197 protein-coding genes, 1 tRNA gene and 2 pseudogenes (2 of these 200 running past the window's edge) are annotated in these 230,686 nt (G+C 61.0%); 128 read left to right on the top strand and 72 right to left on the bottom strand.

Translation table 11 applies throughout. The features are described 5' to 3' along the window. The 4 genes from ACZ89E_RS06185 to ACZ89E_RS06170 form a co-directional block, all read left to right on the top strand. On the top strand, positions 1-809 hold the 3' portion of the coding sequence (locus ACZ89E_RS06185) for a heme utilization protein (protein ID WP_149661604.1). The gene continues 478 nt to the left of window position 1, outside the view; 809 of the gene's 1,287 nt are visible here — the last part of the coding sequence; its start codon lies beyond the left edge, outside the window; its stop codon occupies positions 807-809. A gap of 63 nt (positions 810-872) precedes the next feature. Then, a complete protein-coding gene (locus ACZ89E_RS06180) occupies positions 873-1,553 on the top strand; it encodes a C39 family peptidase (RefSeq protein WP_149661603.1) in 681 nt (226 codons plus the stop codon). A 33-nt stretch (positions 1,554-1,586) separates the two neighbouring features. Beyond that, the gene (locus ACZ89E_RS06175; protein WP_476255121.1) at positions 1,587-2,354 is read left to right on the top strand and encodes a hypothetical protein; all 768 of its coding nucleotides are present in this window, start codon (positions 1,587-1,589) and stop codon (positions 2,352-2,354) included. A 47-nt stretch (positions 2,355-2,401) separates the two neighbouring features. Next, the gene (locus tag ACZ89E_RS06170) at positions 2,402-3,682 is read left to right on the top strand and encodes a coiled-coil domain-containing protein (RefSeq protein WP_149661601.1); all 1,281 of its coding nucleotides are present in this window, start codon (positions 2,402-2,404) and stop codon (positions 3,680-3,682) included. 146 nt (positions 3,683-3,828) lie between these two features. On the opposite strand, the gene ACZ89E_RS06165 is transcribed toward ACZ89E_RS06170, so the two are convergent. Next, positions 3,829-5,154, bottom strand: a complete 1,326-nt coding sequence (locus ACZ89E_RS06165) for a sigma-54 dependent transcriptional regulator (RefSeq protein ID WP_149661600.1) — start codon at positions 5,152-5,154, stop codon at positions 3,829-3,831. 343 nt (positions 5,155-5,497) lie between these two features. Here ACZ89E_RS06165 and ACZ89E_RS06160 point away from each other — a divergent pair, with 343 nt between their 5' ends. From ACZ89E_RS06160 to nhaB, 3 genes are all read left to right on the top strand, one after another. Beyond that, positions 5,498-5,764, top strand: coding sequence for a hypothetical protein (locus tag ACZ89E_RS06160; RefSeq protein ID WP_476255120.1), 267 nt, complete (start codon positions 5,498-5,500; stop codon positions 5,762-5,764). 265 nt (positions 5,765-6,029) lie between these two features. Then, on the top strand, positions 6,030-7,319 hold the full coding sequence (locus ACZ89E_RS06155; protein WP_463257475.1) for an NHL repeat-containing protein: 1,290 nt from the start codon (positions 6,030-6,032) through the stop codon (positions 7,317-7,319). 70 nt (positions 7,320-7,389) lie between these two features. Beyond that, on the top strand, positions 7,390-8,892 hold the full coding sequence (gene nhaB, locus ACZ89E_RS06150) for a sodium/proton antiporter NhaB (RefSeq protein ID WP_476255119.1): 1,503 nt from the start codon (positions 7,390-7,392) through the stop codon (positions 8,890-8,892). Positions 8,893-9,007: 115 nt separating this feature from the next. On the opposite strand, the gene ACZ89E_RS06145 is transcribed toward nhaB, so the two are convergent. From ACZ89E_RS06145 to gnd, 3 genes are read right to left on the bottom strand one after another with little or no spacing between them, the layout of a single operon-like run. Beyond that, complete coding sequence (locus tag ACZ89E_RS06145) at positions 9,008-9,832, bottom strand: HAD family hydrolase (protein ID WP_463257477.1); 825 nt, start codon at positions 9,830-9,832, stop codon at positions 9,008-9,010. Then, positions 9,829-11,352 (bottom strand): glucose-6-phosphate dehydrogenase, encoded by a 1,524-nt coding sequence (gene zwf, locus ACZ89E_RS06140; RefSeq protein ID WP_463257478.1) that lies wholly within the window; start codon positions 11,350-11,352, stop codon positions 9,829-9,831. The genes ACZ89E_RS06145 and zwf overlap by 4 nt, the downstream gene beginning before the upstream one ends. Continuing rightward, the gene (gene gnd / locus ACZ89E_RS06135; RefSeq protein ID WP_149661594.1) at positions 11,349-12,329 is read right to left on the bottom strand and encodes a phosphogluconate dehydrogenase (NAD(+)-dependent, decarboxylating); all 981 of its coding nucleotides are present in this window, start codon (positions 12,327-12,329) and stop codon (positions 11,349-11,351) included. Before gnd ends, zwf begins: the two co-directional genes overlap by 4 nt. A 273-nt stretch (positions 12,330-12,602) precedes the next feature. Between gnd and ACZ89E_RS06130 the strand changes: the two genes are divergently transcribed. From ACZ89E_RS06130 to ACZ89E_RS06115, 4 genes are all read left to right on the top strand, one after another. Continuing rightward, on the top strand, positions 12,603-12,782 hold the full coding sequence (locus ACZ89E_RS06130; RefSeq protein WP_133839677.1) for a DUF6026 family protein: 180 nt from the start codon (positions 12,603-12,605) through the stop codon (positions 12,780-12,782). Between the two features lie 339 nt (positions 12,783-13,121). Continuing rightward, on the top strand, positions 13,122-14,870 hold the full coding sequence (locus tag ACZ89E_RS06125) for a phosphoethanolamine transferase CptA (protein ID WP_149661593.1): 1,749 nt from the start codon (positions 13,122-13,124) through the stop codon (positions 14,868-14,870). Between the two features lie 210 nt (positions 14,871-15,080). Then, positions 15,081-17,321, top strand: coding sequence for a TonB-dependent siderophore receptor (locus ACZ89E_RS06120; RefSeq protein WP_476255118.1), 2,241 nt, complete (start codon positions 15,081-15,083; stop codon positions 17,319-17,321). 145 nt (positions 17,322-17,466) lie between these two features. Next, positions 17,467-17,673 carry a hypothetical protein gene (locus tag ACZ89E_RS06115; RefSeq protein ID WP_463257483.1) on the top strand — a complete coding sequence of 69 codons (207 nt, stop codon included), beginning with the start codon at positions 17,467-17,469 and terminating at the stop codon, positions 17,671-17,673. 83 nt (positions 17,674-17,756) lie between these two features. On the opposite strand, the gene ACZ89E_RS06110 is transcribed toward ACZ89E_RS06115, so the two are convergent. The 5 genes from ACZ89E_RS06110 to ACZ89E_RS06090 form a co-directional block, all read right to left on the bottom strand. Further along, entirely contained in the window at positions 17,757-18,248 is a 492-nt protein-coding gene (locus ACZ89E_RS06110; protein WP_149661590.1) for a GNAT family N-acetyltransferase, read from the bottom strand. Between the two features lie 72 nt (positions 18,249-18,320). Next, positions 18,321-18,902: a DinB family protein gene (locus ACZ89E_RS06105; protein WP_149661589.1), complete on the bottom strand. Its 582-nt coding sequence runs from the start codon at positions 18,900-18,902 to the stop codon at positions 18,321-18,323. Positions 18,903-18,919: 17 nt separating this feature from the next. Then, entirely contained in the window at positions 18,920-20,038 is a 1,119-nt protein-coding gene (zapE, locus tag ACZ89E_RS06100) for a cell division protein ZapE (protein ID WP_476255117.1), read from the bottom strand. A gap of 90 nt (positions 20,039-20,128) precedes the next feature. Continuing rightward, positions 20,129-20,470 carry a nuclear transport factor 2 family protein gene (locus tag ACZ89E_RS06095; RefSeq protein ID WP_463257487.1) on the bottom strand — a complete coding sequence of 114 codons (342 nt, stop codon included), beginning with the start codon at positions 20,468-20,470 and terminating at the stop codon, positions 20,129-20,131. 52 nt (positions 20,471-20,522) lie between these two features. After that, on the bottom strand, positions 20,523-21,239 hold the full coding sequence (locus ACZ89E_RS06090; protein ID WP_149661586.1) for a helix-turn-helix transcriptional regulator: 717 nt from the start codon (positions 21,237-21,239) through the stop codon (positions 20,523-20,525). A gap of 191 nt (positions 21,240-21,430) precedes the next feature. On the opposite strand from ACZ89E_RS06090, the gene ACZ89E_RS06085 reads away from it, so the two are divergent. Continuing rightward, positions 21,431-22,483 (top strand): aldo/keto reductase, encoded by a 1,053-nt coding sequence (locus ACZ89E_RS06085; protein ID WP_149661585.1) that lies wholly within the window; start codon positions 21,431-21,433, stop codon positions 22,481-22,483. Between the two features lie 133 nt (positions 22,484-22,616). Here the strand turns inward: ACZ89E_RS06085 and speB are convergent, their stop codons facing one another. Together speB and ACZ89E_RS06075 are read right to left on the bottom strand one after the other, a co-directional pair. After that, on the bottom strand, positions 22,617-23,576 hold the full coding sequence (gene speB, locus ACZ89E_RS06080; RefSeq protein ID WP_149661584.1) for an agmatinase: 960 nt from the start codon (positions 23,574-23,576) through the stop codon (positions 22,617-22,619). Between the two features lie 13 nt (positions 23,577-23,589). After that, positions 23,590-24,681, bottom strand: coding sequence for a polyamine ABC transporter substrate-binding protein (locus ACZ89E_RS06075; RefSeq protein WP_476255116.1), 1,092 nt, complete (start codon positions 24,679-24,681; stop codon positions 23,590-23,592). 102 nt (positions 24,682-24,783) lie between these two features. Between ACZ89E_RS06075 and ACZ89E_RS06070 the strand changes: the two genes are divergently transcribed. The 3 genes from ACZ89E_RS06070 to ACZ89E_RS06060 all read left to right on the top strand — a co-directional run bounded on the left by ACZ89E_RS06070 (position 24,784) and on the right by ACZ89E_RS06060 (position 28,225). After that, positions 24,784-25,677 (top strand): LysR family transcriptional regulator, encoded by an 894-nt coding sequence (locus ACZ89E_RS06070; protein WP_463257491.1) that lies wholly within the window; start codon positions 24,784-24,786, stop codon positions 25,675-25,677. A gap of 389 nt (positions 25,678-26,066) precedes the next feature. Next, entirely contained in the window at positions 26,067-27,515 is a 1,449-nt protein-coding gene (locus ACZ89E_RS06065) for a nucleobase:cation symporter-2 family protein (RefSeq protein WP_476255115.1), read from the top strand. A 53-nt stretch (positions 27,516-27,568) separates the two neighbouring features. Continuing rightward, a complete protein-coding gene (locus ACZ89E_RS06060; RefSeq protein WP_149661580.1) occupies positions 27,569-28,225 on the top strand; it encodes a TetR/AcrR family transcriptional regulator in 657 nt (218 codons plus the stop codon). A gap of 48 nt (positions 28,226-28,273) precedes the next feature. On the opposite strand, the gene ACZ89E_RS06055 is transcribed toward ACZ89E_RS06060, so the two are convergent. The 4 genes from ACZ89E_RS06055 to ACZ89E_RS06040 all read right to left on the bottom strand — a co-directional run bounded on the left by ACZ89E_RS06055 (position 28,274) and on the right by ACZ89E_RS06040 (position 34,158). After that, positions 28,274-31,834 carry a molybdopterin cofactor-binding domain-containing protein gene (locus ACZ89E_RS06055; RefSeq protein ID WP_476255114.1) on the bottom strand — a complete coding sequence of 1,187 codons (3,561 nt, stop codon included), beginning with the start codon at positions 31,832-31,834 and terminating at the stop codon, positions 28,274-28,276. A 16-nt stretch (positions 31,835-31,850) separates the two neighbouring features. Continuing rightward, the gene (locus ACZ89E_RS06050; RefSeq protein ID WP_476255113.1) at positions 31,851-32,327 is read right to left on the bottom strand and encodes a (2Fe-2S)-binding protein; all 477 of its coding nucleotides are present in this window, start codon (positions 32,325-32,327) and stop codon (positions 31,851-31,853) included. 160 nt (positions 32,328-32,487) lie between these two features. After that, positions 32,488-32,973 carry a MarR family winged helix-turn-helix transcriptional regulator gene (locus ACZ89E_RS06045; protein WP_149661578.1) on the bottom strand — a complete coding sequence of 162 codons (486 nt, stop codon included), beginning with the start codon at positions 32,971-32,973 and terminating at the stop codon, positions 32,488-32,490. Between the two features lie 132 nt (positions 32,974-33,105). Continuing rightward, a complete protein-coding gene (locus tag ACZ89E_RS06040; protein WP_463257496.1) occupies positions 33,106-34,158 on the bottom strand; it encodes a 2,5-dihydroxypyridine 5,6-dioxygenase in 1,053 nt (350 codons plus the stop codon). Positions 34,159-34,468: 310 nt separating this feature from the next. Between ACZ89E_RS06040 and ACZ89E_RS06035 the strand changes: the two genes are divergently transcribed. From ACZ89E_RS06035 to ACZ89E_RS06005, 7 genes are all read left to right on the top strand, one after another. After that, a complete protein-coding gene (locus tag ACZ89E_RS06035) occupies positions 34,469-35,617 on the top strand; it encodes an FAD-dependent monooxygenase (protein WP_476255112.1) in 1,149 nt (382 codons plus the stop codon). Then, entirely contained in the window at positions 35,614-36,420 is an 807-nt protein-coding gene (locus ACZ89E_RS06030; protein WP_149661575.1) for an alpha/beta fold hydrolase, read from the top strand. Before ACZ89E_RS06035 ends, ACZ89E_RS06030 begins: the two co-directional genes overlap by 4 nt. A gap of 18 nt (positions 36,421-36,438) precedes the next feature. Then, positions 36,439-37,191, top strand: coding sequence for a maleate cis-trans isomerase family protein (locus ACZ89E_RS06025; protein WP_149661574.1), 753 nt, complete (start codon positions 36,439-36,441; stop codon positions 37,189-37,191). 240 nt (positions 37,192-37,431) lie between these two features. Beyond that, positions 37,432-38,064, top strand: coding sequence for an N-carbamoylsarcosine amidohydrolase (locus ACZ89E_RS06020; protein WP_149661573.1), 633 nt, complete (start codon positions 37,432-37,434; stop codon positions 38,062-38,064). Between the two features lie 404 nt (positions 38,065-38,468). Continuing rightward, complete coding sequence (locus ACZ89E_RS06015) at positions 38,469-39,779, top strand: MFS transporter (RefSeq protein WP_476255111.1); 1,311 nt, start codon at positions 38,469-38,471, stop codon at positions 39,777-39,779. A 113-nt stretch (positions 39,780-39,892) separates the two neighbouring features. Next, positions 39,893-40,975, top strand: coding sequence for a nucleoside hydrolase (locus ACZ89E_RS06010; protein ID WP_149662282.1), 1,083 nt, complete (start codon positions 39,893-39,895; stop codon positions 40,973-40,975). Positions 40,976-41,076: 101 nt separating this feature from the next. After that, the gene (locus ACZ89E_RS06005; RefSeq protein ID WP_149662281.1) at positions 41,077-41,544 is read left to right on the top strand and encodes an LEA/WHy family protein; all 468 of its coding nucleotides are present in this window, start codon (positions 41,077-41,079) and stop codon (positions 41,542-41,544) included. A 165-nt stretch (positions 41,545-41,709) separates the two neighbouring features. Here the strand turns inward: ACZ89E_RS06005 and ACZ89E_RS06000 are convergent, their stop codons facing one another. Beyond that, positions 41,710-42,633 (bottom strand): carbon-nitrogen hydrolase family protein, encoded by a 924-nt coding sequence (locus tag ACZ89E_RS06000; protein ID WP_476257021.1) that lies wholly within the window; start codon positions 42,631-42,633, stop codon positions 41,710-41,712. 85 nt (positions 42,634-42,718) lie between these two features. Between ACZ89E_RS06000 and ACZ89E_RS05995 the strand changes: the two genes are divergently transcribed. Continuing rightward, a complete protein-coding gene (locus ACZ89E_RS05995) occupies positions 42,719-43,627 on the top strand; it encodes a LysR family transcriptional regulator (protein WP_476255110.1) in 909 nt (302 codons plus the stop codon). A 126-nt stretch (positions 43,628-43,753) separates the two neighbouring features. Here the strand turns inward: ACZ89E_RS05995 and ACZ89E_RS05990 are convergent, their stop codons facing one another. Next, the gene (locus ACZ89E_RS05990) at positions 43,754-44,005 is read right to left on the bottom strand and encodes a hypothetical protein (protein WP_054046380.1); all 252 of its coding nucleotides are present in this window, start codon (positions 44,003-44,005) and stop codon (positions 43,754-43,756) included. A 164-nt stretch (positions 44,006-44,169) separates the two neighbouring features. Here ACZ89E_RS05990 and ACZ89E_RS05985 point away from each other — a divergent pair, with 164 nt between their 5' ends. Beyond that, a complete protein-coding gene (locus ACZ89E_RS05985; RefSeq protein ID WP_149661434.1) occupies positions 44,170-44,487 on the top strand; it encodes an ElaB/YgaM/YqjD family protein in 318 nt (105 codons plus the stop codon). A 55-nt stretch (positions 44,488-44,542) separates the two neighbouring features. Here the strand turns inward: ACZ89E_RS05985 and ACZ89E_RS05980 are convergent, their stop codons facing one another. Then, a complete protein-coding gene (locus ACZ89E_RS05980; RefSeq protein ID WP_476255109.1) occupies positions 44,543-45,574 on the bottom strand; it encodes an Ldh family oxidoreductase in 1,032 nt (343 codons plus the stop codon). 199 nt (positions 45,575-45,773) lie between these two features. Between ACZ89E_RS05980 and ACZ89E_RS05975 the strand changes: the two genes are divergently transcribed. Next, a complete protein-coding gene (locus ACZ89E_RS05975; protein ID WP_476255108.1) occupies positions 45,774-50,585 on the top strand; it encodes a dermonecrotic toxin domain-containing protein in 4,812 nt (1,603 codons plus the stop codon). Between the two features lie 41 nt (positions 50,586-50,626). Here the strand turns inward: ACZ89E_RS05975 and ACZ89E_RS05970 are convergent, their stop codons facing one another. Then, positions 50,627-50,896 carry a PepSY domain-containing protein gene (locus ACZ89E_RS05970; RefSeq protein ID WP_149661436.1) on the bottom strand — a complete coding sequence of 90 codons (270 nt, stop codon included), beginning with the start codon at positions 50,894-50,896 and terminating at the stop codon, positions 50,627-50,629. Between the two features lie 153 nt (positions 50,897-51,049). Between ACZ89E_RS05970 and ACZ89E_RS05965 the strand changes: the two genes are divergently transcribed. Further along, on the top strand, positions 51,050-52,051 hold the full coding sequence (locus ACZ89E_RS05965) for a FecR family protein (protein ID WP_476255107.1): 1,002 nt from the start codon (positions 51,050-51,052) through the stop codon (positions 52,049-52,051). Between the two features lie 58 nt (positions 52,052-52,109). On the opposite strand, the gene pvdQ is transcribed toward ACZ89E_RS05965, so the two are convergent. Further along, a complete protein-coding gene (pvdQ, locus tag ACZ89E_RS05960; protein ID WP_476255106.1) occupies positions 52,110-54,461 on the bottom strand; it encodes a bifunctional acylase PvdQ in 2,352 nt (783 codons plus the stop codon). A gap of 255 nt (positions 54,462-54,716) precedes the next feature. On the opposite strand from pvdQ, the gene ACZ89E_RS05955 reads away from it, so the two are divergent. Further along, the gene (locus tag ACZ89E_RS05955) at positions 54,717-55,118 is read left to right on the top strand and encodes a fe2+ zn2+ uptake regulation protein (RefSeq protein ID WP_149661439.1); all 402 of its coding nucleotides are present in this window, start codon (positions 54,717-54,719) and stop codon (positions 55,116-55,118) included. Here ACZ89E_RS05955 and ACZ89E_RS05950 read toward each other — a convergent pair. After that, a complete protein-coding gene (locus tag ACZ89E_RS05950) occupies positions 55,108-55,296 on the bottom strand; it encodes a hypothetical protein (RefSeq protein WP_149661440.1) in 189 nt (62 codons plus the stop codon). The two genes, ACZ89E_RS05955 and ACZ89E_RS05950, sit on opposite strands and share 11 nt — an antisense overlap. Positions 55,297-55,869: 573 nt before the next feature. On the opposite strand from ACZ89E_RS05950, the gene ACZ89E_RS05945 reads away from it, so the two are divergent. The 5 genes from ACZ89E_RS05945 to ACZ89E_RS05925 are packed head-to-tail and all read left to right on the top strand — an operon-like array spanning position 55,870 to position 62,927. Further along, on the top strand, positions 55,870-57,093 hold the full coding sequence (locus ACZ89E_RS05945; RefSeq protein ID WP_476255105.1) for an MFS transporter: 1,224 nt from the start codon (positions 55,870-55,872) through the stop codon (positions 57,091-57,093). A gap of 26 nt (positions 57,094-57,119) precedes the next feature. After that, entirely contained in the window at positions 57,120-58,250 is a 1,131-nt protein-coding gene (locus tag ACZ89E_RS05940; RefSeq protein ID WP_476255104.1) for a LuxE/PaaK family acyltransferase, read from the top strand. Between the two features lies 1 nt (position 58,251). Beyond that, the gene (locus tag ACZ89E_RS05935; protein WP_476255103.1) at positions 58,252-60,660 is read left to right on the top strand and encodes an acyl-CoA reductase; all 2,409 of its coding nucleotides are present in this window, start codon (positions 58,252-58,254) and stop codon (positions 60,658-60,660) included. 45 nt (positions 60,661-60,705) lie between these two features. Then, positions 60,706-61,995, top strand: coding sequence for a phenylacetate--CoA ligase family protein (locus tag ACZ89E_RS05930; RefSeq protein ID WP_476255102.1), 1,290 nt, complete (start codon positions 60,706-60,708; stop codon positions 61,993-61,995). Continuing rightward, entirely contained in the window at positions 61,992-62,927 is a 936-nt protein-coding gene (locus ACZ89E_RS05925) for a GNAT family N-acetyltransferase (RefSeq protein ID WP_476255101.1), read from the top strand. The genes ACZ89E_RS05930 and ACZ89E_RS05925 overlap by 4 nt, the downstream gene beginning before the upstream one ends. Here ACZ89E_RS05925 and ACZ89E_RS05920 read toward each other — a convergent pair. After that, positions 62,916-63,842 carry a LysR family transcriptional regulator gene (locus tag ACZ89E_RS05920; RefSeq protein WP_476255100.1) on the bottom strand — a complete coding sequence of 309 codons (927 nt, stop codon included), beginning with the start codon at positions 63,840-63,842 and terminating at the stop codon, positions 62,916-62,918. The genes ACZ89E_RS05925 and ACZ89E_RS05920 overlap by 12 nt on opposite strands. Positions 63,843-63,960: 118 nt before the next feature. Between ACZ89E_RS05920 and ACZ89E_RS05915 the strand changes: the two genes are divergently transcribed. Continuing rightward, a complete protein-coding gene (locus ACZ89E_RS05915) occupies positions 63,961-64,956 on the top strand; it encodes an aldo/keto reductase (protein ID WP_476255099.1) in 996 nt (331 codons plus the stop codon). Between the two features lie 46 nt (positions 64,957-65,002). On the opposite strand, the gene ACZ89E_RS05910 is transcribed toward ACZ89E_RS05915, so the two are convergent. Continuing rightward, positions 65,003-65,512 carry a hypothetical protein gene (locus ACZ89E_RS05910; protein WP_149661449.1) on the bottom strand — a complete coding sequence of 170 codons (510 nt, stop codon included), beginning with the start codon at positions 65,510-65,512 and terminating at the stop codon, positions 65,003-65,005. A gap of 419 nt (positions 65,513-65,931) precedes the next feature. On the opposite strand from ACZ89E_RS05910, the gene ACZ89E_RS05905 reads away from it, so the two are divergent. The 21 genes from ACZ89E_RS05905 to ACZ89E_RS05805 all read left to right on the top strand — a co-directional run bounded on the left by ACZ89E_RS05905 (position 65,932) and on the right by ACZ89E_RS05805 (position 92,949). Continuing rightward, a complete protein-coding gene (locus ACZ89E_RS05905) occupies positions 65,932-67,923 on the top strand; it encodes a methyl-accepting chemotaxis protein (RefSeq protein ID WP_476255098.1) in 1,992 nt (663 codons plus the stop codon). A 435-nt stretch (positions 67,924-68,358) separates the two neighbouring features. Then, positions 68,359-68,643 (top strand): DUF3077 domain-containing protein, encoded by a 285-nt coding sequence (locus ACZ89E_RS05900; protein ID WP_149658722.1) that lies wholly within the window; start codon positions 68,359-68,361, stop codon positions 68,641-68,643. Beyond that, positions 68,640-68,906, top strand: coding sequence for a short-chain dehydrogenase (locus ACZ89E_RS05895; protein ID WP_149661451.1), 267 nt, complete (start codon positions 68,640-68,642; stop codon positions 68,904-68,906). The genes ACZ89E_RS05900 and ACZ89E_RS05895 overlap by 4 nt, the downstream gene beginning before the upstream one ends. Positions 68,907-69,206: 300 nt before the next feature. After that, positions 69,207-69,653 carry a DUF411 domain-containing protein gene (locus tag ACZ89E_RS05890; protein WP_476255097.1) on the top strand — a complete coding sequence of 149 codons (447 nt, stop codon included), beginning with the start codon at positions 69,207-69,209 and terminating at the stop codon, positions 69,651-69,653. Further along, entirely contained in the window at positions 69,653-70,087 is a 435-nt protein-coding gene (locus tag ACZ89E_RS05885) for a YqaA family protein (RefSeq protein WP_149661453.1), read from the top strand. The genes ACZ89E_RS05890 and ACZ89E_RS05885 overlap by 1 nt, the downstream gene beginning before the upstream one ends. Before the next feature lie 85 nt (positions 70,088-70,172). Continuing rightward, positions 70,173-71,195: an alpha/beta fold hydrolase gene (locus tag ACZ89E_RS05880; protein WP_476255096.1), complete on the top strand. Its 1,023-nt coding sequence runs from the start codon at positions 70,173-70,175 to the stop codon at positions 71,193-71,195. 10 nt (positions 71,196-71,205) lie between these two features. Further along, complete coding sequence (locus ACZ89E_RS05875) at positions 71,206-72,159, top strand: D-2-hydroxyacid dehydrogenase family protein (RefSeq protein ID WP_476255095.1); 954 nt, start codon at positions 71,206-71,208, stop codon at positions 72,157-72,159. A 567-nt stretch (positions 72,160-72,726) separates the two neighbouring features. After that, positions 72,727-74,307, top strand: coding sequence for a glycogen synthase GlgA (gene glgA / locus ACZ89E_RS05870; protein WP_476255094.1), 1,581 nt, complete (start codon positions 72,727-72,729; stop codon positions 74,305-74,307). A gap of 16 nt (positions 74,308-74,323) precedes the next feature. After that, complete coding sequence (treZ, locus tag ACZ89E_RS05865; protein ID WP_476255093.1) at positions 74,324-76,117, top strand: malto-oligosyltrehalose trehalohydrolase; 1,794 nt, start codon at positions 74,324-74,326, stop codon at positions 76,115-76,117. Continuing rightward, positions 76,114-78,192, top strand: coding sequence for a 4-alpha-glucanotransferase (malQ, locus tag ACZ89E_RS05860; RefSeq protein WP_476255092.1), 2,079 nt, complete (start codon positions 76,114-76,116; stop codon positions 78,190-78,192). Before treZ ends, malQ begins: the two co-directional genes overlap by 4 nt. Beyond that, positions 78,189-80,984, top strand: a complete 2,796-nt coding sequence (locus ACZ89E_RS05855) for a malto-oligosyltrehalose synthase (protein WP_476255091.1) — start codon at positions 78,189-78,191, stop codon at positions 80,982-80,984. Before malQ ends, ACZ89E_RS05855 begins: the two co-directional genes overlap by 4 nt. A 21-nt stretch (positions 80,985-81,005) precedes the next feature. Further along, positions 81,006-81,311, top strand: coding sequence for a DUF2934 domain-containing protein (locus ACZ89E_RS05850; protein WP_476255090.1), 306 nt, complete (start codon positions 81,006-81,008; stop codon positions 81,309-81,311). 229 nt (positions 81,312-81,540) lie between these two features. Further along, entirely contained in the window at positions 81,541-83,700 is a 2,160-nt protein-coding gene (gene glgX / locus ACZ89E_RS05845) for a glycogen debranching protein GlgX (RefSeq protein WP_476255089.1), read from the top strand. Between the two features lies 1 nt (position 83,701). Beyond that, positions 83,702-84,691 (top strand): acyl-CoA dehydrogenase, encoded by a 990-nt coding sequence (locus tag ACZ89E_RS05840; protein ID WP_476255088.1) that lies wholly within the window; start codon positions 83,702-83,704, stop codon positions 84,689-84,691. Beyond that, a complete protein-coding gene (locus tag ACZ89E_RS05835) occupies positions 84,688-85,446 on the top strand; it encodes a PIG-L deacetylase family protein (protein WP_476255087.1) in 759 nt (252 codons plus the stop codon). Before ACZ89E_RS05840 ends, ACZ89E_RS05835 begins: the two co-directional genes overlap by 4 nt. Further along, positions 85,443-86,042, top strand: a complete 600-nt coding sequence (locus ACZ89E_RS05830; RefSeq protein WP_476255086.1) for an SAM-dependent methyltransferase — start codon at positions 85,443-85,445, stop codon at positions 86,040-86,042. Before ACZ89E_RS05835 ends, ACZ89E_RS05830 begins: the two co-directional genes overlap by 4 nt. After that, entirely contained in the window at positions 86,039-86,698 is a 660-nt protein-coding gene (locus tag ACZ89E_RS05825) for a glycosyltransferase family 2 protein (RefSeq protein WP_149661465.1), read from the top strand. The genes ACZ89E_RS05830 and ACZ89E_RS05825 overlap by 4 nt, the downstream gene beginning before the upstream one ends. Positions 86,699-86,877: 179 nt before the next feature. Beyond that, positions 86,878-87,636, top strand: a complete 759-nt coding sequence (locus tag ACZ89E_RS05820; RefSeq protein WP_149661466.1) for a PIG-L deacetylase family protein — start codon at positions 86,878-86,880, stop codon at positions 87,634-87,636. A gap of 147 nt (positions 87,637-87,783) precedes the next feature. Further along, entirely contained in the window at positions 87,784-88,584 is an 801-nt protein-coding gene (locus ACZ89E_RS05815; RefSeq protein ID WP_133840592.1) for an endonuclease/exonuclease/phosphatase family protein, read from the top strand. A 297-nt stretch (positions 88,585-88,881) separates the two neighbouring features. Further along, a complete protein-coding gene (locus tag ACZ89E_RS05810; protein WP_476257020.1) occupies positions 88,882-91,560 on the top strand; it encodes an autotransporter family protein in 2,679 nt (892 codons plus the stop codon). Between the two features lie 321 nt (positions 91,561-91,881). Then, complete coding sequence (locus ACZ89E_RS05805; protein ID WP_476255085.1) at positions 91,882-92,949, top strand: autotransporter domain-containing protein; 1,068 nt, start codon at positions 91,882-91,884, stop codon at positions 92,947-92,949. Between the two features lie 161 nt (positions 92,950-93,110). Here the strand turns inward: ACZ89E_RS05805 and glgB are convergent, their stop codons facing one another. From glgB to ACZ89E_RS05790, 3 genes are all read right to left on the bottom strand, one after another. Beyond that, the gene (gene glgB / locus ACZ89E_RS05800; protein ID WP_149661470.1) at positions 93,111-95,342 is read right to left on the bottom strand and encodes a 1,4-alpha-glucan branching protein GlgB; all 2,232 of its coding nucleotides are present in this window, start codon (positions 95,340-95,342) and stop codon (positions 93,111-93,113) included. 2 nt (positions 95,343-95,344) lie between these two features. Further along, a complete protein-coding gene (gene treS / locus ACZ89E_RS05795) occupies positions 95,345-98,686 on the bottom strand; it encodes a maltose alpha-D-glucosyltransferase (protein ID WP_476255084.1) in 3,342 nt (1,113 codons plus the stop codon). A gap of 178 nt (positions 98,687-98,864) precedes the next feature. Further along, positions 98,865-100,862, bottom strand: a complete 1,998-nt coding sequence (locus tag ACZ89E_RS05790) for an alpha-1,4-glucan--maltose-1-phosphate maltosyltransferase (protein WP_476255083.1) — start codon at positions 100,860-100,862, stop codon at positions 98,865-98,867. A 218-nt stretch (positions 100,863-101,080) separates the two neighbouring features. Between ACZ89E_RS05790 and ACZ89E_RS05785 the strand changes: the two genes are divergently transcribed. Next, positions 101,081-101,248: a hypothetical protein gene (locus ACZ89E_RS05785; protein WP_178129263.1), complete on the top strand. Its 168-nt coding sequence runs from the start codon at positions 101,081-101,083 to the stop codon at positions 101,246-101,248. A 141-nt stretch (positions 101,249-101,389) separates the two neighbouring features. Here ACZ89E_RS05785 and ACZ89E_RS05780 read toward each other — a convergent pair whose 3' ends face one another. Beyond that, positions 101,390-101,896, bottom strand: coding sequence for an MgtC/SapB family protein (locus ACZ89E_RS05780; RefSeq protein WP_149661473.1), 507 nt, complete (start codon positions 101,894-101,896; stop codon positions 101,390-101,392). A 121-nt stretch (positions 101,897-102,017) separates the two neighbouring features. Between ACZ89E_RS05780 and ACZ89E_RS05775 the strand changes: the two genes are divergently transcribed. From ACZ89E_RS05775 to mapR, 3 genes are all read left to right on the top strand, one after another. Continuing rightward, entirely contained in the window at positions 102,018-102,251 is a 234-nt protein-coding gene (locus ACZ89E_RS05775) for a DUF3203 family protein (protein WP_149661474.1), read from the top strand. Between the two features lie 195 nt (positions 102,252-102,446). Further along, positions 102,447-103,859 (top strand): cytochrome c oxidase accessory protein CcoG, encoded by a 1,413-nt coding sequence (gene ccoG / locus ACZ89E_RS05770; protein ID WP_476255082.1) that lies wholly within the window; start codon positions 102,447-102,449, stop codon positions 103,857-103,859. Between the two features lie 169 nt (positions 103,860-104,028). Further along, positions 104,029-105,438 (top strand): GntR family transcriptional regulator MpaR, encoded by a 1,410-nt coding sequence (mapR, locus tag ACZ89E_RS05765; protein WP_133839068.1) that lies wholly within the window; start codon positions 104,029-104,031, stop codon positions 105,436-105,438. Between the two features lie 158 nt (positions 105,439-105,596). Here mapR and ACZ89E_RS05760 read toward each other — a convergent pair whose 3' ends face one another. From ACZ89E_RS05760 to ACZ89E_RS05725, 8 genes and pseudogenes are all read right to left on the bottom strand, one after another. After that, complete coding sequence (locus ACZ89E_RS05760) at positions 105,597-106,343, bottom strand: SDR family oxidoreductase (RefSeq protein WP_149661476.1); 747 nt, start codon at positions 106,341-106,343, stop codon at positions 105,597-105,599. A gap of 242 nt (positions 106,344-106,585) precedes the next feature. Next, a complete protein-coding gene (locus ACZ89E_RS05755) occupies positions 106,586-108,667 on the bottom strand; it encodes a putative bifunctional diguanylate cyclase/phosphodiesterase (RefSeq protein ID WP_476255081.1) in 2,082 nt (693 codons plus the stop codon). A 317-nt stretch (positions 108,668-108,984) separates the two neighbouring features. Beyond that, a complete protein-coding gene (locus ACZ89E_RS05750) occupies positions 108,985-110,466 on the bottom strand; it encodes an efflux transporter outer membrane subunit (protein ID WP_476255080.1) in 1,482 nt (493 codons plus the stop codon). Next, on the bottom strand, positions 110,463-113,570 hold the full coding sequence (locus ACZ89E_RS05745) for an efflux RND transporter permease subunit (protein WP_149661480.1): 3,108 nt from the start codon (positions 113,568-113,570) through the stop codon (positions 110,463-110,465). The genes ACZ89E_RS05750 and ACZ89E_RS05745 overlap by 4 nt, the downstream gene beginning before the upstream one ends. A gap of 103 nt (positions 113,571-113,673) precedes the next feature. Beyond that, positions 113,674-116,769 carry an MdtB/MuxB family multidrug efflux RND transporter permease subunit gene (locus ACZ89E_RS05740; RefSeq protein WP_476255079.1) on the bottom strand — a complete coding sequence of 1,032 codons (3,096 nt, stop codon included), beginning with the start codon at positions 116,767-116,769 and terminating at the stop codon, positions 113,674-113,676. Next, complete coding sequence (locus tag ACZ89E_RS05735) at positions 116,766-118,076, bottom strand: MdtA/MuxA family multidrug efflux RND transporter periplasmic adaptor subunit (RefSeq protein WP_463257536.1); 1,311 nt, start codon at positions 118,074-118,076, stop codon at positions 116,766-116,768. Before ACZ89E_RS05735 ends, ACZ89E_RS05740 begins: the two co-directional genes overlap by 4 nt. Before the next feature lie 173 nt (positions 118,077-118,249). Beyond that, complete coding sequence (tpx, locus tag ACZ89E_RS05730) at positions 118,250-118,750, bottom strand: thiol peroxidase (RefSeq protein ID WP_476255078.1); 501 nt, start codon at positions 118,748-118,750, stop codon at positions 118,250-118,252. Between the two features lie 275 nt (positions 118,751-119,025). After that, a pseudogene (locus ACZ89E_RS05725) lies at positions 119,026-119,109 on the bottom strand (polyketide cyclase); the annotation flags it as partial. Between the two features lie 105 nt (positions 119,110-119,214). On the opposite strand from ACZ89E_RS05725, the gene ACZ89E_RS05720 reads away from it, so the two are divergent. The 16 genes from ACZ89E_RS05720 to ACZ89E_RS05645 all read left to right on the top strand — a co-directional run bounded on the left by ACZ89E_RS05720 (position 119,215) and on the right by ACZ89E_RS05645 (position 139,194). Further along, positions 119,215-119,640: a YciI family protein gene (locus ACZ89E_RS05720; RefSeq protein ID WP_476255077.1), complete on the top strand. Its 426-nt coding sequence runs from the start codon at positions 119,215-119,217 to the stop codon at positions 119,638-119,640. A gap of 291 nt (positions 119,641-119,931) precedes the next feature. Then, the gene (locus tag ACZ89E_RS05715) at positions 119,932-120,723 is read left to right on the top strand and encodes a hypothetical protein (protein ID WP_476255076.1); all 792 of its coding nucleotides are present in this window, start codon (positions 119,932-119,934) and stop codon (positions 120,721-120,723) included. Positions 120,724-120,733: 10 nt separating this feature from the next. After that, the gene (locus ACZ89E_RS05710) at positions 120,734-122,197 is read left to right on the top strand and encodes a DUF1254 domain-containing protein (RefSeq protein WP_476255075.1); all 1,464 of its coding nucleotides are present in this window, start codon (positions 120,734-120,736) and stop codon (positions 122,195-122,197) included. Between the two features lie 65 nt (positions 122,198-122,262). Then, positions 122,263-123,669: a DUF1254 domain-containing protein gene (locus tag ACZ89E_RS05705; RefSeq protein ID WP_476255074.1), complete on the top strand. Its 1,407-nt coding sequence runs from the start codon at positions 122,263-122,265 to the stop codon at positions 123,667-123,669. Positions 123,670-123,717: 48 nt separating this feature from the next. Next, positions 123,718-124,614 carry a transporter gene (locus ACZ89E_RS05700; RefSeq protein WP_476257019.1) on the top strand — a complete coding sequence of 299 codons (897 nt, stop codon included), beginning with the start codon at positions 123,718-123,720 and terminating at the stop codon, positions 124,612-124,614. 78 nt (positions 124,615-124,692) lie between these two features. Then, a complete protein-coding gene (locus ACZ89E_RS05695; protein WP_476255073.1) occupies positions 124,693-125,673 on the top strand; it encodes an AAA family ATPase in 981 nt (326 codons plus the stop codon). An 8-nt stretch (positions 125,674-125,681) separates the two neighbouring features. Then, on the top strand, positions 125,682-126,620 hold the full coding sequence (locus ACZ89E_RS05690; RefSeq protein ID WP_476255072.1) for a DUF58 domain-containing protein: 939 nt from the start codon (positions 125,682-125,684) through the stop codon (positions 126,618-126,620). Then, positions 126,617-127,192, top strand: a complete 576-nt coding sequence (locus tag ACZ89E_RS05685) for a DUF4381 domain-containing protein (protein WP_476255071.1) — start codon at positions 126,617-126,619, stop codon at positions 127,190-127,192. Before ACZ89E_RS05690 ends, ACZ89E_RS05685 begins: the two co-directional genes overlap by 4 nt. Further along, positions 127,179-128,171 carry a vWA domain-containing protein gene (locus ACZ89E_RS05680; RefSeq protein ID WP_476255070.1) on the top strand — a complete coding sequence of 331 codons (993 nt, stop codon included), beginning with the start codon at positions 127,179-127,181 and terminating at the stop codon, positions 128,169-128,171. The genes ACZ89E_RS05685 and ACZ89E_RS05680 overlap by 14 nt, the downstream gene beginning before the upstream one ends. A gap of 1 nt (position 128,172) precedes the next feature. Next, positions 128,173-129,756: a vWA domain-containing protein gene (locus ACZ89E_RS05675; protein WP_476255069.1), complete on the top strand. Its 1,584-nt coding sequence runs from the start codon at positions 128,173-128,175 to the stop codon at positions 129,754-129,756. Then, on the top strand, positions 129,753-131,060 hold the full coding sequence (locus ACZ89E_RS05670) for a BatD family protein (protein WP_476255068.1): 1,308 nt from the start codon (positions 129,753-129,755) through the stop codon (positions 131,058-131,060). Before ACZ89E_RS05675 ends, ACZ89E_RS05670 begins: the two co-directional genes overlap by 4 nt. Beyond that, positions 131,057-132,082 carry an HAD family hydrolase gene (locus ACZ89E_RS05665; protein ID WP_476255067.1) on the top strand — a complete coding sequence of 342 codons (1,026 nt, stop codon included), beginning with the start codon at positions 131,057-131,059 and terminating at the stop codon, positions 132,080-132,082. Before ACZ89E_RS05670 ends, ACZ89E_RS05665 begins: the two co-directional genes overlap by 4 nt. Positions 132,083-132,157: 75 nt before the next feature. After that, positions 132,158-133,747: an arylsulfatase gene (locus ACZ89E_RS05660; RefSeq protein ID WP_476255066.1), complete on the top strand. Its 1,590-nt coding sequence runs from the start codon at positions 132,158-132,160 to the stop codon at positions 133,745-133,747. 186 nt (positions 133,748-133,933) lie between these two features. Further along, a complete protein-coding gene (locus ACZ89E_RS05655) occupies positions 133,934-136,447 on the top strand; it encodes a fused MFS/spermidine synthase (protein WP_476255065.1) in 2,514 nt (837 codons plus the stop codon). A 132-nt stretch (positions 136,448-136,579) separates the two neighbouring features. Continuing rightward, complete coding sequence (locus ACZ89E_RS05650) at positions 136,580-138,202, top strand: J domain-containing protein (RefSeq protein WP_476255064.1); 1,623 nt, start codon at positions 136,580-136,582, stop codon at positions 138,200-138,202. Beyond that, positions 138,199-139,194 (top strand): DUF3829 domain-containing protein, encoded by a 996-nt coding sequence (locus tag ACZ89E_RS05645; protein ID WP_476255063.1) that lies wholly within the window; start codon positions 138,199-138,201, stop codon positions 139,192-139,194. The genes ACZ89E_RS05650 and ACZ89E_RS05645 overlap by 4 nt, the downstream gene beginning before the upstream one ends. Positions 139,195-139,300: 106 nt before the next feature. On the opposite strand, the gene ACZ89E_RS05640 is transcribed toward ACZ89E_RS05645, so the two are convergent. After that, positions 139,301-139,975 carry a DUF3313 domain-containing protein gene (locus ACZ89E_RS05640; RefSeq protein ID WP_476255062.1) on the bottom strand — a complete coding sequence of 225 codons (675 nt, stop codon included), beginning with the start codon at positions 139,973-139,975 and terminating at the stop codon, positions 139,301-139,303. A 207-nt stretch (positions 139,976-140,182) separates the two neighbouring features. Between ACZ89E_RS05640 and ACZ89E_RS05635 the strand changes: the two genes are divergently transcribed. Next, on the top strand, positions 140,183-142,543 hold the full coding sequence (locus ACZ89E_RS05635; protein ID WP_476255061.1) for a tetratricopeptide repeat protein: 2,361 nt from the start codon (positions 140,183-140,185) through the stop codon (positions 142,541-142,543). A gap of 128 nt (positions 142,544-142,671) precedes the next feature. Here the strand turns inward: ACZ89E_RS05635 and ACZ89E_RS05630 are convergent, their stop codons facing one another. The 3 genes from ACZ89E_RS05630 to ACZ89E_RS05620 all read right to left on the bottom strand — a co-directional run bounded on the left by ACZ89E_RS05630 (position 142,672) and on the right by ACZ89E_RS05620 (position 145,970). After that, entirely contained in the window at positions 142,672-143,640 is a 969-nt protein-coding gene (locus ACZ89E_RS05630; protein ID WP_149661488.1) for a hypothetical protein, read from the bottom strand. Between the two features lie 180 nt (positions 143,641-143,820). Continuing rightward, on the bottom strand, positions 143,821-144,300 hold the full coding sequence (locus ACZ89E_RS05625) for a DUF934 domain-containing protein (protein WP_149661489.1): 480 nt from the start codon (positions 144,298-144,300) through the stop codon (positions 143,821-143,823). Then, positions 144,297-145,970: a nitrite/sulfite reductase gene (locus ACZ89E_RS05620; RefSeq protein WP_476255060.1), complete on the bottom strand. Its 1,674-nt coding sequence runs from the start codon at positions 145,968-145,970 to the stop codon at positions 144,297-144,299. The genes ACZ89E_RS05625 and ACZ89E_RS05620 overlap by 4 nt, the downstream gene beginning before the upstream one ends. A 259-nt stretch (positions 145,971-146,229) precedes the next feature. On the opposite strand from ACZ89E_RS05620, the gene ccoN reads away from it, so the two are divergent. The 3 genes from ccoN (at position 146,230) to ACZ89E_RS05605 (ending at position 148,525) form a co-directional block, all read left to right on the top strand. Further along, positions 146,230-147,657: a cytochrome-c oxidase, cbb3-type subunit I gene (gene ccoN, locus ACZ89E_RS05615; RefSeq protein ID WP_149661491.1), complete on the top strand. Its 1,428-nt coding sequence runs from the start codon at positions 146,230-146,232 to the stop codon at positions 147,655-147,657. Positions 147,658-147,665: 8 nt separating this feature from the next. Beyond that, positions 147,666-147,887 (top strand): cbb3-type cytochrome c oxidase subunit 3, encoded by a 222-nt coding sequence (locus ACZ89E_RS05610; RefSeq protein ID WP_149661492.1) that lies wholly within the window; start codon positions 147,666-147,668, stop codon positions 147,885-147,887. Between the two features lie 251 nt (positions 147,888-148,138). Beyond that, on the top strand, positions 148,139-148,525 hold the full coding sequence (locus ACZ89E_RS05605) for a hypothetical protein (protein ID WP_476255059.1): 387 nt from the start codon (positions 148,139-148,141) through the stop codon (positions 148,523-148,525). Between the two features lie 24 nt (positions 148,526-148,549). On the opposite strand, the gene ACZ89E_RS05600 is transcribed toward ACZ89E_RS05605, so the two are convergent. Both ACZ89E_RS05600 and ACZ89E_RS05595 read right to left on the bottom strand, forming a co-directional pair. Further along, on the bottom strand, positions 148,550-149,044 hold the full coding sequence (locus tag ACZ89E_RS05600) for a hypothetical protein (protein WP_149661494.1): 495 nt from the start codon (positions 149,042-149,044) through the stop codon (positions 148,550-148,552). A 70-nt stretch (positions 149,045-149,114) separates the two neighbouring features. Beyond that, complete coding sequence (locus ACZ89E_RS05595) at positions 149,115-149,876, bottom strand: helix-turn-helix domain-containing protein (RefSeq protein ID WP_476255058.1); 762 nt, start codon at positions 149,874-149,876, stop codon at positions 149,115-149,117. 79 nt (positions 149,877-149,955) lie between these two features. Between ACZ89E_RS05595 and ACZ89E_RS05590 the strand changes: the two genes are divergently transcribed. Continuing rightward, entirely contained in the window at positions 149,956-150,648 is a 693-nt protein-coding gene (locus ACZ89E_RS05590; protein WP_476255057.1) for an aspartate/glutamate racemase family protein, read from the top strand. A 1-nt stretch (position 150,649) separates the two neighbouring features. Here ACZ89E_RS05590 and ACZ89E_RS05585 read toward each other — a convergent pair whose 3' ends face one another. From ACZ89E_RS05585 to ACZ89E_RS05570, 4 genes are all read right to left on the bottom strand, one after another. Then, positions 150,650-151,171 (bottom strand): GNAT family N-acetyltransferase, encoded by a 522-nt coding sequence (locus ACZ89E_RS05585; protein WP_476255056.1) that lies wholly within the window; start codon positions 151,169-151,171, stop codon positions 150,650-150,652. Between the two features lie 167 nt (positions 151,172-151,338). Further along, on the bottom strand, positions 151,339-152,622 hold the full coding sequence (locus ACZ89E_RS05580) for a DSD1 family PLP-dependent enzyme (protein WP_476255055.1): 1,284 nt from the start codon (positions 152,620-152,622) through the stop codon (positions 151,339-151,341). Next, entirely contained in the window at positions 152,622-154,016 is a 1,395-nt protein-coding gene (locus ACZ89E_RS05575) for a D-arabinono-1,4-lactone oxidase (RefSeq protein WP_476255054.1), read from the bottom strand. Before ACZ89E_RS05575 ends, ACZ89E_RS05580 begins: the two co-directional genes overlap by 1 nt. Positions 154,017-154,033: 17 nt before the next feature. Beyond that, the gene (locus ACZ89E_RS05570; protein WP_476255053.1) at positions 154,034-154,423 is read right to left on the bottom strand and encodes a c-type cytochrome; all 390 of its coding nucleotides are present in this window, start codon (positions 154,421-154,423) and stop codon (positions 154,034-154,036) included. Positions 154,424-154,676: 253 nt separating this feature from the next. Between ACZ89E_RS05570 and ACZ89E_RS05565 the strand changes: the two genes are divergently transcribed. Together ACZ89E_RS05565 and ACZ89E_RS05560 are read left to right on the top strand one after the other, a co-directional pair. Next, positions 154,677-156,302 carry an NADP-dependent glyceraldehyde-3-phosphate dehydrogenase gene (locus tag ACZ89E_RS05565; protein WP_149661501.1) on the top strand — a complete coding sequence of 542 codons (1,626 nt, stop codon included), beginning with the start codon at positions 154,677-154,679 and terminating at the stop codon, positions 156,300-156,302. A gap of 38 nt (positions 156,303-156,340) precedes the next feature. After that, positions 156,341-157,378, top strand: coding sequence for an FUSC family protein (locus ACZ89E_RS05560; protein WP_463257548.1), 1,038 nt, complete (start codon positions 156,341-156,343; stop codon positions 157,376-157,378). Positions 157,379-157,381: 3 nt separating this feature from the next. On the opposite strand, the gene ACZ89E_RS05555 is transcribed toward ACZ89E_RS05560, so the two are convergent. Continuing rightward, positions 157,382-158,275: a DMT family transporter gene (locus tag ACZ89E_RS05555; protein ID WP_149661503.1), complete on the bottom strand. Its 894-nt coding sequence runs from the start codon at positions 158,273-158,275 to the stop codon at positions 157,382-157,384. A 135-nt stretch (positions 158,276-158,410) separates the two neighbouring features. Between ACZ89E_RS05555 and ACZ89E_RS05550 the strand changes: the two genes are divergently transcribed. The 3 genes from ACZ89E_RS05550 (at position 158,411) to ACZ89E_RS05540 (ending at position 160,011) form a co-directional block, all read left to right on the top strand. Then, on the top strand, positions 158,411-158,848 hold the full coding sequence (locus tag ACZ89E_RS05550) for an Lrp/AsnC family transcriptional regulator (RefSeq protein ID WP_133839030.1): 438 nt from the start codon (positions 158,411-158,413) through the stop codon (positions 158,846-158,848). 57 nt (positions 158,849-158,905) lie between these two features. Continuing rightward, positions 158,906-159,235 carry a YceK/YidQ family lipoprotein gene (locus tag ACZ89E_RS05545; protein WP_476255052.1) on the top strand — a complete coding sequence of 110 codons (330 nt, stop codon included), beginning with the start codon at positions 158,906-158,908 and terminating at the stop codon, positions 159,233-159,235. A 107-nt stretch (positions 159,236-159,342) separates the two neighbouring features. Continuing rightward, a complete protein-coding gene (locus ACZ89E_RS05540; protein WP_476255051.1) occupies positions 159,343-160,011 on the top strand; it encodes a hypothetical protein in 669 nt (222 codons plus the stop codon). 78 nt (positions 160,012-160,089) lie between these two features. Here ACZ89E_RS05540 and ACZ89E_RS05535 read toward each other — a convergent pair whose 3' ends face one another. Next, complete coding sequence (locus ACZ89E_RS05535; protein WP_149661506.1) at positions 160,090-160,761, bottom strand: Bax inhibitor-1/YccA family protein; 672 nt, start codon at positions 160,759-160,761, stop codon at positions 160,090-160,092. 123 nt (positions 160,762-160,884) lie between these two features. Here ACZ89E_RS05535 and ACZ89E_RS05530 point away from each other — a divergent pair. The 5 genes from ACZ89E_RS05530 to ACZ89E_RS05510 all read left to right on the top strand — a co-directional run bounded on the left by ACZ89E_RS05530 (position 160,885) and on the right by ACZ89E_RS05510 (position 167,172). Continuing rightward, positions 160,885-160,972 (top strand) — tRNA-Ser (locus tag ACZ89E_RS05530). 462 nt (positions 160,973-161,434) lie between these two features. Then, entirely contained in the window at positions 161,435-161,653 is a 219-nt protein-coding gene (locus ACZ89E_RS05525) for a hypothetical protein (protein WP_149662272.1), read from the top strand. A gap of 1,040 nt (positions 161,654-162,693) precedes the next feature. Continuing rightward, positions 162,694-163,713, top strand: coding sequence for a substrate-binding domain-containing protein (locus ACZ89E_RS05520; protein WP_476257018.1), 1,020 nt, complete (start codon positions 162,694-162,696; stop codon positions 163,711-163,713). Continuing rightward, positions 163,701-166,721, top strand: a complete 3,021-nt coding sequence (locus ACZ89E_RS05515) for an EAL domain-containing protein (protein WP_476255050.1) — start codon at positions 163,701-163,703, stop codon at positions 166,719-166,721. Before ACZ89E_RS05520 ends, ACZ89E_RS05515 begins: the two co-directional genes overlap by 13 nt. Positions 166,722-166,962: 241 nt before the next feature. Next, on the top strand, positions 166,963-167,172 hold the full coding sequence (locus ACZ89E_RS05510; protein WP_463257569.1) for a hypothetical protein: 210 nt from the start codon (positions 166,963-166,965) through the stop codon (positions 167,170-167,172). 653 nt (positions 167,173-167,825) lie between these two features. Here the strand turns inward: ACZ89E_RS05510 and ACZ89E_RS05505 are convergent. Further along, the gene (locus ACZ89E_RS05505; RefSeq protein ID WP_149662269.1) at positions 167,826-168,314 is read right to left on the bottom strand and encodes a hypothetical protein; all 489 of its coding nucleotides are present in this window, start codon (positions 168,312-168,314) and stop codon (positions 167,826-167,828) included. 435 nt (positions 168,315-168,749) lie between these two features. Between ACZ89E_RS05505 and ACZ89E_RS05500 the strand changes: the two genes are divergently transcribed. From ACZ89E_RS05500 to ACZ89E_RS05490, 3 genes are all read left to right on the top strand, one after another. Then, entirely contained in the window at positions 168,750-169,325 is a 576-nt protein-coding gene (locus ACZ89E_RS05500) for a hypothetical protein (protein WP_476255049.1), read from the top strand. A gap of 676 nt (positions 169,326-170,001) precedes the next feature. Continuing rightward, entirely contained in the window at positions 170,002-170,538 is a 537-nt protein-coding gene (locus ACZ89E_RS05495) for a sterol desaturase family protein (RefSeq protein ID WP_149662152.1), read from the top strand. 121 nt (positions 170,539-170,659) lie between these two features. Then, positions 170,660-170,959, top strand: a complete 300-nt coding sequence (locus tag ACZ89E_RS05490) for a hypothetical protein (protein ID WP_149662151.1) — start codon at positions 170,660-170,662, stop codon at positions 170,957-170,959. Positions 170,960-171,068: 109 nt separating this feature from the next. Here ACZ89E_RS05490 and ACZ89E_RS05485 read toward each other — a convergent pair whose 3' ends face one another. Both ACZ89E_RS05485 and ACZ89E_RS05480 read right to left on the bottom strand, forming a co-directional pair. After that, a complete protein-coding gene (locus ACZ89E_RS05485) occupies positions 171,069-171,278 on the bottom strand; it encodes a hypothetical protein (RefSeq protein WP_149662150.1) in 210 nt (69 codons plus the stop codon). A gap of 142 nt (positions 171,279-171,420) precedes the next feature. Then, positions 171,421-171,612: a hypothetical protein gene (locus tag ACZ89E_RS05480; RefSeq protein WP_149662149.1), complete on the bottom strand. Its 192-nt coding sequence runs from the start codon at positions 171,610-171,612 to the stop codon at positions 171,421-171,423. A gap of 513 nt (positions 171,613-172,125) precedes the next feature. Here ACZ89E_RS05480 and ACZ89E_RS05475 point away from each other — a divergent pair. Next, entirely contained in the window at positions 172,126-172,323 is a 198-nt protein-coding gene (locus ACZ89E_RS05475; protein ID WP_476255048.1) for a hypothetical protein, read from the top strand. Positions 172,324-172,381: 58 nt separating this feature from the next. Here ACZ89E_RS05475 and ACZ89E_RS05470 read toward each other — a convergent pair whose 3' ends face one another. Beyond that, positions 172,382-173,359: an acyltransferase family protein gene (locus ACZ89E_RS05470; protein ID WP_476255047.1), complete on the bottom strand. Its 978-nt coding sequence runs from the start codon at positions 173,357-173,359 to the stop codon at positions 172,382-172,384. A gap of 192 nt (positions 173,360-173,551) precedes the next feature. Here ACZ89E_RS05470 and ACZ89E_RS05465 point away from each other — a divergent pair, with 192 nt between their 5' ends. Beyond that, complete coding sequence (locus tag ACZ89E_RS05465) at positions 173,552-173,761, top strand: hypothetical protein (protein ID WP_463257574.1); 210 nt, start codon at positions 173,552-173,554, stop codon at positions 173,759-173,761. Positions 173,762-173,884: 123 nt separating this feature from the next. Here ACZ89E_RS05465 and ACZ89E_RS05460 read toward each other — a convergent pair whose 3' ends face one another. Both ACZ89E_RS05460 and ACZ89E_RS05455 read right to left on the bottom strand, forming a co-directional pair. After that, entirely contained in the window at positions 173,885-174,082 is a 198-nt protein-coding gene (locus ACZ89E_RS05460; RefSeq protein WP_054050768.1) for a YbdD/YjiX family protein, read from the bottom strand. Continuing rightward, positions 174,072-176,132 carry a carbon starvation CstA family protein gene (locus tag ACZ89E_RS05455; RefSeq protein WP_149662144.1) on the bottom strand — a complete coding sequence of 687 codons (2,061 nt, stop codon included), beginning with the start codon at positions 176,130-176,132 and terminating at the stop codon, positions 174,072-174,074. The genes ACZ89E_RS05460 and ACZ89E_RS05455 overlap by 11 nt, the downstream gene beginning before the upstream one ends. Positions 176,133-176,410: 278 nt before the next feature. Here ACZ89E_RS05455 and ACZ89E_RS05450 point away from each other — a divergent pair, with 278 nt between their 5' ends. Both ACZ89E_RS05450 and ACZ89E_RS05445 read left to right on the top strand, forming a co-directional pair. Next, entirely contained in the window at positions 176,411-177,784 is a 1,374-nt protein-coding gene (locus ACZ89E_RS05450) for a cache domain-containing protein (protein ID WP_476255046.1), read from the top strand. After that, the gene (locus ACZ89E_RS05445; RefSeq protein WP_149662142.1) at positions 177,784-178,416 is read left to right on the top strand and encodes a response regulator; all 633 of its coding nucleotides are present in this window, start codon (positions 177,784-177,786) and stop codon (positions 178,414-178,416) included. Before ACZ89E_RS05450 ends, ACZ89E_RS05445 begins: the two co-directional genes overlap by 1 nt. A gap of 62 nt (positions 178,417-178,478) precedes the next feature. On the opposite strand, the gene ACZ89E_RS05440 is transcribed toward ACZ89E_RS05445, so the two are convergent. Continuing rightward, positions 178,479-178,694 (bottom strand): TOBE domain-containing protein, encoded by a 216-nt coding sequence (locus tag ACZ89E_RS05440; RefSeq protein ID WP_034150404.1) that lies wholly within the window; start codon positions 178,692-178,694, stop codon positions 178,479-178,481. A 226-nt stretch (positions 178,695-178,920) separates the two neighbouring features. Here ACZ89E_RS05440 and ACZ89E_RS05435 point away from each other — a divergent pair, with 226 nt between their 5' ends. From ACZ89E_RS05435 to ACZ89E_RS05425, 3 genes are all read left to right on the top strand, one after another. Further along, positions 178,921-179,874, top strand: coding sequence for an aliphatic sulfonate ABC transporter substrate-binding protein (locus ACZ89E_RS05435; protein WP_476255045.1), 954 nt, complete (start codon positions 178,921-178,923; stop codon positions 179,872-179,874). A gap of 135 nt (positions 179,875-180,009) precedes the next feature. Next, positions 180,010-180,171, top strand: coding sequence for a hypothetical protein (locus tag ACZ89E_RS05430; RefSeq protein ID WP_476255044.1), 162 nt, complete (start codon positions 180,010-180,012; stop codon positions 180,169-180,171). Further along, positions 180,168-180,815, top strand: a complete 648-nt coding sequence (locus tag ACZ89E_RS05425) for a helix-turn-helix domain-containing protein (protein ID WP_476255043.1) — start codon at positions 180,168-180,170, stop codon at positions 180,813-180,815. The genes ACZ89E_RS05430 and ACZ89E_RS05425 overlap by 4 nt, the downstream gene beginning before the upstream one ends. Positions 180,816-181,015: 200 nt before the next feature. Here the strand turns inward: ACZ89E_RS05425 and ACZ89E_RS05420 are convergent, their stop codons facing one another. The 4 genes from ACZ89E_RS05420 to ACZ89E_RS05405 all read right to left on the bottom strand — a co-directional run bounded on the left by ACZ89E_RS05420 (position 181,016) and on the right by ACZ89E_RS05405 (position 184,431). After that, positions 181,016-181,525 carry a hypothetical protein gene (locus ACZ89E_RS05420; RefSeq protein WP_476255042.1) on the bottom strand — a complete coding sequence of 170 codons (510 nt, stop codon included), beginning with the start codon at positions 181,523-181,525 and terminating at the stop codon, positions 181,016-181,018. A 276-nt stretch (positions 181,526-181,801) separates the two neighbouring features. Next, complete coding sequence (locus ACZ89E_RS05415) at positions 181,802-182,785, bottom strand: ABC transporter substrate-binding protein (protein WP_476255041.1); 984 nt, start codon at positions 182,783-182,785, stop codon at positions 181,802-181,804. Then, complete coding sequence (locus tag ACZ89E_RS05410; RefSeq protein ID WP_476255040.1) at positions 182,778-183,557, bottom strand: ABC transporter ATP-binding protein; 780 nt, start codon at positions 183,555-183,557, stop codon at positions 182,778-182,780. Before ACZ89E_RS05410 ends, ACZ89E_RS05415 begins: the two co-directional genes overlap by 8 nt. 1 nt (position 183,558) lies before the next feature. Next, positions 183,559-184,431: an ABC transporter permease gene (locus ACZ89E_RS05405; RefSeq protein WP_149662137.1), complete on the bottom strand. Its 873-nt coding sequence runs from the start codon at positions 184,429-184,431 to the stop codon at positions 183,559-183,561. Between the two features lie 363 nt (positions 184,432-184,794). Between ACZ89E_RS05405 and ACZ89E_RS05400 the strand changes: the two genes are divergently transcribed. From ACZ89E_RS05400 to ACZ89E_RS05390, 3 genes are all read left to right on the top strand, one after another. Next, positions 184,795-185,883 (top strand): LLM class flavin-dependent oxidoreductase, encoded by a 1,089-nt coding sequence (locus tag ACZ89E_RS05400; protein WP_476255039.1) that lies wholly within the window; start codon positions 184,795-184,797, stop codon positions 185,881-185,883. Between the two features lie 115 nt (positions 185,884-185,998). Further along, positions 185,999-186,325: a hypothetical protein gene (locus tag ACZ89E_RS05395; RefSeq protein WP_476255038.1), complete on the top strand. Its 327-nt coding sequence runs from the start codon at positions 185,999-186,001 to the stop codon at positions 186,323-186,325. A gap of 52 nt (positions 186,326-186,377) precedes the next feature. Beyond that, a complete protein-coding gene (locus ACZ89E_RS05390) occupies positions 186,378-187,325 on the top strand; it encodes a Dyp-type peroxidase (protein WP_463257584.1) in 948 nt (315 codons plus the stop codon). A gap of 67 nt (positions 187,326-187,392) precedes the next feature. On the opposite strand, the gene ACZ89E_RS05385 is transcribed toward ACZ89E_RS05390, so the two are convergent. Both ACZ89E_RS05385 and ACZ89E_RS05380 read right to left on the bottom strand, forming a co-directional pair. Continuing rightward, positions 187,393-188,187 (bottom strand): class II aldolase/adducin family protein, encoded by a 795-nt coding sequence (locus ACZ89E_RS05385; RefSeq protein WP_149662133.1) that lies wholly within the window; start codon positions 188,185-188,187, stop codon positions 187,393-187,395. A gap of 119 nt (positions 188,188-188,306) precedes the next feature. Next, complete coding sequence (locus ACZ89E_RS05380) at positions 188,307-189,212, bottom strand: LysR family transcriptional regulator (protein WP_149662132.1); 906 nt, start codon at positions 189,210-189,212, stop codon at positions 188,307-188,309. A 223-nt stretch (positions 189,213-189,435) separates the two neighbouring features. Here ACZ89E_RS05380 and ACZ89E_RS05375 point away from each other — a divergent pair, with 223 nt between their 5' ends. The 13 genes and pseudogenes from ACZ89E_RS05375 to ACZ89E_RS05315 form a co-directional block, all read left to right on the top strand. After that, the gene (locus ACZ89E_RS05375) at positions 189,436-190,044 is read left to right on the top strand and encodes a cysteine dioxygenase family protein (RefSeq protein ID WP_123508742.1); all 609 of its coding nucleotides are present in this window, start codon (positions 189,436-189,438) and stop codon (positions 190,042-190,044) included. Then, entirely contained in the window at positions 190,041-191,624 is a 1,584-nt protein-coding gene (locus ACZ89E_RS05370; RefSeq protein WP_476255037.1) for a rhodanese-related sulfurtransferase, read from the top strand. The genes ACZ89E_RS05375 and ACZ89E_RS05370 overlap by 4 nt, the downstream gene beginning before the upstream one ends. A 98-nt stretch (positions 191,625-191,722) precedes the next feature. Beyond that, positions 191,723-191,920, top strand: coding sequence for a hypothetical protein (locus ACZ89E_RS05365; RefSeq protein WP_476255036.1), 198 nt, complete (start codon positions 191,723-191,725; stop codon positions 191,918-191,920). Next, positions 191,921-192,217 (top strand): TonB-dependent receptor plug domain-containing protein, encoded by a 297-nt coding sequence (locus ACZ89E_RS05360; RefSeq protein WP_476255035.1) that lies wholly within the window; start codon positions 191,921-191,923, stop codon positions 192,215-192,217. Between the two features lie 21 nt (positions 192,218-192,238). After that, the gene (locus ACZ89E_RS05355) at positions 192,239-192,841 is read left to right on the top strand and encodes a hypothetical protein (RefSeq protein WP_256672432.1); all 603 of its coding nucleotides are present in this window, start codon (positions 192,239-192,241) and stop codon (positions 192,839-192,841) included. Positions 192,842-194,173: 1,332 nt separating this feature from the next. Continuing rightward, the gene (locus ACZ89E_RS05350) at positions 194,174-195,136 is read left to right on the top strand and encodes an ABC transporter substrate-binding protein (protein ID WP_476255034.1); all 963 of its coding nucleotides are present in this window, start codon (positions 194,174-194,176) and stop codon (positions 195,134-195,136) included. A gap of 16 nt (positions 195,137-195,152) precedes the next feature. Further along, the gene (locus tag ACZ89E_RS05345) at positions 195,153-196,499 is read left to right on the top strand and encodes an LLM class flavin-dependent oxidoreductase (protein ID WP_476255033.1); all 1,347 of its coding nucleotides are present in this window, start codon (positions 195,153-195,155) and stop codon (positions 196,497-196,499) included. Beyond that, on the top strand, positions 196,496-197,179 hold the full coding sequence (locus tag ACZ89E_RS05340) for a peroxiredoxin-like family protein (RefSeq protein WP_476255032.1): 684 nt from the start codon (positions 196,496-196,498) through the stop codon (positions 197,177-197,179). The genes ACZ89E_RS05345 and ACZ89E_RS05340 overlap by 4 nt, the downstream gene beginning before the upstream one ends. A gap of 13 nt (positions 197,180-197,192) precedes the next feature. Then, positions 197,193-198,203, top strand: a complete 1,011-nt coding sequence (locus ACZ89E_RS05335; RefSeq protein ID WP_476255031.1) for an ABC transporter substrate-binding protein — start codon at positions 197,193-197,195, stop codon at positions 198,201-198,203. Positions 198,204-198,446: 243 nt separating this feature from the next. Then, complete coding sequence (locus ACZ89E_RS05330) at positions 198,447-199,634, top strand: acyl-CoA dehydrogenase family protein (protein ID WP_476255030.1); 1,188 nt, start codon at positions 198,447-198,449, stop codon at positions 199,632-199,634. Further along, positions 199,631-200,590, top strand: coding sequence for a D-isomer specific 2-hydroxyacid dehydrogenase family protein (locus ACZ89E_RS05325; RefSeq protein ID WP_476255029.1), 960 nt, complete (start codon positions 199,631-199,633; stop codon positions 200,588-200,590). The genes ACZ89E_RS05330 and ACZ89E_RS05325 overlap by 4 nt, the downstream gene beginning before the upstream one ends. 43 nt (positions 200,591-200,633) lie before the next feature. Next, on the top strand, positions 200,634-201,122 hold the full coding sequence (locus tag ACZ89E_RS05320; RefSeq protein WP_463257595.1) for a GFA family protein: 489 nt from the start codon (positions 200,634-200,636) through the stop codon (positions 201,120-201,122). Positions 201,123-201,513: 391 nt separating this feature from the next. Next, a pseudogene (locus ACZ89E_RS05315) lies at positions 201,514-201,648 on the top strand (MipA/OmpV family protein); the annotation flags it as partial. A 153-nt stretch (positions 201,649-201,801) separates the two neighbouring features. Here ACZ89E_RS05315 and ACZ89E_RS05310 read toward each other — a convergent pair. From ACZ89E_RS05310 to ACZ89E_RS05300, 3 genes are all read right to left on the bottom strand, one after another. Then, entirely contained in the window at positions 201,802-203,088 is a 1,287-nt protein-coding gene (locus ACZ89E_RS05310) for an ATP-binding protein (RefSeq protein WP_476255028.1), read from the bottom strand. After that, a complete protein-coding gene (locus ACZ89E_RS05305; RefSeq protein ID WP_476255027.1) occupies positions 203,089-203,796 on the bottom strand; it encodes a winged helix-turn-helix domain-containing protein in 708 nt (235 codons plus the stop codon). 298 nt (positions 203,797-204,094) lie between these two features. Further along, the gene (locus ACZ89E_RS05300; protein WP_054047466.1) at positions 204,095-204,703 is read right to left on the bottom strand and encodes a MiaE family protein; all 609 of its coding nucleotides are present in this window, start codon (positions 204,701-204,703) and stop codon (positions 204,095-204,097) included. Between the two features lie 159 nt (positions 204,704-204,862). On the opposite strand from ACZ89E_RS05300, the gene ACZ89E_RS05295 reads away from it, so the two are divergent. Then, entirely contained in the window at positions 204,863-205,726 is an 864-nt protein-coding gene (locus ACZ89E_RS05295) for a universal stress protein (RefSeq protein WP_476255026.1), read from the top strand. Positions 205,727-205,853: 127 nt separating this feature from the next. Here ACZ89E_RS05295 and ACZ89E_RS05290 read toward each other — a convergent pair whose 3' ends face one another. After that, entirely contained in the window at positions 205,854-206,324 is a 471-nt protein-coding gene (locus tag ACZ89E_RS05290) for a DUF1289 domain-containing protein (RefSeq protein ID WP_149662119.1), read from the bottom strand. 566 nt (positions 206,325-206,890) lie between these two features. Between ACZ89E_RS05290 and acnB the strand changes: the two genes are divergently transcribed. Continuing rightward, entirely contained in the window at positions 206,891-209,500 is a 2,610-nt protein-coding gene (gene acnB, locus ACZ89E_RS05285; protein ID WP_149662153.1) for a bifunctional aconitate hydratase 2/2-methylisocitrate dehydratase, read from the top strand. Positions 209,501-209,694: 194 nt separating this feature from the next. Here the strand turns inward: acnB and ACZ89E_RS05280 are convergent, their stop codons facing one another. Together ACZ89E_RS05280 and ACZ89E_RS05275 are read right to left on the bottom strand one after the other, a co-directional pair. After that, positions 209,695-211,371, bottom strand: coding sequence for a SulP family inorganic anion transporter (locus ACZ89E_RS05280; RefSeq protein WP_476255025.1), 1,677 nt, complete (start codon positions 211,369-211,371; stop codon positions 209,695-209,697). 240 nt (positions 211,372-211,611) lie between these two features. Beyond that, positions 211,612-212,892, bottom strand: coding sequence for a serine/threonine transporter (locus ACZ89E_RS05275; RefSeq protein WP_476255024.1), 1,281 nt, complete (start codon positions 212,890-212,892; stop codon positions 211,612-211,614). 268 nt (positions 212,893-213,160) lie between these two features. On the opposite strand from ACZ89E_RS05275, the gene ACZ89E_RS05270 reads away from it, so the two are divergent. The 6 genes from ACZ89E_RS05270 (at position 213,161) to ACZ89E_RS05245 (ending at position 218,869) form a co-directional block, all read left to right on the top strand. After that, the gene (locus tag ACZ89E_RS05270; protein WP_149662116.1) at positions 213,161-213,544 is read left to right on the top strand and encodes a tautomerase family protein; all 384 of its coding nucleotides are present in this window, start codon (positions 213,161-213,163) and stop codon (positions 213,542-213,544) included. Positions 213,545-213,577: 33 nt separating this feature from the next. Further along, positions 213,578-214,195, top strand: a complete 618-nt coding sequence (locus ACZ89E_RS05265; RefSeq protein ID WP_476255023.1) for a TetR/AcrR family transcriptional regulator — start codon at positions 213,578-213,580, stop codon at positions 214,193-214,195. A gap of 214 nt (positions 214,196-214,409) precedes the next feature. Beyond that, positions 214,410-215,378 (top strand): 2-hydroxyacid dehydrogenase, encoded by a 969-nt coding sequence (locus ACZ89E_RS05260; protein ID WP_149661429.1) that lies wholly within the window; start codon positions 214,410-214,412, stop codon positions 215,376-215,378. Positions 215,379-215,611: 233 nt separating this feature from the next. Continuing rightward, positions 215,612-216,679, top strand: coding sequence for a phosphotransferase family protein (locus ACZ89E_RS05255; RefSeq protein ID WP_133838940.1), 1,068 nt, complete (start codon positions 215,612-215,614; stop codon positions 216,677-216,679). A gap of 25 nt (positions 216,680-216,704) precedes the next feature. Continuing rightward, positions 216,705-217,472, top strand: a complete 768-nt coding sequence (locus ACZ89E_RS05250) for an SDR family oxidoreductase (RefSeq protein WP_133838939.1) — start codon at positions 216,705-216,707, stop codon at positions 217,470-217,472. Positions 217,473-217,753: 281 nt separating this feature from the next. Beyond that, positions 217,754-218,869 (top strand): Gfo/Idh/MocA family protein, encoded by a 1,116-nt coding sequence (locus tag ACZ89E_RS05245; protein ID WP_476255022.1) that lies wholly within the window; start codon positions 217,754-217,756, stop codon positions 218,867-218,869. A gap of 175 nt (positions 218,870-219,044) precedes the next feature. Here ACZ89E_RS05245 and ACZ89E_RS05240 read toward each other — a convergent pair whose 3' ends face one another. The 6 genes from ACZ89E_RS05240 to ACZ89E_RS05215 all read right to left on the bottom strand — a co-directional run bounded on the left by ACZ89E_RS05240 (position 219,045) and on the right by ACZ89E_RS05215 (position 225,111). Next, positions 219,045-219,239 carry a hypothetical protein gene (locus ACZ89E_RS05240; protein WP_149661426.1) on the bottom strand — a complete coding sequence of 65 codons (195 nt, stop codon included), beginning with the start codon at positions 219,237-219,239 and terminating at the stop codon, positions 219,045-219,047. A 197-nt stretch (positions 219,240-219,436) separates the two neighbouring features. Then, positions 219,437-219,685, bottom strand: coding sequence for a DUF1652 domain-containing protein (locus ACZ89E_RS05235; protein ID WP_149661425.1), 249 nt, complete (start codon positions 219,683-219,685; stop codon positions 219,437-219,439). 193 nt (positions 219,686-219,878) lie between these two features. After that, complete coding sequence (locus ACZ89E_RS05230; RefSeq protein ID WP_463257602.1) at positions 219,879-221,375, bottom strand: helix-turn-helix transcriptional regulator; 1,497 nt, start codon at positions 221,373-221,375, stop codon at positions 219,879-219,881. A gap of 198 nt (positions 221,376-221,573) precedes the next feature. After that, positions 221,574-222,470, bottom strand: a complete 897-nt coding sequence (locus ACZ89E_RS05225; protein ID WP_149661423.1) for a LysR substrate-binding domain-containing protein — start codon at positions 222,468-222,470, stop codon at positions 221,574-221,576. Between the two features lie 5 nt (positions 222,471-222,475). Further along, positions 222,476-224,647, bottom strand: coding sequence for a xanthine dehydrogenase family protein molybdopterin-binding subunit (locus ACZ89E_RS05220; protein ID WP_476255021.1), 2,172 nt, complete (start codon positions 224,645-224,647; stop codon positions 222,476-222,478). Beyond that, a complete protein-coding gene (locus ACZ89E_RS05215) occupies positions 224,647-225,111 on the bottom strand; it encodes a (2Fe-2S)-binding protein (protein ID WP_463257605.1) in 465 nt (154 codons plus the stop codon). The genes ACZ89E_RS05220 and ACZ89E_RS05215 overlap by 1 nt, the downstream gene beginning before the upstream one ends. Before the next feature lie 118 nt (positions 225,112-225,229). Between ACZ89E_RS05215 and ACZ89E_RS05210 the strand changes: the two genes are divergently transcribed. From ACZ89E_RS05210 to ACZ89E_RS05190, 5 genes are all read left to right on the top strand, one after another. After that, complete coding sequence (locus tag ACZ89E_RS05210) at positions 225,230-226,123, top strand: LysR substrate-binding domain-containing protein (RefSeq protein ID WP_149661420.1); 894 nt, start codon at positions 225,230-225,232, stop codon at positions 226,121-226,123. Positions 226,124-226,328: 205 nt separating this feature from the next. After that, positions 226,329-227,498, top strand: a complete 1,170-nt coding sequence (locus ACZ89E_RS05205) for an IS4 family transposase (protein ID WP_476255020.1) — start codon at positions 226,329-226,331, stop codon at positions 227,496-227,498. 271 nt (positions 227,499-227,769) lie between these two features. Beyond that, positions 227,770-228,699, top strand: a complete 930-nt coding sequence (locus tag ACZ89E_RS05200; protein WP_149661419.1) for an amidohydrolase family protein — start codon at positions 227,770-227,772, stop codon at positions 228,697-228,699. Between the two features lie 4 nt (positions 228,700-228,703). After that, complete coding sequence (locus tag ACZ89E_RS05195) at positions 228,704-229,609, top strand: amidohydrolase family protein (RefSeq protein WP_134418495.1); 906 nt, start codon at positions 228,704-228,706, stop codon at positions 229,607-229,609. A 132-nt stretch (positions 229,610-229,741) separates the two neighbouring features. After that, on the top strand, positions 229,742-230,686 hold the 5' portion of the coding sequence (locus tag ACZ89E_RS05190) for a UbiD family decarboxylase (RefSeq protein ID WP_476255019.1). It continues 441 nt past the right edge of the window; only the first 945 of its 1,386 coding nucleotides appear in the window; the start codon lies at positions 229,742-229,744; the stop codon falls past the right edge of the window.

Genomic DNA, 230,686 nt, shown 5'->3' with positions numbered 1-230,686 from the left:
GCAGCGGCAACATGGGCGTCAACGTGGCGGCCGGCGACCTGAACCAACAGAAAAACACCATGGCCATTGCTAACACCAATGCTCCATTGGGTAACGCCACAGCCACCGCCTCTGCTACACAAACCGGCCCTGGCCTGACCGTTAATAACAATGCCGATCGGACCTACCGCGTCGATACGCTGACCTTTACCACCTCGGCCAGCGGCAGTAAAAACTATGCCAACGCAAGCGCAGCGTCCGGCAGTAAAAGCTCCTCATCGAGCTTTGACGTGAGCGGTTCGAAAAGCTTCGATGCCAGTGGTTCAAAAAGCTACGAGAAGAGCAGTTCTTCTAGCTCTAATTTGAATGCTTCGTTGAACGCTACGCTGGATGCTTCGGCTGCGGCTTCTCAAAATGCTGCCTGGGATAATGGCTATCACCATTCGGGTAGCAGCAGTTCGTCTTCCGACGCGTCTCTGAACGCATCGCTTGACGCCACGCTGGACGTATCGATCGATAAGTCGCACAACAAGTCGGGCAGTTCGTCGTTCGATAAGTCGTTCGATTCCTCGTTCGAAAAATCCGGCAGCAAATCCCACGAGTCTTCGTATGACAAGGCGAAAGCCTACGCTGAGAGCAGTTCATTTGATCTGAGCAACACCTACTCCTATCAAGTGCTGACTCCAACTGGCTGGGCCAACCCTGTAACCAACACTGCAACCCTGAGCGGTTCGGTGAATGGCGGCAGCGGCAACCTGGGTGTCAACGTGGCTGCTGGTGTGGGCAACCAACAAAGCAACTCGCTGGCCATTTCCAACAACTCGTTCTAATGGCTGTCTTTTGGGGCCCCCTCACGGGGGCCTTTTTCAACAACAACCAGAAGGCGTCCCACCATGCGCATCATCGCCTTGGCAATTTTGCTTTGCGTGGCCAGTGTGATCGAGGCTGCACAAATGCCGCTTTCCGTCCTTCCGGGCGGCGCGGTGGTGTACAAGCCGATCCAGAGCGTACGCGAGCGTAAATTTGCTGACCTGGTGCAACAGAAAACCGACTTCAGTTGCGGCGCCGCGGCGCTGGCAACCATCTTGCGCCAGGCCTATTGGCTGGACGTGAGTGAAAATCAAATCATTGAAGGCATGCTGGCCCACTCGGATCAAAATCTTGTCCGCGTCCAGGGCTTCTCCATGCTCGACATGAAGCACTACGTAGAAAGTATCGGCATGCGGGCCCGTGGCTACCGGGTGGCGACGGAAACGTTGAGCGAAATCAAAATCCCCGTAGTGGTCCTCATGGACATTCGTGGCTACAAGCATTTTGTGGTCTTGCAAAGAGTCCACCAAGGCTGGGTCTATATCGGCGATCCGGTACTCGGCCATAAACGTTACAGCGTCGACGACTTTGTCAAAGGCTGGAACGGCATCATCTTTGCCGTCATCGGCCAGGGCTACGACAAATCCAATGCGTTGCTCGAGCCCCCCCTGCCGCTGACTGCCAAAAACCGCCTCAACATGTTCAGCCCGGTGCAAGACGCGGAGTTGATGGATTTCGGATTCATCCAAAGCGACTTCTTCTAATAACAAGGGAGCATGAAGCTCCGGGAGCATCCAATGAAAACTTCAACCTGGCTGGCTGTGGTTTGCCTGGCCGCCAGCCTGCCAACCCAGGCAGAGACGTTCAAACCCATTGAACTGAAGGATCAGGAGTTGGCGACCCTGCGAGGCCGATTTGTCATGCCGGGACGTATCGTCAGTTTCGGCATTGTCATGACCAGCACTTGGCAGAATGCCGAAGGCCAGTTGATCGGGGCGACGTCCGCGATGCAAATTCAACAATCGACCATCAAACCCCAGTTCTATGTGTCGATGATTGACGAAAAACCTGCTGGCCAAACGAGTTCGCAAGGCTCCGGCTCCGGCGCAGGGACAGGCACCGTCACGGGCGGCGGCGGCCTCAACACGACAGAAGGCGTTACTCAAGTAGTACGCGCTGCCGGCGACAACAACACCGCCTACAACAACGTAGATATCAACGTCGCAAAAGCTAGCCAGGTCAACCCGTCATCCGCAACGCAACCGCAGGGTCAGGCATTGACCCCTGGAACGACGTTAACGGGCAACAATGGTGCGGGCTCGCTCAGCGTTTCCTCAACCGGTAGTGGAGTTCAACTCAACATCGTGGCTAACAACAACCAGGGCAGCACCATGCAGCGCCTGGCCCAGGGTGGACTGATGCAGAACACGACTTTGCTCGGCAGTAGCAACCAGGTCCGCAACTTGACATCCCTCAATGTTGTGCTGCGTGACAACGTGCCGACGGCCGGATCCGTGAGCGGCAATCTGGACCAGCTCAAAGGTCTTCGCACTATCGGATTCTGATCTACGCTCAGTCTCATTCAGATCTAATCAGAAGGGACGGCTAATCCATGCACCGATCGTTAACGTTCAGAGCTATCGTCTGTTTGAGTAGCCTGACCCCGGCGACACTGCTCTACGCAGCACCGGACCCTCAGGTCGAAGCATTAAAACAAGAACTCACGGAGTTGAAACAGCGTTATGAAGCACAACAGAACGCGCTGATGGTACTTGAGCAGCGCGTTCGCCAAGTCGAAGCAGCACCTGCGACACCGGCGCCCAAACGCCTGACCAAATCCCCGGCCGAGCCGGTCAAGAGTGGTCAGACGGTGGCCTCCGGTGCGCCAGGCACCACCGGCAGCTCATACGGCCAATCGCTCAAGGATGATTCTGAGCCTGCGCAAAGCGTCTCCAACCTGTATGACGAAGCCAGCGGCTTCTTCGGTGGCGGCAAGTTCAGCCTCGAAACCGGCGTGACCTACACGCACTACGACACGCGGGCATTAACGCTCAACGGCTTCCTGGCACTGGACTCGATTTTTCTCGGCAACATCAACCTCGACCGCATCAAGGCCGACAACTGGACCCTGGACCTGACGGGGCGCTACAACGTGGCACAACGTTGGCAGTTCGACATCAACGTCCCGATTGTTTATCGCGAATCGACGTATTCCTCCGGCGGCGCGGGTGGCGCAGGTCCGGTGACGTCGGACGCAACCGTGACCCGGGACCCGACCATCGGCGATATTAACGTCGGCGTTGCGTACAAGTTTCTGGATGAGTCGGCCAACTGGCCCGACGCGGTCGCGACACTGCGCGTCAAGGCGCCGACCGGCAAGGACCCTTACGGCATCAAGCTGGTCAGTGACCCGACCAACGATAACCTCTCGGTCCCCGAGGACTTGCCTACCGGCAACGGTGTCTGGGCGATCACGCCGGGGATCTCGCTGGTCAAGACCTTCGACCCTGCCGTGCTGTTCGGCACGTTGTCCTACACCTACAACATGCAAGACTCTTTCAGCGACATCAGCCCTCAGGTCGGCTCCAAGGTCAAGGGTGACGTGAAACTGGGTGATTCCTGGCAGGTTGGCGGCGGCATTGCGTTCGCGTTGAACGAGAAGATGAGTATGTCGTTCTCGGTCACCGATCAGTTCGCCCGCAAGAGCAAGATCAAGCCGGACGGTGGCGATTGGCAGTCGATTTCCAACAGCGATTACAACGCAGCCAACTTCAACATCGGCATGACCCTGGCCGCAACGGACAACCTGACGATCGTGCCCAACCTGGCTATAGGCCTGACCGAAGACTCGCCAGACTTTTCCTTCAGCCTGAAATTCCCGTACTACTTCTGATCCCCAACGGCAAAGCCCCGCTGCGACTTCAATCGCAGCGGGGCTTTTTATTGGTGGGCCTTCGAAAGATCGCTCCTACAGGTACGCGCGGATTCCTTGTAGGAGCTGTCGAGTGAAACGAGGCTGCGATCTTTTGATCTTTGCGTCTAACGAATCTGATGCTTGTGCAACAACCGGTAGAACGTAGGCCTGGATATCCCCAAGACCTTGGCGGCGATGCTCAAATTGTCGCTGTGGCGGTTAAGTACGTCGCACAAGGCCTGGCGTTCAGCCCGGGTCTTGTAGTCTTCCAGCGTCCCCATCGGCGCGGCTATGGTTAGCTGGCTGATCAGCCCCAAGTCTCGCGCTTCGATCTGCCGGCCTTCGGCCAATACCAACCCGCGACGCACCCGGTTGGCCAGCTCGCGAACATTGCCCGGCCAGTCATGCTTGCCCATGGCAATCAGCGCATCTTCGCTGAAGCTGCGGGGGCGACGACCGGTTTCATGGCTATAGAAATGCGAAAAGTGGTTAGCCAGCATCGAGAGGTCGCCGTGGCGTTCACGTAGCGGCGCGGTGACTACTTGCAGAACGTTGAGGCGGTAGTACAAATCTTCGCGAAAGCGTTTCTTCTCGATGGCGGCTTCAAGGTCGACGTGGGTCGCCGCCAATACCCGCACATCCACCGGAATCTGCTGGCTGCCGCCGACATGCTCGATGTGTTTTTCCTGGAGAAAGCGCAGCAGATTGGCTTGCAGCTCCAACGGCAGGTCGCCGATTTCATCGAGAAACAGCGTGCCGCCGTTTGCCGCCTCGATCCGCCCGATCTTGCGCTGATGCGCGCCGGTGAAGGCGCCTTTCTCATGACCAAACAGTTCGGACTGGATCAAGTGTTCGGGAATGGCACCGCAGTTGATCGCCACGAAAGGTTTGCTGTGGCGCTGGGATTGTCGGTGCAGGGTGCGGGCGACCAGCTCTTTGCCGGTGCCGCTTTCGCCACGGATCAGTACCGGCGACTCGGTAGGCGCCAGTTTGCTCAGCAGCTTGCGCAGTTCGCGGATCGGCTTACTGTCACCGAGCAGCTCGTGTTCCGGCTGATCGATGTGAATCGTGCCCTGCCCCCGCAGTCGCGCCATGCCGAACGCGCGCCCCAGTGTCACCTGGACCCGGGCCACATCGAACGGCAAGGTGTGGAAGTCGAAAAACCATTCGCACACGAAGTCCCCGACGTTCTGCAAGCGCAGAACTTCCTGATCGAGCACCGCGATCCATTCGGTGCCGCTGCGGCTGATCAGTTCCTTGACGGCTTCGGGACGTTCCAGATGGAACGGCTGCAATCGCAAGAGGCCGACATCGCATGTTCGGTCGGCGGCGTTTTCCAGCGTACAGCTGTCAACATCCCACCCAACAGAACGCAAACCCGGCAAAAGACGATGGCAATCGTCGCAAGGATCAACCACTAACAGACGTCGTAAGGCAGGCGCTTCGATCATGACTGTTCCTTGGCGCCAAATTTAAGGAAATATTATTAAAAACAGTCATTTGGCGGACCTGGCTGTAACATTAGCAAGAATTTGACAGGGCCTTGTATCAATTGCTTATAGGAGTGTTAACTGATTAGTTATAAGAACAGGCTTCGTTAGTTGCCTAACGACTTGAACCTTTCATTCAGCTTTCAATCACTGCCTGAACATTGAGTATATGAAAGAAAGTTGAATTTTCTTTGGATTGTGTGTGACCCGACCCCCTATTGAGGGCATCAGTACAAGTAACCAGCCGAACGGTAAGCCCAACCGACGGCATGTCACTTGATTGGGCATACAGAGAGAAAACCCCATGACCGCCCCGCTCCGTATCAACGAAGCTCTTTTGATTGCCGACCGCGCGTTCAAGCCATTTCAATGCGTGGCCTGGGCCCCACAAGACGGCAACGGCGAACTTAGCCTGAGTGTCATCGACCGTACTAACAATCGCATCGGCCGTGCGCAAATCCCGAGCAGCGCCTATTCCGATCCGGTACAACTTGAACACTTGCTGGAACAAGCGCGCAAAGCGTTGAGCGAAGATGGCTACACGCTGCTGTCGTGGTCCATGCCGCATTAATTATTCCGCCGGATATACATTCCCTGTAGGAGCAAAGCTTGCTCGCGATGGCGCCCTCGAAATAGCCATCGCGAGCAAGCTTGGCTCCTACTGTGCTGTTAGCTCAATATCAACTGGGTCCAAAAGACACTGTTCTGGCACACAGCGACCCTCCGCCTGTTAGTTATGACAGTTGTGCGCTCATGCATTCAGGGATTGAATGTTTCGCACGCGCCGTCACCCGCCCGGTTACCGGGATCGGGTCGATTGGCAAGGAGATGCGTGCATGCCAACCCAGACCGCTTTTGCCCGCCCTGCCACCCTGAATCAAGCCGGGCATCTCGACCCTGATTTTGCCGCGGCGGGCAAAACCCAAGTGTATTTCGCCGGCAGCTCCTCCAGCATGGCCAACGGTATCGCCATCGACGCGGATGGCCGTTTGTTGGTCGCGGCCAAGGTCGGCACCCACGGCGGCAGCCGCTTCGGTCTGGCCCGTCTGCTGGAAAATGGCTCGGCGGACCTGTCCTTCGGCAATCAGGGCAGCCTGATCGGGCAGTTCGCGCTGGGTTTCGAGGCCATGGCCAGCAAAGTCCATGTCCTGCCCTGCGGTTCGATCCTGCTGGCCGGCCTGCATTACGAAAACGCGCATCGCACCTTGCCCGCCCTGGCGCTGTTCAACCCCGATGGTCAACGGGTTCGAGACTTTGGCGACGACGGCCGCCTGGTGGTGCGGCTACCGGGCGACCTGTCCCGAGGCTTGCGTGACGACTGGTTGCCACCTGGTGTGCCGGGCGCCGAAGCCTGTGATATCTGCGTGCAGGAGGACGGGCGGATCCTGCTGCTGGCCAATCATCATTTCGAACTGGCCGATCACGCCGGCCTGCTGATCCGCCTCAACACCGATGGCACACTGGACAACGATTTCAATGGCCGTGGTTTCGTCGTGGTCAGGCATCTGCTGATGAATACCTGGCTCGGCAGCCTGATGGTGCAACGGGACGGACGAATCCTCGCTGGCGGTGCGATCAATTTCCCCGGGGAAGGCTTGCTGGCGCGCTACCACGTCGATGGCACGCTGGATAACAGCTTCGCCGTGGATGGCTTCATGACTTTCCAGGCCCAGGGACGCAGCGCGCTGATCAGCCAGATCGTCCAGCAGGCCAATGGCGACTTGCATTGTTTTGGCAGCAGCCGTGACCCGATGCACTGCCTGTCACTCAAACTGCACAGCAACGGGCGCCCGGATAATCATTGCAATGGCGGCCAGCCGCAGCACCTGGAAATCGGCCACACCGCCAGCCAATGGACCGCCGCCCAGGTTCAGCCCGATGGCAGCGTGCTGGCCGTGGGGGCCACCGTCGGCGGTATCGAAGCCGACTTCATCCTCGCCCGTTATTTGCCCCAAGGGCAGCTGGATCGCAGCTTCGCCAATGGCATCGGCTGGGTGCGCACTCGTCTGGGCCGCAGCCTCGACACCGCCACTTCCCTGGCCGTGCAGGCCAACGGCCGAATCGTCGTCGGCGGTTACTCACTGGACGGCAATTACCGCGCGGTGGTGGCGCGCTACCTCGCCTGACACGCGGCGGCGCTTGATCTTCCCTGCCCCTTGCGGCAAGTTGCGCGCTTCTTAATGCAAGGAGTAGCCGATGTCCGGTTCGATAACCCAGGCGTTCGCGCATAACTTTCTCGGGCACTCTCCCCGCTGGTACAAAGCAAGCATTGTCGGTTTTCTGATACTGAACGCCCTGGTGTTGTGGACGGTCGGGCCGATAGCGGCCGGATGGCTGCTGGTCCTGGAGTTCATCTTCACCCTGGCCATGGCACTCAAGTGTTATCCGCTGATGCCCGGCGGCTTGCTGTTGATCGAAGCGCTGCTGCTGAAGATGACCACGCCCCAGGCGCTGTATGACGAGCTGGTGCACAACTTCCCGGTGATCCTGCTGCTGATGTTCATGGTGGCCGGCATCTATTTCATGAAAGACCTGCTGCTGTTTCTGTTCTCGCGCCTGTTGCTCGGGGTTCGCTCCAAGGCGCTGCTGGCGTTGCTGTTTTGTTTTCTGTCGGCCTTCCTCTCGGCGTTTCTCGATGCCTTGACTGTCACGGCGGTGATCATCAGCGCGGCCGTGGGGTTTTACTCGGTGTATCACCGCGTCGCCTCGGGCAATGATCCGCGCCAGGACAGCGCCTTCAGCGACGATCAGCACCTGCCGACACTGCATCACCAAGACCTCGAGCAGTTCCGCGCGTTCCTGCGCAGCCTGTTGATGCATGGCGCCGTGGGTACCGCGCTGGGCGGCGTATGTACGCTGGTCGGTGAGCCGCAGAACCTGTTGATCGGGCACGAGATGGGTTGGCATTTCGCCGAGTTCTTCCTCAAGGTCGCCCCGGTTTCTCTGCCGGTGCTGGCCGCCGGCCTGGTGACCTGCGTGCTGCTGGAGAAGCTGCGCTGGTTCGGTTACGGCACCTTGCTGCCGGACAACGTGCGCGCGGTGCTGGCCAACTACGCCGCCGAAGACAACGCCGAACGCACCTCGCGCCAGCGCGCGGCGCTGCTGGTACAGGGCGCGGCGGCGTTGATCCTGATTGCCGGGCTGGCGTTTCATATCGCCGAAGTCGGGCTGATCGGTTTGATGGTGATCGTGTTGATCACCGCGTTCACCGGCATCACCGACGAACACCGCATCGGCAACGCCTTTAAAGACGCTATGCCGTTTACCGCGCTGCTGGTGGTGTTCTTCGCCGTGGTCGCGGTGATTCATGACCAGCAACTGTTCACGCCATTGATCCAGTGGGTGCTGGCCCTGCCGGCGGATCAACAGCCGGGCATGCTGTTTATCGCCAATGGCCTGTTGTCGGCGATCAGCGATAACGTGTTTGTCGCAACGATCTACATCACTGAAGTGAAACAGGCATTCATCTCCGGCCATATGAGCCGCGAGCATTTCGAGACGCTGGCGATTGCGATCAACACCGGGACCAATCTGCCCAGCGTCGCGACGCCCAATGGCCAGGCGGCGTTTCTGTTTCTGCTGACGTCGGCGATTGCACCGCTGATTCGGTTGTCTTACGGGCGGATGGTGTGGATGGCGTTGCCATATACGGTGGTGATGGGGGTTTTGGGGTGGTATGCGGTGAGTTTCTGGCTGTAACACCACGGTGATCGTTCCCACGCGCTGCGTGGGAATGCCTCAAGGGACGCTCCGCGTTCCAATGGGACGCGGAGCGTCCCGGGCTGCATTCCCACGCAGAGCGTGGGAACGATCATTACGCGGGACGGAGAATGTATTGCTCGATGGCTTGGGCCGCGCCATCTTCTGTGTTGGCGCCGGTCACCACATCGGCCTGGCGTTTCACCGCCTCTTCCGCCTGGCCCATGGCAATCGACAACCCGGCACGATGGAACATCGCCGGGTCATTGCCGCCGTCGCCCAGTGCCGCAGTCTGCTCCAGCGGCACGCCGAGGAACCCGGCCAGTGTCGCCAGCGCATCCCCTTTGTTGGCTTGCATCGCCGTCACGTCGAGGTAAATCGGCTGTGAGCGGGAGACTTGCGCCTGGCCTTCCACTTTCGGCAGCAGAAGCGCTTCCAGCTCGATCAACAAGTCCGTGTTGTTGCTGGTGGCGACGATCTTGTCGATCCGCTCCAGGTACGGCTCAAAACTCTCGACCACCACCGGCGGATAACCCAGACCGTGCTGTTCTCGAGGAACCATCGGACCGTGCGGGTCTTTCAACAGCCAATCACCACCGCTGAACACCCAGATTTCGATGTCCGGCCGGTCGGCAAACAGTGCCAGCGCGGTCAGTGCGGCCGTCGCCGGCAAGTAATGGGCAACCAGCAAACTGCCGTCCGGATTGACGATGGTGCCGCCATTGAACGCCGCGGTCGGCAGATCAACGCCCAGGGCTTCGATCTGCTGCAGCATGGCTTTCGGCGGACGGCCGGTGGCCAGGCTGAACAGCACGCCGGCCTCGCGCAGTGCGCGGACCGCGTCGATGGTGCGCTGGCTCAGGCTGTGATCGGGCAGCAGCAAGGTGCCGTCCATGTCGCTGAGCAGAAAACGGATGGGTTGTTGCGTAGCGTCACTCATCCGAGGCTGTGCCAGACGCGACCATCGCGGGCCAGCAGGTCCTCGGCGGCTTGTGGGCCGTCTTCACCGGCCGGGTAGCTCTGCACGCTCGCATCCTGCTGCCAGGCGTCGAGGAACGGCTGCACGGCGCGCCAGCCGTTCTCGATGTTGTCAGCGCGCTGGAACAGCGTCTGATCGCCTGTCAGGCAATCGTAGATCAGGGTTTCGTAGCCAGTGGACGGTTGCATCTCGAAGAAGTCCTTGTAGGCGAACCCCAACTCGATGTTGGCCATTTTCAACGCCGGCCCCGGCCGCTTGGCCAGCAGGTCGAACCACATGCCTTCGTTGGGCTGGATCTGGATCCGCAGGTAGGTCGGCTGCAACTCGTCGACCTCGGTATCGCGAAACTGCGCGTACGGCGCCGGCTTGAAGCAGATGACGATCTCGGTGTCGCGCACGCTCATGCGCTTGCCGGTGCGCAGGTAGAACGGCACGCCGACCCAGCGCCAGTTGTCGATCATCACTTTCAGCGCGACGTAGGTTTCGGTGTTGCTGTCAGGCGCGACGTTGCCTTCCTGGCGGTAACCGGCCAGTGGCTTGCCATCGACTTCGCCGGCAGCGTATTGCCCACGTACCGAGTTGGCCCGCGCATCTTCGACGGACCAGGGGCGGATCGCACCGACCACCTTGGCCTTCTCACCGCGCACCGCATCGGCGCCAAACGCGGCCGGCGGTTCCATGGCGACCATCGCCAGCAACTGGAACAGGTGATTGGGCACCATGTCCCGCAGGGCGCCGGTGTGTTCGTAAAAACTGCCACGGGTTTCCACGCCAACGGTTTCGGCGGCGGTGATTTGCACGTGGTCGATGTAATGGTTGTTCCAGAACGCTTCGAACAGGCTGTTGGAGAACCGGCTGACCAGAATGTTCTGCACGGTTTCCTTGCCCAGGTAGTGGTCGATCCGGTAGATCTGCTTTTCCGACATGACCTTGAGCAAGCACGCGTTCAAGGCTTCGGCGGTTTGCAGGTCGGAGCCGAACGGTTTTTCGATCACCACCCTTCTGAAGCCTTCGGGCGTCTCTTCCAGCAAACCGGCGCTGCCGAGGCGGCGCACCACTTCACTGAAGAAACGCGGCGCGGTGGCCAGGTAGAACACCGCATTGCCCGTGCCGCTGTCGGCGATTTTCGCCGCCAGCGCTTGATAAGTGCTGTCGTCCAGGAAGTCGCCCTGGACGTAGCTGATGCCTTTGGCGAGCTTGGCCCACAAGGTCGGGTCAAGGGCTTCATCGCCCTTGCCGACCTTGGCGGCCGCTTCGGTGCGAATGAAGTCTTCGAGCTTTTGCGCGAAGGCTTCATCGCTGATGGCGTTGTGGTCAACGCCGATGATCCGCAGTCCATCGCCCAGCAGGCCATCGCGACTGAGGTTGTACAGGGCCGGCATCAACAGACGCTTGACCAGGTCACCATGGGCACCGAACAGGAACAGCGTGGTCGGTGGTGCGGGTTCTGCCTTGGATTTCCTGCGGATCGTGTTGGTCATTTTTTCGGAGTCTCCACATGGCCGCCGAAGCCGAAACGCTGGGCCGAGAGGATTTTGTCGCCAAAGGTGCCCTGGCCGCGCGAGCGGTAGCGCGAGAACAGCGAGTTCGACAGCACCGGTACCGGCACCGCTTGTTCCATGGCAGCTTCGATGGTCCAGCGACCTTCACCGCTGTCGGCCACTTCGCCCGAATAGCCGTCAAGCTTCGGATCGCTGGCCAAGGCGTCGGCGGTCAGGTCGAGCAACCACGAGGACACCACGCTGCCACGACGCCAGACTTCGGCGATGTCGGCCACATTCAGGTCGAAACGCTGATCTTGCGGCAGGATCTCGCTGGATTTGGTCTTGAGAATGTCGAAGCCTTCGGCGAAGGCCTGCATCATTCCGTATTCGATGCCGTTGTGGATCATCTTCACGAAGTGACCCGAACCTGCAGGGCCGGCATGGATGTAGCCGCGTTCGGCACGATCGTCTTCGGACTTGCGGTCCTTGGTGCGCGGGATGTCACCCAGGCCCGGCGCCAGACTTTCGAACAGCGGATCGAGGCGCGTGACGGTCTCGGCGTCGCCGCCGATCATCATGCAGTAGCCGCGCTCCAGGCCCCAGACGCCGCCGGAGGTGCCGACGTCGATGTAGTGCAGGCCTTTCTCCGCCAGGGTTTTCGCCCGGCGAATGTCATCTTTATAGAACGTGTTGCCGCCGTCGATGATGGTGTCACCGGCTTCGAGCAGGTTGCTCAGGGTGTCGATGGTGTCTTCGGTCGGTGCGCCGGCCGGCAACATGACCCAGACCGCGCGCGGCTTGGCCAGGCCGGCGACCAGTGCAGGCAGGTCGGCAACGCCGGTGGAGCCTTCTTTTGCCAGGTTCTCGACGAAGGCGGTATTGCGGTCGTAAACAACGGTGGTATGCCCGTTGAGCATCAGGCGCCGCGCAATATTCCCGCCCATGCGGCCCAGTCCAATAATCCCGAGTTGCATGTGCTGATGCTCCTTACTACAAATAATGTGTGTCAAAGGTTATAGCCCAACGCGACTAATGTGGGTTAGTCCAGAGCGCCGGGATGAAGTTTCCGGGCATTGTGCCCGATCCTGATTGATAACGTCGGGAATCGTGCTGAAGACACACCGACCATTAAAAATAAAAAAGTTCCATTCACAGGCAAAAGAAATCAAAATCGGCGCCGATAGTGAGGGTGTCGCTCGCAAGAACGACACAACCACAGTTGAAGCAGGCCATTTGCGAGGTGAGCAATGGACACAATCGTTACCGCACGTCCCCCACAAACTCTCTACGTCACGATCCGTCGTGATGAATTGCGCCAATTGAAAGACGAGCGTGACACCTTGAAACACCAGGTGGCCCAGCTCCGGCAATTGTTGCAGCAACAGGCTCAGCTGTCCGGGCAAGCGATGCCCGCGTTGAACGCCTGATTTCCGGCAACACCTCTGCCTTGTGGCGAGGGGGCTTGCCCCCGTTGGGGCGCGAAGCGGCCCCCTCTTTCCCGGTATCGCCAATAAAGCTAAGGACTGCTGCGCAGTCCGACGGGGGCGAGCCCCCACGCCACAGCAAGCCCCCTCGCCACATAAATCTTCTCCTGATCAGTAAATAGCGACCTGTTACCTGTCGTGCACCTGAACAAAACTCACAAAGTTTTCACATCTGCCTAGCGATACTTCGCGTCCTTGTGGCTGTTCGGTTCTCGGACAGTGGTGTCTCGTGGGTTTCGTTTGATGACGCCGGTGGCTTGCTGATGCCGGTGGGAGTTCTGAATGGCAGTGTTCAAACGCAGCAAAACGTCTGCGACAGGTTTCGATTGGGCCGGGTTCCTCTGGCTATTTGTGTTCTTCTGGTATTTTTCCGGCATTACGCAGTTGCTGATCCAGTTGACGGGCACCTCCGGCTTCACCGGTTTTCGCCAGGCCTTCGTGATGAGCGCCGTGTGGCTCGCACCGATGCTGCTGTTCCCCAAACGTACCCGCCTGCTGGCCGCGCTGATCGGCGTCGTGCTGTGGGCCTGCTCGATGGCCAGCCTGGGCTACTTCTTCATCTATCAGCAGGAATTTTCCCAGAGCGTCATCTTCATCATGTTCGAGTCGAACATCTCTGAAGCCGGCGAGTACATGACCCAGTACTTTGCCTGGTGGATGGTGTTCGCGTTCCTCGCCCACACGGCGTTCGCCTACTTCCTCTGGACCCGCCTGCGCCCGGTGTACATGCCCCGTGGCCGCGCGCTGGTCGCCGCGACCGCGATTCTGGTGGCCGTGGTCGGTTATCCGCTGATCAAGCAAACCGCGCGTACCGGCAGTTTTGCCGGCGGTTTCGAGAAGTTCGAAACCCGCATCGAGCCGGCAGTGCCTTGGCAGATGGCCGTGGCGTATCACCGATACCTCGACACCCTGGCCGGCATGCAAGACATGCTCGACAGTGCAAGCAAGATCGCGCCGCTGAAAAACCTCAAGAACACCATGGCCGACCAGCCGTCGACCCTGGTGCTGGTGATCGGCGAGTCCACCAACCGTCAGCGCATGAGCCTGTACGGTTACAACCGGGACACTACCCCGGAGCTGGACAAGCTCAAGGATCAACTGGCGATCTTCAATAACGTCATCACCCCGCGCCCCTACACCATCGAGGCGTTGCAGCAGGTACTGACCTTCGCCGACGAAGAAAACCCGGACCTGTACCTCTCGACGCCGTCGCTGGTCAGCATGATGAAACAGGCGGGCTACAAGACCTTCTGGATCACCAACCAGCAGACCATGACCAAGCGCAACACCATGCTCACCACGTTCTCCGAACAGGCCGACGAGCAGGTGTACCTGAACAACAACCGCAACCAGAACGCCGCCCAGTACGATGGCGACGTGATCGAGCCGTTCAACAAGGCTCTGACGGATCCGGCGGCGCACAAGTTGATCGTTGTGCATTTGCTCGGCACGCACATGAGCTACCAGTACCGCTACCCGCCAACCTTCGACAAGTTCAAGGACCGCGCCGGGGTTCCGGCCGGTGTACACGATGCCGAAGTGCCGACCTACAACAGCTATGACAACGCGGTGCTGTACAACGACTTCGTGGTGTCGAGCCTGATCAAGGATTACGCCAAGGCAGACCCTAACGGCTTCCTGATGTACCTCTCCGACCACGGCGAAGACGTGTTCGACTCGCCGGGCCACAGCACCCTGGGTCGTAACGAGAACAAGCCGACGGCGCCGATGTACACCATTCCGTTCATGGCCTGGGCTTCGCCGAAATGGCGTGAAACCCACGACTGGAATTTTGCCGCCGACCTGAGCCGCCCTTACAGCAGCTCGCAGTTGATCCACACCTGGGCCGACCTGGCCGGGCTGAGCTTCGATGAACTGGACCGCAGCAAAAGCCTGGTCAGCGACAGCTTCAAGCCACGGCCGCTGTTGATCGGCAACCCGTATGAACGCCAGGAACGTCCGCTGATCGATTTCAGCTTGATGAAGCCAAAGGCTGCGGTTGTCGAAGAACCGGCCGTGGTCAAGCAATAACCCGCAACCTCCTGTAGGAGCGAAGCTTGCTCGCGAAGACGTCAGCACATTCACTACGGATGCTGCCTGGCACACCGCTTTCGCGAGCAAGCTTCGCTCCTACAGCCCTCCTTCCGATGATAATTATTCTCGTTTATCGCTAAATCTCCCCGCCCTCCTTCGTCTTTGAACAAACGGAATTTTTCCCTCGAAGACAAGGAGTCGGCTGCGATGTTCGCGCCTATTACCCGTTCCATGACCTTGACCCTCGGCCTGTGCAGCGCAGCCCTGAGCCCCGATCTGCTGGCCGAAACCGAGCCCGACAAGGACCCGGCCGCCAGCACCCTGGAGCTCACCGCCACCAACATCACCGCCGAAGGCCTGGGCACCACCACCGAACACACCGAGTCCTACACCACCGGCGCCATGAGCACCGCGACCCGCCTGAACCTGTCAATCAAGGACACCCCGCAATCGGTGTCCGTAGTCACTCGCCAGCAAATGGACGACTTCAAGCTCGGCACCCTTTCCGAAGCCATGAGCCAGACCACCGGCGTGGTGGTCCAGCACAATGACTCGGACCGGGTCAGCTATTCGTCCCGTGGCTATGAGATCAACAACTTCCAGATTGACGGGATGCTCAATACCTTCGGGCGGATGAAGTCCGACTCAGACACCATCATCTACGACCGCATCGAAGTGGTTCGCGGCGCCACCGGGTTGACCACCGGCGCCGGCGACCCGTCAGCCACCATCAACATGGTGCGCAAGCGCCCGACCGCGCAATGGCAAGCCCAGACCGGCGTCAGTGGCGGCAGCTACGACGATTACTACAGTTACGTGGACGTTGGCGGTCCGTTGGCGTTCGACGGACGTTTGCGCGGGCGCAGCGTGCTGGCCTACCGCGACAGCCAATCGTTGCGCGATCACTACCAGATGCAACGGGAAGTCGGCTACGGCGTGCTCGAAGCCGATCTCACCGACGACACTGTGCTGGCGGTGGGTTACGACTATCAGGACAAGCAGGTTCAGGGCACGTCATGGGGCACCGTGCCGTACTGGAATTCGTCGGGGGGCAAGGCCAACCTCGGGCGCTCGACCAACATGGCGACGTCGTGGAGTTCCTGGCCACTGAAAGACAAGACCGCTTTTGCCAACCTTGACCAGCAACTGGCCGGCGGCTGGCATCTCAAAGCGGCCTACACCCACCGTGAGAGCGATACCGACGGCAAGGTCTACTACGGCGGTGGCGGCTTCCCGAATGACGATCGAAGTGGCATGAGCGCCTACCGTGGCCACATGGTCGGCACGCAGAAAATGAAAACCTATGACTTTAACGTGGCGGGCCCCTACGCGCTGTTCGGGCGCGAGCATGAGCTGATGTTCGGCTACGGCGAAGCCGAGCGCAGTGCCGAGTCGCCGTACGCCGTGGCGGGCGCCGTACCCGCCGGCTACGACAACATTGCCGACTGGAAATACATGGGCGGTATCGCCAAGTTTCCCGACACCGTGACCAGCCTCAATGGCTCCTCGGACAACACCCGTCAGAAGGCCGGCTACCTGGCCACCCGCCTCAACCTGACCGACCGCTTTCACGCGGTGCTCGGCAGTCGTTACGGCAGCTGGAAAGCCTCGGAAAACAGCAAGACCTACGATGACAACCTGCAATTGACGGGCGTGGAGACCACTTCGCAGCAACACAGCGATATCTGGACGCCCTACGCCGGGTTGCTCTACGACCTGACGCCCGAGTACACCGTTTACGTCAGCTACACCGACATCTTCAAACCCCAGGACAATCGCGACGCCAATCGCAAATACCTGGAACCGGTGGTCGGCAGCAACTATGAACTGGGGCTCAAGGGCAGTCTGCTGGATGAACGCCTGAACGTCGCCACGGCGGTGTTCTGGAGCAAGCAGGACAACGTCGCCGAAGTGGACGATTCAGTGCCGCCGAACCCGGTGACGGGTGAAGAATTCTACAAATCCGGGGGCAAGGGGCAGAAGGTCCAGGGCTTCGAAGTCGAAGTGTCCGGCGAAGTCATGACCGACTGGAACATGACCGCCGGCTACACCTACACCCACGCGGCCAACGGTGAAAAGCAGCGGGCGAACACCAATGAACCGCTGAACATGTTGCGCCTGTCCACCGCGTACCGCTTGCCCGGCGACTGGCATGCGCTGACCGTCGGCGGCGCGCTGAATTGGCAGAGTGATATCTGGGGCAACTCCAATCGCCCGGTCGGGCGCAATGCCGAGGGTGGCCTGATCACTGAACGCACGAAGATCCGCCAGGAGGCCTACAGCGTGGTCAAGTTGATGTCGCGTTACGAGTTCGACAAGCACCTCTCAGCCTCGCTGAACGTCGATAATCTGTTCGACAAAAAGTATTACGACAACGTCGGTTTTTATAACGGTGTGTTCTGGGGCGACCCGCGCACCGTGACGCTCAGCCTGGACTGGAAACTCTGAGCCTGACTTGGCCTCTGCTGTGGGAGCGCCTTGGCTCCCACGTTTTGCTCGGTGTTAACCCCGATTTAATGAGCTCTGCCAATACTGCGCCCACGCCCTTGAATCACGGATGAAAGGCCCCGTCATTCTTAGTGGGAGATCCATCATGAAACGAGTCAGCCTGATCCTCGCCGGCCTACTCATCGTCGGCTCCAGCAGCGTGTTTGCCGAAGGCGGTGCGCAGCGGATGAAGCATCACTGGGACAACTTCCCGGTTCCCTCCGCGCAAACCCCGACCGATCATCGCCCAAACGGCGAGCTTCGGGTTCCGGATGATCAAACCGCACAAGTGACCGAATCCTACAGAACCTGAACCGATGGACCTCTGGCGACCTGCTCCGTCGCCAGAGCTGACACTTGGGCGTCCTGCTGGACGCCCTTTTTTATGCCCGGGATTTACAGCGACTTGATCCAGAACAGCATGCGGCCATGGGCCGGGTCGAACATGCCAGCGGCAAAGCCGAACTTGGCGTAGGACGCCTGAGCCACGGCGTTGCCTTCCAGGACTTCGAGGGTGATCTTGCAGCAACCGCGCTGGCGGGCGATTTCTTCGACCTTTTGCAACATCTTCTGGCTCAGGCCCAAACCACGAAACTTCGCCACCACCGCCACGTCGTGCACGTTGACCAGAGGTCGGCAGGCAAAGGTCGAAAACCCTTCAAAGCAATTGACCAGCCCCGCCGGTTCACCGCCGACGAAGGCAAGCACGCTGAATGCATAAGGACGCTTGGCCAGTTCCGCCGGCAGTTGCTGCAGGACATCGGCTGAAAGCGGCTTGCCGCCGCCCATCGGGTCTTCGGCGTAGTGGTTCAACACCAGGCAAATGGCCTCGGCGTGTACCGGGTTGGTGTAGCTGGCCTGGAGTACAAGTATTTCTGCGGATTCCATTTCCACCCTCGATCGCATACATCAAATTGGCCAAGGACATTAGCGTGACGGCGGCGTGGCGACAACCGGATCTTAGTGACCCCAAATCAATTCTTCGGTCCAACCCAGCTCGGCAAAATCCCCTGCCCGCAACCCCGCCTCCCCGGCACAGAAAAACTCATCCAGTTGCGGCGGTTCCACCGACGTGCCACTGAGCATCCCATGCACCTGCCCGCGATGATGAATCTGGTGTTCGAACACATGCGAGAGCATACGCAGGCGGCTGTCGTGTTGCGGCGTGTCCCGGGCGATGGTCACGAGTCGCCCGAGGTCGGCGTCGCGCAATTGCTCGCAATAGGCAATTAGCCGGCGGTCTACCTGGGCTTGCTCGCGCTGGAGATCGGCAGCGGCCGTGAAGGGTTGCTCGTCGTTGAAAAAAACGTAGCAATCGGGATGCGGCACATCACCGCGCAGTTCGCGCTCCAGGGCATCCACATAGAACCAGTCGCAGGTCAGGATATGGTTGAGGGTGGCGCAAATGCTGGGGAAGAAACTGACCCGCGTGGCCGTCAATTCCGCCGAGCTCAACTGACCCCAGGCCTTGGCCAGTCGGTGGTTGGCCCAGGCGTTCTGGTAGGCCATGGTCAGTAAATGGTGAGACAGGGGTTGAGTCATCGTCGCGCCTCCTGTGTTCAAGCTTCGGCAAACCGTTGCAACTGCATTTCCTGCAAGCGACTGAGGGTGCGGCGGAACGGGAATTCCAGATAGCCCTCGGTGTACAAGGCCTCCATTGGCACCTGGGCTTCGAGGTACAGCGGCACCTTGCGGTCGTAGCACTCGTCCACCAGGGCGATGAAACGCCGAACGCCGTCATCGTGCACCGACAACTGCGGCAACTCACGGTCACCGGCCACCACCCGCTCCACACCGTCTTCGGTGCCCCTGGCGATGCGCCCTTCGCGTTTCTGCGCGCTCAGGTTGGGCACTTCACTCATCAGAATAGCGCTGAAGGTGTCGCACAGGGCCATGAAGTCCATGGCGGCAAACGGTTGCTCGCACAGATCCGCGTAACGACACCACAGCACCGTGGCGCTGGCCTGCACCACATGAACGCTGCGATAGCCGACCTGGATCGGAGCACTGGAAACCGATTGCCCCACCGTCAGGGCCTTGAACGCTTCGGCCAACCCGCTGGGCTCATCGAGCGCCCCCACCCAATAGCGCTGCAACGCCGCGCCGGGGTGCAGGCGATGATCTTCGCCGCCATCCACCGCGATCACTTGCATGTGCTGCTTGATCGCTTCGATGGCCGGAGTAAAACGGTCGCGGTTGAAACCGTCGGCGTACAGTTGGTCCGGCGGCTGGTTGGAGGTGCTCACCACCACCACGCCTTCCTCGAACATGACCTGAAACAAGCGGCCGAGAATGATCGCATCGCCGATGTCGTTGACGAACAACTCGTCGAAACACAGCACGCGGACTTCCTGGGCCAATTCCCGGGCCAGGGCTTTGAGTGGGTCGGCGGTGCCGGTCAACTGGAACGAGCGCTGATGCACCCAGCCCATGAAATGGTGGAAATGCTGACGCCGGGCCGGTACCCGCAGGCTCTCGTAGAACTGATCCATCAGCCAGGTCTTGCCCCGACCTACCGGGCCCCAGAGGTACACGCCGGTGATCGACTTGCGCCCTTCATGCAAGGCTTCGTGACACTTTTGCAGGGCCCAGACGGCATGTTCCTGGGCTTCGTCCTGAACAAAGCCCTTCTGTTCAATGGCGTACTGCCAGGCGCTTAACGGGGAGTCGAATGTCATAGGGCCGCGCTTCAGATCAGAAGCTGCGCAGTATGCCAGTCACCCCACCATTTGAAACACCACAATTCCCCGTGTGGGAGCGCAGGGGTGTCAGAGGGAAATGTCCAACCGGGCGATCTTGCCCTGCTCGTTCAATCGAAACGTGTAGCGCAATTGCAGCGGGCTGCCGGGAAACGTCCCGGAAATCAGGTTGTGCACCAGCACCTTGCCGGTGCGCAACTGAACGTCGAGCACCTCGACCCGTGGCTGGTAGCGTTGCGCGGTGTCTTGCATCCATTGGGCGATGGCCTGGGGCCCGACCTGATGCTCGCCTTCGTCGAAGACATTGGCATCCTCGGCGAAAAAACTGGCGACCCGTGAGGTGTCACGGGCATTGGCGGCGGCGATGTAAGCGGCGATGGCCGGGGCCAGTGAAGCGGCTGGACTAGACATGTTGATAGCTCCTTGTTGTTTGATTCTGGAGCCATGCTAAATCAGCGCTGTGTCAGTTCTTGTCAGGAGTGAAGCGCCCGGCCTCATCCAGTTGCATCTGCTTGCGCCAGGTGCGCAACAGGTCGCTGCGCCGGCCGGGATAGCGCTCGCCCTGCTCGCTCGCGGCTGAAATCCGGTCGGTGCGAAAGGTCCGATAGGCACTGCGCAATTCGCACCAGGCGACGATGATCCGCACCTCGTTGAGAAAGCCCAGCGCCAAGGGCCAGATCAAGCGCTGGGTCGGCACCTGATGGGCGTCGGCGTAGTCGATGTGCAACTTGGCCTGATTGCGGATCGCCTGGCGGAACACATTCAGCGGCACAGCGTTTTGCGCAAAACCGTACCCCGACGGGCCGGGCAAAACCGTCGGGTTGTGCAACGCCTCCAACGCCTCGGGCGCCAACACCGCGGCAATCTTCGCCAACGCATCCGCCGCCGCCTTGCTCAACACCTCATCGCCACGCTGATCGACATAGCGCAAACCGAGCACGATGGCTTCGGTTTCGTCGGCGTTGAGCATCAAGGGCGGCAGAAACAGACCGCTGCGCAACACATAGCCGATTCCCGCCTCGCCATAAATCGGCGCGCCGAGGGCCGTGAGTTCGGCGATGTCGCGGTACAGCGTGCGTTCGGAGATCTCCAGTTCGCTGGCCAGGGTCGCGGCGGTCGCCGGGCGGCTTTTCCCGCGCAACACTTGGAGCAAGGTCAGTAAACGAGTGGTTCGCGACACGATCGGCACGCTCAGTCCGGGAAAGTGGCCGAAGCTTAGCAAAGGCTGCTGTCAGAAACTGGCAGGAGTGATCGGCCCTTTCATCGCCCCTGAAAAAAGCGTCTTGACGCTGGATATTACTCGCATCATATTAAATACATGTTGCTGAACATTTATATTCAACCCCGACGTTTTCCCTCAGGAGTCCTCCCATGCATTACAAAGTCTTTGGCCGTAAAACCGGCTTGCGGGTTTCGGAACTGGCGCTGGGCGCCGGCAATTTCGGCACCGGTTGGGGCCACGGCGCCGAACGCGACGAAGCCAAGCGGATTTTCGACGGCTACCTGGAGGCCGGCGGCAACTTCATCGACACCGCCAACGGTTATCAGGGAGGCGAGTCGGAAGGCATGCTCAGCGAGTTCATTGCTGCCGAGCGGGATCGGTTGGTGATCGCCACCAAATTCACCATGGGCACCGAGCGCACGGCCAATATTTCCTTCACCGGCAACAACCGCAAGAACATGGTCCGCGCCGCCGAAGAAAGCCTCAAACGCCTGAAAACCGATCACATCGACCTGTTCTGGGCGCACATCAGCGACGGCGTCACGCCGATGGAAGAAATCCTGCGGGGCTTCGATGACCTGGTGCGCGCCGGCAAGATTCACTACGCCGGTTTGTCGAACTTCCCGGCCTGGCGCATCGCTCGTGCTGATGTGCTGGCCGAAGTGCGCGGCTTTTCGCCGATCGCCGCGATCCAGACCGAATACAGCCTGGCCGAACGCACCGCTGAACGAGAATTGCTGCCGATGGCTGAAGCCCTGGGTCTGGCGGCAACCTTGTGGTCCCCGTTGGGTGGCGGCTTCCTCACCGGTAAATACCGCACCAACGACGAGAACAACCGCGCGGCCAAACTCGGCATGTTGATTCACAGCGAGAAAAGCGCCCGGGAAACCGCCCTGCTCGACACCTTATTGGCGGTTGCCGCCGAAATGGAATCCAGCCCGACCCACGTGGCCATTGCCTGGTTGCGCGAGAAAGCCAAGCGCTCGACCACGGCGCTGATTCCGATTCTGGGTTCGCGTACCCGTGAGCAGTTGGACGCCACGTTGGGCGCGTTGAATGTGCATCTGAATGACGAGCAGTTGGTGCGGCTGGATGGCAGCAGCAGTGTTGAGCCGGGTGTGCCGCACGCGATGATCGCCGGGTCGGTGGCGCGGTATACCGGGGTTGAGATTTTGGATTTGCCGAAGATTCCGGTGGCCTGAAAAAGCTTCGCGGGCAAGTCGAATCGTCGCACCGCTCGCTCCTACAGGTTATGCGCCAATTTCAACACTGCGCAAAACCTGTAGGAGCGAGGCTTGCCCGCGAAGGCGTCCTCCTGACCGCTACACATCCCTCTCAACGATCAACCTTATGTTTGGCCGCATACAAACACAGCATCTCCATGGCCAACGTCGCCGCCGCCAGTGAGGTAATGTCCGCGCTGTCATAAGCCGGCGCCACTTCCACCACATCCATCCCCACCAGATTGATCCCGCGCAAGCCGCCAAGAATCTCCAGCGCCTGCACCGTGCTCAGCCCGCCGCACACTGGCGTTCCGGTGCCAGGCGCGAACGCCGGGTCCAGGCAATCGATATCAAACGTCAGGTACACCGGGTTATCCCCGACACGTGCCCGAATCGCCTCGACAATCGCCTCACACCCCTGGCGATGCACCCGCCGGGCGTCCAGCACCTGAAACCCCATGTGATCGTCATTGGTCGTGCGCAAACCGATTTGCACCGAACGCGACGGATCCACCAGCCCTTCCTTGGCCGCATGCCAGAACATCGTGCCGTGATCGACGCGCTTGCCCTCCTCGTCCGGCCAAGTGTCGCTGTGGGCGTCGAAGTGGATCAGCGACAACGTGCCGTGCTTGCGGGCATGGGCCCTGAGCAGCGGATAAGTGACGAAGTGATCGCCACCGAAAGTGAGCATCGCGCTGCCGGCGCTGAGGATGTGCTCGGCGTGGGCTTCGATGCTTTCCGGGATCGAGTGCGGCGAGCCGTAATCGAAGTCACAATCGCCGAAATCAATCACCGCCAGGTGATCGAACGGGTCGAAGGTCCACGGCCAATGGCGTTCCCAGGCAATCCCGGTGGACGCGGCGCGAATGCCCCGTGGCCCGAAACGCGCGCCGGGGCGGTTGCTGGTGGCGGTGTCGAACGGCACACCGCTGACGGCCACATCCACACCGCGCAAATCGCGGCTGTAGCGTCGGCGCATGAAACTGGTGATACCGGCGTAGGTGCTTTCGGCGGCAGTCCCGTAGAGGCTGTCGCGGGTCATGGCCTGGTCGTTTTGCACAGGGACATCCATGGTGAGTTCCTTATTATTGGCGGCTACGGAAAGTGGTCCACAGGCGGGTGCGCTGGCGCATGTCTTTGAGGCTCATGCTGCGGTCGGCGTACAAACGGTCGCGAACGTCGGCCAGCGGGTAGATATCCGGGTCGGTGCGCACCGCTTCATCCACCAACGGCGTGGCGGCGGTATTGGCGGTGGCAAAGAACAGGGTGTTGGTCAGCGCGGCCACGGATTCGGGGCGCAGCATGAATTCGATGAACTGGCGCGCGGCTTCGGGGTGCGGCGCGTCCTTGGGGATCGCCAGGTTGTCCTGCCACACCAGCGTGCCTTCCTTGGGAATGCGGTACGCCACTTCGTACGGTTTGTTGGCCTTGCGCGCCTGATCGGCGGCCATGCTCGCGTCACCGTTGTACGTCAGGGCCAGGCACACGCTGCCGTTAGCCAGATCGCTGATCTGCCGGCCGGTGGCGACGTACAACACATTCGGCTGGAGCTGATGCAACAACGCCTCGGCAGCTGACAGATCTTTCTGATCAGTGCTGTAGGGATCTTTACCGAGGTAATGCAGCGCCAGGCCGATCACCTCTTGCGGCGAATCGAGAATGGCAATGCCGCAGTCTTTCAGCTTGCTGGCGTATTCGGGCTTGAACAGCAGATCAAGGCTATTGAGCGGCACGTCCGGCAAACGCTGTTTCACTGCTTCGACATTCATCCCCAGGCCCAACGTGCCCCAGGTGTAGGGCACGCCGTAGCGGTTGCCGGGGTCGACGGCGGCGAGTTTTTCCAGCAAGTCCGGGTCGAGGTTGGCGTAGCCCTTGAGGCCTTCGTGGGGAATCGCCTTCAACGCGCCGGCCGCCAGACCACGGGCCAATACGCTGGACGATGGCACCACCACGTCATAGCCGCTGCCACCGGTGAGCAACTTGGTTTCCAGCACTTCCGACGAGTCGAAGGTGTCGTAGCGCACGTGAATGCCGGTTTCCTGTTCGAAGCGCTGCAAGGTCTCGGGCGCCACGTAATCGGCCCAACTGTAGAGGTTGACCACCTTTTCCTCAGCCTGGGCCGACGCGGCGATTGCCAACAACAATGCGGGAAAACACAGTTTGAGAAGAGGAGGCATCACGAACACCTGACTTTATTGGAGTGGTTGCAGCGTGCGCCCTCGGATACATTGGAAAAATATCAAGTTTGTTAACCTGACTTTATCCAGGAGTAATGCGTGATGCTCGGCCAACTGCACGATCTGGACCTGCAACTGCTGCGCCTGTTTGTCAGCGTGGTGGAATGCGGCGGCTTCAGCGCGGCCCAGGGTGAACTGGGGTTGAGCCAATCGAGCATCAGCCAGCAAATGGCCAGGCTGGAAACCCGCCTCGGTTATCGCCTGTGCAGTCGCGGCAAGGGTGGCTTCCGGGTGACGCCCAAGGGCGAGCAATTGCTGATCGCCATTCGCAGTCTGTTTGAATCCATCGAAGTCTTTCGTCATCAGTCCAACGGCGTGGCCGGGCGTTTGATTGGCGAGGTGCGCCTGGGGTTGTCCGAAGCCCTCGACCAGTCGGTGCTGCAACGGGTGGCCGATGCGATCCGGCGCTTTCGCGAACGGGATGAGTCGGTGCGCATCGAGTTGATCAGCGCCATGCCCGGAGAAATGGAGCGACTGATGCTGCAGCAGCGGCTGGACCTGGCGATCGGTTATTTCTCACAGGTGCAACGTGCGTTTGACTACCGGGAATTGTTCAGCGAAACCCAGCATTTGTACTGCGCGCCGGGGCATCCGTTGTTCACCAACGAGGCGCCGGATGATCAAGCGCTGCAGGCGTGTGACCGGGTGGATCATCCCTATCGCTTCCTGCGCAGTGACGAGCCGTTCCAGGGCAAGGTGTGTTCGGCGCGCTCGGAACAGGTCGAGGGGACGCTGGCGTTTATTCTGTCCGGGAAACATGTGGGTTATTTGCCGAGCCACTTTGCCCGCAGTTGGGAAGACAAGGGGTTGCTACGGGCAGTTCGTGTAGGGGAAATGAGTTTTGATGTGGGATTTCACCTGGCCCGCCATCGGGCGCAAGTGCCGGGGGATGCGCAGAAGGCGTTTGAAGAGGATTTGCTGGCGGCGTTCACCTGACCTGATCGTTGATGATCGTTCCCACGCTCTGCGTGGAAATGCAGCCCGGGACGCTCTGCGTCCCAGCGGAACGCGGAGCGTCCCTTGAGGCATTCCCACGCAGAGCGTGGGAACGATCGGTACGCGGAGCATGGGAACGATCATGTAAACACCGCCGCACCCCCCTGTGGCGAGGGGGCTTGCCCCCGTTCGGCGGCGCAGCCGTCGTAAAACCGGTAAACGCGGTATGCCTGAAGAACCGCGTTGGCTGGTTTTGGGGCCGCTTTGCAGCCCAACGGGGGCAAGCCCCCTCGCCACAGTTGGGTGGTGGTCACAGGATTTGTGTCAGGTTGTAACTTTTCTGGCATCCTGCGCCTCCTTTTTCTGACCTGGCCCCTGGCGCTTTCCTCGTGACCTCATCCGAACACGCAAAATCCCAGCCCCGCTCCGACCTGATCTACGGCCTCAACGACCGCCCGCACCTGACCGCCACGGTCTTCGCCGCCCTGCAACACGTACTCGCGAGTTTCGTCGGCATTATCACGCCAACCCTGATCATGGGCGGTGCGCTGGGTCTGCAAAGCGAAATCCCCTACCTGATCAGCATGGCGTTGTTTGTCTCTGGCCTGGGCACCTTCGTCCAGGCCCGGCGCATTGGCCCAGTGGGTTCCGGATTGCTGTGCCTGCAAGGCACCAGTTTTTCCTTTATCAGCGTGATCCTCAGCGCCGGGTTCATGGTCAAGGCCCGGGGCGGCGGCACCGATGAGATTCTGTCGACGATCTTTGGCGTGTGCTTTTTCGCCGCGTTTATCGAAGTGGTGTTGAGCCAGTTCATCGGCAAGCTGCGGATGCTGATTACTCCGGTGGTCACTGGGACCATCATCACGCTCATGGGGCTGTCGCTGATCAAAGTCGCAATGACCGACATTGCCGGCGGCTTCGGCGTGGCGGACCTCGGCGCCAGTCATCACCTGGCCCTGGCAGCACTGGTGCTCGGGACCATCGTGGTACTGAACCGGGTCGATGTGCCGTTCCTGCGCCTCGGCGCGATTGTGATAGGCCTGACCCTCGGCTACGTCGTCGCCTGGTTGATGGGCGATGTGGATTTCGCCAGCCTGCCGGCGGTGCCGCTGGTGAGCGTGCCGGTGCCGTTCAAGTACGGTTTCAACTTCGATTGGGTGGCGTTTGTGCCGGTGGCGGTGATTTTCCTGGTGTCGCCGCTGGAAGCTGCGGGCGACTTGACGGCCAACTCGATGATTTCCCGGCAGCCGGTCAAGGGCCCGATCTACATTCGCCGGATCAAGTCCGGCCTGCTCGCCGATGGCCTCAACTCGGCCATGGCGGCGGTGTTCAACAGCATGCCGATGGTGACCTTCGCCCAGAACAACGGGGTGATCCAGCTCACCGGCGTGGCCAGCCGTTACGTGGCGTTTTTCATCGCCGGCTTGCTGGTGCTGCTGGGTCTGTTCCCGATGATCGGCGCGGTGCTGCAACTGATGCCGAAACCGGTACTGGGCGGCGCGGAGCTGGTGATGTTCGGCACCGTGGCCGTGGCCGGGATCAAGATCCTCGCCGAAGCCGGCCTGCATCGGCGCAACATGCTGATTGTGTCGATTTCCCTCGGCATGGGCCTGGGCATCGCGGCGGTGCCAGAAGTGTTGCGCGAGTTGCCCCTGGCGCTGCACAACATCTTCGAATCGCCGATTACCGTGGGTGCGCTGTGCGCGATCATCCTCAACGTGTTCCTGCCCGAGGAATTCATGGAGCTTGAGGAAGACGATTTCGACCCGGAAGCGTCGATCCTGCAAGTCATGGAAAACCCGCAAGCCACGGAATCCGCCAGCCACCTGAACCGCTGAAGCGCGCGTGCTACATTCGTGGCGACTCCGCTTGGCACAAGGTTGATCGCACGTTGAACAAGAAGACCGGCATCCGGGCCGCCCAGGCCCAGCAGACCCGCACACGGATCCTCGAAGCAGCGGTGAAAGTGTTCACCCGCGACGGTTATTCCGGAGGGCGGGTCGAGAGCATTTCCCGGGAAGCCGAGTCCAACGACCGCATGCTCTATTACTACTTCGGCAGTAAGGAGCAGCTGTTTATCTGCGTGCTCGAACACACCTACGAGCAATTCAACAAGGCCGAAAGCCGACTGAAGCTGGACCTGAGCCAGCCGCTGGTGGCGTTGCAGGAACTGGTGGCGTTCGTCTGGCATTACTACGTCAAGCACCCGGAATTCGTCGCGATCCTGAGCAATGAAAACCTCCACGGCGGCAAGCATGCGCAACAGTCCAGCGAGTTGCGCCGGTTGTCCGGGGAAGCGGTCGGGGTGTTGAAGCCGATCATTGAGGCGGGTCAGGCCCAAGGGCTGTTTCGCGAGGTGCTGGACATCAAGCATGTGTATTTGATGATTGCCTCGCTCTGTTATTTCTATAACTCCAACCGGCACACCCTGAGTTCGTTTCTGGGTGAGGATTTGGCGGACAAGGGGCAGCAGCAGGATTGGTTGGGGTTTATTCAGGATTTGGTGGTGCGGGGGGTGATGAGGTTGCCCCCGCGGGATCTCGGTTGATAGGGCCGGCCCCTTCGCGGGCAAGCCTCGCTCCTACACGCGATGCTTTTAATGGCTGCCGGGATTCGCCCGCAAATGCGCCACCGTCGACTCCAACCCTTCCCAACCCGGCGCATTCCCCGCAAACCGACTGCGCAAATACGCCGCCAATTCCGCCACCTGGGTGTTCGACAGGCTGTCCTTGAAAGCAGGCATGTAACCCAAGTCCTTGGTCGCCGGGGTATCGATGCCTTGCAGAATGACCTTGATCAGGTTATCCGGCTGATCGCTGTGCACGTTGGTGTTGGTGGCCAGCGACGGACTCACGCCAAACAGTTTCGGCCCCAGGCCATCGGCATGACAGGCCTTGCACGAACCTTCAAATACGCGCCGGCCGTTGCTCAGGGAAACGGTGGCCACCGGCCGCGTGGCTTTCTCCACGACTTGCGCCTCAGCCTGCGCGCCATTAAGTGACGCCAGATACACCGCTATCGCCCGGATATCATCCTTGGGCAACTTCGCCAATTCCGTGACCACCGGCCCCATCGGCCCGGTCGCCACGCCATGTTCAGCGGAATAACCGCTGCTCAAGTAACCGAACAGCTGATCCTCGGTCCAGGGTGTCGGTGCCTTGGACAACCCGTTCAGCGCCGGCGCCTCCCAGCCATCCACCATCCCGCCCGCGAGGAACGATGCACCGCCCTTCTCCGCCCCCATCAAATTGCGCGGCGAATGGCACGCTGCGCAGTGGCCCAAACCGTTGACCAGGTACGCGCCGCGATTCCACTGTTCGCTACGCTGCGGCTGCACGCTGATTTCACCCTTGCGCAGGAACAACGCATTCCACCCCGCCATCAACGGCCGCAGGTTGAACGGAAAGCGCATGTCGTTGGCCTTTGCCGCTTGGCTGACCGGCGCTTGTGACATCAGGTACGCATACAACGCCTGCATATCCGCATCATTGATATTGCGAAACGCGGTGTAGGGGAACGCCGGATACAGATTGCGCCCATCCCGGCCGATGCCGTCGCGCATCGCCCGTTCGAACGCCGGATAGGACCAACTGCCAATTCCGGTTTTCACGTCGGGCGTGATGTTGCTGCTGTACAGCGTGCCGAACGGCGTCTCCATCGCCAGGCCACCGGCATTGGTCGTGCCGCCCGGTACCGTGTGGCACACCGCGCAATCGCCGACCGCCGCCAGCAAGCGGCCGCGCTCCAGGGTCGCCGTGGACCAGGTGCCGGCGCTCGGCGGCGCTATCGGTGCGATTTCGCCGTGAAACGGCCACGCCGTCGCCGCCATGCCGAGCACCGCGCCGAACGCGGCAAACAGTGATCCGAACAGCCATTTCGAACGCTTGGCCGGGGACTTCGGCGGTTCATCGCAGGTCCCGGCATTCAACGCCGCCAACACTCGCTCCGGTGTGATCGGCAGTTCGCGAAAACGGATCCCGGTGGCGTCATAAATCGCATTGGCAATCGCCGCCGCACTCGGCACCGAAGCCGATTCACCGGCGCCCATCGGCGGCTGGTCCTGGCGCGGCATCATCAGCACGTCGATCTGCGGCACTTCGGGAAAGGTCAGGATCGGATAACCGCCCCACTCCTTGCTCGCCACCGTCGATTCCTCGAACGTCACCCGCTCCTTGAGCACGCGGCTGGTGGACTGGATGACGTTGCCGTGGATCTGATGCTGCACGCCGGCCGGGTTGATCATCATCCCCGAGTCATGGCCGATCACCACCCGCGTGACCGAGACATCGCCGGTCTGCCGGTCGATGGCCACGTCCGCGACCCACGCCGCCCACGCCGCACCGAAACCGGGAAATTTGCTGTGGATGTAGCGCGCGTAGGCAAAGCCACGACCGCGCAGCAACTGATCCTCGTTCGGGGTTTGCATCGGCGCGGTGCGTGGGGTCCAGGCCGCGCGTTCGGCGGTGGATTTCACCAGGTCGATGGCGCGCTCGTCGTGCAGGTAGCGCAAGCGGTATTCCACCGGATCAACGCCGGCGGCAAAGGCCAGTTCATCGATGTAAGACTCGTGGGCGAAGGTGTTGGGCAACGCGGAAACCCCGCGCATCCACGAGGCGCGGACAATCGGCGCCATGTCGTTGATGGTCACGCGCATGTTTTCAAAGTCGTAGGGCGGGATCGAGGTGCGGTCGCCCATCTCGAACATCGCCGCTACCGGCTCGACCCGCCCGGTCAGCAGCAGGGCCAATGTCGGCGCACCGTTCGATGGGTAACTGGTCTGGAAATCATAGGCAGCGACACTGCCATCGGCGTTCAAACCGCCATCAACGTCCATCAGTTGCGCGGTGCCTTTGGGTTCCCACAGATGCTCTTGCTCGCGGGTCAGTTGCACCCGCACCGGTTTGCCCACGGCGCGGGACAACAGCAAGGCATCGGCGCACACATCGTCCGCGCAATTACGCCCGTAGCAGCCGGACGCTTCCATGCGAATGATCTCGATGGCTTCCTCTTCACACTCCAGCAACCACGCGAGGTCGGCGCGCAGCAAATGCGGATTCTGGCTGCCGGACCACACCCTGCTGCCCGATGGCTGATAGTCCGCGACGCCACAGGACGGGCCGATCGAACCGTGCATCTGATACGGCCACATATACGTGCGCGGCATGCGCTGAGTGGCGGCGGCCAGGGCTTCATCGACGTTGCCCTGATCCAGCACCACCCGTTGCACCCGGGGGTTGTCGCGAATCGCCTGCTCGACATCGCTCAGGTCCGGCAAGCCTTGATTCCAGGTTTTCCAAGTGACTTTCAACGTTTGGGCAGCCTTGATCGCCTGCTCCTCGCGCAACGCCACGATGCCGACGAAATCGCGGATCACCACCACGGCGACGATTCCGGCGATGTGGGCGATGGAGGATTCGTCGACTTCCAGCAGGCTGTTGCCGACAAAATCACCGCAATCGAGCCCGGCATAGGGCGGGCGAATCACCCGGCCGTGGAGCATGTTCGGCACGCGCATGTCGTGGACGTAGGTCAGCTCGCCAGTGGCCTTGCCCGGAATGTCCACCCGCGCCGCGCCCTTGCCCACCAGTCGATAGGCTTCGGCGGGTTTCAGCGGTGCGGTACCGGAGATGCGCAGTTCAACGTGCTCGCCGCTGACCAGATCGACGTAGGTTGCGGTGCGGCCGTCCTCGGCGCGAATCACGCCTGCTTCGATCTTCAGGCTACTGGCCGCCACCGACCAACGTTCGGCTGCCGTTTCCAACAGATAACGCCGCGCCTCGGCCGCCGCATTGCGCAACGGAATCGCGGAAATCTGCAACGTCGCACTGGCAATGGTCGCGCCCTGATTCGGCGCACGCTCGGTGTCGCCGAGCACCATGCACACCTGTTCCATTTGTAAATCGAGTTCTTCGGCGACGATCTGCGCCAGCGAGGTGCGAATGCCGGTGCCGAGGTCGACATGGCCGTTGAACGCATACACGCGCCCGTCATCGCTGATGGCAATGAACAGGCCCAGTTCCTTGGGTTTGATCCGCGGCGTACCGCCCTTCGCCACCGGGCCGGACGGCGGCAGGATGTCGTCGACGATCAGCAGCACGCCGGACTTGGCCAGCAGTTGGTCGCGGGTCGGGATGGAAAGCGCGATGGAGCCAGTCATGGTCATTGATCCACCTTCAAGGCATTTGACGGGCGGCACGCAGCACCGCGCGGAGGATTTCGATGTGGGTGCCGCAGCGGCAGAGATTGGCCGAGAGTTCGTTGCGGATCTGGGTTTCGCTGGGGTGCGGGATGCGGTCGAGCAAGGCCTTGGTGGTCATGATCATGCCGTTGAGGCAATAGCCGCATTGCGCCGCTTGTTCGTCGATAAAGGCTTGTTGCACCAGGTGCGGCACGGCGCGGGTGCCGAGGCCTTCGAGGGTGACAATCTGCCGATCCACGGCACCGGCCAGCGGAAACACGCAAGAACGCGCCGCCACCCCGTCGATGATCACCGTGCACGCCCCGCACTCGCCCAGGCCGCAGCCGTACTTGGGGCCGTTGAGCTGCAAGTCATTGCGCAAGATCAGCAATAACGGCGTGTCCGCCATGGCGGTGACGGTGCGGGTGAGGCCATTGACCTCAAGCGTTACGGTGATTTCCTGGCTGGTCATTCGCGGCGCCTGCTTCGTTTGATGAAGTGGCTACTACACCAAAAGGTCGAAAAAAAACGTCGCGGGCCGGATGGGGTTGTGGCGACGCGACACACTCGACTGGTGAAGTGGCTACTACATGAAACAGGAGCAAAAACGATGCCAAAGACCTGGACGCGATTTATGCGTCCTGCGGGTCGTCGATCATTTTGCGCAGCAAAAACAGCACCGCGACCTGCTCGGCCGGGTTGAGGTTGCTCATGGTCAGCTCGGTGATTTTCCCGGCGCAGGGCACGGTTTGCTGCACCAGACGGTCGCCGGCTTCGGACAGGCCGACGATGACTTTGCGCCGGTCTTGGGGGTCGGGTTCGAGGGTAATCAGTTCCCGGGCCTTGAGCCGTTCGACGATGCCGCGAATGGTCGCCTGGTCCACGGCAGTGGCCTTGACCAGCTCAGTCAGGGAGCTGGGGCCGTGATCGCGCACGGCACAGAGCGTGACGAACTGCACCGCCGTGAGCTGGGAATCGCCGACATTCTGCTGAAAAATCGCCATGTGCCGCTGATAGGCCTTGCGCAGCAAATGCCCGACTTGTTCGGAGAAAACGTAGGAAGCATCAGGAGTTTCAGGCACGGCGGACTCGAAAGGCGATGAGTGGTGGGGAGGCATGATGGACAGGTTGGCAGGCGGACTCAAGAGCGGTTTGGGGCAAACACCTGAACCGCTTTGCGTAGGACCAAGGCTTGCCCGCGATGGCGCCCGTGAGATCGCGATCGCGGGCAAGCCTTGCTCCTACAGGTTTCAGCGAACCCGGGAGGCTTCTGGCGCCACCACATCCCCGCCGATCACCACCGCCTGGTCATCCAGGTACACATCGCAATTGCGCAGCGGAATATCCAGGTGGCACGGGGTTTTGCGCTTGCCGCCGACTTCGGTGTTCGGCCCGGTGGAGAACAGGAAGTTGCCATAGAACGCCCGGGCGTCCATGCACATGCCATCGTTCTTGTCGTGCAGACCCATGGCGGTCCACTGGGCTTTTGGCTGCAAACCCCAGCCGATGTGGGAGATGCCGTACACCTCGGGATCGTTGAAATACTTCATGTAGTCGCGCAGGTATTCAGCCTCGAAACCGCCGTGGATTGAGGTGATAAAGCCCTTTTCGATCTCCAGGGTGATCTTCTCCCGGGCGTAGGTCTTGAACGGCAGCACGATGTCGCCGATGTCCAGCACCAGCACGCCTTCGGCGGTTTCTTCGTTGGGCCAGGAGAACAGAAAACCGCTGGGCCAGTGGTCCCAGCGCCCCGGTTCATCGGCGAAACCGTACTCGGTGACCGCCGGATATTGCCCCAGCGCCGCCCGGAAATCGCTGCCGGCGCGGGACGTGACGTGGATCGAGCGCGCTTGTGTCAGCAGCTTCTCCGCCGCCATCACCCGCACCTTGTCCGCCTCGGTCGGCAGCATCCGCGCCAGCACTTCCGGGGGTTCGACGGCCAACAGAATGCGCGTGCCGGTCTTGAGGATCTGCTCCTGTTCCGGCGAGTGCAGCAGCATCATGGTGTCGACGATCAGGTCCGCCGCTTCCAGCGCCCGTTGCGCCGCGATGTTGCCAGTGAGCGCGGTGTCGCCGCAGTAGGCGGTCATGTCATTGCCCATGGCCGTCGGGTGGTTGAACGACGGCAGTTCCACGGCGTAGACCTTGGCACCCAGGCGTTGGGCGGCGTCCATCGCGGCACGCACGGTGCGCGGGTCGGAATAGTGGCTCTTGAGCACGGCGACGCTCTGGGTCGCATCGACCTTCGACAGCTTCAACACGTGTTCGAACATCTGGGTCAGTTCGCAATCGCTTACCGGCATTTCCAATCTCCTCAATCGTCTGCTGCGCACCAAGTCGAGGCGCCACGCCTCACCCCAGTGCATTTTTATAGCGTGTACGCCATTTGTTATCGATAAGACATCAAATGCGAGCGGACTGCAAGCGCCGGACCATAACGTTACCAACCCACACAAACCCAACAAACAAAGGTTACATTCGGTGACTACGGGCAAAAAACGCCAAAAATTATTTTTTACCAACGGCTCTTTCTTTTTGAAAAATACAGCGTATACACTTTAAAAACCTTGCGGCGACCCGCCAGCGACCATTCGAAGAAGAGGAACAAGCCCCATGGCCCAAACACAAAAAATCGCCATCGTCGGTGCAGGTCTTGGCGGTGCAGCCGCTGCGACGTTGCTGCAACAAGCCGGGTTCCAGGTGGACATCTACGAACAGGCCCCGGAGTTCTCCCGCCTCGGCGCCGGGATCCACATGGGCCCCAACATCATGAAAATCTTCCGGCGCATGGGCATCGAGCAGCGGCTTGATTTGATGGGCTCGCACCCTGATCACTGGTTCAGCCGTGATGGCTTGAGCGGCGACTACCTGTCGCGCATCCCGCTGGGGGATTTCGCTCGCAAGGAATACGGCGCGTCCTACGTCACCGTGCACCGCGGCGACCTGCACGCCTTGCAGATGTCGACGATCAAACCGGGCACGGTGCACTTCAACAAACGCCTGGAAACCCTCGAAGAAACCGAGACCCAGGTGCGCCTGACGTTCAGCGACGGCGAAGTCACCTACGCCGACATCGTGATCGGCGCCGACGGCATCAATTCGAAGATTCGTGAAGAGTTGCTGGGCGCGGAAAAACCGCTGTACAGCGGCTGGGTCGCACACCGGGCACTGATCCGTGGCGATCAACTGGCCAAGTACGACTTGAAGTTCGAGGACTGCATCAAGTGGTGGACCGAGGACCGGCACATGATGGTCTACTACACCACCGGCAAGCGCGACGAGTACTACTACGTCACCGGCGTGCCGCACCCGGAGTGGGATTTCCAGGGCGCGTTCGTCGATAGCAGCCGCGAAGAAATGTTCGAGGCATTCCAGGGTTATCACCCGACCGTGCAAGCGCTGATTGAGTCCACCGAAAGCGTGACCAAGTGGCCGCTGCGCAACCGCAATCCGTTGCCACTGTGGAGCCGGGGTCGCCTGGTATTGCTCGGCGACGCCTGCCACCCGATGAAGCCGCACATGGCCCAGGGCGCCGGCATGGCCATCGAAGACGCCGCAATGCTGACCCGCTGCTTGCAGGAAACCGGCCTCGGCGATTACCGCACCGCGTTCGAACTCTATGAAGCCAACCGCAAGGAACGCGCCTCCCGCGTTCAGTCCGTGTCCAACGCCAACACCTGGCTGCGGACTCAGGAAGACCCGGCCTGGGTCTATGGCTACGACCTGTACGCCCAGCAGCTGAAATCGGGGGTGGCCGCGTGAGCACTTTCGTCCATGGCGGCAACGTTCAGGCCAACGGCATTCGCCAGCATTACTTGCGCTACGGCGGCAAAGGCCCGGCGCTGGTGCTGATTCCCGGCATTACCAGCCCGGCGATTACCTGGGGGTTTGTTGCCGAACGCCTTGGGGAGCATTTCGATACCTACGTGCTGGACGTGCGCGGACGTGGCCTCTCCTCCACCGGGCCCGATCTGGATTACAGCGCTGAGACTTGCGCCGATGACATCGGTGCGTTTGCCCAAGCCATGCAGCTCGACAGCTACCACTTGGTCGGCCACTCCATGGGCGCGCGGTTTGCCGTGCGCAGCGCCGTGAAACATCCGGCCGGGGTCAATCGCCTGGTGTTGATCGACCCGCCCGTCTCCGGCCCCGGACGCCGTGAATACCCGAGCAAGTTGCCGTGGTACGTCGACTCGATCCGCCAGTCATTGATCGGGATGGATGCCGAGGCGATGCGCGCCTTCTGCGCCACCTGGACCGACGAGCAACTGCAACTGCGCGCCGAGTGGTTGCATACCTGCTACGAGCCGGCGATCGTGCGCGCCTTCAACGATTTTCATGACGTGGATTTCCATCAGGACCTGCCAAAACTCCAGGCTCCGGCGCTGTTGATGGTCGCTGGTCGTGGCGGGGTGATTGCGCCCGAGGACGAGGCGGAAATCCTCGATCTGCAACCGAACATTCGCAGCGTCCACGTTGAAAACGCCGGGCACATGATCCCGTGGGATGACCTCGAAGGTTTCTTCGCGGCCTTCGGTGATTTCCTCGGCCCGCGCCTCAACTAATCGAATCGGGAGACTTTTATGCTCAAGCCCTACCGCATCGGCCAGATTGTGCCGAGCTCCAACACCACCATGGAAACCGAGATCCCGGCGATGCTCAATGCGCGCCAGTTGATCCGCCCGGAACGTTTCACTTTCCACTCCAGCCGCATGCGCATGAAGCAAGTGCGCAAGGAAGAACTGGCGGCGATGGACGGCGAATCCGACCGTTGCGCCATTGAACTGTCCGACGCCAAGGTCGATGTGCTGGGGTATGCCTGCCTGGTGGCGATCATGGCGATGGGGCTCGGTTATCATCGCCAGTCCGAGCAACGGCTGCGCAAAGCCACCGCCGATAACGATGCCAACGCGCCGGTGATCACCAGTGCCGGTGCGTTGATCGAAGGCTTGAAAGTCATGGGCGCCAAACGCATTGCCATCGTCGCGCCGTACATGAAGCCGCTGACGGAACTGGTGGTCGATTACATTCGCGAAGAAGGCTTTGAAGTGGTGGATTGGCGCGCCCTGGAGATCCCCGACAACCTCGCCGTGGCCCGGCACGACCCGGCGAACCTGCCCGGCATCGTGGCTGGCATGAATCTGGAAGGGGTGGATGTGATTGTGCTGTCGGCCTGCGTGCAGATGCAGTCGCTGCCGGTGGTGGCGCAAGTCGAAGCGCAAACCGGCAAACCGGTGCTGACCGCCGCCATCGCCACCACCTACGCCATGCTCAAGGCCCTGGACCTGGAGCCGATCGTTCCCGGTGCGGGTGCCCTGCTCTCCGGCGCTTATTGAGGTGGCTCAGCGCACACTTTTTTGTGGCAACCGGGCTTTTGTGGCGAGGGGGTTTACCCCCGTTGGGCTGCGCAGCAGCCCCATTGAGTTTTGTCTGAAATAACGCGGTGGCGCTATTAGGGCCGCTTCGCAGCCCAACGGGGGCAAGCCCCCTCGCCACAGGGTATTTGCAGTGCCCAAGAGAGTATTTGCAGTGCCCAAGAGAATGTTGGCAATGCCAAAGAATGAGGACGCAATGAAATGAGCGAACAAACCGCCAACGACAACTATCAAGGCGTGTGGGGTCAGCGCATCGGGTTTGGGCAGAAGGCTGCGTTGCTGATGATCGATTTCATGCGCGGCTACACCACCGAAGGCGCGCCGCTGTACGCCCCTGGCGTGGTCAGTGCCGTGGCTCAAAGCGTCGAGTTGCTGGCCAGCGCCCGGCACCATGGCATCCCGGTGGTGCACACCAATATCCGCTACCATCCCGGCCATTTTGCTGACGGTGGGATCTGGGTGAAGAAGGCGCCGGTGATGAAGGACATGGTCGAGGGCAACCCTCTGGCGGCGTTTTGCGAAGAGGTGCTGCCGCAGGCCGATGAAGTGGTGATCAGCAAACAGTACGCCAGCGCGTTTTTCGGCAGCAGCCTGGCCTCGATGCTGCACGCCCAAGGGATCGACACCGTGGTGCTGGCCGGTTGCTCCACCAGCGGCTGCATTCGGGCGACGGCGGTGGACGCGGTGCAACACGGCTTCCGCACCATCGTCGTGCGCGAATGTGTCGGCGACCGCCACCCGGCGCCCCACGAAGCCAACCTGTTCGACATCGACAGCAAGTACGGCGATGTCGTCAGCAAACAGGAGGCGATTGCCCACTTCAAAACAATGTAATGCGTGCGACAAGAACCCGCGCCGGTTAGAGCGCTGGTCTTGTCGGGTTTGAAAGGGACAACGGCCACACAGTCAAGACCTCCAGTCGAACACTGTCCTGTGGCGAGCGAGCTTGCTCGCGCTGGGTTGCGAAGCAGCCCCAAAATGGTGGTCGCACCGATTGATTTTGCGAGTGCTGCGCACTCGAGCGGGAGCAAGCTCCCTCGCCACAAAAACAGTGCATGACGGAAGATTGTCTGGCTGGTATCGGGCCTGCCAAACCCAAACGAAAAAAACTGAGCCCAACTCGCCCACGAGCGAGCGCCCAGTCTTCTGTCACTGCCTTTGGACGCCGCTTTCAGCGCGCCAAAGCGCTGGAAAAAGCGGCTGTATAAAAACCATAAGTCACCGCCAGGAGACATCCGATGCCCATTGCGAACGCAGCACCCGCGACCACGGTCGCCGACCCGATTCAAGCGCTGTACCACAAGATCACCTGGAAGCTGATTCCCTTCCTGTGTTTCTGCTACCTGGCCGCGTACCTCGACCGGATCAACATCGGCTTCGCCAAACTGCAGATGCTCGATCAACTGCATTTCAGCGAAACCGCGTTCGGCCTCGGCGCCGGGCTGTTTTTTGTCGGCTACATCCTGTTCGAAGTGCCGAGCAACCTGGTGCTGGAGAAAGTCGGGGCGAAGATCTGGATCGCCCGGATCATGATTACTTGGGGCCTGCTCTCGGCCTGCACCATGCTCGTGACCTCCACCACTCAGTTCTACGTTCTGCGGTTTTTGCTCGGTGCCGCCGAAGCCGGTTTCCTGCCCGGAGTCCTGTATTACTTGACCACCTGGTTCCCGACCTATCGACGCGGGCGCATCATCGCGCTGTTCATGATCGGTTTGCCGTTGTCCAGCGTGATTGGCGGGCCGCTGTCGGGTTGGGTGATGAGCCATTTCGACACCCTCGGCGGTTTGCACGGCTGGCAATGGCTGTTCCTGATCGAAGCGGTGCCCAGCGTATTGCTCGGCATCCTGACCTTCTGGGCGCTGCCGAACAGCTATCAACAAGCCAAGTGGCTCAACGAGGACGAGAAAGCCCTGCTGGCACAGGAGCTGCGTGCCGACGAGGCCGGTGCCAGCGATAGCAAGCACAGCTTTCGCGACGGCTTCTTCAACCTGAAAGTGTGGATGCTCGGCGGCATCGACTTCTCGATCCTGCTCAGCGCCTACGCCATGGGTTTCTGGATGCCGACCTTTATCCGCAACGCCGGGATCGTCGACACCTTCCACATCGGCATTCTCACCGCATTGCCGAGCGTCGCCGCGCTGCTGGGGATGCTGCTGATTGGCGCCAGTTCCGACAAACACCGCGAACGCCGCTGGCACATCATCGTGCCGTTCCTGGTCGGTGCGGCGGCCATGGCCACGGCGCCGTTCTTTGTGCACAACGTGGTGGCGACCGTGGCGCTGTTCGCCATTGCCTCGGCGGCGATCATTGGTGCGGTGCCGGTGTTCTTCAGCCTGCCGGCGACGTTTCTCAAAGGCACGGCGGCGGCGACCGGGTTTGCCCTCGCCTGTTCGTTGGCGAACATTGCCGGGTTGGTGAGCAATTCGCTGATGGGCGTGGCGATTGATGTCACGGGCAGCAGCGCCGGGGCGCTGTGGTTCTTTGCCGGGTGTTTGATTCTCAGCAGTTTCCTGGTCATCGCGTTGCCGGCCAAATTGGTTAACCGCTAACCCCTCGGCCCCGTAGGAGCAAAGCTTGCTCGCGATGGCGATTTCACCGACGCCATCGCGGGCAAGCCTTGCTCCTACAGGTGTTCACTTCCAACCTATCAGGTGTGTCCCTCATGCAAGGTTTGATCAAACGCTGTGCCCTGCTCGTCGCCGCCGGCCTGTGTGCCGGGTCCCTGCAAGCGGCGGAAAAAGTCATCTTCGACACCGACTTCAACGTGCTCAACGATGACGGCCAGGCCTTCATCATGCTCGCCCAGTTGCACGCGCAAAAACGCATCGACCTGCTCGGCATGACCCTGGTCAGCGGCAACGCCTGGGTCGATCAGGAGCAGGTCGACGCGCTCAAGGCTGTCGAGCGCATGGGCGTGGACAAAGAGGTCGGGGTGTATTCCGGCGCGGCGTATCCGCTGCTGCATGACTTCGCCACGTATCCGCAGGAGCAGGCGCTGTTCGGCGCTGGTTGGCCGGGGGCGTTCAAAGCCGCTCGCCCTACAAACGCCGCGCAACTGGTCGCGCCGCCGGATGGCCTGGCGACCCACACCACATTGCGCAAGGAAACCGCCGCGCAGTTCATCGTCGACAGCGTGCGCGCCAACCCCCATGAAGTGACGCTGCTGGCGGTCGGGCCGCTGACCAACATTGCGCTGGCGATCCGTTCCGCGCCGGACATCGTGCCGCTGATCAAACGCATCGTGTACATGGGCGGCGCGATCGAGATCCCGGGCAACACCACACCGGCCGCCGAGTTCAACTGGTGGTTCGACCCCGAGGCGGCGAAGATCGTCCTGCGTTCGCCCATCGAACACGTGATTTTCCCCAACGATGTCTGCGAGAAAGTCACCTTCGATGCTGCGGTGTACAAACGGGTGATCGCCAAACCGGGCCCCATTGCCGACCTGTACAAGCATGAATTCGGCGCGCTGTTCGACAAGGATCCGGCCTATCACAGCTTCACTTGGGACAGCCTGCCAGCGCTGTTCCTGGTACAACCGGACATCGTCACCGAGTCCCGGGATTTGTGGGTGGATGTGGACGCGCAGTTCGGCGCCGACTACGGCCGGGCCCTTGGCTACAAGAAGAGCCCGCCGGTGGGCACGCAAAAAGCCAAGGTGGTATTCGCCATCGACCAGAAGCAATTCTGGGACGGCTACGTCAACCTCGTGACTTTGCCGACACCGGTCAAGATGAACAAGTGACAGCCCGCAGCGAACCCCTCACAGTGAGCGTGGTCGCACAGGTGAGCCGCCGGATAATCTTCAACGGCGGTTCAGTCCCTTTTTCTGTCGAGAGCCTTTAGATGCGCAGACTCCTTGCCCTGTCCCTGCTGTTGCTGTCCCTGAGCGCCTGCGCGCTGTTCCCCAATCGCGATCCGCTGAACATCAACGTGGTCGGCATCGAACCGCTGCAAAGTCAGGACCTGGAAGTGCGCTTCGCGGTGAAGATCCGCGTGCAGAACCCGAACGAAACCGCGATCGACTACAACGGCGTGGCCCTGGACCTGGAAGTCAACGGCCGGCCATTGGCCTCGGGCGTCAGCGATCAATCAGGCACGATCCCGCGCTTTTCCGAAGCCGTGCTGACCGTGCCGGTGAGCGTCTCGGCCTTCTCTGTATTGCGCCAGACCCTGGGCCTGAGCCAGACGCAAACCCTCGACAACCTGCCCTACGTACTGCGCGGCAAACTGGCCGGTGGCTTGTTTGGCACCATGCGTTTTGTCGATACCGGCAAGTTGAGTTTTCCAGGGTCCGCCGCTGCAACCTGGTAACCCCGCCCCCTTTGGTAGGAGCGAGGCTTGCCCGCGAAGGCGGAGTGTCATCCAACATAGATGTCGACTGACACACCGCCTTCGCGGGCAAGCCTCGCTCCTACAGGGATGCCGCAACCGAAAGATATGCGGTGAAGCGCACACAGGGTTTGTGGCAACCGAGGATTATGCGGTGAAGCGCACGCCGGGTTTGGCGCGCTCATCCACGCTCAGCTCGAACACATCCGGCCGCGCATAGTGCCCCACCACGTCGAAGTCGTAACGCGCACGGATCAGTTCGTCGGTGTCGATTTCAGCGGTCAGCAAACCCGGCCCGCCCCGCAGCGGCCCGGCCAGAATGTCGCCCATCGGCCCGACGATCACACTGCCACCGGCTATCAACGGTCGATCCGCCGGCCAGTTGGCAATGTCCACGCCCAAGGCTTGCGGCGAGTCCTGCACCTGACAGGCACTGACCACAAAGCACCGGCCCTCATGGGCGATGTGGCGCATGCTGACCTGCCACATCTCGCGTTCATCCACGGTCGGTGCACACCACACTTCGACGCCTTTGGCGTACATCGCGGTGCGCAGCAACGGCATCATGTTTTCCCAGCACACCACGGCGCCGAGGCGCCCGACCTGGCTGTCGATCACCGACAACGTCGAGCCATCGCCCTTGCCCCAGATCAGCCGTTCGGTGCCGGTCGGCATCAGTTTGCGGTGTTTGGCGACCAGCCCGGCCGCAGGGTCGAAGTACAACGCGGTGCAATGCAAGGTGCTGCCCGCGCGTTCGATCACGCCGATGACCAGATTGGCCCCGGTGCGCGCCGACAACCCGGCCAAGGCTTCGGTCTCGACGCCCGGCACGTCGATGGCGTTGGCGAAGTACCGCGCAAACGCCTCGCGCCCCTCCGGCAGGCGATAGCCCAATTGCGTACCGAACGCTTCACCTTTGGGATAGCCGCCCAGCAAAGCTTCTGGCATGACCACCAGCGCGGCGCCGGACTCGATGATGGGGTTTTCCCAGGACAGGATCTGTTCCAGGGTTTCGCCCTTGCCACCGGGCAAGGCGCCGATTTGCAGGGCAGCAACGATGGACTTGGACATGGCGATAACTCCGAAGGTAATGAGGTGTTGCTCATTCTCGGTCGCCACCGGATCATGAATAAAGCCCCGTTCGCTGCTGAATGATATGAACACCATGAATATCGCCACCATCGATCTCAACCTGCTCAAAGTCTTCGAAGCCTTGCACGAAGAGTCCAGCGCCAGCCGTGCCGCGCTGCGCCTGGGCGTCACGCAATCGGCGGTCAGCGCGGCATTGCGCCGGCTGCGGGAGGTGTATGGCGATCAATTGTTCGTGCGCACCGGACGTGGCTTGGCGCCGACGCTCAAGGCCAATCAGCTCAAACCGGTGGTCAGCGATGCGCTGAACAAATGCCGACAGAGCCTGGCCATGGTCGACCCGGCGGCGGGTCACTACGAAGGTCGTTCGGTCACCGTGGGGCTGTCGGATGACTTCGAGATCGCCTACGGGCGGCGGCTGATTGACGAGATCGCCCGCGCCGCGCCAAAACTGCGGTTGATCTTCCGCCAAACCCACAGCCAGATCGTGGCCCAGGCCTTGATGGAACGCAGCATCGACCTGGCAATCACGGCGGGCGGTTTTGCCGAGCGCTTGCTCAGCCGGCAGGTGCTGGGCGAAGGGGGTTATCTGTGCCTGGTGGACCCGATCAGCCTGGCGCCAGGGCAGCAGGCCCTCCGCCTGGAGGAATTCGTCGCGCGGGAGCACATTCTGGTGTCGTCGGGCGGTTTTATCGGGATCACCGATGAGGGGCTGGCGGCGCTGGGCTTGAGTCGGCGGGTGTGCGCCTCGACCACACACTTTGCGGCGTTGCCGCATCTGCTCAAGGGCAGTCAGGCAGTGGCGACCATTCCGGCCCACGCCGCGCAAAGCATCGCGGCACTCAGCGGTCTGACGCTACTGCCCTGCCCGCTGGCGTTGCCGCGTTACCCCATCGAACTGGGCTGGCGCACCAGCGCGCAACTGGATCCGGTGGTGTTGAAAGTGCGTGAGGCGATTGTGGCGAGCTTTGTGTAAAGGACACCCCCCCTCGTAGGAGCGAGGCTTGCCCGCGAAGGCGTCATTTCATCCAACATCGACGTCCAATGACACACCGCCTTCGCGGGCAAGCCTCGCTCCTACAGGGTGGGGGTCAACCTGGAATTATTTGGCGGCCATCAGGCGATTGACTTCACTGCGCACCATGTTGGCGTATTCCGGCGGCGACAGGAGGTCGAGCTCGGAGCGAACCCATTCAGCCCATTTGCCTTTGCGCTTGGCCCGTTCACCGAATAACCGCGCCGCTTCGCCTTTGGACTTGCCCAGGTTGCTTTGCCAGAGGTCGAACAGACGGGATTTTTCGTCTTCAAGCGCAGCGCGCTCGGCAAGGGGTTTGTCGGCCAGATTGAAGCTCATGGGAAATACCTGCGGCGTAAATAGGCGACATCTTACACCGTAGGAGGAAATCTCCGACCCTGGATTTTTCCTCAGGGTGGAGCCTGCACACAAAATGAGTGCAACTTTTTCAATCGCCCGAGACTCCATTGTTCACTGCCCACTTACCCGCAAGGAGTTACTCAATGGCCCGCAAAACAGCCGTACAAAACGCCGCAGACCAAATCAAGGATCAGGCATTCAGTGAGCTTCAGGCGCTGATCGAAGAATCGGACAAGCTGCTCAAAAGCAGTGCGTCGCTGGTGGGCGAGGAAGCCGATACCCTGCGCGGACAAGTCGCCCAGAAGCTGCAACAGGCGCTGGAATCAGTGACCAGCGTGCGCGAACGCACCAAACCGGCGGTCGACGCCACTGAAACCTATATCGGTGGCCACCCGTGGCAGACCGTGGCGATTTCTGCCGGTTTCGGCCTGGTGGTCGGGTTGTTGCTCGGTCGTCGTTGATCGGTTCTGCATAAAAAAGGCGAGCTTGATGCTCGCCTTTTTTGCTCCACAAGGCTCAGAGCCCAGCCAATTCCCGCAAATTCGCCAAAACATCCGCCTCCAACTCGATCCCCCCAGCCGCTGATTTGGCACGCTGGTGATGCCGCCGATCCCCCGGCAAACGCTTCAACCCCACGCCATGCATCTGCCGCACCAGTTCCTGGCTGCGTTCGGCGAAGTTCTGCCCGGCGGCCTTGCTCGGGTCGATCACGATCAGCAGTTGCCCGGTCCACGGCGTCTTCGCCCCCGGGTGGTTCGACCAATCGAATTCGAAAGAAAAATTGCCGCCGGTCAACGCCGCGGCCAGCAACTCCACCATCATCGACAACGCCGAGCCCTTGTGCCCGCCAAACGGCAGCAACGCACCGCCCTCGAGAATCGCTTTCGGATCCTGGGTCGGCTGGCCCAGGCTGTCCACACCCATGCCCGGCGACAGGCGCTCGCCCTTGCGCGCGGCGATCTGCACGTCGCCATGGGCAATGGCGCTGGTGGCCAGGTCGAACACGATGGGATCGCCATCCGCCCGTGGCGCGGCGAAAGCAATCGGGTTGGTGCCGAACAGTGGACGATCGGCGCCGTGGGGCACCACGCACGTCATGCTGTTGACCACGCTCAGGGCCACCAGGCCTTCATAGGCGAACGGTTCGACGTCCGGCCACAGCGCAGCGAAGTGATGGGAGTTGCGGATTGCCAGCACGGCAATCCCGGCGCTGCGGGCTTTTTCCACCAGCAATGCACGGGCGGCGGCCAGGGCCGGTTGGGCGAAGCCACCGCCGGCATCGACGCGGACAAAGCCCGAGGCCACGTCTTCAACCACCGGCACCGCCTGGCCATTGACCCAGCCGCTGTTGAGCGTCGACACATAACCGGGAATGCGGAACACGCCGTGGCTGTGGGCGCCGTCGCGTTCGGCGCCGGCGCAGTTCAGGGCCAGTGTGTTGGCGACCTCGGCCGAGGTGCCGTGGCGCAGGAAGATGTGTTCGAGCAATTGAACGAGTGAATTGAAGTCCAGGGTTTGCGTGTTCGAAGAGGCGGGTGTTGCGGTCATCTGAGGCTCCAGTTTTATTATTGAGTGCGGGCTACAGGCTGAAACGGGTTGCGCGGCAACCCAAAAAACATGGCCGATTAAGCGCTGTTGCGCAGGGTGCCTGTCAAGCCTCGAAACTTCGAATACCTCAGCAATATGTACCGCACACCCGCCGTGCCCCAGCCTTAACGTTTTTCCTCCACCCCATCGAGGAAAAACCATGACCTCTGCCCCGCTCCCCTATTACTTCAATGAGGCCGAACTGGCGGCGAACGCCAAGCAGCCGGGCGATCGTGAAAAGGCGCTGAACTTCACCATCGATGACCTCCAGTGGCTGAAGGCTGTTTACCTGCCGACCGACGCGGCGCGAGTGGCCCACTCGCCGGCAATGCACGTCCATCAGTTGCTGCTGACCCCGGATACCGGCCAGGCGATCATCCTGGCCGGGGCCTTTTCCATGGCCAAGCCCGGCAACGGCGAAGCAACCCTCTATACGCCCTGGAAAGGCCTGATCAAATTCGCCGACAGCGGCGACCTCAAGACCACCCTCGAACGCTGGTTGACCGAGGACGCCGGCAAACGGGAGTTGCTGCGCTACCTGTCCATCCAGCAGCGCAGCTTCGTACTGGGCGCCAGGCAGCTGAAAGTTTCCACGCAAGCGATTGACGGCGCGGTATTCCAGGATCAACAAACCGTCATCGAGGGTAATCAACAGCAGAACCTCGCGACGATGCTGGCCGAGCTGATCAAATTCCCGACCCTGCGCACCCTGCTCGACACCGTGCTGAAAAACGCCCTGACCCGGCATTTCCCGGCGCTGGACCAGCGACAAACCCGCCTGGACAGCTTCGCCTGTGGCGTCGACAGCCAGGCCTTCCAGCGCAGATTATCGTCGCTGTCACTGGCCGAGGCGGTGTTGCATTACTACCTGAACAACCGCTGGCCGGAGGGCGATGCGCGGATATTTGTCCACCCGTCCCATGGGGTGAGCAGCAACGCCGATAACCAGGCCTGGGAAGTGGCCTTGAAGGAAATCGCGCAAAGCCTGACGCCGCACCTGCGCAGCCTGATCGAGAGCTTCTGGAACAGCCCCATGAATCAGGGCCTGTCCCGCCTGGACTTTTTTGCCGAGGGCCTGCGCGACACCTATTGCGTCGACCTGCTGCTCAAGCGCCAGCAAGGCGTGCTGACGGCCCTGGAGTATCAGCGCCTGATGGCGGTGAGCCTGGCCGGGACCGACGGTTTACCGGCATCGAGCGATCCGGTGCGGGTCGAAAAAGTCCGCGTCACCGAACCCCTCAAGCATTACGTCGAACTGGCCTCGACCTTGTTGATCGGCACGGGCGCCACCAGCGCATTTCTCTACACCCAGGCACACGGCGTGGAGAGCAGCGGCGACCTTGGACAGATCAAGCACACCTTGTTGAACATGATGAACACCGAGGGCCATGTCGACACCCTGTTCAACTTTCTGGCCCTCGAGGAGCGTGGTTTGTTTCTGTCCCAGGAGCCTCAACGCCGGACGATTGTCGGCGCGCCGATCAGCGGCCAGGTGTTCGCGCAGTTGATGGCGGATGTGGTCGCCAAGCAATTGCAGAACCTGACCTACGCCTTGAGTCGTTTGCGTGAAAGCGCCGGCGTGCTTGATCCCCATGCCTTGCTCGACAGTGCGCTGGATGTGCGCGCCCTGCTCGACAAACGGCTGCTGTCCATCGACGCCAACGGACGCTGGAGTACTCGCGCGGACCTGCGCTGGAGTGCGCAGCCGGCCACGGTGCGCGCCGATTCCGCCAAGCAGCAATTGGCCCTGTTGGGCAGTGTCGAGCACGCGCTGGATCAGCAACTGGAAAAACACCCGATCATCGCCAGCACTGTCACCACCCTCGCACAGGCGCAGGATACTGTGGGCGCCTCGCTGGAACTGCTCAAACCCAAGTTTGCCCATACGTTGTCGACCGCGTTGCGCAGTGAACTGAAACTGCGCGGCCTGGCGCACTCCCTGGGCACCGCAGAGCAAGCCATTATCCAGACCGTGCTTGACACGCCTGTACGCCTGCAGCGTGCCGCGTTGAACGGTTTTCTGCCGGATGCCTTCAGCCTGGCGCTCAAGGCCGACAACGCCGACGAACTGCTGAAACTGGCCAGTTGCTTTGTACTGACCGAACGCGGAGGCCTGGACCCGGACCACTCCGGGCACGCCATTTTGTGGACCCCGGCCCTGGGGTTTGAAACCTTTGCTTCATTGACGCCGATGCTGACCGAGCTCAATCGACGCTTGCTCAGCGAGTTTGAACGCCCCGCCCTGCTGGAAAACCTCGAGCGCAGCCAACGCGCCTCCGGCCGCACGTTCACCCTGGCGCCGCTGCAACTGATTCATGAAGATTTTCTCCAACACCTGCAAAAGCCCCACGTGCGCCTGGATAAAACTTCAGTCGAGAGCGTGCTGGCGTCGACGCTACCGGCCAAGCACCGGGCCGACCTGTTGAGCCTGCTCGCCCTGGGCGTGCCAAAGACCGGCCTGCAACGGGCCACGGAAATTGCCCAGACCCTGATCACCCGGCAAAAAATCCCGGCATGGCTGGCCAACGCCTCCCTTGAAGACCAGATACTGCACACCGAACTGCTGGCGCAGTACCTGAACAACGTCAAGGAGGACAAGGATTACCTGTCCGGCATTCGCTCCCTGGAACGCACCGCGCACCATGAGCTGCACAAGCAGCTGCGGGCCGACCAGCACGATATCGACCCGGACACAATCGAGATCCAGATCAACGCCAGCGCCACCGCTGCCGCCCTGTCGCAACGCTTGCCGGCCTTTGCCCTGACTCACTTGCAAGACCTGGCCAACCTCGGTTTCAAACCGGTGTCGCTGACCCGCACGGCGCTGCCGGCGGCGATCAACGAAAGCTACATCAAAAACCTGATACGCCAGCTCAAGCCTGGCGAGCATCAGCGCACCGCCCTGACCCACGCCTTCGCCGACAACCAGGCCGACGTCGCCGCCCGCAAACAGCGCTTCAGCCGCCAATTGCCCTGGCAACTGTTGTACTACGCCCACTCGCAGAAGCTGCAGGAACGCCTGAGCGAAAGCGGCTTCGAGCTGATTCGGCAGGTCATGGACATGCCCGACTCCGTGGCGCGGGAGGCGGTCGAAGGTACCAACGCCATCATCCGCCCCCTTGAGCTGCTGGGGGCCAGGAACGAAGCGGCGATCAAAGTGCCGGGGGTTTATCTGATCGGGCCTAAAACGGGGGCCCGCGGACCGCAGATCCTGTTGGCGCCCTACAGCCCCGGGCACGGGGTGAAAGAGTATGAAAACGAAAGCGCCCTGCTGACCGAGCTGAAAACCGGCGGCGCGTTGCAACACTGGGTGCTCAACAGCCTGGCCCCGCCCGATCAGGCCCGGGGCAAGAGCCGACTGACCGCCACGGCCGGCGCATCGGCCAACGCCAGCCTCGCGTCCAACCCGATCAAAGGGTCGTTGTTCAAACAGTTGTTCAGTGACAATGCCCACTTGCTGGCCAGGTTGTTGGGCTGTCAATCGGACACCAATACCCACAGCGAATGGACCACCATCAAACACGTCCTGGGCGAAGACCTGAACCGGGCGTTGACCTTTCTGTCGGGCAAACTGGCTTACCCGATCACCGTGTGGCACAGCTACCGTGACATCAAGGATTCGGCCGAAGCCCTGCAAGCACACAAATGGGGTTCAGCCGCCAAGGCGTTTATCAATGGCATGGCGCAACTGGCGATGTTGCGCAGTTCCATGGCGAGTGACGAGCCCTCGGCCCCGGACACCGGCGCCGCGACCACCACCGCGTGGCAACGCATCGACACCACGGCCCCCGAGCGCACCCGTTTGCAACGCCACGAATGCACGGACATCGACCTGAGCACACTGGCGCGGGACAGCACAGTGGGACTCTACAGCGATGCCGCCAGCACGCAAAAATACGCGCCCATCGACGGCAAGGTGTTCCCGGTGCAGAAGCGTGGCAACCGCTGGATCATCCGTAGCAACAATGTCGACGGGCCTTATGCGCTGCAAAACGCCGAGAAAAAATGGGTGCTGGATGTGGACGCCCAGACACCGCGCTACAGCCTGCTCAGGCGGTTCAAGACCTGGGACACGTTGCGCAACGGCATGAATGTCGAAGCCGACGGCATGGCGGACATTCGCCAGTTGTTTCCGGTCCGGGCGCGCGTCATCGATGAAGCTCTGGACCTGGCGACAACCTACGCCTGGAACAGTGTGCGCAATCTCCAACTGTTGAAAACCGGCACCACGGAAACCACGCCCGTCCATCAACTGATCCAGGAGTTTCTGGGTGTGCCGGCGGTGTTGCCCGAGCACGCGTCGGCGATTGAGAAAGTCGTCCAAGACGTCTTCGGGGCCTTGCTGGAGCCGTCGCTCAGGCAAGAGAAATCCCGGCGCTTTGTCATCGGCAAGGCCATGGACGACCCGGAAAATATCTTTGCGTTCGCGATTCCAGCGGATCAGCGAAACAAGATCTACCTCGCGGAGAAGTTCTTTTTTCCCAAGTTCGATTACTACCGCAACTATTTGACCGACCCGGCGTTCCCGATCAGCACCCATGCCCGTGCGGCAACGTTGATCCATGAGCTGTCGCATATCGTCAACAAATCCGAAGACATCGCGTACCTGGACGCCACGCGGCCGTTTATCGATCTGATCGAAACCTCAAGCGCCCGCGCCCGATCGCTTAAAAGTGCACTGCAGACGCTTCAGAGCAAGGCACTGTCGAAGCAGTCGTCCCTGGTGGAACTGTTCACCTTGTTCAATGCCGATGACGGGACTTGGGAAGATTTTGGCAATACGACCTACGAGTACACCGACCGGCCATTGGCCCATGTCTTGAAACTGACCGGGCAAAAGACCTTGAGCGATGCAAGGAAGGTATTTATGAGGGATGCCTCGGCGAGGCTGGCGGTACAACTGGGCAATGCCGATTCGGTGACCTGGCTGATCACCCACCTGGGGCGGCAACTGCACACCAGCACGCCATAAAACAGTGATCGGGGCACTGTGATGACAGTGCCCCGACAGGTTTAGTCTTTCTGGTCGCGCAGGATGTTGCCGGAGGCGCCATCAATGCGGAACTCGTAGACCACGCCATCGGCCTTGCGGCCCTCGCCTTTCCAGTAACCGTTGTTGTCGGCTTCGATTTCGTAGACCTCGACGTAACCGGCCTTGGTCTTCGCGGTTTCGATGGCCTTCTCGATGGTGATCCAGCCTGCGCCCGGGCGATCGGCCAATGCAGCGCCAGCGCTGAACAGACAGGCGGTGGCAATCAGGGCGGCGAAGGTTCTTTTGATCATTTTTTCACTCCATTTGTGGATAGTAGGCGTCAAGCGTCCTGGTTTTTGGGCGTCAGCGGGGAAAATAAGTTCCACTTTGATGGGTAATTGCCATGACGGATGTTCTCGGCACCTCGCCCGCAAGGTTAGAATGCAGCCAATCAGGATGAGTCAATGACCGAACACACCTTCTCGGAAGCCGAATACGACGCCATCACCGATGCCGCTGCGCACTGGTGCATGCGTCTGCACGCCATCGACTGCACCGCCGAGGAGCGCCAGGCGTTCGAACAATGGCGCGACGCTCATCCGCTGCATGCCTTCGAGTTCGAAGCCATGCTGGAAATCTGGGAGGTCGCGGGCGATTTGCCGCACCCTGAGTCCGCCGAGCCCCTGCTGCCCAACCAACGTGCCACCTCCTGGCGCCGCTACGGCATCACCGCGGCTGTCTGCGCCCTGGCGCTGCCGCTGGCGGCGTACAGCGGCTGGAACCTCGGCTGGCTGCCCAATGCCTATCAGCACTTCGAAGCCAGTGACACGGTGCGTCATGTCACCCTGAACGACGGCAGCCAGGTGGAGCTGAACCTGGGCAGTGAACTGACCTTCAGCAATTACAAGGATGAGCGTCGGGTCACGTTGAAAAAGGGTGAAGCGTTCTTCAGTGTCACCCACGACATGACCCACCCTTTCATCGTCAAGGCCGCCGAAGGCCGGATTCGGGTAACGGGCACTAAATTCAACGTGTGGCTGTATGAAGATCAGGTGCGGGTGAACCTGATCGAAGGCTCGGTGCTGGTCACCAGCAACGACGCCCTGGCCGGCGACGGCTTGCGCCTGGGGCCAGCGATGCAGGCCCGCTTTCGCCACGGCGACTACATGCCGCAGATCAGCCAGACCTACGCCAACGACAACGCCCTGGCCTGGCGCAGCGGCAAACTGGTGCTCGACGACTTACCCCTGAGCGAGGCCTTGCCGCTGATCAACCGTTACCTGGCCAAACCGGTGATGGTGGCCGATAACAGCACCGCGTCGATCCGCATCGGCGGCATCTACAACATCAAGGAACTCAACAACCTGGTGGCGTCCCTGCCCCGGGTATTGCCGGTGTACCTGACTCGCAACGAGAACGGCAACCCGGTGCTCAATTCGATTCCGCAGCAGGCACCAAAAAGCTGAAGGCCGCGTCCCTTTGGGGAGGCGGCCTTCGTGTTGGCTACAACTTGTCGCGCGGTGTTTATTGCGCCGCTATCTTCCCGGCTTTTTCATCCGACTCGCGCAGCGTCTGCACCTGATACTGCGGATCAGCCTTAATCTGCTGCTCGGTGAACGGCAACACACTCAACTGCTTCTTCGAGAACGCCTGCGTCTGGTCCCGGGCGTATTTCGATGCCGGGTCACTGGACAACGAGAACGCCAGCAATCCCTGGGCGTGCGGACCTTTGTCATCGAAGGTCACGATTTGCAGGTAACTGGTGCCGCTGACCACTTCCAGTTTGCCGTCGGTTCTCGGGACGCTCTGGATCGCGTTATAGATCCCCAATGTGCCCGGCCCGCCGTGGATCGACGTTTGTTGTCCGCCGCTGCTGACCACCTGAATGTCGCCCCAGCGGCTGTCCGGCTTGAGTCCCATATGGGCGGTCCGTTCCACGGACGCGAGCATCGCCTCGCGGATGGCTTTGGCAACGTCTGGTCGTTCGAAAGCCAATCCCCGCGGGGTGTGTTGCGCGTCTTTCGGATCGAAGACCACACGCCAGACGTCAGGTAAAAGCTGCAACGACTCCATGACGATATTGAAATGCACCAGGCCCAGCCCGCTGTCCAGATTCGCCCGGCCATCCCACGCCTTCAGGCTGGCGCACACCGGTGCGAGTGTCGCGGCATCCGCCCCCAGATCCGTGCTACAGAAGTTCAGCAGGTCCGGCATGACCTGTGCCACCAGATACACCTGATCATCCATCACCATCCGTTGCAGATCCGCCGCCGCCACCGGCCCGGCCTTGGCCAGCGAGCCCAGGCGATCCAGGGCAAAACGCGAGCGCAACCCCAACGGCTGGCTGTCCTGGCTGATCAGTGGCGAGAAACCGGTGAGCGGTTGCGCCGGGTTGGCCAGCCAGGCGGAATCGTTGGAATGCTGCACAAAGTCTTTGCGCAGCAGCTGCGGCAACTGGTCCGCCGCGTAAATGCCCTGTTGCGCGGCCTTCGGGTCGATGTCCCAGGCGCAGGCACTGTTGGAACCATCGAGCACGATCATCTGCAACCCGGCGCGCGGATCGCTGCACTTGGCCAGTTTGTCAGCATTGACGTTCGGCACCACCGACAGGTTCATGTACAGCGTCTGCCCCTGATCATCCGCCGCCAGGGTGTTGACCCACGGGATGCCCTGGATCTTGTGCACCGAGGCCTGCAATTCCTTGAGGCTGGTGGCGCGATTCATCGCGTACCACTGCTGCAGGACGCGATCGTTGTCCAGGTTGGCATCGCGCAGGCTGTAGGCGAACTGATTGTCCCAATCGAGCTTGCCCGGCCACTGCACCACGGGGCCGAACACTGAGCTGTAGACCACGTGGGACACCGCTTTGACCTGGCCGTCCGGCTGTTTCACGTTGACCGTCAGCGTCTGTTTATCCAGCGGCAACGACTTGCCATCCAGCAGGTAACGGGTGGAATTCTTGGGGTCCAGTTGCAGGCGATACAAGGTGAAATGCTTGGACGAATCCACCGTGTGGGTCCACGCCAGGTGCTGATTGAACCCGATGTTGATCATCGGCAGACCGGGCAACGCCGCGCCCATCACGTCCAGTTTGCCGGGAATGGTCAGGTGCATCTGGTAGAAGCGCATCCCGCCGACCCAAGGGAAATGCGGGTTGGCCAGCAGCATGCCGCGACCGTTGAACGAGCGTTCGCTGCCAATCGCCACCGCGTTGCTGCCGCGATCCAGGGCAAAGCGTTGCTGGCGCTCGGCGGCCGCCAGGAACGACTGCGCCCCCGCCCCCGCCGCCGCTTGGGCGACGCTCGCTGGCGGCGTCGCGCCGGCCAGTGCTTCGGCAAACTGCCCGACCCCGCCTTCGACCAGCAGGCGCCGCGTGAGCTTCACCAGGTCCTGCGCGGCAATCGGGCGAACCCAGTCACCCTCGCATTGAGCCGGCAAACCCTGGGCCTGGCGCTCGGCCAGCGAGCGGTTGTAACCCGCCACGTAACCGTCGATCAGCTCCTTGACTTGCGGGGTTTGTGCCCGCCAGAAACCGGCCACCGCCTGGGGCGTATTCAGCCAGTTGAAAAACAGGTCGCTGGCCAGGTTGGCGCGTTCTTCGAGGGTGAACTGTTCCGGGCCGAAATACTTCGAGCGCTCGCCGTTGACGGTGACGATCTCGTTGGCCATCAGGCACAGGTTGTCCTGGGCGTAGGCGTAGCCGATGCCGTAACCGAGCCCGCGTTCGTTCTCGGCACGAATGTGCGGCACGCCGAAACTGGTGCGCCGAATATCCACGGCCGAAGATTCCGGTGCACTGCGGGCGCTGGCCGCAAGGCTCAACCCCAGCATCACACCTGCAAGACTCAACCGGGTTAACTGCCTGCTAATAATCACGCTCGCTCCTGATGGACATGGCCCTGAAAAATCACATCCGGCGTACAACACGGAATGTGCCTGGCCTTAGGAACGAAAAAAACATCAGGGAATTTAGGCGGCGCGACGATCATCGGCGGCCGTATCACATGGCGCTCACGTGGCCTCGACAAATTTTCTACATCAACGTCTTCATGATTTGCCGTGCTCGTCCGTCTTAATGATTGAGAGCACCCTCATTTTTTTCCTGATCAGGCTCTGAAAAGGAGTTTTTGCATGTACAACTCGCAACTGCCAACGGACGGTAGCCATGCGCCAAAGAGCGTTTCCATGAGCCACGGCTCCGGGATCTTTGAACGAGCCGATCGCCACGGAAACGAACGAATCCGGGTACTGCTCAAGAGCTTTGGCCTGAGAACCAGCCTGATTCGCCTTAAAGTCATCGACGCCCTGCTCAGCGCCGCCGAAAGCGAACGCAACCTGGGCGTGCGCGGCGTGCACACGCATTTGCTGGACCTGGATATTCCCCTGTCCTTCCTGAGTGTGCGGGAGGTGTTGAAGCGGCTATGCAGCGAGGGCGTGATCACGCTCAATCCGGACAAGAGCTATAGCCTGCATCCGCAGGCCATTGCCATTCTCTACAGCGAATCGGCCTCGCACGCTTCGCTCAAGGCTTGACCTTGCGGCGCATCACGCCATTGACGATGACCACGATCACGGCCACGCCGATGGCGATGTACTGGAACAGCTTCTCGCTGATGATCCCTGCATTTTGCAGATAGGAAAGGCCGAACATGATCCCCAGGACGACCAGGGAGATCAGAATCGAGTATTTCAAACGTTGCGACTGGGTCATTGCGGGTTCCTGAAACTTGAAATGTATCCGGTTTGTATCCGCTTGCATGCCAAGCCCCTACCTTCTGGCGGGGATGAACAGGCGCAAACGAAGTCTCATGTTACAGCCGATGAAGAGTTTTGGCTTCATTGCGGCGCTAACCATGAGGATTCTGAAATGCTTCGTCGAATCACACTGCTGATTCCCCTGATCGCTCTCCTGTCCCTGAGCGGCTGTATCATTTTTCCCCACGGAGGCTGGCATGGCGACCACCACTATGATCGTGGCGGACCAGGTTATTACCAACACCGCTAGTTCGACCCGTTAGAAAATATTCACTTCTTTTTAATCAATCCTGAACAAATGCCCGCCCTGCTGCGGGCATTTTTCGTTTATTAATCTCTCAACTTTTTTTGAAACTTAGGATCCACACTCGCGCCGTTCATTAGTTCATTACGAATAATTGAAATACATGGCAAACCCTTGAAACTATAAGTCTCAATCGCGCACTAGAGCGAATATCGTTAGATGATTACTCTCGATATAACGCAACACGCGTTACAACTTGAACTTTACAGTATCGACAAGGACATCATGCACACTTCATCAACTAACCGGAGACGCTTCCAACTGACCGGCTTTTGCCTGGCTGTCGCTGTTTTCGAACTACTGACCTATATGGCCAGCGATTTGATCATGCCCGCCATGCTGACCGTCACCGAACAATTGAACACCCGTCCTGAATATGTCCCGTATGCATTCACCCTGTATTTGACCGGCGGTGTGCTGTTGCAGTGGCTGATCGGCCCGCTGTCCGATCACTACGGGCGTCGTCCGCTGCTGCTGATCGGCAGTGCGCTATTTGCCCTGGCCTGTGGCGCGACGTACTGGGTGCAGGGGATCGGAGCATTCAACGGCTTGCGCCTGATCCAGGGCATGGGCCTGGGCTTTGTCATCGCCGTCAGTTATCCCGCCTTGCAGGAAGTGTTCTGCGAGGCCGATGCGGTGCGGATCATGGCGTGGCTGGGGAACATTGCCCTGCTCTCGCCACTGCTGGGGCCTTTGTTCGGCAGCTTGTTATTGCAATGGCTGTCGTGGCGAGAGCTGTTTTTATTGCTCGGCATCGCCGCCCTGGCGGTCTGGGTCAGCTTGTATGTCTTCATTCCGCGAACCTTGGGCGGCGCAGCCACCGACAAGCCCTTCGACGTGCGCGCCACCGTGCGCCGCTACGGCGTGTTGTTGCGCAACCGGGGGTTTGTGCTGTCGTCCGTCGCCCTGGGGCTGATGAGCTTGCCGCTGATTGCCTGGATCGGCCTGTCGCCGTTGTTGTTAATCCAGGGTCAGGGCCTGTCAGTCCTGCACTACGGGCTCTGGCAGATCCCGGTGTTCGGCGCGGTCATTCTCGGCAACCTGCTGCTCGACCGCTTGATTACCGGATCGGCCCTGCCACAACTGGTGCGCTATGCACTCTGGCCGTTTTGCGCCGGGCTCGCGGCACTCCTGATCGTTGGCTTTTACGGGGCGTCGACCGGGTTACTGGTCGGGTGCCTGGCGATCTACGCCGTCGGCCTGGGCATGAGCAATGCCGCGCTGTACCGCTTGGCGCTGTTTTCCAGCGAGGACAGCAAGGGACTGGTGTCGGCCATGATCGGCATGTTGTCCATCTCGATCATGGGCGGCGTCGGGTCACTGATTGCGGCGCTCGGGGCCGGTGACAGCCTGGAGTCGTTCGCCTTGATCGCCGCTACGGCGGGGCTGCTGTGCCTGGTGCCTTTGCACGCATTTCTACGACGGTGCCACCCCTCGGTCGCCGTCTGAATCAAACAATCAAAAAAGGAATTTCGATGATTCATCTTCCCAACACCGACGCGTTGTGCGCGCTGGTGCAACCTTACGACCTGGAGGCTGTACCGCCGGGTTTGTTCGATCGCGCCATGGCTGAAACCAGCCTGTTTCATTGCCACCATACCCCCGGCTACGAACGTTGGCTGCACAGCCACGGCCTGGATGCCCAGGCTCTGGACACCCTGGAGGACTGGTCGCGCCTGCCGCCGATCTTCGCCAGTTTTTTCAAACAACAGCTGCTATTGAGCCCCACCGCTGAGGGCGCGCTGGAACTGACCTCGTCCGGCACCTCCGGCCAGAAGAGCCGCATGCGCTATGACGATCGCAGCATGGCCGCCGCCCAAGGCATGGTCACACGGATTTTCCAGCAGTACGGCTGGGACACCCCGGACACCCCGTGCAACTATTTGCTGCTCAGCTATGAACCCGAGCCTGACAACCGCCTGGGTACCGCTTACACCGATCAATTTCTGTGTCGTTATGCGCCCGCCAACCGAGTCGTCTATGCCCTGCGGCGCACCGGCGATGGTCACGAGTTCGACCTGTTCGGCGTGATCCGCGCCTTGCAGGCGTTCGCCGAAGAACAGCTCCCCGTGCGCATTTTCGGTTTTCCGGCGTTCCTCTGGCAGACGCTGCAACGCATGCAGGCGACGGGCCTGGCGCCGCTGGATTTGCCTGCCGGGTCATTGGTGTTTCTCGGCGGCGGCTGGAAAAACCACGCCGCGCAGGAGATTTCCCGGGCTCGACTCTATGAACGGATCGGGCAGCAACTGGGCATCGAACCGGCCCGCTGCCGCGACGGCTACGGCGCGGTCGAGCACGCGGTGCCCTATATCGAATGTGCCCATCATCATTTCCATGTACCGGTTTACTCGAAGGTTTTCGTGCGCAATCCAGCTGACTTCAGCGTCCAGCCCTATGGCCAAAGCGGCCTGCTGAACTTCGTATCACCTTATATTTCGTCGAGCCCGGCCCATGCCGTGGTCATGAGCGACCTGGCCACCTTGTACCCCGGCGCAACCTGCGGATGCGGCCTGGCCACTGACTGGTTCCAGTTGCATGGACGTGCCGGCACCAGCCCCGGCCGTAGCTGCGCCATGGCCGCCGCCGAACTGCTCGGGAGGGCTTGAGATGTATTTGATCAACGGCCAACTGCACGCCGACCTTGCCCTCGATACCGCCCTGAATGCTCTGCACCAGGCCTTGCCGCGCTTGCTGATGAGCCCTGTCGACAGTGACACCGTCGTGGCCTCGGCCGCACGCTTTGCCCGGCAACTGCAAACGGGCGAGCTCGACTTCGGCCTGGAGGACGATCAACGCCTGGCACTGATCGATTTCTGCCAGCCTGAGCATCTGAATCCCAAACTGGAGCGCGAACTGGGTGTACAACCACGCTCCCTGCGGCGCATCGACTACCGGCAACCGCGCTTCGAAAGCTGGCACCCGCTGGGGCTGGTGGTACACATCACGCCGGCCAATGCGCCGATGCTCGCCTTTTGTGCGGTCCTGGAAAGCCTGCTGGCCGGCAACGTCAACTGGTTGCGCCCCAGTTCCAGCGACCAAGGGCTGACAGCACGCCTGCTGGAGGCCCTCGGCCGGTGTGACAGCAGTGGCCGGCTGGCCGACTTTATCGCGGTGCTGCCCGTGACGACCGCAGACATCGCACGCCTCTGCACCCGGGCCGATGCCGTGGCGGCGTGGGGCGGCGAAACCGCGCTCAAGGCGATTCGCAGCCAAGTGCCCATCGGCTGTCGCTGGATCGACTGGGGGCACCGCATCAGCTTCGCTTATCTGTCACCGGAAGCGGCACAACCGGACGCACTGGATGCCCTGGTGGACGAAGTCTGTCGCCTCGATCAACAAGCCTGTTCCAGCCCGCAATGGGTGCTGGTGGACAGCGATGACCCGGCCATCCTGCACGACATGGGCATGCGCCTGACCGAGGCGTTCAAACGTCGCAACGCGCACTGGCCGGCGCTGGTCCCGTCCGACCAGGAAGCCTCGGAAATCACCATCCGCTGCGCCATGGCGCGCCTGGAACAATGCTTTGCCGGGCACACCGGTGAGGTCTGGAGCGAAGCGGGTTGGCGGGTCATCTGGGAGCATCATCAAACCCTCGCCCCCTCCCCGCTGTTTCGGACCCTGCTGCTCAAACCGGTGCCCCAGGCGCTGCTTGCCGAAACCCTGCTGCCCTGGCGCACCGTGCTGCAAAGCTGCGCCTTGATTTGCCCGCCGGCACACACACCGGAGTTGGTGCGAACCCTGGTCAACGCCGGCGTCACGCGCATTGCGCCAGCGGGCGCGATCCACGACGGCTATGCCGGCGAGCCCCACGATGGCGTGTACGCGCTGGCCCGCCTGAGCCGCCGCCTCTCGGTGAGCCTGCCCGCTGATGTGCTAAGCAGCCATGCGTGCCTCGACGCACTGCCCGCCGCCGTGGACACCACGGGTTTGGCGATCATGGACAAACACGCCTTCCAGGCCCAGCCCATCGCCCCGTCGGCGCAACTGTTCTTTCGCTCCGGCGGCAGCAGCGGCACCCCGGCGCTGGCCGGTTTCAGCTACCGCGACTTTCAGCGGCAAATGCGTGCAGCAGCCGATGGGCTATTCGCCGCCGGGCTTGATCCGGCGCAGGACCGGGTGATGAACCTCTTCTATGGCGGCAGTCTTTACGGCGGGCTTTCCAGTTCCTCCTGGATTCTGCGATTGATGGACATCACGCATTTGCCCATGGGCGCGCCGCATGACGATAACTTCAGCGAAATCGCCCGATTGATCGTGCAGCAAAACGTCAACGTGCTGCTCGGCATGCCGAGCACCCTGCACCGGCTGTTTCTCAACGAACAGAAAACCCTGCGAGCCTATGGGGGTATCCGCAAGGTGTTTCTCGCTGGCGAGCATCTCGGATTGGCCAGTCGTCAATTGATGGAAAGCTGCAGCGTGTCGACGATTCGCTCGGCGATCTACGGTTCGGTGGACGCCGGCCCCCTGGGCCATGCCTGCGCGGCGACCAGCGATGGCGTCTTTCACTTGATGTGCGATACCCAGCATCTGGAAATCGTTGACCTGGAACAGGATATGCCCGCCCAGGACGGTCAGGTCGGACGCCTGCTGTTCACCTCGCGAGCCCGCCACAGTCAGACCGTGCGCCGCTACGAAGTGGGCGACACCGGGCGCTGGGTGCCTGGGCACTGTCCCTGCGGACTGAGTTCGCCACGGTTCCAATTGCTGGAGCGCCATGGGCAATTGTTGCGAGTCGGTACCGTATTCGTTTCGCCTTCACACCTGGCCCACTGCGCAGGCGTGCCCATTCAAATGGTGCTCGACCATGGGCCCGACGGGTGCGAGCGCCTGGTGGTGCATGCCGAGGGCGAGGCGCAACAGGTTCGCGCCCGATTGGTGTCCGACCCGGCACTTGAAACGGCCCTTGTCGGCGCACTGCTGATCCTTGAAGTTAATACCTGCGCCGCCACTCAATTTGAACGAAACCGCCACAGCGGCAAGACCCCGTTAGTTATCGACCAACGCAAACAACAATAAATATTATTTATTAACCGTAGATTAAAACCTGAAAAAGGAATTCCAGTGAAAGAACTATTGACCCTCGAACAACTGGTGCAATACGTACGTGAACATTCGCGTTTTTATCATCAGCACCTCAAACACTTACCGTTACAGGGATTCACCACAAACGATATTCCCTTGATCGACGCAAACAACTATTGGGCAGGCAGCCATGACTTGAAACAGTGGCCGGTGCTGACGGCGCCGGTCGACAACGCGCTGCTGTTTAAGACTGGAGGCACCACCAGCCAGGGTAAATTGACGGTTTACACCCACGAAGAATGGCGAACCCTGGTCACGGCTTTCGGTGACAGCCTGTCGTCGCAATTGAACAATGGCGACCGGGTCGCCAATCTGTTTTTTGCCGGGGACCTTTGCGCCAGTTTTCTGTTTATCCACGAGTCACTGACCCATGTGCGGGTGTCGATCAGCGAGTTTCCCTTTGCCGGCAACGTCGATTTCCGGGAGCTGACAGCGGCGATTGGCGACCACCGGATCAATGTGCTGGCGGCCGGGCCGGCATATTTGCTCAAATATGCGGCGTATCTGGCAGAGCATGGGCACGTGTTGAGTGGCGTCGACACCCTGCTCTACGGCGGTGAAAGCGTGTTTGCCAGCCAACTGCCGATCTTCGCCAGGGTCTTCCCCAATGCCCGCGTCGCCTCCATCGGTTATGCCAGTGTCGATGCCGGGCTGCTCGGGGCCAGCGACCGAGACTGTGCGCTGGGTGAACATCGGGTGTTCGACCAGCACACCGTGCTCGAGATCATCGACGAGTTCAGCGGCGACATCATTGATGAGTGCGACCGTATGGGCCTGTTGGTGGTGACCAATCTGAATCGCCGGTTGATGCCGCTGCTGCGCTACCCGGTCGGTGATCGCGCCTGCTGGCTTGAGCCCGCGGGTACGCCAAGGCGTAAATTCGCCCTCAAGGGCCGCAGCGTCCACAGTCGGCGGGTGCGCGTGGGGGTGATGTCGCTGCTGACCGACGAGATACACCACATCGTCCAGCGCGTCACCCACAGCGAGCAGTGGCAGTTGCGGATCGAACGGGTGGGCCACAAGGACCTGTTGAGCGTGCATTGGGTCCCCGAAGACGGCGCCCACGCCATCGAAGCGCCGAGCCAGGCGTTGCGCCTGGCACTCATGGCCCACTACCCCGCCATCGACAGCCTGAACAAAGACGGTTTGCTGGATTTCCAGGTCCGCCCTTGTGCCGTTACTGACCTGGCGTTGCATCCGCGCTCGGGCAAACAACTGCGTGTCCTGGATTTGCGCGAGTACACGCCCGCGCCGGAGACCAGGCCATGAGTCAGCTGATTTTCCGCCCCTTCCGGCCTTCCGATGCCGCGGCGGTCAGCGGGCTTTTTCGACAGGTGTACGGCCAACACTACGTGCAGCCGGATGTGTATCTGCCGACGTTGATCACCCAGCACAACCACGACGGGCGCTGGCAATCCATGCTCGCGGTGGACGGCTCGCAGGTCCTCGGGCACGCGGCGTTATGCCGGGACAAGCACCCGACCGACATCGCCGAACTGGCCCTCAGCGTCGTCCACCCGCAGGCGCGCGGACAGAACATCGCCACGCGCCTGGGCCGTGAATTGCTGGAACACTCCCGTGCGGCCGGGGGTCGTTGTGTCCTGATCAAACAGGTCACCCACCACCCTTACACCCAACGCATGGCGCAAACGCTGGGGTTCCATTGCACCGGGTTGCTGCCGGACTACGTGCCGTCGCCCTTCGCCGAAGCCTTGCCGGAAAGCGTCGTCGTCGGCGTCCATCCGCTCGCCGGGCGCAGCTGCCCGCTGCCCGACATCGCGTGGCCGCCAAGCTGCCGAGGGTTCATGCAGCATCTGGGTTCGCTGTTCGGCAGCGACCCGTTTGTGCCGGACTACCTGTCGCGGCCCCTGCAGATGAAGCAGCATCACCAGAGGGTGGATGTTGTCATCGAACGCCTGGACAAACGCCTGCTCGATCAGCTGACGGAATTGCCCTGGAACTGGCTGATTTCGGTCCGGCTGGCCCTGTCATCGCGCTTTGCCGAGGATGTCGAACGCTTGAACAGCAAGGGCTTCGTCTTCACCGGGGTGATGCCTGCACCTGATCAGGCGCGATGGCTCGCCCTGTTTCATCGCGGCGCCCGGTCACGCGCGCTGGACCTGCACTGCTTGCACATGCAACACCTGCATCACACGCTGCAACGCTCAACGGACCCCGACGCCGATCGTTCAGCGGCCTGAATCATCTCGGTAAAAAGGCTGGCCAGGTTGCGCGCAGAGTTCAACCAGCCAGTCGACAAACACCCGCACCCGCCGGGATAACTGGCGGTGTGGCGGGTACAGCGCCGTCAACGGCATGCCCGGTGGCGGCGCGTCCCTGAGCACCTCGCACAGGCGCCCTTCCTCCAATTGCCGCGCCACGTGGTAGTACGGAGCCTGGACCAATCCATACCCGGCCTCGCACGCGGCCATGTAACCATCGGCGCTGTTGACCGAAATCCGCTTCGGCAGATTGACCGGTTGCACCTGCCCCTCGACCACAAACTCCAGCCCGAAGCGCGTGCCCGTGGTCGCGGAGAAATACTCCACCATCTGATGACCTTGCAGCTGCGAGGTGTTCAGGGGTACGCCGTGACGCCGCAAGTAGTCGGGGCTGGCGCAGGTCACCTGATCGAGCGTGACCAGCGGCCGCGCCACCAGTGAGTCATCCAGCGGTGAACCGCCACGCAGCACACAGTCCACGCCTTCGCGAATCAGGTCCACCGTGCGGTCGTTCAAGCTGATTTCCAGCTCGATCAACGGGTACCTGTCGGTGAATTGCGCCAGTGCCGGAATCACGATCAGCCGCCCGATCCCCGCTGGCATGTCCACCCGCAGCAAGCCTTTGGGGTTGTGCCGGGCGGCGGAAAACACCGCTTCGGTTTCCTCAAGATCCGCCAGCAAACGCACGCATCGCGGGTAATACGCCGCGCCGTCTAGGGTCAGGCTGACTTGCCGGGTGGTGCGCTGCAGCAGTTGCACCCCCAGGTGGGCCTCCAGTTGCTTGATCAGAATGGTCACCGAGGCCCGGGGCATTTGCAGGCTGTCCGCCGCTTTGGCAAAGCCGCCCGACTCGACGATCCGGGTAAACACGCGCATGGCGTTGAGACGGTCCATGGTTCTGCTGCACCTGCCGATTATTTAGAAATAGCGAATAGTGATAGCAGTTTTAGCCGGTTTATCTGCTTTGTGTCGAGGTGAACAATGGCGGCTCACCATTCAAGGAGCTGATCTCATGCAAACACGTCAATTGGGCAAGAACGGACCACAGGTAAGCGCCATCGGTCTGGGCTGCATGGGCATGACCGATTTCTACACCACCGGCACCGACACCCGCGAAGCCACCGCCACCCTGCACCGGGCGCTGGAACTGGGGATCAACCTGCTCGACACCGCCGACATGTACGGCCCGCACACCAATGAAGAACTGATCGGCAAAGCCATTGCCGGCAAGCGTGACCAAGTGTTCCTGGCCAGCAAGTTCGGGATCGTGCGCGACCCGGCCAACCCGACCGCGCGGGGTGTCGATGGCCGCCCCGAGTACATCCGCCAATCGATCGACGGCACGTTGAAACGCCTGGGCGTCGACACCCTGGACTTGTACTACCAGCACCGGATCGACCCGCAAGTGGCCATTGAGGAAACCGTCGGCGCCATGGCCGACCTGGTGCAAGCCGGCAAGGTGCGTTACCTGGGTTTGAGCGAGGCCTCGGCCGCCACGCTGGAACGGGCGCACAAGGTGCATCCGATCAGCGCGTTGCAAAGTGAATTCTCGTTGTGGAGCCGCGATCAGGAAGACAACGGCTGCCTGGCGGCATGCCAGCGTCTTGGCATTGCGTTTGTGCCCTACAGCCCGCTCGGTCGTGGTTTTTTGACCGGCGCGCTCAAAAGCCCGGACGACTTTGCCGCGGATGACTACCGCCGCTTCAGCCCACGTTTTCAAGGGGAGAATTTCGCGAAAAACCTGCTGCTGGTGCAGCAAGTCCAGGCGCTGGCGGCGGATAAGGGCGTGACCGCCGGGCAACTGGCGTTGGCCTGGGTCCTGGCGCAAGGCGACTACCTGATCCCGATTCCCGGGACCAAGCAACGTAAATACCTGGAGGAAAATGTGGCGGCACTGGAGGTGAAACTGAGCAACAGCGAGTTGCAGGCGCTGGAAGCGATCTTCCCGGCCGAGGCCACCGCCGGCTTGCGTTACCCCGAAGAGGTGATGAAGTTGCTCGACCGCTGAACAGCCGTCCTCTGACCCGGTGCGGGTCGGGTCAGAGGATGACGCCTTACTTCTTCTTGACCGGGCCGTTGGTTTCGCCGTAGGTCTTGAGGTTTTGCAGGGCGTAAATGGCTTTCTTGTATTCGGGCACCAGGTAGTTGGCGTACTTGTTGCCCTTCAGGTTATTGCTCTGGATGGTGTCCAGTTGGATGGCAAAGTATTCCAGGGCATTGAATTTCGCGTCCACGTCCTTCGGCACGCCAAATTTATCGAACTCGTTTCCCGCGTTCAGCAGCGTCAGCGCCGTCACATCGCTGATGATGCCGTTCTGCTTGAGAAAGGTGCTCATGTTGCCGAGCTGCTTGACCGAAACGTTTTCCGGGTCGAAGCCCTTGACCTGCTTCCACATCGACATGGAATCCATCTTTGCCTTGTCGAGCGACAACGGGTTGGTGCCCACCTGACTCAAAATCTCTCGCGCCTTGACGCTTTGGCTCAGTGGCTTGGCATTGACCGAACCCTGTCGAACAAATACGCCGGCCTTCGCCGTCCAGTTGCCGACCAGACCAATCGTCATGACCGAACTCCTGCCAGCGTGAGAAGAGAGGAATGTCCTTGCGACGGGAACATAAAAAATCCTTGTTTAACCGAGATGAATGCGGGGAAGTATCGGCGCGACGAGGACGTCCACCTACAAATATTTCTACTTTTTACAATTTTCGTACATTTACGATACAAACCACCAAGTGCCCAGTTTCATTGGCCTATATGAACTTTAAAAGTTTGCTGTAGCCGATCGATCGTCTGTCATAACTGCCGATGTAGCCGGTTTGTACCGTTTACGATACGCGCCTTTTGCGCACCGTCCGTCCCTCGATCCGTTTTCTTGCACGCGCGTACTAAAGCTCGCCCCCAGCGCGCCGATAAGTCCTGGATAGCCTTATTTTTCAAACCCGAACTCCCCAACAATAAGAACGCAGCACAAGGACCGGTCCCATGCCCGCATTCCGTACCATTCAGGCTCGCTACACGCTGTTTCTGGTCCTGTTCATCCTGCTGCTTTCCGTGCTCACGGTCGTGGGCATCAGCCAGTTGGTCGCGCCGAAGCTGCGCCACACCGAAGAACAGGTAGCCCTCAATCGCATTGCCGAAGTCGCCGAGCAGATCCAGGGCGAACTGAACAAGGTGCAATCCCAGCAACGCAGCATCACCCAGACCATTCCCCTGCTCGACAGCGCCGCCATCGATACCGTGCTGCCCGGCCTGGTGGATCAGTACGGCGAGCTGAAGGTGTTTGGCGGCGGGATCTGGCCATTGCCAGGCCAGCGCGAAGCGGGACGCAACAAGTTCAGCACCTTCTGGCACCGCGACAGCTCCGGCAAACTGGCGGTCAACACCTTCTGGAACAGCGACGCCGCGCCCAACTATTACGACCAGACCTGGTACAAGGGCGGCATGGCCACCCCGCGCGGCCAGTGCGCCTGGGCCGCCGCCTATAAAGATGACGCCAGTGCCGAGCCGCGCACCAACTGCGCCATGGCCATCCAGAAAAACGGCGTGGCCTACGGCGTGTCGACCATCGACGTGACCCTGGGCTTCTTCAACGACCTGATCGCGCGCAAGGAAAAAGACCTCGGCGCCGAAATGCTGATCGTCGAAGCCGACGGCAAAATCATCAGCAACAGCTCGCGCATCAGCGGGCCGGTCGTGCTGAAGAACATCAGTGAGCTGGCCGGCGGCTCGCCGTTCGCCAGCCAGGTCAAGGCCGGTCTGCCTAACCGCGACAAAGCCCAGCGCGTCGAATTTGACAACAACGGCGAAGCCAGTACCTTCTTCATGCGCCCGATCGAAGGCACGCCGTGGTTCCTCGCCACCGCCCTGCCGACCAAGCTGATCACCGCCCAGCGTGACGATGTCCTGAACACCCTGAGCCTGTTGCAGATTCCGATGGTGATCCTGCTGGTGCTGCTGCAGATCTACGCGATCCGCCAGTTGATCAACCGCATGAAAATCCTCAAGGCCAACATCGACGCGCTGTCGGCTGGCGATGCTGACTTGACCAAGCGCATCACTATCCGCGCCGAAGACGAATTGGGGGCCATCGGCCACTCGGTCAACGCTTTCATCATCTACTTGCAGAACATGATCGGCGAAGTGACCCAGGCCACCGGCGCCATGGCCTCGAGCCTGGACAACCTGCAACGGACTTCGGCGCACACCAGCCAGATCCTGGTGCGTCACGCCTCGGAAACCGATCAGACCGTCACCGCCATCACTGAAATGAGTTCCACCGCCGACAGCGTGGCGCAGAACGCCGCCGAAACCGCATCGTTCACCCAGCGCGCCAGCGAACACGCGGATCGCTCGCGGGTGGTGGTGGGTGAAGCCTCCAGCAGCGTGGTGGCGTTGATTGAAGAAGTGGCCAGCGCCACCCATAAAGTCGAAAACATGCAGCAAGACGCGCAGCGCATCACCGAGATTCTCGGGGTGATCGGCGCGATTGCCGGGCAAACCAACCTGCTGGCGCTCAACGCGGCGATTGAAGCAGCACGTGCCGGTGAACAAGGTCGTGGCTTTGCGGTGGTGGCCGATGAAGTCCGCGCCCTCGCCGCCCGCACCCAGGCCAGCACCTCGGAAATCAACGAAATGCTCAAGCGCCTGACCCAAGGCGTGAGTTCCTCGGTGGCGGCCATGGAAAACACCCAGGCCAGTTGCCAGTCCGCCGCCGATGCGACGGCACGGGTCAACTCCGGCCTGGATGAAATGGCCGGCTCCGTCAGCCACATCAACAGCCTCAGCACCCAGATCGCCACCGCCGCCGAACAGCAAAGCGCCGTGACCGAAGAGATCAACCGCAGCATGGTGCAAATCCGCCACATGGTGGATGAACTGGTGAAAAGCGGTCACGCCAGCGAGCTGAACACCCAGCAGTTGCTGGAAGCCAATAGCCGCGTGAGTTCGATCATGGGGCGCTTCAAAGTCCGCTAGTCAACACACGCCCTGTAGGAGCAAAGCTTGCTCGCGAAAGCGCCGGTACATCCAACAATGATGTTGGCTGACACGACGCCATCGCGAGCAAGCTTTGCTCCTACAGGGGCAGCGTCACGCCAGAATATGCCTACAGGTAACGCCGCCTTTTCCAGCCTTGCGCCGGTTGACTGCCCTGCCCGCTCTCCCTATCCTCACGCCCGTCACGACTCATTCGTGATCGGGTTTGACGGCTCGGCGGTTTTAAGGTGCGCATTGTTCTCCAACTTTGCTCGTGCACTCGTGTGCTCGACACAAAGCTTTATGGTGACTGTGCGCGGGGCACTTTCGAGTGCGCCGGGTACCTTAGACCGGTCCGTCAACCTGCGCACAGTTGCCACCCATTCGTTTGACGGCGATCTTGTGGCAGCTCTTGATGACTAAGGAGCTACAACAATGACCCACGCAACCACAAAATCCACCCCCTTCGCCCCCTGCGATCACACCGACCACCACCTCTTCGCCGTACAACCCGACATCCCCCTGCTCGATGCCCTGGAACACGCCTCAATCTTCCTCAGCGGCGCCGAAGCCCTCGCCCACCAAGCCCCCAACGCCACCCGCCCGGAACATATCGCGACCCTGCGCTGGGCCAGCAAGCACCTGCTCGATACTGCCCGTTCGCTGGTACAAGCCTCAATCGATGGTTTACACGCCGCGCAAGCGGGAGGTGAGGCATGAATCCGCATATGCCGATGACCAGCAATGAATCCGACACCCCGGTGTTGCTGGTGGCCACGCAGGCGCCGTTGGACGTTTTGCACTGCCAGGCCGCCGCGCGGTTTCTGGCGGGGACGCAGATGATGGAGAGTCTGGCCAGCCTTGATATCAGTCAGGCCAAGGGCGCCGATGTGCAGCAATTGGCGCTGGCGGCGGCGCTGTTGTTGAGGGATGGGTGTGATGTGATGGATGTGTTGGGGCGTCGGATTCGGGCTCGGGTGTAATTGCCGGGTTTGAGGCCAGCCGTTAGGGCCTCTTCGCGGGCAAGCCTCGCTCCTACACGGGGGATCGTCGTACACAACATCTGTGTTCACCGCCGATCCCTGTAGGAGCGAGGCTTGCCCGCGAAGGCGGTTTCACATTCAGCAGGGATGTTGGCTGACACGCCGCCTTCGCGAGCAAGCTTCGCTCCTGCAGGATTGGTGTCGTTTTCGTATTAATTCGAAACACTCTCCCCCCGCGTTCCTGGCTAAAGTCGTCAAAATGCCTCTTTTTTTGACCGCCACCCGAGTCGAGACCTTCCCATGCGAACCCACCTGCGTCTGCTCGCCCTGAGCGCCCTGTTTCTCTCCTGCCTGGCCCAGGCCGCCGACCTGGTCCCCATCGAAGTGCACCGCGATGCGAATTGCGGCTGCTGCAAGAAATGGATCAGCCACCTGGAAGCCAACGGCTTCAAGGTCGAGGATCACGTCGAAGCCGATATGAGCACGTTCAAGCAACAGCACGGCGTGCCGCCCCGCCTGGCGTCGTGTCATACCGCGTTGATCAACGGCAAGTTCGTCGAAGGCCATGTGCCGGCCGAGCAAGTGCTGGCGCTGAGCAAGCGTGCTGATCTGCTGGGGGTGGCGGCGCCGGGTATGCCCATGGGCTCGCCCGGCATGGAAATGGATGGCATGAGCGACGCCTATCAAGTCATCGGCCTGAAAAAGGACGGGACGGACACGGTGGTGGCGGACTATCCCGCCCATTGATGTCCGGCGCTTATATCGGGTTGTTCCTGGCGGCGTTCGGTGCCGCGACGCTGTTGCCGTTGCAGTCCGAAGCGGTGCTGGTGGGGCTGTTGCTCAGCGACCAGTATTGGCTGTGGTCGCTGCTGGCGGTCGCGACCCTGGGCAATGTCCTTGGCTCGCTGGTCAATTGGTGGCTGGGCCGTGGCATCGAGCGCTTTCGCGAGCGACGCTGGTTTCCCGTCAGCCCGCGGCATCTTGAAACAGCCCGAAAACATTATCAGCGCTACGGCCATTGGTCGTTGTTGCTCAGTTGGGTGCCGGTGATCGGTGATCCGCTGACGCTGGTGGCGGGCGTCCTGCGCGAGCCGCTGGGGCGTTTCCTGTTGATCGTGACCCTCGCCAAGGGCGCCCGTTACGCCGTGCTGGCCCTGGCAACCCTGGGCTGGATGAGTTGAACGATCGGGGTCGCTGATTGCCTGTGTTTAATGTCGCCCTAATCATGCGCTTCCAGCATCCGTGAATTTCCCATGGAGTAAACCTATGTCCCCTTCCCGCTGGCTGCCCAGCCTGCTGCTGACCGCCGCACTGCCCGTCCTGGCCCATGCCGAAGGCCCGGCGTATGGCCCGCAGCTGCAAGGTTTCGACTACCCCTACACGGTCAAGCACTTTGCCTTTCAATCCCAAGGCAAATCCCTGCAGATGGGTTACATGGACGTCGCCGCCCATGGCAAGGCCAACGGGCGCAGCGTGGTGCTGCTGCACGGCAAGAACTTCTGCGGCGCCACGTGGGACAGTTCGATCAAGGCCCTGAGCGAGGCCGGTTACCGGGTGATCGCCCCGGACCAGATCGGTTTCTGCACTTCCAGCAAACCGGACAATTACCAATACACGTTCCAGCAACTGGCGACCAACACCCAGCAGTTGCTCAAGGCGCTGGGCATTCAGAAAGCCACGTTGCTGGGGCACTCCACCGGCGGCATGCTCGCCACCCGTTATGCCCTGCAATACCCGGAACAGGTCGAACAACTGGCGTTGGTCAACCCGATTGGCCTGGAAGACTGGAAAGCCCTTGGCGTGCCGTATCGCACCGTCGATCAATGGAATGAGCGAGAGCTGAAAGTCAGCGCCGAGAGCATCCGCGAGTACGAACGCAGCACCTATTACGCCGGGCACTGGAAGCCTGAGTTCGACCGTTGGGTCGACATGCTCGCCGGCTTGAGCAAAGGTCCGGGCAAGGCCCAGGTGGCATGGAACTCGGCGCTGATCTACGACATGATCTTCACCCAACCGGTGTACTACGAGTTCAAGGACTTGAAGGTGCCGACGCTGTTGCTGATCGGCACTTCCGACACCACCGCCATCGGCAAGGACATCGCGCCCCCGGCGGTCAAGGCGAAAATTGGTCACTATGAAGTGCTTGGCAAGCAGGTGGCCCAGCTGATTCCCCAATCGACGCTGATCGAATTCCCCGGCCTGGGCCACGCACCACAGATGGAAGAACCGGCGAAATTCCACCAGGCCCTGCTGGGCTGGCTAAGCAAATACAACCCTGTTCGCGGATGAGGTAAGGCTGATGGCAGTGCAGATTGCGGTGATCGATGACTGGCAGGACGTGGCCAGCGGCGTGGTGGACTGGTCAGTGCTCGACAGCATCGGCGACGTCAGTTTTATCCACGACTACCCAGCCGACAACGACACCTTGGCCGAACGCCTGGGCGGGTTCGAGGTGATCTGCGTGATGCGCGAACGCACGCGGTTCGACGAAGACCTGCTGCGCCGTTTGCCGAAACTGAAGTTGCTGGTCACTGGCGGCATGCGCAACGCCGCCCTGGACCTGAAAGCCGCCGCCGCGCTGGGAATTCAGGTCAGCGGCACCGACAGCTACAAACACGCGGCGCCGGAACTGACCTGGGCACTGATCATGGCCGCCACCCGCAACCTCGTCGCCGAAGCCAACGCCCTGCGCGCCGGCCTTTGGCAACAAGGCCTGGGCGGCAATCTGCATGGCAAGACCCTGGCGATTCTCGGCCTGGGCAGCATCGGCCAGCGCGTGGCGCAATTCGGCCAGGTGTTCGGCATGCGGGTGATCGCCTGGAGCGAAAACCTCACGACCGAACGGGCTGCCGAGGTTGGCGTGACCTATGTGAGCAAGCAGGAGTTGTTCGAACAGGCCGATGTGCTATCGGTGCATTTGGTGCTCAGCGACCGCAGTCGCGGGATCGTCGACGCTCAGGCGCTGGACTGGATGAAACCCACCGCGCTGCTGGTCAACACCGCGCGCGGGCCGATTGTTGATGAAGCGGCGCTGATCAAGGCGTTGCAGAAAAATCGGCTGGCGGGGGCGGCGCTGGATGTGTTCGATGTGGAGCCGTTGCCCGCATTGCATCCGTTCAGGACGCTACCCAATGTGCTGGCCACGCCCCATGTCGGGTATGTCAGCCGACAGAATTACCAGCAGTTTTTTTCGCAGATGATTGAAGACATTCAGGGTTGGGCGGCAGGGGCGCCGGTTCGGTTGTTGACGTAAGACCGCGTTATCGTTTTTCGCGGGCAAGCCTCGCTCCTACAGGGCGAGGCTTGCCCGCGAAGAGGCCCTCACATTCACCACACCTCTGAAAAACCTTGCGCACCGCAATGGTGCAAAACCTCTTTCCCCCTCGCACACCCATGTGACTTGCGCGTGACATTTTGGCCCGCCATTCCAAAAAAACATGCCCTTCGTCGGTGCGTTTACCCTCCGTATCTGCACGTCCGTACCTCTTTAAACCGATTGTCGAACAATTTTGCCATTTGGTCCGTGCCGCTCTAAGTTCTGGCCTAGACTGATTTTCGCGGGTTGAAACCGGTCGGTCACAAAGCGGAAAAATAGTCGAAACTTTTGCCTGTCGTGCAGAGTCCTCTCTAAGACAGGTGCGTTCCGACTGGTGCAATCCTTGCAGTAACCCTTGTATGAGCCGCTCCACCCTTTGTGCTTTAGCGTATTGGGCAGCCCTTGCTCCTCGATGCGTAGCGCGTTTGCGCCCGGCCACAGGATTTGGCCACGAACACCGTTTGTGCCAGGCCTAGAATTAGATCAACAACACGGGAGATTCATATGATCAGTGCGGCTTTAGATATTCAGGGAGAACGTGCTCATCAGCAGGTCGGCGAATCGAGCGCCGTGAATGCCCCCAGCAGCAAGGTCATCAGCGTTCCCAAGACCCTTGCACCGGTGGCCAGTCAGAACCCGAACAAGAAAAAGGTTTTGTTTGTCACCTCGGAAATCGCCGATCTGGTGAAGACCGGCGGTCTGGGCGACGTCTCCGCGGCACTGCCCCGGGCCATGGCTCATTTGCACGACGTGCGTGTGCTGATCCCCGGTTACCCGCAAGTGCTGCACAACGAAAACCCGATCCACATCATTGGTGAACTCGGCGGTCATGCCGCATTGCCGCCCTGCAAGATCGGGCGCATGGACATGCCCGACGGCCTGGTCATTTACGTGTTGATCTGCCCCGAGCTCTACGAGCGCGAAGGCTCGCCCTACGGCGCCAATAACGGTCGCGACTGGCCGGACAACCACATTCGCTTCGCCCGCCTGGGCCTGGCCGCTGCCGATATCGCCGCCAACCTCGCACAAATCCACTGGTGCCCGGACCTGGTGCACGCCCATGACTGGCCGGCCGGCCTGGCCCCTGCCTACATGCACTGGCGTGGACAACGCACTCCAACGCTCTTCACGATCCATAACCTCGCCTACCAAGGCGTGACCAGCCTCGGCTCTTGCCCGGAACTGGGTATTCCGATGCACGCGTTGCAACAAGAAGGCATGGAGTTCTACGGCAAGATGTCGTTCCTCAAGGCCGGCATGGCCTATTCGAGCCATATCACCACGGTCAGCGCCACCTACGCCCAGGAAATCACCACGCCAGCCTTTGGCTGCGGCCTCGACGGTTTTCTCGCCGCCAAGACCCAGCAAGGCCTGCTCAGCGGGATTCCCAACGGCATTGATGAGAGCTGGGATGCGGCCACCGACCCACACCTGTTCTGCCCGTTCACCATCGGCGACTGGGACGGCAAAGCCGTCAACGCCGCCCATGTCCGTGAGTTGTTCGGTCTTGAAGATTCCGAAGGTCCGCTGTTCGCCGTCGTGTCGCGCCTGGTCTACCAGAAAGGCCTCGACCTGACGGAAGCCGTAGCCGACTTCATCGTCGAAAACGGCGGGCAGATCGCAATCATCGGCCGTGGCGAGCCGGAAGAAGAACAAGCCATGCGCGAATTGGCGCTGCGCTTCCCCGGTCAAGTGGGTGTGCGCATCGGCTTCAACGAAACCGACGCCCGCCGCATGTTCGCCGGCAGCGATTTCCTGCTGATGCCGTCGCGTTACGAACCTTGCGGCCTGAGCCAGATGTACGCCCAGCGCTTCGGCTCATTGCCGGTGGCACGCAACACGGGCGGCCTGGCCGACACCATTGAAAACGGTGTGACCGGGTTCCTGTTCGACGAATCCACCGTCGAAAGTTACCGCGAAGCCGTGGGCCGTGCGTTCAAGGTGTTCGCTTTCCCCGATCTGCTCAACGCCATGCGCTGCCGTGCCATGGCCGCACCGTTCAACTGGTGCAAGGCGGTCGAACCCTACGCCGAACTCTACGAACAACTGGTGGCTAAAGCCTTGGGTAAATCGGGCCACAAATAAGAAGAGGTTTTCAAAGATGCCGTTACGGACCCTTGAGACCTGGCCCCACGGCGCAATCATGCTGGACGCAGAGCACACGCGTTTTGCCTTGTGGGCGCCAGATGCGTTCGACGTCAGTGTCGAACTGGATGATGGACAATCCATACCGCTGCAACCCCAGGCCGATGGCTGGTTTGTGATTCAGACCCGCTGCCCGGCCGGCACGCGATACCGCTACAACATCGATGGCGAACAGGAGGTGCCCGACCCGGCCTCCCGCGCCCAGGCCGGGGACCTCGACCGCCACAGCGTGGTGGTCGACCCCCTCGCCTACCACTGGCAACACAACGACTGGCAAGGTCGGCCGTGGCATGAGGCGGTGATCTACGAATTGCACGTCGGCACGCTCGGCGGCTTCAGCGCGGTCGAGCAGCACCTGGCGCGCCTGGTCGAACTGGGCGTCACCGCGATCGAACTGATGCCATTGGCGCAATTCCCCGGCGAGCGCAATTGGGGCTACGACGGGGTCCTGCCCTACGCGCCCCAGGCCTCATACGGTTCCCCCGAACAACTCAAGCACCTGATCGACACGGCCCACGGCCATGGCCTGGCGGTGATTCTCGACGTGGTCTACAACCACTTCGGCCCCGACGGCAATTACCTGCATCGCTACGCCAAGGGTTTCTTCCGCGAAGACAAACACACGCCGTGGGGCGCGGCCATCGACTTCCGCCGCCGCGAGGTGCGTGACTTTTTTATCGAAAACGCGCTGATGTGGCTGCAGGAATACCGCTTCGACGGCTTGCGCCTGGACGCGGTGCACGCCATCGAAGACCCGGACTTCCTCCAGGAACTGGCGCAACGGGTACGCCGCCAGACCGCGCCGGGTCGGCACGTCTGGCTGAACCTGGAAAACGAACACAACCAGGCCAGCCTGCTGGAGCAAGGCTTCGACGCGCAGTGGAACGACGACGGGCACAACGCCCTGCATGTGCTGCTGACCGGCGAAACCGACGCCTATTACGCCGACTACGCCGAAAACCCCACCGAGCAACTGGCGCGCTGCCTGAGCGAAGGCTTTGTGTTCCAGGGCCACATCAATCGCCACGGTGAAGCGCGGGGCGAGCCCAGCGGTCACTTGCCGCCGAGCGCGTTCGTGCTGTTTTTGCAGAACCACGACCAGATCGGCAACCGCGCCTTTGGCGAACGCTTGCATCAACTGGCGCCGACCGATGCATTGAAAGCGGCGACTGCGTTGCTGCTGCTGTCCCCGATGATCCCGCTGATGTTCATGGGCGACGAGTTCGCCGCCGCGCAACCCTTCCTGTTTTTCACCAGCCATCACGGTGAACTGGCGGAACTGGTGCGCGAGGGGCGGCGTAATGAATTTGCGGCGTTCAGCGCGTTCAAGGATCCGCACAAACGGGAAAAGATCCCCGACCCGAACGCGCCCGACACCTTTGAGGCGTCACAGCCGCGCCCGGCGGATGAGCCAGCGCAACAGGCCATTCACGACCTGTATCGGCACCTGCTGAAACTGCGCCATGAGCACATCGTTGCGCACCTGCCCGGCGCCCGCGCCTTGGGCGCTGAGGTGCTGGGCGCCGGTGCCGTGTCCGCGCGCTGGCGCCTGGGCAACGGCAACCTGCTGCGTATTGACCTGAACCTCAGCGACACGCCTGTGGTCCACCCTCCACAGGCCGATGCGTTGCTGTTGTTCGAACACCCGCCCGCATCCGACCTGCTGAATCAGAGCAGCCTCGCCCCATTTAGCGTGCTCGTCAGCCTCACGGCTGCAAACCCTTTGCTACCTGATGGAGAGCGCCTATGAGCGATGCGCAACTGGAAATACTGGCCAGCCGAGCTGGCCTGGCGGTCGATTGGATCGACGCCAATGGCCGTCCACAGAAAGTCGCCCCGGCCGTGCTGCGCGCGGTGCTGATCGGGCTCGGCCACCCGGCCAGCACGGCCCAGGAAATCGACGCCAGCCTCCTGCAATTGCAAGAGTTCCAGCAAACCCGGCACTTGCCGCCGCTGATCACCGCGGATTTCGGCAAAGGCCTCGACCTGGCGCGCTATTTCGAGCCTGAAACGCCGTGCGAAGTGCACCTGGAAGACGGTTCGCGCCTGCACCTCAAACTCGATGCCGAAGCAGTCCTGCCCGGCTTGATCCCGGTCGGCTATCAGCACGTCAGCATCGACGGCCAATCCTTCACGTTGGCCGTGGCCCCGGAACGCTGCTACAGCGTCGGCGACGCGGTCGACAGTCCGATCCCGCGCACCTGGGGCCTGAGCGTGCAGCTCTATTCCCTGCGTCGTCCCGGCGATGGCGGCTTTGGCGATACCCAGGCGTTGGAAGAGCTGGCCCGAGTGGCCGGCGAACGCGGTGCCGAAGCGTTGGCGATCAGCCCGATGCACGCGATGTTCAGCAGCGACACCCATCGCTACAGCCCGTATTCACCGTCCAGCCGTTTGTTCCTCAACAGCCTTTATGCCGCGCCGGGGGCGATCCTCGGCGAGCGCGCCCTGCGTGATGCAATTGACGCCACCGGGCTGGCCGAGCAACTGCAAGCACTCGAAGCCCTGCCGCTGATCAACTGGCCGGTGGCCGCTGAAGCCAAACACCGGTTGTTGCAGGCGCTCTACGAAGGCTTCGTCCAGGGCGAACACCCTTTGCACGAAGACTTCAGCAGCTTCCGCCACGCCGGCGGCGAAGCCCTGGAAAACCACTGCCGTTTCGAGGCGATCCAGGAAGCCCGCGCCGCTCGCGGTGAAGACCTGGACTGGCGGCACTGGCCGCAGGAATGGCAGGACCCGCGCAGCACCGCGCTGGCCGACTTTGCCGAAGAAAACGCCGGCCGCATCGGCTTCTTCGCCTTCTGCCAATGGTTGATCGACCGTTGCCTGGCCCGTGCGCAAACCGCTGCAATCAGCGCCGGCATGGGCATTGGCCTGGTGGCGGACCTCGCAGTCGGCGCCGATGGCGGTGGCAGCCAGGCCTGGAGTCGTCAGGACGAATTGCTCGCCTCGCTGACCGTCGGCGCACCGCCGGACATCCTCAACCGTACCGGCCAAGGCTGGGGCATTTCCGCGTTTTCCCCGGAAGGCCTGGTGCGTAACGGCTTTCGCGCGTTCATCGAAATGCTTCGGGCCAACTTCGCCCACGCCGGTGGCCTGCGCATCGACCATGTGATGGGCCTGCAACGTTTGTGGGTGATCCCCAACGACGCACCGCCGGCCGATGGCGCCTACCTGTATTACCCGGTGGACGACCTGCTGCGTCTGCTGACCCTCGAATCCCATCGACATCAGGCAATCGTGCTCGGCGAAGACCTGGGCACGGTGGCCGACGGCCTGCGGGAAAAACTCATCGCCCGCTCGATCCTCGGCATGCGCGTGCTGTTGTTTGAACAGGACAACACCCACTTCAAGTCGATCCTCGACTGGCCGGACAACGCCCTGGCGACCACCAGCACCCATGACTTGCCGACACTCAACGGCTGGTGGCACGGGCATGACATCGACTGGAATGCGCGCCTCGGCCTGGTGGATGCCCCAGGTGAGATCGAGTGGCGCCATCACCGCGAACGCGAGCGCGAAGGCTTGCGCCGGGTCTTGAGTGAAGATCCGCAGAACTTTCGCGAAGAGTCCCACGAATCCGATCAGGTGCTCGACGCTGCCATCCGGTTCCTCGGCCACACCCGTGCGCCGCTGGTGCTGCTGCCGCTGGAAGATGCCCTGGGCATCGAACAGCAAGCCAACCTGCCGGGCACCACCGATTCGCACCCGAACTGGTCGCGACGCCTGCGCGGCGGCAGTGAAGCCTTGCTCGATGACCCGGACGCCGCCCGGCGCCTGGAACTGCTCGCCTGCGCGCGACTTCAGGCGGCCGAGCGTGACCAATGAATCAAGCCCTCATTCAGCCGCTGCGCGCGACCCTGCGCCTGCAATTTCATAAAGGGTTCACCCTGGACGATGCGGTGCCGCTGGTGCCGTACTTCGCCCGCCTGGGCATCAGCCATGTCTACGCCTCGCCGCTGCTCAGCGCCCGCGCCGGATCGATGCATGGCTACGACGTGGTGGACCCGACCACGGTCAACCCGGAACTCGGCGGTGAAGCGGCGTTGCGCCGTTTGGTCGCGGCCCTGCGCGAGCAGAAAATGGGGCTGATCCTCGACATCGTCTCCAATCACATGGCCGTCGGCGGCGGCGACAACCCGTGGTGGCTGGACTTGCTGGAATGGGGACGCCTGAGTCCCTACGGTGAGTTTTTCGACATCCAGTGGCATTCGCCGGACCCATTGATGGAAGGCCAATTGTTGCTGCCGTTCTTGGGCAGCGACTACGGCGTGGCGTTGCAGGACGGCACCCTGCCCCTGCGCTTCGATGCCGGGCGCGGCGAGTTTTTCGTCGAGCACTACGACCATCACTTTCCAATCTGCCCGACCTGGTACGGCGAGCTGCTCAAGCCCAGCGAGCAACTGAACGCCGAACAGACCGAACAACTGAAATTCCTCAGCGACCGTTTTGCGGCGCTGAGCTTTCAGACCGACGCCCACAGCCTGGCGATTCCCCTGCAAGAGGAACTGCGCGAGTTGGCGGGCGACCCGGCGATCCTGCACGCCCTCCAACAGCAGATCAGCACCTATGACTCGCTGACACCAGAAGGCTTCCACAACCTGCACAACCTGCTGGAGCGCCAGAGTTATCGGCTGGCCAGTTGGCGCACGGCGGCGGATGACATCAACTGGCGGCGCTTTTTCGATGTCAACGAACTCGGCGGTTTGCGCGTTGAGCGCCCGGCCGTGTTCGAAGCCACCCACGCAAAAATCTTCGAGCTGATCACCGAAGGCCTGGTGGACGGCTTGCGCATTGACCACATCGACGGCCTCGCCGACCCACGGGGTTATTGCCGCAAACTGCGCCGCCGGGTCGACAGCCTGTCGCCAGAGCGGCACTTGCCGATCTACGTCGAAAAGATCCTCGGCGAAGGCGAAACCCTGCACCGCGACTGGTCGGTGGACGGCACCACCGGTTACGAATTCATGAACCAGTTGTCGCTGCTGCAACACGACCCGGCCGGCGCTGAAACCCTGGGCGAGTTGTGGAACCGTCACAGCGAGCGCCCCGCCGAATTCATCCAGGAAGCACGACTGGCACGCCAGCAGATCCTCAATGGCTCGCTAGCCGGGGATTTCGAAAGCGTCGCCCAAGCGCTGTTGCAAGTGGCCCGGGATGACGTGATGACCCGCGACCTGACCCTCGGCGCGATCCGCCGGGCCTTGCAGGAATTGATCGTGCATTTCCCGGTGTACCGCACCTACATCAGCCCCCGTGGCCGCTCGGCCGAGGACGATGTGTTTTTCCAGCAAGCCATGGACGGTGCGCGGCTGACGCTGAGCGAGGCCGACTGGCCGGTGCTCGATTGCCTGGCCGGCTGGCTTGGCGGCGAGCCTTGGCGCAAGCGCCCGATGGGCCGCCAGCGCAAGATCCTCAAGCATGCCTGCGTACGCTTTCAGCAGCTGACGTCGCCGGCGGCGGCCAAGGCTGTGGAAGACACCGCGTTCTATCGCTCGGCGGTGTTGCTGTCACGCAATGACGTGGGCTTCAGCACCGAGCAGTTCAGTGCGCTGGTCAGCGACTTCCATGCGGTGTGCCGCAGTCGCCTCGACACCTTCCCGAACAATCTGCTGGCCACCGCGACCCACGACCACAAACGCGGGGAAGACACCCGGGCGCGGCTCGCGGTGTTGAGTGAGCGCAGCACGTGGTACGCCGAACAGGTCGAGCACTGGCGGGAAATGGCGCGAGCACTGCGCAGCGATGACAGCGCGCCGTCGCCGGGTGACGAGTTGATTCTGTATCAGGCGATTCTCGGCAGTTGGCCGCTGGAACTGCGCAGCAACGATCAACCAGCCCTGGCGGACTACGCCAAACGCCTGTGGCAGTGGCAGCAAAAAGCCCTGCGCGAAGCCAAGCTGCAAAGCAGTTGGAGCGCGCCGAACGACGCTTACGAGCAAGCCACCGAAGCCTTTCTCAACCGGCTGTTGCTGAGCGCTGAAGGACAGGCATTGCGCACCGCCCTCGCTGAAGCGGCGCAGGCCATTGCCGCACCCGGTGCGTTGAATGGTTTGGCGCAAACCTTGCTGCGCATGACCGTGCCGGGGGTGCCGGACCTCTATCAGGGCAACGACTTCTGGGACTTTACCCTGGTCGATCCGGACAACCGCCGACCCGTGGATTACCCGGCCCGTGAACAGGCGTTGCAGGCACCGTTCGAACTGCCGCCGTTGCTGACGAACTGGCGTGACGGGCGCATCAAGCAGCGCCTGATCGCCACGACATTGCAGCGCCGGGCCGAGCACGCCGAGCTGTTCCGTCAAGGGGCCTATCATGCCCTTGAAGTGGTCGGCAGCGAGGCGCATCGGGTGTTGGCGTTTGCTCGCCAGCACGCACACACCTGGGCCATCGTGATCGTGCCGATCCGCTGTGCCGGGCTGCTGGAAAACAGTGCCGAACCTCAGGTTGGCGCGCCGCAGTGGGGCGATACCCGGGTCAAATTACCGTTCGCCGCCCCGGACCAAAACCTGAAGGGACTTTTTTCCACCGTAGCAGTCACAAACCACAGGGAGCTGAATATCAGCGCCGCGCTGGGGGATTTCCCGGTCAATCTCTTTATTCAAACTATCGACACTTGAGTTCAGTTCAGGAGCATTGCGATGAGTACCGAAGATAAACGCGTTCGCGAATTTGCCTATCAAATCTGGGAGTCCGAAGGCAAGCCCGAAGGCCAGGAAGAACGTCATTGGGAGATGGCGCGCAAACTGGCTGAAGCGGAAGCCCTGGCACCCAAGAAATCGTCGAAAGCAGCCGCCGGCAAGACCCCGGCTGCCAGCAAGGCTAACGGCAAGGCGCCAGCAGCGAAGGCCAAAGCCAAACCGGCTGCGGCGGCAAAAGTAACCCCGCCAGGGGAAAAAGCTGCCGAGAAGAAACCACGTACCGCGAAAAAACCACCTGCGGTCTGACGTTTCACGCTTTTGAACTGACTGATCCCGTGGCGGGTTCGCTCGCCACTGTGGGCGCGTTCGCCCGCAAAAAAACCGGAACGCCACCGTTCCCCGTAGGCGCTGCCGAAGGCTGCGATCTTTTGACTTTAAAAAGCAAGATCAAAAGATCGCAGCCTTCGGCAGCGCCTACGTATCAAGACCGACGGGCATTACACCGTTTATGTCACCCCTATTTGCAGGAGCATCTATGACCAATCCAAAGAAAGCCGCGCCAGAACCTCATGCCGAGGCCTCGCGAATCCGTGAAGGTTTGCCCTTCCCGCTGGGCGCGACCTGGGATGGCCTGGGGGTCAACTTTGCGCTGTTTTCCGCCAACGCTACCAAGGTCGAGCTGTGCATCTTCGACGATGCCGGCGAAGTCGAACTGGAGCGCATCGAGCTGCCGGAATACACCGACGAGATCTACCACGGCTACCTGCCTGACGCCCATCCGGGGCTGATCTACGGCTACCGTGTCTACGGTCCGTACGACCCGGCCAACGGCCATCGTTTCAACCACAACAAATTGCTGATCGACCCCTACGCCAAGCAATTGGTCGGTGAGCTGAAATGGTCGGAAGCGCTGTTCGGCTACACCATCGGCCATAAAGACGCCGACCTCAGCTTCGACGAACGCGACAGCGCGCCGTTCGTGCCCAAGTGCAAAGTCATCGACCCGGCCCACACCTGGGGCCACGACCATCGGGTCAGCATTCCGTGGGACAAAACGATCATTTATGAGACTCACGTGCGCGGCATCAGCATGCGTCACCCTTCCGTCCCCGAGAACGTGCGTGGCACCTTCGCCGGGTTGATGGTCGATGACGTGCTCGAACACATCCGCAAGCTCGGCGTGTCGACCGTGGAATTGCTGCCGATCCACGCCTTCGTCAACGACCAGCATCTCTTGCACAAAGGCATGACCAATTACTGGGGCTACAACAGCATCGCCTTCTTCGCCCCGGACCCGCGCTACCTGGCCAGCGGCAAGATCGCCGAGTTCAAGGAGATGGTCGCGCACCTGCACGAAGCGAATCTGGAAGTGATCCTCGACGTGGTCTACAACCACACCGCCGAGGGCAACGAACAAGGCCCGACCCTGTCGATGCGCGGCATCGACAACGCCTCGTACTACCGCTTGATGCCCGACGACAAGCGCTTCTACATCAACGATTCCGGGACCGGCAACACCCTGGATCTGAGTCACCCGTGCGTGCTGCAAATGGTCACCGACTCGTTGCGCTACTGGGCCACGGAAATGCACGTGGACGGTTTCCGCTTCGACCTGGCGACCATTCTCGGGCGTTATCACGACGGTTTCGACGAGCGCCACAGCTTCCTCGTCGCCTGCCGCCAGGACCCGGTGTTGCGCCAGGTGAAAATGATCGCCGAGCCCTGGGACTGCGGCCCCGGTGGTTATCAGGTCGGTGGCTTCCCACCGGGCTGGGTCGAGTGGAACGACAAATTCCGCGACACCGTGCGCGCGTTCTGGAAAGGCGACGACGGGCAACTGGCGGACTTCGCCAGCCGCATGACCGCGTCCGGCGAAATGTTCAACCAGCGCGGACGTCGGCCATACGCCTCGGTGAATTTCATCACCGCCCACGACGGTTTCACCCTCAACGACCTGGTGTCGTACAACGACAAGCACAACGAGGCCAACGACGAAAACAATCAGGACGGCAGCAACAACAATCTGTCGTGGAACCACGGCGTCGAAGGCCCGACCGACGATCCCGAGATCAACGAACTGCGCCAGCGCCAGATGCGCAACTTCTTTGCCACGCTGCTGCTGTCCCAAGGCACGCCGATGCTGGTGGCCGGCGACGAATTCGCCCGCACCCAGGACGGCAACAACAACGCCTATTGCCAGGACAGCGACATCGGCTGGGTCAATTGGGACCTGAGCGATGACGGCAAGGCCCTGCTCAAGTTCGTCAAACGCCTGATCAAGTTGCGCCTGGCCTATCCGATCCTGCGCCGTGGTCGTTTCCTGGTGGGTAATTACAACGAGGACATCGGCGTCAAGGACGTGACCTGGCTGGCCCCGGACGGCAGCGAGATGAGCACCGAACAATGGCAGGAAGCCCACGGTCGTTGCCTGGGCATGCTGCTCGACGGTCGCGCTCAGGAAACCGGGATCCGCCGCAAGGGTGGCGACGCGACGCTACTGTTGGTGGTCAACGCCCACCACGACATCGTCAACTTCACCTTGCCCGAAGTGCCGGACGGCGGTCACTGGACCTGCATGATCGATACGAATCAACCGTCGATTCGCGGTCAGGAACGCTTCGATTTCGGTCATGAATATTCGGTCACCGGCCGTTCGCTGCTGCTGTTTGAATTGCAGCATGAGGAAGATGAGTGAAATGGACCTTCAAGGCTTTCTTCAACAGCAAGCGCCGGACTACGCCGATACCCAGGCGCTAGGCCGGTGCCTGCGGGCGATCGTCGAGGCGGGTCTTGATCAGTTGCCCTTGCCCGGCGATGGCCAGACCCTGGCGCGTTTCCAGCGTCTGGCCGAGGTCGGTGGGCATGACCTGGGGTTGTGCAAGTTATACGAAGGCCATACCGACGCGCTGGCGATCATCCAGCAACTCGGGGGGTCGCCGACCCCGGCCAGCACTTGGGGCATGTGGGCGGCCGAACCGCCCCAGGCCAAGGTTCGGCTCAGCCCTTCGGGGCATATGGTTTCGCTCAACGGGCGCAAGGCCTGGTGTTCGGGCGCGGCGGTGCTCAGCCATGCCTTGCTCACGGCGTGGGATGAACAGGACCGGCAGCAATTGGTCGCGGTGGCGCTGGATCAACCCGGCGTCAACGTCACGACGCAGGGCTGGCAAGCGGTGGGCATGGGCGCCACCGGCAGCGTGGAGGTGGTGTTCGAAGGGGCCGAGGCGCAAGCCATCGGCAACCCCGGCGACTACTTGCAGCGGCCGGGGTTCTGGCAAGGCGGGATCGGCATTGCCGCGTGCTGGTACGGCGCGGCCCAGAGTATCGCCGAGCGTTTGCGCCGGCACTGCGCACAACGCCCGGAACCCCATGCTTTGGCACATCTCGGCGCGGTCGACAGTGCCTTGCACGCAGCGGCGCAAGTGTTGCGGGTCAGTGCTTTGACCATCGATGCCAATCCCCTGGATAACGCCGAAGTGCTCGCTCGACGCGCCCGTGCGGTGGTCGAGCACAGCGTCGAGCAGGTCATCCGGCACGTCGGCCATGCCCTCGGCGCCGGGCCTTTTTGCAAGGATCGGCAGTTCGCCCAATTGATGGCGGATCTGCCGGTGTTCCTGCGCCAAAGCCACGCCGAACGGGATCTCGCCGCCCTCGGCGAACAGGTCGTCAGCGGAGGTTGGGCGCTATGAAAGCCAACCCCATCGTCGGCCAAGGCACGCCCCTGCACCTGTGGCAAAGCTCGCGACACCTGGCGCAAGTGCCGGTGATCGACATCCTCGACCTGGTGCCCGAAGGTTCCCGCGCCGTGATCATCGCCCCACACCCGGACGATGAAGTGCTCGGTTGCGGCGGCTTCCTGCAACTGCTCGCCGACGCGGGCCGGTCCCTACAACTGATCTCGGTCACCGACGGCAGCGCCAGTCACCCCGGCTCCCGGCGTTGGCCCGTGGAGCGCCTGAGCGCCGTGCGGCCGCAGGAATCCGCCGAAGCCCTGCGCCGACTCGGCCTGCCGGTGCACAGCCTGGAATGGTTGCGTGGCGGGTTTGCCGACAGTCAGGTCGCGGCGCGGGAAGTCGAGCTGATTGCGTTCATCGAACGGCATTTGCAGCCCGACGACGTGGTCTTCACCACCTGGCGCGAGGACGGCCATTGCGACCACGAAGCCGTGGGCCGCGCCAGTGCCGAGGCGGCCAGACGGGTGCGCGCGACGCTGCACGAACTGCCGGTCTGGACCTGGCATTGGGCAACCCCGGAAGACCGTGTCGTGCCGTGGCACCGGGCACGCAAGATTCTGCTCGACCCGCCACTGATCGCGCGCAAGCGTCACGCGATCCAGGCCTTCGCCAGCCAGTTGGAAGGCGACCCGCACATCGGCCTGGCGCCGGTGCTGCCGCCCTACGTGCTGGACCGCTTACTGCAACCGTTCGAAGTGGTGTTTGTATGAGTGTCGAGGATCGCTATTTCGACGGACTGTTTTCCGGCAACGATGACCCTTGGGCGTTTCGCCAACGCTGGTACGAACAGCGCAAACGCGCGATCACCCTCGCTGCCCTGCCCCGGCCCCATTACCGCGCGATCTTCGAGCCCGGCTGTGCCAACGGCGAACTCAGCGCCGAACTGGCCAGCCGCTGCGACCGCCTGCTGTGTTGCGACACCGCGGCCGCCGCCGTCGCCCTGGCCCGCACACGCCTGAGCCTGTTCGACCACGCCGAAGTGCGCCAGAGCCGTTTGCCCGCCGAGTGGCCCGAGGAGAAATTCGACCTGATCGTGATCAGTGAGATCGGCTATTACCTGGATGCCGACGACCTGAAACGCCTGATCGTCAAGGCCGAACAGTCGCTGACGGCGGACGGCCAATTGCTTGCCTGCCACTGGCGCCCGCCCATCGACGGCTGCCCGCTGAATGCCCGTCAGGTGCATGACTTGCTCCACGAACAGTTGCATCTGCCGCGCCTGGTCCTGCACCAGGAAGCGGATTTCCTGTTGGAACTCTGGAGCCGAGAACCCCGCTCCGTGGCGGCTCTGGAGGGCTTGCGATGATTGGAATCCTGATCCCGGCACACAACGAAGAAGACCTGCTCGAACCCTGTATCCGCGCTGCGCTGCGGGCCGGCTGCCATGAACGGCTGGAGGGCGAACCGGTGATGGTGCTGGTGGTGCTCGACAGTTGCACCGACCGCTCCGCCTGGATCGTCGAGCAATACCCGGTGCACAGCCTGGCGATCGAGGCACGCAATGTGGGTCAGGCCCGCGCCGCCGGGGCACGCTATCTGCTGGAACAGGGTGCGCGCTGGATTTCCTGTTCCGACGCCGACAGCCTGGTCGCCAAGGACTGGCTGGTGGCGCAACTGGCCCTGGGCGCCGATGCGGTATGCGGCACGGTCACCGTGGATCAGTGGACCGCTGATTTCGATGAGTCGGCGCAGATTCGCTATCACCAGCATTACCAGGCCCGGGACGGTCACCGGCACATCCACGGCGCTAACCTGGGCATCAGCGCCGAGGCTTATCAGCGCGCCGGCGGGTTTGAAGCCCTGGCCTGCGATGAAGATGTGCAACTGGTGCGCCAGTTGGAACTCAGCGGGGCGAACATCGCCTGGAGCCATCAACCGCAAGTGCTGACCAGCGCCCGGCTGGACAGCCGTGCACGGGGTGGTTTCGGGGATTTTTTGCGAAACATGGTACAGATTGAATAAAAAAACCGGATCAGATGTAACCGCGAGGCGACGAACAGGGTTGTATGAGCAATACTCTGCTGGCCGCAATCCAGGGTTCGGAGCGCGGCACATTGCTATCAACCAGCCTTCACGGGTCTGCCAGGCTTGACGATCAAGCGTTGCACGACTGAGGGCGAGACAGAACAAGGATGTAGCCCATGAAATCGGTTTACCTCAGCGAAAGCAGCCTGCCTTCCCAGATCTGGAACAACGCCCAGCAACTGGACAACATCCCGGTCATCAATACTCAAACCCTGGTCCCCGAAGGCGCACGCGCCGTGGTGATCGCGCCCCATCCGGGCGATGAAGTGGTCATGTGCGGTGGCTTGCTGCAACTGCTGTCCTCCCTCGGCCATCCCCTGCAACTGATCTCGATCACCGACGGCAGCGCCAGCCATCCGGGCTCGCAGCAATGGTCGGAAAAACGCTTGAGCGTGTTCCGCCCCCAGGAAAGTGTCGAGGCCTTGCGCCGCCTCGGCTTGCCGATGCACAGCCTGAAATGGATTCGTGGCGGCTTTACCGATAACGCCCTGGCCGAGCACGAGCAACCGTTGAGTCACTACATTGCGCGCTACCTGCGCCCCGGCGATGTGTTGTTCAGCACCTGGCGTGAAGACGGCACCGATGACCATGACGCCGTTGGCCGGGCCGCCGCCAGGGCTGCGGCGATCGTCGGCGTGGCGTTCTACGAAATGCCGGTCTGGGCCTGGCACTTGCCGACGCGCGACCAGGGGCAGATCCCCTGGCACCGCGCCCGCAAGTTGCGCCTCGACACCTGGACCATCGCCCGCAAAAGCCACGCCACCCATGCCTACGCGAGCCAGCTCGACGGCGAACCGGCCATCGGTATCGCACCGCTGCTGCCCAAGGCACTGCTCGAGCGGATTCGCCTGCCGTATGAAATCGTGTTCGTCTAAACGCGCCCCGTAGGAGCAAAGCTTGCTCGCGATGGCGATCTCACGGACGCCATCGCGGGCAAGCCTTGCTCCTACACAAAATCCCGCTGAACTGCCCGCGGCTCCATCAGTCGCATACTTATGCAGCCTGGATTCAGAGGAGCCAACGTGACCAGCGATTCAGAACACCGCACGCGCACATCGGCGCCCTTGAACACCCCCACCGCCATCCATCGACTGCGCGTGCTGACGGTCAATACCCACAAAGGCTTCACCGCGCTCAACCGCCGTTTCATCCTCCCGGAATTGCGCGAAGCGGTGCGCAGTACCTCGGCGGACCTGGTGTTCCTGCAGGAGGTGATTGGCGAACACGAGCGTCACTCTTCCCGCTACCACGAGTGGCCGCAGATGTCGCAATACGAGTTCCTTGCCGACAGCATGTGGAGTGATTTCGCCTATGGGCGCAACGCGGTCTACCCCGACGGCCATCACGGCAACGCGCTGCTGTCGAAGTACCCGATTCGCGAATTCCGCAACCTCGACGTCTCGATCACCGGCCCCGAACGCCGAGGCTTATTGCACTGTGTACTGGATGTGCCGGGCCACGCCGAAGTCCATGCGATCTGCGTGCACCTGAGCCTGCTCGAAAGCCATCGTCAGTTGCAGCTGCAGTTGCTCTGCCAACTGCTGGAGTCCCTGCCCGACGATGCGCCGGTGATCATCGCCGGCGACTTCAACGACTGGCAGCTGCAAGGCAATGCCGCCCTGGCCCGGCGCGATTACCTGCACGAAGCCTTCGAGCGCCATCATGGTCGCCCCGCCAAGACCTACCCGGCGCGCTTCCCGCTGTTGCGCCTGGACCGCATCTACCTGCGCAATGCCAGCAGCCACCACCCGACCATCCTCGGTAACCGGCCCTGGACCCACTTGTCGGACCACTTGCCGTTGGCGGTGGAAGTGCATCTGTGAGTGATGCAAGTCGGTTGAGTACCCTGTGGCGAGGGAGCTTGCTCCCTCGCCACAACAAGCCCTCGCCACGATGTCAGGGTTGACAGAACCATTCGTCAGTAGCGCTCCCCTTGGTCAAAGAATGCGACTACACCTTAAAAAAGCTTAAGGACTAGCACATTCAATTCGTTAGGGCCCGTGCCTTACGCAGTTCATGAATTAGGGTTGTTTTACAGTCCGGCGAACCACCAAGGATGACATCCCCCGAAACACGAGAAGGGATTCGCCATGAGTCGCTATGCCTGGCTGCTGCGGACAATGCCGCAGGTCTTCGTTGTTCCTGCTTCACTCCTGATTTTCGTCAGTCCCCCCGCCTCTGGCGCCTGCTCACTGATCGCCGGCCCCGGCAACGATGCCTTCACCTGCGACAGCGGCACCAGCGGTGCCTTGACCGATCTGGCGGGCAACAACAGCCTGACCTTCCCCGCCAACGGCACGGGCCGCATCAATGGCAACGTAACCTTTGGCGCCGGCAGCGACACCTTTGACATGAACTCCGGCACCCTCGCCGGTGCGCTCGATCAGGGTGACGGCAACGACCGCGTGCGCATCAGCGCCGGGCAAATCACCGGCGCCGTGAGCCAAGGCAACGGCATCGATGACTTCGTCATGAGCGGCGGCACGATTCAGTCCCTGGCCCAGGGCGATGGGCGTGACACCTTCCTGATGACCGGCGGCACGATCACCGGCGCCTTCGAGGATGGCGACGTGGCGCGGATGACCGGTGGCACCATCGGCCGGGTCGACATGAAGCTCGACAACAATATTTTCGACCTGTCCGGCGGGCAGATCCTCGGCAACCTGGTGACCGGGTTCGGCACCGACACCATCATCGTTTCCGGTGGCTTCATCGGCGGCAATATCAGCGTCAGCGGCGGCAACGACAGCATCACCGTGACCGGCGGCGAGATCGTCGGTGAAATCCGCGCCAGTGTCGGCGATGACATTTTGAACTGGAGCGGTGGCGGCATTATCCGCTCAGCCATCCTCATGGCCGAAGGTAACGACCGCGCGACTCTGAGCAACCTCAATGAAAGCATCCTCGCCCTGACCCCCAGTATCGACGGCGGAACCGGTAACGACCTGCTGACCTTCGACCGCACCGCCACCGCCAACCCCGCCCGCTACATCAACTGGGAAACGGTGAACCTGAGCAACGGCTCGCGATTCGACCTGGCCGGCAACTTCGTCCTGGGCGACAGCGCCAGCGGCACCGGGGCATTCAACATCGATTCCAGCAGCACCCTGACGTCGACTCAGGGCAGCATCACACCGTTCACCGCTGGCCAGTTCGCGACCCTGAACAACGCCGGGGTGATTGACCTGGCCAGCGGCAACACCCGCACCGACGACAGCCTGACCGTCCAGGGCAATTACGCCGGCAATAACGGCCAACTGCGGCTGCAAAGCGTGGTCGGCGACGACAGTTCCCCCAGCGATAAACTGGTGGTGAACAACGGCACCTTGACCGGCAGCACCGTGATCAGCGTCAGCAACCTGGGCGGCGTCGGCGGTTTGACCCAGCAGAACGGCATCCAGCTAGTCCAGGCCCAGGGCACGGCCGTCAGCGATAACAGCGCGTTTGTGCTCAATGGCACGGTGTCGGCGGGCGCCTATGATTACCGTCTGTTCAAGGGCGGCGTCACCGCAGGCACCGAGAACAGTTGGTACCTGCGCTCAGCGGTGGTCGCGCCAGCGGCGGCCTTTAGCATTCCCAATCCCGATCCAGACTTGCCGCCGATTATCGTACCAGCGGTGGCGACGCCCGTGGCAGCGGCCACGCCGACGATCTTCAGCATTCCCAACCCTGATCCAACCTTGCCGCCGATCCTCGTGGCGGCCGCCGCGACACCCACGGTCATCAGCATTCCCAACGCCGACCCGACCCTGCCACCGACCCTCGTCACCGTGCCCGCCGCACCGGCCGGCAGTTCGCCGCTACCCGTGTTGCCCGCCGCCGTCCCCGGGGCGGCGCCGATTCCCTTGTACCGCCCGGAAGTCCCGACCTGGTCGGTGCTGCCACCGGCCGCCGCGCAATTGACCCTCAGCGCCCTCGGCACCTTCCACGATCGCCAGGGCGAGCAGCGCCTGCTCACCGAGACCGGCGCCTTCAGCGCGGGTTGGGCGCGGGTCTATGGCCGGAATTTCGACCAGACCTGGGCCGGCACCGTGACGCCACGGCTCAACGGTTCGCTGAACGGTTTTCAAGTGGGCAACGATTTGTACAGCGCGCAAACCGACGGCGGGCAAACCCGGCGCACCGGGTTCTTCGTCGGTCACACCCGTTTACAGGGCGATGTCGACGGTTTCAACGAAGGCTTTGAAGGCAAGCGTGCCGGCAGCGTGGAACTGGAAGGCGACAGCTACGGCCTGTACTGGACGCTGACCGATCCCAAAGGCTGGTACGTCGATACGGTGGTCATGGGCACGCGCTTCGACGGCGATAACCGTTCCGAGCGCGGCCTCAAGCTCGACAACCGGGGGCACGCCCTGACGCTGTCGGCAGAGGCCGGCTACCCGATCACCCTGGCCGGCAACTGGGTGGTGGAACCCCAGGCCCAAGTGATTCACCAGAAAATCTCCCTGGACAGTCAGGACGACGGCATTTCCCGGGTGTCCTTCGATTCCGACGGCGCCTGGACCGGTCGCCTCGGTGCGCGCCTCAAGGGTCGTTATGAAGTCAGTGGTCGGCCGCTGGAGCCGTACCTGCGGGCCAATCTGTGGCACACGTTTTCGGGGACCGACACGGTGACGTTCGATCACGTCGACCGGATCGAGAGCGAACAGAAATCCTCCAGCGCCGACCTCGGGATCGGCGTGGTCCTGAGCCTGGATTCCTCCGTCAGCGTGTACGCCAGTGCCGATTACACCCGCAATATTGACAGTAATCCGTTGCGCGGCGTGGTGGGCAATGTCGGCGTCAGGTTGAGTTGGTAGGTGTTTAGCCAACTATCAAAGCCGCTGGCTTGAGGGTTTCTTGATGATCTTTTGTACAAACAATCACTTATAGACACGCGATAAAACAGACACTTGCAATCGCTAAAATAGCCCTACCATTTATCGGCCATTTTCTTGACGCAAGGTCACAGGTCTTCTTAGCTACACGTTACTACCCCCGGAAATACATCCGGGGCAAACCTTCAGACACCCGCATAAACGGGCGGCCATAGGCTTGCCTCAATCCATTCGGTCGCCCCTCATTCGGGGTAGGAGAGACGCCCAAGCGAGAAACGGCATGCGTGTGCAAGGTAGGCCTCCATGAAAACCTCATTCACCCCACAAGAGATCAGAATCACTGTTTGCACCGTCTCGAGCACACTGTTGCTGTGTTCATCCATGGATGTACAAGCCGGTCCCGCCGAAGACGACGCCACCCCTTGGTATCGTCAGGAGGTGCCGACATTGACCTTGCCCAATGTCGCCGCCACCTACCCGGGACGCTACACCTTCAACCCGGACTTGCGAAGTTCACACCTGACCATCGAAAACGCCGCACCCACTGCCTGGGATCAGCTCTATGGCCAAGCGTCACGCCAAGCCCAAACCGATGCGCTGTCCGGGAGTTTTGCGAACCCCGGTATCGACGAATTCAAAGGCCCGGCCATCCTGACCCTGCAAAGCAGCAGCGGTCATGTGCAACGGGTCGGGCTGATCGGGGGCACCAGCCAGTACCAGGGCAATAGCGATGGCTTGTTGACCGGCCGCGCGATGGCCGACCCCGGCAATGACACCCTCAACCTGCAAGGCCAGAGCCTCGGCGCCTACTGGAGCCTGACCGGGCCTCAAGGCTGGCACGTCGACCTGACCGCCAGCGGTGGCCGGGTCAATGGCTACAGCCGCGATGCCCAAGGCATGCGGCAAACCGCCGAGGGCAGCGCGATGACGGTGTCGGTGGAAGGTGGCTTCCCCATCGGCCTGGGCGAGAACTGGGTGGTGGAACCCCAGGCGCAATTGATCAACCAGCGCATTACCCTGGACACGCCCTATGCGGGGGCCAATAACGCGTCCTCCAGCGACCTGACGTCATGGAGCGGCCGGGTCGGTGCGCGGTTGAAAGGCAGTTACGACATCAATGGCCTGCCAGTCGAACCCTATGTGCGGACCAACTTGTGGCACACGGTGTACACCGGCACGACCGTGACCCTGGATCAGGTGGACAAGATCAGCAGCAGTCGCAATTCATCGACGGTGGATGTGGGATTGGGGTTGGTGGCCAGGGTCACGCCCGCCGTCAGCCTGTACGTCAGCGCCGATTACAGCAGTGACGTGGACGACAATGATTTGAATGGGTTGATTGGCAGTCTGGGGGTTCGGATGCGGTGGTGAGGTGATCGTTCCCACGCGCAGCAAAGGAATGCATCCCGGGACGCTCCGCGTCCCAATGGAACGCGGAGCGTCCCTTGAGGCATTCCTTTGCTGCGCGTGGGAACGATCAATTCCGTAGGAGCGAGGCTTGCCCGCGAAGGGAGCGACGCGGTGTTAGAGGATCAACCCTCCGGCCGCAAAATCAACACCGCCAGCGGCGGCAGATTCAACACCAGCGACAACGCCTGGCCGTGGCTCGGCTCTTCCTCGGTAAACGCCCCGCCGCCATTGCCATAGTTGGAACCGGCATAGGTGTCGGCGTCGCTGTTGATCAGCTCGGCCCAGCGTCCGGCAAACGGCACGCCGATGCGATAGGCCGGACGCGGCACCGGCGTGAAGTTGGCCACCACCAGCGCCGGCCGACCGTCCTTGCTCCAGCGCATAAAGGCGTAAACGCTGTTGACCGCATCATCGCCGATCAACCACTGGAAGCCTTGCGGCGCATCGTCCTGATCGTGCAGCGCCGGTTCTTCGCGGTACAACCGGTTGAGGTCACCGACCAGTTTTTGCACGCCTTTGTGCTCGGAGTACTGCAACAGGTACCAGTCCAGTTGCTGATCGTGATTCCACTCGCGCCACTGGCCAAACTCGCAGCCCATGAACAGCAGCTTCTTGCCCGGATGCGCCCACATGAAACTCAGGTAAGCCCGCAGATTCGCGAATTTCTGCCAGCGGTCGCCGGGCATCTTGTCGATCAGCGAGTGCTTGCCGTGCACCACTTCATCGTGGGAAATCGGCAGGATAAAACGCTCGGACCACGCATACACGAGGCCGAAACTCAGCTCGTTGTGATGATGGGCGCGGTACACCGGGTCCTGCTGGATGTAATGCAGCGAATCGTGCATCCAGCCCATGTTCCACTTGTAGTCGAAACCGAGGCCACCCTGCTGGGTGTTCTGGCTGACGCCGGGCCACGCGGTGGATTCTTCGGCGATCACCAAGGCACCGGGCGCTTCGAGGTCGACCACGTCATTGAGATGGCGCAGGAAATCGATGGCTTCCAGGTTTTCGCGACCGCCATGGCGGTTCGGCACCCATTCGCCGGCCTTGCGCGAGTAGTCGCGATAGAGCATCGAGGCCACGGCATCGACCCGCAGGCCATCGACGTGGAAGTGCTTGAGCCAGTGCAGCGCCGAGGCGAGCATGTAGCCGTGCACTTCGGTGCGCCCCAGGTTGTAGATCAACGTGTCCCAATCCTGGTGAAAGCCTTCCATCGGGTTGGCGTATTCATACAACGCCGTGCCGTCGAACTGCGCCAAACCATGGGTATCGGTGGGGAAATGCGCCGGTACCCAATCGAGGATCACGCCAATGTCGGCCTGGTGGCAGGCGTTGACGAACGCCGCGAAATCGTCCGGCGAGCCGTAACGCGCACTCGGGGCGAATTGCGAGAGCAATTGATAACCCCAGGAGCCACCGAACGGATGCTCCATGATCGGCATCAGTTCGATGTGGGTGAACCCCAACTCCTTCACATACGGAATCAGCCGATCAGCCAATTCGTGCCAGGTGTACTGGCGCGCGACTTCGCCCAGGTCATCCAGCTCGCATTGCCACGAACCGGCGTGCAATTCATAGATCGACAGCGGTGCGCTGGGTTTCTGCTTGTCAGCGCGCGACTGCATCCACTCATGGTCCTGCCAGTCGATGCTCAGGGGCGCCGCGACTCTCGAGGCGGTGTCCGGCGGCATCTGTGTAGCCAGGGCCATCGGGTCGGCCTTGAGCGGCAAAATGCCCTGGGCACCGAGGATTTCGTATTTGTAGGCCTCCCCCGCTTGCAGGCGCGGGATGAACAATTCCCAGACCCCGGTCGGATGACGCAAGCGCATCGGATGCCGACGGCCGTCCCAGACGTTGAAGTCGCCGACCACTGACACGCGTTTGGCGTTCGGCGCCCACACGGAGAAACGCACGCCATCGACGCCATCGACATTCTTCAACTGCGCGCCAAGGCACGCACTGAGGTCGCGGTGATTGCCCTCGGCGAACAGGTACAAGTCCATTTCACCGAGCAACGGCCCGAAGCTGTAAGGATCTTCCGCCACCTGCTCGCCACCGGCCCAGCGGGTGCGCAGCAGGTACGGCTGCGCGCGGTCGAAATGGCCGACGAACAGCCCCGGCGTCTGGGTGGCTTCAAGGTTGCCCAGCTCTTCGCCGGAATCCTTGGCCAACACCTGCACGCTCAGAGCGTCCGGCAGATAGGCGCGGATGAATTGCCCGCCCTGGTCATCGCCGTGGGGGCCGAGGATGGAAAACGGGTCGTGGTGTTCGGCGCGTACCAGCGCATCAATGTCTCGCGCCCTGGGTAGCAGCGCTTCTTTATGGTGCCCCTGTTCCTTGTTCGAGAAACTCATGACTACTCTCCACCAAGATCGGAAAAGGGTTTGAGCCCACTCAATAACCCATACAAACCGTGCAACGGCACCGGCAGCCAGGTGGGGCGGTTTTCCGCCTCATAAGCCACTTCATAGGCCGCCTTCTCCAGGCCGAACAACGCCAGTGCGGCGTCCTCGCCTTCAGGATCTTGCCACGCATGACCAAGACTAGCTGCCGCCAGCCGATAAGCGTCGATAAATGCCTGTTGCGCTTCAATTAAATAGCGGTCGGCCACCCGTTGCCGGGCCGCTTGAGCATCGGCGGTGTTGTCGACGTTATGCACGTTGATCGCCATCGCCGCGGCATAGTCGAAGGAGCGCAGCACGCCGCTGACATCTTTGTACGGACTGTGCTTGCCGCGACGCTCACTGAGCGGCCGCGCCGGTTCGCCTTCGAAGTCGATCAGGTAGGCATCGCCCTTGATCACCAGCACCTGGCCCAAGTGCAAGTCGCCGTGGACACGAATCCGCAAGCCACCCGCGGCTTTTTTGCCCAGTTCCTGGACATGGCCGAGGATGGTTTTTTTGTTGTCCAGCAAGCGAGTGACCAGCGCTTTGTCTGCCGGGTTCAATTCGCTTTGATGCTGCTTGAGCAACTTCAGCGCGTGTTCCAGTTGCGCCGCCACGTCCTTGGCCGAGGCCAGGGCTTCCTTCTGCGTAGTGACCTGCGGGGCGAAGTCCGGGTTGTCGCTCGGGGTCGCCAGCACCACGTGCATTTCCCCCAGGCGCTGGCCGAGCATGCCGGCAAAATCCTTCAACTCACCGAGGGCGTTGTAGTGCTGCTCCTGCTCGGACACGGCGTCAGCGAGTTCATCGCGCAGCGCCCGTTCGAGGTTGTTCTGGGTCCATTCCCAGGCATCGCCCTGATTGCTCAAGTAGCCCTGGGCAATCATCAACAGCGTGTCTTCACCCTGGGCATCGCGGCGAATCACCGAACCCAGCAGCGGTGAAATATTGGCGAACCCGGCCTGGGTCAGGTAAGCACTCATTTCCAGTTCCGGGTGCACGCCCGAGGCGATTTTGCGGATCAGTTTGAGCACCAGGCTGTTGCCGATCACCACCGAACTGTTGGACTGCTCGGCGGACAGGTAGCGCACTTCCGACTCGGCGCTCAGGCCGCGCTTGGCCAGTTCCTGGGTCGGTTCGAACCGAATCTCGCCTTCGCTGGACTGCAACACGGTACTGGCCTGCATGCCCTCAAGCACCGCGCGGACGTAGGTTTCCAGGCTGAACGCATCAGTGATCAAACCGACCTGACGCACACGGCGAACCCGCGACAGGGCCAGTTGTTGCGGCAGCGCCGCGCCAACCTGATCCTCGGAGATAAAGCCGAACGGCAGTTGATAACGACTGGTCTGGCCGCCGCTGGTGACGTCGATTTCACTCAACAGCACCGGGTGCAGCGGATCGCCGAAGCGTACGCCGTACGCGATGCTGACCTTGTCGATGGCCGCGTCCTTGCCGGCAAACCAGCGGCGGTTCTGCAACCAGTTCGGCAGGATGTCTTGCTCCAGGGTGCCGCGGGACGGCGCTTCGAGCAGTTCTTCCATGCGTTTTTTCAGCACCAGGGTGGTGAAGTCCGGCAGGCTTTGCGCCGGTTCCACGTGCCAGCTCGGCATCTGGTTTTCCGCCGCCAGGACGAACCAATAGAAGCCGTACGGCGCCAGGGTCAGCAGGAAATTCAACTGGCCGATGGGCGGGAAGGCGTTACCGCCGAGCATCTCCACCGGGACCATGCCGGCGTAGGCCGACAGGTCGAGTTCCGCCGCTTGCGCACTGCGCGACACGTTGGCCACGCAGAGGATGATTTCGTGCTTGCCGTCGGCGCCGGTGAATTCACGGGTATACGCCAGAATCCGGCGGTTGCTCGGCGAGAGCATTTTCAGCGTGCCACGGCCGAACGCCTTGGACTGCTTGCGCACGGCGAGCATGCGTCGGGTCCAGTTCAGCAGCGAATGCGGGTCGCCGGCCTGGGTTTCGACGTTGACCGACAGGTAGCCGTATTGCGGGTCCATGATCGGCGGCAGCACCAGGCTGGCCGGGTCGGCGCGGGAGAAGCCGCCGTTACGGTCGATGGACCATTGCATCGGCGTACGCACGCCGTCGCGGTCGCCGAGGTAGATGTTGTCGCCCATGCCGATTTCATCGCCGTAATACAAGGTCGGCGTGCCGGGCATCGACAGCAGCAGGCTGTTGAGCAGTTCGATGCGGCGACGGTCGCGCTCCATCAGCGGCGCGAGACGGCGGCGAATCCCCAGGTTGATCCGCGCCCGACGGTCGGCCGCGTAGTAATTCCACAGGTAATCGCGCTCCTTGTCGGTGACCATTTCCAGGGTCAGCTCATCGTGGTTGCGCAGGAAAATCGCCCACTGGCAGTTGGCCGGAATTTCCGGGGTCTGGCGCAGGATGTCGGTGATCGGGAAGCGGTCTTCCTGGGCCAGCGCCATGTACATGCGCGGCATCAGCGGGAAGTGGAACGCCATGTGGCATTCGTCGCCGTTCAGGCCGATGGAATCCGCGTCACCGAAGTACAGCTGCGTGTCTTCGGGCCATTGATTGGCCTCGGCCAGCAGCATGCGGTCGGGGTAGTTGGCATCGATTTCGGCACGGATCTGCTTCAAGACGTCGTGGGTCTCGGGCAGGTTCTCGTTGTTGGTGCCGTCGCGTTCGATCAGGTACGGGATCGCGTCCAGGCGCAGGCCGTCGATGCCCATGTCCAGCCAGTAGCGCATCACCGAGAGCACGGCTTTCATGACTTGCGGGTTGTCGAAGTTCAGGTCCGGCTGGTGGGAATAGAAACGGTGCCAGAAGTACTGACCGGCCACCGGGTCCCAGGTCCAGTTCGACTTCTCGGTGTCGAGGAAAATGATGCGGGTACCGGCGTACTTTTGGTCGTCATCCGACCAGACGTAGAAGTCCCGGGCGGCCGAGCCTTTTTTGGCTTTGCGCGCGCGCTGGAACCAGGCGTGCTGGTCGGAGGTGTGGTTGATGACCAGCTCGGTGATCACCCGCAAACCACGTTTGTGCGCCTCGGCGATAAAGCGCTTGGCGTCGGCCATGGTGCCGTAGTCGGAATGCACGCCACGGTATTCGGCGATGTCGTAGCCGTCATCGCGGCGCGGCGATGGATAGAACGGCAACAGCCAGATGGTGTTGACGCCCAGGTCGGCAATGTAGTCGAGTTTGGCGATCAGCCCGGGAAAGTCGCCGATCCCGTCATTGTTGGAGTCGAAAAAGGATTTAACGTGAACCTGGTAAATCACCGCATCCTTGTACCAGAGTGGATCCTTGATAAAAGTTGTGGCCTTGGGTTTCTTCGCCATTTGAAACTCCTGTTGAATTCGATAAAGCCACTGAGACGCTTGTGGCGAGGGAGCTTGCTCCCGCTGGGTTGCGCAGCAACCCCATTGCAGTTGATCCATTGCACCGCGTTCGCCGGTTTTACGACTGCTTCGCAGCCGAGCGGGAGCAAGCTCCCTCGCCACAGGGAACGCGGTGTCTTCAAGATGTGGTAATTCGCCAAATCCCGAACGGCTGATGCGCCGGGTCGATCCGCATGAACTGGTACTTGCCGTGCCAGGTCCAGCGGTGGCCGTTCATCAAGTCTTCGCCCTGGGTGCTGGCATCGTCGGGCAGGCCCATTTCCCAGAGCGGCAATTCGAAATTCGCTTCCTGCACGTTATGCGGGTCGAGGCTGACCGCCACCAGGATGAAGTTGCTGCCGTCGGCGCTGCGTTTGCCGAAGTACAGAATGTTGTCGTTCCAGGCGTTGTAGATCTTCAGCCCCAGGTGCGTCTGCAATGCCGGGTTCTGCCGGCGGATGCGGTTGAGCTGGGCGATCTCGGCAATGATGTTGCCCGGCGCATTGAAGTCTCGCGGGCGGATCTCGTACTTCTCGGAATTGAGGTATTCCTCTTTCCCCGGAATCGGCGCCGCCTCGCACAGTTCAAACCCCGAATACATGCCCCACAGGCCCGAGCCCATGGTCGCCAGCGCCGCACGGATCAGAAAGCCGGGGCGTCCGGATTCGTGCAGGAACGCCGGGTTGATGTCCGGGGTGTTGACGAAGAAGTTGGGGCGAAAGCATTCACTCCACGGCGACTCGTTCAACTCACTGAAATAAGTCGACAGTTCGTACTTGGTGTTGCGCCAGGTGAAATAGGTGTAGCTCTGGGAGTAACCGACCTTGCCCAGCCGCGCCATCATCGCCGGGGTGGTAAAGGCTTCGGCGAGGAAAATCACTTCGGGGTGCAGCGCCCGCACATCGGCAATCAGCCATTGCCAGAACGGCAGCGGCTTGGTGTGCGGGTTGTCGACGCGAAAGATCTTCACGCCCTCCTCGACCCAACCGACCACGATGTCGCGCAATTCGACCCAGAGGCTGGGGATCGCGTCGGCGGCGTAGAAGTCGACGTTGACGATGTCCTGATATTTCTTCGGCGGGTTCTCGGCGTATTTGATCGTGCCGTCGGGCCGCCAGTTGAACCAGCCCGGATGCTGTTGCAGCCACGGGTGGTCCTGGGAGCACTGGATGGCGAAGTCGAGGGCGATTTCCAGCCCATGCTCCGCCGCTGCGACCACCAGCCGGCGGAAGTCTTCGCGGGTGCCCAACTCGGAATGAATCGCCTCGTGCCCGCCCTCGGCACTGCCGATGGCGTACGGGCTGCCCGGATCTTCGGGGCCGGCGGTCAGGGAATTGTTTGGGCCTTTGCGGTAGCTGCGGCCGATCGGGTGGATCGGCGGGAAGTACAGCACGTCGAAGCCCATGTCCTGGATCATCGGCAGCCGCGAGTGCACGTCGTTAAAGGTGCCGTGGCGGGTGGGATCGTCGGTGATCGAGCGCGGAAACAGCTCGTACCAGCTGGCGAACTGGGCGATTTCCCGTTCGACGTCCAGCGGGTACTCCTGGCTCAGGCTCAGGTAGGCGCGATGGTCGGCCTCGGCCATGAGGTCGGCGCTACGCTGGTGCAAGAACAGCGCGACCTGCTCGGTTTCGAGCAACCCGGACAGTTCATGGTGCAGCCCCGCCAGTTGCTCGCTCAACTCACCGTCACTGCGCTCGCCGGCCTGTTGCACCATCGTGCGGCCTTCCTGCAGCTCCAGACTCACCGGCACGCGGGCGGTGTGTTTCTTTTCCAGTTCATAACAGAAGCTGGCGAACTGATCGATCCAGGCTTCGATGCAGAACACATGACGGCCCTGGCGCTCGACCCGGAACCGGCCCTGCCAGCCGTTGTTGCCCAGTTCAGCCATGGTTTCGCTGTGCCAGGACTCCTCACCCTCGCCGCGCCAGCGGATGCGCACGGCCAGTTTGTCGTGGCCATCGGCAAACACCTTGCTGGTCACCAACACGTCCTGGCCGACCACGGCCTTGACGGCAAACTGCCCGCCATCGAGGGTCGGCATGACGTTTTCAATCGCAATGCGCGGCAGCAATAACGCCTGCGACAGCGGCATGTGCGGGTTGTAACTGAGTTCTGTCGGTTTTTCAGCGATCATCGAGCATCTCTCCTTTACGCCCCAAGGACGCTCTTGTGCCAGATGTTCATCCACATGGGCCGGTCCGTCCCGGAATGAACTCACTTAGGTTCCGAGCGACGGGCGCCGGTAAAAGTTCACGGGGATTTGCCTGAGTATTGGTGGGAATCAAAACCTTCACGCGGTGGTCAACTCACTTAAGCACGACTCACGCCATGTGCAACCAGGAGGCATCAACGATGAGCATTCCGATCCCGGCAGAAACACCTGATCCCAACATCGACAACCCGACGATCCCGCCAACCGAACCGGAGCCGGTGCCCGAACAAGAGCCACCAGGCACCACCCCGCCACCCCGCGAAGACCCGCCGCAGACCATGCCGCCGGTGATCGTCAGCCCCGCGTAAGATCGTTCCCACGCGACTGCGCGACTGTGCGCGACTGATCGTTCCCACGCTCTGCGTGGGAATGCAGCCCGGGACGCTCTGCGTCCCAGTGGAACGCGGAGCGTCCCTTGAGGCATTCCCACGCAGAGCGTGGGAACGATCTTACGGTTCGCGGTTGTTGTTCTTGTCGAGCATCCGCACCACCATCGGCATCACGCTGAAAATCGCCAAGGCCAGCAACGTACTGAGCACCGCCGTCGCCTCGCGGCCCAACCCGGCGGAAACGCCAATGGCCGCAGTCATCCACAAGCCGGCGGCGGTGGTCAGGCCTTTCACGTGACCTTCATCGCCTTCGGTGTTCTTCAGGATGGTCCCGGCACCGAGGAAGCCGATCCCGGCGATCACCCCCTGCACCACCCGGCTCATGGCATCCGCCTGGGAGCCGGACATCTGCGGCACCAGTACAAACAGCGCAGCGCCCAGGGCCACCAACATATGCGTGCGCACCCCGGCAGCCTTGCCCTTGTGCTCGCGCTCGAAACCCAAAATACCGCCCAACACGGCCGCCATCAGCAAACGCACGGTAATGCGCGTCAGTTGTGAAGCGTCGCCAACGTCGGCGAACTCCGCTTGCAGCGTCACCCAAACTTCATGCCACCAGGCATCCATCGCGCAGTCCTTGTGAGAGTTGATAAAGGATGGACCGCGTCGACCATTAATCGGTTGCACAGAACGATGGCCGCCCCCGGCGACCTAAGGTTTTAGTCTCCGCCGAAAAAAGGACAGTCCCATGACCGTACGCATCGAAAGCCAAACCTGCTTTTTCACCACCGAAAACGGCGAAGAAATTCGTCTGTGCCCCGACGTCACCATCATCACCGACTCGGAAAAAGCCATGTCGGCAGTGGAGATCAACGGCCAGCGTATCTACATCACCGAAGCAGAAGCCGACGCATTGACCGTAGCAGGTGCTGTCGACGGTCGTAAGCATCTGAAGGCCACCGACAGTGATTCGGTGATTTGACTGACCCGGATCAACAACGTCCGCAGGCGCCTGGGATAGGCGTTTGCGGCCTGCGTTCGCGGGTGCATCAAGTTGTCGCAGGCATTCGTTCAAATCCCATCTGATCCGCTTTTTATTGCAATACCTGAGTCTGTTATGCAAACAGATCGACGCTCATAGTGCACCGGCCTGATGGAGGCTGATGAGCGAACGACCATGAGCGAGAGAATCCCCGTCCGAACCGTAGAGACCTATGAACCTTCACGCCCAAAGATGAAGGTCAAATCCAGCGACAACCTGATCCACACCCGCAGCTTCACCGGCCTGTACCGCACCTTGCGCATGAGCGGTGCCGGTTTCCTGTTCCTCGCCTTCTTCGGCACGGTGTGGCTGAACTGGGGCGGCCGCCAGGCGGTGCTCTGGGATTTATCCGAAAGCAAATTCCACATTTTTGGCGCGACCTTCTGGCCCCAGGATTTCATCCTGCTGTCGGCGCTGTTGATCATTGCCGCGTTCGGCCTGTTTGCGATCACCGTGTTTGCCGGGCGGGTCTGGTGCGGCTACACCTGCCCCCAAAGCTCCTGGACCTGGATCTTCATGTGGTGCGAGAAGATCACCGAAGGCGAGCGCAACCAGCGGATCAAGCTACAAGCCGCGCCCTGGGGCCTGAACAAGCTGCTACGGCGCTCGGCCAAACACACATTGTGGCTGGCCATCAGCCTGCTCACCGGCCTGACCTTTGTCGGTTACTTCACACCAATCCGCCCCTTGGCCGAAGAACTGCTGACCCTGCAAATGGCCGGGGTCAGTCTGTTCTGGGTGATCTTCTTCACCGGCGCCACCTACATCAACGCCGGTTGGCTGCGTGAAGCGGTGTGCATGCACATGTGCCCGTATGCGCGGTTCCAGAGCGTGATGTTCGACAAGGACACCCTGACCATTTCCTACGACGTGGCCCGTGGCGAAAACCGTGGCCCACGCAAACGCGAGGTGAAACCGGCCGACGTCGGCCTCGGCGACTGCATCGACTGCCAGGTCTGCGTGCAGGTCTGCCCGACCGGCATCGACATCCGCGACGGCTTGCAGATGGAATGCATTGGCTGCGCGGCGTGCATCGACGCCTGCGATTCGATCATGGACAAAATGGGCTACGCTCGCGGGCTGATCAGCTACACCTCCGAACATGAATTGCAGGGTGGCAAGACCCATCTGCTGCGGCCACGGTTGATTGGCTACACGGCGGTGCTGCTGATCATGATCGGCGCGCTGGCCCTGGCGTTGGTGGAACGGCCAATGGTGTCGCTGGACGTCACCAAGGACCGGGGCATGTACCGTGAGAACAGCGAAGGCATGATCGAGAACATCTACAGCCTCAAAGTCATCAACAAGACCCAGCAGCGCCAGGATTACCGTCTGAGCCTGGTGGATGGCGAGGGCTTCCAGCTGCAAGGCAAGACGGAGTTGAGCCTGGCGCCGGGTGAGATTGTCGATGTGCCGCTGTCGGTGGCCATGACCACGGAACGGCCGAGCAGCAGCTCGCAGACCATCAGCTTCAAGATTGTCGACAGCGACGAACCCGACATCTACAGCGTGGCGAAGAGCCGGTTTGTTGCGCCGATGAATCGTTGAGCCGTTAAGATGCCGGCCATTGTCAGGCGCGGTCCATTGTGGCGAGGGAGCTTGCTCCCGCTCGGCTGCGAAGCAGTCGCAAAGATTTTGGGGGCGCTACGCACCCCAGCGGGAGCAAGCTCCCTCGCCACAACTGTGTACACATGAAAAATTTCAAACCGGGTTCTAGATGAAACGCTACGAAAAATTCGCCGATGACATCGCTGAACTGATCCGCTCCGGGGTCCTTGGCCCCGGCCAGCGCGTGCCGTCGGTGCGCTACGCCAGCCAGACCTACGGGGTCAGCCCGTCCACGGTGTTCCAGGCGTATTACCTGCTGGAACGTCGCGGCCTGATCCGGGCCCGGCCGCGCTCCGGTTACTTCGTCAACACCCACGCCCCGAGCCCGTTTTCGGAGCCGGTGATCAGCAGCCAGGTCAACGAGTCCACCGAAGTCGACGTCAGCGAACTGGTGTTCTCGGTCCTCGACTCGATCAAGGACCCGACCACCGTCCCGTTCGGCTCCGCCTTCCCCAGCCCGACCCTGTTCCCGCTGCAACGCCTGTCCCGCTCCCTGGCCAGCGCCGCCCGGGAGATGGACCCGCGCATGGTGGTCACCGACATGTCGCCGGGCAACCCGCAGCTGCGCCGGCAAATCGCCCTGCGTTACATGGTCGGCGGGCTGATGCTGCCCATGGAAGAACTGCTGATCACCAACGGTGCGCTGGAGGCCTTGAACCTGTGCCTGCAAGCCGTCACCGAACCCGGCGACCTGGTGGCCATCGAGGCCCCGGCGTTCTACGCCAGCCTGCAAGTGCTGGAACGCCTGAAGCTCAAAGCGGTGGAAATCCCGGTGCACCCGCGCGACGGCATCGACCTGGGCGTGCTCGCGCAAACCCTGGAGCGCCACCCGATCAAGGCCTGCTGGTGCATGACCAGTTTCCAGAACCCGATGGGCGCGACCATGCCCGAGGCGAAGAAGCAGGAATTGGTGGAATTGTTGCGCAGCCATCAAGTGCCGCTGATCGAGGACGACGTCTACGCCGAACTCTATTACGGCCAGCAAGCGCCGAAACCGGCCAAGGCCTTTGATACCGAAGGCCTGGTGATGCATTGCGGTTCGTTCGCCAAGAGCCTGGCCCCCGGCTACCGCATCGGCTGGGTCGCCGCCGGGCGTTACGCGCAAAAAATCGAACGGCTGAAACTCATGACCTCGCTCTGCGCCTCAATGCCGGCCCAGGCCGCCATCGCCGATTACCTGCAACACGGCGGCTACGACCGTCACCTGCGCAAACTGCGTTACGCTCTGGAAGAACAGCAAAGCGCCATGCTCGCCGCCATCGCCCGCTACTTCCCGGCGCAGACCCGCGTCAGCCAACCGGCCGGCGGCTACTTTTTGTGGCTGGAACTGCCACCGCAGATGGATTCGTTGAAGTTGTTCCAGATGGCGCTGGCCCAAGGCATCAGCATCGCGCCGGGGCCGATCTTTTCACCGACCCAGCGTTTCAGGAATTGCATTCGCCTGAACTACGGCAGCCCGTGGGATGAGGCTTCGGAGAAGGCGATGGAGACGTTGGGGCGGATCGTGCGGTCGTTCTGACAGTGATCGCGTGATCGTTCCCACGCGCCCCGCCTGATCGTTCCCACGCTCTGCGTGGGAATGCCGCCACGGACGCTCCGCGTTCGGCTCTGGATGTGACGCGGAGCGTCACGGGATGCATTCCCACGCAGAGCGTGGGAACGATCAGCGATCAGCGGTTAGCGTCCGCCACCCAAATCCACAAACGTCCCGGTCGCATACGAAGCCTTGTCCGACAACAACCACACAATCGCCTCGGCCACTTCATCCGGCCGCCCACCCCGGGCCATCGGGATGGCCGACTCCAGCTTGCTGACCCGATCCGGATCGCCGCTCAGCGCGTGGAAATCGGTGTAGATAAAACCGGGGCGCACGGCGTTGACACGAATCCCCTCGCCCGCTACTTCCTTCGACAGGCCGATGGTGAAGCTGTCCAGCGCACCTTTTGAGGCGGCGTAATCCACGTACTCGTTGGGCGAGCCCAGGCGCGAAGCGACTGAAGACACATTGACGATGCTGCCACCCTGCCCGCCATGCTTGGGCGACATGCGCAAGATCGCGTGCTTGGCGCAAAGGATCGGCGCCAGGACGTTGGTCTTGAGGGTTTTGAGAATGCGAAATTCGGACATTTCGTCGATCCGGGATTTGTGCCCGACGGTGCCGGCGTTGTTCACCAGGGCGGTGACCCGGCCCAACTCGGTGTCGACGCGGTGGAACAGGGCAACCACTTCGTCTTCGATGCTGACGTCGGCGCGCACGGTAATGGCCTGGGCGCCGAGGGCGCGGACTTGCTCCAGCACATGTTGGGCAGCCTGTTCATCAGCCTGATAGTTGATACAGATCCGGTAGCCCTGTTCCGCGGCCAACAGCGCCGTGGCCGCGCCAATCCCGCGGCTGCCGCCGGTGATGACAATGACTTTTTCCATGCTGATGTTCCCCCGTTTCGAGCTTAAGCAGTCGGGGGCAAGAATAACCGCCATTGGCGGGTTTTGCATGACCTGCATCTATCGGGGTGACGATGCAGATAGGTGGCGAAGTGCTTTTCTGTGGCGAGGGAGCTTGCTCCCGCTGGACTGCGCAGCAGTCCCTGTTTTTGGGGGCCGCTGCGCGGCCCAGCGGGAGCAAGCTCCCTCGCCACAGGTTTCTACCCCACTCCAGGCAGGATCTATCAGCCCGCAGCCAGCTGCTCACCCCGAACAATATCGACCATAAAACGCTCCGCCGGCAGCGGGTGCCCGAGCAGATAACCCTGCAACGAATCACACCCCAACTTCGTCAGAAAGTCCTGCTGCACACCGGTCTCCACGCCTTCCGCCACGATCCGCAAACCCAGCGCCTGGCCCAGCGCCACAATCGCCGAAACGATGGCCGCGTCATCGCTGTCATGCTCCAGATCCCGGACAAAGCCGCGGTCAATCTTCAGCTCGTTAGCCGGCAAACGCTTGAGGTACATCAAGCTCGAATAACCGGTGCCGAAGTCATCAATGGACAAATCGACGCCCATTTCCGACAGTTCCTGCAACACGGTCATGCTCGCATCGGCGTCGCTCATGGCGGTGGTTTCGGTGATTTCCAGGGTCAGGCTGTTGGCCGGCAAATGGTGTGTGGCCAAGGCCTTGGCCACGCTCTGGACCAGGCCGGCGTGGCAGAACTGCAAGGCCGAGAGATTCACTGCGATGCGCCAGTCGGTGTAGCCGAGCACATACCATTCGCGCATCTGCCGGCAGGCTTCGTTGAGCACCCACTCGCCGATAGGAATGATCAGCCCGGTCTTTTCCGCCAGTTCGATGAATTTGTCCGGCAGCAACATGCCCTGGGTCGGGTGCTGCCAGCGCAGCAAGGCCTCGGCGCCGACCGGACGCCCATTGCTGGCGTCGAACTTGGGTTGGTAATACAGACTGAATTGTTGATGTTCCAACGCGGCGCGCAGGTCTTGCAGCAGTTGCAGTTGCTTGCGGGCGTTGCTGTTCATCGAGGCGTCGAAGAAGCTGTGACCGTTTTTGCCTGCGCCCTTGGCGTGGTACATCGCGGCGTCGGCGTTCATCAGCAGTTCCTGGGCGGTCTGGCCATTGCCCGGATACAGCGCGATGCCGACGCTGGCGGAGATCTGCAAGTCATGCTCGGCGACCCGGAACGAGCGCGCGATCAGGCTGACCTGACGCGCCGCCAGGTTCAGTGCATCGTTGGGCTCGCTCAGGCGCACCAGCAGCACGAATTCGTCGCCGCCGATCCGCGCCAACGTGTCCTGGCTGCGCAAGTCTTCGCGCAGTCGCAGGCTGACTTCGCGCAGCAACTGATCGCCCATGTGGTGGCCGAAGGCATCGTTGACCGGTTTGAAGCCGTCCAGATCGATGAACATCAGCGCAAAACAACCGCCCTGCTCTTGCACCTTGGACATGGCCAGGTCGATGCGATCCGCCAGCAACGTGCGGTTCGGCAGGCCGGTCAGGGTGTCGTGCAAGGCCAATTGGGTGAGTTCGCGGTTGGCCTCGGTCAGCGAGCGCGCAAGATCAGCGGTGCGCGCCTCCAGGCGTGCATCGAGAATCGAGGTCAGCAAGGCAATGCTCAACACCGCGAGGGTGGTGATCAGCACCAGGTTGTCCAGGCCTTTACCGCTCAAGCCATTGAGGGCCGCGCTGCAGAAACTGCCGTCCGGAAAACGCGCCGCCGCCATGCCGGTGTAGTGCATGCCGACGATGGCGAAGCCCATGATCACCGCAGCACCGCCACGGATCAGGCCCACGTAAGGCGTGTGCTGGCGCAGGCGGAAGGCAATCCACAACGCTGCGGCGGACGCACCGACGGCAATCAGCAGCGAGGCGCCGAACAGCGTCGGGTCGTAATCGATGCCCGGCACCATCAGCATGGCGGCCATGCCGGTGTAATGCATGGCGCTGATCCCGGCGCCCATCACCAGCGCGCCGAACGCCAGTTGCCAGCCCGGCAGCTTCGGCTGGCTGACCAGCCACAGGGCAAAGCCGCAGGACAGGATGGCAATGACCAGCGACAGCACGGTCAGGCTGAGGTCGTAGCCCAGGTCGATGGGTAATTTGAACGCGAGCATGCCGATGAAATGCATCGACCACACGCCAATGCCCATGGCCACCGCGCCGCCGACGGTCCACAGATGGACAGCGCGGCCCTTGGTGGTGGCGATCCGGCCGGTCAGGTCAAGGGCGGTGTACGAAGCGAGGATCGCCACGCACAGCGAGATGAAAACCAGCGTAGGGGAATAGGTGCCGATGAGCATGGGATTTCTCGTGACTGCCCCTGCGTACTGCATCCTTTCTCGGGGGGCAAAGTCGGCGATTGTACTGAATGCGCGGAAGAACGCACTGACAAAATTATCAAATGGCCATCAAGCCGATGAAACGCTTGTTTGACAGCAAAAATCGGAGTTTCAACGCGATCATTGTGGCGATCTGAAGGTCCGCGTTTGATCGTTCCCACGCTCTGCGTGGGAATGCAGCCACGGACGCTCCGCGTTCGGCTCTGGATGTGACGCAGAGCGTCACGTGATGCATTCCCACGCAGAGCGTGGGAACGATCAGCAACGATCGGTGCGGGTTATTCCTTGTCACTCACCTGAAGCTGCCCATCCCACCCACCGCCCAACGCCGCAATCAACTGCACGCTGGCAATCAACCGGCTCTGCAACACGTTCAACACGCTTTGTTCGTTGTTCAACGCCGTGGCTTGCACCACTACCACGTCCAGATAGGCAATCAAACCGGCCTTGTACTGGTTTTCGGTCAGGCGCAGGGAGTCGCGCGCCGCGTCCAGTGCTTCCTGACGCACCGCCGCTTCGTCTTCGAACACCTTGAGTTGCACCAGGTAGTTTTCCACTTCGCGGAAGCCATCGAGCACGGTCTGGCGGTACTTGGCCACGGTTTCGTCGTAGACCGCTTCGTTGCGGTCGACTTCCGCCGAGCGCGCACCACCGTCGAACAACGGCAAGTCCAGTTTTGGCCCCACCGACCAGAAGCGGTTCGGCAAGCTGATCAGGTTGCTCGATGTACTGCTGCTGTAACCGCCACTGAGGCTCAGGGTCAGGTCCGGGTAGTACGCGGCTTTCGCCACGCCAATTTCGGCGTTGGCGGCAATCACCGAGCGTTCGGCGGAGGCAATGTCCGGGCGGCGTTCAAGCAATTGCGACGGCAGGCTCAGGGGGATTTGCGGCAGTTTCGGAATGTCCTGGGTTTCCGCCAGGTTGAACTGCGCCGGTGGCAGGCCGATCAGCACCGCGATGGCGTTTTCGAACTGCGCCCGTTGCCAGATCAGATCCACCAGATCAGCCTGGGTGCTTTTAAGCTGCGTCTGGGCCTGGGCCACCGCATCGCGCCCGGAGACACCGGCGCGGTACTGGTTCTGGGTCATTTGCAGCGAGCGTTGATACGCCGCGACCGTCGATTCGAGCAAACGCTTCTGCTGGTCGATGACCCGCAACTGCAAATAGTTCTGCACCATTTCCGACTGCTGGCTCAGGCGCATGGCCGCCAGATCGGCGAAGCTCGCCTGAGCGCTGGCCGTGTCGGCTTCCAGCCCGCGGCGCAACTTGCCCCAGATATCCGCTTCCCAACTGACGCCCAATTCGGTGGTGTAGGTATTGCGAATCCCGCTGGCGGAACTGCTCAGGCTGGAACTGCTGCTGCCGGCACCCTGACTGGAACGGGTTTTGCCTGCGCTCAAGTCGACGGTCGGGTAAAACGCCGCACGGGCGCTTTTCACCAAGGCCTGGGACTGGCGATAGCGGGCCTCGGCCTGGGCGACGGTCTGGTTGGCATTGTTGAGTTGTTCCACCAGGCCATTGAGCTGGCGGTCACCGTACAACTCCCACCAGGCGCCACGGGCCAGGGCATCGCTGGGGCTGGCCTGACGCCAGCCCTCGGCTTCCTTGTACTGCGCAATCTCGGCCGTGTGCGGGCGCTGATAATCCGGGCCGACGGCGCAGGCGCTGACCAGGGCCATGCACAGCGCCAGGCTCAACAAGCGCGAGCCCCGGGCCAGGGCAATCGGTGCAGCCAGAGTGATAAGCGAACGGTCAGTCATAGCGGAGTTTCCAGAGCTGCATCGGTACGTATCCCACGCCATTTATTGAAACGATGGCGCAGTTTGTCGAGGTAGAGGTAAACCACCGGGGTGGTGTAGAGGGTCAGCACCTGGCTGAAGATCAGCCCGCCGATGATGGTCAGGCCCAGCGGCTGGCGCATTTCCGCGCCCTCGGCACGACTGAGCAGCAACGGCAGCGCGCCGAGGATCGCCGCCAGCGTGGTCATCAGAATCGGCCGCAGCCGTTGCAGACAGGCGCTGCGAATCGAATCCAGCGGCGTCATGCCCTGATGCCGCTCCAACTGCAACGCCAAGTCGATCATCAGGATCGCGTTTTTCTTCACCACGCCGATCAGCAGGAACAGCCCCAACAGCGAGATCAGGCTGAACTCCCCGCCCAAGGCATAGATCGACAACAAGGCGCCGACCCCGGCCGAAGGCAAGGTCGACAGAATGGTCAGCGGGTGAATGTAGCTTTCATACAACACGCCCAACACCAGATACACCGCCACCAACGCGCCGAGAATCATGAACGGCTGACTCTTCTGGGTCGCGGCAAAGGCGTCGGCGGTGCCGGCCATTTTCACGATCACGTCTTCCGGCATGCCGAGCTTGGCAATCGCCCGCTCGATGGCCGCCGTGCCCTGCTCCACCGTGACCCCTTCGGCCATGTCGAACGAAATGCTCTCGGAGGCGAACTGGCCTTCGTGACTGACCCGGTCGTCTTCCAGGCTGTTTTCGTAGTGGGCAATGGTCGACAGCGGAATCCGCGCGCCATCGGCGGTGATCACCTGCACCTGCTTGAGGGTGATCGGGTCCTGGGCGTATTTCGGATTGACCTCCATCACCACCTGATACTGGTTGAGGCTGTCGTAGATCGTCGAAATCTGCCGCTGGCTGTAGGCGTTGTTCAACACGGCGGTGACCATGTCCATGTCCACCCCCAGGCGTTTGGCCTGATCGCGGTCGACGATCAGCGTCACCTGTTGCGCGCCGCGTCCCTCGCGAGCATCAATCGCCGTCAGCTCAGGCAAGGCCCGCAGCGCGGTGACGACTTTCGGGTACCACTCGCGCAACGAACCCAGATCGGCGCTTTGCAGGATGTAGGAATATTGCGAAGTGGTCTGCTCACGCCCGCCGCCAAATTGCAGGTCCTGATCCGCCATCAACATCAACTGCGCGCCGGCGACCTTGGGCATTTCCTTGCGCAGGCGTTCGATCACCTTCTGCGCGGAAATATTGCGCTCCTTGATCGGTTTCAGGCGCACCAGCATAAAGGCGTTGTTGGTGCCGTTGGTGCCGCCGATGAACCCGGCCACGCTCTGCACCGCATCGTCCTTGAGCACGGCACGGCGGAAGACTTCCATCTTCGGCTGCATCACGCTGAACGACAGGCCGTCGTCGCCGCGCACAAAACCGATCAACTGCCCGGTGTCCTGCTGCGGCATGAAGGTTTTCGGCACCACCACGTACAGCGCAACGTTGACGCCGATGGTCACGATCAGGCTGAGCAAGGTCAGGCGGCGGTGACGCAGCACCCAATCGAGGCTGGTGGCGTACTTGCCGACCATCCAGTCGTTGGCACGCTGGCTCCAGCGTTGCAGACGGTTTTCCTGGCCCGGCGTATGCGGCTTGAGCCAACGGGCGCACAGCATCGGCGTCAGGGTCAACGACACGATCAGCGAGACGACGATGGACGCCGCCAGGGTGATGGAAAACTCGCGGAACAGGCTCTCGATGATCCCGCCCATAAACAGGATCGACAGGAACACCGCCACCAGCGACACGTTCATCGACAGCAAGGTGAACCCGACTTCCTGGGCCCCGAGGTACGCCGCTTTCATCGGCGGCACGCCTTTGTCGATGTGCCGGGAAATGTTCTCCAGCACCACGATGGCGTCGTCCACCACCAGCCCGGTGGCGAGGATCAGCGCCATCAGCGACAGGTTGTTCAGGGAAAACCCGTAGAGGTACATCACCGCGAAGGTGCCGACCAGCGACACAGGCACCGCCAGCGTCGGAATCAGCGAGGCGCGGAAGTTACCGAGGAACAGGAACACCACCAGAATCACCAGCGCCACGGCGATCAGCAGGGTCATTTCCGCTTCATGCAACGTCGCCTTGATCACCGGCGAGCGGTCCATGGCCAGGTTCAACTTGACGCTGGCCGGCAACACCGCCTGCAACGCCGGCAACTGTGCCTTGATCTCGTTGACCGTTTCGATGATGTTGGCGCCGGCCTGGCGGTTGATCACCAGCAGCACCGCCGCATCATTGTTGAAGAAACCGCTGTTGTAGCGGTCCTCGACGCCGTCGCTGACCGTGGCCACATCCTTCAGGCGCAGGGCCGCGCCGTTGTTGTAGTGGATGATCAGCGACTCGTAGTCCTTGGCCTTTTCCAGTTGATCGTTGGCCTGCACCTGCCACAGACGCTGGTCGTCCTCGACCGAACCTTTCGGCCGGCGCACGTTGGCGTTGGCGATGGTGTTGCGCACATCGTCCAGGGCCACGCCGTACTGGTTCAGCGCCTGGGGTTCGAGTTCGATGCGCACCGCTGGCAGCGAGCTGCCGCCGATCTGCACTTCGCCCACGCCCTGCACCTGGGACAGGCTCTGGGACAGGATCGTCGAGGCCAAGTCGTAGAGCTGGCCTTTTTCCAGCACATCCGAGGTCAGGGACAAGACCATGATCGGCGCTTGCGACGGGTTGACCTTCTTATAGGTCGGCATGCTGCGCATCCCGCTGGGCAGCAGGTTGCGCGAGGCGTTGATCGCCGCTTGCACTTCCCGCGCCGCACCGTTGATGTCGCGGTCGAGGTCGAACTGCAAAATCACCCGGGTCGAGCCCTGGCTGGAACGACTGCTCATGGTGTTGACCCCGGCGATGGCGCCGAAGGAACGTTCCAGCGGCGTGGCCACGGTCGAAGCCATTACCTCCGGGCTGGCACCGGGCAGGCTGGCCTGGACCACGATCACCGGGAAGTCCATCTGCGGCAGCGGCGACACCGGCAACAGGCCGAAACTTACGCCGCCCAGCAGCATGATCGCCAACGAAAGCAGCATGGTTGCCACGGGACGTTTGATGAACGGTCCTGAGAGATTCATGGACGACAGCTCCAAGCTTCAAGCCATAAGCTGCAAGAGAAAAGCAGGCCGTGCGCAGGCTTTAACTTGCCGCTTGCCGCTTGAAACTTGCAGCTGACCGGCGTCATACCACCACCTCTTTCGACTCGGTCTTGCCAAAGCGGCGTCCCAACCGATCGAAATACAGGTAAATAACCGGCGTTGTGAACAGCGTTAGCACCTGACTCACCAGCAGCCCACCAACCATCACCAGACCCAATGGCTGACGCAATTCAGCACCCGACCCGGTGGCCAGCATCAACGGCACCGCGCCGAACAACGCGGCCAGGGTGGTCATCAGGATTGGCCGGAACCGCAGCAACGCCGCTTGATAGATCGCCTGCTCCGGCGCCATGCCCTGATTGCGCTCAGCGTCGAGGGCGAAGTCGATCATCATGATCGCGTTCTTTTTCACGATGCCGATCAGCAGGATGATGCCGATGATCGCGATCATCCCCAGGTCGTTGCCGGTCAGCAGCAGCGCCAGCAATGCACCGACCGCCGCCGAGGGCAAGGTCGAGAGGATGGTGATCGGGTGGATGTAGCTCTCGTAGAGCACGCCGAGCACGATGTACATGGTCACCACCGCCGCCAGGATCAGCAGCAAAGTGCTCGACAGCGACGCCTGGAACGCTTCGGCCGCGCCCTGGAACTGGGTCTGCACGCCAATCGGCATGCCGATGTCCTTCTGCACCTGGTCGATAACGTCCACCGCATGCCCCAGCGCCACGCCGGGCGCCAGGTTGAACGACATCATCACCGCCGGGAACTGGCCGATGTGGGTGATCGCCAATTGCGTCTGGCGTTGTTCGACATGGGCGAGACTGGACAGGCGCACCTGACCGCCATCGGTGGTCTTGACGTGAATCTGGTTCAGCGCGTCCGGGCCGATTTTCTCGCCAGACTGGGATTGCAGGACCACGCGATACTGGCTGGCCTGGGTGTAAATCGTGGAAATCTGCCGCTGGCCGAAGGCGTCGTACAGCGCATCGGTGATGTTCGACACCGACACCCCGACCCGGGACGCCGCATCGCGGTCGATCACCAGGTACACCTGCAACCCCTTGTCTTGCAGATCGCTGGCGACGTCGGTCAATTCCGGGCGCTGGGCCAGGGCTTGGACCAGACGGCTGCTCCACAGGCTGAGCAACTCCGAGTCCGGCGACGACATGCTGAACTGGTACTGCGTGCGGCTGACCCGGTCCTCGATGGTCAGGTCTTGCACCGGTTGCATGAACAGGCGAATGCCGACCAGTTTGTCCACTTCCGGTTGCAGTCGGGCAATGATCTTGGTCGCACTGAGGTCCCGGGCGTTGTGGGGCTTGAGGTTGATCAGCATGCGACCGCTGTTGAGCGTCGAGTTGTCACCGTCTACGCCGATGTAGGACGACAGGCTTTCCACCGATGGATCGGCCAGGATGACTTTGGCCAGTTCCTGCTGGCGCTCGCTCATCGCCGCAAAGGAAATCGACTGCGGCGCCTCGGAAATGCCCTGGATCACCCCGGTGTCCTGCACCGGGAAGAAGCCCTTGGGCACCACCATATAAAGGAACACGGTCAGGCCGAGGGTGGCGATGGCGACCAGCAAGGTCAGCGGCTGGTGCTTGAGCACCCACTGCAATTTGCGCCCGTAGGCGGCGATCATCCAGTCGATGGTCGCGCCGCTGGCCCGGTAGAAACGGCCCTGTTCTTCTTCCTTCGGTTCCCGCTTGAGCAGCCGCGCGCACATCATCGGCGTCAGGGTCAGGGACACCACGAGGGAAATCAGGATCGCCACCGCCAACGTGATCGCGAACTCGCGGAACAGGCGCCCGACCACGTCGGCCATGAACAGCAGCGGGATCAGTACCGCAATCAGCGACAGGGTCAGGGAAATCAGGGTGAAACCGATCTGCTTGGCGCCCTTGAGTGCCGCTTGCAGAGGACTGTCGCCCTCCTCGATGTATCGGGAAATGTTCTCCAGCATCACGATGGCATCGTCCACCACAAAACCGGTGGCGATGGTCAGGGCCATCAGGGTCAGGTTGTTGACCGAGAACCCCGCGAGGTACATCACGCCAAACGTGCCGATCAGCGACAGCGGCACGGCCACCGACGGAATGATGGTCGCGCTGGCGCGGCGCAGGAACAGGAACGTCACCATCACCACCAGGGCGATGGCGATCAGCAGTTCGTGTTGCACGTCCGTCACGGAAGCGCGGATGGTCTGGGTGCGGTCGGTCAGGACGGTGACTTCAAGACCCGCCGGCAGGTTGTCGGTGATGCTCGGCAGCAACGCCTTGATCCGGTCCACCACCTCGATGACATTGGCCCCGGGCTGGCGCTGGATGTTCAGCAGCACGGCCTGGTTTTCATTGGCCCACGCGGCAAGGCGTTCGTTCTCGGCGCCATCAACGATTTCCGCCACGTCCTTGAGCCGCAACGGCGCGCCGTTGGCGTAGGCCAGGATCAGGTTGGCGTAGTCCTTGGGCGAGGTCAGTTGGTCGTTGGCGTCGAGCATCGACACCCGGGTCGGGCCGTCGAAGTTGCCCTTGGGCTGGTTGACGTTGGATGCACCGACAAGGGTGCGTACGTCCGACAGGTTCAAGCCATTGGCCGCCAGGGCCTCGGGGTTGACCTTGATTCGCACCGCCTGACGCTGGCCGCCGGCGATGCTGACCATGCCGACGCCGCTGATCTGGGCGATTTTCTGCGCCATGCGGGTATCGACCAAGTCATTGAGCTTGGGCAACAGCATGGTTTTGGAGGTGATGGCGAGGGTCAGCACCGGGGTGTCCGCCGGGTTGACCTTGTTGTACACCGGCGGTGCCGGCAGGTCCTTGGGCAGCAGGTTGGTCGCGGCGTTGATCGCGGCTTGCACCTGTTGCTCGGCGACATCCATGTTGATGTCGAGGCTGAAGCGCAGGGTCAGTACCGAGGCGCCGCCCGAGCTGGTGGAGGCCATTTGCGTCAGGCCCGGCATTTGCCCGAACTGGCGCTCAAGGGGCGCAGTTACGGCGCTGGTCATCACGTCCGGGCTGGCGCCGGGATAGAGGGTCATGACGCGGATGGTCGGGTAATCGACCTGGGGCAACGCCGACACCGGCAGCAACCGGTAAGCGATGATGCCGGCCAGGATAATGGCGAGCATGCTCAGGGTCGTGGCGACCGGGCGAAGGATGAACAGCCGCGAGATGTTCATGCGCCCTTCTTCACCTTGTCATTGGCGGTCGCTTCAGTGGTTTTCGCCGCGGATTTGCCTTGCAGGTGTTCGGTCGGGGTAGTCGGCACATCCTGGCTGTCGTTGACCACTTCCACTTCACTGCCTTCCTTGAGGCGGTCGGTGCCTTCCAGGACCACGCGATCACCGACGGCCAGGCCTTCGGTGATGACGGTGTTGTCACCGTCGCTGGCGCCGACTTTCAGTTGACGAATCTTGACCTTGTTGTCCCCGTCCATGGCGTAGACGAAGGTGCCGTTGGTGCCGAACTGGATCGCCGCCGAGGGCGCGAGCACCACGTCTTTGAGGGTGTCGGCCAGCAGGTGCACGTTGACGAACTGATTGGGGAACAACGCTTGATCGCGGTTATCGTAGCGGGCCTTGAATTTCAGGGTACCGGTGGTGACGTCGATCTGGTTGTCCAGGCTCTGCAGTACGCCGCTGGCCTGGATTTTCATGTCGCCACGGTCCCACGCTTCGACCGGCAATTTGGCGCCGGAGTGGTAACGGGCGAGCACGGTGTCGAGGCTGTTTTCCGGCAGGGTGAAAACGACGCTGATCGGTTGGGTCTGGGTGATGATCGCCAGCGCGGTGGTGTCGTTGGCGGCGACGAGGTTGCCGACGTCGAGCTGACGCAAGCCGACACGCCCGGTGATCGGCGCGCGGATCTTGGTGAATTCGAGATTGAGCTTGGCGTCGTTGACCGCTGCCTGGTTGGTCTTGACCGTGCCCAGGTATTGGCCGACCAGTGCTTCGGCGGTGTCGAGGGTCTGCTTGGCGATGCTGTCTTCTTTAAACAGACCGCGATAGCGCTCGACGTCGACCTGAGCGTTTTTCAATTGCGCCTGGTTTTGCAGCAAGGTGCCTTCGGCCTGAAGCAAGGCGTTCTGGTAAGGACGCGGGTCGATCTCGGCCAGCAAGTCCCCGGCCTTGACCATCTGCCCTTCCTCGAAGGCAATCTTCATCAACTCGCCGGCCACGCGGCTGCGAACATTGATGGTGTTGAGCGCCGTGACCGTGCCCAGCGCCTTGTAATACAGCGGGAAGTCACCCTTGACCGCCGGGGCCACCCGCACCGGGATCGGCCCGGTCGCGCCGCCAAAGCCCGGACGCATGCCCCCGGACTTGCCCGTATGCCCGGCAACGGCTTTCGGCTTTTCGCCCGTTTTATGCTCGGTGCCGGCAGGCCAGAACTTCCAGCACACAGCAGCGACGACCAACAGGACAAGCAGGCCGAACAGCCAGCGACGGGGACTACGGGAGGAGGATTGCATTGAATGATCAACCATGGGCGCGGGGGCTTCTTTTACAGGAGGCTGAACGATAAGCACTGGCGAGCGTTAAGCAAAGCGGCTTTACCGGCAATTTACCTTCGGCTTACGTAACAGGAGGTTTTGCTAAGACACTGAAGCACAAATGAAAACGGCCTGGACAGAGCCAGGCCGTTAACAATTGTAAAACCTTACTTGAGAACGGCGAGGGCCGCTTCGTAGTTAGGCTCTTCAGCGATTTCTTTAACCAGCTCGCTGTACAGCACGTTGTCGTTTTCATCCAGCACCACGACAGCGCGAGCGGTCAGGCCTTTGAGCGGGCCGTCAGCAATGGCCACGCCGTAGTTTTCGATGAACTCGGCGCCACGCAGGGTCGACAGGTTCTGTACGTTTTCCAGGCCTTCGGCGCCGCAGAAGCGGGCCTGGGCGAACGGCAGGTCAGCGGAGATGCACAGCACGACAGTGTTGGCGACGTCGTTGGCCTGGGCGTTGAACTTGCGAACCGAAGTGGCGCAGGTCGGGGTGTCGACGCTTGGGAAGATGTTCAGCACTTTACGCTTGCCGGCGAAGCTCGCCAGGGTCACGTCCGACAGATTGCCGGCGACCAGGGAAAAGGCTGGCGCCTTGGAACCGGCTTGTGGCAGTTGGCCGTTGACTTGAACCGGGTTGCCTTTAAGAGTGACTTGAGCCATGAACGGAGTCCTTCTGGAGGTGTTGTTGGAAATCTGAAGAGGCCGAAGTTAACCACGAAATGGCCCGACGACCTATGCCCGGATACAAATTGTGATGTGCCAGCGCACAAATTGGATACACCACATACAAGCGACACAAAAACCCTGTAGGAGCGAGGCTTGCCCGCGAAGGCCACACTGCGGTGTATCAGGCAGACCGCATCATCGTTCTTCGCGGGCAAGCCTCGCTCCTACAGGTCTGTGTTCAGGCCAGCAACCGCAGCCTATTGCGATGCCGCGCCGCCAATGGCCGCCAGGTCGGTATATAGCGTACCGCCCTCTCCCGCCGCCACCCGGTGTTCATGACGAAAGGCAGCCAGCATCTCCTACGCTAAAAAGACGGCTTTTTTTCAGCCGCACTGTCGATTCAGCAAATGGCCATTCGACTAGCCAGTGAAGCACTCACATCCAGCGGAGATAACACCATGCAATTCATGATCATTGTCAAAGCCAGCCCGGATTCCGAGGCCGGCGTGATGCCCACCGAAGAACTGCTGACCGCGATGGGCAACTACAACGAGGAACTGGCCAAGGCCGGCATTCTCCTTTCGTGCGATGGCTTGCAACCCAGCAGCAAAGGCGCCCGCGTGCGTTTCTCCGGGGACAAACGCACGGTGATCGATGGCCCGTTCGCCGAAACCAAGGAGCTGATCGCCGGTTATTGGCTCTGGGAAGTGAAATCGAAAGAAGAAGCCATCGAATGGGTCAAACGCTGCCCGAACCCGATGCCAGGAACGGACGCCGAGATCGAGATTCGCCCGGTGTACTCGGCCGAGGATTTCGGCCCCGAGTTCACGCCGCAGTTGCGTGAGCAGGAAGAACGAATCCGTGCGCAGGCGAAAAACAGCTGAATCGATGTCCTGGCGGGCACAGCCAGTGTGCCCGCCTCCGCCTGAAAAACTTCACGTCCCACATCAAACCCCGCCGCCAACCTACTGTTTCGCATTAACTTTTTAGTACACAGAAAAAACGCCAATTCGCTCACAAAACCAAAGAATTAACCCCTTGGACTGGATAACCCGCGGTTAGCTGCTAGCTTCAAAAGACGTGTCCTGCAGGCTTGATTAGGAAAAAGACTACGCAGTAAAGGCCAAAAAATATGGCCGAGTTCGTCCACTGAGCCACCAAGGAACCGGGGAATCATGTCGAAAATCCAGGGAACCCACGCCTTTTTATCGGGGGCACTCCTGGCGTCTGCCTTTTGTGCGCACGCCGATAACGCCGAGGAAGCCAATAAAAGCAACAACCCGCTGAATCTGGCGCCGGGCGCCAATCTGCAGGACTACTACACGCCCAAACTCTACGACACCAACGTCCACACCAACGACGCCTTGCTGCGCGGCACCTTGCCGGTGGCCCCCAACGATTTCATCGGCGTCCCGCAATTGCTGCGCGCGACCTTGCCGATCAGCACCCGCCCCGACCCGCACAACGGCTACAGCACCGGCATCGGTGACCTGAACCTGTTCGATATCTTCCTGCTCAAGACCGACGGCGTGCAGCTGGGCATCGGCCCGCAAATCACGGCGCCGACCGCCGAGCAGGATGAATTGGGCACCGGCAAGTGGCAGGCCGGCCTCGCCGCGATTGCCATCGACTCGTCACCCCGGGGCCTGCTGGGTGCGCTGGTGCAATATCAAAGTTCGTTCGCCGGCGACCATGATCGCGCCCACGTCGAAACCGCGACCCTGCAGCCGTTCATCATCCATAACCTGCCCAAGGGCTGGTACCTGCGCTCCACCGGCACCTGGACCTTCGACCTGAAGAACGACACCCATTACATCCCCATCGGTTTCGGTGGCGGCAAAGTCTGGAAATCCGGGACCAACATTTTCAACGCCTTCGTTGAACCCCAGTGGATAGTCGAGCGTAAAGGCGATGGCTTGCCGCAATTCACGCTGTTCGCCGGGATCAACGTCACCTTCGGCAAATAAGGATTTTGATATGCATATTGCACTGCGTGCGGCGGGTTTCAGCGTCATGGCGATGTTCGTCAGTTGCGGCGTGGGCGCCCAGGCGCACGCCCAGGGCCTCGACACCCGTATCGGCGACGTGGCCATGGAAGGCGAACTGCCGGCCCATGAATCCATCGCCAAGCTTTACGCCGAGCTGGATTTCCAGCAGGCGACCCAGAGTTACCTGTGGGCCTTGCCGCTGGTGTCCTACGCCCAATGGCAGGAAGAGTTTCGCGACAAGCTCGGCGCCCACAGCGGCGACCTGATGGTGCTCAACAGTTACGAAGACAAGCTCGGCGTGATCACCGCCAACGCCACCACGCCGTACATCCTCGGCTTCGTCGACCTGAATGAAACCGGGCCACTGGTGATTGAACTGCCACCCGGCCCGACGGCGGGCGGCATCGGTGATTTCTGGCAACGGGCAATCATCGACATGGGCCAGACCGGCCCGGACAAAGGCAAGGGCGGCAAGTACCTGGTGCTGCCACCGGGCGCCGAGCCACCGGCCGACGCGGGCAAGTATTACTTGGCCAAGTCGGAAACCATGAACGTGCTGGTGGGTTTCCGCGTACTCGACCCGGACCCGGCGAAAGGCAAGGCGCTGGTCGAACAATTCAAGATGTACCCCTACGCCAAGCGTGCAGAACCGGGCAAGACCCAACTGCTCTCCCCCGGCGGCAAAGCCTGGTCCGGCACCCAGCCACGGGGCATGGCGTACTGGGAGCGGCTGCACCAGATCATCCAGAAAGAACCGGTCAACGAACGCGACCGTTTCTACATGGCCATGCTCGCCAGCCTGGGGATCGAGAAGGACAAGCCGTTCAACCCCAACGACCATCAGCGCAAGGCTCTGGAACAAGGTGCGCAGGTCGGCGAGCTGATCGCCAAGGCCAACACCTTCGCCAAGCGTTTCCCGGATGCGCAGTACTGGAAAGACCGGCAGTGGGACACCGTGCTCAACATCGCCGAGCCGTCGCAGCGCGTTGCCTACTACGACCAGTTGTGGGAACGCAGCGCCTGGTTCTACGAAGCGGTGACCAACACCAAAGGCATGGTTTCGAAAACCCCGGGCCTGGGCCAGACCTACCTCGGCGCCTACACCGACGCCAAGGGCAACTGGCTCGACGGCGGCAAGAGCTATCGCTTGCACGTCGGCGCCAACCCGCCGGCCAAGCAGTTCTGGTCGATGACCGTGTACGACATCGACAGCCGTTGCCTGATTGATAACCCGCAACGCAAGGCCGACCTGTCGTCCCGCCAAGACCTGAAAAAGAATGCCGACGGTTCGGTGGACCTGTACTTCGGCCCGACCGCGCCCAAGGGTTTCGAGAACAACTGGGTGCAAACCCTGCCGGGCAAACACTGGTTCAGTTACTTCCGTTTGTATGCGCCGACCGAAGCCTATTTCGACAAGAGCTGGAAGCTTGATGACATTGCGGCGGTGGAATGACGCCGTCGGACAGATGTACGGCGAACCCAAAACCTGTGGCAGACCTTACTTTGAAAGGACACCCCATGCAGCTTGAAAAAGCCCCCCGCCTGATACTCGCCAGCCTCTCAATCCTGCTGAGTGGCAGCGCCTGGGCCAACTTCACCGCCACCCCGGAAGAAGCCCGGGGCATCGCCAAGGAAGCCTATCTGTACGGCTTCCCGGTGGTGGAGATGTACAAGACCCTCTACACCCAGGCCGTGGACACCAGGAGTGCGAATTTCAAGGCACCGTTCAACCACATCGGCAACACCGCCAAGGCCTTCACCGCCAAGGACACCGCGTTTGTCACGCCCAATGCCGACACGCCCTACTCGTTCATCTGGATGGACCTGCGCGCCGAACCGCTGGTGCTGACCCTGCCGCCGATTGAGGAGCATCGCTATTACTCCGTGCAACTGATCGACGCCTATACCCAGAACTTCGCTTACCTGGGCACCCGCAGCACCGGCAACAACGGCGGGCATTTCATGATTGCCGGGCCGAACTGGCAGGGCCAGCAACCGGTGGAAATGGATCGCCTGGTGCGCAGCGAAAGCAACATTGCCTATGCGCTGTACCGCACGCAGTTGTTCGACGAGAAAGACCTGGCCAAGGTCAAGCAGATCCAGAAAGGCTACAAGGTCGAAACCCTGAGCCATTACGTCAAACACAAAGCCCCGCCCGCCGCAAAGAAAGTCGCCTGGCCCAAGCCCACGCCGACCATGAGCGACACCCCGGACCTGTTCCGTTACCTGAATTTCATGCTCGCCTTCGCTCCGGCCCAGGACGCGGAAAAAGACCTGTTGGCGCGCTTTGCGAAAATCGGCATCGAGGCCGGCAAACCCTTCGTCCTGACAGACTTCACCGACGATCAACGCCAGGCCCTGGAAGACGGCATCAGCGACGCCAAGGCTGAATTCGCCGAGTTCAAGAAAACCAGGGTCGACACCCACGAGGTCACCAGCGGCGATTTCTTCGGCACCCGCGATCACCTCAACGGCAACTACTTGTATCGCTACGCCGGCGCCAACATGGGGATCTTCGGCAACTCCGCGGAAGAGGCGAACTACATCGGATATTTCGTCGACAAGGACGGCCAACCGGTGGACGCCTCGAAACACGACTACACCCTGCATTTCGACAAGGGTGCCCTGCCCCCGGCTGATGCGTTCTGGTCCCTGACCATGTACGACGGCAAGAACAAATTGCTGGTAGCCAACCCGTTGAACCGCTACCTGATCAACTCGCGAATGCTGCCCCACCTCAAGCTCGATGCCGACGGTGGCTTGACCCTGTACGTACAGCAAAAGGCACCGGCCCAGGACCTTCAAAGCAATTGGCTGCCTGCACCAAACGGGCCGTTCTATGGGGTTTTGCGCCTGTACCTGCCAAAACCGGAAGTCGCCAGCGGCCAGTGGAAAATGCCGCTGCTGAATAAAGTCGGGCCCTAAGAAATGAGCCGCGGCCCACAACATTGCAGGAGCAAACGCATGCGCGTGATGACACCCCGACAAGGCATGACGGCGCTGACGCTGGCCATGACGCCGCTGCTGAGCCAGGCCGACAACGCCCGCGACTGGCAGAACCTGCCCACCGACCTGAACATGGTGTTCGGCTATTACAACCGCATCGACACCAACACGCCGATCGACACCGCGCTGCCGATTGATGGCCTGTCCCTGGACGCCAACCTGTACATCGCCCGTTACGCCCGCTCGTTCGCGGTGGACGGGCGCAACAGTGCGATCCAGATCCTGCAACCCTACGCCGACATTTCCGCCTCGTTCGACAACGCGCAGTTCTTCGATGGCACCAAGCATAACGGCGGCATGGCCGACACTCAGTTTGTGCTGGTGCACAACCTGTTCGGCGGCCCGGCGCTGACCAAGGAAGAGTTCGCCAACTGGACCCCGGAAACCTTCCTCACCGGCGCGCTGTGGATCACCGCCCCGACCGGGGATTACGACAAGGACCGGATCATCAACATCGGCTCCAACCGCTGGGCCTTCAAGCCGGAAATCGCCTTCGGTACGCCCATCGGCCCGACCTGGCTGGAATTCAACACCTACGTGTCGATGTACGGCGACAACGACGACTATCACGGCAACGGCAAGCTTGAGCAAAAACCGCTTTACGCCATCGAAACCCACTACAGCTACACCCTCAACCGCGCGCTGTGGGCCTCGTTGGACGCCACCTATAACCGTGGCGGCGAAACCAAAATCAACGGCGACTGGCAGGACAACAAACAGGAAAACGGCCTGTTCGGCGCCAGCGTCGGCTTCATGTTGTCGCCGCAGTTCGGCGGGTTGATCGCTTACTCCGACACGGTGTCGGAGCGCACCGGTTCACCGGACGTCAACACCTGGACCTTGCGTTTGCAGTACGCCTGGTAACGGAGCGCCGCTGGAAATTCCGTTTGTCATTCATCCCGGTCATTCCGACCTTTATGTTTTAAGCGAGGGATTGTCCCTATGACCGCACTCACTGATCTCAACGCCCTGCAAGCCAGCATCGCCGAATCCGTCCTTGGTCAGGATCAAGTGATTCGGCAGATCCTGCTCGGTCTGTTAGCCAACGGCCATTTGCTTTTGGAAAGCCTGCCCGGCCTGGCCAAGACCCGCACGGTCAAGGCCCTGGCCAAGCACCTGGACGCAAAGATGAGCCGCATCCAGTTCACCCCGGACTTGCTGCCGTCGGACATCACCGGCGCCGAGGTGCTGCATCAAGTGGCAGGCCAGAACGAAATCCGCTTCCAGCCCGGGCCGCTGTTCGGCAATTTGATCCTGGCCGATGAAATCAACCGCGCCCCGGCCAAGGTGCAAGCGGCGTTGCTCGAAGCCATGGAAGAACGGCAAATCACCGTGGCCGGCAACAGCCATGTGCTGCCGGAACTGTTCATCGTAGTCGCGACGCAAAACCCGATCGAGCAGGAAGGCACCTACCCACTGCCCGAAGCGCAGATGGACCGTTTTCTGATGAAAGTGCTGCTGGATTACCCGAGTGCGGAGAACGAGAGCCAGGTGCTGCGGCTGTTGCGCGATGAGGAGTTTGCATTGGGCGCCAAGACCGCCCCGGTGCCGGGCTTTGCGCTGTCCCAGGAGGTGATTTTTGCCGCGCGCCGTGAGGTCAGCGGCATTCACGTGTCGCCGGCCATCGACACTTACCTGATCGACCTGATCAACGCCACCCGCCACCCGGCGGATTACGACGCCGACCTCGGCCGCTGGATCGCCATTGGCGCCAGCCCCCGGGGCGGCATCGGCCTGGACCGTTGTGCCCGCGCCGATGCGTGGTTGCAGGGGCAGGATTTTGTCTCGCCTGACAACGTGCGCGCCGTGGTGCACCCGGTGCTGCGTCATCGCCTGCAACTGAGTTACGACGCGGTGGCTGACGGCGTGACGGCGGATCAGGTGCTCGACCGCTTGCTCGATAAAGTGGCGATTCCAGCCTGAGGTTGAAAATGAAGCGTGCCGACGGGCTGGTCTATGTCTCTCTCGCGCAGTTGATGGCGCTGGAGTTCAAGGCCCGTGACCTGAGTTTCCTCGCCCGCCAGCCTCAGGGCAGCATCCTCGCCGGCAACCATGCCTCGCGCCTGCGTGGCCGGGGCTTGAATTTCGATGAACTGCGTCGCTACCAGCCGGGGGATGACTTGCGTCACCTCGACTGGCGCGCGTCCCTGCGCACCGGCAAACCGGTGGTGCGCACCTTTACCGAAGAGCGCGACCGCCCGGCGTTGATTCTGGTGGATCAGCGCATGTCGATGTTCTTTGGCTCGCAACACTGCTTCAAATCGGCCCTTGCTGCCGAGCTTGGCGCGCTGGCGGCGTGGATGGTGTTCAACGCCGGTGACCGGGTGGGCGGGCTGGTGTTCAACGATCAACGCATCGACAGCGTCGCCCCACTGCGCAGCCGCAAACGGCTCGAAGCGCTGTGCAGCCGCATCGCCCGGCAGAATCAGGAACTGAACGCCGGCAACCCGGACGCTGAAGATGAAGATCAGCTCGACAAGGTGTTGCAGCATTGTCTGGCGGTGGCGGGTCACGATCATTTGATCTGCATCGTCAGCGACTTTGCCGGGGCCGGTGAACGCACCCTGAAGTTGATGCGGCAACTGGCGGCCCATAACGATGTGATCGCCATGCAGGTCTACGACCCCTTGGCGCTGAACCTGCCGCACAACGGGCGTTTGCTGGTGACCCAGGGCCAGTTGCAAGTAGAACTGGCGGTGGAACAGCGGCGGGTGCATGAACCGCTGGGGGACTTTCTCAGTGGGCGGCTCAAGGACGTCGCCACGTTGCTGCGCCGCAGTCAGGTGCCGCTGATGATGTTCAGCACCGCCACCGCGGCCCACGAACAACTGCGCGCCGAGCTGGGAAAACTCAGCGGCGGCCGGCGATGAATCCGAGTATTCCGAGCATCGAACAGCTTCAGGAGCTGGGATTGCCTGCGCCAGTCAGTTATGCGCCGCAGACGTGGGGCTGGTGGGTGGTGCTCGGTGTGTTGCTGATCGCGGTGCTGCTGGTGAGCGCGCGCAAGGTCTGGCAGTGGCGCCGGGATCGCTATCGGCGCGAGGCGCTGGTGCGGTTGGCGGAGTTGCAACGGCGCAGCGATGACCTGAGCGCGTTGCGCGAATTGCCGGAACTGCTAAAACGCGTCGCCCTGTCGATCCCCGATCCCGTAGGAGCGAGGCTTGCCCGCGAAGGCCGTTACGCAGTCCCTCTGAAAGACCGCGTCATCGTTCTTCGCGGGCAAGCCTCGCTCCTACAGGGGGTGGGTGCGTTGGGAGGTGATGACTGGCAGGCTTTTCTGGTACGGCACAGTGCGCAACCGCTGCCCGCCGATTTCAGCCAGCAACTGGCGCAGCTGGCCTACGCCCCCGACGCCACATTGCTGGCGCTACCGGACGAACACCGGCAACAGCTGTTCGCCACCTGCAAACGCTGGGTGGAGCATCATCATGTGGCAGCTTGATTACCCCTGGCTGTTACTGCTGTTGCCGCTGCCGTGGTTCGGTTATCGCTGCCTGCCCGCTTACCGCGAGGCCCGCAGCGCGGTGCGCGTACCGTTTTTCGGCGCCATGAGCCGTGCGATCGGCCAGGCACCCAGCGCGCCCGGCAGTCGCCACAACCGCTGGCAGTTGCTGTTGAATCTGCTGGTCTGGACGCTGTTGCTGATCGCCGCAGCCCGCCCGGTTTTCGTCGAAAAACCCATCGAACGCCAGCAACCGGTGCGGGATTTGATGCTGGCCATCGACATCTCCCAATCCATGGAAACCACCGATTTCACCGCTGCCAACGGCCAGAAGCTCAATCGTCTGGCCGCGGTCAAAGAGGTGGTCCACGGCTTTATCGACAAGCGCAAAGACGAACGCCTGGGCCTGATCGTGTTCGGCAGCGCTGCCTATCCGCAGGCGCCGCTGACCCTCGATCACGCGAGCCTGTCGCTATTGCTGGACGACACCGGCATCGGCATGGCCGGACCCAATACCGCCATCGGCGATGCCATCGGCCTGAGCCTGAAACTGCTGGATCAGGCCCACGAGCAGGAGAAAGTGCTGATCCTGCTCACCGACGGCAACGACACCAGCAGCGCCATCACCCCGGACCACGCGGCAGCCATGGCCGCCGCCAAAGGCGTGGTGATTCACACCATCGGCATCGGCGACCCGACGGCTGAGGGCGAAGCCAAGGTCAACCTGCAAGGCTTGCAGCACATCGCCGAGGCCACGGGCGGCCAGTTCTTCCGCGCCGAAGACCGCACCGCGCTGGATCAGGTCTACAGCACCCTCGACCAACTCACCCCGCATCAAGTGAAAACCCTCAGCCATCAGCCAAAACGCGATCTGTTCTGGTGGCCGCTGGGTGCGGCGATAGCAGTGCTGGCGCTGTATCACTTGGGCGCCCTGCTCCGTCCGCGCTTGTCGATGGCCCGTCAACGGCAGGAGGCCTGAGATGGAGATCAATCTCAGCGACTTCCATTTCCTGCGTCCACTGTGGCTGATGCTCGCGCTGTTCGGCGCGTTGCTGCCGCTGTTGTGGCGCCGTAGCCATGATCTGCAACGGCGCTTGCGCGGGAATATCGCCGAGCACTTGTTGCCGCACCTGCTGATCACGCCGCAAGACCGGCAACGCCTGCGCCCGGTGCATCTGGTTTGCGCCCTGTTGATTCTCGGTGCCGTCGCAGCGGCCGGCCCGACCTGGGAGCAGGATCGCCCGGATTACCTGGAGAACCGTGCGCCGCTGATCATCGCCATCGACCTGTCGCCGTCCATGGACGCCGGCGACGTGCCGCCGAGTCGTCTGGAAGCGGCGAAACACAAGCTCCACGACCTGATCCAGCGCCGCGCCGGGGCTCGCAGCGGTTTGATCGCCTATGCCGGCAGCGCGCATCTGGTATTGCCGCCCACCGACGATCCGGCATTGCTCGACACCTTTATCCAGGCCCTGAGCACCGACCTGATCGCCCAATCCGGGAAGAACGTCGGCGCGGTGATCGAGCAAGCCAAACGCCTGCTGGCCGCCGAGAACACCCCGGGGACGTTGCTGCTGATCACCGATGGCGCGGACACGACCCAACTGAACGGCCTCGACAAGCTGTTGAATGACAGCCCGTTGCAAGTGTTGATCCTTGCCGTCGGCAGCGAAGACGGCGGCATCATCCACGACGCCAGCGGCCAGCCGCGCACCGACAGCCATGGGCGGCCGGCGCTGGGCAGTTTCGATCAGGCCGCGCTCAAGCGACTGGCCTCGGCGCTGGATGCACCGCTGGGCAGCCTGACGCTGAATAACGATGACCTCGACTGGGTCGAACTGCACGCCCAGCAGCATTTCCAGAGTGCCAGTGCCGAACAGCGCGAACTGCACTGGAAAGACGCCGGTTATTGGCTGTGCTGGCCGCTGCTGTTGATCGCGTTCTTCAGCGTGCGCAAGGGTTGGAGCCTGAACTGGATGGCCGGTTTGCTGCTGGCGCTCGGCATGGGTTTGCAACCGACTACGGCTGAAGCCAATGCCCTGACCGACGCGTTTTTCACCCAGGACCAGCAAGGTCGCTGGGCCTTCGAGCACCAGCATTTACCGCAGGCGGCGGCGCTGTTTGTCGATCCGTACTGGAAAGGCATCGCCGCCTACAACGCCGCCGATTACGACCTGGCGCTGGCGAGTTTTGCGCGACTGGAAACGCCTCAGGCGTATTTCTACCTGGGCAATATTTATGTGAAGCGTTTCAAGTTCGATCAGGCGATTGCCGCGTACACCCAGGCGTTGAAGTTGCAGGCGCAGTTCCCCGAAGCCACGGCCAATCTGGCCTTGGCCATCGCCCTGCAAAAAGACACCGACAGCGCCGAGCAGAACGCTCCCGAGGTCAAGCCGGACGAGATCAAGATAGACAAGGCGCCGGGCAAGGGCCAGAGCAAACCGGTGCCGACCGAACAAGCGGCGTCGGATGAGGTGTGGTTGCAGAACCTCAGTACATCGCCGGCCAAGTTCTTGAAGCAGAAATTCAGTTTGCAGGACCAGCAGACCCGGGGGGCGCCATGAGGATTATTGGCGCGCTGCTGGTCTGGCTGCTGTCGGCGAATGCCGTTGCCGATGAACCCCAATTGCGGGTGCAGGCGCAGGTGCAGCCGGTGGAGTCGATCATGGTCGGCAGCCTCGTCGAACTGCAACTCGACGTCCTTACCGACACCTGGTTCACCGACGCCCCGAACCTGCCCGACCTGACACTCAACGGCGCGCTGGTGATGCCGCCCAACGGGCATGCGCAACACCTGAACCAGACCCTCGACGGCCATTCCTTCAACGGCATGCGCTACAGCTACCTGATCACGCCGAACCTGGCCCAGGGTTTCGACATTCCGCCGTTGACCGTGCGTGCCACGCCCGCCCAGGCCAGCGCGCCGCTGAGCGCCCAGAGCCAAGCGCTGCACTTCACGGCTGCGCAACCGCCGGGGTTCCAGGCCGGTGAAGCGGTGTTGGTGGCCTCCGGTCTGCGCTTCACACAACAGGTATTCAACTCGGCAACGCCGTTGAAGGTCGGCGACAGCCTCACCCGGCAACTGACGCTGCAAGCCGACGGCGCCCTGGCGATGTCGCTGCCCACGCCGTCACTGGCCGAGGTCACCGGCCTCAGTCGTTACCCGAAAGCGCCGCAGGTCAGCACCCTGGACGACGGTCGCGGCCACTTCAACGGCGGGCAGCGCATCGACACGGTGACCTACCGGGTCGACACCCAAGGTCGCTACAGCCTGCCGCCCATCCAGGTGAAATGGTGGGACGCCAGCACCCGGCAGACCCGCACCGCCGAAGTGCCGGCAGTCACGTTTGAAGCCGCCGCCAACAGCGCTTATCGCCCGGTGTTCTCCATCAGCGAAGACCTGAAAAAACTCGGCCAGCAGGGCCGCGTGCACCTGTCCGGGCATTGGCTGGGCGGGCTGGCGATCCTGGTGATCGTGGCGTTGCTTGGCTACTTCGCCCGCCCGCTCGTCCGCCGCGCCTGGCTCGCCCGACAGGCGCGACATCAGGTCCGGCAAACGGCGTGGCTGCAATCGGCGGACTACGCCTGGCAGCAGATCCCCGGGCAAATCGAAGGCAAACCCGCGCAATTGAGCGCCCTGTACCTGTGGCTCAGGCGCAGCCGCCAGGGCCTGAAGCTGACTGACCTCGGCCCACGCCTGCAAACCCTGTTGCGCGCCTGTTACGGCCGCACACCGACCGAAGATCAGGCCCTGCGCCAGCTCAAGCAATCCTTGGCTACGCTGCAAAGTCAGGCCCAGCGTCACAAGGCCCCGGCGCCTTCCGCGTTACGGCCACTCAACCCCGTTCACGAGAAGGATTTCCCATGACGCACCCGCTATCGATCCGCCGCCGCTACGGGTTAAGCCTGCTGCTGACCCTGACCCTGGCCCTGCCGCTGTTGGCCCAGGCCACCGAGCCGCTGCCTTCGTGGAACGACGGCCCGGCAAAGCAAAGCATCATCGAATTCGTGCAGGCGGTCACCGATCAAAGCGGCAAGGACTTCGTCAAACCCGCCGAACGCATCGCCGTGTTCGACAACGACGGTACCCTGTGGAGCGAGCAACCGGCGTATTTCGAGTTGCTATTCGCCTTCGACGAGGTCAAGCGCACCGCGCCGCAGCACCCGGAATGGAAAACCACCCAGCCCTTCAAAGCCGTGCTGGAAAACGATCACAAAGCCCTGGCTGCTGCGGGCATGGACGGCATCCTGAAAATCTTCGGCGCGACCCACACCGGCATGACCACCGAAGCTTTCGACGACGACGCCAAGACCTGGCTGACCCAGGCCCGCCATCCGAAAACCGGCAAGCCCTACACCGAGATGATCTTCCAGCCGATGCTGGAAATGCTCGATTACCTGCGCAGCCAGCAATTCAAGACCTACATCGTCTCCGGCGGCGACACCGCGTTCATGCGCGCCTTCGCCGAAAAGGTCTATGGCATCCCACCGGAGCAAGTGATCGGCACCACCTTCGTCACCGCCTATCAGCTCAAGGACGGACAGCCATCGATCCTGCGCACCGCCAAACTGGCGCATAACGACGACGGCCCGGGCAAACCGGAAACCATCGACGCGGTGATTGGCAGACGCCCGATCCTGGCGTTCGGCAACTCCGACGGCGATCTGCAAATGCTGCAGTGGACCGCCGCCGGACCCGGCAAACGCTTCATGGGCCTGGTGCACCACACCGATGCCCAGCGCGAATGGGCCTACGACCGTCAATCCCCGGTCGGCAAGCTGGACAAGGCGCTGGACGAAGCAAAATCCCGTGGCTGGACTATCGTGGACATGGCTGCCGACTGGCAGCGGATCTACCCGTTCGAGGCCACCACCGAGCAAGTGCAATAACAACAGCGTTACGCAGGACCGCATAAAACGTAGGTCGCCCTGAGGCGACGCAAGTGAGCAAAAGGAGCAAGTCAGATGACTCGCATACGTAAGTGGCTACCGAAACTCGCCCTGGTGGCAGCCTCGGTCATGGCGTTTTCGGCGACTGCCGGGGCCGCTGAAAAACCCAACATTCTCGTGATCTTCGGCGACGACATCGGCCAGACCAACATCAGCGCCTATTCCATGGGCGTGGTCGGGTACAAGACGCCGAACATCGACCGGATTGCCAAGGAAGGCATGATGTTCACCGACTACTACGCGGAGAACAGTTGCACCGCAGGACGGTCATCCTTCATCACCGGCCAGACGCCACTGCGTACCGGCCTGTCGAAAGTCGGCATTCCGGGTGCCCCGGTGGGCCTGCAAAAACGCGACATCACCATCGCCCAGGCCCTGAAAGGCCTGGGCTATAACACCGGTCAGTTCGGCAAGAACCACCTGGGCGACCGGGATGAATACCTGCCGACCAACCACGGTTTCGACGAATTCTTCGGCAACCTGTACCACCTCAACGCCGAAGAAGAACCCGAGCGCCCGTACTGGCCCAAGGATGACGCCGAGTTCGTCAAGGCCAACACCCCGCGCGGGGTGATCCACAGCTTCGCCGACGGCAAGATCGAAGACACCGGTGCGCTGACCACCAAGCGCATGGAAACCATCGACGACGAAACCACCGCGGCGGCGCAAGCGTTCATCGAGAAACAGGTGAAGGCGGACAAACCGTTCTTCGTCTGGATGAACACCACGCGCATGCACGTGTTCACCCACGTGCGCGATTCGATGAAGGGCCAGAGCGGCATGCCCGGCAACGAATACGCGGACGGCATGCTCGAGCATGACGGCGACGTCGGCAAACTGCTGAAAACCCTCGACGACCTGAAAGTCGCCGACAACACCATCGTGGTCTACACCACCGACAACGGGCCGAACCAGTTCTCCTGGCCGGACGCGGCGACCACGCCGTTCCGTAACGAGAAGAACTCCAACTGGGAAGGCGCCTATCGCGTGCCGGCGATCATCCGCTGGCCGGGCAAGGTCAAGGCCGGCGAAGTTTCCAACGAGATGTTCTCGGGCATGGACTGGTTCCCGACCCTGCTCGCGGCGGCGGGCGATGCCGATGTCAAAAACAAGCTGCTCAAAGGCTGGGCACCGACCGCGGGCGGCGCCAACTTCAAAGTGCACCTGGACGGTTACAACCAACTGCCGTACCTGACCGGCCAACAACCTAAAGGTGAGCGCAAGGAGTTCTACTACTTCAACGATGACGGGGTGCTGGTGTCGATGCGCTTCGACAACTGGAAAGTGGTGTTCTGCGAGCAGCGCCAACCGGGCGGTTTCCGGGTCTGGAGCGAACCGTTCGTGTGCCTGCGGGTGCCGAAAATCCTCAACCTGCGGATGGACCCGTATGAACGGGCCGACGTGGTGTCGGATCAGTTCTACGATTGGAACACCAAAAACGTCTACCTGGCCGGCGTCGCGGTGACCAAGTCGGCTGAGTTCCTGCAGACGTTCATCGAGTATCCACCGAGCCAGAGACCGGCGAGCTTCAGCATCGACCAGATCCGTGCTGCCGTGGATGCAAAAATCGCAGAAAAAATGAAAGCGGCACCGGCTGCACCGTAAGACGCTGGACCGCCGCTCGCCTGCATCGGCGAGCGGCCTTATTTTTCGACCTGAGACCGCGTCGGCCCCTTCGCGAGCAAGCTTCGCTCCTACAAGAGCGACTCCGAACCTGTAGGAGCGAAGCTTGCTCGCGAAGGGGCCGGCCGGGTCACAGGCATTTTTGAATTGGAACAAGGCAACCCCGCAATGTCCTCACGTGTCGCCAGCAAGTCGTCGGCCATACCTGCCCCGCATATCGCCTCCCCGGCGCTGTTGATCCCTGCCTTGCTGCTGTTCGTCTCCGGCGCCGCCGCGCTGGTTTACCAGGTGTTGTGGATCAAGCAACTGTCCCTGGTGGTGGGCGTCGAGGTGTACGCCATCACCACCGGCATCAGTGCGTTTTTTGCCGGACTGGCTTTGGGCGGCTGGTTGTTCGGACGCTGGGCGGATCGCTTGCAGCAGCCGGTGTTGCTTTATGCCGGGCTCGAGGTGTTGGTCGCGATCATCGGCGTCGGCGCGACGTTCGCCATGAGCCTGGCGGCCAGTCCTTTCGCCTGGCTGGAACAGCATATCGGCGTGCTCGCCTGGGTCCTGCCGTTTGCGTTGGTCGGCCTCCCGGCGTTGCTGATGGGCGGCACACTGCCGGTATTGGTGCGCTCGCTGGCCGCCGATCCGCAGCAATTGGGCAAGGCTGGCGGTCAGCTCTATGCAGCCAACACCGCAGGCGCCATCGCCGGCACCTTGCTCGCCGCGTTTGTACTGATCGCGACCCTCGGTGTGCGTGGCAGCGCCTTGGCCGCCGCGATGCTGAACCTGCTGGCCGCCGCCGGTGCGTTGTGGTTCCAACGCCACCGTCCCATGGCGGCTAACGCGCCGAAGAAGCATCACGCGGACAAAGCGCCAGACCGCCTGGCCCTGTGGCTGTATTCCATCGCGGGCGGCGTGGCCCTGGGTTACGAGGTGGTGTGGTCGCAATCCATCGTCCAGTTCATGAGTACCCGCACTTACGCGTTCGCCGTGGTGCTCGCGACCTACCTCACCGGATTGTTTCTCGGCAGCGCCTTGCTCGCCCGGCGGGTCGATCGCATCCGTGATCCCTGGGGCGTGTTCGGTTTGCTGATTGCCGGTGCGGGCTTGATCGCCCTGCTGGAAATCGCCCTGCTTGGCCGCTGGCTGATCGTCGCTCAAAGCGTGGCCGAAGCCTGGGTGTTGTCGTTGGGCGCCAGCGAACTGGTGGGCATGAGCACGCGGTTTGCGGTGGCGGCGTTGAGCATCGTGTTTGTGCCGACCCTGCTGCTGGGCGCGGCATTTCCGCTGGCGTTGCGCTTGAGCGTGGGGCGCGAGCGGGTCGGCCGGGATGTCGGCGCGGTGGTGGCGTTCAATACCCTCGGCGGGATTGTCGGGGTGATGCTCTGCGGGTTCTTGCTGATTCCGTGGCTCGGGTTGGTGCGCACCCTCGGCTTGCTGGCGGTGGTCGCCGCCGGGATCGGCTATTTCGCCGTGCGCAAAGGTCACCACGTGAAGAAAGGCCGGCGTCAGGCCGTGGTCGCGGTCGGCCTGTTGTCCGTGGCCCTGGCGATCTTCACCCCGGTCAACAAACTCGCGAGCCTGCTCCCCGGCGCGCGCAACGCGAGCCTGGCGTTCTACGAAGAAGGACGCGGCGGTACGGTGGCGGTGGTCACCCAGGGCAAGGGCGAGAAAGCCTTTCAGCGCTTGTACATTCAAGGGGTTTCGAACACCGGCGATGCGATGCCGTCCCTGCGTTACATGCGCATCCAGGCGCTGCTGCCGCTGCTGATCCACAACGGCGAACCGCGCTCGGCACTGGTGATCGGCTTCGGCACCGGCATCACCGCCGGCGCCCTGACCCGTTATCCGGGGCTGGAACAGCGGGTGGTCGCCGAGTTGCTGCCGTCGGTGGTCAAGGCCGCGCCGCTGTTCAAGGGCAATTTCAATGCCGCTATCAATCCGGGCGTCGACGTGCGCTTGCGCGATGGCCGCCAGGAGCTGCTGCGCAACCCGCAGACCTACGACCTGATCACCCTCGAACCGCCGCCGCCCTCCGCTGCCGGCGTGGTCAATCTCTATTCCCGGGACTTCTACCAATTGGCCGCCAGCCGCCTGCAGAAAAACGGCCTGGTCGCGCAGTGGCTGCCGCTGCCGACCCAGAACATCGACGACTCGCGTTCCCTGGTGCGCAGCTTCCTCGACGTCTACCCCTACGCCACCCTGTGGACCAGCGAGTTCCACGAAATGCTGCTGGTGGGCTCGATGGAACCGATTGAACTGGATGCAGCGAAAATCACCCAACGCTTTCAGCAGGACAGCGTGCGCAGCACCTTGCAGGACGTCGGTATCGGCTCGGCTGCGGCGCTGCTCGCGACCTGGGTCACGGACCGTGCCGGGCTCGAACGCTTTGCCGCCGACGCACCAGCGGTGACCGACGATCACCCGCGTATCGAGTACGCGCCGTGGGTGCGGGCCAAGGAAATCAGCCGCGTGTTGCCGGCGTTGCTCGACTTGCACGTCGCGCCAACCCTGGTGAATGCCGATGAAGCCTTCAACGAACGGATGAACGCCCACCGCCAGCGCCTGATGCAGTTTTATCGGGCGAGTCTGCATGCCTATGACGGCGACCGGGATGCCTGGGCGCGGGACATTGGGGACGTGATGCGCGGGGATGGCGGGAATCCGTATTACCGGTGGTTTGTCGGGCAGTAACGCGCGACGCCGCGACATTGGCACAAAGACTCATGAGAACCGGGGACTTTTCGGCGCGAAACAGATAGGGTGCGCAAAATCAAATGGCCACCACTGGATCGCGCTGCGGGTTTTCATGGAGTTTTATACGCAATGAGTTGCTGGACCGTCCTCGGCCTGTCGGCTGACGCTGACACGCGCACGATCAAACGCCACTACGCGGCACTGCTCAAGCAGACTCGCCCGGATGAAGACCCCGAGGGGTTTCAGCGTCTGCGCGAGGCCTATGAACACGCTTTGGCCTACAAAGAATCCGCACGATTCAGGGAAGAAAACCAGGGCGACGATGGGGAGTGGGACCTGACGGACCTGTCCGCCAGCGAAGTCGGCACGCTGCAACTCATCACGCGTCCACTGGCCGGTGCCAGCCTCGGCGAACTGGAGCAACGTTACGCCAAAGCCCTGGAACATGACGCTGTCTATGTATTCGAAGACGGCCTGTTGCGGCATTGCGTCGAGCAGCCCGATGTCGACGACGCGGTGCTGGCGTGGGCTTTCGAGACCTTTCATTGGCTCAGTGCCTGGCAACGCCTGGACCTGAACGAAGAACTGTTGGTGGAATTGCTGGAGCAGCAGCGCCAACGTATCGAACAGCCGTTGTGTGAAGCCCTTGAACGCCAGGATGTCGAAAGCTTTTTACAGGTCTATGCCCGATATTCACGCCTGCCTTGGCTCAAGAGCGAGCAACACCGCCTATGGTTTAACCGTCTGCTGAGCCACACGCTGCTGGCCAGCCGTTATTGGTCAGCAACGATTTTCGATACGCTTTGTGCCGGCCAGGGCTGGCATTCAGGCGACGGCAACGCCTGCCCGAGTGGTGAATGGACGCGGCTGCTGGCCCGTCGCGATGCGCCGGCGTTTCTGGCCCGGCAACAGCGCCTGCTGGAACAGCCTGCAACCACGGTGCAACGGCGCGCCGCGCGATTGCTGCTGGCGCCGGGCTCCCTCACCCAGCGCCGCGCCCTGGCCCGGCGCCTGCGTGAAGATGACTGGAAACAGTGCCATCAATTGAGTGCAGCGTTGGACGCCTCGCACCCACAAACCTGCGAGGCGATGCCCGGCGGCACGCCGTTCTTCTGGCGTGACTGGGAAGACGCCTTTGACAGTTGGCCGATCTACCTGGGCATCGCCCTCGCCTGCCTGATCGGCACCTTTGCCCATTACGCACCGGGAGGCACGCGCCTGGGGGGCTTGATCAGCATCGCGATATTCTGGTCGATCATCTTCGCCGTCGTCGGTGCGCTGCTCAACGGGCTGGCGCATCGACTCGCCCATCGCCTGTGGCCGTTGGAAGATCGGCTCGGCTCGTATCTGTCAGCCGGGTTCAACCCGCCACTGTTTGGCGTTCTGCGCGACGTGCTGCCCTGTACGGTCATGGCGGCAGGCATCGGGAATGTCTACGGACCGGTTGCCAGTGCCGTTTACGCGCTCACGCTGATGGGCGTCGGGCTCCTGCGCAGACAGCAGGCGAAACCGCAGCTGTCCTGGCGTGAATTCAGCCCGGCGCTTAAACGTTGCCTGATAGGTGGAGGGGTTGTGCTGCTGATTATCCTGCTCGGCGTGTTCAACGTGTGGTCCAACGCAAGCACCGTCAACCGCAATCAAGGGCTGCAACCCTGGGCCGAGCGCCTTTGCAGTCGAATGCCGGCCAGCGCGCGCGAATGCAGCGCACCGGCCACCGACGAACAGTGGTACGGCGAGGAGGCCAGGCCATGAGCCGCCAGTGGATGTTCCCGGTGTGTGTATTTTTGGGGCTGGTCACCCTGGGGATATTCGGGTCGGGACAGAACCTGAGCAAACTGGACCTGTGGCTGGATCAACAGGATGTGCCCACCACGGCCCAGGCCAATGCCCTGAGCCCGGTCATCGACTGCATCAACCGAGTCGACGTGCATTGGCGCGTGGCCTATCACCTGTATCAGCTCCCGGGGCGACCGAAGGCCTCCGTCGAAGAGTGGATAGCCAACCGGGAGGCTTTCGACGATGACGGTGCCAAGGATGTTCGCTTCCTGATGAGGGACATCTGTTCAGGGAAAATCGCGCGCAAACTTTATCTATTGGAACTCGCTCCGTTGCTCAGGGAGAAGACCGAACGTTACGTGGGGGCACTGTATGCCGTAAGACCCCTGGCTGAACAAGCCGGCCTCTTCCCGCAGTCGCTCCTTTCAGCGCCCGCTCCTGCCATGCCAGCCGCGTTTGAAGCGCAGTTCAGGGCCACTGCCGACGTCTATCTGAGCGCCTCCAAAGACTTGAGGCACCAGGTTGAGACCCTGGACCTTGAACAGCGACGCGCGCAACTCAATGTGCTTGAAGCACGCCTGGGCAAGGACATTCATTGGTACTTGCTGGACTACATGATTCAGGCGCGGGACACCCTGAACCGGGTCAGCGAGGGGGTCAAATACCAAACCCTGACGCCGCAGAAACTGGCGCAAACCACTCAAGCGCTGCAACGGGCCTGGGATTACCGCCAGCAATTCAAGCACGCGCAGTTGCCCGAACAAGAGCAGCGCACCCGAGTCGCCAGTTATCTGTGGTACCACATTGAAAAGCCGTCGCAGCAGTACCTCGATGCGTTGAATACCCTGCAAAAGGACTGGCAAGACCACGCCGAGCCGCAACGCTTGAGCGATGACTACTACGCGGTCACCCGCGGCTATGACGCGCTGCTCAGTTATTACAACCGGATGGCCCGCGTCGACTATTGAGGGACGTGTTGCGAAGGTTGCGGGTGGTCTGCTCCGCCGTCTTCGCGGGCAAGCCTCGCTCCTACATGATCGTTCCCACGCAGAGCGTGGGAACGATCAATGAGGACTACTTGGACTTGAGCTTCAAATACGACTGATGCAGATCCGAAGCCCAGCCATCGATCACGCTTTTCACGTCATCGGCCTTCATCACTTGAGTGTCGTTCTCCAGCGGTTTGCCGGTGCCTTTGCGCACCACCTGGGCCACCACCGTGTTGTTGCCGCCATCGAGGAACACGGCCTCAGTCGCCAGGGTGGTTTCCTGATCGCGAATCCCGCTGGCCGTGCTGACCGCCGCTGCCACTAACGCAATCGGGATCACTTCGTAGGGCTTGAGGCCTTCGGTCTTGCTGCTGACTGCGGTAATCGCCGCGCGCACCACGATCACGCCGGGCCCTGGGCCGGCGGCCAATGGCAGGGATTTACCCAGTTCGCGCTTGAGCGCCTGGTCGTAGTAACCGGTGATGCCGTTGAGAGTGGCCTGGGGGATTTTCAACACGGTGGGTTGCGGCTGGGGATAGAGCTGGGTCGGCTCGATGTAGACGCTGGTGAATTTATCGATTTTGAGTTTGGGGTCCATCCAGCGCATCACCTCGGCACCCGACGGTGACTTGGCTTCCTTGAGCTGGCTGTAGTCCTTGAGAAACCCCGAATACTGGCCCGGCTCGACCACTTTACTGGAGCAGCCAACCACCCCGATCGAGGCGATGCACAGTGTGCTCATCATTAACGCAAGCTTCATGCTGTTACTCCTGTAAGAGGTCGATAAAGAGACCTAGGTAGTTATAGCCAAATCTCAATAATCTGCCGTCATCCTCATCAAAGGTTCATCCAGGGCTGTGGCTCAGCGCACAAAGCCCATTTGACAGACGCTGGCCATCCGGCAAAGCTGCACCAAGCTTCAAAGCGCGCCCTGAACGGCCAACGCACTCGGACTACGGAAGTCGCAATGGCGAAGCATAAAAATAAAGCTGAAAACCCGAACCCTGGTTCGCGCCCTCCCCTGATCAACCGCTACCTGTTTCCCGTCACCATCGGCGTATTGCTGCTGGCCGTGGCGGCGATTGGCGGGTTTCTGTTCCATAGCAGCACCCCCGCCCCGCCCAAGCCTGTCGCGGTCAGCGCGCCTGTCGTCCCGCCGGTCAAACCGGTGGTGGCTGCGGCACCGGCGACGATGGTCGATGAGCAGCCATGCCAGGGCTGCCACACCGAGCAGGTCAAGGACTGGCAAGGCTCCCATCACCAATTGGCGATGCAGCCGGCCACCGCCGACACGATGCTCGGGGACTTCAACAACGTCACCTTCAAGGCCGAAAAAGAGACCAGCGTGTTTTCGCGCAAGGGTGACGATTTCTGGGTCAACACGCCGGGGGTTGATGGCAAGAACGCCGACTTCAAGGTCGCCTACACCTTCGGCATCGCACCGCTTCAGCAATACCTGATCGAGGTCGGCGAAGGCCGGTTGCAAGCCCTGGGCGTGGCCTGGGATACCGAGCAGCACCGGTGGTTTCATCTCTATCCAGGCCAGGGGGTCGACTTCAAGAACCCGCTGCACTGGAGCAAGCCGAGCCAGAACGCCAACTTCATGTGCGTCGAGTGCCATACCACGGGCTACAAACGCAATTTCGACGCGGCGAAAAACACCTTTGAAAGCCACTGGAACAGCCTCGGTGTCGGCTGCCAGGCGTGCCACGGTCCGGCGTCGAATCACCTGGAATGGACGGCGAAAAAAACCGATCTGCTCCATGCCGGGTTTGCCGTCGACCTCAAGGACAAGAACGCCACCGTCGAACTCGAAACCTGCGCCCGCTGCCACTCGCGCCGCGCGCCGTTGGGCGATGGCTACACCGTCGGCAAGCGCTTGATGGACGACTATCTGCCGAGCACCTTGACCCGCGAACTGTACGCGCTGGACGGCAAGATCAAGGACGAAGTGTTCGAACACGGCTCCTTCGCCCAGAGCAAAATGTTCGACAAGGGCGTGCGTTGCAGCAACTGCCACAACCCCCACAGCGCCGAACTCAAGGCAACCGGCAACGGTGTTTGCCTGCAATGCCACAACACCGCCGGCAAGACCGCGGTGGACGGTGTCGATGGCAAGGGTTTGCAGGCGAAGAACTACGATTCCATCGAACACACCCGCCACACCCAGGGTCAGCCGGGTTCGCAATGCGTGGATTGCCACATGCCGGGCAAGTTCTACATGGGCAATGACTTTCGGCATGACCACAGCTTCAGCATTCCCAACCCCGAGCGCGCTTCGAGACTGGGGACGCCGGATGCGTGCCTGACCTGCCATCAGGGCAAGGCCGGGGACAAGGTGACCGAGCAATTCAAGCTGTGGAACACGGCGTCGGCGTCGGCTGTTCAGGCACCGCGCTATGACGAAAGCCTGTGGCTGATCCGCAATGGTCAACCGGGCGCCGCACAGGCCCTGTACGAGCAGTTGCAGCGCAGCAACCTGCCGGCGATCCAACGGGCGACGCTGCTGGCCGAACTGCCGCTGTACCCGAGCGATCAGGCGCTGAAACTGGCGACCCAGGACTTGAGCAATACGGCGCCGCAAGTGCGTGAAAGCGCGGTGCGGGCGATCAGTGCGTTCCTGCCGCCGGCGGAGCGCGCGCCGCTGCTGGCACCGTTGCTCGGTGATCCGGTGAAGGCGGTACGGATCGTCGCCGCTCGGGATCTGCTGAGCGTGGCCCGCAACGGTTTGGGCAGTGCCCAGGCCAACTGGAACGCGGCTATCTCCGAGTACGAAGACGTACAGAAAAGCCTGGCGGAACGGGCCGAGGCCAACCTCAACCTGGCCATGCTGTATCAGGCCAGTGGGCGCACGGCGGACGTCGAGCCGCTGCTGCGTGCGGCGCTCAAACGCGACCCGGACTTCTACCCGGCGCTGGTGACGCTGGTGCAATGGCTGGAGGCTAGTGGTCGTGCGCAAGAGGCGCAGGCGCTGCTGGAACAGAGCGTCAAGGAACACCCGGACGCCGCGTTGCTGCTGCACACCCAGGGGTTGTCACTGATTCGCGCAGGCAACACGGCGCAAGCCATGCCGCTGCTGCGCAAAGCCGCGACGCTGGAACCGCAGAGCGCGCAGTACGGTTATGTGCTGGCGGTGGCGTTGCATGACAGTGGCAAGGTGGATGAGGCGTGCGAGGAACTGGAACGGTTGTTGAAGGTGCAACCGGCGAACCGCAATGCGCGGTTGTCGTTGATCCAGTATTACCTGGAGAACGGCAAGGAGCCCAAGGCCCAGGTGTTGTTGCAGGGGTGGAAGAAAATGAACATGGGGGACCCGGCGTTGAAATGATCGCGGTTTGATCCGAGGGCCCCTTCGCGGGCAAGCCTCGCTCCTACAGGGGGATTGCGCAACCTTGTAGGAGCGAGGCTTGCCCGCGAAGACGTCAGCTCAACCAACCCAAATCTCTGGACCCATCATCACCACGACGACCCACTCTGCGCCGCCAACGCCCGCCGGCTATTGGCCCGCATCGCCTTGATCAACGACACCGTCCCCACCAACAGAATCGCCGCGCCAAACAGGAAGTCGATGTTGTACAGCTGGAAATCCTGCAACGGCCCCACCAGCATCATCCGAACCGCACCAATCCCCACCAGCGTCGCCAGGAAATCGATGCCTGGCTCGTCGCGATAAAACACGTGCATCAGCGGCAGGCAGATCACCAGCAGCAACAGCAACACGATCACCTTGAACGAGCCCTTGCGCTCAACACTGAACGCACATTCATTGGCGCTGTAAGCCTTGTAATCCTCATCGCGCACCATCGAGTTCTTCTCGTTGATGTACTCCACGCGGTTGTATTTCTGGATCGGCGTAAAGGTGTTCGACATCTCCATCAGCGTGGTGATGTGGCGCAAACGCAGGTCAATGCGCTCATTGCCCTTGAGGTAATACAGCACCGGTTTGTAGCCGTAGCGGTAGGTGTCGAATGGAAATTCGGTGGCCCGGCCCTGCACGCCGATCGGACGCGATTCCAGTTCGGCGAAGGCGCTTTTATTGTCGGACGCGAGGTTGCGGCTCAGGGGTTTGATCCGCACCTGTTCGAGGAAGATCGGCGTGGCGCCGAAGGACCATTGCAGCGGTTCCAGGCGCAGGCGCAATTCGTTGCGGCCCAGGTCGTAGCGATTGAAGGTGCGTTCGGAAACGATCACCGAACCGCCGAGCATGAACTCGCCGCGCAGGTTGTTGGTGATGCGCAGGGTCAGTTGATCCTTGCCCAGGGACAAGGCATCGGCCGACGGTGGCGTGCCGCACCAGGCGGTGCTGTCATAGGCGCCACCCAGTTGCCCGCCGCGGTTTTCCTGGAACACGTAAAAGTAGCCAGCCCACAGGGTCAGCATCAACAGAAATGCCGTCAGCCCTAAAATCTTCTTGCCGAAACTCACAACGCCAGACTCCCTTCTTGATTTCGTCCATGCAGCCCAAAAACCGGCCGAGTGCGCGGACTCTACCAAAATGCCATCAACCGCCAAAGCAAAAAGATCGCAGCCTTCGGCAACTCCTACAGGTGTACTCATTCCCCTGTAGGAGCTACTGAAGGCTGCGATCTTTTGATCTTGCTGTGTTTACCGACGTCGGAATAATGGCCGCGGCTCAATCACCGACCGCCCATACAACACGCTCATCCCGGCCAGTCCCTTCAACGCATCTTCAGCCGACTTGTCCTCCCGCACCGCAAAACTGTCAAACCCGCATTGCCGCATATGGCTCAGTTGATCGCGCAACACATCCCCAACCGCCCGCAATTCACCGGCCCAACCTAGCCGCGTGCGCAACAGATACGCCTGGCTGTACCCGCGACCATCGCGAAAACTCGGAAAATCCAAGGCGATCAACGGCAGCAGGTTGAAACAGGATTTCAGGCTTTCCACCTCATCGTCCGGCCCCAGCCAAACCCCATTCCGGGTCGGTTCATCCAGCCAACGGGCCAACGGCAGAATCAACCGTCCCGAGGGCATTTCAGCGTCTACCTCCCGCACCAGCGTCCAGGGGTCATCCAGATCAATCCGCGCCACGCCCTCCTCCAGCCGCAACAGATTGTTCATACCGACGCCTCCAGCACTTTCGGGTAGATCCGCTCCTTGAACGGCTCCAGGCCAATGCGTTGCACCGTATCGACGAACAATTCCTCGCTCTCGCGGTAACGGACGAAGGTGCTGATGATGCCTTCAATCACATTGGGCACTTCGGCGGCGCTGAAGGACGGGCCGATGACTTTACCCAGCGCGCTGTTTTTCCCTTGGGCGCCGCCGAGGGTGATCTGGTACCACTCGCTGCCGTTTTTATCGACGCCAAGAATGCCGATGTTGCCGATATGGTGGTGGCCGCAGGCGTTCATGCAGCCGGAGATGTTGAGGCTGATGTCGCCCAAATCGTGAAGATAATCGAGGTCTTCGAAACGGCCCTGAATCGCCTGGGCGATGGGGATCGACTTGGCGTTGGCCAAGGCGCAAAAGTCCCCGCCGGGGCAGGCGATGATGTCGGTCAGCAAGCCGATATTGGCGCAGCCCAGCCCTTGATCGCAGGCCAGGCACCACAGGGCATACAGGTCGGTCTTGGTCACGTCCGGCAACACGATGTTCTGTTCGTGGGCGATGCGGATTTCGCCGAAACCGAACTGCTCGGACCAGTCCGCCACCGCGTCCATCTGCTCGGCGGTGACATCCCCCGGCGGTGAGGCGATGCCGGGTTTGGTCGAGAGCACGACGCTGGCGTACCCCGGCACTTTGTGCGGCTGCACGTTGCGTGCGACCCAACGGGCGAAGGCCGGGTTCTGCGCCAGGCGCGTGCCGAAGTCCAGGTCAGTGCCGGCCAGCGCTTGATACACCGGCGGGACGAAGGCACTGGCCACGCGCTCGTACTCGACGTCGGTCAATTGCGCCGGGCCGTCCTTGAGGTGCTGCCACTCCTCCTCGACTTCCTTGGCGAAGGCGTCGATGCCCAGCGCTTTGACCAGGATCTTGATCCGCGCCTTGTACTTGTTATCCCGCCGACCGTGGCGGTTGTAGACCCGCAGCACCGCCTCGACGTAGGACAGCAAATGCTGCCATGGCAAGCCTTCACGAATCTGCAACCCGAGGATCGGCGTGCGCCCCAGGCCGCCGCCGACGATCACCCGCAGCAGCATTTGCCCGTCGCTGCCAGGGTAAAGATAGAGGCCGATGTCGTGCATCATGATCGCCGCGCGGTCCTGTTTCGCCGAGCAGATGGCGATCTTGAATTTGCGTGGCAGGAACAGGAATTCCGGGTTGATGGTCGACCATTGCCGCAGGATTTCCGCCAGCGGTCGCGGGTCGATCAACTCGTCCGCCGCGACCCCGGCGAAGGCTTCGGTGGTGATATTGCGCACGCAGTTGCCGGAGGTCTGGATCGCGTGCATTTCCACCTGGGCCAGGCGTTCGAGGATGTCCGGCACCTGGGCCAGTTCGATCCAGTTGAACTGCATGTTCTGCCGGGTGGTGAAGTGGCCGTAGCCGCGATCATAGTCCCGGGCGATGCTCGCCAGGGTGCGCATCTGCCCGGCGCCGAGGGTGCCGTAGGGTATGGCGACCCGCAGCATATAGGCGTGCTTTTGCATGTAGAGGCCGTTCTGCAGACGCAGCGGCAGGAACTCTTCTTCGCTCAGTTCATCGGCCATGAAGCGCTCGACCTGATCGCGAAACTGCGCAACCCGCTCGAACACCAGCGCCCGGTCATAGTCGTCGTACTGATACATGTGGCCACCTCATCAGGGTTGATCGGGCTCTGTGGCCCGTTTTCGATGAAGCGACTATGGACCTACGGCGCAGCACGTTACAGACCCACCTGAAACCTAAAAAACCGTATCAGAGCGCGTCAGATCGCCGCAGGACTGCCTTAATCTGATCCGTATAAATCAAGTTTTCCTGAGTCTGTTTTGTTTCCGGCAAGGTTTCTACAGTGCATCCCATGCCAGACCGGGTGGCCTGGCAAGACTTTGCATGGATGAACTGACCATGAGCACAGCAACAATCGGACAGGCCTATAACTACAAGGTCGTCCGCCAATTCGTCATCGCGACCATTGTCTGGGGTGTGGTGGGCATGGCCATGGGCGTGTTTATCGCCTCGCAACTGGTCTGGCCCGAGATGAACCTCGACCTGCCGTGGACCACCTTCGGCCGCTTGCGCCCGCTGCACACCAGCCTGGTGATTTTCGGTTTTGCCGGCAGCGCCCAATTCGCCGCCAGCTACTACGCGGTGCAACGCACCTGCCAGGTGCGGCTGTACTCGGACAAGCTCGCCGCGTTCACCTTCTGGGGCTGGCAATCGGTGATCGTGATCATGCTGATCACCCTGCCACTGGGCTACACCACCACCAAGGAATACGCCGAGATCGAGTTCTCCGGCGCAGTGTGGATGACCGTGGTCTGGGTCGCCTACGCCATCGTGTTCTTCACCACCGTGGTACAGCGCAAGACCAAGCACATCTACGTCGGCAACTGGTTCTTCGGCGCGTTCATCGTGGTGATCGCCATGCTGCACGTGGTCAATCACCTGTCGATTCCGGTGGACTGGTTCAAGTCCTACCCGGTGTATTCCGGGGCCACCGACGCCATGGTGCAGTGGTGGTACGGGCACAACGCGGTGGGCTTCTTCCTGACCACCGGGTTCCTGGGGATGATGTATTACTTCGTGCCGAAACAAGTGGGTCGGCCGGTGTATTCCTATCGTTTGTCGATCGTGCATTTCTGGGCGCTGATCACCCTGTACATCTGGGCCGGCCCGCACCACCTGCACTACACCGCGCTGCCGGACTGGGCGCAGTCGCTGGGCATGGCGATGTCGCTGATCCTGCTGGCGCCGAGCTGGGGCGGGATGATCAACGGCATGATGACGCTCTCCGGCGCGTGGCATAAATTGCGCACCGATCCGATTTTGCGCTTCCTCGTCCTGTCCCTCGCGTTCTACGGCATGTCCACCTTCGAAGGGCCGATGATGGCGATCAAGACCGTGAACGCCCTCTCCCACTACACCGACTGGACCATCGGCCACGTCCACGCCGGCGCGCTCGGCTGGGTCGCGATGATCACCTTCGGCGCGATCTACCACATGGTGCCGAAAGTCTTCGGCCGCGAGCAGATGTTCAGCACGCCGCTGATCAACCTGCACTTCTGGCTGGCGACCATCGGCACCGTGCTCTACATCGCCTCAATGTGGGTCAACGGCATCACCCAGGGCCTGATGTGGCGCGCGATCAACGACGACGGCACGCTGACCTACTCCTTCGTCGAAGCCTTGCAGGCCAGCCATCCGGGGTTCGTGGTGCGGTTTGCCGGCGGCGTGTTCTTCCTCAGCGGCATGCTGCTGATGGCCTACAACACCTGGCGCACCGTGCGAGTATCCGACGTGGCGATGGCTGAACGTGAAGCGCAGATTGCCTGAGGTTCGAGATGATCGAGATAGCGTTGAATCTGTTCGGGATCGTGGGGTTCTGGCTGGCGATCGAGTATTGCCTGAAGCATCAGACGGCCGAGAGCCTGGAGGATGCGAGTTTGATGCCGTTTGCTGATGACCCGGAGGTGGCACGGCGGGTGGAGTTGGCGACGGGCAAGACCGTGAAGGCGGTGGCGCCGGAAGAGGCGAAGCCGGGGTGGGGCAACCTCGAAGTCTGATACCGATCGTTCCCACGCTCTGCGTGGGAATGCCTCAAGGGACGCTCCGCGTTCCAATGGGACGCAGAGCGTCCCGGGCTGCATTCCTTTGCTGCGCGTGGGAACGATCAAGTCACAAGGCAGCGGGAAGATGCTCGTCCCTCAACGGCGGATTGATCTAGAATCTGCCCGTTGAAAACACACTGCCAGGAACGTTCGCGGTTGGGTTCAAGCAATCAGCAGGATTCTTGATCGCCAATAGAAGAGCCACCATGAAACGTGCATTTTTTTCAATAATCGCGCTCTCGCTGCTGCTTGGCGGCTGTGAGCTGAGCACCTTGGCGAGCTGTGCTGGGCGCGCACCGCTGACGATCCAACCCGACAATCTAGCGAGTGCTACAACCGGCAAGCCATATCGCGTCAGTGTCGAGGTAGAAAGACCGAACGTCGCCGTCGCCGGGTTTTATGTCGATCCGGCGCTACCACTGCCTGAAGGGTTGAAACTGGTTTATGAAGAGGGCCAGAACCATGCCGATATCGTCGGCATACCGACAAAGCCCGGACGCTATGAAGTCTCGATTTACCTCAACACTTACGGCACCCAGTGCACCGGCCAGGCGGCGCAACGGACCTACACGCTAAACGTCGAGAGTCATTGAGGCCACACAGCGCCCGGTGTTCGATCAGCCGCGCTCGCGGGGAATCAGGCTCTGCAATTGCACCGCCAGGAAATCCGCATCAAACGCGAAGGTATCCGGGTCTTTCAGGCCATTGGTCTTGCGCCATTGCCAGCTGGTCGACGGCGGCAGGCAGACCAGCGAGATGCTGCCGTAGCGCGCGGCGGTCAGGCCCATCACAGCCAGGGAGATCAGGCCACCGGCGCCCATCACGTCCGGTACGAACTCCACCGGTTTGCCGGCAATCACAATCGTCAGCTTCTCGGTCTTGAAGGTCGAAGTCTCGACCGGCACGCTCGGCCCGGACGCGACGTACAGCTCGCGGCTGACTTCCAGCAGGTTCGGGGCCTGGACCGGTTCCAGCCATTGCTGGATATGATCGAACAGTTCACCAATACGCGTCGCCCACACGGCCGATTGCGCTTCAAACAATTGCTTCTTGTGCGCTTCGCTTTCTGCGTAGTGGCGAAGCATCTCGCCCAGTTGCCGTACGTCGTCCATTGCGGTGTTCCTTTGAGTGAAGCGGTGCTGCGGACTTTGAGCATGGCAGAAGCCAGCGGCCGGCGTACGACTAAAAGCGTGAGCGGTATTGGCTGGGGGTCATGGCCAGGTGCTTGCGAAAGGCGCTGCCCATGTGCGACTGATGGGCGAAGCCGGCGTCCAGGGCGATGCTGGCCAGGGGCAGATCCGTTTGCTCGATCATCCGTCGCGCCGCTTGCAGGCGCACTTCCACCAGATACGCGTGGGGCGTGAGGCCGATGGCGCGGGTGAAGTCGCGCAGGAAACGCAGTTCATTGTGGCCATAGGTGACGGCCAACTGTTCCAGGCTCAGGGGTTGATGAAACTGTTCGGCGATCTGGTCCATGACTCTGGTCAGGGCCTTGGGTGTGGTCCGGGAATCTGTTTTTGCCCCCGCTTGCCCCACCAGTTGCAGTGCCGTTTGCTCAAGCGCCAGTGCGTCGGGTTGCGGATCGAGCAGCAAGCGGCGCAGCGTCCGGGCCAGTCCCAATGCCTGGCTTTGGCCCGCGAACTGTATGCGGTGATTGATCGATGGCAGATGCTGACGGGCAAACGCTTCGTCCACCCGCAGCAGCAAGTATTCGCCACCACTGGCCGATTCGGAAAACACCTCAACACCCACCGGCGTGTGCGCCAGGACGCCGGGCAAGGTGTCGAAGTCCACTCGACGGTCGGAATCGATGGCATGCACCCCTTGCTGACGCTCCAGGGTCACGCCGAGCGTGTGCCATTGCGCCGGATCCCGCGCGCTGTACGCCGCGCGCGGCAGCAGTTGCAGGCAGAGTTGATCGTCCAGCAGGCGTTGGCTCAGCATGTGAAATTTCCTGATAGATCGAAGCGCGGATCCACGGGAGACTCTCTGACAAAGGGTTGTCATTAAACAGGAGCACAGCATGCGCACCATCGGCCTTATCGGCGGCATGAGCTGGGAGTCCAGCGCCGAATACTATCGCCTGATCAACCAGCAGGTCCGCGACCGCCTCGGACCGTTGCGTTCGGCGCAGTTGTTAATGTACAGCGTCGACTTCGGGCCTGTCGAACAGGCCCAGCATGCCGGGCGCTGGGACGATGCGGCGGCGATCCTGGTGGATGCCGCGCGCAGGCTGGAAGCGGGCGGTGCCGAGTGCGTGGTGCTGTGTACCAACACCATGCACAAGGTGGCCGGGCAGATTCAGGCCGCGATCAGCATTCCGTTCCTGCACATCGCCGACCCGACCGGCCAGACGGCAGTCGAGGCCGGCGCGCTCAAGGTGGGCTTGCTGGGGACCGCGTTCACCATGGAACAGGATTTCCTCAAGGATCGCCTGAGCGCCATGGGCCTGACGGTGCTGGTGCCGGAAGCCGAGGAACGCCAGGCCGTGCACCGGATCATTTACGACGAGTTGTGCGTCGGGGTGATCAGTGATGCTTCGCGCAAGGTCTATCAGCAAGTCATCAAATCGCTCACCGCGCGGGGCGCCCAGGCGATCATCCTCGGTTGCACGGAAATCGGCCTGCTGATCAAACCCGAGCACAGCGCCCTGCCCCTGCTCGACACCACCGAACTGCATGCCCGGGCGGCAGTGGCGTTTGCCTTGGGTGATTGACTCAACCAGCCTTGGGCGTGGAACGCAGGCGCGCCATGCTCAAGGCATCCACCAGCACGCCGTCACGCACGGCGTAGTCGCGGAACAGGCCTTCGTCTTCAAAGCCGAATTTGCGGTAGAGCCCGATGGCGGCTTCGTTGTCGGCGTACACCGAGAGCTCGACCCGGCGCAGGCTCATCCAGTTGTCGGCGATGTCCAATGCCGTCGCCAGCAGCTTCGAGCCGACGCCCTTGCCCTGCCACTCCACCGCGACGCCCATGCCGATACTGCCGGCGTGGCTGCGGCGGATCCGCGAAAACTGCTCCAGGCCGATATTGCCAATGATCACCCCCTGATGCAGCGCCACCAGTTGCACCACTCGCTCGTTTTCCGGCATCAGGCGTTTGCGCCAGACTTCGGTGGATTGAAACGGCATTTGCAGCACCTGGCGGGTGATCGCCGGGTCGTTGTAGAGCGCGGTGATGCCGTCGATGTGGGATTCGCTGAAGCGCTGGATCGTGATGATGGCGTCGGTGCTAGGCATGGTGATTCTTCCTTGAATGGCCCCTGACTCTAACCCGCGATCCACCTGAATGGCGAGCCACTCTTGTAGGAGCGAGGCTTGCCCGCGAAGCTGTGTGTCAGTCACCTCTTTATTGCCTGATCCACCGCTTTCGCGGGCAAGCCTCGCTCCTACAGGGATCTGCGCGTTCAGGTGTAGACCGGCCAGGTGTCGACGATTTTGCCACCGCGCACCGCCAGCAAATCCCCAAACTGCAACAACACCGATTCCGTCTGCGTCGGGCGCAAGAACACCTGATCTTCCACCGCCAGCCCCACGGCGCTGGAGCCATTGACCATTTCCTGGTTGGAGCTGCGGCCGTACACGCCGTTGCTCTGTAACCCCAGGGGCGATTCGAACTCGGCCATCCAGTTGCCGCCGTAAATAAAAAACGTCTCGCGCTGATTGGCGTCCCACCACGAGAACAGTTTCGACTTGTCATCCAGCGCCGGAATGTTCACCGCCCCGGTCCTTTTCAACACCGGCGTGGCGATGTACGCCGCCGGCACATGGTCCACCAGCGACGGCAAATCGTAGTGCGTCGGCTTGAGCATCGCCGTGCCCACGGACACTTCAGTGCTCACGCGTTCCTGTTCGTGCATGCGATAACTCGGGCTACCGGCGGTGTTAAGCGTCAGCCCTTCGCGCCACAGACCGGGGTACTGCTGGCGGGTGAAATCGACGCAGCGGTTGTAGATCACCATCACTTTTTCAAACAGTGCCTCGGGTGAACCGAGAATCCCCGGCACACCCATGCCCACGAACGGGTCGTAGCCCATGAAGCCGGCGAATTCCAGGTGCTGCGGGCGTGCGCTGATCAGCGCCAGCATCTGCCCGAGCACGTCCAAATCGCTGACGCCGCCACGGTGCAGGCCAACGTCCAGTTCGATATTGACCCGCAACCGCGTGCCCAACCCTTGCGCCAGCGCCAGGTATTGCTGAAGCCTTTGCGGGGTATCGAGCAGCCACTGCAATTGCTTCGCCGGGTTGAACGGCCCCTTGTGGGTTTCGTAAAACAGCTGCGCCGAGCGCACCGGCAGCGGTTTGCCCAGCAGGAGGTCGGCGTCCGGAAACAGCACGGCGTCATGGTTGAGAAACGGCTGGTGAAACGACATCAAGCGCTTCGTCCCGGCGCGCCGAGCGATGTAACTCAGCAGCCCCGGTGCCGGCAGTGATTTCTCCACCAGTCGCAGGTGTTTGCCGGCGCGCTGGACCGACTTCATTACCACGTCGATGTTGTGATCGAGGCGATCCAGATCGATCAGCATCACCGGACGCATCGGGCCGTGAGCGTTCAGTTCACGGTTCAAGGCGCGGAAATAATCGCTGTACGGCCCTCCTCGATCCCCCGGCCGTAGCCAGGCGCCTACACCCACCAGCAAGGCGCCCACGCCCAAGGTGCCGAGCAGGAAATTGCGGCGATTCACGGCCATCAGTTCACCCCCAGAATCGACGACAAATGCGCGTTGAGAAACTTGCCGCTGGGGTCCAGCGCCTGGCGAACGTCAATGAATGCCCGCCAGTGCGGGTACAGCGGCTGCAGGTTTTTGGCGTTCAACGTGTGCAACTTGCCCCAGTGCGGCCGGCCGTTGTATTTCCAGAAGATCGGCTCCACGGCGGCGAAGAAATTGTGATGATCCATCTGGTAATGCTGGTGGACCGAGATCGAACAACTGTCGCGGCCCTCGAACATGCTCAGGGGAATGTCATCGGCTTTCACATAGCGATACTCGATGGGAAACCAGGTGCGCAGGTCTTTGTTCTGAATCAGTTTGAGGATCTCGCGCAAGCAGGCCGGGCCGTGTTCCGCCGGCACTGAATACTCCATCTCGTTGAACCGCACGGTGCGCACGTTGGCGTAGATGTCGAACGAGTCGCCCACCCGGTCGTCGAAACTGGCGAGGTGGCGCAGGTTGTTGAGCAGCGTGCGGCGCAGGTCGGGGAAGTCGCTGGCGTACTTGTCGATTTTTTCGATCAGGGTCACGAACTCGTTGCCGCCCTCCTCATCCGCCGGGATCGGTGGCGTGGCCGGGTCGGTGGTTTCGTTCAGGGCAATCGACAAGGCGTAGTCGGAATGAGTCACCACGAGCATTTCCCAGTGCTGGTTTTCCCGGGTGTTCTTGTCGAGGTCTTCCAGCAGCTCTTCGGTCTTGGCGATCCACTGGCGCTCCCGCAGCCGATACGCCGGGCGATTTTGCAGACGGATTTTGGTGGCCACGCCCAACGCGCCGAGGGAGACCCGGGCGGCGCTGAACACCTCGGGATGGCGGGTGCTGTCGCAGTCCAATACGTCGCCGCTGGCAGTCACCAGTTGCAAGCCGCAGACGTGGGCCGAATAGGACTGAAAGGTTTTGCCGGTGCCGTGGGTCGAGGTGGAGATGGCGCCGGCGAGGGTCTGATAGTCGATGTCGGCCATGTTGGGCAGGGCCTGGCCGATGTCCTTGAGCGGTGTGCCCATGCGTGACATCGGCGTGCCGGCGGCGAACTCGGCCTGCAAGGTCTGGGGGTCGTGATCGAGCAGGCCGGTGAAGTAGCTCAGGGACACCAGCGTGCCGTCGGTGGGCACCAGGGCGCTGAAGGAGTGAGCCGAGCCGACCGGGCGGATTTTGCCGGGGGCCTGACGGATGACTTGGGTCAGTTCATCGAGGTTCTTCGGCGCCAACCGCGCCGCTGGCAAGCAACTCTGGCCGCCGGACCAGTTGCGCCAGGGAATCAGTCGCGGCGCGCGCAACAACTCGGCCAGCGCCGGGCTTACGCCGAGCGCGGTGAAGGCGCCGATGACGCTCGCCCGTTGCAGTAACTGACGTCGTGTCAGGTCCATCGTCATGGCTGCACCTGCCGTTCTTATTGTGGGATGGACTGGCCGGACATGAAGGCAATCAGTGCGAGGAACTCGTCCTCCGAACACTGCATGCACAGGCCCATCGGCGGCATGCCGTTGTAGCCGTTGATCGCGTGATCGAGCAGCGTGTCAGCGCCTTGCTGCACCCGCGGTTCCCAGGCTTTTTGATCGCCGGTCAGCGGTGCGCCGGCGGCGGGGTTGGCGTGGCAGAGCTTGCAACTGTTGGCGTAGACCTGGGCCAGTGCGGCGTCTGTGGGCATGGCGTTGGCTACTTCGCTGCGGGTGACCGGGGGCTTTGGCTCATCACCGCAACCGCTCAGCAGCGCGGCGAAGACGCAGCCCACCAACGCCAAACAACGGCTAGGCTTTTCAGTGAATCGACGTGCCCGCATGGCGGTCCTCTCTTGTGGCGCCCCGCAGCGGGAGACACCTTTTTATTGTGATCAAGGCGAGGTCAACACTAAGGCACCAGCGCGCCCGGGTTGAGGGCATTGGGGGCCAACTAGGGGGGCATCTGAGGCCATGACCCGTTCCGCCCTTCAAATGACCGAGCGACACAAACGCTGAGATGAGTCATGACAAGCAAGGGTCAGGTCTGCTAAAACGATTCATCAGCGCATCACAGAATCCAGACGGGGTAGCGACATGACCACAGCACACATCCTTGGCAATCTGTTTCCCGACAGCAGCGACATCCCGGAAAAATACCGCCTCGACGGCCAGACCGAGCAGCGCGAATACCTGGTCGACGGCGAACTGCGCACCTGGAACGGCCCCCTCGCCCAAGTCCGCAGCCCGGTGTACCTGACCGGCGAAAATGGCGACGAGCAAGTGATCCTCGGCAGCACGCCGTTGCTGGACGCCGAAACCGCCCTGACCGCCCTCGACGCCGCCGTCCGCGCCTACGACCGTGGCCAGGGCCTGTGGCCGACCATGCGCGTGGCCGAGCGCATCCAGCACGTCGAAGCCTTCCTCGGACGCATGCGCCAACAGCGTGAGGCGGTGGTGAAATTGCTGATGTGGGAAATCGGCAAGAACCTCAAGGACTCGGAAAAAGAGTTCGACCGCACCTGCGATTACATCGTCGACACCATCAATGCCCTCAAGGAACTCGACCGCCGCTCCAGCCGTTTCGAACTGGAGCAGGACACCCTCGGCCAAATCCGCCGCGTACCGCTGGGCGTCGCCTTGTGCATGGGGCCTTACAACTATCCGCTGAACGAAACCTTTACCACGCTGATCCCGGCGCTGATCATGGGCAACACCGTGGTGTTCAAACCGGCCAAGCTCGGCGTGCTGTTGATCCGGCCGTTGCTGGAAGCGTTCCGCGACAGTTTCCCGACTGGCGTGATCAACGTGATCTACGGCAGCGGCCGGGAAACCGTCAGCGCGCTGATGGCCAGCGGCAAGATCGATATCTTTGCGTTTATCGGCACTAACAAAGCGGCCAGTGACCTGAAGAAACTGCACCCGAAACCACACCGCTTGCGCGCGGCATTGGGCCTGGATGCGAAGAACCCCGGCATCGTCCTTCCCGAAGTCGATCTGGACAACGCCGTCAGCGAAGCGCTCACCGGTTCGCTGTCGTTCAATGGCCAGCGCTGCACCGCGCTGAAAATCCTCTTCGTCCACGAAGACGTGGTCGAGTCGTTCATCGAGAAATTCAACGCCAGACTCGCCACCCTCAAACCCGGCATGCCGTGGGACAGCGGCGTGGCCCTGACCCCGCTGCCGGAAGCGAGCAAGGTCGATTACCTGCATTCGCTGGTGGCGGATGCGGTGAGCAAAGGCGCTGCCGTGGTCAACCCCAACGGCGGCCAGGCCCGGGCGTCGTTCTTCTACCCGGCGGTGCTGTTCCCGGTGAACCCGCAGATGCGCGTCTATCAGGAAGAACAGTTCGGCCCCGTGGTGCCGATCGTGCCCTACCGGCATCTGGACACGGTGATCGACTACGTCTTGGAATCGGATTTCGGCCAACAGTTGAGCATCTTCGGTACGAACCCGGTGGCGGTCGGCCGACTGGTCGACACCTTTGCCAATCAGGTCGGGCGCATTAACATCAACGCCCAGTGCCAGCGCGGCCCGGACACCTTCCCGTTCAACGGTCGCAAGAACTCCGCCGAAGGCACTTTGTCGGTCCATGATGCGCTGCGGGTGTTTTCGATCCGCACGCTGGTGGCGACCAAGTTCCAGGACAGCAATAAAGCGCTGATCAGCGAGATCATTCGCGGGCGGGATTCGAGCTTCCTGACCACCGATTACATTTTCTGAGGAGACGCTATCTGAGCGCCTATCGCCTGCCACCGCTGATGCGTCGATTGCTGCGTCCATTGCTGGATCCGTATCGGCGCTATCGCAACGCGCGAGTGATCCACGCGGTGCGGGTGTCGTTAGGCTTGCTGGCGACGATCCTGCTGACCACCGGCATTCACCTGCCCCACGGCGAGTGGGCGTCGGTGACCATGCTGGTGGTGATCGGCGGCTTGCAGCATCACGGCAACATCGGCAAGAAAGCCGCCGAGCGGGCGATCGGCACCTTGATCGGCGCCGGTGTCGGCTTGCTACTGGTGGCGCAACAGGCCTGGCTCGGGATGCCGTGGCTGACGTATTTCGCGATGTCGGTGGTGTGCGGGTTCTTCTCGTATCACGCCATCGGCAAGGGCGGCTACACGGCGCTGCTGTCGGCGATTACCGTGTTTATCGTCGCCGGGCATGGCGATAACCCGGTCACCGACGGGTTGTGGCGCGGCGTGGACATTCTGATCGGCATTGCCCTGGCCCTGGCGTTTTCCTTCGCCCTGCCGCTGTACGCGGTGTTCTCCTGGCGCTACAACCTGGCCGACGCCTTGCGCGATTGCGCGACCCTTTATGGGCGCATCATCAATGGCCAACCGGTCACCGCGGACGAACACCTGAAGATCATGGGTCGCCTGAATACGGTGCTGGTGCAACTGCGCTCGCTGATGCCGTCGGTGTCCAAGGAAGTACGGATTTCCATGACTGAATTGGATGCCATTCAACGTAATCTGCGGATGTGCGTCAGCACCCTGGAAATCCTTGGCAACACGCGTCCGGATGCCAGTGATCCGGTGGCCATGGCGCATCTTCAAACCGCGTTGAAAGCCGAGCACCGGCAGATCCGCGTGCAGTTGATCGGCATGGCCCGGGCCTTGAAATCTGGGGCCGCCCAGCGGCTGAACCGGCCGGTGGAGCTGCCGGAAATCGGTCTCGACGCGCCGGTCTACAGTCCGCTGGATGGTTATCGTCTGTTGACCCGGCAACTGGCCGCGAACATCAGCGAAATGCGCCAGCGCCTGGCCAAGACTGCGCCGCGCTGGAACCTCTGAGGCTTACGGCGTGGCCGCCCGGCGCAGCTTCAGGCCCCAACCCTGCTGCATACCGGCAGCGGCCAGCAGGATAGCGGCCACACCGAGCCATTGCAGCGGCTCCAGGCGATGGCCGAACGCGAACCAGTCAACGAAAATCGCCGCAATCGGGTAGATGAACGACAGTGCGCCGGTCAGTGCCGTCGGCAGTTTCTGGATGGCGCCGTAGAGCAATACGTACATCAAACCAGTGTGCACGATGCCCAGGGTAACCAGGCTGGCCCAGGCACTCGGCGCTTGGGGCAATGCCGAAAAGTGCGCGAAAGGCGCGAGCAACAGTACGCCGGTGCAGACCTGAATCAAGGCGATCAGGTGCGGCGGCGTGCCGGTCAGGCGCTTGATGATCAACGCAGCCACCGCATAAAGAAACGCCGCCCCCAGCGCCAGGCCGATCCCCATCAAGTAATCATTGCCGCCCGCCCCCTGCTCGCCATGGGCGCTGACAATCGCCAGCATTCCGAGAAAGGAAATACCCAGCCAGAACAGCTTCTGCAAGGTGATTTTCTCCCCGAGAAACAGCGCGGCCAAGCCGACCAACATGAACGGTTGAACGTTGTACACCGCCGTGCCAATGGCAATTGATGCACGGGAATAGGAGGCGAACAGCAGCACCCAGTTGCCGACAATCGCCATCCCGCTGAGCACGGCCAACAGAAACGTGGTGCGGGTCAGAATACCGGGGCGCAGGAAGCCGAAAGCCACGCAAATCAGCAACAAGGTGCCGGCACCAAATACGCAACGCCAGAACACCACGTCCAGCACCGGCTGGCCCGACACCAGCACGAACCAGCCGATGGTTCCGGAAATAAGCATGGCGGCGGTCATTTCGAATGACCCGCGCCGTAGTGTTTTGTCCATCATCAGACTCCTGTGTTTGAGCGCAAATTATGCCAATCCGTCGAACGTCTCCTCCAGCGCAAAAATCAGGCTAAACTCGATTTCTGCCTTTTTTATCGAGGCCGTTTTGTTTAATTGCCTAATCGAGGTTTCGCCATGACCGACGATATTGATCAAGTGCTGATCAGCGCCTTGATGGAAGACTCACGGCGCTCGCTCAAAGCCTTGGCGCAGATCAGCGGGTTGTCATCACCCAGCGTGGCCGAGCGCCTGCGCCGACTCGAAGAACGCGGCGTGCTCAAAGGCTACACCGTAGAAATCGACCCCAGATGTTTTGGCTATCAGCTGCAAGCCATCGTGCGAATTCGCCCATTGCCTGGGCAATTGCAGGAAGTCGAGCGGCAGATCCAGGCCATTCCCGAATTCACCGAGTGCGATAAGGTCACCGGCGACGACTGCTTCATTGCGCGCCTGCATGTGCGCTCGATGGAACAACTGGACACCTTGCTCGACCGCCTCAACACCCACGCCGAGACCAACACAGCGATAGTGAAGAAAACCCCGGTCAAGCGCCGGTTGCCACCGATGGCGTGAGTGTGGTTTGGGGCTGAATGGGATAGATTGATGGTTTACCGGCGAAGGATTGGCGGCATGAAAACTCAGACAATATTACTCGCCGCATTGATGCTGGTGGGTTGCGGCACTGTTCAAACGGTGGTGCGCAGTGACGAAGCGGCGGCAAAGAGTCTCAAGGAAAAAAGAAGCTACTGCGGTGCGGTTCCACGGATCTACAGTGGTGTGACCTATGATTTCTGCACCCTGCATGCGCCGCTGGAGGCAGGCGTCGATCCGGAGAAATACAACAACGGAACAATTATTGTGTTGATTGATGCGGTCATTTCCGGCGCACTTGACACCATGCTCCTGCCCTACACCATCTATCGCCAACAAGCCGATGGCAGCATTGTCGTGGCGGAGTAAGGAAGGCCCTTTCCTGATCGTAATAGGGTTTTCGCTTTCACCACTCTTCATACACCGCTAGAGTGCGCACCCCGCTTGCCGACCGGCAACACTACAAAGAAGTATTTATGCGCCCGTTACTACGGCATCTCTGTCCCAGCGCCGTACCTCGTCTCGTGCGCAACCTGCTGCTGGGAAGCCTGATTATTCAAGCAACAGGCTGCGCGATGTTTTCCAATCATGTGACCCTCAAGACTGAGATGCCCGCCCAGTTTGTCGTGGACGTAACCGCCTCCTATCGTCCGTTGTTCACCAGTGTATGCATCTTGCCCGACGATTACGCCGGGGATCCCAATCCTGACAAAGCGATGTTTTACAGTCAGCTGTCCCCTACACCTTATACGTCTGAATTCGAGGTGGAGCTGGGCAAAAGAGTCGGCGATTGCACACTGGTGCTCAACAGTTTCGACTTCACGATCCGGGATCGGTCACAGGCCGGTCGCAATACGTTTGAAACCTCCACCGTTGGACTTGAAGTCGAAACATTCCTGAAGGAGGACGAGCAGCTCGCGACCAGGCTGGACGAGCAATTGCTTGAAGTACGCTGCCACTGGGAAGACGCGGACACCAAGAGTCGCCCTGAACGAAGACTCGAATGTCACGTCTTGGATGCCAATAAGCACGAGCGAAAGGGCGGGCAGTTGGGCATGTTGAAAATGAGACAGCTGCAGGGTCTGACGTTGCGGCTGAAAGTAAGCGCGGCCGATATGGTTGAAATATCCCAGCCTCTGAAATAAAGCGCACCTGTCCGATAGTGAAAGAGACGTCCATAAAAAACCCGCCGAAGCGGGTTTTTTATTACTCAAGGCTTGCGATCAGTCATCGCGGCTCATGATGCCGAAGAGCTGCAACAGGCTGATGAACAGATTGTAGATCGATACATACAGGCTGATGGTCGCCATGATGTAGTTACGCTCGCCGCCATGAATGATGGCGCTGGTCTGGAACAGAATGCAGACCGAGGAAAACAGCACGAAACCTGCGCTGATCGCCAGTTGCAGACCGCTGATCTGGAAGAAGATGCTTGCCAGCGTCGCGCCCAGCAACACGAAGAACCCGGCGGTGATGAAACCACCGAGGAAGCTCATGTCCTTGCGAGTGATCAGCACATAGGCCGACAGACCACCGAACACCAGCGCAGTCATCGCGAAAGCGGAACTGACCACTTCAGCCCCGCCCTGCATGCCCAGGTAACGATTGAGGATTGGGCCAAGCAGGAAACCCATGAAACCGGTCAACGCAAAAGCCGACACCAGGCCCCAGGCCGAGTCACGAAGCTTGTTGGTAAGGAAGAAAAGGCCATAGAAGCCGATCAGCACCACGAAAATATTCGGGTAGCCGACACGCATCTGCTGTGCAACGAACGCCATCACACCGCTGAATGCGAGGGTGAGAGCGAGCAAGCCGTACGTGTTGCGCAGGACGCGGCTAACCTCTAGCTGCTCAGCCTGCACGCTGTTATTAACTGCGTAATCCTGTTCGCGCATGGCGACACTCCTGTTGGTTTGAAACGTTCAGTCGCAAAGATCATAACAGACGCTCTGTAACAAGCCATGCAGAGAGTTTGACAGCGTGTTTCATTCAGGTATTATGGCGCCCGCAACGCAAACGGAGGTGTGGCCGAGTGGTTTAAGGCAACGGTCTTGAAAACCGTCGACTGTAACAGGTCCATGAGTTCGAATCCCATCGCCTCCGCCATCTTGAATACGTTAGAGCCCTGATTAGTCAGGGCTTTTTCGTTTCTGGGGTTTGGTGAAATCACTCCCTGTTGGCATGTGGTCCATAACCATACTGGAACCGTTCCATAACCAAGCTCGTTTTGCCCCTCTTCCGGCGTCCTGCCGATAGTTAAAAATCCTTCATGTAACACGATGCTACGCCGGCCTTTTAAGCGAGGATTCGCGACGCCTCATTCAGACTTGCTCCCTTCCCTGCCGTACAGGCTTATGCGGGAAAGGCCCTCGCTTTATTCACGGCACATTCTTGAAGAAGACGTAACCACCGAGCTTCAGCGCCTGCGTGACCTTCGCCGCCCAGCGTGCGGGCGAGGATGGCGCGGTCTTTCCCAGAAGCAGTCATCACTTTTTCTCCAGGCAAAAAAAAGCCCGCACTGGGCGCGATTCAATGATTAAGCTGTGTGTTCCACGCATGGAGGCATTTATGAAGTACACAACGATTCTTTTGATTGCAGCGTTACTCGGTGGTTGCTCCTCATACAGTGAGCGCGGTACCGGCGAAGGCGCAAGGGAGTTCAACAACAAGGGCTACACCGTCCGCTGCGATGCGACCCCGGCCAACCAGCAAGGCTGCTATACCCCCGCGCCGTCGTGGTCTTGGTGGCCGTCCAACCACATAAAATTGAAATTAGGGGCGAACTGAATAAGTTCCTTGTCTGGGCTTCTTGGTGAAGGGGATGCTGGAGATCGGGCAGGTTTCTCCAGGCAAAAAAATACCCACTCAATGGCGGGCGTGGGGTTTGATCATTCAGTTTTGACTCTAGAGCGACAATCCGCTCTTCAAGAAGGACATTCCTCGCTGAAAGCTCTTAGATGGCGCCGACCAAAGGCGCCACTCTATCAATAGTTTGCACCTGTACTAACCGTATACGAGTTGGATTGCTTAGCGACGGAGCACCCGCAATTGCTCGTTCCGCAGTTATCAAAGCGTTGTTGGGTAACAGCTGAACTTGCGCAATTCAAGCCTGGAAAGATGAACATACATTCATCCAGCCAAAGCCGTAGGTGTCTACCCTCAAGGTTCCGACATAGTGAATACAGGAGTAACCCACCATGTTCTCGCACGAAAGCATCCCGCTTATTTCGCTCTTCATCATCATGCTGCTTTGCGTGCTTGGAGCCGTTCTTCACCCCATACACGCATTCTGTAGCTGGGTTCAAAGGCGCAGGAGTAAACCCATTCTCGATCGCACGGAGCAAGTGAGGAGGTTTTATTCTCGCTGAGTGACGTCCAATGAGGCCCGGCACAGTCCGGGCTTTTTGTTGCCTGTACGAATCCGGGATGAGCCTGAATGTGCTCGCCTGCAACCTGAAAAGGGTCATGAAAATAATAGGCACCACGGGCTCCTTCATCCCTTGTTTTGTGCCATGGCCCCCCGTTCCCTTTCCTGAATGTTCAGGACTAAAGTTCGCGCACTTTACCCACAAAAGACCTGACGACAGCAGAACCGACTATCCTTTCGGACAGTGAACGCTGCACTCTTGGCAAAAAGGGACGCCATGCCAGTCTATGATCGCGCCATCGACTCCAGACCCGCCATCCTATGGGGAGATCGAACCTGTCTGATCAAGCCCTGGCGAATGCGGATGGCCTCAATTGCGGTTTTCTGTCTTTTCACGGCAACTCCCGGGTATGGTCAGAACCTGCCAACCGCAGCGGGTGCCGAAAAAGCCACGGTTACGGTGATTCAAGCGCAGGAAATCGTTTCCAGGGCCACCCTCGGAGCCGTTCGCTGGAGCGGCCCTGAATCCGGCCCGCAAGCACAGCGGGGCAAGAGCATCGCCTTTGTCGCAGAAGATTTGCGTAACGGAGGCATTGTCGGTGTCGCCCAGGGCGCTCGGGAGGCAGCCAAAGCGATGGGCTGGACGCTGAAGATCTTCGATGGTGCCGGATCATCGACCGGGCGCGCAAAGGCCTTTGCCGATGCCCTGGCAGCGAAACCCGACGGCCTCATCCTGTGCGGCTCCGATGCCCTGGAGAACAATGCGGAGCTGAACCTCTTCGCCAACAGGGATGTGCCGGTGGTTGCCTGGCACGCCGGGGCACGCCCCGGGCCGATTGACGGCACGCCGGTGGCCATGAACGTCACGACCGACCCGCTCGAAGTAGCGCGACTCACGGCAATGGCAGCAGTGGCGCAGTCAAACGGACACGCCGGCGTGGTGATCCTGACCGACTCCAAGTACAGCATCGCCATGGCGAAAGCCAAGGCCATGGAAGACGTCATTCGGGCCTGTCGCGAATGTACGTTGCTGGAAGTGCGCGATGTCGCGATCTCCGAAAGTGGCGAGAAGATGCCGGCGATCACCAAGGAACTGCTTCAGCGCTATGGAAAGCGCTGGACCCACACACTGGCCATCAACGATATCTATTTCGACTACTCGATTGCCTCATTGACCAACGCCGCAATACCCAGTGACGGCATCAGTCTGTTGTCTGCTGGCGATGGCAGCGCTTCGGCTTTCTTGCGTATACAGGCAAAAACCTACCAGACCGTCACCGTGGCCGAGCCGCTCAACCTGCATGGCTGGCAGGTGATGGATGAATTGAACCGGCTGTTTGCAGGTCAGCCGGTGAGTGGCTTCGTAGCGCCGATTCACCTGGTCAACGCCGACAATATTGCCTTCGACGGCGGGAAGAAATTCCAGTACGACCCTGACAATGGCTATCGGGACATTTACCGCCACCAATGGAATCCCTGAGATTGGACGTTACTTCCCGACTCGGACGCTGGCTATTGCCGCAATCACTGCGCGCGCAATTCACATTGGCGTTTCTGACGCTGGCGCTGTTGATCCTGGCGGGTGGTGCAACGGCGGTCTACGCGTTGCGCACGTCAAACAGCGCCACCCGCCAGCTGACAGATGAACGACTGGTCCGTATGCAAGATGGGCAAGACATGCTGCAGCGTACCTTGCTGATCGAGCGCCAGACCGATCAGCTTTTGACAACCCGCTCTCCCGACGCCCTGCGTTCAAGCTATGCGGCGACCGTCGAACAGCTTGAAGCCCTTGATCAACTGGTGCAGCAACTGACTGCCGCGAACAGTGGCGTGGCGATACTGGACATGTACCAGTCGAGCCAGATGTTCCGCAATACCGCCAACATCGTTGCGCAGCTACGCGAAAGCCTGCTGCAATCGGAGGTCACCTTCGAGCAAACCCTGACGGATCTCACCGCCCGGTTAACCGCGACCCAGACCCGGGCCAGCCTGGAACTGGCGGTGTTACTTTTCGATCTGCCCCAGGCTGTTGACAGTGATGCCGTGCAGCGGCTTCAGGTCCGCTATAAGCTCCTGTCCCGAACGGCGGGCAAGTTACCCGACGCTGGTGTGGAGACGCCCGATCTCTTCGCCCTGCGCCTGCGGCTCATCAATCAGCAAAAGGTGATACAGCGCTTCAATGAGGAACTGAAGAATGAGGCCGGGGTGCTGGTCGCGGTAGCCCGTGCGCAATCCAGTGCCTACACCGAAGACTATCGCGAAGCCGTGCAGCGCCTGGTTGAGGCCTCAAATCGCAGCCAGCAATGGGTGCTGATCATGTTGGGCGCCAGCCTGGTGTTCGCCTGGTTCGTGACCCGGGTTTTCATGGGGCGTCATGTGCTCGTGCGCCTGAATGAAATAAGCCGGCAGTTGCGTCAGGAGCACACGGACAAAACGCATTTGATGATGGCCGAACACGGGAAAGACGAGATCGGCAACATGGCTCGCGCGGTGAATCAATTCCTTAAAGACCGACTTCAACTGGAAAAAAGAACGGTCCAATTGAGTATCGCCACAGAGCGGCTCGCCGTGCAAAACGGCCGATTAGAGCAAGAAGCCATCATCCGCACCGGACAGGGTCATGTCCTGGAGCTGATCGCCAGGAGCACCGAGCTTGCAGTAGTCCTCGACAGCCTGGCTCACTTGGTCGAATCCCAACTGGAGGGGATGATGGTGTCCATCCTGGTGCTGGATGAGGATGGCACTCACCTGCTGCACGGGGCGGCCCCCAGTTTGCCGAAAGCCTATAACCAGCTCATTGACGGGATAGCGATCGGTCCGAACGTCGGTTCCTGCGGCACCGCGGTGTATCGACGAGAACCGGTCATCGTCACGGATATAGCGCTGGACCCGCTGTGGGAGGCGTACCGTTCAATCGTTGCACCCTATGGATTTCGCTCCTGCTGGTCGACGCCGATTCTGTCCCATGAGCGAAAGGTATTGGGTACGTTTGCTTTGTATTCCAACACCGTACGCAGCCCTCGCGCGACCGAGACGCGACTGATCGATCTGGCGACACCCCTTGCTGGCATTGCGATAGAACGCCAACTGACCGAAAAACGCATTCGCTATATGGGCGATCATGACGCACTGACGGGGCTGCCGAATCGCACACTGCTCGAAGACCGCCTCAAGCAGGCAATACTTTACGCTCAGCGCTACAACCGCCTGGTGACGGTGGTGTTTCTCGATCTGGATAAATTCAAACTGGTGAATGACAGCCTCGGGCACAGTGCTGGAGATGAGCTGCTCAAAACCGTCGCCCGGCGCATGCTGGAGTGTGTACGTCGCACCGACACCGTCGTGCGACTGGGTGGCGACGAGTTTGTGATCATCCTGTTCGACCAGCCTTCAGACGTGGACGGCGTTACTCCAGCCCTGCACAAAATCCAGGAAGCCATCCTGCGGCCGATTCAGCTCAGCGGACATACACTGCACGTCACCTGCAGCATGGGGCTGGCCACCTACCCTGCCGACGGCAGCGATACCGACACGTTACTCAGCAACGCGGACGCCGCCATGTACCGGGCCAAGGAGCTGGGTCGCAACAGTTACCAGTTCTATACGAGCGAGATGAATAACAAGGTTCAGGGCAAGCTCGCCATGCAAGACGGGCTTCGAAACGCACTCAACCATGACGAGTTCCTGCTGCTGTACCAGCCCCAGGTGGATTTGCACTCAGGTCAGATTATCGGCGTAGAAGCACTGATCCGCTGGCAGCATCCCGAGCTTGGCATGGTGCCGCCAATCAAATTCATTCCGCAGGCCGAAGAGACCGGATTGATTGTGCCCATCGGCGACTGGGTGATTCATACCGCATGCAGACAAAACAAGGACTGGCAGGAAGCGGGCTATCCGCCGATCACCATGTCGGTGAATATTTCAGCACGCCAGTTCATCGAAAGGGACCTGATCGACCGGGTGAGGCATGCCTTGCAAGAAACCGGACTGGACCCGATGTACCTTGAGCTGGAACTGACCGAAAGTCTGATCATGCAAGACCTTCAGCAAGCGATCAGCAAAATGAAAGAACTGCAATCAATGGGGATCAGTCTCTCGATCGACGACTTCGGCACCGGCTACTCCAGCCTCGCCGCATTGAAAAGCTTCCCGATCGCAAGACTCAAGATCGACCAGTCTTTCGTGCGCGATCTGCCCGACAACGAGAACGACAAAGCCATCGCCACCGCCGTGATTTCGTTGGGGCACAAACTGAACCTCAAGGTCATTGCCGAAGGTGTCGAAACCGAAGAGCAGCAAACCTTCCTGCGTGAAAACGGCTGCGATGAAATTCAGGGTCACGTTTTCAGCAGAGCGGTCAGCGCAGAGGAAATCAGTCTGTTACTGCGCACCCCCCGGTTACCACAACCGGGGCGTATTGCGAGCCCTGGCTCGGTCAGGCGAAAACGCGATGTAAAACGCCCAGGCAGTCCAATGCCCGGACATTAATCAACGTCGGCCAGGGATGCGTGCAGAAATCGAAGTGCACACCGAGGCGTTAGGCGTGGTCGCTGATGCGCTGCGTTATCGACAGTGCAAGTTGCAACGGACTGCAAGTCGGATAAATTCATGCCTTCGCAGAGGACTCTGCTGTCACACTCTCGGACAGGTCATGGCCGGCTATTGTCTTGAACGATGTGCTCGCGTGAGGTCCTGAGAGCCAAGCGATGCCCAGCAGAAGGGTTACTGAATGCCGAAGAAACAGCCGGAAAATATAACAGCGACGACCGCTGCGGACATTGAACGCTCTATCCAGGCCCTGAACAAAATGGCTGAACGCCTTTGGGGGGATGGCCGGGAATCCGAGGCAAAAGCGCTCCTTGATGCGCTGGATGCTCTGAACAGAGCGCTGGATCGAATCAGAATTGGCGAGAGTCGCAGAGTTGCGACACTCCACTAAGAAATGCATGAATTAGCCTGCCACCGTGTCGCAGGCTGGATAAATCGACGGAGCGAAGGCATACATCCATGGGGTTTCTTGAGTTTTTATCCGACCTTCTCACCCTTTTCGGCAATATTCCATCTTATGAAAAACCTCGTAGGGCCTTCACACGAGGATTTGTCGCGTTTTGTGTGCTGGTGGCCGTGCTTGAGCTGATGATTCTGAACCATATCTATAGCGGGCTATAGACACAAATGATCGCTACATCTGGCCTGACTTAATGGTCAGCTGTTAGTTCATGTGCTCCCACAGACCACCCATCGCTCATAACTTTGCAAGACTCAAGCATTTCACAAAGATCAGCTCTGGATCGTCCGGATCAAGATTCTCTACTCGGCCACTGTCTTGATAGCCGAGTTGTCTGAGTCATTGCTGCATCGGAACGTTGGATGTGCTCCTGGCGGCCCTTCTCTGTTTTGGCGAGAGGGTCGATATCCATCAGAAACTCAACGTCACTCGAGACGGCCTGTCTATTTGCCAACTCATTATTTGCCCTCGGCTTCGTGTCATCCGAGTGTACTTTTGCCGCTACGGTCAGGGCTAAAGCGATGTTGCACGCTTGAGCCGCGAAGCCCCTGCGGGCTCGCGGTGTATTCGTCTGACCTCAGGTCTCAGGAAGCATTCTGCTGATAGCTGCAACCCACATAGAGATCAATGTCCTTGTCCTCCGTGGAGACCACTCGCAAGGTTGCGCCATTGTCGAGGCTGCGCTGGAAGTCAACATAACCGTCAGTATCCAGTACCTTTTGCAGTTTCAGGGTGCTGGCAAGCTTCTCTGCGTCGGCCTTAGGGCTGCTGCTTTTGGCCTGGAGAAAGAAGCTGGCGCGGTCGGTCATCACGGCGGTGGTGGACGACACACCGTGCACCGTCAACGCCGGCGTGACCTGCCAGGCGCCGCCGCCCCACGGGCTGTGTGGGACATCCTTGGGCAACGACAATTGTCCAGCGTCCACCAGACCGTTGAAGTCGGCTACCTGCTGCGCACTGGCCTTGCACTCCGCCAAAGCCTTGAACAGATCGCTTTGGTTCGGGCCAGCGGCCGAGACAGAAAAAGTGGACAGGCACCCAGCCAGGGCGAGAAGACCAAGAGAGATTTTCATGACGACATCCTTGTTCAGTGGAACCAACAGGTGATGAACACCCGAGGTGAATGGCAGCAGTTATTGAGGAGTGAGCGTCCTGCCCGGCTGCACACGGGTCGGCGCTGCAGGTCAGAAGCTTGCCATCGCTGAATTCAATATGCCATCAGGATTTCCCTGAGGGGGGCTGACTTGGAAACGCCAATCCAGACGTAGCCCGCTCTGCACCGGGCCTTGCAGGCCGGCGTCAATTGCTGCAGGATCCGCGCTCGAATTTTCCACGGATGGAATCGCACATGATCGCAGACCTGCGTCCCCCGCAGCCGCTAGAGACCTCCCAGGCCTCGACTCCTCAAAAATCCACCGCTTCGTCGAACGCGCTCAGCCACTGATGACCGCGCGCACCTCTGTGCCCTCCCCGCGTCCACCCTGCTCACCAAAGGTTATGAATACCCGATGAAGTCCTTGATCAAACCCCTGTTGGTCGCCGTCCTGATAGCTGCCCTGTGCCATCTGCTGGGGCGATTTGTCGTGCCCTACACGCTCATGTTCCTGATCCCCGAGGGCTGGGGCGGCAGTTGGGCTTTCTGGGCCAACTCATGGGTCTCGGGCTTCATTGCCGGACTGGTGGTGGTGCGCTTACTGCCTGCACAGCGCTACTACGTGGTGCCGATGCTGATCTCGGTATTTGCCGTGATTGCCATCGGTGGCTATGTGCTCAATCGTTGCAACGCCGGGCAGCTGGCGGCGATCAATCAGCTGTCGGAACAAAGCTGGAGTAGCCTGAGCTACATCGGCAAGCCCGATGCTGCGACGCCGCCCCAGGAACCCCTGCCACCCGTTGACCTGACCGACGCGCCGGGCGTCACCCTGGAAGGTCAAAGCTACGGCTACAGCTGTGTGCGTCCCGGCGAAACCGTGGATTACTTCCTGGCGCTGCAAATGTCCTACGGTGCCCACCTGCTGGGGCTGATGCTGGCCTTGCTGCTGACCCACCGCTACCGTAGAACGCCGGCATCTCGCCAGGGCTGAGGTAGAACAGGCCATCCTCAGCGGCTGCCAAGAAAGACGGGGATGGCATTGTTCAACGAGACCCCCACCAGAAAGACAGCCAGCCCGACGTCGATCTGGCGCGTGTATTCGAATTGAATGATGAAAAACGGCTGACAATAATTAAGTTCGGACCCGGACTGATGACCGCCATGATGTAAATCAGTGCAGCTGTAACCATGAATACTCCAAATTGCAAACAAGCAGCCGCGCAGCGGCAGTCCTTTTGTTACAGCAATAATGAAAAGCGATGATGTTACCCACCCGGATTATTGACGGATGAACGTTATCGAAGCCCTCACCGCATAGCGCTAGTCAGTCCAGGGCAACTGCACGCTATATCTCAGGCCGCGAGGTGAAAGTATCGGGTTCATAGGTGTCGTTAGTGGCAGAAGGCATGCTGTTTGTAATCGGGAGCGTTACTGTTGTGCATTGACAACCTAGCAGTAAAACCGACCGGTATCGCAGACCATTAAAGAACAGGCTTATAACTTTTATTGGATCCAATCATTAAGCAGCACATGGGATTAATACTCGCGCAGCCAAGAAAGTGAGCTGTCGAAATATGCAATCCAAGGCGCTTATGTTAGCTTTGCCGCGCTTTACCTCATCGACTCACAAATTGATGCCCATCGGGCACACCAAGGAATCCTTGCGCATGGCTGCGTCCAACAAATGGCTGATGTCATCGGCTGCGTATTACCTCGACTTCTTCACCGTTCCGCTGTTTGTCGTCCTTGCCCTGTGCATCGCTCCCTTTCATCTCGGTCAGGCACTCGCCGGTCTGCTGGCCTGGTCGTTGGTTGAGTATCTGGTGCACCGTTTCCTGTTTCATTCGCTGTATCGCCGGGAGCACTGGACACATCATCTCGATGTGCTGGCTTTCATCGGCATTTCCAGCTGGAAGACCAGTTCAGCCTATGCCGGTCTTTTGGTGCTCGCTTGGTTGACTGGCCTGACGTCGGTTTTCATCGGTGTGATCGTCGGCTACTTCTTCTACATCTCGCTGCACTACGTGATGCACCGTCCGGAACACTGGGCCTACCGTTTTGTTTCCGGGTTGGCGACCAATCATGACCTGCATCACCGCAAGGGCATCGAGAAGAATTTCGGCGTGTCCTCGCCGCTCTGGGATCACGTGTTCGGCACCTATGTCCGGGTCCAGGCGCTCAACACGGTCGAGGAGAACACCTGAAACAAGTCACGGCGGGCAAGCCTCAACCCCCCACCTGACCACCACTCGTCCGTTCCTCAGCACCTTTGCAATTCCCATTCTTCCAATATTGTGTCAATCACTTTTACGGAAGACTGGGACCATGAAAAACACATTTGCAGTGCTCACCCTCGCCGGCCTGTTATCCACCTGCTCGCTTTATGGCCTGGCTGCCGAGAAGACGACCGAAGGCTCTGCCCTTCCGCCGGGTACCGCGCAGCCGCAAGGTAATGAAACGAACAGCGTCGGGACGGGCACGGACGGTGGCAAGTCGGCCACGGGCATTGATGGCACGACGGGCTCCATGTCCAATGGCGCCGACGCAGGCACCACCGATAACGGCCCTACTCCTGCTGGAGGTTCAAAAGGGGGTGGTGAGGGTAAAGGGGGTAGCGGTTCTTGAAGCTGAACCCGGTCTAGTGCCTGATGCGGTCATCAGGCCTGACACCAAACCTGTGGCGAGAGAGCTTGCTCCTTCGCCACACGTTAATCATCGCTCACTCATCTCTTGACTAACTGGCATCGGCCGGATCGGCGCCATCGCGATTGTTGATAAACGTATTCCAATGTACATAGGCATCGTGCTGGCGCTTGACGGCCTCCTCCCACGCCGGCCCTGAAACCGAACGTGCGGAAACCAGCTGCATCATTTGCGCGGTGGCTGCATCGAGATCCATCAGCAGTGCGTGGGACTTGATTCTGAAATCGTCGACTGACGTCATTGCATTCACCTTCATTGACCCGGCCAAAAAAAAGAAGCAACGGCTTCAGGATCATTGAGCCGGCATTCGGCGAATGATTCACGCCAGCCGATCACCGGTATCTCGCGCCAATGAAAAGCCCAGCGCGATGGCTGGGCTCTGGTTATTTGCGGTGTTCGAGCATTTTGTCGGCGAGTGCCTTGGCCCGTTCAACCAGCAGGTTCTGCCGGTCTTCGTGGGTGGTCTCTCCCACAATCGGTGCTGTCAGATGGCTCTCTGCAATCAACGCAGCGCAGAAGTACCGATCCCAGACTCTTTGCTCCGACGTTTGCTTGCTCACTTGGTCGGCGTCCATGTGCGGCTCCTCTTTAAGAAGTGCATGGCCAATTTACGCCCCCATTTCACACGCTAGCCGGGGATATTAAGGAAGGCGTTCCAGCGTTCGTACGCGTCGTGGTGTCTTTTCGTGGCCGCGTCCCATTCCGGCCCTGAAACGCGTTTTGATGTCACCAACGTCATCATTCCCATCGTAGCGGCATCCAGCTCGATCAAGAGCGCGTGTGATTGGGTTCTGAAATCTTCGAACGATGTCATTAAGTTGCCTCAGCGCGGAGTACACCGCCATCGAAGAACAATTGCCCCTCGATCAATGGAGTCCGGGCATGGCCGATAATTCAAGCTGGCTGACGGTCGGTGTGCTTCCAGCAGGCCCCAGGGTTCACCATTCGTCGCCTATAAAAACTGGCGCGTAATGCCCGGGTCTGTCTGGCGTGAGGATTGCAAAGGCCCGTCTAGCAGCCCCAGAACGACGTAATTCTGACGCGGCAGCAATCACAATCAGCTTGGTCAGTCACCCCGGAGATGTAACGTGTCAACTCTCAATGAAATCGCAGCGAACCACGCGAGAATGGCTATGGCAAAGGCAGAAGAGTCGACCGGACTGAGTGAGCGACATCTCCAGATAGTGGGGCATTTCGAAGTCTCCTGCGTCGAGCTACTGCCAAACGTGCCGGCGCACCTGCTCACCGCCGCGCAAGACAATCAGCTCGGCCAGGCCTGCGTCTGACCCACCCCACTTGCCGCCCGCTGGATGACTCGACATTCAGCATGCGGCAAGCCTCGCCTCAAACAGTGCTTGCACGACCCACTCCAAATTTCGCGCCCTTGCGCAGCGCGTGACGGAGTTTCAACGCCGGTCGTTCGACAAAGTAGTACGACACGCCGCTCAGCAAAAACGAGAGCAACAGCATCGTCGTGACCGTGAAGGTAAACGGCCAGAATCCCCGCAGGAAATAGATCACCGCAAAGTGGTTTAGAAACACGCCATAGCTGATATTGCCCAGCAACTCATCGATGCGGTGGTATTTCAGCCGGCTCAGCAGGAAGACGGCCGGCACGCCCAGGGCAATGCCGGCGGTCACCTCGGCGTTGAAGGGGCGTCGAGGAATCATCCCCACGGCAATGGCCACGAACATCAGCCCGGCAATGATCGCGGTGGCGGCAATCACCATCGCGGCCCTGGCCCGCATCCGGTACATGTAGCTGCCGCACAGAAAGATAAACAGCACGCCCGGCAGCAGTCGGTAACCGTAAACGTCAGTGTTGATGTAACCCAGGGAAGCGACCATGAACACCGCCACCGACAGCACAAATGCCAGGCCCCGCAGCTTGTACACGATCAGGAATGGAATCAGCAGGTAGAAACACATTTCGAGCCCCAGCGACCAGGCGGCCGGCAGGACCTCGGGAATGGTGAAGCCGAACATGTAGAAATCCAGCGGAACGATCGTCAGGCTCAGGGCGATGTTCTTGACCGTCAGCGCCGCCGCTTGCGGCGTACCGGGCAACAGGCAGTAAATCACCACGCAGGAGGCGGTGAAGTAGAGCAGAAACTGCGGGTAGAGCCTCAACAGCCGATCCACGTAAAACAATGGAAATTGCTCCGGGGCGTTGTAGTTCCTTTCGATCAGGGACGTCATCACAAAGCCGCTGATGAGCAAAAAGGAAATCACCGCAACCACGCCGGGATTGAGCCCCGCAAACGTCACGCCCATATGTGAAATCGCCACCAGCACCGCCAGCAGCAGTCGAAAAGCCCCCACGCGCATCTTCCTTAAACGTCTAATTATTTTGCGCGCTAAGTTACGTGGCTTTTGGCTAGCAGGACAGTGCTTTCAGATTGTAGCCAGGAATCAGCCGGATCGATGCTGGCAACAACCCGTTTCCTCGACTAGTGTTTCTACCTCATCGAACAGCGCCCACCTCACGGCGGGCGCCTAATCAAGGAGAGATAGATGACCCCCGTTCGTATAACCGAGCAAACCTATCGCGCCTGGTCCAGCCCAATTCTGCTTGAACTCAAGGAGCGTGAGCATCAACTGGATCCGACGGCACGCCAGGCGCTTCAGAATGTTCTGCTGGAAAGAAGGCTTGTGAACCTCGGCAACCCCGATGGCCCGGATCGGCGCAACGCGGATCCGGCGAAAGGCGACAAACTCTGGTAACGGGGGGAGCGATGGATTGCCGCGATTGCCGGATGTGGCCTATCACCTGTTGTGTAGAAGCAAGGCTTGCCCGCGATGGCGTCCGAAAGATCGCCATCGCGGGCAAGCCATGCTCCTACAAGTTCAACAACACTTCGGCCCAGCCTTACTCCCGTAACGCGCTTCCTGACGCTCCCGGAAGAACATCTCGTAATCCATCACCGGCTTGTCCGGGTGCTTGGTCTGCATATGCTCGACGTAGTTGTCGTAGTCGGGCATGCCGACCATCAGGCGCGCGGCCTGACCGAGGTATTTACCGAGGCGACTCAGGTCATTGAACATTGGGCACAGCCTGGAACGGCGATTCTTTATCCGTACGCTCTTTTGTACCCCAGGCGGCGATGCCGACCTTGAGCGCATAAAACAGGATGCTGAACACCACGAACAGGAACAGCCCGGTCAACGTAGCGTTGGTGTACGCGTTCCAGATCACGTGCTGCATCTGGTCGATGCTCTTGGCCGGGGCAAGAATCTGGCCGTTGGCCAACGCATCGCTGTATTTCTTGGCCAGGGACAGGAAGCCGATCGCCGGGTTCGCGTCGAACAGCTTGATGAAGCCCGCCGTCGTGGTGCAGATCAACAGCCACACGGCTGGCAGCATGGTCACCCAGATGTAGCGTTGGCGTTTCATTTTGATCAGCACGACGGTGGCGAGCATCAGCGCGATACCGGCGAGCATCTGGTTGGAGATGCCGAACAGCGGCCACAAGGTGTTGATGCCACCAAGCGGATCGATCACGCCTTGATAGAGCAAGTAACCCCACATCGCCACGCAACCGGCGGTGGCGATCAGGTTGGCGGTCCAGGATTCCGTGCGTTTGAGCGCCGGGACGAAAGAGCCGAGCAAGTCCTGCAGCATGAAGCGTCCGGCTCGGGTGCCGGCGTCGACGGCGGTCAGGATGAACAGCGCTTCGAACAGGATCGCGAAGTGGTACCAGAACGCCATGGTGTTTTCACCTGGCAGGACACTGTGCAGGATTTGCGCAATGCCGACCGCCAACGTTGGCGCACCGCCGGCACGGGCCAGCACGGTGGTTTCACCAATGTCATGGGCCACTGCTTGCAGGGCTTCCGGGGTAATTGCAAAACCCCAGCTGCTGACGGTTTGTGCCACTTGAATCACGTCACCACCGACCACGGCAGCTGGGCTGTTCATGGCGAAGTAGACGCCTGGCTCGATCACCGAAGCGGCGACCATCGCCATGATGGCAACAAAGGATTCCATCAGCATGCCGCCGTAACCGATGTAACGGGCATGGCCTTCACTGGCGAGCAGTTTCGGCGTGGTGCCGGAAGCGATCAGCGCGTGGAAACCCGAAACCGCGCCGCAAGCGATGGTAATGAAGAGGAACGGGAACAAGCCGCCCTTCCACACCGGCCCGGTGCCGTCGATGAACTGGGTCAGCGCCGGCATTTTCAGCTCGGGCATGGTGATCAGGATGCCGACCGCCAACGCCAGGATGGTGCCGATTTTCAGGAAGGTGGAGAGGTAATCGCGCGGCGCCAGGATCAGCCACACCGGCAATACCGCCGCGACAAAACCGTAGCCGATCAGCATCCAGGTGATTTGCACACCGGTAAAGCTGAAGACCTTTGCCCAGGCCGGATCAGCCGCAATCTGCCCGCCGACGAAGATCGAACCGAGCAGCAACGCCACGCCGATCACCGAGATTTCGCCAATGCGGCCCGGGCGGATGTAGCGCATGTACACGCCCATGAACATCGCGATCGGAATGGTCGCCATCACGGTGAACATGCCCCACGGGCTATCGGCCAGGGCTTTGACCACGATCAGCGCCAGCACCGCGAGGATGATGATCATGATCAGGAAGCAGCCGAACAGCGCGATGGTGCCCGGGATGCGGCCCATTTCTTCACGGACCATGTCGCCCAGGGAGCGACCGTTGCGGCGAGTAGACATGAACAGGACCATGAAGTCCTGCACCGCGCCGGCGAACACGACGCCGGCAATCAGCCACAGCGTACCGGGCAGGTAGCCCATCTGCGCCGCCAGCACCGGACCGACCAGAGGCCCCGCGCCAGCGATGGCCGCGAAGTGGTGACCGAAGAGGATGTGTTTGTTGGTCGGCACATAGTCCAGACCATCATTGTTGAGTACGGCGGGAGTGGCTCGGTTGGGATCGAGTTGCATCACCCTGTTGGCGATGAACAGGCTGTAATAGCGGTAGGCAACGAGGTAGATGGCGATGGCGGCGACGACGATCCAGAGGGCGTTGATCGCTTCGCCGCGGCGCAGGGCCACGACACTCAGCGCAATCGCTCCAATGACAGCCACGACAAACCAGGCGAGGTGTTTAACCAGACGGGTCATTGCGTGTCTCCTGCCGGCAGTCCGATAGGCCGCGGCGATAATTTTTATAATGGTGCCCGTTATGCGAGCCCGCCTAATATCCGCGCATGTCGCCAGCAGCGGAATCCGCAGTACTACGTAAGGCCCGTCTACGTAGTACTACGCAGACCGCTTTCATCCATTAGTCCGACGCCGCTTTGCGCTGGCGAAGTGCAGGTCTTTTTGGCCTATCATGCCCCCACCACGACACCCGCCAACGGCCCTGCCGCACCGTCGCCCGGTCTGGACAGGAGTAGAACATGCAGCTCAAACACAAAATCGTTGCCCTGGGCATCCTGCCGCTGATCCTGGCGATTGCAGTGATTTGCGCCCTGGTGATGTTCCAGAACCGACAACTGGGCGAGCAGCAGGCGCAGTTGATTGAAGACAGCATTCTCGCCAGCAAACGCGCGGAGCTGAAAAACTACGTAGAAATGGCCAAGAGCCTGATCGAGCCGTTGTATGACGATGGCCACGGCGACGCCGTGGCCCAGCAGCGGGTGCTCGAAGAACTGCGAAAACTCAGCTTCGGCGTCGATGGCTATTTCTTCGTCTACGACCGCCAGGGCCGCAGCCTGATGCATGCGCGGCAATCCGAACTGGTGGGCAAATACCTGTGGGACATGACCGACCCTCATGGCTTGCCGGTGATTCAGGCTTTGCTGAAAAGCGCCGAATCCGGCGCCGGTTTCCAGCGCTACGCCTGGAAAAAACCTTCCACCGGCGCGATCACCGACAAGCTCGCGTACGTGGTGATGCTGGATCGCTGGGGCTGGATGCTCGGCACCGGCATCTACCTCGAAGACGTTGAACAGGCCACGCAACAAGCCCGGGATGAAGTCGCCCATGGCATCCACGGCACCATGCTCGCGATTGCGGCGGTGGCGCTGATTGCCGTGCTGCTGGTGTTTATCAGCGGCATGACCCTGAACGTCAGCGAACATCGCCTGGCCGACAAAAAACTCCAGCGCCTGAACCAGCGCATTGTCAGCTTGCAGGAAGAGGAGCGCTCACGGGTTTCCCGGGAATTGCATGACGGCATCAGCCAGTTGCTGGTGTCGATCAAGTTTCAGTTCGAACTGGCCAGCCATTTGATCGAGGCCGGGCGCGACAATGGCCTGAACATTTTGCGCGAAGCCACCGAGCGCCTCGGCAGTGCCATCGGCGAGGTGCGGAGCATTTCCCATGACTTGCGCTCATCGCTGCTCGACACCCTGGGCCTGCCCGCCGCCATCGGCCAGTTGGCTGCCGAGTTCCAGCAGCGCAGTGGTTTGCAGGTCAATTATGAAAGCAACCTGACCGACTGCGATCTGGTGGACGGTGCGGCGGTGGCGGTGTTCCGTATCGCCCAGGAAGGGTTGACTAATATTGAACGTCACGCCCAGGCCAGCACGGTGTCGATCACCTTGCAGGGTTCGCCGCAGGCATTCCGCCTGATCGTCGTTGATGATGGCATCGGCTTTAACGTCAATCGGGTCGACCGCCTGAACGCCGGTATCGGCTTGCGCAATATCCGTGAACGAGTCGAGCATTTCGGTGGCCGACTCGAACTGCATTCAACGCCGGGTCGCAGCGAGCTGAATGTGCTGCTGCCCTTGAGCGAGACAGCCCACACAATAAGAGAAATGACTTGATGAGCCTGCCCGTCCCGATCCGTGTCGCCCTGGTCGACGATCATTCCCTGGTGCGCGACGGCATTCGCGCCTTGCTGGCGGTGGTGGATTTTCTTGCCATCGTCGGCGAGGCGGACAGCGGTGCGAGCGCGATTGAAATGGTCGCCCGGACCCAGCCCGATTTGCTGCTGGTGGACATTGGCCTCAAGGACATGAACGGCCTGGAACTGACCCGCGTGCTGCGGCGTGACCACCCGGCGATCAAAATCCTGATCCTCAGCATGTACGACAACAACGAGTACGTCAGCGAGTCAGTACGCTCGGGCGCCAGCGGCTACGTGCTGAAGAACTCCCCCTCCCGTGAAATCATCGCGGCCATCGAGGCGATTGCCAGTGGCGGGACGTTCTACAGCGCCGAAATCGCCCGCAAGCTAGCGGCTGACCGACCGACCGACAACGAGCTCACCCCGCGTGAGAGCGAGGTGCTGTGCAAAATGGTGCTGGGACTGAACAACAAGGAAATGGCGCGCGAACTGGACATCAGCGTGCGCACGGTGGAAACCCATCGGCTGAGCATTCGCCGCAAACTCAACATCGACAAACCGGCGGCGCTGCTTAACTACGCGATTGAACGTGGGTTGATCTCACGCTGATCTCGCAAACCTTGCGAGAAACCTGTGGCAAGCCCCCTCGCCACAGGGAACGGCGACCCCATTCAGAGCTTGGCAATCGACACTTCAGTCGACTTCACGAACGCAATCACTTCACTGCCAATCTTCAATTCCAGATCGCGCACGGAACGGGTAGTGATCACCGATGTGACAATGCCGGACGCGGTTTGCACGTCGATTTCCGAAACCACTTCGCCTTCCAGAATTTCCTTGATAACGCCTTTGAACTGGTTACGAACGTTGATCGCTTTGATGGTCATGTTGAGGCTTCCTGTCTGATGTGAGGCAAAACCGCACTGAGGTGCAGGCCTTCAAAATGCACCGGCGCAAGCGATAACAAAAGGAATAAATAACGATTTATATATTCCTTAAATGCATATGCAAACACCTTAAGCTAAGACCTAAACATTATTTAAAGAATAATTCTTAGAACTCTATGCTCATGACAGATAGCCACCTTCTCCTTCGCTTACTGTCGAGTTCGCCATGTCAAAACCCATCAAAAACGCGGTCGTTACCAGCTTGGTTGTCGCACTGGCCCTGTCCTTCACACTGACGGCGCAGGCCCGGGAGACCGTACGTATCGGCTACCAGAAGTCATCGACCCTCATCACCCTGCTGAAAACCCAAGGCACCCTGGAAAAGACCCTCGCGCAGAACAACATCGACGTCACCTGGCATGAGTTCTCCAGTGGCCTGCCGCTGCTGGAGGCGTTAAATGTCGGCAACGTCGATATCAGCGCCGATGTGGCCGATACCGTGCCGATCTTCGCCCAGGCCGCGCAAGCCAAACTGACCTACTTTGCCGAGGAAGCGCCCTCGCCTTCGGCCCAGGCGATTGTCGTGCGCAAGGATTCGCCGTTGCAGCAACTGGCGGATCTGAAAGGCAAGAAAGTCGCGGTAACCAAAGCCGCCGGTTCGCACTACCTGCTGATTGCCGCGCTGAACAAGGCCGGCTTGAAGTTTTCGGACATTGAGCCGGCGTACCTGTCACCGGCCGATGGCCGCGCCGCCTTCGAGAACAACAAGGTCGACGCCTGGGTCACCTGGGAACCCTTCCTCAGCGGTGTGCAACGCCAACTGCCGACCCGCACCCTGGCGGACGGCACCGGCCTGGCCAGTTACAAGCGCTACTACCTGACCAGCAACACCTACGCCAAAGAGCACCCGCAAGTCCTGAAGCTGGTTTACGAGCAACTGCACAAGGCCGGCGACTGGGTAAAGCACAACCCGCGTGACGCCGCACAAGTACTCAGCCCGTTGTGGGGCAACCTGGATGTGGAAACCGTCGAGACGGCCAATGCCCATCGCAGTTACCAGGTGCAACCGGTGAAAGCCGATCAGTTGGGCGAACAGCAAAAAATCGCCGATGCGTTTTTTGCCGAGGGTTTGTTGCCCAAAGCGGTGGATGCCAAGGACGTCGAGATCTGGAAACCCTAGTGCCCGCTGCCTTTCTTTCAGTCAGCCACTAAAGAACCAAAACGAATTACCAAATACAAAATCAGTATTTATCGTTATAAAACATTCCGAGTATTGTCAGCTCATCCCGTCATTCATTACACAGTGAAGTGCCCCATGAATCCGACTGATAACGTCATCGACTTCGCCAGCTACCGCAAACGCAAACAGGCTCAGCAACGGGCACGGGCCATGTGGGAAATGTACGCACGCAATGCCGGCTTGCAGGCCTACCAATGGGTGCAAGCGACCAAGTCTTCCGAGACGCGTCACGCGTGAACGTGCAGCAACCCTCGCGCTTTCTGGCGAGCGCCGACGAACCTGGGCTGGATTTGAATAACCTGGAATCCCTTGAAGAAGACCCGATCTGCGAGCGTGTCGCGCAGAACCTGCAACGCCTGCGTGGCAAGCGACATCTGTCCCTCGATGCCCTCGCCCGTCAGTGCGGTGTGAGCCGGGCGATGCTGGCGCAGATCGAATCCGGACGCAGTGTGCCGTCGATCAAAGTGCTGTGCAAAATCGCCAAGGGTTTGAAGGTCTCGGTGGCCGCGTTTCTTGAGCATCGGGCCTTCGAAGGCGTGGCGGTGTTGTCGGCAAGCCAGAGCAAACGCCTGGTCAGTGCCAGCGGTGCGTTTGTCAGCCGTGCGCTGTTTCCATTCGACGTGGCGCGCCAATCGGAGTTTTACGAGCTGCGCCTTCGCCCATTGGGCGAGGACATTTCCGAGGGCCACGGTCCCGGCGTGCAGGAGAACCTGGTGGTGTCGCAAGGGGTGCTGGAAATCAGCGTCAATGACGAGCGTTATCTGTTGTCGACCGGCGATTCGATCCTGTTCTATGCCGACCAGCCGCACCGCTATCGCAACCCCGCCGACAGTGAGGCGGTGGCGTATCTGGTGGTCACTTACCCCGAACGCCTGGACTGACAAACACCGAACCTGGTCTGACAAACACCGAATCTGCTTTGACAAACACCGAACCTGTAGGAGCCAGGCTTGCCGGCGAAGGGGCCCTCAAGTACGCCTTCGCCTGCAAGCCTGGCTCCTACGAAAGGCAAAGGCACAGCAAAAGCACATGAAAAAGCCCGGCCAATTCGCATTAGCCGGGCTTTTTCAATGGCAATGGATCAGCAGGTGCAGCACATCAACGGCATGCCGTTGCAGCTCATCATCATTGGCATGCTGCAGTCGTTCATCATTTTCATCATCAGGTTGCAGCAGTTTTTCATCATGTCCATGTTCATACCGGCCATCGGCATGATTTTGCACATCATGCTGTCGTCCATCATCGTGCATTCCATCACGCACTTCATCGATGGCATCGGCATGCCCATCATCGGCATTGGCATCATCATGTTCATCATCGGCATGGCCATGGCCGACTGGGACATGCACATCATGCTCATGTTGCCGCAATGCATCATCATCGGCATGCCGCAGTTCATCATCATCTGCATCATTTCAGCGCTGTTCTTGAACATCACCATGTCCATGCCAGCGGCCGGCATCAACTTGCACATCATGCCGTCGTCCATCATGTCGCAGGTCATGGTCGCCATCATCATCGGCATGCCCATCATCGGCATCATTGGCATATTGGCGTTCATCGGCATTTGCATCTGCATGGCGTTCATCATGGTGGTGTTCCCTGAAGGTTCGATAGGTGGACGAAGCTGATGGGGAGGATTCTAAGGATTGACCAACACGCAGCAAGATGGCGATCAAACAGCCGGAATGCATGCTCAAGCGACTTTAAACAGGTGGATGGAACGGGATTATCTGCTGCTGCGAACCCTCAGCTTTCATTGCAGATGCGATGCAGACTGAAGCGCGTTTCTGTCGGTTATCGATATGCGATGCAAGACTATATAAATAACCGAAAGAAATAATCGATCTAACGCTGGCGCAGATTCTTACTGACTGGAAAACACCTGCGCATCGGTGAACTTCTCCACGTCGACGCGATGGGGAAAGATCTTCTTCTCCACGAATAAATCATCAACCTGCTGCAACGCCTGAACGTCACGCGCCTCGATCGGCAATAGCGACTCATCACCCCAGCTGCGCAGCCGCTGCGAGACGTCCAGCGACACATCGTTGGCCTTGGCGAACACCCGCGCGTATTCATCGGGATTCTGCCGCGCCCACTCGAAGGCCTTGGCGAAACGCTGCAACACATCGCTGAGGGCCTGGCGCTTGAGCTTGTCGGTCAGCACTTCATCGGAGGCAGTGATAAAGGTCAGCCCGGTGTTAATCCCTTCGCCGCTGATCAGCACCCGGGCGCCCTGCTGCTCGGCAAATGCCTGGTAGATGCCGAACGTGGCCCAGGCTTCGATCTTGCTGGCATTGAACGCCGCCAGGGCGTCGGTAGGCAGGACGAAGCCGACGTTGACGTCCTTCTCATCGACCCCGGCATTGGCCAGTGCGCGAATCAGCAAGTACTGGGAGATGCTGCCCCGGGCCGACGACACCACCACGTTGCGCCCTTTCAAATCGGCGACGCTGTGAATCGGTGAGTCGTGCGGGACGAGAATCGCGATCCCCCGGGATTGGCTGCGCCGCACCGCGACAATGCGCAACGGCGTGCCACCGGTTGCTGCAGCGAGCACCGGCGTATCCCCCGCCGGCCCCAAATCCACAGCCCCGGCGCGCAAGGCTTCGAACAGCGGCGCGGCGCCCTGAAAGTTGGCCCACTGCACCTTGTACGCAATGCCCTCCAGCGCATTGGCGGCCTCGACCACCGTGCGCAGGCCCTTGGCTTGATCACCGAGGATCAGCGTGACACTGGACAGATCCGCCTGGGCTTTTGACTCGATGGCATCACCGCAGCCGCTGAGCAACAGCGCAGCACCTGAAAGCAACACCATCGCCGATTGCCATAGACGTCGATCACGCATGGGCAAACCGCCGGATCGCAGACTGACGCTCAACCACCGCCGCCGTTTCCACTTCGACACCCAACAGGCTCAGCAGCCGTGCGCGAATCGCCTGGAAACCGTCCTGCCCGGTGTCGCGGCTGCGGGGCAAGTCGATGGTCAGTTGCTCGGCAATCTTGCCGTTGGCCAGCACGATCACCCGGTCAGCGAGCAGGATCGCTTCGTCCACGTCGTGGGTCACCAGCAGCACCGCCGGCGTGTGTTTGCGCCACAACTCGATGATCAGCCGATGCATCTTGATTCGGGTCAGGGCATCGAGGGCGGCGAAGGGTTCGTCGAGCAGCAACAGCTTGGGTTCGCGCACCAGGCCACGGGCCAGGGCTACCCGCTGGGCTTCGCCGCCAGAGAGGGTCGCCGGGTAGGCTTCCAGCCGATGGGCCAGTCCGACTTCGGTCAGGGCTTGCACGGCGCGGGCCTTGGCGTCGGGGATGTGCAGGCCGAGGACCACGTTTTTCCAGGCGCGTTTCCACGGCATCAGGCGCGGCTCCTGAAACACGGTGGCCCGGGCCTTGGGCACGCGCAACTGGCCGCTGTCGATGCTGTCGAGCCCGGCCAGACTACGCAACAACGTGGTCTTGCCGGAACCGCTGGCCCCGAGCAGCGCGACGAATTCGCCGGGTGCGATGTCCAGGTCCAGGCCATCGATGACCCGTTGCTGACCGAATTGGCGCACCACGTTTCGCAGTTGCACCGGTGCTTCTGATTGCAGGTTTTTTGCCGTGAGCGTCGACATGTCAATTCCTCACAAAAGATGGGCGCCAGGCCAGGGCGAAACGCTCCAGCGTGCGGATCAGTCCGTCGATCAACAAACCGAGGACGCTGTAAATCAACAGGCAGATCACGATCACGTCAGTGCGCATAAAGTCCCGGGCATCACTGGCCAGAAAGCCGATGCCGGCGGTGGTGTTGATCTGCTCGACGAACACCAGGGCCAGCCAGGAAATGCCCAGGGAATAACGCAGGCCGACGAAGAACGAAGGCAAGGAACCCGGCAGGATCACGTGCCAGATCAGCTCGCGACGATTCAGGCCCAGGGTGTTGGCGGCCTCGATCAATTTGGGGTCAATATTGCGAATGCCGGAGAACAGGTTCAGGTACACCGGGAAGGTGGTGCCGGTGACGATCAGCGCGATCTTGGTGAACTCGCCGATGCCGAACCAGAGGATGAACAGCGGCACCAGCGCCAGGGAAGGAATGGTGCGCAGCATCTGCATCGGTGAGTCGAGGATCACCTCGCCGCGCTTCGACAGCCCGGTGATCAGCGCCGCTACGACACCGATACTGACGCCGATGCTCAAGCCCAGCAGCGCGCGCTGCAGGGAAACCAACAGATGTTTGCCCAACTCGCCAGAGATGATCATCGCCCAGAGCGTGCCGCCAATCTGCGACGGTGCGGCGATGATGCGTTGCGGGATCAAGCCAAATTGTGAGGCCAGTTCCCACAACAACAGCAAGGCGATCGGGCTGAGCAGGCGCAGCAGGACTTCGGGGGTTCGCCAGTTGCGCAGCCAGTTGGGGAGCAGCCTTGAAGCCTCGGGGCGATCAACCGCCTTACTGACTGAAAACGAGCTGCTGGCGCTCTGTGTATCGAAGGTCTTTTCGGTCATCAGGCTTCCTTCCTCATCAAGAACATGGCTTCGGATTTATGCTATTCGTATAAGAAACGCCAGTGAAAGGCTTTTTAGGAATAACCTAATATGATTAAAAATCAGATAGACGATCATCCAGATAAATTATTTGCATAATTAAAGGGCTCAGGCCGCAGCCTCTGCGGCGCCTGCCTATTCCCCCGCTATAAAATGCGTATTACTGATATCTACAATTTCATATGATTCATTAAATTAATAATTAACTTAGAACAAATCGGCATTTCACAGCCCTGCCCTGCTGCGCCTACTTTCGACACCACGGACCGACCCCCTGCCCGGTGGAGGCTTGAATCACGCCTATCCAAAGACAAGGAACTCAGCATGAGCATCGAATTTATCGGCTACATCGGCGGCCATCATTCTTCGGAAATCCACCCGCGCAGCGGCCCGGTGTTGCAACCCGACTATGTAGAAACTGTCGCCCGCGCCCATGACGAGGCCGGGTTCGACCGCGCCCTGGTGGCGTTCCACTCCAACAGCCCGGACAGCACGCTGATTGCTTCCCACGCCGCCAGCGTGACGAAAAACCTGAAGTTCCTGATTGCCCATCGCCCGGGTTTCGCCGCACCGACGCTCGCCGCGCGGCAATTCACCACCCTGGATGTATTCAATGGCGGGCGCACCGCCGTGCACATCATCACCGGCGGCGATGACCGTGAACTGCGCGCCGATGGCAGCTACATCGGCAAGGACGAGCGCTATGCCCGCACCGATGAATACCTCGACGTGCTGCGCCAGGAGTGGACCCGCGAAAAGCCCTTCGACTATTCGGGCAAGTACTACCAGGTCGAGGGTGCGCACTCGTCGGTGAAGTCACCGCAGCAGCCGCACATCCCGCTGTATTTTGGCGGCTCATCGGCGGCGGCCATTGAGGTGGCGGGCAAGCATGCGGACGTCTACGCGCTGTGGGGTGAAACCTATGAACAGGTGCGCGAAGTGGTGAACCAGGTGCGCGCCGAGGCCGCCAAGCATGGGCGCAGCATTCGCTTCAGCTTGTCGTTGCGCCCGATTCTGGCGGAGACCGAAGCGCAAGCCTGGGAGCGTACCGAACGGATTCTGCAACAGGCCACGGCGCTGGCGGAACAGAATGGCTTTGTGCGGCGCGAACCACCGAATGAAGGTTCACGACGTCTGCTGGCGGCGGCGGCCCAAGGCACGCGGCTGGATAAGCGACTGTGGACCGGCATCGCCGGGCTGCTGGGTGCACAGGGCAATTCGACCTCGCTGGTTGGCACGCCGGAACAGGTGGCGGAAGCGTTGCTCGATTACTACGACCTGGGTATTACCACGTTCCTGATTCGTGGTTTTGATCCGCTGAATGACGCCATCGATTACGGCAAGCGCCTGATCCCGCTGACCCGGCAACTGGTGGCCGAGCGGGAGCGGCAGGCGGCGGAAAAAGTCGCCTGATGCCGCCGCACACGACAAAGGGGCTTACCTTGCGGCAAGCCCCTGTTTTTTTGTCGTGACACTCAACCTGTGGCGAGTGGGACCTTTGCTGACGCAATCCCAGGACCCCGCCGCAATGATGGACGCCTACACGGCCGCCTTCCGCGCGGCACTGGAAAACGACAATCGCATGTGCCTGTGCGGGATCCTCGCCGCCGAGCATCACGATCTTCCGGCCGAAGTGCGGGTTGAGGTGGACGGGTTCACCGACGCCAATGTGCGGTGGCTGGGCAAGGTGCTGGCGCTGAAACAACCCGAGGCTCAACCAGAGTCGCTGCAACGCCAGGCGCTATCGGTGTTTGCCGCCATTCAAGGGGCGCAACTGGTGTCCCGTGGGCGCAACGACATCACGATCCATGACCAAATGATCGAGTCCTACCGAGCGGCGGGCTTGATCCCCTGAGGGCGGAATCTGCTACTGTCTTGGCACTTTTTATCAATGACGATCTACGCCCATGACCCAGCCAACGCCTGATCCTCAAGCCGTCTGCGCCCCGATCACCAAAAGCGCGATTTTCATTGTCGCCACCGTGGCGCCCGGCAGCGATGCCGCAGAAAAAGTCCGCGGCTGGTGCGGTGACATCGCCGCCCTCACCCGCTCCGTCGGCAAGCGTGTGCCGACCGGTTACCTGTCCTGCGTCTGCGGTTTTGGCTCCAGTGCCTGGGACACGCTGTTCGGCGGCCCGCGCCCGGCGTCACTGCACGCCTTCCGCGAATTCGGCGATGAAGGTCGCCGAGCGCCGGCAACGCCGGGGGACATTCTGCTGCACATTCGTGCGGACCAGATGGACCTGTGTTTCGAACTGGCCACACAGTTGCTCTCGGCCCTGGGCGATGCGGTAGCGGTAGTCGATGAGGTCCAGGGTTTCCGTTATTTCGACATGCGCAGCATCATCGGTTTTGTCGACGGCACGGAGAATCCGGATGATCGGCACATGGCCAGGTTCACGCTCATTGGTGATGAAGACCCGGCGTTTGCCGGCGGCAGCTACGTGCTGGTCCAGAAGTATCTGCACAAGATGGACGCGTGGAACGGGCTGTCCGTCGAGGCTCAGGAACGCGTTATCGGCCGTACGAAACTGTCCGATATCGAACTGGGTGACGCGGTGAAACCGACCAATTCCCACAGTTCTTTGACCACCATCACCAAAGACGGCGAGGAGGTAAAAATCCTCCGCGACAACATGCCGTTCGGGCGGCCAGGCGCTGGCGAATTCGGCACCTACTTCATCGGCTATGCCCGCTCGCCGGAACCGATTGAACTGATGCTGGAGAACATGTTTGTCGGCCGGCCGGCGGGCAACTATGACCGCTTGCTGGATTTCAGCACGGCGGTCACGGGTGGGTTGTTCTTTGTGCCTTCGGCGGATTTGCTTGAAGAATTGGCGGATCGCGCGCCTTAAGCAAGGCCTTAAAAAGGGGACACCCATTAGCCTTGACTGGAGACCGGCTAATGGGTGTCCCCTTTTTTCATTCTTTGTACGCCGTATCCGTGCGCTCCAACTGCCGGATCAACGCATTCCAATGCCGCGCCACACCCGGTCCGTCGCCACTTTTGAACACTTCGGCCTGTTTCTCGACCTTGGCCACCACCTCGGCCGGCGGGAAGATCAGCTCGGCATTGCCGCCGGCCTGAGCGGCGATCTGGATATTGCACGCCCGCTCCAGGCCGTGCAGTTGCTGGAATGCGTGCTCAACGCTGACGCCGGCGGTCAGCAGACCGTGGTTACGCAGGATCAGCACACTCTTGTCCCCGAGGTCCGCCACCAACCGTTCCCGCTCGTCCAGGTCCAGGGCGACGCCTTCGTAACCGTGGTAAGCCACGCGCCCGGAGAAACCGATGGAATGCTGGGAGATCGGCAGCAACCCGTCACGCTGGGCCGACACCGCGATGCCGTCGCGAGTATGGGTATGCAGCACCGCTTGCAGATCCGGCCGCGCGCCGTGGATGGCACTGTGGATGACGTAGCCTGCATAGTTGATGCCCAGGCCTGTCGGGTCGTCGACGATTGTGCCGTCGAGGTCGACCTTGACCAGGTTGGAGGCGCTGATTTCATCAAACAACAGGCCGAAGGCATTGATCAGGAAATGCTCATCGGGCCCCGGCACCCGGGCGGAAAAGTGCGTGTAGATGTGGTCGGTCCACTTGAACAGCGCTGCCAACCGATAGGCCGCCGCCAGCTTGACCCGCACATCCCATTCTTCGGGGGTGACGCGCTGGCGAACATTTTTCGAGACGCTGGATAACGGGCTGACGCTGCTCATGGCAAAACTTCCTGGATGGCCTTAAGAATTGCAGCCAGCCTAGGGGAAGCGAAAAAATAATAAAAAGCACATTTTAATCTAAGCTAATTATCATTTTTTTTTATGTCTTGAGACGTTCCTTATGCCGCGCTCTTGATCTTCTGCAGCGACCCGGCGACCAGTTTGCCAAAGGCATCCACCGGCCCTTGCAGGTTGCCGAGAAAGTGCGGGTAGATCAGCCACAGGTCCATCACCGGTTTGAAGTCCTTGAGCGGCACCACCGCCAACTGCTCGAAATGCGCGCTGCGCTCCAACAACGGGCGCGGCACCAGTCCGAGGCCCAAACCATCGGCGACCAGCCCCAGTTGCAACTCGGTGCCGAAGGTTTCCAGATTGACCCGCAGCGCCAGTCCTTGATCCGACAAGGTGCGTTGCAACCCGGCGCGGAAACCACAACCGTCGGGATTGAGAATCCAGCCACTCTGGTAGACGTCGGCAAGTTTGCACGGGCGCTTCGGCACTTGTGCCTTGGCACAGACCACCACCAATTCCATTTTGCCGATGGACTGGCCGACGATGTTGTCCGGGAAAATCTTCCCCGCCGGGAATAGTGCGGCGGCCGCGTCCAGTTCACCGCGCTCGATCTTGCCCACCAATTGGCTGCCCCAACCCGTTGCCACCTGGGCGCGCAACTCGGGGTATTCAACGCGCAGATGCTTGAGGGCATCGAGCAACACCACATCGCCGATGGTTTGCGGCACGCCCAGGCGCAGCAGGCCGGTGGGCGGCGCGTCGGTCGCCACCAGCTCGCGCAGCGCGTCCATTTCCCGAAGGATCAAACGGCACTGTTCATACACCCGGGTTCCGATCAAAGTAGGCTTGAGCGGTTTGGTATTGCGGTCGAACAATTCCACGCCCAGGGCTTGCTCAAAGTTCTGCACGCGCCGGGTAATGGCGGGTTGGGTCAGCTGCAACGACTCGGCTGCGTGACTGATGGACTGGCAACGAATCACTTCGACGAAGGCATCGATATCATCAATTTTCATTTGGCCCGCACATAGAGAACAGTCAATAAGATGTCTGAAAAGCATAGTTCTATTGCTGAAATCTGGATAGCCCGAAGCTTGAAGCGTCCAGATCGATAACGATTAACGCTATTCAATCGAGTTCTAAATTCCCTTCAGCTATAAGCTAATCATTTAAAAATTGCATATTAAGCCGAATCATTATGCTTAGATAATCACAACAACCTTCAACGATGGAATCGCCATGACCCAGGCCCGACACCCGGAGAGACTCAGAGCATTCATAGGCGCCCTGGCGGAATTGATCGACAGCAACCCGCGCGAGGGAGACCTGCTGCATCGCGGCGGCAAGCTGCTCGGGCAGTTGGTCAGCCATGACGACTGGCTGCCGGAAGACTTCGCCCGCCCCGACCCCGAGCGTTATCAGCAATTCCTGCTGCATGCCGATTCCCGGCAACGCTTCAGTGTGGTCAGTTTTGTCTGGGGCCCGGGGCAGCGCACGCCGATCCACGATCATCGGGTCTGGGGCCTGATCGGCATGTTGCGCGGCGCGGAATATTCCCAAGGGTTCGCCCGCCACACCGATGGCACGCTGGTGCCCGAGGGCAACCGCATACAACTGCAACCCGGCCAGGTCGAGGCCGTGTCGCCGAAGATTGGCGACATCCATCAAGTCAGCAACGCGTTTGACGACCAGGTGTCCATCAGCATTCATGTGTACGGCGCCAACATCGGTGCCGTGCGCCGCGCGGTGTATCAGCCCGACGGCAGCGAGAAACTGTTTATCTCCGGTTATTCCAACGCCTTTCTCCCCAACATCTGGGATCTGTCCAAAGAGAGCCAAGCCCTATGAGTATCGAACTGACCCGCTCCTTCGCTGATATTCGAAAGGCCCTGCTGAACAAGGAAGAACTGGCCCTGGTGGATGTGCGTGAAGAAGCGCCATTCGCTGAGGCGCATCCTTTGTTCGCGGCCAACATCCCCTTGTCGAAACTGGAACTGGAGGTGTATTCGCGGATTCCACGGCTCGATACCCCCCTGACCGTCTACGACAACGGCGAAGGCCTGGCACAGATTGCTGCGCAGCGCTTGCAGGGCCTGGGCTATGTGAATGTGGCCCTGTTGGAAGGTGGCCTGGACGGATGGCGCCGCGCCGGCGGCGAGTTGTTTATCGACGTCAATGTGCCGAGCAAGGCCTTTGGCGAACTGGTGGAAAGCCAGCGCCACACGCCATCCCTGGCGGCGGAAGAAGTCCAGGCGTTGCTCGACAGCGAGGCCGACGTGGTGGTGCTCGATGCCCGGCGTTTCGATGAATACCAGACCATGAGCATTCCCACCGGGATCAGCGTTCCGGGCGCCGAGCTGGTCTTGCGCGCCCGGGAACTGGCGCCGGACCCGACGACGCGGATCATCGTCAACTGCGCGGGGCGCACCCGCAGCATCATCGGCACGCAGTCGCTGATCAACTCCGGCATTCCGAACCCGGTTTCCGCCTTGCGCAACGGCACCATCGGCTGGACCCTCGCCGGTCAGAAACTGCAACATGGCCAGTCGCGCCGATTTGCGCCGACCAGCGAAGAGCATCGGCACATCGCGGCCAAGGATGCCCGTCGGGTCGCCGATAAGGCACTGGTAGGCCGCGCCACCTTGGCTGATCTTCAGCGCTGGCAGCAGGAATCGACGCGCAGCACTTATCTGTTCGATGTGCGTACGCCGGAAGAATTTGAACAAGGTCACCTGCCCACCGCCCGCTCGACCCCCGGCGGCCAACTGGTGCAGGAAACCGATCACTTCGCCAGTGTGCGCGGTGCACGTTTGGTGCTGGTGGATGACGACGGCGTGCGCGCCAATATGTCGGCGTCCTGGCTCTCGCAACTCGGTTGGGAGGTGCATGTGCTGGATGACGTGCAGCCTGCGCATTTCAGCGAAACGGGGACTTGGCAGGCGCCGGTGCCTGCGTCGCAGCAAGCCGAGCAAATCAGCCCCGAAACCCTGGCCGAATGGCTGGCTCATGGCGACAGTGTGGTGCTGGATTTCACCAGCAGCGCCAACTACGTCAAACGCCACATCCCCGGTGCCTGGTGGACGCTGCGCGGGCAATTAAGCGAAGCGCTGAACAACGTACCGACCGCGCAACGCTATGTGCTGACCTGCGGCAGCAGCCAATTGGCGCGGCTGGCGGTCGCCGAAGTCGAGGCCTTGACCGGCAAACCGGTGTTCCTGCTCAAGGGCGGCACGGCCAGTTGGGTCGCCGCGCAACTGCCGCTGGAGGATGGCGAAACACACCTCGCGTCGCCGCGCATCGACCGCTATCGCCGCCCCTATGAAGGCACCGACAGCCCGCGTGAAGCCATGCAGGCGTATCTGGATTGGGAATATGGTTTGGTCGCGCAACTGGCCCGCGATGCTACCCATGGCTTCTTCGTGATCTGAATAATCCGCGCTCCTGGCCTTGCAGGCATAGGGGCAAACCCACCGACATCCGACCCCTCTCCAGGTGGAGGCTGCATCCACCTGGAGAGGATTTACCCATGCCCGCCGCCTTGCGCACCGACGCCTATTACGCCGCAGCAGCCCTGAGCCTGCTCGCCATCAGCCTCCACGCCCACGCCGAAAACACTGAGCCGGATAAAACACTCAGCACCGTGGTCGTCACCGGCAACCGTGGCAATCAACCGCGCACCATCACCGACAGCCCCTCGCCCATTGATGTGATCAGCGCCCAGTAATTGCAGGCCAGTGGCAAGGTCGGGCTCAAGGAATTGCTCTCGCGCCTGCTGCCTTCCTTCAACCTGCCGGCGATCAACGGCGGCGGGACGTCCTGGTCGGTGCGCGACGTGACCATGCGCGGGCTGTCCGGGGATCAGGTGCTGGTGCTGGTCAACGGCAAGCGCCGGCACAACACCACGCTGATCAACAACCTGGCACGCATCGGCACGGCGGCGGTGCCGGTCAACCTTGACCTGATTCCGGTCTCGGCGATCGATCACATCGAAGTGCTGCGCGACGGTGCCTCGGCGCAATAAGGCTCGGACGCCATCGCCGGGATGATCAACATCATCCTCAAGGAAAACGACAGCGGCGGCAGCGCTGAAACATCGTTCGGACGCTACGGCAGTGGCGACGGCGACACCGTGCACCAGACGTTCAACTACGGCCTGGCACTGCCCAATGACGGCTTCGCCAACCTGGCGCTGGACAGCAAGGAACAGGAACCCTTCGCCCGCACCGGCAGCGCCACGGGCAACCTGTATTCTTCACCCGGTTTCCCTGACAGCCGCGACCAGACCGTCAACCGCCACGGCTGGAACCCCAGCTATGGACTGGGCCGGGAAAAGGTCACCAACGCCAGCTACAACCTCGAACTGCCGATTCAGGATGACCTGACGTTCTATTCCTTTTCCACCGCCAGCTACATGGAAACCACCAAGGTCACCGGCAACTATCGACCCAACGACATCACCTCCCTGGCTGGCGACCCGGACACGCCCTACCCCGACGGCGTACACGCCCAGCGCCGCAACCGCACCATCGACTTCCAGTTCGCCGGTGGTTTCAAGGGCGAGGTCGGTGGCTACAAATACGGGCAGTTTTCGCCGTTCGGCTTTGGCGGGGCGTATTACTACACGCGGTTGGCGTACAACTTCTGATCCCCGCATGATCGTTCCCACGCGGGGCATGGGAACGACCATGCACACCACCAACCTGTAGGAGCGAGGCTTGCCCGCGAAGAACGATGACACGGCATACCTGAAAAATCGAGTCGTCTGCTTCGCGGGCAAGCCTCGCTCCTACAGGTTATCGATCGTTCCTACGCTCTGCGTGGGAATGCCTCAACGGACGCTCCGCGTTCGGCTCTGAATGGGACACGGAGCGTCCCGGGCTGCATTCCCACGCGGAGCATGGGAACGATCATGTACACCACCGACCTGTAGGAGCGAGGCTTGCCCGCGAAGAACGATGACACGGCATACCTGAAAAATCGCGTCGTCTGCTTCGCGGGCAAGCCTCGTTCCTACAGGTTATTGATCGTTCCTACGCTCTGCGTGGGAATGCCTCAACGGACGCTCCGCGTTCGGCTCTGAATGGAACGCTGAGCGTCCCGGGCTGCATTCCCACGCGGAGCATGGGAACGATCATGTACACCACCGACCTGTAGGAGCGAGGCTTGCCCGCGAAGAACGATGACACGGCATACCTGAAAAATCGCGCCGTCTGCTTCGCGGGCAAGCCTCGCTCCTACAGGTTATCGATCGTTCCTACGCTCTGCGTGGGAATGCCTCAACGGACGCTCCGCGTTCGGCTCTGAATGGGAGGCGGAGCGTCCCGGGCTGCATTCCCACGCGGGGCATGGGAACGATCATGCACACCACCAACCTGTAGGAGCGAGGCTTGCCCGCGAAGAACGATGACACGGCATACCTGAAAAATCGCGCCGTCTGCTTCGCGGGCAAGCCTCGCTCCTACAGGTTATCGATCGTTCCCACGCTCTGCGTGGGAATGCCTCAACGGACGCTCCGCGTTCGGGTCTGAATGGAACGCTGAGCGTCCCGGGCTGCATTCCCACGCGGAGCATGGGAACGATCATGTACACCACCGACCTGTAGGAGCGAGGCTTGCCCGCGAAGAACGATGACACGGCATACCTGAAAAATCGCGTCGTCTGCTTCGCGGGCAAGCCTCGCTCCTACAGGTTATTGATCGTTCCCACGCTCTGCGTGGGAATGCCTCAACGGACGCTCCGCGTTCGGCTCTGAATGGGACGCGGAGCGTCCCGGGGTGCATTCGCACGCGGAGCGTGGGAACGATCAGCGCACGACTTAAATGCATTTATTTCATATTGAACATCGTGATAATCAGCTTACTTAATAATTAGCATATAACCATAAAGACTTTCCCAACGGCTTTTTATAGAGATAACGTCAACCCCAGACCGACCCCTTCTCCAGGCGGAGGCCACACGAACCCGCCTGGAGCTTGTCATGTCACTCAAACCGCTGTTGTTGAGCCTCTTCTGCACCCTGGGCTTCACCGCCATCAGCCATGCCGCCGACCTGCAACCCTTGCTGGTAGCCAATCAAAAATCCTCGATCAAGGTGCTGCTGGACGTCTCCGGCGAATTGAAGGATGTGCCCTACGACATCCAGTTCTCCGAATTCCCCGCCGCCGCGCCGCTGGGCGAAGCGCTGAATGCTGGGGCGGTGGACATCGGCGCCCTCGGTGATGCGCCTTATGTGTTCGCCCTCGGCGCCGGTGCACCGCTCAAAGTGATCAGCATCATCCACGCCGAAGGTCGCTACACCACGGCCATTCTCGCGCTCAAGGATTCGCCGCTGAACAACGCCAGCGACCTCAAGGGCAAGCGCATCGTCACCACTCGCGGCTCCATCGGCCACTTCCTGGCGATCAAGGCCCTGCGCAGCGTCGGCCTGAGCACCCACGACGTGCAGTTCATCTACCTGATGCCCAGCGAATCGCGAATCCTGCTGGACAACGGCAGCGCCGACGCCTGGTCGACCTGGGACCCTTACACCACGATTTCCACCACCCAAAGCCAGGCCAAGGTCCTGGCCAGCGGCGACACCCTGCTGACCAACCATTTGTACCTGGCCGCCACCAGCCAGGCGATCGCCGGCAAGCGCCAGCAACTGGACGATTTCGTCGCCCGGGTCGACCGCGCCTACCGCTGGACCAACGCCCACCCCGAGGAATACGCCGCCGCCCAGGCCAAGGTCACCGGCCTGCCGCTGGCTGTGCATGTCGCGGTGAATAAAGGCACGCACATGCAACCGGTGACGATTGACGACACGGTGATCAGCGGCCTGCAAACCACCGCCGACATCTATCAGGAAGAAGGCATTCTCACTAAACACATCGACGTCTCCCAAGGCTTCGACAAGCGCTTCAACGCCCAGCGTGCCCCGATCAGCCAGGCATCGCGCTAATTCAGGAGTAAGAACCATGAGCAAACAACGTCAACTGAAACTCGGTGCGATGGTCCATGGCGTCGGCCACGGCTGGGGCGAATGGCGCCACCCGCAGGCTCAGCCCAACGCCAGCGTGAATTTCGACTTTTACAAGCAGCAGGCCCAACTGGCCGAAGGGGCGAAATTCGACTTCGTGTTTATCGCCGACAGCCTGCACATCCACGAAAAATCCAGCCCGCATTACCTCAATCGCTTCGAGCCGCTGACCATCCTTTCGGCGCTGGCGGCGACCACACAACATATCGGCCTCGTGGCGACCGTCACCGTCAGCTACACCGAACCGTTCCAGGTCGCGCGTCAGTTTGCGTCCCTGGACCACATCAGCGGCGGTCGCGCCGGTTGGAACGTGGTGACCTCCTGGCTCAGCGGCACCGCCGATAACTTCGGCAAGGCCGAACACCCGCCCCACGCCGTGCGCTACCGCATCGCCAAGGAACACGTGGAAGTGGTCAAGGGTTTGTGGGATTCCTGGGAAGACGACGCCTTCGCCTACAACAAGCAAAGCGGTGAATTTTTCACCCCCGGCAAACTGCATGCGCTGGAGCACAAGGGTGAGTTTTTCTCGGTCAAAGGTCCGCTGAATATCGCTCGCTCCCAGCAAGGCCAACCGGTGATTTTCCAGGCTGGCACCTCGGAGGCCGGACGCAATTTCGCGGCCGAGAACTCCGATGCGATTTTCGTCAGCCCCGAAACCTTCGATGAAGCCAAAGCCTACTACCAAGACCTGAAACAACGGGCCAGCGGCTTCGGCCGGGATGCGCAGAAGCTGTCGATCCTGCCGGGCATCCGCCCCATCGTGGGCCGCGACGAAGCGGAAGTGGAAAGTCGTTATCAGCAAGCGGTGGAACTGGTCAGCATCGAAGACGCGATTGTCGCCCTCGGCCGGCCATTCAATGACCATGATTTCAGCCAGTACCCGCTGGATGCGCCGTTCCCCGAATTGGGTGATTTGGGCGCCAACAGCCAGAAAGGCGGGTCCGACCGGATCAAGCAACTGGCCAAGGACGAAGGCCTGACCTTGCGTCAGGTGGCCCTGCGTTTCTCCCGGCCACGCCGGGATTTCGTCGGCACGCCCGAGCAGGTTGCCGACGCCCTGCAAACCTGGTTCGAGGCCGGAGCCGCCGACGGTTTCATCATCAATTCATTGCTGCCCGATGGCTTGCAGTACTTCACCGAATGGGTGGTGCCGCTGTTGCAACAACGGGGCCTGTTTCGCGAGGAGTACAGCGGCAACACCCTGCGCGACAACCTGGGTCTGGACGTCCCTGCCAACCGTCACGCCGCCCTTCAAACCGAAGAGAAAAGCGAGGCCGTGGCATGAGCGAATCCCTCAATCAATTGCTCGCGGATCTGCACGCCGAACGCCTGGCGACCTGGGAGCCGGCGGCCCTGCAAGTCAATATCGATCAGCGTCAACGCCTGGTCGATGAGGCTCGGACCGAGGACTTCGTCAAGGTCGGCGACACCCTTGAGCCTTTCACGCTGTTGAAGGTTGAAGGCGGTGAGCTGAGCCGCGATGAATTACTCGCTAACGGTCCGGCGGTGCTGATTTTCTTCCGCTTCGCTGGCTGCCCGGCGTGCAACATCGCCCTGCCCTGGTACCAGCGTCTGCTCTATCCGCAACTGCATGCGCTGGGTGTGCCGCTGGTGGCGGTCAGCCCGCAGGTGCCGGAACGCCTGGTCGAGATCAAGACCCGGCACAGCCTGGAACTGCAAGTGGCCAGCGACCCGGACAACCAGCTCGGCCGGCGCCTGGGCATTCTCTACAGCTTCGATGAAGCCTCGCGCAAAGCCTCGCTGGCCAGGGGCGCCGGCATCGGTGAAATCACTGGCACCGGCACCTGGGAATTACCGCAACCGACTGTGGTGGTGATCACACAGGACGGCACCGTGGCCTTCGCCGAAGTCAGCCCGGACTGGCTGGTACGCACCGAAGCCGACCCGGTGTTGCGCGCCGTTGAACAACTGCTCGGGCAACTCCCCGCGCGAATCGCTATCTGACCAGAGCCTGACCATGACGAAAAACATTCAACAGGGTCAGTTCAATCGTCGCGGCTTCCTGACGGCCAGTTCGATTGCCGTAGGTGCGTTGGGGCTGTCCTCCCTGGGCCTGGGCGCCCGCGCCTTCGCGCAAAACACCTCGCTGTCGGACCTGACGCTGGGCGTCGCCACCTACCGTGGCCAGGAGTCGTACTTCACCGAAGACGCCGGTACCGCCAACCGCCCGTATAAGGTCGATTACGCGGAGTTCGCCGGCGGCAACCTGATCGTCGAAGCGCTGGCCTCGGGCAGCCTGGACATCGGTTCCATGAGCGAGATCCCGCCGATCTTCTCGATCCAGAGCCATCGCCAGCCGAAGCTGATCGCGGTGATTCAAGGCGATGTGAACAACCAGGTGTTCCTGATCCCCAAGGACTCGACCCTCGAATCCGTCGGGCAATTGAAGGGCAAACGGGTCGGCTATGTGCGTTCCACCACCTCGCACTACTTTCTGATCAAGGCCTTGAAGGAACAGGGCCTGACCATGAAGGACATCACCGCTGTGGCCCTCACACCGCAGGACGGCTTCAGCGCTTTCCAGAGCGGCCAGCTCGATGCCTGGGTGATTTATGGCGTGTTTATCCAGTTGGCGAAGTTTCGCAGCGGCGCCCGGGTCCTGAAGACGGCCCAGGGCTATTTGTCCGGCAACTATTTGATGGCGGCACGCCCCGCCGCCCTGGAAGACCCGCTGCGCAAACAGGCGATTCAGGACTACTTGCAGCGCACCGCGCGCACCCTGGAATGGATCAACAACAACCCCGAGCCTTGGGCCACCAAATCGGCGCAGTTGCTGGGCGTTGATAAAGCCGTGTTCCTCGACATGTACAACAGCCGCAGCCAGCCGTGGAAAGTCCTCGAAGTCGACGACCAAGCGATCGCCTCGCAGCAGGAAGTGGCGGATCTGTTCTTTGATGCGGGGGTGTTGAGTGAGCGGCTGGATGTGGGGCCGTTGTGGGACAGGCAGTTCAGGTTGTTGCCGTTATGAATTTCATGGCCGAACACCCACCCCTTGTGGCGAGGGGGCTTGCTTGTGGCGAGGGAGCTTGCTTGTGGCGAGGGAGCTTGCTCCCGCTGGGTCGCGAAGCGGCCCCCGCTTATCCCTGAAAAGCAGGGGACTGCTGCGCAGTCCGGCGGGAGCAAGCTCCCTCGCCACAGGCAAGCCCCCTCACCACATTTGACCTCATTGAAGCAGCTACCGGCTCTCACCTTTTGATCGAGTGAACCCACCATGAGTCTTTCCTCTCAACACGCTTCACCCCTGCGCTCCATCGAAGCAGCCAATGTCGAAGCGCTGCTGGAAACCCTCGGCGCACAACTGGCCGCCACGGCCCACGTCTATGACGAAAGCGGCGCGTTCCCTCAGGACAATTTCAACGTGCTGCACGAGCACGGCCTGGTCGCGCTCACCGTGCCCAAAGCCCTTGGCGGTGGCGGCGCGAACCTGAGCCAGGCGCGCAAGGCGATCAGCGCGATTGCCAAAGGCGAACCCTCGACGGCGCTGATCCTGGTGATGCAATACCTCCAGCACGCACGTCTGCAAGACAGTAAATCCTGGCCCGAGGCCCTGCGTCTGCAAGTGGCCCGGGACGCGGTCGAGCACGGCGCATTGATCAACGCCCTGCGGGTCGAGCCCGACCTTGGCACTCCGGCCCGTGGCGGTTTGCCGGCCACCGTTGCCCGACGCACTGCCGCCGGTTGGCGCATCAGCGGGCGCAAGATCTATTCCACCGGCAGTCACGGCCTGACCTGGTTCAGCGTCTGGGCGCGCAGCACCGATGAAGATCCGCTGGTCGGTGCCTGGCTGGTGCACAAGGACACGCCGGGCATCAGCATCATTGAGGACTGGGATCACCTGGGCATGCGCGCCACATGCAGCCATGAAGTGGTGTTCGACAATGTGCTGGTGCCGCTGGATCACGCGGTCAGCGTCAGCCCTTGGAGCGCACCGCAACCCGAGCTGGATGGCGATGGGTTCCTGTGGATGTCGGTGTTGTTGTCATCGGTCTACGACGGCGTTGCCCAAGCGGCCCGCGACTGGTTGGTCGGTTGGCTGGAACAACGCAAGCCGTCCAACCTCGGCGCGGCACTGTCGACCCTGCCGCGGTTTCAGGAAACGGTCGGCCACATCGACACGCTGTTGTTCGCCAACCGCAGCCTGCTGGATGCCGCCGCCGAAGGGCGCACGCCATCGAGCAACGCCGCGCAACTGAAATACCTGGTGACCGGCAACGCCATCCGCGCCGTCGAGCTGGCCATTGAAGCTTCCGGCAACCCCGGCCTGTCACGCCACAATCCGCTGCAACGGCACTACCGCGATGTGCTCTGCAGTCGCGTCCATACACCGCAAAACGACGCCGTGCTGCAAGGCGTCGGCAAAGCCGTTTTCGCCCAGCGCCAACCGAAGGAACGCCCATGAGCCAGCTCGTGATTGCCAGTCAACTGGATGAAGACTTCAACGATGTGATCCGCCAGCGCCTCGCGCACATCCACCCCGGCGCCGAGGTCCTGGACGTGCCAATTGGCGTGCCCAGCGACCTGCCCGCCGAAGTCAGTATTTTGCTGGCGCGTCCGATCAATGTGCGCGGCTACCTGGCGCCGGACACGCCGCCACCGGGCTGGCCTTATGGCTTGAAGTGGATTCAAGTGGTGTCGTCCGGTATCGACTTCTACCCCACATGGCTGTTCGACGGCCCTCCGGTGAGCACTTCCCGGGGCAGCGCCGCCGAGAACATCGCCGAGTTTGCCTTGGCCGCGATCTTCGCCGCCGCCAAGCATCTGCCGGATATCTGGGTGCATGACTCACACTGGAATTTCACCGCGCTGACACCGCTCAAGGGCACGACGTTGGGGATTCTCGGCTTCGGTGCGATTGGCCGCAGCCTGGCGGCGAAGGCCCACGCCCTGGGCATACATGTCGTGGCGCTACGACAGAGCCAGGCGCCCTTCGAGGTTGAAGGCGTCGAGGCCGCGCGGGATATCCACGAGTTGTTTACCCGGTCCGATCATTTGGTGCTGGCCGCGCCGTTGACCGCTGCGACCCGACACATCGTCAATAGCGCGGTGCTGGCCAGCGCCAAACCCGGTCTGCACCTGATCAACATTGCCCGGGGTGGTTTGCTCGATCACGGGGCGTTGCTGGAAGCGCTGGACAGCGGCGCGATTGGCCTGGCTTCGCTGGACGTGACCGAGCCCGAGCCGCTACCTGACGGGCATCCACTCTACGCCCATCCAAGGGTGCGTCTGTCGCCGCATACGTCGGCGATTTCCAGTAACAGCCGGCATGAGATTGCCGACAGTTTCCTGGCCAATCTTGAGCGTTTCCTGAATGGCTTGGCGCCGGAGAACCTGGCGAACGTACAGCGCGGGTATTGATCTAGGCTGTCTTGAACCCATTCAAGAACAGCCGGAGGTTGTCATGCAGCTCGAAGGTTCCTGCCATTGCGGCGCGGTGTCGTTCAGTCTGACCAGCGCCCACCCCTACCCTTATCAGCGCTGCTACTGCTCGATCTGCCGAAAGACCCAGGGCGGGGGCGGTTACGCCATCAACCTCAGTGGCGATGCGGACAGCCTGAAGGTCAACGGGCGCAAGCACATCGCGATCTACCATGCGCGGCTCAAGGAGGAAGGCGACAAACGCGCCCACCGCAGCACCGCCGAACGGCATTTCTGTTCGGTGTGCGGCTCGGGGTTATGGCTGTTCAGTCCTGAATGGCCGGAGCTGATTCACCCGTTTGCCTCGGTTATCGACACGCCGTTGCCGGTGCCGCCGCAGAACACGCATTTGATGCTGGGTTCGAAAGCGTCGTGGGTGGAGGTCGAGCTGAAGCCTAAGGATCAGGAGTTCGAGGTCTATCCCGAAGAGTCCATCGCTGATTGGCATAAACGCCTCGGTTTGGAAAAGTGAACAGATCTGCAGTGGTGAGGAAATTCTATTGTGGCGAGAGGGTTTGTCGGAATGCCGCATCACCCCGTTCGGCTGCGCAGCAGTCGTAATTCCTGCTCGCGTGGTGTGACAGGAGGAATGCCGGGGCCGCTTCGCGACCCAACGGGGGCAAGCCCCCTCGCCACAACGAACGCCTTGCCACCGGTTATTCGCCGCACCCCAGAACCCCTTCACAGTCTTTGACAGTTTCCCGACTAAGCTCTCAAAGATCGCTGGCCACCCGCCGCCTAGCATGGGCGCATCCAAATTCCCTCGGGTACTCCCATGTTTCGTTCCATGTGTTTATCGCTGACTTCGCTGTGCCTGCTCGTGTACATCGGCGCGAGTGATGTGCGCAAGGACCGCAAGACCGTTGCCGATTGATGAGCGCTGGCGTTTGACCACGGTGCTGGCGGTGCAGTATCTGGCGAGCGAGGCGGCGGACAGCCCGATTGTCGAGCGACGGTTGCAGACGTCGTTGGCTGGGCAGGTGGTTTATGCCGTCTAATATCGTTCCCACGCTCTGCGTGGGAATGCAGCCCGGGACGCTCTGCGTCCCATGGGAACGCGGAGCGTCCCTTGAAGCATTTCCCACGCTCTGCGTGGGAACGATCATCCGTAGGAGCGAGGCTTGCCCGCGAAGGCGTCCTCAAGAACGACACTAATCCAAATGCGCCCACGTCATGCGAAACGACGCCCCACCCCACGGCGAATCCGCCACTTCCACCTGCCCACCGTGGGACTGCGAAACCCGCCGCACCAACGCCAGGCCCAAGCCAAAACCGCCGGTACGCCGATCCCGACTGGCGTCCAGCCGCGAGAACGGTTCGAAGATCTTTTCCCGCCCGTCCATCGGCACGCCCGGCCCGTCATCGTTGACCTGCACTTCGTAGCGATCATCGTTGCGCACCAGCGACACCTCGACGCGCCTGTCGGCATAACGAATGGCATTGCGCAGGAGGTTGATCACCGCCCGGGCCATGAAGCGCGGTTCGATCCGCACCTCATCAATCTGGCACTCGACAATCAGCAACTGCACCCCCGCCGCTTCCGCCTCCAGCGCCACACTGCCGACCACGCTGTCGAGCCAACTGCTGGCCTGGATATTCTCGCGATTGATCACCGTGGCGCCGCGCTCAAGGCTGGCGTAAGTCAGCAGTTCAGAGACCATTTCTTCCAGTTCGCCCAGGTCGGCGTACATGTCGGCGATCAGCTCGCGGTTCTGGGTCGGATCGGGTTGTTGCTTGAGCTGATCGAGCTCGAACGACAACCGCGCAATCGGTGTACGCAGTTCATGGGACACCGCGTTGGTCAGCTCGCGCTGATTGGCGATCAGGCCTTCGATGCGCGCCGCCATCAGGTTGAAGTGTTCGGCCAGGTCGCGGATGTTCGAGCGCTTGGACAGCTGGATCCGCGACGACAGATCGTTATCGCCAAAGCGCTCGGCGGCCAGGCGCAGTTTCTCCAGATCCCGCCAGTGCGGCCGCACCCAGAAAAACAGCACGATACCGATCAAAACCGCCAGCATCAGGTAGGCCGCCGCGATATAGAACGGCATCAGGCTGGGTTCCGCCGGGAGCTTGATGCTCAGCAGTTGCGAGCCGCCATCAATGGTGGAAATGAACTGCGTGTATTTCTCCCGAATCACCAGCATGCCGTTGGCCAACAGGGCTTTTTCCTGGTCATCGAGGGCCAGTTGATCAGCCTCGACCAGCGTCAGCCCCAAGCCATAATGCGGACGCAAGGCCTCCAATTGCTGCTCGCGCCCCGGCCCTTCCAGGCCGCGCAACTGCTCCACCAGCGTATACGCCTGACCGCGCACGGCTTCGCGATTGTAGGCCTGCATCTGGTTGTCGAGCAGTGCGTTGAAGGTGTGTTCGACCGTCTGCAACGCCAGCACCAGCCCCACGGCGAGCATCAGGTACAGCCCCAGAAATAACCGCAGCATCTAAAGCTCCCACGCGAACGGATTGAACAGGTAACCCTTGCCCCAGACGGTCTTGATGCACACCGGTTCCCGGGGGTTGTCCTTGAGTTTGGCCCGCAGTTTGCTGATGTAGACGTCGACGCTGCGGTTGAGGCCGTCGAAGGCGATGCCGCGCATGCGGTTGAGGATGTCGTCGCGGGACAGGATCTTGCCGGCGGCGCTGGCCAGCAGCCACAGCAGCTCGAATTCCATGGTGGTCAGCTCGATGCCCTCGCCCGCCAGGCGCACTTCGCGGCAGCTGCGGTCGATGCTCAAGTGGCCGAATTCCAGGGCGCTGCACACGTTGGTGTCCGGCGTCTGCCGACGTTGCAAGGCGCGCAAACGGGCGAGCAGCACTGGGGGTTTTATCGGTTTGATCACGTAGTCGTCGGCGCCGGACTCCAGGCCGAGGATATGATCGAGGTCGTCTTCCTTGGCGGTGAGGATCACGATCGGCGTGTCGGACACGCTGCGAATCTCGCGGCACACGTGCAGGCCGCTCTGACCCGGCAACATCAGGTCGAGCACGACGATTTTCGGTTTGAATTCCAGAAATGCGGCCAACGCCAGGTCGCCGCGGTGCACCGCCCGGACCTCGAAGCCATGTTGGGACAGGAAATGCGCAATCAGCCCGGCGAGCTTTTCGTCGTCTTCCACCAGCAAAACTTTGCCAAAACCCAGGTTATCCATAACGACCGCGTGCCAACCCTTGTTTGAAGTGGGCGGCATTATGGCGGCAATCAGTGACGAGACGGAGATGGCAGGCAGCAAAAACCGGCCGTGGGGGCCGGTTTTGGGTGATGTTTCATACTCTTAAGAGTTTTTAACAATATTGAATCAAAACATCACAGCCTGCGGATGACGTCGTTTTTGTAGGAGCGAGGCTTGCCCGCGAAGGCGGTGTGTCATTCGACATTGATGTTGGATGATACGACGCCTTCGCGGGCAAGCCTCGCTCCTACAAGGGGATATGCGGCGGTTGATTGGGTCATGCGGCGGTCGGGATACCGCTGTGGAAACGGAATTCCACGTCCGGCGATTCGATCAGCTCTTGCTCGGCAGCGCGAACCCGATCGATGACCTGGGCGATGTCCTTGGCGTCGCCGTACTGATAAGCCAGTTTCAGGTAACCCTGAAAATGCCGCGCCTCGCTTTTGAGCAAGCCAAAGTAGAACTTGCCCAGTTCTTCATCCAGATGTGGCACCAGCGCCTCGAAACGCTCGCAACTGCGGGCTTCGATGAAGGCGCCGACCACCAGGGTATCCACCAGTTTCACCGGCTCGTGGCTGCGCACCACTTTGCGCAGGCCCGAGGCATAGCGCCCGGCGGAGAGCTGGCGCAGCTCGATCTTGCGCTTTTTCATCAGACGCATGACTTGTTCGTGGTGCACCAGCTCTTCCCGGGCCAGGCGCGACATCAGGTTGATCAGATCCACGTGGGAGTGGTACTTGGCGATCAGGCTCAACGCCGTGCTGGCGGCCTTGAATTCGCAGTTCTTGTGGTCGATCAGCAAGGTTTCCTGATCGGCCAGCGCGGCCTGGACCCAGCCGTCAGGGGTGCGGCAGCCGAGGAACTCGTGAATTTCGGGAAGGATCATGGGGCTCACGGATAAAAGGTTCAAAACGAAGGGCGCCGATTATACGGGCTTGTCGGCAGACCACCAGTCGCCGCCATTGATATGCATCAAGTCCCGTATTCCCGAGCAGCAACTATAGTTGTCCAACGCAGTGTTCTTTACTTCCTGGAGATCCCGACCATGCAAGCCATCCGCAGCATCCTAGTGGTCATCGAACCCGAACACTCGGAAAGCCTGGCGCTCAAGCGCGCAAAGTTGATCGCGGGCGTAACCCAGGCGCATTTACACCTGCTGGTGTGTGATCGAAAGCATGACCACAGCGGCATGCTCGGCGTGCTCAAGGCTGCGCTGGTGGAGGACGGCTACAGCGTGACCACCGAGCAGGCCTGGAACGAGAGCCTGCATGAAACCATCGTTGACGTGCAGCAAGCCGAAGGCTGTGGGCTGGTGGTCAAGCAGCATTACCCCGACAGCCCACTGAAAAAGGCCCTGCTGACCCCGGCGGACTGGAAATTGCTGCGCTACTGCCCGACGCCGGTGCTGCTGGTGAAAACCTCGAAACCCTGGACCGGCGGAGTCATTCTGGCGGCCATCGACGTTGGCAACACCGACGGTGAGCACCGCACGTTGCACGCGTGCATTGTCGATCACGGCTACGACATCGCCAGCCTGGCCAAGGCGCAGTTGCACGTGATCAGTGCGCACCCGTCACCGATGCTGTCGTCGGCGGACCCGGTGTTTCAGTTGCGCGAGACCATCGAGGCCAAGTATCGCGAGCAGTGCAAGGCATTCCAGGCCGAATTCGATATTGACGACGAGCACCTGCATATCGAGGAAGGCCCGGCGGATGTGCTGATTCCGCATATGGTGCACAAGCTGAACGCGGCAGTGATCGTGATTGGCACCGTAGCGCGGTCCGGGTTATCGGGGGCGTTGATCGGCAATACGGCGGAAGTGGTGCTGGATGCGGTGGAGAGCGATGTGCTGGTGCTCAAGCCAGATGAGATCATGGATCATCTGGAAGAGGTTGTGACGCGGCATTGAGGGGTGTGGTGTCAGTAATGACGCCATCGCGGGCAAGCCTTGCTCCTACAGGGATCGTGTTGATCACAAATGTTGTGTACGACACATACCCTGTAGGAGCGAGGCTTGCCCGCGAAGCTTTTAAGCTTTAGTTGCCAAAGGCGTCCTTGAGGAACCCCGGCGCGATATAGCGCTGGTAATGCGCCTCCGACAGCAGGAAAAACTCCCGATCAATGGCATCGCGCAATTGCGGCAGGTTCCAGTCGCGAAACTCCGGCATCAACACCATCCCGTAGGCTTCCAGATTGTTGATCACCCGCGCCCCGCGAGCGATCAACTGGTAGGCCCAGCAATATTCCGACTGGTGCGGTACAAAGCGGATTTTGCGCTGTTCAAGCTGCAACCGCAGGCGCTGCGGGTCGAAAATCTCCAGCTTGCTGGCCATCACCTGGGACAGCAGTTGCTCAAGACGCAGCCATACCGCGCGTTTTTCTTCCTCGTTGTAACCGTTCCAGTTGATCACTTCGTGGTGGAAACGCTTGCAGCCACGGCACACCAGGTCACCGTAAACGGTGGAACAGAGGCCGACGCAGGGAGTCTTGATGGTTTGATTGGGCATAGGTAGGCAAAACACGGGAAAGCAGAACAGGTCGGCATGTTAGCCCTTTGTCTAACATTGATCACCCCTCAAAGTTAAAGGCGAAGGGTCTATTGGACTTTGGTGCCGGCCGCGTTGCGCGCCTACGAGCGCGTGGCTGCGTTGCGGGATTTGCCAAGGGAACAACCATTAGCGGCATCCCGCGCCTTGCCTCGCACACGTAGGCGCACAACGCGACTCGCCACCAAAGTCCAATAGCCCCTCACTTACCTTTAATTTTTTTTTGCCGTAGAATCAGCCAGCCTTTTAAGGCGCCAATGTCCGTTTGAAGCTGTTTTCAAAGCGTCACGAGCACAGTCGTTCCTTCAGAGCGGAGTTGGCGAAGGGTTTTTCCAGCGGGGAAAAGCTCTACGCCAACCCTCATCAGCTCCCCGTTCTGCAGGCGTAAAACTTTGAAAGCAGCTTCTGTAAGGAATGGTCGGTAATTCTGGCTAAGTGGCCCACAACGCCACGCAGCGCATGAGTACGGCCATTTCGGGATGAGCGTCCCGGACACCCATTTGGGACCACTGATGAGGGTAATAACTGTGCTTGAAGCCTACCGCAAACATATCGAAGAGCGTGCAGCACTGGGTATCGTTCCCCAGCCGCTTAACGCCGAACAAACTGCAGGCCTGGTCGAGCTGCTGAAGAATCCCCCGGCTGGCGAAGAAGCTTTCCTCGTTGACCTGATCACCAATCGCATTCCACCTGGCGTGGACGAAGCAGCCTATGTAAAGGCTGGTTTCCTGTCTGCCCTGGCCAAAGGCGAAGCAACCTCCCCCCTGATCGACAAGAAGCGCGCGGTTGAACTGCTCGGCACCATGCAGGGCGGCTACAACATCGTGACCCTGGTTGACCTGCTCGACAGCGCCGAACTGGCCCCGGTCGCTGCCGCTCAACTCAAGCACACCCTGCTGATGTTCGATGCGTTCCACGATGTCGCGGAAAAAGCCAAGAACGGCAACGAACACGCCAAAGGCGTGCTGCAGTCGTGGGCTGACGGCGAGTGGTTCAAGAACCGCCCTGTCCTGGCCGACAAGATTAGCCTGCGCGTGTTCAAGGTCACCGGCGAAACCAACACCGACGACCTGTCCCCTGCCCCGGACGCCTGGTCCCGCCCGGACATCCCGCTGCACGCCCTGGCCATGCTGAAAATGGCCCGTGAAGGCATCGTGCCTGACGCCCAAGGCGTGACTGGCCCGATGAAGCAGATCGAAGAAATGCGCGGTCAAGGCTTCCCTATCGCTTACGTCGGTGACGTGGTCGGTACCGGTTCGTCGCGTAAATCGGCAACCAACTCGGTCCTGTGGTTCTTCGGCGACGACGTGCCTAACGTGCCGAACAAGCGCGCTGGCGGTTTCTGCTTCGGCAGCAAAATCGCTCCAATCTTCTACAACACCATGGAAGATGCCGGCGCACTGCCAATCGAGTTCGACGTGACCAACATGAACATGGGCGACGTGATCGACCTGTATCCGCATGCTGGCAAAGTCTGCAAACACGGCACCGACGAAGTCCTGACCACCTTCGAAATGAAGACTCCGGTACTGTTGGACGAAGTGCGTGCCGGCGGTCGTATCCCGCTGATCATCGGCCGTGGCCTGACTGACAAGGCTCGCGCCGAACTGGGCCTGGGCCCTACCGATCTGTTCAAACTGCCTGAAGCACCTGTCGACACCGGCAAGGGCTACACCCTGGCACAGAAAATGGTCGGCAAGGCGTGCGGTTTGCCAGAAGGCAAAGGCGTTCGTCCTGGCACCTACTGCGAACCGAAGATGACCACCGTCGGTTCCCAGGACACCACCGGTCCGATGACCCGTGATGAACTGAAAGACCTGGCGTGCCTGGGCTTCTCGACCGATCTGGTGATGCAGTCCTTCTGCCACACCGCGGCTTACCCTAAGCCGATCGACGTGACCACCCACCACACCCTGCCAGACTTCATCATGACCCGCGGCGGTGTTTCCCTGCGTCCGGGCGACGGCATCATCCACTCGTGGCTGAACCGTATGCTGCTGCCGGACACCGTCGGTACCGGTGGTGACTCCCACACCCGTTTCCCGATGGGCATCTCGTTCCCGGCCGGTTCCGGTCTGGTGGCGTTTGCCGCTGCTACCGGCGTTATGCCGCTGGACATGCCGGAATCGATCCTGGTTCGTTTCAAAGGCAAGATGCAACCGGGCGTTACCCTGCGTGACCTGGTTCATGCCATTCCTTACTTCGCGATCCAGGCTGGCCTGCTGACCGTCGAGAAGAAAGGCAAGAAGAACGCGTTCTCCGGCCGCATCCTGGAAATCGAAGGCCTGGACAACCTGAGCATCGAACAAGCTTTCGAGCTGTCCGACGCCTCGGCTGAACGTTCGGCTGCCGGTTGCACCATCAAGCTGTCGAAAGACTCCATCACCGAGTACCTGAACTCCAACATCACCCTGCTGCGCTGGATGATCGGCGAAGGCTACGGCGATGCACGTACTCTGGAACGTCGCGCTCAAGCGATGGAAGCCTGGGTTGCCAACCCTGAGCTGATGGTGGCCGATGCTGACGCCGAATACGCTGAAATCATCGAAATCGACCTGGCTGACATCAAAGAGCCTGTGCTCTGCGCGCCAAACGATCCGGACGACGCCCGTCTGCTGTCCAGCGTTGCTGGCGAGAAGATCGACGAAGTGTTCATCGGTTCGTGCATGACCAACATCGGTCACTTCCGCGCTGCCGGTAAGCTGCTGGATCAGGTCAAGGGTCAGCTGCCAACCCGTCTGTGGCTGTCGCCGCCGACCAAAATGGACGCTCACCAACTGACCGAAGAAGGCTACTACGGCATCTACGGCAAGGCCGGCGCTCGCATGGAAATGCCGGGTTGCTCGCTGTGCATGGGTAACCAGGCACGTGTAGAGCCGAACTCGACTGTTGTGTCGACGTCGACCCGTAACTTCCCGAACCGTCTGGGTGACGGCGCGAACGTTTACCTGGCTTCGGCTGAGTTGGCGTCTGTTGCTTCCATCCTGGGTCGCCTGCCGACCGTCGAGGAGTACATGGAATACGCTGGCAAGATCGACAGCATGGCGGCTGATGTTTACCGCTACCTGTCCTTCGACCAGATCGCCGAGTTCCGTGAAGCTGCTGCGAACGCCAACATTCCGGTCGTTCAAGCCTAACGCTGCAACGCAATAGAAAACGCCGCCCATCGCGAGATGAGCGGCGTTTTTTTATGCCTCTATGGCGAGGGAGCTTGCTCCCGCCGGGTCGCGCAGCGGCCCTCTGCGTCCTTCGAGACAAACCGAGTTGCCTGAATTTTTGCGACTGCTTCGCAGCCGAGCGGGAGCAAGCTCCCTCGCCACAGGGACCGTGTTCACCCTGGCGTTTGCGGCTCGGGCGGATTCAGGGCTTGCTGCACCGCGCCGTCGACACTCAACCCGCTGAGAATCACCTGCTCCAGTTCCTGCGCCGGCAACGTCGAGAGCACCGCTTTGGCCTCGTGCTTGAGCCGCGCCAGAATCAGCAATTTATCCTCGGCCCGCACCTGCAAAAAGAACCCTTCCAGCACTTCGATGCTGGTGCCGTCCAGATCCGGGGATTCTTCCAGACTGAGAATAATCGTATGCACCGGCGGCTCCGCATGGCGGGCCAGTCGCAGCGCGCCGCCCAGAATGCGTTCCACATTGGCGAAAAACAGTGCCTCGCTGGGCCGTACGATCAGCACCCCGGGGATTTGCCGGGCGTCCGGATGACGTTGCACATCGACGTAATCGTGACCATCGCCCATCTGCCCCAGCACTTGAATATCCGCCGAGGACATCTGCTTGAGCATCAGCACCACGCTGATCACCACCGCCACCAGTAAGCCGTCCAGCACGCCCAACACCAGCACCGCCGCCACCGCACAGATCACCAGCACCCGATCCCGGCGCCAGATGAAATAGCGGCCCAGGGGTTGCAGGCTCAAGCCGCGCGCCAGGGCATGAATGACGATGGCCGCCAGCACCGGCTCGGGCGTCAGGGCGATGTAGGGCAACATCGTCAGGACAATCAGCAACACCACCAGCGCCGCGACAACGCCGGACAGCCGTGAGCCGGCACCGGCCGCCTCGTTGGCCGAGGTCGCGGAGTAACCGGCGCCCGCCGGCATGCCATGGAACAGGCCCGACAGCAGGTTCGCCGCGCCGAGGGCCAACAGGTCGCGGTTCGACGACACCCGGTCGCCATGCTTCAAGGCGAAGGAACTGATCGAGCCGTAGGATTCGGCATACAGAATCATCACCATGGCGAACGCCAACTCGCCCAGGCGCAACCAGTCGGCAAACGGCAACACCGGTAGTCGGGGCACTTCGAGGCTCAGGTCGATGACGCCGATCAGGTCCACGCCATAGGCCGGCAAGTTCAGCCAGTGACTGGCCGCGATACCGAGCGCCACCACCAGCAAACCGCCCGGCACCCGACGGAATCGCGCGCACACCGCCAACACCAACAGCGCCACGGCCGCCACCAGCAAACCGACCCGATTCCATTGCGGCCACTGTTCCAGCAGTTGCGGGACGAAACGGATCAGGTTGCCATTGCTCAAGTGCACGTCAACGATGCTCGCGACCTGCTTGAGAATGATCGTCACCGCCAGCCCGAACGCGAACCCGCGCAGCACCGGTTTGGCAATGAACGAGGTCACGCTGCCGAGTTTCAACAGACCGGCCAACAGGAAGAATCCGCCCGTCACCAGCACCAGGCCGATCGCCAGCGACAGGCGCAGGGCCGAATCGCCATTGGCCAGGGTGGCAGTGGCGGCGGCGAGCACGGCGGCAGAGGATGAGGTTGCAGACACAATGGCAAAGCGGCTGGTGCCCAACAACGCGTAGCACAGCAAACCGGCAAACAACGCAATCACCCCGGCCTGGGGCGGCACCGCGGCGATGCTGGAATAAGCCACGGCCTCAGGCAGCAGCAAACCGGCAATAGACAGCCCGGCCAACAGGTCCTGCCAACGGTTGGGGGTATCGGCACGGGGTTGCACCGAGGCGCCTTGAGCACGAGCCATGCAGCGTCTCCAGAGAAAGATCAACAGGCCGTCCAAGACGCGTCCTTGAGGGCTCTAGGGTAGTCGTTTATCCGCTGGGATGCGTGCGCTGGGTCAGGTGCGTTGCAAGGATCGGGCGTGATCGTTCCCACGCACTGCGTGGGAATGCAGCCCGGGACGCTCCGCGTCCCTTTTTACAGCTGGAACGCGGAGCGTCCCTTGAGGCATTCCCACGCAGAGCGTGGGAACGATCAGGTGTTGTCAGACGGTCAGCGAATAGATCAACGCCGAAATCGCCACCAGGCCCACCGCGGTCACGAAGACGTTGGACGCCTGGCCGCGATATCGCGCCATGGCCGGTACTTTGCGGATCGCGTACATCGGCATCAGGAACAGGATGGCCGCGATGACCGGGCCACCGAGGGTTTCGATCATGCCGAGGATGCTCGGGTTCCAGGTCGCGACGATCCAGCACACCACCAGCATGAAGGCAGCGGTGATGCGGTCCAGGTTTTTAGGCGACGGGCGTGCACCAGATTTGGCGATCAGGCCTTTGAAGCCTTCGCTGGCGCCGATGTAATGGCCCAGGAACGACTTGGAAATGGCCACGAAGGCAATCAACGGCGCCGCGAAGGCGATGGTCGGGTTGCTGAAGTGGTTGGCCAGGTACGACAGGATCGACAGGTTCTGATCCTTGGCTTCAGCCAGTTGCGCCGGGGACAGGGTCAGCACGCAGCTGAAGACGAAGAACAGCACCATGACCACCATCAACAGGTGGGCACGGGACAGGATCTGCGAGCTGCGCTCTTCGGCGTGATCGCCGTAGCGACGCTTCTGGTCCACCGCGAACGCCGAGATGATCGGTGAGTGGTTGAACGAGAACACCATCACCGGGATCGCCAGCCACAGGGTGCGCAACAGCGCCGACGGCTCCGGCAGCGTGGACGCGGTGCTGAGAATGCCGCCGTTCCAGTGCGGAATCAGGAACACCGCGAGGAACAGCAGCGCCACGATAAACGGATAAACCATCAGGCTCATGGCCTTGACGATCATTTGCTCGCCGCAACGCACCACACCCAACAGGCCGAGGATCAGCACGAGCGACAGCACCCACCGGCGTGGCGGCTCAATGTGCATTTGATGCTCAAGGAAACTGCCCACGGTGTTGGTCAGCGCCACGCTGTAAATCAACAGGATCGGGAAGATCGCCAGGAAGTACAGCAAGGTGATCAGCGCACCGGCACTGATACCAAAGTGCTCTTCCACCACTTCGGTGATGTCCGCGCCTTTGCGGCCGGACAACACGAAACGGGTCAGGCCACGGTGGGCGTAGAACGTCATGGGGAACGCCAGCACCGCCAGGACCATCAACGGCCAGAAGCCGCCCAGACCCGCGTTGATCGGCAAAAACAACGTACCCGCCCCGATCGCCGTGCCAAACAGGCCGAGCATCCAGGTGGTGTCATGGCGATTCCAGCTTTCGAGGGTCGCTGGTGTCGCCGCTACATAGCGTTCGTCGACGCTATTGGCCTGATCATTCATCCGGTGGGATCTCCGCATTCCGGTCAGTTGCTACCCGGTCAGGACGAGTCGGAAAAATCCGACAGGCAGCGCCCTGGCCGAAACAGGGGCGCGATTGTCCGGGATTAATGAGCAGAAGCAAAGACTTAGCTGAGGAGCGGTTGTGCGGATCAGATGCGCCGAAGGACCTGCACCCGGCCCCGTGTCAGGCACACAGGCAAATTTCAGTTTTTTAAAGTTCAACTGTCATGTATTTTTAATTGACCTTCAGTCCGTCCGGAGTCATCCCATGCCACTGGTTCGTGTCGACATCAAAAAGCATCAGGATCCCACTTTCGCCAAACGCGTCGGCCAGCTGATTTACGCCGCCATGCGCGGCACCATCAATGTGCCGGAACACGATAATTTCCAGATTCTGGCCGAGCACGATGAGCAGCATTTCATCTTCGACACCGAATACCTGGGTATCCAGCGTACCGACAGCCTGGTGGTGATCCAGATCACCCTGAATGAAGGCCGCACCCTTGAGCAGAAAAAACGCCTCTTCAAAACCATCGCCGAAAGCTTGAATACCGAACTGGCGATACGCCTGGAAGATGTTTTCATTAATCTGGTGGAAGTGAAGAAAGAGAACTGGTCGTTCGGCAACGGGATTGCCCAATACGCCGTTTGATGCCTCCCCGCCCCCTCTACCTGTGAGTCGCTGATGCCTCGAGTCTCCCGCAAACAAGCCGACCTCAACCGCGAAATCATCGTCGAGGCCGCCACACGGCTGTTTCGCGAGCGCGGCCTGCATGGCATCAGCGTCGTCGATGTGATGGGCGCCGCCGGCCTGACCCATGGCGGGTTCTATGGGCACTTCGAGTCCAAGGAAGCCCTGGCGCAAGAGGCCTGCAGCCGGGCATTCAGCCATTCGCTGGAACGCTGGAAGCAGAAAATCGACGACAGCGGCGACCAACTCTCCGCTCGCACCAGCATCATCACGCCTTACCTGTCGGCGGCCAATCGTGACAATCCTGGGGAAAGCTGCCCGGTCACGGCGTTCGCCGGCGACATGTGCCACGAAGCCATTGAAAGCGGTTTACACCAGACCTACACCCAGGGCCTCGAAGCATTGTTGCAAATGCTCACCCCACTGATGGGCGCGGATCAGCCCGAAGCCAATCGGCAACGAGCGTTGGTGGACTACTCGCTGATGGTCGGCGCCCTGACCCTGGCCCGCGCCACCCGCGGCGATGCCCTGTCTGATGAAATCCTCGATGCCGCGCGGGCGTTCCTGACGGTGGACGACACCACTCAGAAACCGGTAACGCCGACCCTGTAGGAGCAAAGCTTGCTCGCGATGGCGTCCTTATAATCGCCATCGCGAGCAAGCTTTGCTCCTACAGGGCCATGCCCGGCGTCGGATTCGGGGCGCCCGCTCTCACGGCACATCAACCCATAGCCTATGATCTTTGGTGATTGCCAAACCGCTCTGGAATCAGCAATCTGAAACGACTTTCGAGCCCCCGACATTTCGGTGCCCACAGGAGCCCAGCATGACTGCAACCGTTCTGGTATTGGTTGAAACCATCAATGACTACCTGCCGATTCTTGAACATCAGGGCTTTCACCTGATCCTGGCGCCGACGCCTGCCGAGCGCAGCCAGGCCATCGCCACCCACGGTTCACGCATCGATGCCGTGCTGACCCGCGGCCCGCTGGGCTTGTACAGCGAAGAAATCGCCGCCCTGCCCGCCCTGAAAATCATCTGTGTGATCGGCGCCGGTTACGAACACGTCGACCTGCAAGCCGCCAGCGACCGTGGCATCACAGTCACCAATGGCGCCGGGGTCAATGCCTCTTCGGTAGCCGACCACGCCATGGCCCTGTTGCTGTCGCTGGTACGCGACATTCCCCGGGCCGATGCCGCTGTGCGCCGTGGCGAATGGCCAAAAATCATGCGCCCGTCCCTGGCCGGCAAGCGCCTGGGTATTCTCGGGTTGGGGGCGGTCGGTATGGCCATCGCCAAACGCGCGGGCAATGGTTTCGACATGAGCGTGAGTTACCACAACCGTCAGCATCGCAGTGACGTGCCATACAGCTACTGCTCGACGCCGACGGAATTGGCCCGGGCGTCGGATTTCCTGATCGTCGCCACCCCGGGCGGGGTGGGCACCCAGCACTTGATCAATCGTCAAGTGCTGGACGCGCTGGGGCCTAACGGCTTTCTGGTGAACATTGCCCGGGCCAGCGTCGTGGTCACGGCAGACCTGATCAGCGCACTGGAGCAACGCCGGATCGGTGGCGCCGCACTCGATGTGTTCGACCACGAACCCAAGGTGCCGGACGCCCTGAAAACCCTGGCCAATGTGATCCTGACCCCCCATGTCGCCGGGCTGTCCCCGGAGGCAACCCAAGGCACCGTGGAGCTGGTTGGCAAGAATCTGCTGGCGTTCTTTGCCGGCCATCCGGTGCTGACACCGATTGAGTTGCCGATTCCGATCCTCGCCCGGAGTGCCCCCTAAAGCACACCCAACAGCGTCCACAACCGCCGGGATCAGCTCACCCAAAAAAGCTCCTTCCTGGAAGCGCAGCACCTCCTGCGCCATCGCCCGCGCCGCCGCTTTTCACACATCAGGAACGCTGATTATCCAGCAACACGCGAACCTATAAGACCGTGCCACGCTTGTGGCACGCCCGTCTCACCATTAGATTAGCCAATGATGTCTGGCCTCCAAAATAAGCAGAAGGGATAAGCATGGCGCTTACTGATCAGTCCACCCGTATCCGCTCCGGCGAAGAACTTGATGCCAGCCTGATCGATCCGTACCTCAAGGCCCATATTCCGGGCTTGAGCGGTTTGCCTGCGATCAGTCAGTTTCCCGGTGGCGCGTCGAACCTGACGTACCTGCTGGAATACCCCGAACAGGAATTTGTCCTGCGTCGCCCGCCATTCGGCCACAAGGCCAAGTCCGCCCACGACATGGGCCGCGAGTTCCGCATTCTCAACCAGCTCAAGGACGGCTTCCCGTACTGCCCCAAGGCCTACGTACACTGCACCGACGAATCGGTGATCGGCGCCGAGTTCTACGTGATGGAGCGGGTCAACGGCATCATCCTGCGCTCGGAACTGCCGCCGGAACTGGGGCTGGACTCAGCCCAGACCGAAGCGTTGTGCAAAAGCTTTATCGACAAGTTCGTCGAGCTGCACCGGGTCGACTACAAGGCCTGCGGCCTGGCCGATCTCGGTAAACCCGAAGGCTACGTCGCCCGGCAGATCAAAGGCTGGAGCGAGCGCTACGAGAAGGCGCTGACCCCAGACGCGCCGCAGTGGGACGTGGTCAAGGCCTGGCTCAACGACAAGATGCCGGCCGACCACCCGACGTCGAGCATCGTTCATAACGACTACCGCTTCGACAACGTGATCCTCGACCCGCACAACCCAATGGACATCATCGGTGTGCTCGACTGGGAGCTGACCACCCTTGGCGATCCGCTGATGGATTTGGGCAACACCCTCGCCTACTGGATCGAAGCCAGCGACCCGGCGCCGGTGCAGCTGATGCGCCGCCAGCCGAGCCACGCGCCGGGCATGCTGACCCGCCGCGAATTCGTCGATTACTACGCCGAACGCTCAGGCATCCAGATCGACAATTTCGACTTCTACTACACCTACGGCCTGTTCCGCCTGGCCGGCATCGTGCAGCAGATCTACTACCGCTTCTTCCATGGTCAGACCCAGGACAAACGCTTCGCGCAGTTCATTCACATGAACAAACTGCTGGAGCAGATGAGCTTGCAGGTCATCCAGAAATCCAGCCTCTGATCCGGCTCCATAACAAGGAAACAGCATGTCCAAGACTCAGTTGTTCGACCTCGACGGCAAGATCGCTTTCGTCTCCGGCGCCAGCCGTGGCATCGGTGAAGCCATCGCCAAACTGCTGGCCCAGCAAGGCGCCCACGTGATCGTTTCGAGCCGCAAACTCGACGGTTGCCAACACGTGGCCGACGCGATCATCGCCGCCGGCGGCAAAGCTACCGCCATCGCTTGCCACATCGGTGAAATGGAACAGATCACCCAAGTCTTCGCCGCCATCCGCGAACAATTCGGGCGCCTGGACATCCTGGTCAACAACGCCGCGACCAACCCGCAATTCTGCAACGTGCTGGACACCGACCTCGGCGCCTTCCAGAAAACCGTCGACGTGAACATCCGCGGCTACTTCTTCATGTCCGTGGAGGCCGGCAAGCTGATGCGCGACAACGGCGGCGGCAGCATCATCAACGTCGCCTCGATCAACGGCATCTCGCCGGGGATCTTCCAGGGCATCTACTCGGTGACCAAGGCGGCGGTGATCAACATGACCAAAGTCTTCGCCAAGGAATGCGCGCAATTCGGCATTCGTTGCAACGCCCTGCTGCCAGGCCTCACCGACACCAAGTTCGCCTCGGCGCTGGTGAAGAACGATGCGATTCTGAAGACGGCGTTGCAGCAGATTCCGCTCAAGCGAGTGGCGGATCCGAGTGAGATGGCGGGGGCGGTGTTGTACCTGGCGAGTGATGCTTCCAGCTATACGACTGGGGTTTCGTTGAATGTGGATGGTGGTTTTCTGTCCTGATTCGATGCGCCGGATACACGAAGGCAGCCTCAGGGCTGCCTTTTTTATTGCCCGCCGTCACCCACTGATCGTTCCCACGCTCTGCGTGGGAATGCCTCAAGGGACGCTCCGCGTTCCAGCTCTCGATTGGGACGCGGAGCGTCCCGGGCTGCATTCCCACGCGGAGCGTGGGAACGATCAGCGATCAGCCTGAATAAATATAAATTCTACTATTTGCAAATAACGAATATTTATTCCATAAATAGCCCTCCTGAAAACAAAAATCCAAAAGGACCCCGGCTATGCGCGAACTCGGTATCGGACTCATCGGCACAGGCTTCATGGGCCGTGCCCACGCCTTGGCGTTTCGCAACGTCAGCGCGGTCTTCGAGCTGCCCTTTAAGCTCAAACTCGCCGCCCTGGCCGATGCCGACCCGCTCCGTGCCCGGCAATGCGCGGACGCCTGGGGTTTCGACAGTGCCCACAGCGACTGGCAACGGCTGATCGATGACCCGAAGGTCAACCTGATCGCCATCACTACCCCCAATCACTTGCACTACCCCATGGCCATGGCCGCCCTCGCCGCCGGTAAACCGGTGTATTGCGAAAAGCCCCTGGCCGTGAGCCTCGAACAAGCCAACGCCATGCGCCTGGCGGCCAAAGCCGCGGGTGTGGTGACGCGGGTGGGTTACAACTATCAGCACAATCCGATGATCGGCCTGGCGCGGGAGCTGATTCAGAACGGCGAGTTGGGCGACCTCATCAGTTTCCAGGGTGAGTTCAGCGAAGACTTCATGGCCGACCCCGCCTCACCGTGGTCCTGGCGTTGCGATGCCGGGCATGCCGGCGGCGCCTTGGCGGACCTGGGCAGTCACCTGCTGTCGATGGCCCGTTTTCTGGTGGGCGATGTCGAAGCGGTGTGCGCCGACATCCAGACCGTGCACCGGCAACGCCCCGCCACGGTCGGCAGCCAGGAGCAACGTTCCATCGCGGTGGACGATCAGGTCCATGCGCTGCTGCGCTTCGCCAATGGCGCCCGGGGCACGTTCAGCAGCAGTTGGCTCAAGCACGGCTACAAGAATCACCTGAGCTTCGAGATCAGCGGCACCCAAGGCACCCTCGCCTTCGATCAGGAACGCTTGAATGAATTGCGTCTGTTCCGCGCCGGGCAGGACGGCTTCCAGCGCGTGCTGGCGGGGCCGAACTTGCCAGGTTATGCGGCGTTCAGCCCGGCAGCCGGGCATCAGCTGGGTTACAACGAACTCAAGACGCTGGAGGTGCATGACCTGGTGATGGCGTTGGCCGGGCTCAGCCAGGGCGGGACGGATTTCGAGCAGGCGTGGGAAGTGGAACGGTTGGCGGCGGCGATTCGTTTGGCGGCGCAGGAGGCGCGTTGGGTCAGGGTTGAAGAGGTGTAAGTCAGGCAAGCCGATGGCACAAATTTACGCTGTACCTGTGGCGAGGGGGCTTGCCCCCGTTGGACTGCGCAGCAGTCCCCTTCCTTGCTTGCGAAGAGCGGGGGCCGCTTCGCGACCCAACGGGGGCAAGCCCCCTCGCCACAAGTTCTTGTGCTTACCGTACATTTTCGGGTGGCTACTGAGTGACGCAACGGGTGGTCGTGGTGGTTCGAGTCACCTGCGCGTCCATCCGCGCATCGCCCATCACATCGGTTTTATCCAGGGTTTCACAGGTGCGTTCCGGCGGTGGTGGCGCGATGACGGGGGGCGGAGGTGGAGGACTGGCGCAACCACTGGCGATCACCGCGCCAAAGGCGAGCGACAGTGGCATGAAAACGCGTTTCCCAAGACTATTCATAGGCTGACCTGCGGTGGCTGATCGACGTGTTTCCGCGACACGCAAACATCACCGCGCAGCCGCGGGCCGGTCACAGAAAATGAGTACCACGCATTTCTTATAGCCTAGCTGCTTGCCAATGCCAGGAAACATCCTTGAATTGGCTGATCACAGATGGGGCCGCCCACGGTTTATGAGGTCTCAGGCCGATGCAGGCCATTGCTCTCAAGCTCATACCGCAGCTCCTCGATCAACGCCAAGACAGCCTCAGGCGTCCTGAGATTTGCCACACTCAAACCACTGACCACCAGGTCCACCTGCCCCGACACCGGGTGATAGAGCTTCACGGTCAAGGAGTTGTCCCCCGTGAGCGTGCACTCACAGGCCAGCGGCGAAAAACTGCGCTCCAGTTGAGCACGCAATTGAGTTAAATAAATCATGCCGATTTACCCAACCAACACTGCAGAAACGAACACGCTGTTGAACTGTTTATGATCCATGTGACTGTTCCTTAAGCTTTTTCGAAGGGACGCGATCGGGGTTCGAAGACCTCTGTCGCACCCTTGCAGACTAAGAACTGGCGCACCCGCCCAGAACATTCATTTGCACCGCTGCGGCTAGTGCATTTGCACCTTATCGCTGCGCCTTCGGCCGCCATTCGGTGGAGAACAACCCACGCTCGCGTGCCCAGACAATCGCCTCGCTGCGACTGTGCACATCCAGCTTGGAATACACCGTGGAAACGTGATTGCGCACGGTGTTCGGCGCCAGTTTCAGGCGCGCGGCGATTTCCTTGTCGGCCAGGCCTTCACAGATCAACCCGAGGACATCACGCTCCCGGGCCGTCAGGTCGGTGAACGACACGCTAGGCAACTTCGGCGAATTGACGTTTTTCACATTGGCGAGCTTTTCGATCAGGGTGCGACTGAACCAGGAGGCGTCTTTCATCACTTCTTCAATCGCCGACACCAGCTCCAGTTCCGTGCGTTTGCGCTCGGTAATGTCCATGAACACCAACAGGTAGCAAGGGCTGTCCTGGATATTCACGGTGTCGGCCGAGACGGCACACTCGATCAGCTCGGCGCCTTTCTTGCGCACCCGGACGTCGATGCGATCCAGGCTGCCAGCCTTCTCCAGGGCCGCAAACAAACGCGTGCGCGCGCCCTTGTCATCGATGAAGTCGATCTCGGTCACGGTCTTGCCGAGCACTTCTTCGCTGGGGTAAGCAAGGGTATCGAGGAAGGCTTCGTTGACGTCGATCACCAGCTGATCCTCGGCGCTGCACACCAGCGTCGGCACCGGCGTCAGGCGAAAGGCCTTGGCGAAGCGCTCCTCGCTCTGGCGCAGGGCGAGTTCGACCTTGTGCCGCGCCTCCATGTCGACGAAGGAAAACAGCATGCAGTCTTCTTCGTTGAGCTCCAGGGGTTGCCCGGCAACGACCACCTGTTTACTGCCGCCGTCGGGCAGCTTCAACTCGGCCTGCATTTGCGGAATCGTCGCGTGCTGGCGCAGACGTTCGATTGCCAGGTCTTTCTTTTCCGCGCCTTGCAGAATATCCAGCTCATAGGTGGACACGCCGATCACTTGATCACGGGTGTAGCCGGTCATTTCCAGGAAGCCCTGGTTGACCTTGATGTAACGCAAATCACTGAGACGGCAAATCACCGCCGGAGCCGGGTTGGCGTTGAACGTCTTCTCGAAACGCTGCTCGGCGCTGGCCCATTCGGTGACGTCGTTCATGATCAGCACCAGGGATTCGGTCTTACCTGCGCCGTCAGCCAGTTCCATGCTGCGAACGCTGTGAACCCGCATTCGCTCTTCGTCGTCGGTCGGCATCACTTCCACCAACACATCACTGAAAATCTCGCCCCGGGCGATCCGGTTGATCGGGTAATTGTCTGCGGGCACCAGGTGATTGTTGCGATAGCGCAAGGCGAAGCGCTCGGCATACTCCTTGGCATTCGCCCCCAACTCATTGATCCGTTTGACCCCGTGCATGGCCAGCGCGGCGTCATTGGCCCAGAGAATGGTCTGGTCAAGCTCCAGCAAAATCACCCCGTCGGACAAACCGGCAATGATCTGCTGCAACTGACGACGATTGGTTTCGGTGGTCAGGACGTCCTGGCTCATTGGATCTCCACAAAGTGCGGCGGCGCTCTTTAGCCCCCATGTGAAGATTACGACCGCAGTGGATTAGGAACGTGCGAATACAGACACTGTGGCGAGGGGGGCTTGCCCCCGTTGGGGCGCGAAGCGGCCCTCAGAAAGAAGGGACTGCTGCGCAGTCCAACGGGGGCAAGCCCCCTCGCCACAGGGGCTTGCCTCAACTCAGGGTTTAACGCTGTCCTCGACGATCAACTCACGCAACGTATCGAGAAACAACTTGAGCACCGGCGAGGCATCGTCGGCGCGGTAGGTGACGTATAACGGCACTTCCGGCAACGCCGGGGTCAGGCGGCGGAAGACCAGGCCGGCCGGGGCCATCTGTTCGATGGAGGCCGGCAGCAACGCCACGCCGAACCCGGCCCGCACCAGGCTGAGCAAGGTCTGCACTTCGATCACTTGCTGACGGATCTGCGGGGTAAATCCAGCCTTGATACAGCACTGATAAAGGAAATCGGCAAACCGCGATTGCTTGAGCTCCAGCGCCACAAACGGTTGCTGCGCCAGGTCCGCAGGCGCCAGGCTTTCGCGTTGCGCCAACGGGTGGTCCGCCGGCATCACCACGCGGATCGGCTCGTAAATCAGCAGCTCATTACGCAACTGCGGATCATCAGAGCCGACTCGAAACACGCAGGCGTCGATGCGTTTAGCCTTCAACGCCTTGACCTGCGCCGCCGGGGTCATCTCGTGCAAGCGCCAATTGACCTGCGGATAGCGCTCGCGAAACAGGTGCAAGGCCCGGGGCAGAACGCCGACCATCACCGAGCTGATCATGCCTATTTCCAGTTCGCCCAATTGCCCACGCCCGGTCTGGCGCGTCAGGTCCAGCGCACGGTTCAGTTGCTCGAAGACCAGCGGCGCCTGCTCCTTGAGCATCTGCCCGGCCGCCGTCAGTTCGACTCGATGATGGGTGCGCTCGAACAACGGCGTGCCGAGTTCCTCTTCCAGCAAGCGAATCTGCTGGCTCAGTGGCGGCTGGCAGATGTGCAAGCGCTCGGCGGCCCGGCCGAAATGCAGTTCTTCAGCCAGGGCCATGAAATAACGCAGCAAGCGCAGGTCCATGGCGGCTATCCGAGAGTCAGCGGCGTCGAGCGCTGGCGCACACCGGTCAGGCTGAACAGCGCATTGGCGATGGCCGGGGCCACCGATGGGCTGCCCAACTCACCGACACCGCCGGGTTTGCTCGGTTCGCCGTCGAGCACGAGGATATCCGTTACCGGCATGTCCGACATCCGCGTCACCCGATAATCATGGAAATTGCTCTGCACCACCCTGCCCTGTTTGATGTCCAGCCGATCGAACAACGCATGGCCAAAGCCCCACATCAGGCCACCGTAGATTTGCTCCTCGACCCCACCCGGCGACACCGCCAAGCCGCAATCGACCACGCAGGTGAGCTTGTCGACTTTGGTCGCGCCGTCCTTTTTCGACACCTGGGCGATCACGGCGATGAAGCTGGTGTAACCCTGATTCGTCGCGATCCCCAGCGCGCTGCCTTCGGGCAATGGCTGGCCCCAGCCGGCGCGTTCGGCGGCGCTTTTGAGCACCGCGACATGCCGGGGCCGGTCTTTCATGTTGGCCAGGCGAAACGCCAATGGATCTTGCCCGCCGGCATGGGCCAGTTCATCCATGAAGCTTTCCACGGCGAACACATTGGGAATGAAGCTGACCGAGCGATACCAGCCACTGGGCACGTCGCTTTCATGCTTGATCCAGGCCAGGTCGAGGTGTGGCGGACGATAAGCAAAGTCCCATGCGGTGATGGCCTCGGTGGTGCTGTAGTCCATTTTGTCCGGGCGCTCGAAATAGCCCGGCTCCCATTGTTCTGGCGAGGCCGGCGACACGGCGTTGAGTTGCAGCGCGGTCAATCGGCCCTGAGCGTCCAATGCGCCTTTGACCCGATGCAAGGTCGCCGGGTGCATGAACAAGGCACGCATTTCATCTTCGCGGCTGTTCATCAACTTGACCGGGACCTTCGCTTGTTGCGCCAGATAGGCGACTTCGAACAGCCAGTATTTGGATTCCCGGGCACCGAAGCTGCCGCCGGACACCAGCTCGTTGATCGTGACCTTGTCCTTGGCGATCTTGCACACGGTTTCGGCCGCCTCCAGCGCCGACGACGGCACCTGAACCCCGCCCCAGTAAGTGATGGCGTTGTCCTTGATCTGGGCGGTGATGCAGATCGGTTCCAGCGGGTTTTGCACCTTGTAGGGCATACGGTAATCGGCTTCGAGCAGCTTCGCCGCGTTCGGCCATTGAGTACTGACATCGCCCGCAGCCATTGCAGTGACCCGCTGTGCCGCTTTGTCATCCAGTGCGGCTGCCTGCGCTTTCACCAGTTCATCGCTGTCGAACCCGGCCAGTGGCGAGTCGCTCCACTTCACCTCAAGCACGGCACGGCCCTGATGCGCCGCCCAATAGGTCTCGGCCAACACCGCGACCCCTTCCAGATTGCCGCCGAGCACATCCGGGCGCCCGGGAATCGCGATCACTTTGCGCACACCTGGCACTTGCAACGCGGCGGCGGAATCCACCGACATCACCTTCGAACCGACCACTGGCGCACGTTGAATCACCGCCACCAGCATCTGCGGCACTACCACATCGATGCTGTACTTGAAACGCCCGCAGACCTTGGCCGCGGCATCGCGTTTGTGCCGCAGTTTGCCGATGTACTTGAACTGCGCCGGGTCTTTCAGCGTCACCGTGGCCGGTGCGGGCAACTGGGCGGCAACCGTCACCAGCTCGCCGTACCCAAGGCTGCGTTGGCTTTTGCTGTGCAGCACCCGGCCCTCTTCCGTGGTGCAGCTGTCGGGGCTGACGTTCCACTGTTTGGCCGCTGCCGCGATCAACAGCGCCCGCGCCGTGGCACCGGCCATGCGCAAGCGATCGTATTCCAGGGAAACGCTGGTGCTGCCGCCCGTGGAAAACACTTTCCAGACCGGATGAATGTATGCCTCGAAGAACGGATTCTCCGGGGTGATCACCTGCACGGTCATCGGGTTGACGTCCAGTTCCTCGGCCACGCATGCGGCCAGCGCAGTCTGAGTGCCGGTGCCGGAATCGTGCTTGTGCACCACCAGTTTCACCGTTCCATCGGGCAGCACGCGGACCCAGGCGTTCGGTTCGAAGTCACCCGTCGTTGCGGCGATGCCCGAAGGCAGATGAAATGCAATCGCCAGCCCCGCCGTCACGGTCGCCGATTGTTTGAGAAAGGCCCGGCGCGACAGAGTGATCATCACGCCTCCTTCGGCGCGGACGCCGCGCGCTTGATGGCTTTGTTGATCCGCCCGTAGGTGCCGCAGCGGCACAGGTTGCCGGACATGGCGTTGCGGATCGACTCATCGTTGACCGCCGCCCCGGTGTTGAGCAACGCGGCGGCGGACATGATCTGCCCGGATTGACAGTAACCGCATTGCGGCACATCTTCGGCAACCCAGGCCAGTTGCAGCGGATGCTGTTCGGTCGGCGACAAGCCTTCGATGGTGGTAATGCGGTGCCCCGCCACAGCGGCGACCGGCAACTGGCAGGAACGCACCGCGACACCGTCCAGGTGCACGGTGCACGCACCGCACAGGCCCATGCCACAGCCGAATTTGGTGCCGGTGAGTTTCAAGTGGTCACGTAACACCCATAACAAGGGCATGGAGGGCGACGCCTCTACCAGCTCGTGTCGTTCGCCGTTTACCGTGAATTCGATCATTGTCAGGCTCCAAGAGAGCGGCCTGTCTTCATGCAGGCCTGGTGATCGATTATTGGAAGCCTGCGCAACAGCGGGCCAGCGACGATTTCTGCCATCCTGTGTAAGTAGGACTAACAGCATGTACAAGCGATACCCGTCGGTGCAGTCCATGAGCGCGTTTATCCAGGCCGCCCGCAGCGGCAGCTTCTCCAGCGCTGCGCGCAAACTCGATCTGACCCACAGCGCCATCAGCCAGCAGATCCGTTCGCTGGAAGATTTCATCGGCCAGCCGCTGTTCGTCCGTGAAGGCGGCGGCAGCAACCTGACTGACGCCGGGCAGTTGTTTGCCAGCGTGTTGTCCGACGGTCTGGCGCAGATTGACCGGGCATTGTCCTCGGTGAAAAACCGCAGCGTGGCGCAACGGCTGACGATTGACGTGGACAGCGAACTGGCCCAGAGCTGGCTCAATCCGCGCTTGCCGCAGCTGCTGGATTTATTGCCGGAGCATGAGGTGGTGTTGCTGTCGATGCCGCGCTCGGATCGCAGCGCATTTGAGCGCGTGGATTTGGCGTTACGCTATGGGTATGGCGATTGGGACGACTGCGAGATGTCGCAGATTTGTGGCGACAGCGTTCGGGCCGTGGCATCGCCTGCATTACTGGAACGGCATGGTTTGCAGGTGCCGATGACTCCAGCGCAGGTGCTGCAATTGCCGTTGCTGGGGTATACGCGCCGGTCGTGGATTCCATGGCTGGATGCGGCGGGCATGACCCCGGTTGAACCTTCGGCACGGGTAGTTTTTGATAATGCGGCGAACCTGATCGCCGCCGCCGAGGCCGGCGTCGGCGCAGGGCTGGTGCGTGGATTGCTGGCGGCGGATGCCTTGCGTTCGGGGCGTCTGGTAGAGCTGAACGAGGCGCAAATTCCAGCGCATTACAACCTCTACGCCGTGTGGCCGCCGGGACAGGCTGAGCGGGTGGCGCCGGTGGTTGAGGTGATCAAAACCCTGGCCCGACGCACCTTTGAGCGCTGATCGCTGATCGCTGATCGTTCCCACGCTGCGCGTGGGAATGCATCAAGGGACGCTCCGCGTTCCAATGGGACGCGGAGCGTCCCGGGCGGCATTCCCACGCAGAGCGTCACTAGTGTCCGGTAAAAAACGAAGGGGGAGCGTGCTCCCCCTGCTGTTGGCGGCTGTCAGTCATAATCGGAGTTTTCAGACTCGATTTTGACCACTCATGTTCACCAGTACCCGTTTAGCCCAGTTACTCAGTGCAATTCCGCGTCAGTTCTTCCGGCAATCTGCCGAAAGGCACCAGGCTGATCGCTACGTCAAACGCTGCACGTCCTGGCAATTGCTGGTAACGCTGATCAGCGGCCATGTAACCCAAGCCTTGAGCCTGCGGTCCTTGGCGACCTTCTCCGAAACTCTAGGCCCGCACAGCTACCATCTCAAAGCCGGCCCCATCGCTCGTTCGACCCTGTCAGACGCTTTGAACAAGCGCGACTACCGGCCATTTCAGGATCTTTGCGAGTTGTTGTTGCGCGGCATCAGCCGCCAGCAGCGTAAAGAAGTCGGTGCCATGGTCAGTCTGATTGATTCGACTTCAATCACCCTGCGCGGTCCTCACTTCGATGATTGGACGGCGGCGACGAAAACCCAAATTACCCAGGGCCTCAAAGTGCATGTGGGGTTGGATTTGGCGCAACTGGCCCCGGTGTACGTCAACATCACGCCGGCCAACGTCAACGACGTGAGCGACGCATTAAAAATGCCGATCGAGGCCGGTATGACGTATGTGTTCGACAAGGGTTACTGCGATTACAACTGGTGGCACCAGTTGCAAACCAAGGGGGCTTTTTTCGTCACTCGTTTGAAGAAAAACGCCAATACCAAAGTGCTGCGCGCGCACTCGCCCGCAACCGAGCAAAGCTCGGTCATGACCGACGAAGTCGTCCAATTTGGTAAAAAACGCTTGGCCGGAAAACGTCTGAATGACTACCGCGATACACCGCTAAGACGCGTCGTGGTTGAGCGCAAGAGCCATGCCACACCGTTAACGCTGGTGACCAACGACTTCACCAGAACAGCGGAGGAAATCGCCGCCCTGTACAAAGATCGCTGGAAGATCGAGCTGTTTTTCAAGTGGATCAAACAACATCTGAAACTCAAACGTTTCTATGCCTTTTCTGAAAACGCAGTGCGCCTGCAAATTTACAGCGCCTTGATCAGTTACTTGCTACTGCAAATTTTCCATCGGCGCTCGGGATTTACCGGTTCACTGTTCGAGTTCACAGTTCGCATAGCCCATGTCCTGCATGAGCGGCCCGCTGTCCCAGAGTTAAGAGATAGACGAAGGCAGGAGCGAGAAAAGCTGAAGGCTGCCCAAGGCAGCCTTCAGCTATGAAACGTGTTTACCGGACACTAGTGACGCAGAGCGTGGGAACGATCAGTCGGTTTGGCGCCCGATATCGAACAGGTATCAACACCCCGCCCAATTAATATTGTACGAACCGAACACCCCCTCCCAATACTTCCTCCCAGGCAACCAGCGTCCCGAACCGGATGCGACCAGGCGAGGGAATGCGCGTTCATGCGCATAGAAATGGCCGATAACCCGGGACGTGGTTGCTGTGAGCCCAAAGGCTCCCTTCCCCGCTATCAGGAGATCGACTTCAATGATCATCGATATCAGTTGCTATCCCACCGACCTGGTGGACCTCGCCTGGAGGCATGACGGTGACCCGTTCACCGGCGAGCGTCTGCTGGAGATGATGGATGGCCCCTACATGGTCAATGGCAAACCTCGCCGCATCGACAAAGCCTTCATCCAACCGCCCCAGGGCAACACCATTTACACCTGGACCGACGGCGACCTGAGCGGTCGCGAATCCATCGACGCCTACATGGCCTACACCCTGAAAATGGTCCAGACCTACCCGGACCGTTTCATCGGCTGCTTCGTCTACAACCCGCGTTGCGGTGTTCAGAATGGCGTCGAAGCCATCGAGCGCTACGTCACCGAACACGGCTTCAAGATGGTCCAGATGCAGGCCAACATGCACGCCTACCGTCCTGACCGCGCACTGGACTGGGTCCGTCCATGCTTCGAGAAATGCGCCGAGCTGGGTATCCCGGTCAAGCTGCACACCGGCGACGGTCCGTACAGCATCCCGTCGGAATGGGTGCCGATGATCAAGGAATTCCCCAACGTCGATTTCATCATGGCCCACTTCGGCGTGCAGACCGGCGGCGTCTACGTGTTCGAACCGATGCAATGGGCGATGGAGTTGCCCAACGTCTACTGCGAATCGGGCTGGTGCCTGCAATCGCGGATCGTCGAGTTCGCCAAGGTCCTGCCGACCCACAAAATCCTCTTTGGCACCGACACCCCGCCGAACGAACCGGGCATGTGGTTGCGCCTGCTCGAAGTGCTTTGCCATGAGCCGCCACAGGGCCTGAACCTCGACGAGGACACCCTCGAAGACTACCTGGGCAACAACACCGCGCGAATGATCGGCCTGGAGCCCACCGCGCCGCCGCGCACCGTCAGCGAAGCAGAGGCGCAACTCAAGCGCCCAGTCACCACCCAACTGGCCAGGAGCTGAACCGATGATTATCGACACCCATCTGCACCCCACCAACCTGGTCGACGAGGCCTGGCGCCACACCGGCGAACCGTTCACGGGCGAGCGCATGCTCAAGCTGATGGACGGCCCGTACATGATCAACGGCAAACCCCGGCGCATCGACATGGGCTTCATCCAGCCGCCACCGGGCAACACCGGGTATCGCGACGGCAACCGTCGCGGCCGCGAAGGCGTGCGTGACTACATGTCGTACATCGCCGAGCTGTGCATGAAGTACCCCGACCGTTTCATCGGTAACTTCAACTTCAACCCGCGCTGGGGACCGGAAAACGGTGCCGCTGAGCTGGAATTCCACATCAAGGAATACGGCTTCAAGATGCTCAAGCTGCACGCCAACATGCACGGCTACCGCCCGGACCGCGCACTCGATTGGCTGCGCCCGGCGATGAAGGTCTGCGCCAAGTACAACATCGTGGTGCTGATCCATACCGGTGACGGTCCCTACACCATCCCGACGATGTTCTACCCGATCATCCGCGAGTTCCCGATGGTCAATTTCATCATCGGTCACTTCGGTATCCAGACCGGTGGCAATTACTCGTTCGAAGCGTTCTGGATGGCCATGGACACGCCGAACGTGTACTGCGAATCCGGCTGGTGCTTCCAGTCGCGGATCGTCGAATTCGCCAAGGAATTGCCGCGTAACAAGATCGTGTTCGGCACTGACTCGCCCCCTAACGAACCGGGGATGTGGTTGCGCGAACTGGAGGTCTTGTGCTCACCGGCGCCGCAGGGTCTGGGCATCGATGAGGATCACCTTGAGGACTACCTGGGCAACAACATCGCCCGGTTGTGCGGCATCGAACCGACGCCGCCACCCAAGGACCTGATCGAGGCGGACATTCGTCTGACCACGACGTACCTCTAGGCTTTTTAAACAAGAGCACAGCGACCTTTCAGGCGTTCAGATGAACCGGCGTTTGATCGACCGGCAGGCCAACGGCTTGTCGATCGAACGTCGCCGATCCCCTGCGCGCCTGCTTTTTTACGAGGTGAAACCATGCCCCTCTCGACGCTCGGCGATACCCAGGACTTCCACGCTTTCATCGACGCCTATCGCCGGCAGTACCCGGACGATGTGCTGACCGTTCACCAACAGCTTTCGGCCGACCAGGACGTCACCGCCCTGGTCGATGCCCTCGCCACACAAGGCCGCGACCCGTTGCTGATCTGCGAAAAGGTCGGCCAGCTCGGCGTGCCGGTGGCGACCAACCTGTTCGCCTCCCGGACCCGCATTGCGCGAATCTTCGGCGTGACGCCGTCGCAGTTGCACGAAACTTTTCAGGCCCGTGCCAACCAGCCGATCCCGCCGCGCTACGTGGAAACCGGCCCGGTGCTGGACCAAATCTTCGAAGGCGAAGCGGTAGACCTGGCGCTGCTGCCGATGCTCAAGCACTTCGACAGTGATCGCGGGCCGTACATCACCAACGCGATCATCATTGCCGAAGACCCGGTCACCGGTATCGCCAACATGAGCTACCACCGCTCGATGCGCCATGCCCGCCAGACCCTCGCCACCAGCCTGCATTCACGGGGGCACCTGTGGCGCATGCTGCAAACCGCACGCGAGCGCGGCGAAGAGTTGCGCGTGGCGATGGTGGTCGGTGCGCACCCCTTGTTCATGCTCGCCGCCGCCGCACGCTTGCCCTACGGCAGCGATGAACGTGCGGTGGCCGGTGGCTTGTTCGGTTCGGCGCTGGAACTGGTCAAGACCCCGCGCTACGGCATCGGTGTGCCGGCCTACGCCGAGTTTGTGCTCGAAGGCGCCATCGACCCGGCGGCCTATGCCGAGGAAGGGCCGTTCGGCGAATTCAGCGGCTATTCCTCGGATCGCTCGACCAACAACGTATTGCGCGTCGACACCCTGATGCGCCGCAAGGACGCCTGGTTGGTAGACGTGGTCGGCGGGCGATATGCCGAACACCTGACCCTGGCGCGGCTGCCT

It is taken from the genome of Pseudomonas sp. TE3899 (assembly GCF_056279105.1).
This window is presented reverse-complemented; position numbering and strand designations above follow the sequence as displayed.

What these genes read in the sequence shown, in the direction of transcription:
- ACZ89E_RS05480 (WP_149662149.1), bottom strand. Translation starts at nt 171,612, where the DNA reads ATGGACGCCGACCAAGTGAGCAAGCAAACGTCGGAGCAAAGAGTCTGG.
- ACZ89E_RS05485 (WP_149662150.1), bottom strand. Translation starts at nt 171,278, where the DNA reads ATGACGTCAGTCGACGATTTCAGAATCAAGTCCCACGCACTGCTGATG.
- ACZ89E_RS05670 (WP_476255068.1), top strand. Translation starts at nt 129,753, where the DNA reads ATGAGGATTATTGGCGCGCTGCTGGTCTGGCTGCTGTCGGCGAATGCC.
- ACZ89E_RS05855 (WP_476255091.1), top strand. Translation starts at nt 78,189, where the DNA reads ATGAATCAAGCCCTCATTCAGCCGCTGCGCGCGACCCTGCGCCTGCAA.
- ACZ89E_RS05270 (WP_149662116.1), top strand. Translation starts at nt 213,161, where the DNA reads ATGCCACTGGTTCGTGTCGACATCAAAAAGCATCAGGATCCCACTTTC.
- ACZ89E_RS05340 (WP_476255032.1), top strand. Translation starts at nt 196,496, where the DNA reads ATGAGCGAATCCCTCAATCAATTGCTCGCGGATCTGCACGCCGAACGC.
- ACZ89E_RS05985 (WP_149661434.1), top strand. Translation starts at nt 44,170, where the DNA reads ATGGCCCGCAAAACAGCCGTACAAAACGCCGCAGACCAAATCAAGGAT.
- ACZ89E_RS05650 (WP_476255064.1), top strand. Translation starts at nt 136,580, where the DNA reads ATGAGTTGCTGGACCGTCCTCGGCCTGTCGGCTGACGCTGACACGCGC.
- ACZ89E_RS05690 (WP_476255072.1), top strand. Translation starts at nt 125,682, where the DNA reads ATGAAGCGTGCCGACGGGCTGGTCTATGTCTCTCTCGCGCAGTTGATG.
- ACZ89E_RS06025 (WP_149661574.1), top strand. Translation starts at nt 36,439, where the DNA reads ATGCTCAAGCCCTACCGCATCGGCCAGATTGTGCCGAGCTCCAACACC.
- ACZ89E_RS05965 (WP_476255107.1), top strand. Translation starts at nt 51,050, where the DNA reads ATGACCGAACACACCTTCTCGGAAGCCGAATACGACGCCATCACCGAT.
- ACZ89E_RS05495 (WP_149662152.1), top strand. Translation starts at nt 170,002, where the DNA reads ATGGCTGCGTCCAACAAATGGCTGATGTCATCGGCTGCGTATTACCTC.
- ACZ89E_RS06045 (WP_149661578.1), bottom strand. Translation starts at nt 32,973, where the DNA reads ATGCCTCCCCACCACTCATCGCCTTTCGAGTCCGCCGTGCCTGAAACT.
- ACZ89E_RS05945 (WP_476255105.1), top strand. Translation starts at nt 55,870, where the DNA reads ATGCACACTTCATCAACTAACCGGAGACGCTTCCAACTGACCGGCTTT.
- ACZ89E_RS05305 (WP_476255027.1), bottom strand. Translation starts at nt 203,796, where the DNA reads ATGGATAACCTGGGTTTTGGCAAAGTTTTGCTGGTGGAAGACGACGAA.
- ACZ89E_RS05980 (WP_476255109.1), bottom strand. Translation starts at nt 45,574, where the DNA reads ATGACCGCAACACCCGCCTCTTCGAACACGCAAACCCTGGACTTCAAT.
- ACZ89E_RS05575 (WP_476255054.1), bottom strand. Translation starts at nt 154,016, where the DNA reads ATGACGATGGACCTGACACGACGTCAGTTACTGCAACGGGCGAGCGTC.
- ACZ89E_RS05390 (WP_463257584.1), top strand. Translation starts at nt 186,378, where the DNA reads ATGACCCAGCCAACGCCTGATCCTCAAGCCGTCTGCGCCCCGATCACC.
- ACZ89E_RS05415 (WP_476255041.1), bottom strand. Translation starts at nt 182,785, where the DNA reads ATGCGTGATCGACGTCTATGGCAATCGGCGATGGTGTTGCTTTCAGGT.
- ACZ89E_RS06095 (WP_463257487.1), bottom strand. Translation starts at nt 20,470, where the DNA reads ATGTCTAGTCCAGCCGCTTCACTGGCCCCGGCCATCGCCGCTTACATC.
- ACZ89E_RS05440 (WP_034150404.1), bottom strand. Translation starts at nt 178,694, where the DNA reads ATGACCATCAAAGCGATCAACGTTCGTAACCAGTTCAAAGGCGTTATC.
- ACZ89E_RS05590 (WP_476255057.1), top strand. Translation starts at nt 149,956, where the DNA reads ATGCGCACCATCGGCCTTATCGGCGGCATGAGCTGGGAGTCCAGCGCC.
- ACZ89E_RS05260 (WP_149661429.1), top strand. Translation starts at nt 214,410, where the DNA reads ATGACTGCAACCGTTCTGGTATTGGTTGAAACCATCAATGACTACCTG.
- ACZ89E_RS05825 (WP_149661465.1), top strand. Translation starts at nt 86,039, where the DNA reads ATGATTGGAATCCTGATCCCGGCACACAACGAAGAAGACCTGCTCGAA.
- ACZ89E_RS06170 (WP_149661601.1), top strand. Translation starts at nt 2,402, where the DNA reads ATGCACCGATCGTTAACGTTCAGAGCTATCGTCTGTTTGAGTAGCCTG.
- ACZ89E_RS06130 (WP_133839677.1), top strand. Translation starts at nt 12,603, where the DNA reads ATGGACACAATCGTTACCGCACGTCCCCCACAAACTCTCTACGTCACG.
- ACZ89E_RS05775 (WP_149661474.1), top strand. Translation starts at nt 102,018, where the DNA reads ATGACCGTACGCATCGAAAGCCAAACCTGCTTTTTCACCACCGAAAAC.
- ACZ89E_RS05935 (WP_476255103.1), top strand. Translation starts at nt 58,252, where the DNA reads ATGTATTTGATCAACGGCCAACTGCACGCCGACCTTGCCCTCGATACC.
- ACZ89E_RS05830 (WP_476255086.1), top strand. Translation starts at nt 85,443, where the DNA reads ATGAGTGTCGAGGATCGCTATTTCGACGGACTGTTTTCCGGCAACGAT.
- ACZ89E_RS05510 (WP_463257569.1), top strand. Translation starts at nt 166,963, where the DNA reads ATGCCGAAGAAACAGCCGGAAAATATAACAGCGACGACCGCTGCGGAC.
- ACZ89E_RS05885 (WP_149661453.1), top strand. Translation starts at nt 69,653, where the DNA reads ATGTCCGGCGCTTATATCGGGTTGTTCCTGGCGGCGTTCGGTGCCGCG.
- glgX (WP_476255089.1), top strand. Translation starts at nt 81,541, where the DNA reads ATGACCAATCCAAAGAAAGCCGCGCCAGAACCTCATGCCGAGGCCTCG.
- ACZ89E_RS05405 (WP_149662137.1), bottom strand. Translation starts at nt 184,431, where the DNA reads ATGACCGAAAAGACCTTCGATACACAGAGCGCCAGCAGCTCGTTTTCA.
- ACZ89E_RS05560 (WP_463257548.1), top strand. Translation starts at nt 156,341, where the DNA reads ATGCGTCGATTGCTGCGTCCATTGCTGGATCCGTATCGGCGCTATCGC.
- ACZ89E_RS05230 (WP_463257602.1), bottom strand. Translation starts at nt 221,375, where the DNA reads ATGAGCCAGGACGTCCTGACCACCGAAACCAATCGTCGTCAGTTGCAG.
- ACZ89E_RS05375 (WP_123508742.1), top strand. Translation starts at nt 189,436, where the DNA reads ATGACCCAGGCCCGACACCCGGAGAGACTCAGAGCATTCATAGGCGCC.
- speB (WP_149661584.1), bottom strand. Translation starts at nt 23,576, where the DNA reads ATGGATGTCCCTGTGCAAAACGACCAGGCCATGACCCGCGACAGCCTC.
- glgA (WP_476255094.1), top strand. Translation starts at nt 72,727, where the DNA reads ATGATCAGTGCGGCTTTAGATATTCAGGGAGAACGTGCTCATCAGCAG.
- ACZ89E_RS05465 (WP_463257574.1), top strand. Translation starts at nt 173,552, where the DNA reads ATGACCCCCGTTCGTATAACCGAGCAAACCTATCGCGCCTGGTCCAGC.
- ACZ89E_RS06010 (WP_149662282.1), top strand. Translation starts at nt 39,893, where the DNA reads ATGCAAGGTTTGATCAAACGCTGTGCCCTGCTCGTCGCCGCCGGCCTG.
- ACZ89E_RS05620 (WP_476255060.1), bottom strand. Translation starts at nt 145,970, where the DNA reads ATGTATCAGTACGACGACTATGACCGGGCGCTGGTGTTCGAGCGGGTT.
- ACZ89E_RS06085 (WP_149661585.1), top strand. Translation starts at nt 21,431, where the DNA reads ATGCATTACAAAGTCTTTGGCCGTAAAACCGGCTTGCGGGTTTCGGAA.
- ACZ89E_RS05710 (WP_476255075.1), top strand. Translation starts at nt 120,734, where the DNA reads ATGCATATTGCACTGCGTGCGGCGGGTTTCAGCGTCATGGCGATGTTC.
- ACZ89E_RS06070 (WP_463257491.1), top strand. Translation starts at nt 24,784, where the DNA reads ATGCTCGGCCAACTGCACGATCTGGACCTGCAACTGCTGCGCCTGTTT.
- ACZ89E_RS05635 (WP_476255061.1), top strand. Translation starts at nt 140,183, where the DNA reads ATGGCGAAGCATAAAAATAAAGCTGAAAACCCGAACCCTGGTTCGCGC.
- ACZ89E_RS05515 (WP_476255050.1), top strand. Translation starts at nt 163,701, where the DNA reads ATGGAATCCCTGAGATTGGACGTTACTTCCCGACTCGGACGCTGGCTA.
- ACZ89E_RS05365 (WP_476255036.1), top strand. Translation starts at nt 191,723, where the DNA reads ATGCCCGCCGCCTTGCGCACCGACGCCTATTACGCCGCAGCAGCCCTG.
- ACZ89E_RS05460 (WP_054050768.1), bottom strand. Translation starts at nt 174,082, where the DNA reads ATGTTCAATGACCTGAGTCGCCTCGGTAAATACCTCGGTCAGGCCGCG.
- ccoN (WP_149661491.1), top strand. Translation starts at nt 146,230, where the DNA reads ATGAGCACAGCAACAATCGGACAGGCCTATAACTACAAGGTCGTCCGC.
- ACZ89E_RS05835 (WP_476255087.1), top strand. Translation starts at nt 84,688, where the DNA reads ATGAAAGCCAACCCCATCGTCGGCCAAGGCACGCCCCTGCACCTGTGG.
- ACZ89E_RS05310 (WP_476255028.1), bottom strand. Translation starts at nt 203,088, where the DNA reads ATGCTGCGGTTATTTCTGGGGCTGTACCTGATGCTCGCCGTGGGGCTG.
- ACZ89E_RS05660 (WP_476255066.1), top strand. Translation starts at nt 132,158, where the DNA reads ATGACTCGCATACGTAAGTGGCTACCGAAACTCGCCCTGGTGGCAGCC.
- ACZ89E_RS05395 (WP_476255038.1), top strand. Translation starts at nt 185,999, where the DNA reads ATGATGGACGCCTACACGGCCGCCTTCCGCGCGGCACTGGAAAACGAC.
- ACZ89E_RS05665 (WP_476255067.1), top strand. Translation starts at nt 131,057, where the DNA reads ATGACGCACCCGCTATCGATCCGCCGCCGCTACGGGTTAAGCCTGCTG.
- ACZ89E_RS06000 (WP_476257021.1), bottom strand. Translation starts at nt 42,633, where the DNA reads ATGTCCAAGTCCATCGTTGCTGCCCTGCAAATCGGCGCCTTGCCCGGT.
- ACZ89E_RS05330 (WP_476255030.1), top strand. Translation starts at nt 198,447, where the DNA reads ATGAGTCTTTCCTCTCAACACGCTTCACCCCTGCGCTCCATCGAAGCA.
- ACZ89E_RS06035 (WP_476255112.1), top strand. Translation starts at nt 34,469, where the DNA reads ATGGCCCAAACACAAAAAATCGCCATCGTCGGTGCAGGTCTTGGCGGT.
- ACZ89E_RS05205 (WP_476255020.1), top strand. Translation starts at nt 226,329, where the DNA reads ATGTTCACCAGTACCCGTTTAGCCCAGTTACTCAGTGCAATTCCGCGT.
- ACZ89E_RS05785 (WP_178129263.1), top strand. Translation starts at nt 101,081, where the DNA reads ATGAGCATTCCGATCCCGGCAGAAACACCTGATCCCAACATCGACAAC.
- ACZ89E_RS05810 (WP_476257020.1), top strand. Translation starts at nt 88,882, where the DNA reads ATGCCGCAGGTCTTCGTTGTTCCTGCTTCACTCCTGATTTTCGTCAGT.
- zapE (WP_476255117.1), bottom strand. Translation starts at nt 20,038, where the DNA reads ATGACATTCGACTCCCCGTTAAGCGCCTGGCAGTACGCCATTGAACAG.
- ACZ89E_RS06015 (WP_476255111.1), top strand. Translation starts at nt 38,469, where the DNA reads ATGCCCATTGCGAACGCAGCACCCGCGACCACGGTCGCCGACCCGATT.
- ACZ89E_RS06120 (WP_476255118.1), top strand. Translation starts at nt 15,081, where the DNA reads ATGTTCGCGCCTATTACCCGTTCCATGACCTTGACCCTCGGCCTGTGC.
- ACZ89E_RS05605 (WP_476255059.1), top strand. Translation starts at nt 148,139, where the DNA reads ATGAAACGTGCATTTTTTTCAATAATCGCGCTCTCGCTGCTGCTTGGC.
- ACZ89E_RS05760 (WP_149661476.1), bottom strand. Translation starts at nt 106,343, where the DNA reads ATGGAAAAAGTCATTGTCATCACCGGCGGCAGCCGCGGGATTGGCGCG.
- ACZ89E_RS05715 (WP_476255076.1), top strand. Translation starts at nt 119,932, where the DNA reads ATGTCGAAAATCCAGGGAACCCACGCCTTTTTATCGGGGGCACTCCTG.
- ACZ89E_RS05240 (WP_149661426.1), bottom strand. Translation starts at nt 219,239, where the DNA reads ATGCCACTGTCGCTCGCCTTTGGCGCGGTGATCGCCAGTGGTTGCGCC.
- ACZ89E_RS05740 (WP_476255079.1), bottom strand. Translation starts at nt 116,769, where the DNA reads ATGAACATCTCGCGGCTGTTCATCCTTCGCCCGGTCGCCACGACCCTG.
- ACZ89E_RS05675 (WP_476255069.1), top strand. Translation starts at nt 128,173, where the DNA reads ATGGAGATCAATCTCAGCGACTTCCATTTCCTGCGTCCACTGTGGCTG.
- ACZ89E_RS05790 (WP_476255083.1), bottom strand. Translation starts at nt 100,862, where the DNA reads ATGATCGCTGAAAAACCGACAGAACTCAGTTACAACCCGCACATGCCG.
- ACZ89E_RS05525 (WP_149662272.1), top strand. Translation starts at nt 161,435, where the DNA reads ATGAAGTACACAACGATTCTTTTGATTGCAGCGTTACTCGGTGGTTGC.
- ACZ89E_RS06050 (WP_476255113.1), bottom strand. Translation starts at nt 32,327, where the DNA reads ATGACCAGCCAGGAAATCACCGTAACGCTTGAGGTCAATGGCCTCACC.
- ACZ89E_RS05995 (WP_476255110.1), top strand. Translation starts at nt 42,719, where the DNA reads ATGAACACCATGAATATCGCCACCATCGATCTCAACCTGCTCAAAGTC.
- ACZ89E_RS05455 (WP_149662144.1), bottom strand. Translation starts at nt 176,132, where the DNA reads ATGACCCGTCTGGTTAAACACCTCGCCTGGTTTGTCGTGGCTGTCATT.
- ACZ89E_RS05445 (WP_149662142.1), top strand. Translation starts at nt 177,784, where the DNA reads ATGAGCCTGCCCGTCCCGATCCGTGTCGCCCTGGTCGACGATCATTCC.
- ACZ89E_RS05585 (WP_476255056.1), bottom strand. Translation starts at nt 151,171, where the DNA reads ATGCCTAGCACCGACGCCATCATCACGATCCAGCGCTTCAGCGAATCC.
- ACZ89E_RS05300 (WP_054047466.1), bottom strand. Translation starts at nt 204,703, where the DNA reads ATGATCCTTCCCGAAATTCACGAGTTCCTCGGCTGCCGCACCCCTGAC.
- ACZ89E_RS05335 (WP_476255031.1), top strand. Translation starts at nt 197,193, where the DNA reads ATGACGAAAAACATTCAACAGGGTCAGTTCAATCGTCGCGGCTTCCTG.
- gnd (WP_149661594.1), bottom strand. Translation starts at nt 12,329, where the DNA reads ATGCAACTCGGGATTATTGGACTGGGCCGCATGGGCGGGAATATTGCG.
- ACZ89E_RS05780 (WP_149661473.1), bottom strand. Translation starts at nt 101,896, where the DNA reads ATGGATGCCTGGTGGCATGAAGTTTGGGTGACGCTGCAAGCGGAGTTC.
- ACZ89E_RS05975 (WP_476255108.1), top strand. Translation starts at nt 45,774, where the DNA reads ATGACCTCTGCCCCGCTCCCCTATTACTTCAATGAGGCCGAACTGGCG.
- ACZ89E_RS06105 (WP_149661589.1), bottom strand. Translation starts at nt 18,902, where the DNA reads ATGACTCAACCCCTGTCTCACCATTTACTGACCATGGCCTACCAGAAC.
- ACZ89E_RS06165 (WP_149661600.1), bottom strand. Translation starts at nt 5,154, where the DNA reads ATGATCGAAGCGCCTGCCTTACGACGTCTGTTAGTGGTTGATCCTTGC.
- ACZ89E_RS05280 (WP_476255025.1), bottom strand. Translation starts at nt 211,371, where the DNA reads ATGGCTCGTGCTCAAGGCGCCTCGGTGCAACCCCGTGCCGATACCCCC.
- ACZ89E_RS05905 (WP_476255098.1), top strand. Translation starts at nt 65,932, where the DNA reads ATGCCCGCATTCCGTACCATTCAGGCTCGCTACACGCTGTTTCTGGTC.
- ACZ89E_RS05750 (WP_476255080.1), bottom strand. Translation starts at nt 110,466, where the DNA reads ATGACTGACCGTTCGCTTATCACTCTGGCTGCACCGATTGCCCTGGCC.
- ACZ89E_RS05420 (WP_476255042.1), bottom strand. Translation starts at nt 181,525, where the DNA reads ATGATGAACGCCATGCAGATGCAAATGCCGATGAACGCCAATATGCCA.
- ACZ89E_RS05210 (WP_149661420.1), top strand. Translation starts at nt 225,230, where the DNA reads ATGTACAAGCGATACCCGTCGGTGCAGTCCATGAGCGCGTTTATCCAG.
- ACZ89E_RS05745 (WP_149661480.1), bottom strand. Translation starts at nt 113,570, where the DNA reads ATGAATCTCTCAGGACCGTTCATCAAACGTCCCGTGGCAACCATGCTG.
- ACZ89E_RS06175 (WP_476255121.1), top strand. Translation starts at nt 1,587, where the DNA reads ATGAAAACTTCAACCTGGCTGGCTGTGGTTTGCCTGGCCGCCAGCCTG.
- ACZ89E_RS05645 (WP_476255063.1), top strand. Translation starts at nt 138,199, where the DNA reads ATGAGCCGCCAGTGGATGTTCCCGGTGTGTGTATTTTTGGGGCTGGTC.
- ACZ89E_RS06155 (WP_463257475.1), top strand. Translation starts at nt 6,030, where the DNA reads ATGCCAACCCAGACCGCTTTTGCCCGCCCTGCCACCCTGAATCAAGCC.
- ACZ89E_RS05820 (WP_149661466.1), top strand. Translation starts at nt 86,878, where the DNA reads ATGAAATCGGTTTACCTCAGCGAAAGCAGCCTGCCTTCCCAGATCTGG.
- ACZ89E_RS06125 (WP_149661593.1), top strand. Translation starts at nt 13,122, where the DNA reads ATGGCAGTGTTCAAACGCAGCAAAACGTCTGCGACAGGTTTCGATTGG.
- ACZ89E_RS05410 (WP_476255040.1), bottom strand. Translation starts at nt 183,557, where the DNA reads ATGTCGACGCTCACGGCAAAAAACCTGCAATCAGAAGCACCGGTGCAA.
- ACZ89E_RS05990 (WP_054046380.1), bottom strand. Translation starts at nt 44,005, where the DNA reads ATGAGCTTCAATCTGGCCGACAAACCCCTTGCCGAGCGCGCTGCGCTT.
- ACZ89E_RS05570 (WP_476255053.1), bottom strand. Translation starts at nt 154,423, where the DNA reads ATGCGGGCACGTCGATTCACTGAAAAGCCTAGCCGTTGTTTGGCGTTG.
- ACZ89E_RS05565 (WP_149661501.1), top strand. Translation starts at nt 154,677, where the DNA reads ATGACCACAGCACACATCCTTGGCAATCTGTTTCCCGACAGCAGCGAC.
- ACZ89E_RS06075 (WP_476255116.1), bottom strand. Translation starts at nt 24,681, where the DNA reads ATGCCTCCTCTTCTCAAACTGTGTTTTCCCGCATTGTTGTTGGCAATC.
- ACZ89E_RS06055 (WP_476255114.1), bottom strand. Translation starts at nt 31,834, where the DNA reads ATGACTGGCTCCATCGCGCTTTCCATCCCGACCCGCGACCAACTGCTG.
- ACZ89E_RS05550 (WP_133839030.1), top strand. Translation starts at nt 158,411, where the DNA reads ATGACCGACGATATTGATCAAGTGCTGATCAGCGCCTTGATGGAAGAC.
- ACZ89E_RS05970 (WP_149661436.1), bottom strand. Translation starts at nt 50,896, where the DNA reads ATGATCAAAAGAACCTTCGCCGCCCTGATTGCCACCGCCTGTCTGTTC.
- ACZ89E_RS05235 (WP_149661425.1), bottom strand. Translation starts at nt 219,685, where the DNA reads ATGATTTATTTAACTCAATTGCGTGCTCAACTGGAGCGCAGTTTTTCG.
- ACZ89E_RS05925 (WP_476255101.1), top strand. Translation starts at nt 61,992, where the DNA reads ATGAGTCAGCTGATTTTCCGCCCCTTCCGGCCTTCCGATGCCGCGGCG.
- ACZ89E_RS05890 (WP_476255097.1), top strand. Translation starts at nt 69,207, where the DNA reads ATGCGAACCCACCTGCGTCTGCTCGCCCTGAGCGCCCTGTTTCTCTCC.
- ACZ89E_RS05900 (WP_149658722.1), top strand. Translation starts at nt 68,359, where the DNA reads ATGACCCACGCAACCACAAAATCCACCCCCTTCGCCCCCTGCGATCAC.
- ACZ89E_RS06020 (WP_149661573.1), top strand. Translation starts at nt 37,432, where the DNA reads ATGAGCGAACAAACCGCCAACGACAACTATCAAGGCGTGTGGGGTCAG.
- ACZ89E_RS05490 (WP_149662151.1), top strand. Translation starts at nt 170,660, where the DNA reads ATGAAAAACACATTTGCAGTGCTCACCCTCGCCGGCCTGTTATCCACC.
- ACZ89E_RS06160 (WP_476255120.1), top strand. Translation starts at nt 5,498, where the DNA reads ATGACCGCCCCGCTCCGTATCAACGAAGCTCTTTTGATTGCCGACCGC.
- ACZ89E_RS05545 (WP_476255052.1), top strand. Translation starts at nt 158,906, where the DNA reads ATGAAAACTCAGACAATATTACTCGCCGCATTGATGCTGGTGGGTTGC.
- ACZ89E_RS05685 (WP_476255071.1), top strand. Translation starts at nt 126,617, where the DNA reads ATGAATCCGAGTATTCCGAGCATCGAACAGCTTCAGGAGCTGGGATTG.
- ACZ89E_RS05580 (WP_476255055.1), bottom strand. Translation starts at nt 152,622, where the DNA reads ATGGCCGTGAATCGCCGCAATTTCCTGCTCGGCACCTTGGGCGTGGGC.
- ACZ89E_RS05940 (WP_476255104.1), top strand. Translation starts at nt 57,120, where the DNA reads ATGATTCATCTTCCCAACACCGACGCGTTGTGCGCGCTGGTGCAACCT.
- ACZ89E_RS05535 (WP_149661506.1), bottom strand. Translation starts at nt 160,761, where the DNA reads ATGCGCGAACAGGATTACGCAGTTAATAACAGCGTGCAGGCTGAGCAG.
- ACZ89E_RS05840 (WP_476255088.1), top strand. Translation starts at nt 83,702, where the DNA reads ATGGACCTTCAAGGCTTTCTTCAACAGCAAGCGCCGGACTACGCCGAT.
- ACZ89E_RS05225 (WP_149661423.1), bottom strand. Translation starts at nt 222,470, where the DNA reads ATGGACCTGCGCTTGCTGCGTTATTTCATGGCCCTGGCTGAAGAACTG.
- ACZ89E_RS05380 (WP_149662132.1), bottom strand. Translation starts at nt 189,212, where the DNA reads ATGAAAATTGATGATATCGATGCCTTCGTCGAAGTGATTCGTTGCCAG.
- ACZ89E_RS05245 (WP_476255022.1), top strand. Translation starts at nt 217,754, where the DNA reads ATGCGCGAACTCGGTATCGGACTCATCGGCACAGGCTTCATGGGCCGT.
- ACZ89E_RS05880 (WP_476255096.1), top strand. Translation starts at nt 70,173, where the DNA reads ATGTCCCCTTCCCGCTGGCTGCCCAGCCTGCTGCTGACCGCCGCACTG.
- ACZ89E_RS05955 (WP_149661439.1), top strand. Translation starts at nt 54,717, where the DNA reads ATGTACAACTCGCAACTGCCAACGGACGGTAGCCATGCGCCAAAGAGC.
- treZ (WP_476255093.1), top strand. Translation starts at nt 74,324, where the DNA reads ATGCCGTTACGGACCCTTGAGACCTGGCCCCACGGCGCAATCATGCTG.
- ACZ89E_RS05275 (WP_476255024.1), bottom strand. Translation starts at nt 212,892, where the DNA reads ATGAATGATCAGGCCAATAGCGTCGACGAACGCTATGTAGCGGCGACA.
- ACZ89E_RS06040 (WP_463257496.1), bottom strand. Translation starts at nt 34,158, where the DNA reads ATGCCGGTAAGCGATTGCGAACTGACCCAGATGTTCGAACACGTGTTG.
- ACZ89E_RS06110 (WP_149661590.1), bottom strand. Translation starts at nt 18,248, where the DNA reads ATGGAATCCGCAGAAATACTTGTACTCCAGGCCAGCTACACCAACCCG.
- mapR (WP_133839068.1), top strand. Translation starts at nt 104,029, where the DNA reads ATGAAACGCTACGAAAAATTCGCCGATGACATCGCTGAACTGATCCGC.
- malQ (WP_476255092.1), top strand. Translation starts at nt 76,114, where the DNA reads ATGAGCGATGCGCAACTGGAAATACTGGCCAGCCGAGCTGGCCTGGCG.
- ACZ89E_RS05220 (WP_476255021.1), bottom strand. Translation starts at nt 224,647, where the DNA reads ATGATCACTCTGTCGCGCCGGGCCTTTCTCAAACAATCGGCGACCGTG.
- ACZ89E_RS05250 (WP_133838939.1), top strand. Translation starts at nt 216,705, where the DNA reads ATGTCCAAGACTCAGTTGTTCGACCTCGACGGCAAGATCGCTTTCGTC.
- ACZ89E_RS06145 (WP_463257477.1), bottom strand. Translation starts at nt 9,832, where the DNA reads ATGAGTGACGCTACGCAACAACCCATCCGTTTTCTGCTCAGCGACATG.
- ACZ89E_RS06115 (WP_463257483.1), top strand. Translation starts at nt 17,467, where the DNA reads ATGAAACGAGTCAGCCTGATCCTCGCCGGCCTACTCATCGTCGGCTCC.
- ACZ89E_RS05875 (WP_476255095.1), top strand. Translation starts at nt 71,206, where the DNA reads ATGGCAGTGCAGATTGCGGTGATCGATGACTGGCAGGACGTGGCCAGC.
- ACZ89E_RS05540 (WP_476255051.1), top strand. Translation starts at nt 159,343, where the DNA reads ATGCGCCCGTTACTACGGCATCTCTGTCCCAGCGCCGTACCTCGTCTC.
- zwf (WP_463257478.1), bottom strand. Translation starts at nt 11,352, where the DNA reads ATGACCAACACGATCCGCAGGAAATCCAAGGCAGAACCCGCACCACCG.
- ACZ89E_RS05325 (WP_476255029.1), top strand. Translation starts at nt 199,631, where the DNA reads ATGAGCCAGCTCGTGATTGCCAGTCAACTGGATGAAGACTTCAACGAT.
- ACZ89E_RS05200 (WP_149661419.1), top strand. Translation starts at nt 227,770, where the DNA reads ATGATCATCGATATCAGTTGCTATCCCACCGACCTGGTGGACCTCGCC.
- ACZ89E_RS05915 (WP_476255099.1), top strand. Translation starts at nt 63,961, where the DNA reads ATGCAAACACGTCAATTGGGCAAGAACGGACCACAGGTAAGCGCCATC.
- glgB (WP_149661470.1), bottom strand. Translation starts at nt 95,342, where the DNA reads ATGAGTTTCTCGAACAAGGAACAGGGGCACCATAAAGAAGCGCTGCTA.
- ACZ89E_RS05430 (WP_476255044.1), top strand. Translation starts at nt 180,010, where the DNA reads ATGAATCCGACTGATAACGTCATCGACTTCGCCAGCTACCGCAAACGC.
- ACZ89E_RS05345 (WP_476255033.1), top strand. Translation starts at nt 195,153, where the DNA reads ATGAGCAAACAACGTCAACTGAAACTCGGTGCGATGGTCCATGGCGTC.
- ACZ89E_RS05195 (WP_134418495.1), top strand. Translation starts at nt 228,704, where the DNA reads ATGATTATCGACACCCATCTGCACCCCACCAACCTGGTCGACGAGGCC.
- ACZ89E_RS05400 (WP_476255039.1), top strand. Translation starts at nt 184,795, where the DNA reads ATGAGCATCGAATTTATCGGCTACATCGGCGGCCATCATTCTTCGGAA.
- ACZ89E_RS05350 (WP_476255034.1), top strand. Translation starts at nt 194,174, where the DNA reads ATGTCACTCAAACCGCTGTTGTTGAGCCTCTTCTGCACCCTGGGCTTC.
- ACZ89E_RS05595 (WP_476255058.1), bottom strand. Translation starts at nt 149,876, where the DNA reads ATGCTGAGCCAACGCCTGCTGGACGATCAACTCTGCCTGCAACTGCTG.
- ACZ89E_RS05610 (WP_149661492.1), top strand. Translation starts at nt 147,666, where the DNA reads ATGATCGAGATAGCGTTGAATCTGTTCGGGATCGTGGGGTTCTGGCTG.
- ACZ89E_RS05505 (WP_149662269.1), bottom strand. Translation starts at nt 168,314, where the DNA reads ATGAAAATCTCTCTTGGTCTTCTCGCCCTGGCTGGGTGCCTGTCCACT.
- ACZ89E_RS05600 (WP_149661494.1), bottom strand. Translation starts at nt 149,044, where the DNA reads ATGGACGACGTACGGCAACTGGGCGAGATGCTTCGCCACTACGCAGAA.
- ACZ89E_RS05895 (WP_149661451.1), top strand. Translation starts at nt 68,640, where the DNA reads ATGAATCCGCATATGCCGATGACCAGCAATGAATCCGACACCCCGGTG.
- ACZ89E_RS05720 (WP_476255077.1), top strand. Translation starts at nt 119,215, where the DNA reads ATGCAATTCATGATCATTGTCAAAGCCAGCCCGGATTCCGAGGCCGGC.
- ACZ89E_RS05680 (WP_476255070.1), top strand. Translation starts at nt 127,179, where the DNA reads ATGTGGCAGCTTGATTACCCCTGGCTGTTACTGCTGTTGCCGCTGCCG.
- ACZ89E_RS05850 (WP_476255090.1), top strand. Translation starts at nt 81,006, where the DNA reads ATGAGTACCGAAGATAAACGCGTTCGCGAATTTGCCTATCAAATCTGG.
- treS (WP_476255084.1), bottom strand. Translation starts at nt 98,686, where the DNA reads ATGGCGAAGAAACCCAAGGCCACAACTTTTATCAAGGATCCACTCTGG.
- ACZ89E_RS05735 (WP_463257536.1), bottom strand. Translation starts at nt 118,076, where the DNA reads ATGGTTGATCATTCAATGCAATCCTCCTCCCGTAGTCCCCGTCGCTGG.
- ACZ89E_RS05625 (WP_149661489.1), bottom strand. Translation starts at nt 144,300, where the DNA reads ATGAACAATCTGTTGCGGCTGGAGGAGGGCGTGGCGCGGATTGATCTG.
- ACZ89E_RS06180 (WP_149661603.1), top strand. Translation starts at nt 873, where the DNA reads ATGCGCATCATCGCCTTGGCAATTTTGCTTTGCGTGGCCAGTGTGATC.
- ACZ89E_RS05320 (WP_463257595.1), top strand. Translation starts at nt 200,634, where the DNA reads ATGCAGCTCGAAGGTTCCTGCCATTGCGGCGCGGTGTCGTTCAGTCTG.
- ACZ89E_RS05295 (WP_476255026.1), top strand. Translation starts at nt 204,863, where the DNA reads ATGCAAGCCATCCGCAGCATCCTAGTGGTCATCGAACCCGAACACTCG.
- ACZ89E_RS05755 (WP_476255081.1), bottom strand. Translation starts at nt 108,667, where the DNA reads ATGCTCATCGGCACCTATTCCCCTACGCTGGTTTTCATCTCGCTGTGC.
- ACZ89E_RS05805 (WP_476255085.1), top strand. Translation starts at nt 91,882, where the DNA reads ATGAAAACCTCATTCACCCCACAAGAGATCAGAATCACTGTTTGCACC.
- ccoG (WP_476255082.1), top strand. Translation starts at nt 102,447, where the DNA reads ATGAGCGAGAGAATCCCCGTCCGAACCGTAGAGACCTATGAACCTTCA.
- ACZ89E_RS05435 (WP_476255045.1), top strand. Translation starts at nt 178,921, where the DNA reads ATGTCAAAACCCATCAAAAACGCGGTCGTTACCAGCTTGGTTGTCGCA.
- ACZ89E_RS05695 (WP_476255073.1), top strand. Translation starts at nt 124,693, where the DNA reads ATGACCGCACTCACTGATCTCAACGCCCTGCAAGCCAGCATCGCCGAA.
- ACZ89E_RS05355 (WP_256672432.1), top strand. Translation starts at nt 192,239, where the DNA reads ATGATCAACATCATCCTCAAGGAAAACGACAGCGGCGGCAGCGCTGAA.
- ACZ89E_RS05705 (WP_476255074.1), top strand. Translation starts at nt 122,263, where the DNA reads ATGCAGCTTGAAAAAGCCCCCCGCCTGATACTCGCCAGCCTCTCAATC.
- ACZ89E_RS05370 (WP_476255037.1), top strand. Translation starts at nt 190,041, where the DNA reads ATGAGTATCGAACTGACCCGCTCCTTCGCTGATATTCGAAAGGCCCTG.
- ACZ89E_RS05700 (WP_476257019.1), top strand. Translation starts at nt 123,718, where the DNA reads ATGACACCCCGACAAGGCATGACGGCGCTGACGCTGGCCATGACGCCG.
- tpx (WP_476255078.1), bottom strand. Translation starts at nt 118,750, where the DNA reads ATGGCTCAAGTCACTCTTAAAGGCAACCCGGTTCAAGTCAACGGCCAA.
- ACZ89E_RS05555 (WP_149661503.1), bottom strand. Translation starts at nt 158,275, where the DNA reads ATGGACAAAACACTACGGCGCGGGTCATTCGAAATGACCGCCGCCATG.
- nhaB (WP_476255119.1), top strand. Translation starts at nt 7,390, where the DNA reads ATGTCCGGTTCGATAACCCAGGCGTTCGCGCATAACTTTCTCGGGCAC.
- ACZ89E_RS05640 (WP_476255062.1), bottom strand. Translation starts at nt 139,975, where the DNA reads ATGAAGCTTGCGTTAATGATGAGCACACTGTGCATCGCCTCGATCGGG.
- ACZ89E_RS05290 (WP_149662119.1), bottom strand. Translation starts at nt 206,324, where the DNA reads ATGCCCAATCAAACCATCAAGACTCCCTGCGTCGGCCTCTGTTCCACC.
- ACZ89E_RS05950 (WP_149661440.1), bottom strand. Translation starts at nt 55,296, where the DNA reads ATGACCCAGTCGCAACGTTTGAAATACTCGATTCTGATCTCCCTGGTC.
- ACZ89E_RS05655 (WP_476255065.1), top strand. Translation starts at nt 133,934, where the DNA reads ATGTCCTCACGTGTCGCCAGCAAGTCGTCGGCCATACCTGCCCCGCAT.
- ACZ89E_RS05265 (WP_476255023.1), top strand. Translation starts at nt 213,578, where the DNA reads ATGCCTCGAGTCTCCCGCAAACAAGCCGACCTCAACCGCGAAATCATC.
- ACZ89E_RS06005 (WP_149662281.1), top strand. Translation starts at nt 41,077, where the DNA reads ATGCGCAGACTCCTTGCCCTGTCCCTGCTGTTGCTGTCCCTGAGCGCC.
- ACZ89E_RS05450 (WP_476255046.1), top strand. Translation starts at nt 176,411, where the DNA reads ATGCAGCTCAAACACAAAATCGTTGCCCTGGGCATCCTGCCGCTGATC.
- ACZ89E_RS05255 (WP_133838940.1), top strand. Translation starts at nt 215,612, where the DNA reads ATGGCGCTTACTGATCAGTCCACCCGTATCCGCTCCGGCGAAGAACTT.
- ACZ89E_RS05385 (WP_149662133.1), bottom strand. Translation starts at nt 188,187, where the DNA reads ATGAGCAGCGTCAGCCCGTTATCCAGCGTCTCGAAAAATGTTCGCCAG.
- ACZ89E_RS05215 (WP_463257605.1), bottom strand. Translation starts at nt 225,111, where the DNA reads ATGATCGAATTCACGGTAAACGGCGAACGACACGAGCTGGTAGAGGCG.
- ACZ89E_RS05910 (WP_149661449.1), bottom strand. Translation starts at nt 65,512, where the DNA reads ATGACGATTGGTCTGGTCGGCAACTGGACGGCGAAGGCCGGCGTATTT.
- ACZ89E_RS05500 (WP_476255049.1), top strand. Translation starts at nt 168,750, where the DNA reads ATGAAGTCCTTGATCAAACCCCTGTTGGTCGCCGTCCTGATAGCTGCC.
- ACZ89E_RS05920 (WP_476255100.1), bottom strand. Translation starts at nt 63,842, where the DNA reads ATGGACCGTCTCAACGCCATGCGCGTGTTTACCCGGATCGTCGAGTCG.